Source organism: Pseudomonas sp. CVAP#3, from assembly GCF_018986375.1.
Lineage (GTDB): Bacteria > Pseudomonadota > Gammaproteobacteria > Pseudomonadales > Pseudomonadaceae > Aquipseudomonas > Aquipseudomonas helvetica.
Genome location: NZ_JAHMSC010000001.1, coordinates 515,062 through 745,747 on the forward strand (window position 1 = coordinate 515,062; position 230,686 = coordinate 745,747).

A 230,686-nucleotide genomic window follows, 5' to 3' on the forward strand; every position below is an offset into this window, starting at 1 on the left:
CACACTGCCGCTGCCATCCGGAGCGACGTCGGTGCCGTGGGCATCGCCCGGCGCCTTGCCGTCGATCATGACTTTGAAGCGCACCGGTTTGCCGTCGGCGCCGGGGCCCAGCACCAGGTGCAGGTCGCGGGCGTGGAAGCGGTAAACGATGCGGCTGGCCGGGGCCGCCGATGTGGCGCGCTCCGAACCGACGTTCCAGTGACCGTCCAGCGTCCAGTCATTCAGCGCCAATGTTGCGGGTGCGCTGTACGTGGCAACCTTGTCGGGCGCGAGGCTCGCCTCAGGTACGAAATGCTCCAAACGCTGGTAACCGACGTAGGTTTCCGGCGAACGCACTTCGTTCATGTCCGGTGCCTGTTGCGCGCCTTGGGCGCTGGCGTCGATCAGGCCATCGGCGACTTTCGCCGCACCGGCTTCACGCAACAGCTGCTGGATCACCCGTTCCGATTCGGCGTAGTTGCCCTCGCCAAAATGGTGGTAGCGAATGCGTCCCTGAGCGTCGGCGAAATAGTGCGCCGGCCAGTATTCGTTGTTGAAAGCGCGCCAGATCCTGTAGTCGTTATCGATGGCCACCGGGTAGGTGATACCCAGATTCTTCATGGCCTTGGTCACATTGCCCACATCCCGTTCGAAGGCGAACTCCGGCGCATGCACACCGATCACCACCAGGCCCTGATCGCGATACTTCTCGGCCCAGGCTTTGACATACGGCAAGGTGCGCAGGCAGTTGATGCAGGAGTAGGTCCAGAAATCCACCAACACCACTTTACCCTTCAACGCTTGAGCGCTGAGCGGCGGCGAGTTGAGCCACTGCACCGCGCCGTCCAGCGACGGCAGGTTGCCTTCGACGGGCAGCGGCGCGGGAGCGTTGGCGGCCACTTTCATCGCACCACCGGCGGCCATCATGGCTGAGCCTGATTGATCGTCGGCGGACGGCGGAATCTGCGCCATCATCGCCCCGCTGTTGCCCGGTGATTTACCCGCCAGTCGACCGACCAGCGCCTGTTCAAGGCCACCGGTGGACGCGGTCGACACCCGCGCCAGAATCCCGGTGTCCAGCCCCAGGGCGATGGCGGCCACACCCGCCAGCATCGCCGCACCAAGACCACGGCGCAGCCATTCACCGGCGCCGATCGAACTCTTCATCGCCGCGAAGACTTTACCGCCCAGCAACAAGGCGACCGCGAGGGAAGTGGCGGCGCCCAGCGCGTAGGCCAGCAACAGCAAGGTGGTGCCAATGCTTGCCCCTTGCAGCGCTGCGCCGGTCAGCACCAGCCCGAGAATCGGCCCGGCGCACGGTGCCCACAGCAGGCCGGTGGCGACGCCGATCAGCAACGAAGCTCCGGGACGCGGCCGGGCATCGGCGCCCGCCGCTTCCGACAACCGACTGCCGGCGGCCACCAGTGGGCGCGTCAGCCGTTCGGCCAGTTGTGGCAGCAGCAATGTCAGCCCGAACAGTGCTACGAACAGCAACGCGAGCCAGCGACCGTACTGATTGAGTTGCACCACCCAACCGCCGCCCACCGCCGCCAACGAGGCGACGAGCGCGAAGGTCAGCGCCATCCCCGCCAACAGCGGCAAGCCACTCTTGATAAACGGTTGCCCGGTGCGAGCGAAGACAAAGGGCAGTACCGGCAGAATGCACGGGCTGACAATCGTCAGCACACCACCGAGATAAGCGAGGACCAGAAGCCACATAACAATGCCCCGTATGAAGTGAAGGAAAAAGCCTGCCCATGGTGTCAGGCCGATTGCGGCTTGAAGGTCATCGCCAGGCCGTTCATGCAGTAGCGCAGACCGGTCGGTTTTGGCCCGTCGTTGAACACATGGCCCAGATGGCCGCCGCAGCGTCGACAGTGAACCTCTTCGCGCAGCACGCCGAACGAGCGGTCTTCACGCGTGGCCACGGCGTTGGTCAGCGGCGTCCAGAAACTCGGCCAACCGGTATGGCTGTCGAATTTGGTGCTGGATGAAAACAGCGCCAGATCGCAGCCCGCACAGGCGAAAATACCGTCGCGGTGTTCGTTGTTCAGTGCGCTGGAGTAGGCCCGTTCGGTGCCCTCTTGACGCAGGACGTCGTACTGCTCCGCACTGAGCAACTTGTGCCATTCGGCATCGGTGTGGGTGACCTCGAAGGTCTCGGCGGCGCTCGCCTCGCTGATCAGCGCCGAGCGCACGGTCATTTTTGGCAATACACCGGCAACCAGCGCCGCAAGGCCCAACCCGCCGCCCGTTAGAAGAATCTGTCGCCGTGAAAACATGGCCCTCTCCCTAAATCCGCCGTGGTTTACATGGAACACAGCCTAGGCTTGAGGTGATCGCCAAATCCTCACGTGGAGTTAAACAATTCGTGATAACTCGCCGAGGGAAAACCCCGCACAATACGTGCACTGCGCAACAGGATTAAGTCCCAATGGATCAACCCAAACGCGTCCTGGTGGTCGAGGACGACAAACACATCGCCGACCTGATCTGCCTGCATCTGCGCGACGAACATTTCGAAGTCGTGCACAGCGCCGATGGCAACGAAGGCTTGCGCCTGCTCGAGCAAGGCAGCTGGGATGCACTGATCCTCGACCTGATGCTGCCGGGCGTCGATGGCCTGGAAATCTGCCGCCGCGCCCGCGCCATGGCCCGTTACACCCCGATCATCATCACCAGCGCCCGGTCGAGCGAAGTGCACCGCATTCTTGGCCTGGAGCTGGGCGCCGACGATTACCTGGCCAAACCGTTTTCGATGCTTGAACTGGTGGCGCGGGTCAAGGCCCTGCTGCGGCGGGTCGACGCCATGGCCCGCAACCTGAAAATGGACGCTGGCAGCCTGACCTGCGACGGGCTGTTCATCGACCCGATCACCCGTGACGTGTCGCTCGACGGCAAACGCCTGGACCTCACCCCACGCGAGTTCGACCTGCTGTATTTTTTCGCCCGGCAACCGGGCAAGGTTTTCTCGCGCATGGACCTGCTGAACGCCGTCTGGGGTTACAGCCACGAAGGCTACGAGCACACGGTCAACACTCACATCAATCGTCTGCGCTCCAAGATCGAAACCGACCCGGCGCAACCGGTGCGGATTCTCACGGTGTGGGGTCGTGGTTATAAATTCGCCCCGGCGCAGGAGCAGCCATGAGACTGACACTCACCCAGCGCCTGTCGGCGGTGTTCGCCCTGTTGCTGTTGGTGTGCAGCGGCACGTCGGTGTGGATGCAGGTGCGCTCCAACCACATGCATGAGCTGGAAGTGGTGCAAGGCTTGTCCCGGGATCTGGCGCAGCACATCGCCCACGACACCCAGTTGATGGACGCCAACGGTCTGAAACCCGATGCGTTGCGCGAGTTGTTCAGCCAGCTGATGCTGGTGAACCCGAGCGTCGAGGTGTACCTGCTCGACAGCAGTGGCCGGGTGGTCGGCAATGCGGCGCCCGAAGGCCACCTGCGTCGCGAGCAGGTCGACCTGGCGCCCGTGCGGCGCCTGCTCAACGGTGAAGCCCTGCCGATTCTCGGCGATGACCCGCGCAGCATCGACGGGCGCAAGGTGTTCAGTGCCGCCCCGCTCAAGGTCAACGGTCAGCAGGTGGGCTATCTGTACGTGGTGTTGCTCAGCGAAGAACATGACCGCTACGCCGAACGCGGCGCCACCAGCGCCGCACTGAACACCGCGCTGTGGTCAATCGGGATGGTCGCGTTGCTGTGCCTGATCGCCGGTCTCACGGCGTTTACCCTGATTACCCGACCGCTGCGCCGCCTGACCGACACGGTCGCGCATTTCGACATCGACGGCGCACCGGTCACCCCACCCTCGCCGGCGCCCTCAGGTGCAACGGATAACCTTGCCACTCAGGACGAAATCGCCGTGCTCGATGCCGCTTTCCGGCAGATGCAAAAGCGCCTGGGCGAACAATGGCGCTCCCTGACCCGCCAGGATCAGGAGCGCCGCGAGCTGGTCGCCAATATCTCCCACGACCTGCGTACACCGCTGGCGTCGCTGCATGGCTACCTCGAAACCCTGTCGTTGAAAGACGCCAGCCTGACCCCGGCCGAGCGCCGCCGCTATCTGGGCATCGCCCTCGACCAGAGCCGCAAGGTCGGCGGCCTGGCGCAGTCGTTGCTGGAACTGGTGCGCCTGGAACACGGCTTCGTCCAACCGGTGCTGGAGCGTTTTTCCCTGACTGATCTGGTGCAGGACATCTTTCAGAAATTCGAGCTGACCGCCGAAGCCCGACACGTGCAGCTCAAGGCAAGCTTCGCACCGAATGTCTCGGCGGTCTGCGCCGACCTTGGGCTGATCGAGCGCGTGCTAACCAACCTGTTCGACAACGCCTTGCGCCACACACCCGATGGTGGGGAAATCGACATCAGCCTTGTCCCGCAAGGCAAGTTCGTCGAGATCACCGTCAGCGACAGCGGCCCGGGCATCGCCACAGAACTGCGCGAAGGCTTGTTCCTGCGGCCCTTCAACATTGGCGGTGCGCGCCGCGACGGCGGTCTGGGATTGCGCATCGTGCACCGGATTCTGCAACTGCATGGTCGCGAGATTCGCCTGATGGACGTGCCGGGCCAGGGCGCGACCTTCCGCTTTTCGCTGCCGGTGGATGAGGAAACGGCGAGCGCGCTGGCGGTTCGCTCGATGAATTTGAATTCGCCCGAGCGATAATCCGCTAGTCTCCCTGACATTGACTCAAGCAAGGACGCCGACCATGTTTTACGCAACCACCCTGCCTCAACCGTGCGCAGGTATCCACTGATGCTCGATACCCTGCAAGGCACGCCGCTGTGGGTCTATGGGGTTTTCCTGTTGATCTGTTATTACGGGCTCAGGGCCAGAACGCCCAGCCGGGAAAGCAAACTGTCCCTGCTCATAACTCCGGGCATCCTGACGCTCTGGTCGTTCTTTTCACTGAACTACCACGAACATACCGAGTTGGCGCTGGGTAGCTGGTTCGCCGGTATCGCGCTGGGCAGTCTGGCGGCGATTGCGTTTTTCTCGCGCCGAGGGCTGACGCTGGACAGCGACGGTAAAGACCTGATCGTTCCCGGCACCTGGAAAATTCTCTACATCTCTCTGCTGTTCTTTGCGGTGAAGTACTTCATCGGCTATCAATCCGCCGTTCACCCGGAGCGCTCGGCCAGTGTGCAGATGCTGGCACTCACCGGCATCGCCTCGGGGTTTACACTCGGGCTCTTTTGCGGTCGGGCAATCACGCTGTACCGCGAGTTGATGGCGCTGCGGGCACTCAAAAGCGCTCCCGCTGGTTAAAAAACAACCCACGCTTTATCGCCAAGGCCATGGTTGAAGTGCTGGTCGCCGAAATGAACTGAATACCCAATGCCCGCCGGACTGCCTTTAGCCCCGCCTTCGAATCGAACGCGGTTTTTTTTCATAACGATTGGCCCCAGTTGCGGTCACATCGGTCGCCGAGCTGCCCTGATCGTCCGTTGGTCCGTGACAACATCGCAGCGGTCCAATAGATTAGGCAACCCGAAAACGCCGATGCTGTTCTCGTCTTAAATTCTGTTTAAAGAAGTAGTGAAATTTCAATGCCAGATTCCAATACCGCTGAATCCGTAATCACCTTGTCGTCCAAAGCGGAATACGAAAACTCCATCAATCTTTCACAACACGTGCCTCAGGCCAAAACCATCAGCGAGATGGTCCTGGACGCCTTCCACACCTCGAAAGAAAGCGACCAGATTCGCGAGCTTCGCGCGGCCATCCGCCAGGCTCACGACCGCTTCGACGACGACAAAGCCTACGAACTGATGGGCGAACTCAAACAACTCAAGGACGCCGAGGCCGCCGATATCGCAGCCCTGGAAGACCTGAGCAGCAAGTTCCCGATCAGCCGGATTCTGTCGAGCTTCAAGGATGACCCAGACTTTCAGGAACTGGTCTATGGCCTGGCGCTGAAAGTGCTGAACCAGACCCATCAGGCCATCAGCAACCCAAGCGCCGGCAAGAGCAAAGCAGCCCGCGCCAAGAAAGAAATCGAAGTGTTCAGCATCAGTAAGGACGGCGTCAGCGTCAGCCTGCCGCTGCGCAATCCGCGCTCCAAACCGTACGTCGACCGTGAGGCCTTCGAATTCCTCGGTTTCACCTTTGTGGGTGAAGGCGACGAGGCGGAACTTGCCAGCGAGACCTTTACAGACAATGCCGGCACCGAACAACCGGCCACCCGCAAGGCCATCGTCACCGCCCTGCAACAGCAGACGGCGTTCGACGGTTACAGCATCGCCGCGCAATAATCGCTCCTCTTCTAAAAATCGCTGGCTTGCCAGCGATTGCGGCCACTCGGCCCGCCTGACAAATCCTGAATCCGGTCTACATTAAAAAGCCACTACCCAAAGCGCAGGGATTCGCTTATCCTTTTGGCTGTATATAAATACAGTAGTCGCAAACGACAACTATCGTGAAGGCATGTGAGGTGGTGAATGGCCGTCGAAGTGGTATACCGCAGCAGCCGAGATCTGGAGCGCTTGTTCATGGATAAAGCCGAAGCTGACCGTCATGACAAAATGCTCGAACTGGCCGAATTGCTGGCGCAAGTGTTGCAAAAAGCGGTCCCGTCGCTGACCGAGCAACAGGTGGAAGAAGCCGGGATCTACATGGCGAAAAACCGCGATGTGTTCGCCAAGGCGTTCAAGAGCCAGCCGGACGCCCTGTCCGAATTGCTCAACGTGCCTGTTGCAGCCGCTGCACCTGCAGAGCCAACGGAACCAGCCGAGCCAGCGGAGCCTGCCAAACCCGCGAAATCGGCTAAGCCCGCGAAGTAAGCAACGCCCGAATTGAATAGGCCCTGAGTCACTGACTCAGGGCCTTTTTCATGCCCGCGTTTCAACTGTCCGGTTGTTCCAGTGCCTCGACCAACACCTTGAAGAACCGCGCTGCTTCTCCCCCCGTCACCACCCGGTGATCGAAGGTCAGCGACAGCGGCAGTATCGGATGCACCAGTACCTTGCCGCCCATCGCCACCGGTTCGTCGCGAATGGCACCGGCCGCGAGGATCGCCACTTGCGGCGGTACGACAACCGGGTTGGCATAGCGCCCGAACATGGTGCCGAAGTTCGACAAGGTCAGGGTCGCGCCCATCATTTCCCTGGCCGGGATCGAACGCGCCTGCACGTCGGCGCGCAAGCGGGTGATGCCTTCTTTTAAATCATCTGACGAGCGATTACCCACATCACGCAACACCGGCACGAACAAACCGTCGGGGGTGTCGACGGCAATACCCAGATTCAGGGTGTCATGGTGTTTGATCGACAAGGACTTGCCATCAAACCCACAGTTGAGCATCGGCTCCACGGCACAGGCTGCCGCCATGGCCTTGGCCAAACGGATCAACGGATCACGCGCACGGCCCCAGCGATGCAGATCGGCATCAGCAAAGATGGTCACCGGCACCACCTCGGCGTGGGACCTGGCCATGTTCAGCGCCATGCTGCGGCGCACCCCGCGCAGCTTCTCGCCACCAAATTTTTCGCGCTCGGTTTGCGAGGCACTTTCCACGTCGCTGCGGGTGATCAGCCCATCGGGGCCGGACCCGCTCAGCCCAGTCAACTCGACGCCCAGTTGCCGGGCCAGTTGCCGCACCGCCGGGGTAGCGCGAGCGCTCATGTGTTCACGGGTCGAGGGCGCGGCGCCCACGAAAAACTGATCGTCCTGATGGCTGCCGCCACCTTCAAGCCGGCCCACCACCGTGCCGGCATCCGCCTCGCCTTCATACCCCAGCAAGGGCTCGCCGACGTGCAGGATGTCACCTTCGCCGCCGAAGGTTTTCGCCACCACTCCGTCGTAAGGTGCGGGAATATCCACCAGGGCCTTGGCGGTTTCCACCGAAACCAGCAGTTGATCGGCCTTCACCGTATCGCCGACCTTGACGTGCCATTCGACGATTTCCGCTTCTTGCAGCCCTTCGCCCAAGTCAGGCAATTTGAAATATTTCATTGCAGCCTCCCGGGCCTCAGGCGCCTCTTTAGAAGTGGTGCAGCACGCTGTCGCAGGCGTGAAGGATGTCTTCGACGTTGGGCATGTACAGCAACTCTTGCCGATACAGTGGTGGCGGAATGTCCGGTGCGGTGACCCGCAGGATCGGTGCCTGCAAATCCAGCAATGCACGTTCATAGAGGCTGGCGGCAATTTCCGCGCCGACACCACAGGTTCGTGGCGCTTCATGGACGATCACGCAACGGCCGGTCTTGCGCACTGACGCCTCCAGCGTGTCGAGGTCCAGCGGCTTGATGCTGGCGACATCGATCACCTCGGCCCAAATCCCTTGTTCCGCCAGCGCATCGGCGGCCTGCAAGGTTTCCATGACGCTGGCGCCCCAGCTGATCAGGGTGATATCGCTGCCTTCACGCAAGGTGAAGCAGGTATCGAGCGGCAGGCGTTTGCCATCGTCGATCAACGGTTGCGGGTTCATTCGGTAGAGCCGCGTCGGTTCGAGAAAGACCACCGGGTCCGGGTCATCGATGGCCGCCAGCAGCAGCCCATAAGCCCGCGCCGGTGACGAAGGAATCACCACGCGTAATCCTGGGATATGCGCAAACAGCGCCTCGGTGCTTTCGCTGTGATGTTCCGGCGCACGAATGCCGGCGCCCATCGGCGTGCGCAGCACCATCGGGCAAGTGATTCGCCCGCGTGTGCGGTTGCGCATGCGGCTGGCGTGCGACACCAGATGCTCCATGGCCGCGTAGATGAAGCCCATGAACTGGATTTCCAGCACCGGTTTCAAACCTTGGGCGGCCATGCCGATCACCAGGCCGCCGAGCATGGTTTCGGCCAGCGGCGTATCGATCACCCGCTTGAAGCCAAAGCTGTCGCGCAGCCCTAGCGTGGCGCGAAACACACCACCGTTCACGCCGACGTCCTCACCGAGCACAATCACGTTTTCGTCCTCGCGCATCGCTCGATGCAACGCCAGGTTGACCGCCTCCAGCAGCGTGACTTTGCCGTTACTCATGGGCGAGCCCTCCTGCTCGGCGCGCCGCGCGTTCGAGCAACCACTCGCGCTGCTCGGCCAAAGCCGCCGGCCACTGCGCATAAACGTGATCGATCACCGATTCAGGTGACTGATGGCCGGCCGCATCGAAGTTATCCACAGCGCCTTGCACCAGCGCCTGACACTCGGCAATCAGTGCCTGTTCGCGCCCCTCGTCCCACACGCCCTGCCCGGCCAGATAACGTTGCAAGCGCTTGATCGGCTCTTCAAGCCAGGCCTGTTTGACCTCTTCGGCTGGGCGATAGCGGGTCGCATCGTCTGCGGTGGTGTGATCGCCGAGGCGGTAACTCATGCACTCCAGCAACACCGGACCTTTACCGTGACGCGCGCGTTCGAGGGCGATTTGCACCCGGTCGTAGACTGCGATTATGTCGTTACCATCGACTTGCTCGCCGTGGAAACCGGCGCCGATCGCCTTCTGTGCCAGGGTCGGCGCCGCGCATTGAATCCGCCGAGGCACCGAGATCGCCCACTGGTTGTTGTTGATCACAAACACCACCGGCAACTGCCAGGCCCCCGCGACGTTCAAGGCTTCAAGAAAGTCGCCCTTGCTGGTGGCGCCATCGCCGCAGGTGGTCACCGCCACCCGGTGCTCGCCACGAATCTTGAATGCACTGGCGACGCCGCACGCGTGCAGCGCCTGGGTGGCGATCGGCACGCAGATCGGAAAGTCCTCGACCGCCGCGGGCTCGGCAAAGTCGCTGCCGCGCTCATCGCCGCCCCAGTACAGCAAAATCTCTTCCATGCGCACCCCGCGCATCAATTGCACGCCAGTGTCGCGGTAATACGGGATCAGCACGTCTTCAGGATGCATCAGGCTGCCGACGGCCACGCCGATCGCTTCCTGGCCGAGGGTCGGCGCGTACGTGCCGATGCGCCCGGTGCGTTGCAGGGCGACGGCTTTTTGATCGAAGAGACGGGTCAGGACCATTTGCCGGTAGAGGCGGGTCAGCAGATTGAAGTCGTCGGCCCAGGCGGGAAGTTCGCTCAATGCCTGGCCGTCGGGGGATAAATAGCGGGTGTAGGGAAGGTCGACCTTGTTACGAGGCATGAAACGGCTCCTTGCACGCCGGGTCAGCGTGCCGTTGTCGGGCCTGACGCTTGTGGCGCCAGGCTCGGGGAGCAAGTCGACCGGGTAAGGCCCTCACTCCGTCATCGGTACAGCACTTTCTCTGCCAGCTCATCCGCCACCCGGGCCGGCGAGCGCTTTTCAGCCTGGGCATGGGCGAAGACTTCAGTCAGCCGCGAGCTGATTTTCGAGAGGTGCGCGGTGATGTTCGACAACGCCTCGCCACGGTGTTTGAGCGATACATAAATCAACCCGCCGGAATTGATCACGTAGTCCGGCGCATACAGAATGCCGCGGTTCTCCAACTGGTCGGCTACCAGCAGGTTGGTCAGCTGATTGTTGGCCGAACCGGCCACTGCGGCGCAGCGCAATTGCGCAACGCTGTGGCTGTTGAGCACGCCGCCCAGCCCGCAAGGCGCGAGGATGTCGCACGGAGTGCTGAGCAGCGATTCGTTGGCAATCGGACGGGCGCCCAACTGCTCGATGGCCAGTTGTACCTTGCCGGCGTCAATGTCGCTGACCAGCAATTCGGCCCCGGCGGCATGCAGTTGCTCGGCGAGGGCAAAACCGACATTGCCCAACCCCTGGACCGCCACCCGCAGGCCTTCGAGGTTGTCACTGCCCAAGCGGGCCATGGCCGTGGCGCGAATACCGGCGAACACCCCCATGGCGGCATGCGGCGCCGGATCGCCGGCGGCGGTGGTGCTGGTGACATGCTGGGTTGTCTGGGCAATGCAATCCATGTCGGCGACCGAAGTACCGCTGTCGATGGCCGTGATGTAGCGACCGTCGAGCTGTTCGACAACGCGGCCGAAGGCCTCGAACAAGGCTGCGCGGCTTTCGACATGGGGCGGGCGAATGATCACCGCCACCCCGCCACCCTGCGCCAGCCCGGCCAGCGCGGCCTTGTAACTCATGCCTTGCGCCAGGCGCGCAGCATCCATCACGGCGCTTTCATCGTCGGGGTAGGCAAGGTAACGGCAGCCACCGAGGGCGGGGCCCAAACGGCTGCAATGAATGGCAATCACCGCCTTCAACCCGGTGACCGGGTCAACGCTCAGGTGCAGCGATTCAAGGCGAGTGCTTTGCATGAGAGCGAACATCGTAGGGCTCCCGAATCACTTCTTGTAGTCGCCAGTATAGGCCTGCGGCTGAAAATTGCTGAAGCGCACCGGAATAAGCAGAAGAGGTTTTACAGCCTTTAAGACATAACCTGCAACGGCATGTGTAGAGCACTGGACGAATGCCTGAGACGGGGCTAAAACGAGGCATCCGTCGGAGATTTTGATGAACCCGCGCCACGCTTTTTTCGCTTGTCTGCAACGCTCGCCACCGGCGCTCTTCGAAGCGGCGCTGTGGATCGCTGCCGAACACGATCCACAGGTGAAGCCCGAGGTACTGCTGGAGCAATTCAAGTATCTGCAACAACGGGTCAGTGCCGGTTTACCCATGTTGCCGGTCAGCGAATTGGCCCAACCGTTGTTGCGGCGACTCAATGACATGGGTTATCGACAGGACGAATCCATCCCGCTGCGCCCGCAGGCGGCGCTGCTCAACAAGGTGCTGGAACGCCGGCGCGGACAACCGCTGGCCCTCGGTTTGATCGCGCTGGAGTTGGCCCGACGGCTGGAGATCCCAATGGTCGGGGTGAATTTTCCCGGGCACTTTCTGTTGCGGGTGCCGGGTGCCGATCATTTGCTCGACCCGTGTGGCGGTCGGCGCTTGTACCCCAACGACTGCCGCGAGTTGCTGCAGCGCCAGTACGGTCCGAACATGCAGCTCAACGCCGAGCATCTGCTTACCAGCGAACCGGTCCAGATGCTCCAGCGACTGTCGCGCAATTTGCGCCAGTTGCATTTAACCAACGACGACAATATCGACGCGCTGATCGATGCCGAGCGGGTGCTGGAACTCGGCAACGCTTGCGTCAGCGACTACCTGGCCCGCGCCAGCCTCTATCAACGGCTGGAATGCCCCAACGCCGAGCGTTTCGACCTGGAGCATGCCTTGTTGCTCACCGACGACCCGATCCAGCGCATCCGCCTGACCGAACGGCTGGGGCATTTGCCGCCTAACGCCATCGTGCATTAACCCTTTAACCACTGCATTCCTGTGGCGAGGGAGCTTGCTCCCGCTGGGCTGCGCAGCAGCCCCAAAACCGGCGAATGAGATCCTTCAGAAACAGTGTTACTGCCTGTTTTTGGAGCGCTTCGCACTCCAGCGGGAGCAAGCTCCCTCGCCACAAGAGCAATCAGTGCCCGTTCAAGTTACGGGGGTATCGGGCTGATTCGCCGGGTGGGCCTTGATGAAGGCCGGATGCTGCGCTGCCAGCGCCGCGACCCGGCGAATCCGTGGATACGCCTCAAGGGAAATGTTGAACCGCTCGGCCGCGTACAGCTGCGGGATCAAGTAGACATCCGCCAACCCAGGCGCGCTGCCGAAACAGTAACCCTCGTCGCCAATCAAGTGCTCGACCGCCGCCAGCCCCTGAGTGATCCAGTGGCCGATCCAGTGCACCACCTGCGGCTCATCGTGACCGAGTTGGCGCAGTTGATTGAGCACGCTGACGTTGTGCAGCGGATGAATGTCACAACCGATCAACGCCGCCACCCCACGCTCATGCGCGCGCCTGGCCAGGTCTTTGGACAACAGCGGCACCTGTGGATAACGCTCCTCCAGGTACTCGATGATCGCCGGGGACTGGATCAGCAACTCGCCTTCATCGGTGCGCAAGGCTGGCACCCGGCCTTGCGGGTTGATGTGTAAATACGCCGGTTGCTGGTGTTCGCCACCTTGCGGCGCGATCAAGTTGATCGGCAGCGCCTGGTACTCCAGCCCTTTGAGTGCCAGGGCAATGCGCACCCGAAAGGACGATGTCGAACGGTAGTAGGTAAAGAGTTCCATGGCCTGAACCTCTTAGCGCGCCGGCAGGATTTTGCCGCGGCATTCGCCGAAACCAATGGAGGCGAAACCGTCACGGCTGCAGCGTGCGCGCAGGATGATTTCGTCGCCGTCTTCAAGGAACTTGCGCACCTCGCCCGAAGCCAGCTCGATCGGCTTTTTACCGCCTTCGGTGATTTCCAGCAGGCTGCCGAACTGACCGTTTTCCGGCCCCGACAAGGTGCCCGAACCGAACAGGTCACCGGCCTGCAACTGGCAACCGTTGACGCTGTGGTGCGCGACCATTTGCGCCACGGTCCAGTACATGTATTGAGTGTTGCTCAGCGTCAGGCGATGGGCTGGCAGGTTTTGTTCGCGCATGGCTTCGGTGAGCAGCAGCACTTCCAGTTCGATATCGAAGGCACCCGCGGCCTGATCGCGTTTGTCGAACAGGTACGGCAGCGGTTGCGGATCGCCCTCGGAACGCGCCGATTGGGCACGGCGGAACGGCTCCAGCGCTTCAGCGGTGACGACCCATGGCGAGATGCTGGTGATGAAGCTTTTCGACAGGAACGGCCCCAGTGGCTGGTATTCCCAGGCCTGGATGTCGCGCGCCGACCAGTCATTCAGCAGGCAGAAACCGGCGATGTGCTCGGCGGCGTCGCCGATGGCAATCGAGTCGCCCATCTCATTGCCTTGACCGATCCAGATGCCGAGTTCCAGTTCATAGTCCAGCCGCGCACACGGGCCAAACGTTGGTTCGGTCTGACCGGCTGGCAAGGTCTGGCCTTTCGGACGACGCACGTCGGTGCCGGACGGGCGAATGGTCGATGCACGGCCGTGATAGCCGATCGGCACGTACTTATAGTTCGGCAGCAGCGGGTTGTCGGGGCGGAACAGTTTGCCGACGTTTTGCGCGTGCTCGATGCCAACGTAGAAGTCGGTGTAGTCATTGATCTTGGCAGGCAGGTGCATCTGGCAATCGGCGGCCAATGGCAGCAGTTTTGCGCCTTGGGCTTCGATCTTGCCGCGCAGGGTGCTGCCTTCTTTGAGCAGTTCCAGCAGACGCTCACGCAGGGCCACGCGAGCACCACTTCCGAGGTCGAAGAACGCGTTCAGCTGACCGCCACGAGTGGCTTCGACGGCTGCACGCGCCGCACCGTCAAACAGACCGGCGTCGAGCGCCGCTTCCAGGTCGAAAATATGCTCGCCGATCGCCACACCGCTGCGCGGCGCCGAACCTTTGGTGCTGAACACGCCCAGCGGCAGGTTCTGCAGCGGGAAGTCAGAGTGACCGTTGGCGGAGGCAACCCAGCTACGAGTGGGGGTGGTCTGAGTCATGGGTTATCTCCGGTTCGGATTGAATGTGGCGGGCAGCGAGGCCCAGCATGCATCGTAGTTGTTTTGCAGTTGCGGGCAGTCGAGGGCAAAGCGGCTTGGGCGCAACACCTGGCTGGTCTCGAACATGAAGGCCATGGTGTTGTCGATTTTGCTCGGCGCCAGTTCGGCATTGATCGCCTTGGTGCAGGTTTCACCGTCCGGCCCGTGAGCGCTCATGCAGCTGTGCAACGACGCGCCACCCGGCAGGAAGCCTTCGGCCTTGGCGTCGTAGGTACCCTGGATCAGGCCCATGAATTCGTTCATCAGATTGCGGTGGAACCACGGTGGACGGAAGGTGTTTTCGGCCACCATCCAGCGCGGCGGGAAGATCACGAAATCGAGGTTGGCCAGACCGTGGACGCTGGTCGGCGACGTCAGCACGGTGAAGATCGACGGGTCCGGATGATCGAAGCTGACCGTGCCAATAGTGTTGAAGCGGCGCAGGTCATATTTGTACGGCACATTATTACCGTGCCAGGCGACCACGTTCAGCGGCGAATGGTCGAGCTCGCAGCCCCACAACTCACCGAGGAATTTCTGTACCAGGGTGGTCGGTTGCTTGAGGTCTTCGTAGTGCGCGACCGGAGTCAGGAAGTCCCGTGGATTGGCCAGACCGTTACTGCCAATCGGCCCGAGGTCCGGCAGGCGCAGCGGCGCGCCATGGTTCTCGGCCAGGTAGCCACGGGCTTGCGGGTCGAGCAATTCGATGCGGAACTTCAAACCGCGCGGCAGCACGGCGATTTCCAGCGGTTCCAGTTCCAGCACGCCGAGTTCGGTGGCGATGCGCAACCGCCCCTGCTCCGGCACCAGCAACCACTCGCCATCGGCGTTGAAGAACACCCGCTCCATGGAGCGGTTGGCGCGGTAGTGATAGAGGCTGATCCCGGCCGGTTTTTCCGACCCCGAGTTGGCCGCCATGCGCACCAGACCGTCGATGAAATCGGTCGGTTCGGCAGGGATGTCCAACGGGTTCCAGCGCAAGCGGTTGGGCGTCACGTCGCCCAGCGGTCCGCCAGCCAACTGATGATCAAGCTTAACGAAAGCGGGGTGATCGGCCGACGGCTGAATACGGTACATCCAGGTGCGTCGCGCTTCACTGCGCGCCATGGTGAACGCAGTACCGGAGAACAGTTCGGTGTAGAGACCGTAAGGGGCTTTTTGCGGGGAGTTCTGGCCGACGGGCAGTGCGCCGGGCAACGCTTCGCTGCTGAATTCGTTGCCGAAACCTGACTGGTAAACCAGCGCTGGCGCCGTTGAATCGAGGTTCATGGAGCCTCCTGAACAGGGAGTAGGCCGTGGCCTGTGGCTCCCTTTCAGAAGTCTCGGCACGCCCAGGTTATTTTTATCGTAATTCGATTACGCATAACGTAATTTGATTGGTATTGACCGTCAAGCTATAAAGACGCCCATTCGTCCCGGGATCACACCGCCTCCATGGAAAAGCCGCGTAGCAGCACCGCCGACAGCGGTAAACAGAAAGTCCGCTCGGCCGAGGTCGGCACCGACATCCTCAAGGCCTTGGCCGAGTTGTCGCCATCGACCTCGTTGTCGCGTCTGGCCGAACACGTGCAAATGCCAGCGAGTAAGGTTCACCGCTATTTACAGGCGTTGATCGCCAGTGGCTTTGCCGAACAAAACAACGCCACCAACCATTACGGTCTCGGCCGCGAAGCCTTGCGCGTCGGCCTGGCCGCTTTAAACAGTATGGACGTGCTGAAAGTCTCCGCCCTGCCACTGGCCGAGTTACGCGACGACCTGAACGAAACCTGCTTCCTCGCGGTATGGGGCAACCAGGGCGCAACCGTGGTGCATATCGAACCGGCGGTGCGTGCAGTGACGGTGGTGACGCAACTGGGTTCGGTGCTGCCGCTGCTGAGTTCGTCCACCGGACTGGTGTTCAGTGCTTATTTGCCGAACCGCGAAACTGTCGAATTACGCGAACTGGAAGTGCAGGCAACGGCTGCCCACCCGCTGGCCGATGACCAGGTCTACGCGACCTTGTGTGAACAGATCCGCGAACGCGGCCTGCATCATGTGCATGGTTTGCTGATGCCGGGAGTCGATGCGCTCTCAGCTCCAGTGTTCAATGCCGTCGGCCAGGTGGCGGCAGTGCTGACCATCGTCGGCCCGACGTCGTTGTTCCACGCCGACGAAAACGGCCCGGCGGCGCAGCGATTGCTGGCGGCGACCCGGGCCGTGAGTTGGCGAATGGGCTATGAGCCCAGCGTCGCCGGTTAAATTGTTCGGCGCTGAACGCCAGCGTTTACTCCAGTAGCGTCTGCTCGCTGGAATCGGGCTCTTCGAGCGCCTCCTTCATCAATGCGCTCATCACCGCCAGATCCACGGTTTTTCCACTGCACGCAGAGACAACGCTCAAACAGGTATTCGCATCGCCCAAGCGCTTGGCAATCGCCTTCTGCACCTGCGAGAAACCCAACTTGCCGATACGCATCGTGGCCAGTTCCAGCATGCAATCGAGGTAGCTGGAGAAGACTTTCTTATAGTCACCTTCGTGGTAAGCCATTCCCCCCTCAAACACCCCTTTTGCCATCACGACGGCGCTCAATCCAAAACCGATCGGCGGGAACACACAGCCTACGACGGCAACCGCCGCTACTGCAGCTTCGTAGGATACTTTGGCAACAATCTCGATGAGACTCGTGGTTTGTGCATCGACACCGTCAATGATCTGACTGATCATCTCGCTGTAACAATGCGAAAAGTCGAAAACACGACTATTGACGTGTAGTGCCGGCGGCTCGTCGTCGGTACTACGTTGCGTCATCTCTTCGATGTATGCGCTGATCACTCGCTGGTCGGTGTATTTGACTCGCTTGCAGTAATAACTGCCCACCCCCCCCACTTTCACCGACCTGGCGAACTCGGCCCGTGGTCGAAACCATCGGCCGTCAGGTGCATTCGGGGTATACAACAGATCCGTGGCCACGCCATCGTTCATCAAGCGGAAAACATAAACGCCCTGGACCCTGCGGTTTTGCAGATAAAACTGGTACACACCGTTGCGTTGGGGAGATTCAGGGTCATCATTTTCTATTGGATCGGTGGACTCCGGTACTCGCAACCGATCAATAGCTTGTTCGATACGTTCATAGTGTTCCCGCGAAAGCACACCGCTGAACAGTTCCGCCAACGCGGCGCGCTGCATTTCATGCAGTTGCAGGTTGACATAAACATCACGTTTGAGCGCGTAACCAAGGGCATTGGGGTCCAGGTAGTCGGTGGACAGCATGTCGATATATTTTTCGCCAGGACGCAACGTCTTCGACCAGCCCACTATGTATTTCATCAGCACGTCGGCCATCAACGTGTCGGAGATGGGGGGATGGCCGGCCAACAAACGCAGTTTCGGGTAGATTCCCGGATTATGTATCGGCCCGCTATCTTCCGTGATGTGTTGTTCCTTGATGATGAGCTGAGACAAGGTCATTTCTTGCGACTCGTCCAGCACCACCTTTATCAGATCGGGGTTCACGACGACTGTTTTACCGTGTTCAGCCAGAACATCTTCAACCCTTTGTTTGATGAGGTTGTACGTAAACTTCTCGTAACTGATCAGCGCCGCCTCGTGGCTGGCCAGCCGGGTCAACGCTTTAAGCTCGGTATTCAACCGGGCAAAATACTGTCGATGGTAGGGTGTGGCCGAACGATAACCGGCGGGAATGACCGCCTCCACCTCGCCCCGCAGCCAACCGACATTGAGCAAGACAGCGTGGCGTAACGCACCATGCCCCACCGATGGCCAGGCGTTGCGCTTGATACCCCATTGAACCGGTAGCTCTGCCTGTAAATGCCGCATGTACGAATGGGTGCGCTCTCGCTCACTGGCGTGAGACTGCCGACTCAGGTAACTGCGTGCTTCTGGCAGCCTCGTCCAGTCGAACACATGGAAGTTCAGTTGTTTGAAGCTTGCAAACTCGAACCAGACTCTGCCCCCCGGAGCGTCCGGCGCATAGAGCACGCAAGCACCGTCCTCACCTTCCGGTCCGCAATAGACAATCATCCCTTGAAAGGGGATTTTCCAGCCATCGAACGAAAGCTCTCCCGCCGAATAATTTCCGGTGTTCTGACTGGCCAGTTCGACGATCTTGAGGCTGTCGTCACTGATATGCCCTTGCAACTTCGCGCTGAACGAACTCAGGTCCGTGCGACTGTCCAGCACGGCTTGCAGGGCATGCAGCACCGCTTCGCTGGTGTATTTTTCTTCAAATTTCTCGGCATACAACGAGCGCATGCTCTGGCTGCCCATCACCTCCAAAAGGTCTTGTTCGGTCAAGCCTGACGGCAGCGCCTCACCTTCAAGGGTGATCTCCAATGGAACAGAGGCCGGATCATACAAACCATTGAGCATGAACTCGGGAAGCGTCAGGCGATTACGTTGAACAACCTTTTGCTGACCCGCATAGAACGTATGACGAGCGTTGACGAAAATCTGCTCCGGGTCGATGAGTTCGCCGCAGAGAATTCGGACAAACTCCTGGGCATAAAAATGTGCAAACGCCTTGAGGGACCTGGTTTCTTTCAGCAGTGCATCAAGCGCTTGCTCTTTTGCTGCCAGGGACTGTTCCGTATCGACATAATACTGGCGATCTTCTTCACTGGCACGCTGCAACCAATCCGGTATCAGGTGAGGTTGTTCGGCCATTGCTCGTTTCGAAGGGCGTCGAAGTACCTCCTGAACTTCATTACTCGCACCCACCATTAAATCATTAACACTCATGCACACTTCCTTTTGGCATCCAATAACACTACCAAGTACAAAATTATTATTAGTTAGAGCCAATAAAATCCTTTACACCCCGCACACTGATCGCGCGGGGCATTCTACCGACTCAATCCATTCATCGGCCACCGCACAGGCTTATAAGAAGCGGCTTATTGCGCTCGGTAATACTCGACGATACCGCGACCAAACAAATTCAGCTTTTGAATATTGAAGATATTTTCATCCACGCGATAAAGCGGATCAAACGTCCATTGCCGGGTAAATACACCCGCATACTCGTCGCCGAACGCTGGAAACTCGTCATCCTGGACCTTCTCCATGATCGCCCAGCTCAGGCTTTGCGAGTAATCGACTACCGGCTGCCCAAGGTCATTGATCACTGTCGAGTTCAAGTAAGTCTCATCGGCCTTGATGCCATACTTTAACTGTTCAAAATCCTTATCCAGCATCGCACTGATTTCTTTCAACAAATCCATATTCAACATCTCCGAAATCCTTTTAATAAATAAGTGATCGCCCCCTGCGCAATAGATAAATTCACATGAACCGGGCCGACGAACACCTTATAAAGATTCCAGCCTTCAAAGTACACCCCGGAACATGTATGCATTCGTAAACAGCCACAACAAGATCGTGTTCCACCCACACTTAAAATACTGAACCCCTGCACTGTTTCCCTGGCCACCGCTGGAGTTCCTCGCCCCACGCCCAACGTTCCATTGATCCGTCGCGCCTGGGCATTTATCGTATGTAACGATATAAACAAGAGGTCGGCAATTCGTTAGTTCGCGTTACCTTGAGCGACTAACTTAAGCACTTCTATTTCACGTTGACTCAACGGGTTTTGTACAAAAGGCGCCACCTCCGGTTGGTCCAGACTCGGAATCAACTCCAGCGTCGCTGGCGGCACCTCATGTGCATCGGCCCATGGCAGCGACTGTTGCCGATGCTGTAACAGTCATTGTCCCGAATCGCTATTTTTCCTTTGGGGATAAGGACTTATCCTTGCCTGGCTTTCAGGGCAATGGGGCCGAAAGCACAAAGTACCGAGGTGCGACTTTCCCGCCTCATCAGCAACAGAATCCAGATGATTTGAATCCGTTTCAGCTCATCGACCCGTGTTCACTGACGTTGATTTGTAGCTCCTTGATCCAACGTCTTACCTTGGCCGCTGCGTTTGCAGCGGCCTTTTTTATGGGTGGTGTTTTCATGTTGTGCTCATCCGCCTCGCCATCATGGTTTCTTCCAGCGGCCCCTAGGCTCTGTACGAAAAGTAATGTCGCAAACGCCGTATGGCACAAGCCAATGAAACCCTCGCCGCAAAACTTTTCGCGAGCTTGTCGAAGCGCGTAACGATGCAGCGGTGCTCCTTCAGCCATCCGAACATGCGCTCGAAAATGTTGCGCTGTCGGCCAGCAGCCATCGACGGCGTTGGCGGGGACGGCCATCGGCCCTTGGGCGACCACTGCGTCGGGCTTCGATGAAGAGGTCTGCAACCAATTCCCGGGCTGCGTCGGGGAGTTCATACCGTTTGGCCATCGTGGGCTCCCGCCTTTGATGGACGCGGACGCTACTGAATCCCGACGCATACGGGATTCAAATGAGTTTCAGCTGATTTCGTACAGAGCCTAGAGCACTGTAAGAAACTTCCTTTTACAGAATAGAAACTCTTACAACACTTACTTTGCATCCGACATTTCACGCAATTATCAGAGGAGCACCTTACGGTCTTATCGGATTCGCTCCTGCTACTTCTCATGTACCGTAAATAGCGTCACCTCTTCCATTCACAACCCTCCACCCACAAAAAACCACGCAACACTTCGACACAAACACCCAAAAGAACAGAACAACAAAATATTTAATAACCATGAACGCACATTCAAAAGGAAATGAATATGCAAAAACCTCCCTTGGAACTTCCAACACTCTACATTGGTGCTCAGCCACTACCCGGTATAGATCTCATAGGTGGAGGTTTCAGCAACGGCTCTGCAACCATTCTTTACAGCGATCACTACGGCGTCCATTCGATAATCGATACAACTTTTACCACCTTGCGGGCCACCATCCAGACTTCGGAGCAGGAGTATGCAATCCGAATAAGTCAACTACCGCAGACCATTGAGCATGAACTGGCCGCGACAAGACTGGAAGGCTCAACCGCCCCGCTTCCACCCGCCGACGCGATCATTCGCGAGTTGGGCGTGCGTCACACGCTGTTGCTTCGAAAGACCGCCGAGTTTCATAGCAAAACGGCGATCGCCAATAGTTTTTATGGCGTCGACCCCATTGGCAGGTCTGTGCATGAGTTCCACCCAAGAGCCTCGACCATGGGAACGTCAGTCGATATTGCGATGCAGGCCTGGATCGCGTCGTACAGGGCGGCCCACGACGCACGCCTGTTGTTCCAAACCATCCAGTTACTCAACCAGCAATCCGTGAATGTGCAGAACTTTCTCCGCGCTGTGCAGGCAAATGATCAGGCCCGAATGGCGGCGGAACAGCAAGCCCAGAGGGTCGCGGCTGAATTGGCACGCATCAACGCGCAAGCAGAGGCCCAGGCTCGAGAACAGGCGCGGATTGCAGCATTGGCACAAGCGCAACGATTGGCCAACGAGCAGGCTCAGGTTGCAGCGGAAGCAGCCGCGCGGCACGTCGCTGCCGAACAGGCTCGTCTCGAGGCTCAGGCTGAAGTTCAACGACAAACTGAGTTACTGCACCTTGAAAGGCAGCAAGCGCAGAAACAAGCACAAGAACATGCCCATCAGAAGCCCCCTACTTTCGCCAACAGCGGATCAATGGCGGCCATCGGCCCGGTTTTTACTGCTGCGACCGGGAGCATCAGTACTAATCCCTCCACATCATTAGCGCTCAGGAACGTGCTGCGCGCAGCAGTGTCCGCCGCATTCGGAGCACTCATCAGCACGGCAACGCCAATTATCGTGGGGTTCGCCGCACTGCTTGTGCCATCAAGACTGGGTAACGGCGACCTCTATTCTGTGAGTGTTCCGCTGTCGGAACTCGCACCTGACCTGAGCGAAGACCTGTACGGACTCGCAGCAGTCCAGGGAGAGGTCAACCTGAGAGTGACCCTGGGTTCACGGACGATTGGCAACCAGACGCAAATCGTAGTCGCCACCACAGACGGCGTATCGGTGCCTTCCACTGTACCGGTCCGACTCGCACAGTTTGACCCACAAAAGAAAGTCTACGTTTCCACCAGCACAGGCCCCCAATCCGTCACCACGACCTGGACGCCAGTGGTGCAGTCGCCTCCACAATCGACCGAGCTTCCGGCGGTTGAAGTCGATCCGACAGTTTATGAAGGCACGACTGTCACTCCTGTCGAAGGACGAATTGATGCATTCCCACAGCTGGATCAATACAGCTTTGGTGGCTTCATCACTGTATTTCCGGCTGATTCGGGCATTCCGCCGCTCTATGTTGTGTTCAACAGTCCATATGAGGGAGCCATTGTAGAGGGAGAACACAGCGGACGTGATTTCAATCCTGAACAGACAGGTGGACCAGTTTTAGAAATGGAATGGCGGTCTGCAACCGCCTCCCAAGCAGGAGTCAATATGGTCAATTTGCATACGTCTCGGTTTCTTCCGTCTGATGCCAATAAAGTGATGATCGATCGGCTGGAGAGAATTCTCAAAGGAGAGCTTGAAATAACTGACACCGATAAACGCTTCTACACTCATGAAATAAGGGAGCTCGAAAGATTTAGAGCTCTGGGCTATGGAGACACTGAGATGCCAGATGCAGACTCCTCGGTATGGAACAATGTTCATACTGCCACTTTGGAAGACTTCAAACTGAAAGATGATCCCACGCTGCTCTATACGCCGGATGCGCTAGCCGCCGCAGAAGAACAAGATAAACGCGACTATCAAAGATTTCTGAAGGAGATGTGGTAATGAATACAATTGAGCAAATTGTGAAGAATGAATCTCTGGAAGATATCGTTACGGTCTTCGCACTGGTAAAAGCAACGCCCCATTTGGACATGATTATAGGGAGATACAAACCTGAAGCTACCCGACATGGAGAACTTCAACGCGCCTATGCACGACTCTTCGAAATGGGGGTATTGGCAAAGGGAGAAAAAGGGCTGGCGACTAAAGGCCCTAATTGGAAAGCCCCCAGCTTCGTAACAGAAAATCGATACGGCTAGCCAAACAGGCCGCAGAAGCCACCAAGCCGCGCAGATGCGACTTGGTGGCCCAGATTTCTTAAAGCGAATACTTCTGCAAATTCGCCATCATTTCCTTCAACGCTTCAATGTTGTCCTTGGGATGCGCCGCGCCTTCAAAGTCGCAAATCTGCTGCCAGTGAGCAGCAACATCTTCCGGCGAGAAGCCCTCGCGCGGATCGAAACCGGCGCCGAGGCTGCGTTCCCAGCGTACTTTGCCCATCCAGCCACCGCCGACTTCGAACAGGCCGGAGGTTTCCTGGCAGTTCTCACTGGCCAGGTACACCACCAGCGGGCTGACCAATTCCGGTTTCAGCTGTTCGAAGACTTGTGGCGGAATCAAGCCTTCGGTCATGCGTGTGCCACCGGTTGGGGCGATGGCGTTGACCAGAATATTGTTCTTGCGGCCTTCGATGGCCAGGGTGCGGGTCAGGCCATAAAGACCGAGTTTGGCCATGCCGTAGTTGGACTGGCCGAAGTTGCCGTAGATGCCGGAGGTCGAGGCAGTGAAGATCACTCGACCGTAGTTTTGCTCACGCATGTGCGGCCACGCGGCACGGGTGACTTTATAAGCACCTTCGACATGCACGCGGTAAACCAGGTCCCAATCGCCGTCTTCCATTTTGTGGAAGGTCTTGTCGCGTAGTATCCCTGCGTTGTTGACCACCACGTCGATGCGGCCAAAGGTATCGAGGGCGTGTTGCACGAGTTTGTCGCCGTCGGTCACCGAATCGTGGTTGGCCACGGCCGTGCCGCCGGCCTCGCGAATCTCTGCCACCACGCGGTCGGCTGCCGAGGCATTGGCGCCTTCGCCTTGAGCCGAGCCGCCGAGATCATTGACCAGTACCTTGGCGCCCTGCCTGGCGAACAACAACGCATGAGCCCGTCCAAGACCGCCGCCTGCACCGGTGACGATCACCACTTTATCTTCAAAGCGCACAGACTCTTTCATTACCAAACTCCAGCAGGCCAGGGACAGTGAGCCCGAGTGTCAGGCACGGCGCGGGCAGTCACAATCAACAGGGCTGAGGCTGAATGGTGTGCAATAAGGCGGGGGGATGATGAGCGCGAATGCACTTGCACGGACCGTGCTGGAGCAGCCGGGCAGCACTACGTTGACCAGCGAGACAGCAATTCGCTGAATATGGGGTAGTCCTTAGGGCTTCTAGCCTGTTCGCGTGTAGGATATGTGCCATTTTGCCAAGGATGCTCACAATGTTTGACTCGTGCAAGGAAGCCTGGCGCCGGATATCCGGGGTCTTTCTCACCGTGGTGAGCGTTCTTTCCAAAGTCGTTGGCTGGTTGCTGAAAAGCCTCTTTGGCCAGTGGCAGCCGCCCTTCTGGCTGAGGGCTATCGGCGCTGGGTTGACGACGCTGGGGCACAAGGCCCGAACTTATCCGCGCCAGACCACTGGCGGCGTGTTGGGCTTGCTGCTGGTAGTGGCGGCCGTTTTTTACGGCTGGCACTGGTATTCAAACCTGCCGAAACCGCATACCGTGGCCTATTCGGTGCACAAGCCGAACCTGACGGATTACACCCAGCAGCCCCCCATCGTCGATACCCTGAAAATCCGCTTCGCCGAATCGGTGGCGCCGTTGCAGGACATTGGCAAGCCCGTCACTCGGGGCATTAGCCTCAAGCCCGCCGTCCAAGGCACCTGGAGCTGGGCCGATGATCGCAGCCTGTTGTTCGTGCCGGACCAGGACTGGCCGATTGACGCCCATTACAGTCTCGAACTTTCAAAGAGCAACCTGCTGGCTGACGGTGTGCTACTGGCCGAATACAACAGCCAGATAACCACCCCGCCATTGCGAGGCCAACTGACCCAAAACGAGCTGTACCAGGACCCGGTCAATCCGACGCTGAAACAGCAGGTGGCGACCTTCCGCTTCTCCCACCCGGTGGACGAAGAAAGCCTGCGCAAGCGAGTGTCCATTACCCTTGGCAAAGGCTTGGCCTACCGCGATGCCCAGGCACCTAACCTGCCGGAAATCAGCTTCGACGAACGCAAGCTCAACGCCTACATCCGTTCCGCCGCCCTGGCCACGCCGCTGGAAAACGCCTCGGTCACGATCAAACTCGACGAAGGCATCAAGGCTCGAGATGGCGGCAACACCAGCCCTGCGCCGTTGAGCGCCGATGTGACGGTGCCCGGGCGTTATCGCCTGACCTTCAGCAGCGCCGACATCCAGTTTGTCGACAACGAACGCGGCGAGCCGGAACCTGTGCTGATGTTCAGCAGCTCCAACGCTGTGGCCGATGAGACCATCGCCGGTAAGGTCCAGGCCTGGCTGCTGCCGGAAAAAGCCAAGGATGACCATCGCCCCTGGTCCACCAGCGAAATCGACGAAAAACTGTTGGCCCGCAGCATCCCGGTCAAATTGACCCACGTACCGAGCATCGAGCCGCTGAACACTCAGCACGCCTTCAAGTTCAAGGCCCCGGCGGGCCGCATGCTGTATGCACGGGTTCCGGCCAATCTGGAAGCCATCGGCGGTTACCTGGCAAAAAATCCTGTGGCGTCGCTGGTGAGCATGCCGGCCTATCCGCGTACCTTGCAGTTCCTCTCCAACGGTGCATTGCTGAGCCTCAACGGCGAAAAACGCCTGGGTTTCATGGCTCGTGGCGTGCCCGGCGCCCATGTGGAAATCGCCCGTTTACTGCCCAACCAATTGCAGCACCTGGTGGATCAAAGCAGCGGCAGCTTCGCCCGGCCAAACTTCGGCAACGACTATTTCGACCGGATGGTAGAACGCATGTCCCTGGACATTCCGCTTTCGGCCGCCGATCCGTCGAAAACCCTCTATGACAACGTAGACCTCAGCCGTTACCTCACCGCCAACGGTGGCCGCCGAGGGATTTTCGTCCTCAAGCTGAGCCCCCAGGACGATCCGGCCGAGCGCACCTTCGACGGTTATTCGCGCAACACCACCAGTGACCTGCGCTTTATCGTGGTCACGGACCTGGGGATCATCGCCAAACGCTCCAGCGACGGCAGCCACGATGTGTACGTGCAATCCATCGGCAACGGTTCACCCGTGGCCGACGCTCAGGTCGATATCATCGGCCGCAACGGCTTGCCGGTGAGCAGCGGTAAAACCGACACCGAAGGCCACGCCCACTTTGCCAAACTCGACGAGTTGCGCCGCGAAAAAACGCCACTGATGTACGTGGTAACCCGTGGTAATGACCAGTCCTTCCTGCCAATTGCCCGACAGTCCCAGCAATTGGACCTGTCGCGTTTCGACGTCGGCGGTCTGAAAGAAGACGGCGCCATCGACCGCTTGAGCGCTTACCTGTTTACCGACCGCGGCCTCTATCGCCCCGGCGAGACCGCGCATCTGGGCATGATCGTGCGTAGCGGCAATTGGAAAGGTGTGCTGCAAGGCCTGCCACTGGAGTTGCAAATCACCGACCCCCGGGGCCTCGAAGTGATACGCCAGCCGTTGAAGCTGTCGGCCTCGGGTTTTGAAAGCTTCGATTTCGCCAGCAGTGAAGTAGCGCCGGCCGGGGATTACACCGCGACCCTGCAACTGATTGGCGAACAACAGACTCGCACCGATTTGGGCAGCGTCAGCTTCAAGGTTCGCGACTTCGAGCCGGATCGGATGAAAGTCAGTCTGAGCCTGCACGATACGCCGGTACAAGGCTGGATACCGCCGGAGCAAGTGGTGGCCAAGGTCACCGCGCTGCACCTGTTCGGCGCTCCGGCGTCGGGTCGGCGGGTGACCGCAAAAATGTCCCTGAGCCCAACGCTGGCCGCCTTCGATCGCTTCCCGGACTACCGCTTCCGTCTCAGGGACTCCTTGGAAGAAGCCAACTCCGAGGACCTGGCAGAGACCGAGGCCGACGACAACGGCCAGGCCGTCCTTGACCTCAACTTGCAACGTTTTGCCAACAGTACCTATCGCCTGCAAGTCATGGCTCAGGTCTACGAGGCCGAAGGCGGTCGCAACGTCGCCGCCCAGAGTGCTTTGCTGGTGTCTTCGGCGCCGTACCTGGTAGGTGTGAAGAGCCAGGATTCCTTGGGCTACGTGGCCAAGGATGCGTCGCGCCAGGTGCAATGGCTGGCCGTCGCGCCGGACCTCACGCCGGTAGCGGTAGAGGGCCTGAGCACCGAGCTGGTGGAACACCGCTATGTTTCGGTGCTGATCAAGCAATCCAACGGCACCTACAAATACGAGTCGCGGATCAAGCACATCAACCAGTCAGCCACGCCTCTGCCCTTGGGTAAGGACGGCGCGAAACAGACGCTGAACACCGCCACACCAGGCGACTACACCCTGCAACTCAAGGACGCCAACGGTAACCTGCTCAACGCCATCGACTACAGCGTCGCCGGGCGCGGCAACACTTCCCGCTCCCTGGAGCGCAACGCCGAGCTGCAACTGCGCCTGGACAAACGCAGCTATGCCACCGGCGACGAGATCGCCATCAGCATCCGCGCGCCTTACACCGGCGCCGGGCTGATCACCATCGAGCGCGATAAGGTCTACACCCAGCAGTGGTTCAAGGCCGACAGCACCAACAGCGTGCAGCACATCCGTGTGCCAGCCGGGCTGGAGGGCAATGCTTACATCAACGTGCAATTCGTGCGGGACATCGGTTCATCCGAGGTCTATATGAGTCCATTGTCCTACGGCGTTGTGCCGTTCAGCATCAACCTCGATGCGCGGCGCATGGCGCTGAAGGTCGAAGGCCCGACGAAGACCGAGCCGGGGCAGGTGCTGGACATCAAGGTCAATGCCGACCGCCCTTCCCGCGCCGTGGTCTACGCGGTGGACGAAGGCATTCTGCAGGTAGCGCGTTACCAGACGCCGGACCCGCTGGGCTTCTTTTTTCAGAAACGGGCGCTGGAGGTCGGTACCAGCCAGATTCTTGACCTCATCCTGCCGGAATTCAGCCGCTTGCTCAGTGGCGCTGCACCCGGTGGCGATACGGAAAACGCCTTGGCCTCGCACCTCAACCCGTTCAAACGCAAACACCAGCCGCCCGTGGCATGGTGGTCAGGGCTGATCGACTTGCCGGCCGGGGATACCGTGCTGCATTACCAGATCCCGGACAGCTTCAACGGCAAGTTGCACCTGTTTGCGGTGGCAGTAGATGCCAACAGCGTCGGCGTCAGCGAGGCCAGCACCGATGTGCGCGGGCCACTGGTGATCACGCCGAACGTGCCGGCCTTCGTTGCACCTGGTGACGTGTTCAGTGTCAGTGCCGGGGTCTTCAGCAATCTGGAAGCGCCCACACGTGTGAAATTTGAGCTGCAAACCAGCGCCGGCCTGAAAGTCGAAGGCGCCCCGAACAGCACCCTGGACCTGCAACCGCGCAAGGAAGGCATAGCCGAATTCCGGATCAAGGTCCTGGAAAACCTCGGCTCGGCGGATTTGCGCTTTGTCGCGGTGCTGCCGGACGGCAAGCGTATCCAGGTGGCCGAAACCACCTCGATCCGACCCTTGAGTGAACACCGGGTCGCCCTCAGCCTCGGCCGTTTCGACAGCGCCAACAAAGAGTTGAAACCCACGCGCGAACTGTTCCCCCAACTGCGCAATGTGCAACTGGGGGTGGCCGCCTCGCCTCTGGTCTGGGCTAATGGCCTCAAGCACTACCTTGATGACTACGGTTACGCCTGTACCGAGCAATTGGTGTCCAAGGCCATGCCGACGTTGATTTGGGGCGGCACCGCACCAGAAGCGCAACAGGCCTTTACCGGCGCGGTGCGCATGCTTCGACAGCGGCAGAATCAGGCCGGTGGTTTCGGCCTGTGGGCCGCCAATCCTGACGTCGCGCCTTATGCCAGCCTGTATGCCACTGACTTCCTGATCGAAGCCAAGGAGCGCGGTCTGCCGGTGCCGGAAGATGTGCTGGTGCGCGCCAACGCTTACCTCACCGACCTGGCCAACGGTCCCAGCGAAGGTCTGTCGGAATTGCGCAACCGTGCCTACGCCAGCTACCTGCTGAGCCGTCAGGGGATTCTGGTCAGTGGTGCCTTGAGCGATATCCGCGAGCGCTACGAGAACTACTTCCGCGACAGCTGGCAGAACGACCTGGGCGCCGCCTACCTCGCCGCCAGTTACAAGTTACTGAAACAGGATCGCCAAGCCGATGCACTGGTGCGCAAAATCCCGTGGCGTTCCATCGCCGGGTCCTGGGACAGCGACGGCCTGTATTACGACCCACTGGTCCACGACGCCGAGCACCTGCATTTGCTCAGCCGCCACTTCCCCGAGTTGCTGGGCGACGTGCCGGTGAACCTGCTGGACAAGCTCGGCAAGCGCCTCAATGAGCAGCGTTACAACTCGCTGTCGGCCGCACTGTTGTTGCGCGCCCTGGACAACTACGGCCAACAGGCGCAAAGCAGCATGACCCTCAAAGCCACGGCGTGGCTGGGAGACAAGCAGCAACAACTGTTACAGATGGCCGGTCAGCCGCCTCGCGCGGCAGTCCCGCCAGGCACGCAAAAAATGCTGATGGAAAAATCCGACGGTCCTGCTGCGTTCTACATGCTCAGCGAGGCCGGTTTTGATCGGAGTGCGACCCTCGATTCCATCAGTAATGGCCTGGAAATCATCCACGAATACCTCGACCTGAACGGCAAGCCCGTCAGCCAGGTGAGCGTCGGTGATGAGTTCCTGGTGCGCCTGCGACTGCGGGCCACGGATCGGGATCAGGTGCAGCAAGTGGCGGTGGTCGATTTGTTGCCGGGCGGCGTCGAGCCGGTGTATCGCCTGCCGCCGGAGCCGCAGGCCGCCAGTGAAGGTGAAGGCGAAGAATCGCAATACGCCGAAAACAGCGAAGAGGCTAACGCCTGGCAAGCGCCTATTGGTGAGAGCGAGTTGAGCAATTGGCAACCGGATTACATTGATGTGCGCGATGACCGGGTGGTGTTTTATGGCACGGCGCTGCGGGACGTCGGCACCTTCGTCTACCGCGTACGGGCCACCAACGCCGGTACCTTCAACACGCCACCGGCCTATGCCGAAGGCCTGTACCAAACCACCTTGCAAGGCCGTGGCAAGGTCGGCCAGCTTGAAATCGTCAAGCCTTGAAACATCCGGGACGGCGCTTGAAACCCCTGCTTGCAGTTGGGCTGGCAGTGGGTGTGCTGGTGGGGCTGCGACTGTGGCCCCATCAGCCACTGGAGCAAACCACCTCATCCTCGAGACTGGTGCTGGCCGACGACGGTTCGCTGCTGCGCATGACCCTGGCCGCCGACGGCCAGTATCGGCTATGGATGCCCCTGCAACGCATTTCGCCATCACTGGTCGAGGCGTTGCTGCTCAAGGAAGACCGCAACTTCTATTGGCACCCGGGAATCAACCCGCCAGCATTGCTGCGGGCGGCCACGGCCACTTACAGCGGAGGCCAGCGCCAGGGCGGCTCGACCTTAAGCATGCAACTGGCGCGACGGCTGTGGGACCTCAATACCCGGCAGGTCCCCGGCAAACTGCAACAAATGGCCCTGGCACTTTGGCTGGAGCTGCGTTACAGCAAACACGACATCCTTGAGGCCTACCTCAACCTGTCGCCCATGGGCGGCAATATCGAAGGTGCCGAAGCGGCAAGCCGGATTTACTTCGGTAAAGCGGCAGCGCAGTTGTCGTTATCCGAAGCCCTCGCGCTGGCGGTGATTCCCCAGCAGCCAGGACGGCGCGCCAACTTCGGACCGTCGCTGCAAAACGCTCGCCTGCGGCTGATGGCCGACTGGCGCGAGACGTATCCCGAGGATCCGCGTAACAGCAGTTTGCTGGAACTGCCACTGGAGGCGCGCACTCGTCAGCAGATTCCTTTCCTGGCGCCTCATTTGAGCGAACAGCTGCTGACGTCCCAGACCGGTAATGAGCTCAACAGTACTCTCAACCTGCCCCTGCAACGGCTGCTGGAACGTTTGATTGGCGGCTTTATCGCCGAACGCCGCAGCACCGGCATCGAGAACGCCACGGCAATCCTGGTGGACAGCCGCGACCAGAGCGTCAAGGCGCTGGTGGGTTCGGCGGATTACTTATCCACGGCCATTCACGGGCAGGTCAACGGCGTGCTGGCACGGCGCTCACCCGGTTCCACCCTCAAGCCGTTTCTCTATGGGCTGGCGCTGGATCAGGGATTGATCCACCCCATGAGCATTCTCAAGGACATGCCCAGTAACTTCGGCTACTTCCAGCCGGAAAATTTCGATGGCAGTTTTGTCGGCCCACTGACAGCCCGGGACGCGTTGATTCGCAGCCGCAATATTCCGGCGGTGTGGCTGGCCAGCAAGGTCAAATCCCCTTCGTTATACGGTTTTTTGCAAAGGGCCGGGATCAAGGGATTGCGGGGCGAGAGCCATTACGGTCTGGCCCTGGCCCTGGGCGGTGGCGAGATGACCCCCGAAGAATTGGCGCGGCTGTACCTGATGTTGGCCGGCGACGGGCATTTGCGGTCGTTGCGCTACCTCATCGAGCAGCCTCAGGCCAGCGGTGCCGCTCTGCTGACGCCGCAAGCCGCGTTCATGGTGCGCGATATGCTCAGGCACAACCCGCGCCCGGATGGCTTGCCGGCCAACAGCTCTAGTCGGCACTGGCGCACGGCCTGGAAAACCGGCACGTCCTGGGGCTTTCACGATGCCTGGAGCGCCGGAATCGTCGGCCCATACGTGTTGATCGTGTGGGTCGGCAATTTCGACGGCAGGCCCAACCCGGCGTTCATTGGCGCAAAGACGGCAGCACCACTGTTCTTTCGCATCGCCGACGTCCTGCCTCTGGCATTGCCCACCGTAGCCGACAAAGTCGACAAGCCACCTGCAGGACTGACGCGGATCGACGTCTGCGCCGCCTCCGGCGAGCTGCCCAACCGCTGGTGCCCCTCGACCCGCAAGACCTGGTATATCCCTGGGGTCTCCCCCATTCGCGTGTCCAACCTGCATCGCCCGGTGCTACTCGACACCCGTACCGGCAAGGCTGCCTGCCCGCCGTTCGATCCGCAGTACACCCGCGAAGAGGTCTTCGAGTTCTGGCCCAGCGATGTACAACGACTGTTCCGCGCCGCCGGCCTGCCACGGCGCACGCCGCCTGACATGCTCAAAAGCTGCCAGCCCAATCGCCACAGCGATCAGAGCGAAGCCCCGCAAATCCGCTCGCCGCTGACTCAGGTCACCTATCAGCTACGCCTGTCCCACCCCCAGGAAAGCATTCCCCTGAACGCCAACGCCGCGAGTGATGCCTTGACCCTGTATTGGTTCGCCGACCAGACCCTGATCGGTCAAGGTCCACCCCAAGCCACACTGAACTGGCGGCCAGGCAAGTCGGGCGAGTATCACTTGCGAGTCAGTGATGATCAGGGCCGCAGCGTGAGCCGAGGATTACGGGTAGAGTTTTTGCCTTAGCCGAGTAAGGAGCGCCCCTGGGGTCGCATGACCACGCATTAGCCATGACTTGATGCAGGGTGCAACGGAAACCAAAACGGGCCTGCATCTGCAGGCCCGTTTTCAGTAGGGTGATAAAGGTGTTTCAGGCATCAGCTATTGAGCGCAGCCTGTTCGTTCTCGAGAAATTCTTCTTCCAGCAGCGCGTCGGCATGAGCCCCCGAGCTGATCGGCGTGACAGTGGCGCGTTTACCGCGCAATTTGCCGAACAGGTGTTCCAGCGCATGTTCAAGCTTGGTGGCCGCCCCGTCGATGGCCAGTTCCAGTGTGTCGGCTTTATGAGTAACGGAAACCGGTTGATGGCCTTTTGGCCGCGCTTCAAGTTGGCAGCGCATGTCGTGTGGACCGGGTTTATCGCCGTTCTCGTCCCGCAGGTGGACTTCGACCCGTGTCAGGTCTTCTTCGTATCGTTCGAGCGTGCTCTCAATGGTAGTACGTACCCACTCCTCCAGTCGGATGCTGCTTTGAATATGGTTATCGCTATTGACTTGGATTTGCATAGTTCATCCCTTATTTCAGCTAGCTCGCGAGAGGTCCGGTGCAGTGTTTGAAACCTGGGTGACCGTGACCTCTTGGTTACAGAGTTGGGCAGATGGAGAAACAATTCAACCCCTAAAAAAAGATAAATATTCATGCGCAAAAAAAGCCGGACAACCGGCAAAAGCGCTGTTAATGTCGGGAGTCGACTCGGTCCGCAATGCCGCAATAAATCCTCACAATTGCCCCTCACCCAGGGGGTGCAACCCGCGAAAAATCTCCGCCTCTTCCACCAGCCAGTCATGCACCGCGCGCACGCCCGGATGGCTCAGCGCCCCCGGTGAATACAGCAGCACATAGCGTTTGTAGTTGGGCACCGCGACGCCAAACGGCACGATCAGCGTGCCACGCTCCAGCTCATCGTTGAGCAAGGTCCGCCGGGCGATGGCCACGCCCATTCCGGCAATCGCCGCCTCGATGGTCAGGTGGTTGCGGTTGAAGGTATGCCCGCGCCGTACGTCGGCTCCGTCGAAGCCGATGGCATTCAGGTAAAACTCCCATTCCGCGTATTCATAACTGCCGCGCCAAGCGGTGATGTCGTGCAACAACGGAAAATGCACCAGATCCGCCGGCCCGTGCAGCGGCGGTCGGCCGCGCAGCAGGCTCGGCGCGCAGACCGGGAAAATCTGCTCATCGAGCAAGGCTGTGGATAACAATCCCGGGTAACTGCCATCGTTCAAGTCGATGGCCAGGTCGAAGTCACCTTCGTGCAGCGCCACGCTGCTGTCCTCGGCCACCAGCCGCAACTGGATATCCGGAAACCGCTGCTGCAAACGCGGCAGGCGCGGCGTCAGCCATTTACCGAGAAACGAAGGAATCGAGCGCAAACGCAGGATGCCGCTGATCATTCCTGCATCCAGCCGGCGCAATTCCGCGTCGATGCTGCCGTAGGCTTCGTTAACCGTGATCGCCAGACGCTGGCCTTCGGCGCTCAATTCGACACCTCGAGCGCGGCGGTGAAACAAGCGAAACCCCAGGCGCTCTTCCAGCTGGCGGATCTGCTGGCTGACGGCGCCGGGGGTGATGTGCAGTTCTTCCGCGCAGCGGGTGAACGACAAGTGGCGTGCCGCACAGGAAAACACATGCAACCAGACGTAGGTCTGGGCATGAAATTGACGACTCATCGTTTAGTCCTACTAAAGCCTGTCTTAGGAAGTTTCGTTGGTCAGCGCTGACCGAGGTAGGCAGTATCGCCGACATTGCGCTTGTCCTACAAAAAATGGCGGCGATTCCTACTCCATTGCTTGTAAGGCTTTAGCATGGCTATCAGTGTTTTCGATCTCTTCAAAGTCGGCATCGGTCCGTCCAGCTCCCACACCGTCGGCCCGATGCGCGCTGCGGCGACCTTCTCCCAGGCGCTGTTTGACCAGGGTTTGCTGGAGCAAACCCGACGGGTGGAAGTCCGTCTCTACGGCTCGCTGTCCGCCACCGGCGTCGGCCACGCCACCGATCGTGCCTGCGTCATGGGGCTGATGGGCGAATGGCCCGACAGCATCGACCCGAGCTGCATCGGTCCGCGTATCCAGCAGTTGCGTGAAAGCGGCGAACTGCTGCTGGCCGGTCGCCGGACCATTGCCTTCGATTGGCAACGCGACTTGCTGCTGCTCGATGAAAGCCTGCCCTACCACCCCAACGCCATGTCGCTGACAGCATTTGGCGAAAACGGCCAGTTGTGGGAACAAACCTACTACTCGGTCGGCGGCGGTTTCATCGTCGAAGCAGCCGAGGCCGAGTCGGGCGTGCCGGCCGCCAGCGACGTGGTGTTGCCGTACGAGTTTTCCAGCGCCGTGGAATTGCTGTCGCTGTGCAACCAGCACGGCCTGCGGGTTTCCGAGCTGATGATGGCCAACGAACGGGCCTGGCGCAGCGATGCGGAAATTCGCAGCGGCCTGCTGCATATCTGGTCGGTGATGCGTGAGTGCGTCGAACAAGGCCTGCGCCACGAAGGCATCCTGCCGGGTGGTCTGGATGTGCCGCGCCGCGCTGCGAAATTGCACCGCAGCCTGCTGGAAATCGGCAAACCGAACGTCATCAGTTCGACCCTCTCGGCGATGGAATGGGTGAACCTGTTCGCCCTCGCCGTGAACGAAGAAAACGCCGCCGGCGGACGCATGGTCACCGCACCGACCAACGGCGCGGCGGGGATCATCCCGGCGGTGCTGCATTACTACATGAAGTTCAACCCCGACGCCTCGGACGACGATGTCGTGGCGTTCTTCCTCGCTGCCGCGTCGGTGGGCATCCTCTGCAAAAAGAACGCCTCGATCTCCGGCGCCGAAGTCGGCTGCCAGGGTGAAGTGGGCTCTGCCTGCGCCATGGCCGCTGCCGGCCTCGCCGAGGTATTGGGCGCGACGCCCGAACAACTGGAAAACGCCGCCGAAATCGGTCTGGAACACAACCTCGGCCTGACGTGCGACCCGGTCGGCGGGCTGGTTCAGGTGCCGTGCATCGAGCGCAACGCGATTGCCGCCGTGAAGGCAATCAACGCCACTCAAATGGCCCTGCGCGGCGACGGCAAACACTTCATTTCCCTGGACCGGGTAATCCGCACCATGCGCGATACCGGCGCCGACATGCACGACAAATACAAAGAAACTTCACGGGGCGGCCTGGCTGTGAGCTGGGTGGAATGTTGATGAGCATTCCCTGACCGCCTGCATTCCGTGAGCCCGAGTAAAAATAATAACGAGGCGATACCGATGACCGATGTACGTACACCTGCTGCCGATAATCCTGCTGTAGACCTCAAACGCGACACCGCTATAACCAGCAAAGGCTGGAGCAAACACGACACCACCTGGATGCTCGGCCTTTACGGCACGGCGATTGGTGCGGGCACGCTGTTCCTGCCGATCAACGCTGGCGTCGGCGGTTTCTGGCCGTTGCTGGTGCTGGCGCTGCTGGCTTTCCCGATGACCTTCTTCGCCCACCGCGGCCTGACCCGCTTCGTGCTGTCCGGGCGTTCCGGGGACATCACCGAAGTGGTGGAAGAACACTTCGGCATCGGTGCCGGCAAGCTGATCACCCTGCTGTATTTCTTTGCGATCTTCCCGATTTTGCTGGTGTACAGCGTGGCGCTGACCAACACCCTCAGCAGCTTCATGGAGCATCAGTTGCACATCGCGCCGCCACCGCGCTCGGTGTTGTCGCTGGCGCTGATTCTGGGGCTGATGGCGATCGTCCGTTGCGGCCAGGGCGTGATCGTCAAATGCATGAGCGTGCTGGTTTACCCGTTTGTCGCCGCGTTGCTGTTGCTCGGCGTGAGCCTGATCCCGAACTGGAACGGCGCGTTCTTCGCCTCGGCCAGTGAAGGCATGCCGCTGCCGCTGTTCTTCAAAACCCTGTGGCTGGCGATCCCGGTGATGGTGTTCTCGTTCAACCATTCGCCGATCATCTCCGCCTTCGCCGTCGATCAGAAACAGCGTTACGGCGCCCAGGCCGAGCCGAAAAGCAGCGGCATCCTCGCCGTCGCCCACAGCATGATGGTGCTGACCGTGATGTTCTTCTGCTTCAGTTGCGTGCTGGCCCTGTCGCCGGCCGACCTGGCAGCCGCGAAGGCGCAGAACATCTCGATCCTGTCGTACCTGGCCAACCACTTCCAGACCCCGGTCATCGCCTATGCCGCGCCATTGATCGCGCTGGTGGCAATCACCAAATCCTTCCTCGGCCACTACATCGGTGCGAGCGAAGGCTTCCAGGGCCTGATCGTGAAAAGCCTGCGCGGCCGTGGCCGGGTGATGCCGGCCAGCTGGCTGAACCGCGTGACCGCGCTGTTCATGATCCTCAGCTGCTGGGCCGTGGCGACCTTCAACCCGAGCATCCTCGGCATGATCGAAACCCTCGGTGGGCCGGTGATCGCCTGCCTGCTGTTCCTGATGCCGATGTACGCGATCCGCCGCGTGCCGTCGCTGCGCCAGTATTCGGGGCAAGCCTCGAACGTGTTCGTGGTATTGATCGGCCTGATCGCACTGTCAGCGATCATCTACTCCGTCATGCCCTGAAACGGACCGTGAATGAAAAAGGCGAGCCATTGGGCTTAGTGCCGATCAGGTAAGAAAATTCAGCGCCTGAATGCTCTATTTTGATCCGAAATCCACCCCTCACCCCAACCCTCTCCCCAGTGGGGAGAGGGGAAAGGGAGCAGATATCCAGGCCTTTCAAACTTGAGTTCGACTCGGACTTTCAGGTCACTCCAAGCCTTTCAAAACCTGAGTTCGACTCGGACTTTCAGGTCGATGTAACTCGAAAGAACACCTCAGTCAGTCCCCTCTCCCTCCGGGAGAGGGCTAGGGTGAGGGGGGATCTTGAGCCTGGCGAACAACCCGAAGCATTCCTCGCAAAAGTGACGTTAGCTGACTGGCATTAGCCATTGAGCTCGCCTTTTTTATGCCGGTTTATTGACCCGGAGCAGGACCGGCATGGCCCTTGCTTCGTCAGAATGGAGGCACACGGATGTTGTTGAAACCTCAGCGAACGGCCTGCCGGTGGTCTGGAAAAGCGAACCAATCCTGATCCCGTCCGGTCAATGACTGCACGATCCTATCAAGCGGTGACGCATTATGGATAACCCTTTTCAACTGATCACCGACGCTTTTGCGCCGGATTATCAGGTCAACCTGAGCATTCAAGGGCTCGACGGCAGCATCATGCTGACCCTCTCCAACGCCGGCCGAATCGTCGCCAAACGGATGATCAGCGCCGCACAACGCAATGACCCGCAACGCCTGAAACGGCTGGTGCAAAGCATCCAGTTCGGCATCGCCATCGAACAGGGCCACAGCGCCGTGGCGATCCTTGAAGCGATGACCAACGGCGACAACCTCAAGTTGCCGCCGCCCTCACCCAAGACTCAACCCCCTCGGCCGGCAAGGTTTTAAAGCTCGCCCTTCTCGACTTCAGGATGCTCAGCGGAGCCCGCCCCGGTCGTGCGCTGCGGGTGTGCGATCTTCACCGACGGAAATTGCGACGAAGCATAGCGCACCACCAGAATCGAAAACGCCAGCAGCAGAATACCGCCGCACAGGTAGATGATCCCGATGTCCGGCGGGTTGTGGTGCGACACGTTGGAAATCAGCAGGCGCGTCAACGCGGTGATCGCCACGTAGATCAGAAAGCGCACCGGCATGTGGTTGGTCTTGAAGTAAATCCCGACCATCGCCCCCAGCTCGAGGTAGATGAACAGCAGCAGGATGTCATCGATCTTGATGTCACCCTCCTTGATCATTAGCAAAAACTCCGCCACCGCCGCCCAGGCAGTGACTGCACCGATGGCGAACAGCGCCAGGTAATGGAACGTCTCAACGAACAGGTTACCCAGCGATCCGGCCAACTCATGGACGCTCTGGCGAAGCTTTTCAGCCCAATTGATATTCACGGTAGTTCTTCCTTAGGTCGGCTCGACCGATGATGCGGGTTCGACGTGACGATTGTTCTGCATGCAGAAAAAAGGCCAGCGGCAGGGAGTGAGAGGGTGGCGGAGTGACTTGAGGCACTTCGGGGGGCTTGAGGGTGAATGTAGGACCGTTCTGAATTTGGTTTTTGAGTATCGGATGGATTTTTGAGCGCGCGCCAGCGGGAACTTGCCCTGCGGCGGTGATTGGCTTCCCCGGCGACAAAAAACCATACAGAGCCAGCACATCGCTACGATTGTAGCCGCCACTCTCTGCACGCTAACGTTCGAGCGTCGCTGCCCATTCAGCGACCGGGCCTGATAACCCGGGTAATATATAGGCGCACCACGCCCACCTCACGAATGCTGGCGTTTTTTTATGCCCACAAATTCGTGCCATGGCGGCTGTGCGTGGGAGACCCTCGGGTCTGCCGGGTCCTATATACCGGTTTATCAGCCTGCGCATAGCTGCCACCCATTCGCCTGATAACGAATGAGGCAGCTCTCACCGATATATAGGAGTTTTGCCAATGACTAACCTCCAAGACCTGACAACCGCCGGCCTCACGCCCTTCTCCATCCACTCCGACCAAGCCCTGTTCCGCGTCAACAGCGGCGTCTCGATCCACGAAGCCTTGTCCCACGTCTCCGACTTGCTCCACCTCTCCAAACTGCTGGCCGAAGACGCGGCGATGGAACGCGGCAAGGACCGTTATGCCTGGGCATCGCATTACTTGCAGGAAATGAGTAAGGCGGTGATCGATGACGTGGTGAAGGTGCTGGGTGCGCCGGGGAATAACCGCGATTGAATGGAAAAAGCCCCGGGTTTCTTTAGAAGGCGGGGCTTTTTAGGTGTTTGGTCATCCGTTAAAACGGCTCCTAGCCGCTCAACTCTGTCGGGGAGTTTCTCCACCAGCCTGATCAACAAGTCGGCCTGAGCATTGGGTTTCGACGTTTTCTTTCGCCCCCAGCTCGGGAGCCGGTTTGTCCTGCACGGAATGACTGCGCAGTGCGATTTCACCTTCGCGCTGAGCCCCCATCTCGTCAACGCCCTGCATTAACTCTGCAAACACGTCGCGCTTTTTCATGGAGCTACCTCGTGCTTTCAACTCTGTCTCAATGGCTTTTTTGAGCGCATTAATTTGGTCGGTGACCATCGCAAAACTATAGGCATGTTACTTGTAGCGCGGCAATTGGTGGCAGGTCGCCAAGATCAAAAGATCGCAGCCTTCGGCAGCTCCACAGATATCACCCACCATCAATAAAGTGACGCGCTCTTACCACTCAGGCCGGCCGGTAGGCCGCCGTGCTGTTGCTATTGATCTTGATCCACCCGCCCCTTCGGAAGGCCGAGCGCAGGTGTTCATCAGGGGGTGGGCGCGCAGCGCCGTACGGCGCAGCCGGACACATCGAGAGGAGGTCGTCGCGAAGCAGACCGTAGGCGATGCCCCCTGATGAATGCCGGAGCGAGGGAACGCCGAGCCTAGGCGAGGTGCCGTACGCTTGGGGCGAAGACTTTTGCTTACTTTTCGTCGTTTGGAAAAGTGAGTCGCCGTCAGGCGAAACCCTAAGTGGCCGTTACCGCAGGAATGGATATGTACACCTGCAAGAGGTTGGTCGGCTGTCAGGCCGCCATCGCGGGCAAGCCCGGCTCCCACAATGGATTGATGTACATCTGCGGGAGATTGGTCGACTGTCAGGCCGTCTTCGCGAGCAAGCTCGGCTCCTACAGGTAAATCAGGGGCAATAAAAAGCCCCGCGCTTCTCTCGAAGGCGGGGCTTTTTATACAACCGCAAAACCTTAAGGCGCGTAAGTCAGCAACAACTCAGTCGGCACCTTGAAATCCAGCGACATCATCACGCTCAACGCCGTGATGGTGAAAATCGAAAACACAAACAGCTTACGTGCCCAAACCGTGTCATCCACCGCCTTGTAGCCGGTCCAGGCCATGTACAACCAGTACATGCCCATCGCCGCCGCAACCGCGAGATAACTCATGCCAGCGTAACCGCTGAACGTCAACATCAAGGTCGCGACCAGGAACGCCAGGATGTAGAGCAGGATGTGCTTCTTCGCCACCTGAATCCCGCGCTTCACCGGCAACACCGGAATCGATGCCGCCAGGTAATCATTGAAGCGAAAGATCGCGATCGCGTAGGAATGCGGCATCTGCCACAAGCTGAACATCACCAGCAGCGTCAGCGCCGCCATGTCGAAGCTATTGCTCACCGCGACATAACCGATCACCGGCGGCATCGCCCCCGACAGACTGCCCACCAGCGTGCCGTGAACCGACTTGCGCTTGAGGTACAGGCTGTAGAAACCGACGTAGATGACAAAACCGATCACCGCGAACAACGCCGCCAGCGGGTTGGCCACGCGATACAGCAAGGCCACGCCAGCGACACCCAGGACGGTCGCGTAAACCAGTGCCAGTTTCAGGGAGATCAAGCCCTGCACCAGCACGCGGTTCTTGGTGCGTTCCATCTTCAGGTCGATGTCACGGTCGATGCAGTTGTTGAACACGCAACCCGACGCGACCACCAGGGACGTGCCGATCATCGCAGCCAGGAAAATGGCCAGATCGACATGCCCTTTCGAGGCCAGGAAAAACCCGCCTGCCACAGAAAGCACGTTACCGAAAATGATCCCCGGTTTGGTGATTTGGATAAAGTGCTTTAAGGACATCCGGACTTTCCTCAGTGCGCCATCATGACGGAATGGATGCTGTACATGATCCACAGCGACAGACCGACCAACAGGACGATAACCAGCGCCGCGAAAACAAACGCAATCACGTTGTTACGCTGGGCGGCGGAGCGGTCCAGGTGCAGGAAGTACACCAGGTGCACCAGCACCTGGATCACTGCGAAGGCCAGTACGATCCACAGGGTCATGGCTTTCGGCAGGGATGGGTACATCACCAGGCCGAAAGGAATGATGGTCAGGATCACCGACAGGATGAAGCCGATAGCGTAGGACTTGACGCTGCCGTGGCTGGCGTCGTGACTATCGTGTGAGTGAGCTGCGTTAGCCATTTACAGAGTCCCCATCAGGTAAACAACGGTGAATACGCAGATCCACACTACGTCCAGGAAGTGCCAGAACAGGCTCAGGCAGCTCAGACGGGTCTTGTTGGTCGCCGTCAGGCCATTTTTCTGGACCTGATACATCATGATCGCCATCCAGATCAGACCACTGGTCACGTGCAGACCGTGAGTGCCGACCAGAGTGAAGAACCCGGACAGGAAGCCGCTACGGTTCGGACCGAAGCCTTCGGAGATCAGCGTATGGAACTCGTTGATCTCCATGCCGATGAAGCCCAGACCGAACAGGAAGGTGATGGCCAACCAGCCCAGCACCTGAGTCTTCTTGCCTTTGAACAACGCCAGCATGGCGAAGCCGTAGGTGATCGAGCTGAGCAACAGGCAGGCGGTTTCGCCCAGCACGTAGGGCAGTTCGAAGATGTCGTGGCCCGACGGGCCACCGGCTACGTTGTTTACCAGTACCGCGTACACCGCGAAGATCGACGCAAACAGAATGCAGTCGGTCATCAGGTAGAGCCAGAAACCGAATACGGTCATCTCGCCCGAGTCGTGGTGATGGTCATCGTGCCCATGGTCATGACCATGGGCGTGTCCAACATTGGTCACTAAGTTCGACATGGTTTAAGCCTGTTCCAACGAGGTTTCAACACGGGTGGCGGTGGCCGGAATCGCTTTGGCCGCAACCAGACGCTTGTGCTGCTCGGCTTCAATGCGCTCGATCACATCGACCGGCACCATGTAGCCTTGATCATCACGGGCAGCGTGGATCACGAAATAGATCACGGTGCCAGCCAGGCCGAAGATAGCCATCCACCAGATGTGCCAGATCATCGCGAAACCGAACACGGTCAACAGAGCACCCATGACCAGACCGGTCGCGGTGTTGTTTGGCATGTGGATCGGCTCGTACTTGGCCGGAGCCTTGTACGCAGTACCGTTTTCCTTGGCTTCGGTGAACGGGTCGATGCCTTCGGCTTTCGGCAGTACAGCGAAGTTGTAGAACGGTGGTGGCGACGAAGTCGACCATTCCAGCGTGTGGGCATTCCACGGGTCGCCGGCTTCGCACATGTTCTGCGGCAGCTTGCGATCACGGATACTCACGTACAACTGGATCAACTGGCAGGCAATACCGAAGGCGATCAGTACCGCACCGACCATTGCCACGTGCAGGTATGGCGTCCACTCAGGGTTGGTGGTGCTGTTCAGACGACGGGTCATGCCCATGAAGCCCAGTACATAGAGCGGCATGAACGCGACGAAGAAGCCCGAGATCCAGAACCAGAACGCTGCCTTGCCCCAACCTTCGTGCAGCTTGAAGCCGAACGCTTTAGGGAAGTAGAAGCCGAAGCCGGCGATGTAGCCAAACACGGCGCCGCCGATGATCACGTTATGGAAGTGCGCGATCACGAACAGGCTGTTGTGCAGTACGAAGTCAGCACCCGGGATGGCCAGCAGTACGCCGGTCATGCCGCCGATGGCGAAGGTCACCATGAAGCCCAGGGTCCACAGCACCTGGCTGGTGAAACGCAGACGGCCCTGGTAAATGGTGAACAGCCAGTTGAACAGCTTCACCCCGGTCGGGATCGAAATCAGCATCGTCGCCAGACCGAAGAAGGCGTTGACGTTGGCACCCGAACCCATGGTGAAGAAGTGGTGCAGCCAAACCATGAAGCCAAGGATCGAGATCGCGCCGCTGGCGTAGATCATCGAGTGGTGGCCGAACAGTTTCTTGCCGGAGAAGGTCGAGATGACTTCGGAGAAGATCCCGAACGCCGGCAGAATCAGGATGTAAACCTCGGGGTGACCCCAGGCCCAGAACAGGTTGACGTACATCATTGGATTGCCACCAAGTTCATTGGTGAAAATGTGGAAATCCATGTAACGGTCAAGCGTCAGCAAAGCGAGGGTAGCGGTCAGGATCGGGAAGGAAGCGACGATCAGAACGTTGGCCCAGGTGCAGGTCCAGGTGAAGATCGGCATGTCCATCATTTTCATGCCTGGGGTACGCATTTTCAGCACGGTGGCCAGGAAATTGACCCCCGTCAATGTCGTTCCCAGTCCGGACAGTTGTAATGCCCAGATGTAGTAGTCCACACCCACGCCCGGGCTGTAGCCCAGTTCCGACAGCGGTGGATACGCAACCCAACCGGTACGGGCGAATTCGCCGACACCCAGGGACACGTTCACCAGTACCACGCCGGAAACCAGCAGCCAGAAGCTCAGGGAGTTCAGGAACGGGTAGGCAACGTCACGCGCGCCGATCTGCAGCGGCACTGCAAGGTTCATCAGGCCGGTGAAGAATGGCATCGCCATGAAGATGATCATGATCACACCGTGAGCGGTGAATATCTGGTCATAGTGTTCAGGTGGCAGGTAGCCAGGCGAACCCTCAGTGGCCAGGGCCAGCTGGGAACGCATCATCACGGCGTCGGCAAAACCACGCAGCAGCATGATCATGGCAACGATGATGTACATCACGCCGATTTTCTTGTGGTCGACCGACGTCAGCCACTCGGTCCACAAATAGGTCCACTTCTTGAAGTAGGTGATTGCAGCAAATACCGCCAGACCACCGAGCGCGATCATGGCGATGGTCACCATCACGATCGGCTCGTGGAACGGGATCGCTTCCCAACTTAATTTACCAAACATCGTTTACTCCTCTGCCCCGGCAGCTGAATGCGAACTCATGTCCATCCCTTCCATACCGGCCACTTCCTTCTCTTCCTTCTCGTGGTGCATCGGCTTGCCCGGTTTCATGCCTTCATACTTGTCGATGATGGTCTGGAACAGGTTCGGCGCGTACGAGGAGTAGAGTTCAACCGGGTTGTTCTGGCTTGGTTTGGAAAGGGCTTCGTATTCAGCTTTTTCAAGCTGTTTAGGTGCCTTCTTGACATCACTGACCCAGGCGTCGAAATCTGCCTGAGAGGTGGCGATTGCTTTGAATTTCATGCCAGTGAAGCCAGCACCGCTGTAGTTGGCGGAGATACCGTCAAACTCGGCATTCTGATTGGCGATCAGGTGCAACTTGGTTTCCATGCCCGCCATCGCGTAGATCTGACCGCCCAGGCCCGGAATGAAGAACGAGTTCATCACGGTGTCGGAGGTGATCTTGAAATTCACTGGCGTGTTGGCCGGGAACACCATCTTGTTGACGGTGGCGATGCCTTGTTCCGGGTAGATGAACAGCCACTTCCAGTCCATCGCAACCACTTGAATGGTGATCGGCTTGACGTCGGATTCCAGCGGACGGTAAGGGTCCAGGGCGTGGGTCGACTTGTAGGTGACGTAACCCAGGGCAATGATGATCAGCACGGGGACAGCCCACACCGCGATTTCAATCTTGGTGGAGTGCGACCATTTCGGGGTGTAGACGGCGTCCTTGTTGGAAGCGCGGTATTTCCAGGCGAACAGGAAGGTCATGACAATGACCGGGACCACGACCAACAGCATCAGCAGCGTTGCGGTGATGATCAGGTTGCGCTCGTCCAGGCCGACCTGGCCCTTGGGATCGAGCAGGGTCATGTTGCAGCCTCCCAGCAACAGCGTGCCGAGCAGCGGCAATAAGCCTAGTAGTCTGGGGTACCTGTTTTTACTCATCTCACGACCTCTAAAGCAGCTTGCGCAATGCAGTTGGGTTTTGATCGCCAACACTTCACCCTGCCAAGGGTTGGCATTTTTCTTGGATTGAATAAGGGCTTGCCCGTCGCGCGCTAAACGCTGGTCGACACATCCTGGGCTAGCGGTGAGTTCTTATTCGAATTCGTGGTCAAAGGCCTTGTTACAGACCAATTCCATTTGGTGCGGATAGTTGAAAGGCGCCGACACCTGGCGTCGAATGAAGCCCGTTACAGCCCCACGACCACCCCTTGTGCCAAGGAGAGTGCCGCCCCGGAATTTCAGTGCGGGCGATTGTAGATATGTACCGTTGTATAAACCATGTCTCAACTCGAAATAATTTTTATCGGATACCGCAACAATCATTAACGAAATCTGCAAAGATTATCCACGATATCGAGATGAATTCTCAACAACAACCCCCAAAAATTCAGCTCCACCGTCCGCAGTTCAGACAGCTTCAGCCCCTCTCGAAGCATCGCCGACCTCGCGCAAGCCCCCTTGTCACAAGGCCTTTAGCCATTCGTCCGAGCCTGTTAAAACTGCCTGCTGCAACGCATTTGCTGGCTTCCGGAGAGGTCCGTCAGCAAGGTAAATTCCCTGTCAGTTTCAGCGACGACAATCGTCTTTGAAATGAGTTGCGACACCTTGGCTGTGACAACATGTCGCACACGTGCCGCACCCTTCTTTGTCGCGCGTCACGATCCTTTGACAGACCCGCTGAAACGCAAAGCGCCCCGGCCTCTTTTCGAGGTCCGGGGCGCTTTATTCAAGGCCTTTGGCTGCGGCGAGAAGCCTCAGTTCAGGTGTTTGCGGTTACGCGAAATGAGCAGCGGCACCAGCACCACGGTCAACACGAAGGCCACCAGCGCCCACTGTGCCAGCGACAGGCCGAGGATCGGCGGGTACGGCGTCTCGCAGAAACCGTCGACCTGGAAACCCAGCGGGAAGATCTTCGCCAGCGGCAAGCCGTCGACAATCGGTTGCAGCACATCGATGCCGCAACTGACCGCCGGGTAAAACTGCGTATAGACGTGATGCCCAGCCGCTGCAGCGCCCGCGAGGGCGAAGATCACCACCAGCCCTTCGAACACAGTGATGCTGCGACGGTTGCGCATGGCGGCACCGATAAAGGCACTGATCGCAATCAGCAACAGCGCATAGCGTTGCAGGATGCATAGCGGGCATGGCGCCTCGCCCAGCACCACTTGCATGTACAGCGCGCCGCCGATGAGCGCCAGGCAGATGATGCCCAGCAACACCAGGAAGCGCCGCTCACGGCCCAACCGCATCATTTCCTCGTTCATCGCGTTTCCCTTCTGACTATCTATTGCCCGCAAGTCTACACGCTGGCTCTGACCTTTGAGAGCCGGCACGTGCCGGTGGATATCTGGGAATAGACGATAAGCGGGTTAAGAAGGGATTAACTTTCAAACAGAATGTGCAAATCGATCCTGAAGATGATCGTTCCCACGCGCAGCAAAGGAATGCAGCCCGTGACGCTCTGCGTCGCAAAGCGGACGCAGAGCGTCCATTGAGGCATTCCCACGCAGGAGCGTGGGAACGATCAGGTGGGAGAGTTACTCCAGCGCCGCAGCCGGGCCGAAGAACTCGTAGCGGCTCTGCTTCTCTGGAACACCCAAGGCCTTGAGGTGGCGCTTGATCGCGGCCATGAAACCTTTCGGGCCGAGGAAGTAGGCATCCAGGTCGCGCTCTTGCGGCAACCAGTCCGCCAACTGCTCCTGACTCAACAGCCCGACCTTGTCCGCCGCCGGACTGACACCGTCATCCTCGGCATAGCAGTAGAAACGCTTGAGTTGCGGGTGACGCTCGGCCAGGTCGTCGATCCAGTCGCGGAAGGCATGCACGCCACCGTTACGCGCACAGTGAATAAAGTGCACCGGACGCTCGGTGGCCAGCGCCGCTTCAAGCATCGGCAGGGTTGGCGTGATACCGACGCCGCCGCTGATCAGCACCAGTGGCTTGTCGCTGGCGGACAGGGTGAACTCGCCCGCTGGCGGGAACAGCAGGATGCTCGCGCCGACGTGAAGCTGGTCGTGCAGGTAATTCGACGCACGACCGCCCTCTTCGCGCTTGACGCTGATGCGGTACTGACCGTTGTCGCCCAGGGATGACAGCGAGTAGTTGCGACGAATCTCTTCGCCATCGAGGATCAGTTTCATGCCGATGTACTGACCCGGTTCTGCCGCGAGGATCGGTCCCTTGTCCGCTGGTTCAAAGTAGAACGAGGTGATTTCCGCGCTCTCTTCCACGCGCTTGGCCAACTTGAATTCCCGCGCCCCACGCCAGCCGCCGACCGCTGCGGCCTTCTGGTCGTAGATCGCGGTTTCGGCGCCGATCAGGATATCGGCCAGTTGGTTGTAGGCGGCGCCCCAGGCGCTCATCACTTCTGGCGTGGCGATCTCGTCACCGAGCACTTCGCAAATCGCCCGCAGCAGGCAGGCGCCGACAATCGGGTAATGCTCCGGCAGGATTTGCAGGGCAACGTGCTTGTTGATGATCTTCGCCACCAGGTCGCCCAACTGGTCGAGCTGATCGATGTGCCGTGCGTACATCAACACTCCGCGAGCCAAAGCCCGTGGCTGGTCGCCGCTGGCCTGGTGCGCCTGGTTGAACAGCGGACGAACCTCCGGGTACTCGGAGAGCATCATGCGGTAGAAGTGCGTGATCAGGGCTTCGCCGCCGCTTTCCAGCAACGGTACGGTGGATTTGACGATGGCACGGTCTTGAGCGCTAAGCATTAAGGGGGTACTCCTGAACGACTGGGTTTATAGTTTTCTACCCATGATGCTTCAGTTTCCGTGCCAACAATTAAAACCATATAAATCAATAAGTTAATAAACATGTAGTCATAACGACACAAGCGGATTTATAGTCACCTCGACTACATGGAGTCAATATGACTGCAAAACCCTTGCTCACCGCGTTGCTGCCGCTGGTCTCCGACCTTTCCCGCGAACTGCCCGAAGGCGAGCGCTACCGCCGCCTGCTCGAAGCCATGCGCGCCCTGCTCCCCTGCGATGCCGCCGCCCTGCTGCGACTCGACGGTGAATGGCTGGTGCCGCTGGCAGTGGATGGCCTGAGCACCGACACCCTCGGCCGGCGCTTCAAGGTCAGCGAACACCCGCGCTTTGAAGCGTTGCTCAGCCGCCCGGAGCCGACGCGCTTCCCCAGCGACAGCACCTTGCCCGATCCTTATGACGGTTTGGTCGACGGCCATGGCGATCACCTGGAAGTCCACGACTGCATGGGCTGCCCGCTGTTTATCGATGAGCGTCCGTGGGGCTTGCTGACCCTCGACGCACTGGACCCGGAGCGCTTCGAGCCAATCGAACTGGACGCCTTGCAAGCCTTTGCCAGCCTCGCCGCCGCCACGGTCAACGCCGCCGAACGCATCGAACGGCTGGCCAATCGCGCCGAAGACGAGCACCAGCGCGCCGAGGTCTATCGCCAGGCCAGCGGTCAGCAGAGCCGTGAAATGATCGGCCAGAGCAAAGCGCACAAGCGCTTGGTGGAAGAGATCAACCTGGTCGGCGGCAGTGACCTGACGGTGCTGATCACCGGCGAAACCGGGGTCGGTAAAGAGCTGGTGGCCCAGGCGATCCACGCCGCTTCACCGCGTGCCGACAAACCGATCATCAGCCTCAACTGCGCCGCGCTGCCTGACACGTTGGTGGAAAGCGAATTGTTCGGTCATGTGCGCGGCGCCTTCACCGGGGCGCTGAACGACCGTCGTGGCAAATTCGAACTGGCCAATGGCGGCACGCTGTTTCTCGATGAAGTGGGCGAGTTGTCGCTGGCGGTGCAGGCCAAATTGCTCCGTGTGCTGCAAAGCGGTCAGTTACAGCGCCTGGGTTCGGACAAGGAGCATCAGGTCGACGTGCGCCTGATCGCCGCGACCAACCGTGACCTGGCCTTCGAGGTCCGCAGCGGCCGCTACCGCGCCGACTTCTACCATCGCCTGAGCGTTTACCCGTTACTGGTGCCGGCGCTGCGTGATCGCGGTCGGGATGTGTTGCTGCTCAGCGGTTACTTTCTTGAGCAGAACCGCTCGCGGATGGGCCTCAACAGCCTACGCCTGAGCAGCGACGCCCAAGCGGCATTGCTGGCCTACAGCTGGCCGGGCAATGTCCGCGAACTGGAGCACTTGATTGGTCGCAGCGCGTTGAAAGCGCTGGGCAACTCTCGGGAACGGCCGAAGATTCTCAGCCTGAGCGCGGCGGATCTGGACTTGCCCCACACGCCCCTTGAAACACCTCCTGCGCCAGTGAGCATTGAACCGGTGCCCACCGTTGAAGTGTTCGGCGACCTGCGGCAGGCCACCGAAAACTATCAACGCCAGTTGATCACCGCGTGTCTTGAGCGCCATCAAAACAACTGGGCCAGCGCCGCCCGTGAGCTAGGCTTGGATCGGGCGAACCTTGGGCGGATGGCCAAGCGGTTGGGCATGAAATAACAACCAATGTGGCGAGGGAGCTTGCTCCCGCTGGAGTGCGAAGCGCTCCCAAATCAGTCGCCACATTGCAACAGACAGTACACAGGTACCGATTTGGCGACTGCTGCGCAGTCGAGCGGGGGCAAGCCCCCTCGCCACAGGGTTTGCCGTTTGGCATTAAAGCCTGCCCCGCTTACGTCGATAACCCGATATCAATAGTTGCTGGCGGTCCTACAATCGCCCATCACCTTTCCACAGAAGGTTTTTATGTCCTCCAACAAAGCCCGCGCAGATTCACTTTCGCTTCTGCTCTTTACCTTGCGCAGTGGCAAGCTGATGGCGATCAACCTGCTGAAAGTCAGTGAAATCATCCCCTGCCCGCCGCTGACCAGGCTGCCGGAGTCGCACCCGCACGTCAAAGGCATCGCCACCCTGCGCGGAACCTCGCTATCGGTCATCGACCTGAGCCGGGCGATCGGTGAGCGGCCGTTGGAAGACCCGGACGGTGGCTGCCTGATCGTTACCGACGTCAGCCGTTCCAAACAGGGCCTGCACGTTCAGGCGGTGAGCAAGATCGTCCATTGCCTGACCACCGACATCCGCCCACCACCCTACGGCTCCGGCGGCGTGCGCGCGTACATCACCGGCGTGACCTCGGTCGACGGCACGCTGGTGCAGGTGCTCGACATTGAGAAAGTCATCCACGGCATCGCCCCGGCACAGATCGAAACAGCCCCGACCGAGCTGAGCATGGAAGACGCCGAAGTACTGGGCAACGCACGCATTCTGGTGGTCGATGACAGCCAGGTGGCGCTGCAACAATCGGTACACACCCTGCGCAACCTCGGCCTGCAATGCCACACCGCACGCAGCGCCAGGGAAGCCATCGACTGCCTGCTGGACCTGCAAGGCACTGCACAGCAGATCAACCTGATTGTCTCGGACATCGAGATGTCCGAGATGGACGGTTACGCCTTAACCCGGACCTTGCGTGAAACCCCGGACTTTTCCCACCTCTACATCCTGCTACACACCTCGCTGGACAGTGCGATGAACAGCGAAAAAGCCCGTCTGGCCGGGGCGAACGCGGTGCTGACCAAGTTCTCCTCGCCAGAGCTGACCAAATGCCTGATCACCGCCGCAAAAGCTGTCGCGCAGCAAGAACAAGGTCATTGAGCCTTGGCTGAAGAGTATTGCCTGCTGCTGCGGCGCGACCTCGCTGGAGTGTTGCCCGCCATTGCCTGGCCTCCAGGCATTGTGCTGAACCAATACCGCCCCGAGCTGGCCGAAGCGGTTCATCAACTGATGGAGCAGGGTTATCAGCACGGCGGCGGTCGAGTACCGGCGCTAGAGGTGTGGCGCGAGCGCTTTGAAAGCGATGCGGAATATGACCCGGCGCTGTGTTTTATCGCCTCGGACCCTCAAGGCATTGTCGGCGTGGCCCAGTGCTGGACCAGCGCCTACATCAAGAATCTGGTGGTGCACCCACGGGCTCAGGGTCAAGGTTTGGGACGAGCCTTGTTGTTGCATACCTTCAGTGTGTTTCAACAGCGCCGCGAAGGGTTTGTTGACCTGAAAGTACTGGAAGACAACCATCGGGCTCAGCGGCTGTATGAAAGCGCTGGAATGCGTGTCGTCCGCCGGGAGCTTGTTCCAGACTGAGGCCGCTATCGTCGGAACGCCGCCCGGAGCAAGCTTGGCTCCTACAGGTTTTGAAGACCCATCACAGGTATGTCACCGAATGGAATTCGGTGTGTCCTGACTGGCGTGCAACTTGCTTTGGCAGCATCCCTCGCGGTGGTTTTCCGTCATCGCTGACGCCTCTGGAATGTGACCGGTCGCCTAATGAATACGACGTTTTCCTGCGTAGGTTGCGGCAAGTGCTGCACCGACCACCATGTGCCCCTGACCCTCGCCGAGGCCCGGATGTGGGCGGCTGACGGCGGTGCCGTGATCGTGCTGGTGGAAGGTTTTCTCGGCAATGGCCTGGGCCTTCCGGCCTTGCAACGCGAGCACGCCGAACGCCGTTCCGTAGTGGTGCCCAGCGGTGCAACCCAGGCCCACGTAGCGATTACCTTCGCTGCATACAACGCCGGTCGCTGCCGGAATCTTGACGAAGACAACCTCTGCCGCATCTATGAGCGCCGGCCGCTGGTGTGCCGCATCTACCCGATGGAAATCAATCCGCACATTCCCCTGACGCCAACCGCCAAGGACTGCCCGCCCGAATCGTGGGAGCAAGGTCCTGCGTTGATTGTCGGCGGTCAGTTGGTTGATCAGGCGCTGGCCGACCTGATCCAGCGCTCGCGTCAGGCAGACCGCGACGATGTTCAGGCCAAGGAAGCGATTTGCAAACTTCTGGGGATTCGCACCACGGCGCTCAAGGGTGACGGGTTCACCGCCTACCTTCCGGACATGGCGGCGTTTGCCTCGGCGATTGATCAGGTTCAGGCAGCGCCGTTGCCGGGTTCGGCCGGTGAATGGCTGTTCCATGTGTCGGGCAACGACATCGCTGAGCAAGTGCAGGCCGCTGGCGCGAACGTGGTCACGGCAGAGCCGCTGAACTATGCGTTTATCTCGTTGCGCGCGGCCTGAGATTTATAACGGAGAGGGACGACTCAGCGCTTGCCCATCGAGCGACGGGTGCCAGGAGGCGCTGCGCCCGGGACCTTGGTGTGGCCGTTCTTGGCACCGTTCTTGTACCACGGCTGACTGGCGTTTTTGGCGGAGGCCAACTCGCCCGGTTTGAACGGGAATTTGAAGGCCGGAATCGCCGCTTTGGTTTCGCTGTCGGCGCTGGAGTCGACGCTGTCTGGCAGGTCAGCCTGTTCGTCAGCAGCAGGCGCTTGTATCGGGGAAGTCATGAATGCTCCGGGTGTTACAGTGAGTCGGGCCCGATGGGTGGGCCGCGAAAGGCCGGCAGTATACCTGCGCGCCCATGATCTTTAACCTCCCGACGCATGAATGGTCACCTTTGCTGACAGCCCTGTCAGTTAGCCGTCACCCTGCTGACCGCAACGAAGGACTATAACTAGGCCATTATTCTCCGTCTTTTTGCCCCGGCGTTCGATGCTCATGCCCATTCCAGGAAAAAAACTGCTGATCGCCGCGTTGCTGGTGACGGTCACTGCCGTGGCCATTGGCGTTGCGCTCAAACCGACGACGAGCAAACTCTCGGCCCCCAGCGCGATTCCGGTGCGGGTGGTCAGCGTCGTCGAACGCGACGTACCGCGCTATGTCAGCGCGATTGGCTCGGTGCTGTCGTTGCACAGCGTGGTTATTCGTCCGCAGATCGACGGCATCCTCACCCGGCTGCTGGTCAAGGAGGGTCAGTTGGTGAAGGCCGGTGACCTGCTGGCAACTATCGACGATCGCTCGATCCGCGCCAGCCTCGACCAGGCCCGTGCGCAATTGGGCGAAAACCAGGCGCAGTTGCAAGTCGCCGAGGTCAACCTCAAACGCTACAAATTGCTGAGCGTCGATGACGGGGTTTCCAAGCAGACTTACGACCAGCAACAAGCCCTGGTCAATCAGTTGAAAGCCACGGCGCAGCGCAATCAGGCGGCGATTGATGCGGCGCAGGTGCAGCTCTCCTACACACAGATTCGCTCGCCGGTGACGGGTCGCGTCGGTATTCGCACCGTGGATGAAGGCAACTTCCTGCGCATGAGCGATACCCAGGGGTTGTTCTCGGTCACCCAGATCGACCCGATTGCCGTCGAGTTCTCCCTGCCACAGCAAATGCTGCCGACGCTGCAACGGCTGATCAGCGCAACTCCGCCGGCTGACGTGAATGCCTACCTCGGCGCCGACACCAATGGCCAGACCGGCGACTTGCTCGGCGAAGGCCACCTGACGCTCATCGATAACCAGATCAATGCCAACACCGGGACCATTCGCGCCAAGGCCGAATTCAGCAACGCCGGGCAAAAACTCTGGCCGGGGCAACTGGTGACCCTAAAGATCCAGACCGCCCTCGACAAGCATGCGCTGGTGGTGCCGCCGTCTGTGGTCCAGCGCGGGCTGGATCAGCATTTCGTTTACCGGGTCAACGGCAACAAGGTCGAATCCGTTCCGGTGCAAATGGTTTATCAGGACAGTGGACTGAACATCATCACGGGGGTACAGACCGGTGATGTGCTGGTCAGCGATGGTCAGTCGCGGCTCAAGCCCGGGGCCAGTGTGCGGATTCTCGGCGAGCCTCCAGCGCTCACGCAAAGCACTGCGGTGGAGCAACAGCCATGAAAGTCCATGGCGGCATTTCGGCCTGGTGCATCGACCATCCGGTCGCCACGGCACTGCTGACCTTCGCCCTGTTGCTGCTCGGGCTGATCGCCTTCCCGCGTCTGCCGATCGCCCCGTTGCCGGAAGCCGAGTTCCCGACCATTCAAGTCGCCGCGCAGTTGCCCGGCGCCAGCCCCGACACCATGGCTTCGTCGGTGGCGACGCCGTTGGAGGTGCAATTCAGCGCCATCCCCGGCATGACCCAGATGACCTCCAGCAGTGCCTTGGGTTCGACCAACCTGACCTTGCAATTCACCCTCAACAAAAGCATCGACACCGCCGCGCAAGAAGTTCAGGCCGCGATCAACACCGCCGCCGGCAAACTGCCCAAGGACATGCCGACGCTGCCGACCTGGCGCAAGGTCAACCCGTCCGACAGCCCGGTGCTGATCCTCAGCGTCAGCTCGACGCAAATGCCCGGCACCGAACTCAGCGACTACGCCGAAACCCTGCTGGCGCGGCAACTGAGCCAGATCGACGGCGTCGGCCAGATCTACATCACCGGCCAGCAACGTCCGGCGATCCGGGTCCAGGCCTCGGCTGACAAACTCGCCGCCATCGGCCTGACCCTGGCCGATGTGCGCCTGGCCATTCAGAAAACCAGTCTCAACCTGGCCAAGGGTGCGTTGTACGGTGAGTCGAGCATTTCCACGCTATCGACCAACGATCAGCTGTTCCATCCCGATGAGTACGGTCAGCTCATCGTCTCCTACAAGAATGGCGCACCGGTCCAGCTCCGGGACATCGCCACCGTGGTCAGTGGCTCGGAAGACGCCTACGTCCAGGCCTGGTCTGGCGATCGGCCGGGGGTCAACCTGGTGATCCTGCGGCAACCGGGTGCGAACATCGTCGACACCGTGGACCGGATTCAAGCCGCGTTGCCGGGCCTTCAAGCCATGCTCCCGGCGTCGATACAGGTCAACGTGCTGATCGACCGGACCCAGACCATCCGCGCTTCGCTGCATGAAGTGGAAGTCACCCTGCTGATCGCGGTCCTGCTGGTGGTCGCGGTGATGGCGCTGTTCCTGCGCCAGTGGTCGGCGACGCTGATCGTTTCCAGCGTACTCGGGGTCTCGCTGATCGCCAGTATCGCGCTGATGTACATCATGGGCTTCAGCCTGAACAACCTGACGCTGGTGGCGATCGTCATTTCCGTAGGGTTTGTGGTCGACGATGCGATTGTGGTGGTGGAGAACATCCACCGTCATCTGGAGGCCGGCGACGGCATGCGCGAGGCGGCGATCAAGGGCGCTGGCGAAATCGGCTTTACCGTGGTCTCGATCAGCTTCTCGCTGGTGGCGGCGTTTATTCCGCTGCTGTTCATGGGCGGTGTGGTCGGCCGGTTGTTCAAGGAGTTCGCCTTGACCGCCACCTCGACCATCATGATTTCGGTGGTGGTGTCGTTGACCCTGGCACCGACCATGGCCGCCCTGTTCATGCGCGCGCCGGTACACGATGCCCATGCCAAACCCGGTTTCGGGGAGCGCCTGCTGGCGCTGTATGAACGAGCACTGCGCCGCGCCCTCGCCCATCAGAAACTGATGCTGGGGATCTTCAGCCTGACGCTGTGCATGGCGGTTGCCGGCTACGTGTTTATCCCCAAAGGTTTCTTCCCGATACAGGACACCGGTTTTATCCTCGGCACCACCGAAGCCGCCGCCGACGTGTCGTTTCCGGAGATGGTGAAAAAGCACCAGGCCCTGGCTGACATCGTCGCCGCCGACCCGGCGGTGCAAACCTTCTCCCATTCGGTGGGCGTTTCCGGCAGCAACCAGACCATCGCCAACGGGCGCTTCTGGATCTCCTTGAAAAAACGCGGCGATCGCGATGTGTCCGCCAGCGCCTTCATCGACCGGATTCGTCCGCAACTGCTGAAGGTCCCGGGCATCGTGCTGTACCTGCGCGCCGGGCAAGACATCAACCTCAGCTCCGGCCCCAGCCGCGCCCAGTATCAATACGTGCTCAAGAGCAACGACGGCCCGACGCTGAACCTCTGGACCCAGCGCCTGACCGAAAAACTGCGCAGCATCCCGGCATTCCGCGACATTTCCAACGACCTGCAACTGGGCGGTAGCATCACCCACATCCACATCGACCGTGCCGCTGCAGCGCGTTTCGGGCTGACCGCCAGCGATGTCGACGAAGCGCTTTATGACGCCTTCGGCCAACGGCAGGTCAATGAGTTCCAGACCGAAATCAACCAGTACAACGTCATTCTCGAACTCGACACCCGCCAGCGCGGCAAGGCCGAAAGCCTCGCCTATTTCTACCTGCGCTCGCCGCTGAGTGGCGAGATGGTGCCGTTGTCGGCGCTGGCCCGTTTCGATGCGCCGACCATCGGCCCGTTGTCCATCGCCCACGACGGCATGTTCCCGGCCGCCAACCTGTCGTTCAACCTGGCGCCCGGCGTGGCCTTGGGTGATGCGGTGATTTTGCTCAATCAGGCGAAGAACGACATCGGCATGCCGGCTTCGGTCAACGGTAATTTCCAGGGCGCAGCCCAGGCGTTCCAGAGTTCGCTGGCCAGCCAGCCGTGGCTGATTCTGGCGGCGCTGGTGGCGGTGTACATCATTCTTGGCGTGCTCTATGAGAGCTTCGTGCACCCGCTGACGATCATCTCGACCTTGCCTTCCGCTGGCCTCGGCGCCTTGATATTGCTGTGGATCCTCGGCCAGGACTTCTCGATCATGGCGCTGATCGGCCTGGTGCTGCTGATCGGTATCGTCAAGAAGAACGGCATCCTGATGATCGACTTCGCCCTCGACGCCCAGCGCAATCGCGGGCTGTCCCCGCAAGAAGCAATTTTCGAGGCATGCCTCACGCGGTTCCGACCGATCATGATGACCACCCTCGCCGCCCTCCTCGGCGCCCTGCCGCTGATGCTCGGCTACGGCACCGGCGCCGAACTGCGCCAACCGCTGGGGATCTCAGTGGTCGGCGGTCTGCTGGTCAGCCAGGCGCTGACGCTGTTTACCACGCCAGTCATATACTTATGGCTTGAGCGGGTGTTCCATCGCTCCACACCAGCGCCTGCGCTGGCGACCACACACTGAGGCGGGTCATGCGCGTTCTGATTATCGAAGACGAAGAGAAAACCGCGGATTATCTGTACCGCGGCCTGACCGAACAGGGTTACACCGTGGACCGCGCCCCGGACGGCGTCGAAGGTTTACACTTGGCGCTCGAAAACGATTACGCGGTGATCATCCTCGACGTGATGCTGCCGGGTCTCGACGGCTACGGTGTGCTGCGCGCCCTGCGTGCCCGCAAACAGACCCCGGTGATCATGCTGACCGCCCGCGAACGTGTCGAAGACCGGATCAAAGGCCTGCGCGACGGTGCCGACGATTACCTGGGCAAACCTTTCTCGTTCCTCGAACTGGTCGCACGCCTGCAAGCCTTGACCCGCCGCAGCGGCGGCCATGAGCCGGTGCAAGTGACCATCGCCGACCTGTGGGTCGACTTGATCAGCCGCAAGGCTACCCGTGCCGGCACGCGACTGGACCTGACCGCCAAGGAGTTCTCGCTGCTCAGCGTGCTGGCCCGGCGTCAGGGTGAAATCCTCTCGAAAACCGCAATTGCCGAGATGGTCTGGGACATCAATTTCGACAGCGACGCCAACGTCGTCGAAGTCGCGATCAAACGCCTGCGCGCCAAAATCGACGGGCCGTTCGAAGAGAAATTGCTGCACACCATTCGCGGCATGGGTTACGTGCTGGAGAGCCGCAGTGCCTCGTAATTCAATCGCCCTGCGCCTGAGCGGCATGTTCACGCTGGTGGCGGCGCTGGTGTTTCTGTTGATCGGTTGGGCGCTGTATCAACAGGTCGAAAAAGGCCTGGCGCTGTTGCCGGCAGCCGAACTGGATGCGCGTTACAGCGTGCTCGAATCCACGGTCGGGCGCTTTGGTACGCCAGAGCACTGGGTGAAGATCAACAACAAACTCAACCTGCTTAGCGAAGAGGACAAGCGCATCAGTTTCTGGATCATCAGCGGCGATGCCAACTACGAGTACGGTAACATCACCCCGCAGATCCGTGCCTTGGCGCAAGGGCCAACCGGCAAGCGCGACGTACAACTGCCGGGTCAGCCCTATCCGATGAAAGTGCTGGTCAGTCAGTTTCCGGCCAAGGACCAGCGTCCACCGCTGCGTTTCATGATCGGCATCGACACGCAAACCTTCTATGAGACCCAACATCACTTGCTGATCGCCTTGATCAGCCTGGCAATCATCGGTGTGCTGCTGGCCTCGGCGCTGGGTTACTGGGTGGCGCGAATCGGCCTCAAGCCGTTGATCAAGTTGTCTCAGGAAGCTCAACGACTGGCACCGCCGTTGCTGTCCTCACGGCTGCAACTGTCGCCGCTGCCGCCAGAACTCAATCAGTTTGTCAGCTCGTTCAACTCGACGCTGGAGCGGGTCGAGCAAGCCTATACGCGACTTGAATCATTCAACGCCGATGTCGCCCACGAACTGCGCTCGCCGCTGACCAACCTGATCGGTCAGACCCAGGTTGCCCTGACCCGTGGGCGCTCGGCGGAACACTACTTCGAAGTGCTGCAATCGAACCTCGAAGAACTCGAACGGCTGCGCTCGATCATCAACGACATGCTGTTTCTGGCCAGCGCCGACCAGGGCAGCAAGGCCACCAAACTGACCACCACCTCGCTTGCGGACGAAGTCGCCACCACTCTGGACTACCTGGATTTCATCCTCGAGGACGCCCAGGTCAAGGTTCAGGTCAGCGGCGATGCCCAGGTGCAAATCGAAATCGCCCACCTGCGCCGGGCGCTGATCAACCTGTTGAACAACGCCGTGCAACACACGGCTCCCGGCCAGGTCATTCGGGTGCAGATCGATGTTCAGGAGCATCAGGTCAGTATCGGCGTCACCAACCCCGGTGAACCCATCGCCAGCGAACACCTGCCGCGCTTGTTCGAGCGCTTCTACCGGGTCGACGCCTCACGCAGCAACAGCGGCGCCAACCATGGACTGGGGCTGGCCATCGTCAAGGCGATTGCGCTGATGCACGGCGGCAATGTGTTTGTGCGCAGCGATAACGGCGTGAATACGTTCGGGATTTATTTGCCGATTTGATTCCCCGCCACTCCCTGTGGCGAGGGGGCTTGCCCCCGTTGGGCAGCGCAGCGGCCCCAAAACAAGTAACCGCAAATCGTCAGGCACACCGCACATGCTGGTTTTACGACTGCTTCGCAGCCGAACGGGGCGGTGCGGCGTTCCGACAAGCCCCCTCGCCACAGAAGCGCTTACCGGCAGAATTCCCCTCACTGTAGAAACCACCTACTGTTGCTCTTGATGCAACAGTCCTTTATCCAATCCGCTCTTTTTCCCACCCCCCCAAGACCTTTACCTTGGCCACACCAAACAGCACTTGCCAAGCAAGAAGGTTTTCAAGATGTCCAACAGTACGGGTATTGCCAGCGCTTTCGTTTTGTCGTCCTTGTTGTTGTCTCCCTTTGCCATGGCTGAAGAATCGCCGGCATTTGTCGCGCATAATGCTGCGCGTGCCGCAGCCTTCGACAAGGCCCAGGCTGAACTGACCGCAAAAGCACAGAAGTCTGAGCAAACCCGGCAGACATCAGCCAGCCAGGCTCAACCACAGGTTGAAAAAGACAGCTGATCGGCAACACCACTCAGTTTCCCTCGACACTTCTCAGGGCTCTTTCCCTTGAGAAGTTGTCTTCAAGCCGCTGCTATCAGCGGCTTTTTTTCGTTGTGTATTTGTCAGGCATTCCTTCGTTATTACCCAATAAGAAACACCCGGATTATTAACTATAACAACGCTTGTTATTGACCCAAGGAGCTGTATCCCGCGTGAGCATCACCCTCAAACTCAGTCCGCTATTCATTGCAATGGCCGCAACGATGGCCGCAAACGTCCAGGCCGCCGACGATTCCAGCCGCGAAGGTTTCGTTGAAGGTGCAAGCCTTAAACTCAATGCCCGCAACTACTACCTGAACCGCAACCGTCAGCAGCAGACTAACGACAACATCGAATGGGGCCAGGGTTTCCTCGGTATCTTCGAATCGGGCTACACCCAGGGCCCGGTCGGTTTTGGCGTGGACGCCAATGCCATGCTCGGGCTCAAACTCGACGGTGGCGGCGGCACCGGTGGTTCGAGCATCCTGCCGATCAGCGATGACAACGGCAAAGCACCGGACTCGTTTTCAAGCGCTGGCGGCGCCCTGAAAATGCGCGCCCTCGACACCGAGCTGAAAGCCGGCGACCTGTTCCTCAACAACCCGGTAATCGCCGGTGGCATGAGCCGCATGCTGCCGCAGACCTTTCGCGGTGTCAGCCTGACCAACCACAGCTTCGACGGCTGGCTGATCGAGGGCGGCCAGGCGAGCTTCACCAAGCCTTACAACCAGAGCGGGCACCAGCGTATCGGGACGTCCTACGGCAAACTGGCCGACGGCGACAATAGCCAGCACCTGAACTGGGCCGGTGTAGCCTGGAGCGGCCTGCCGGGCCTGACCAGCAGCCTCTATGCGTCCGAGCTCAAGGACATCTGGAACCAGTACTACTACGACCTGGACTACACCTACGCGGTCAACGAGCTGGTCAGCCTTAATCCGGGCCTGCACTACTATCACACCCAGGACACAGGCGACGCACTGCTCGGAAAAATCGACAACAACACCTACAGCCTGCACTTCACCGTGGGCGTCGGTAGTCACAGCGTCACTGCCGCTTACCAGCGCGTGAACGGCAACACGCCGTTCGACTACATCGCCCAGGGCGACAGCATCTTCCTCGACAACTCGCAGCAGTATTCGGACTTCAACGGCCCGAACGAGCGTTCGTGGAAGCTCAAGTACGCCTATGATTTCGCTGGCGTCGGCGTGCCGGGCCTGACCTCGGCCGTGTCGTATTCGCGTGGCACGCTGGACCTGACCAAGGTCGACCCGAACAGTCGCGGTTATGCCAGCTTCTATAACGAAGCGGGTAAAAATGCCAAACACTGGGAGCGTGATGTCGATCTCAAGTACGTGGTCCAGGGCGGTACGGCCAAGGATCTGGCGGTGCGTCTACAATGGGCCACCAACCGTGGCGGCAACGGCTATGGCGCGCTGGATACCGATACCGATGAATACCGGGTGATCGTCGACTACCCACTGAACGTTTTCTAAGAAAAATTCACAAAAAGGCCAGCACCGGTGCTGGCCTTTTTTGTATCCGGGATCTATACATGCACTGAGATCAACGAACTGATATCTGCAATGCCGCCCGGCGTGTCCGGGAACTACGCTGATGATGTCCCTGTGCAGAAATCAGAACCATGAGTGCAAACCGCACACACCACGCCATAACAGGCTCTGCCCGCCGACCGGAATTGCTGCTGGTTCTCGGCAGCTCGCTGACCGTCGTCGCGATCATCGCCATCGTCACCTTCCTGCTGATCCGCGAACACGCCAATGCCATGCAGGCGGCCACACGCGGTGCGACCAACATCGTGCAACTGATCGACGCCGATGTGCTGCGTAACGTCGAGCTCTATGACCTGTCACTGCAAGGGTTGATCGCTGCCGCCCAACGTGACGACCTGCAGAAGGTTTCGGCGCAGATCCGCCATCTGGTGCTGTTCGACCGCGCAAGTACCGCACGTTACAAGGGTGATGTGCTGCTGCTCGACAAGCACGGCGATGTGATCGCCAACTCGTCGTCGATTCAGCCCAAACAGGGCAATTTTGCTGACCGTGACTACTTCCAGGCCCACATCAGCAACAGCGACAGCGGGATGTTTATCAGTCGCCCGTTCAAACCCCGTTGCGACTGCCCCGAGAACGATCAGTGGCGCATCAGCTTCAGCCGGCGCATCTCTTCGCCCACCGGGGAGTTTCTTGGCGTTGCCGTCGCGTCCATGCAACTGGAGTACTTTGACGAGCTGTTCAGCAGCTTGGACATCGGCTCTAACAGTACCCTCAACGTGCTCGACAAGGACGGCATACTGCTGGCGCAAAAGCCCATGCTGACCGATGCCAGCATTGGCAAGAGTTTCGGCAATCGACCCAACGTCATACGCATCATGCGTGAAGGCAGTGGCAGCTTCAGCAGCCTGTCGAGCATGGACCATCAGGAACGCCTGTACACCTTCTCGCGCGTCGGCAACCTGCCGTTGACGGTCAGCGTCGCGCTCTCCATGGACGAAATCTTCGCCAGCTGGAGACGCACCGCGTACGTGATCAGTGGCGCAACCGGCGTGTTGTGTATCGGCTTGATGTGGCTGACCTTGCTGCTATGCCGCGAATTACGCCTGCGCCATCACGCCGAGCAGGAACTGGCGCAACAGGCCGCCATCGATGCCCTCACCGGCGTGGCTAACCGGCGCACCCTCGACCAGGCCCTGAACCGCGAATGGTCCCGTGCCCAGCGCTCGGGCAAGCCACTGTCGGTGCTGATGATCGACGCCGATCACTTCAAGTCGTTCAACGACCGCCACGGCCATCAGGGTGGCGACGATGCGTTGCGTGTGCTCGCCCGGGTCATCAGTGAAAACATCCGTCGCCCCTCTGATCTCGCCGCGCGCTATGGCGGTGAGGAGTTCGCCGTGGTGCTGGCCGAGACTGACAGCAGCGGTGCACTGCGGATTGCCGAAAATATCCGCGCTGCAGTCGAGCAACTGCCACCGTTCGAAGGCGACGAGGCCCCCATCACCGTCAGCATCGGCCTCAGCACCTCGACAGGGCAACCGGGCGAGAGCCTGGAAAACCTGATGTATGCAGCCGACAAGGCGCTGTATCAGGCCAAGCACCGAGGGCGTAATCGAGTAATCAGCGCGCAGGGATAGACGGTGCACCTGATGCTGCTATCGCCACACATATCTCTGCTCTATCTCTCGGCAGCTGCTACGAAGCATAAAAGAGGCATAAAAAAAGGCCACCCGAAGGCAGCCTTTAAAAACTAGAGAGGTTTTTGCTTACACGGCCGCAACGGGACGCATGTAAGAGATCGGTGCAGTGCTGGCGTCTTCAAACGTCACGACTTCCCAAGCATCTTTCTGCTCAATCAATTTGCGCAGAAGCTGGTTGTTCAGTGCGTGGCCCGACTTGAAGCCTTTGAACTCACCAATCAGGCTATTGCCCAGCAGGTAGAGGTCACCAATTGCATCGAGGATCTTGTGCTTCACGAATTCGTCTTCGTAGCGAAGGCCGTCTTCGTTCAGTACACCATCCGCGTCGACCACGATGGCGTTTTCAACGCTACCGCCGAGTGCGAGGTTGTGCTTGCGCAGGTACTCGATATCACTCATGAAACCAAAGGTCCGGGCGCGGCTGACTTCTTTTACGAACGAAGTGCTGGAAAAATCCACGCTGGCACTTTGAGTGCGGTCACGAAACACCGGGTGATCGAAATCGATCTCGAAGCTCACTTTGAAGCCTTCGAAAGGGACGAAAGTGGCGCGCTTGTCGCCATCTTCCACTGTCACTTCACGCAGGATCCGGATGAACTTCTTGGCTGCGTCCTGTTCTTCCAGGCCAGCCGATTGAATCAGGAATACGAAGGGTCCAGCGCTACCATCCATGATCGGGACTTCGGACGCGGAGAGCTCGACGTAGGCGTTATCGATGCCCAGGCCAGCCATGGCCGAGAGCAAATGCTCCACCGTGTCCACTTTGACGTCACCGTTGACCAGTGTCGTCGACATAGTGGTTTCACCAACGTTTTCCGCGCGAGCAGGAATCTGCACCACAGGGTCCAGGTCGGCACGACAAAACACGATGCCGGTGTCTACAGGTGCTGGCTTGAGGGTCAGGTATACCTTCTCCCCGGAGTGCAGGCCTACACCTGTGGCACGGATAATATTTTTCAGGGTGCGTTGTTTAATCATGGCTTGGGCCGCTTCAGCGCAAATTGCGAACTGGTATCAACAAAGGCTGGCGATAATAGCAGACCCGGCCTTTGCTGAACACCAATCACCTTCATAGCCCTGATACATTCCATCAATCGGCCTGACGACGCAGGAATGCCGGGATGTCCAGGTAGTCCAGATCGTCTTGCGGATTCATCTTCGCGGCAGTCGCAGCACCGGCTTGAGCCTGGTTGCGCATGACGGTCGGACGGTCCAGGTCACGGTAGTTTACCGCTGGCTGTTCCTGACGTGCAGGGGATTGTTGTTGTGGCTGCGAAGCCATGGAGGTGTGAACGGTGTTGTCGATGACCTTGACAGGCTTCTCGATTTTCGCGCCCAGACCGGTGGCAACCACGGTAACGTGCAGCTCGTCGCGCATGTCCGGATCGATAACGGTACCGACCTTGACCATGGCGTGTTCGGAAGCGAAGGCTTCGATGATGCTACCCACGTCGGAGTACTCACCCAGAGACAGGTCAGGACCGGCGGTGATATTCACCAGGATACCGCGTGCACCTTGCAGGTTCACGTCTTCGAGCAGCGGGTTACGGATAGCCGCTTCGGTCGCTTCACGCGCACGGTTAGGACCGCTGGCGCAGCCAGTGCCCATCATCGCCATGCCCATTTCGCTCATCACGGTACGGACGTCGGCGAAGTCGACGTTGATCATGCCCGGACGCTTGATGATGTCGGAGATACCGCGAACGGCACCGGCCAGTACATCGTCGGCCTTGGCGAAAGCCGACAAGAGGCTTGCGTCTTTACCGAGGATGGTCAGCAGCTTCTCGTTGGGAATGGTGATCAGCGAGTCGACGCTTTCAGACAGCAGGCGGATGCCTTCGTCTGCGATCTGCATGCGCTTGCGACCTTCGAACGGGAATGGACGAGTCACTACCGCAACGGTGAGGATCCCCATTTCCTTGGCCACTTCGGCAATGATCGGCGCAGCACCGGTACCGGTACCGCCGCCCATGCCGGTGGTGATGAACACCATGTTTGTGCCTTGCAGCACTTCGGCGATGCGCTCGCGGTCTTCCAGAGCGGCCTGACGACCGACCTCAGGGTTCGCGCCAGCACCCAGACCTTTGGTCACGCCGGTGCCCAATTGCAGGATGGTCCGCGCGCCGATGCTTTTCAGCGCTTGGGCATCAGTGTTGGCGCAGATGAACTCAACGCCTTCAATGTTGCTCTTGACCATGTGATTCACAGCGTTGCCGCCGCCACCGCCAACACCGATAACTTTAATAACCGGGCTTGCGGGGATGTTGTCTACGAGTTCGAACATTTTCCCTCTCCTTACATTCTCTAGTTTTTTTCGCCTACTGCGCCTACTGCGTACAACGGTGCTGCGGTGTCACGGTGTTGCGGTGTTGCGGTAAATCTTCAGAAATTGCCCTGGACCCAGCTTCTGATGCGATCGATCAACGGGCTCTTGGCCTCATCGTTGTTGTTGTAGCTATCGCGACTGCTGCTGATCCCCGAGAAGGAAATGCCATCGGACTGCTTTTGCAGGCCATACATCAGCAAACCAACGCCGGTGGAATAAATCGGGTTGCGCACTACGTCGTCCAGGCCTCTGACGCCATGCGGTACGCCCAGGCGTACCGGCATGTGGAAAATCTCTTCGGCCAGCTCGACCGCGCCTTCCATCTTCGAAGTACCGCCGGTCAGCACGATGCCGGCCGGGATCAGGTCTTCGTAGCCGCTGCGACGCAGCTCGGCCTGGATCAGCGTGAACAGCTCGTCGTAACGCGGCTCGACCACTTCGGCCAGGGCCTGACGGGACAGCTCGCGCGGCGGGCGATCACCGACGCTTGGGACCTTGATGGTTTCACCGGCGCCGGCCAGTTTGGCCAGGGCGCAGGCGTAGCGGATCTTGATTTCTTCGGCGTACTGGGTCGGTGTGCGCAACGCCATGGCGATGTCGTTGGTCACCTGATCACCGGCAATCGGGATCACCGCGGTGTGGCGAATTGCGCCTTCGGTGAAGATCGCGATGTCGGTGGTACCGCCACCGATGTCCACCAGGCACACGCCCAGCTCTTTCTCGTCATCGGTCAGTACCGAGTACGCCGAAGCCAGTTGTTCGAGAATGATGTCGTCGATTTCCAGGCCGCAACGACGCACGCATTTTTCAATGTTCTGTGCAGCGTTCACCGCGCAGGTGACCACGTGAACCTTGGCTTCCAGACGTACGCCGGACATGCCCAAAGGCTCACGCACGCCTTCCTGGTTATCGATCACGTAATCCTGCGGCAGCGTGTGCAATACGCGCTGATCCGCCGGAATGGCCACGGCCTGGGCCGCATCGAGCACGCGCTCAAGGTCGGCCGAGCTGACTTCGCGATCACGAATCGCCACGATGCCGTGGGAGTTCAGGCTGCGAATGTGATTGCCCGCCACACCGACGAACGCCGAGTGAATCCGGCAGCCAGCCATCAGTTGCGCTTCTTCGATCGCACGCTGAATGGACTGCACGGTGGATTCGATATTCACCACCACGCCCTTCTTCAGGCCGCGGGAGGGGTGAGTACCGATCCCGACGATTTCCAGTTGGCCATCGGCCGCGACCTCGCCTACCAGCGCCACCACCTTGGAGGTGCCGATATCCAGACCGACGATCATTTTGCCGCTTTGCACGTTTGCCATGGTCCTGCCTCTTCTCAATTCTTCGCGACAGCGCGTTGGGCCGTCGTGGGCGCTACAGGTTCCCGCCAGCCAACGGCCAGGCCGTTGGCATAACGCAGGTCGATGCGCGCAATGTTCGTAATCTGTTCTTTAAGCGTCTTGTCGTAGATGGCAATGAAGCGGCGCATCTTTTCCACCAGGTGATCGCGTCCCAGCAACAGCTCGATCCCAGGGCCCGCGCTACCCGCGCCAGTGGTCAGAAACCAGCTGCCGCGTTCACGCAATTCCAGCCGGGCAATCGAGAAGCCCAATGGCCGTAACATCTGGCTCAACACCTGATACTGCTGCATCACTTGCTGCTGGGCCCGTTGTGGGCCGAACAGCTGTGGCAAATGTTCGTAGTTGGCCAATTCACGCGGCGTAAACGCCTGCCCCTGGTTGTTCAGCAGCGCTTCGTCGCCCCAGCGGGCCACCGGCAGTTGCTCTTCCAGGCGAATCACCACCTGGTCAGGCCAGACGCGACGCACTTCGGCGTGGGCAATCCATGGCATCTGTTCCAGTTCGGTACGCATGCTCGCCAGGTCGATGGTGAAGAAGCTCGCCGCCACGTACGGGGCGATCCGCTGCTGCACTGCTTGCTGGCTGATGTAACTCAAATCGCCCTGCACGTTGATCTTGGTGATCGGCCGATCGGCGTACGGCAGCAAGCGCTGTGCACCTTCGTAAGTACCGAACCCCAACGCGACCAACAGCACGGGCCAGAACAAGGCTTTGAGAAAACCAAAATTGGCTTTCGGCAGGCGCACCGACATCGGCTCTTTGGCCACCATTCGGCTGGCACCCCGCGGCACCGGCTTGCGGCCGGGTGCGGATGGCTGATGACGTAGCTGGGCGCCTTGCATGGTCTTAACCTCGCGGCTCTACGTTACTGGCAGCGTGACCGGCAACACTGGCCGCCAGGATCGCCAGCACCAACTGCTGGAAATCCAGACCGGCGGCGCGTGCGGCCATCGGGACCAGACTGTGATCGGTCATGCCCGGTGCAGTATTGACTTCCAGGAACCAGAACTGCCCATCGGCGTCCTGCATCACGTCAGCCCTTCCCCAACCGGCGATACCCAGCGCCTCACAGGCTTTTGCCGTGAGGTCCATGAGTTCTTGTTCTTTAGCGCTATCGAGGCCACACGGGATCCGGTACTGGGTATCGGAAGCCAGGTACTTGGCGTCGTAGTCATAGAAAGTGTGAGGCGTGCCCAAAGCGATCGGTGGCAATACCTGATCACGCAGGGTCGCAATGGTGAACTCCGGACCTTGAATCCATTGCTCGACCAACACTTGCGAATCGTAGGTACTGGCCGCTTTCCAGGCTTCGATCAATTCAGCTGCCGAAGTCACTTTGGCCATACCGATACTTGAACCTTCATGCGCCGGTTTGACGATCAAAGGGAAGCCCAGTTCCGTCGCCGCCAAAATACAGTCGGCTTCGCTGGTCAGTACCGCGTGACGTGGCGTCGGAATGCCGAGGCTGTGCCAGACCTGTTTGGTCCGCAGCTTGTCCATGGCCAGTGCCGAAGCAAGGATGCCGCTGCCGGTGTACGGAATCCCTGCGCATTCGAGCAAACCCTGCATGCTGCCGTCTTCACCGCCACGACCGTGGAGAATGATGAAGGCGCGGTCGATTTTTTCGTTCAGCAGGCGTTGCAGGAAATCGTCGCCGACGTCGATGCCGAACGCATCCACGCCAGCGGACAGCAGCGCTTCAAGCACCGCGTTACCGGATTTCAGCGAAACCTCACGCTCGGCGCTTTTGCCACCGAACAGCACGGCCACGCGGCCGAAGTCTTTCGGGGCGATTGTCGAGAACAGGTTGGCGTAGGCAGCAGTCATTTCAACTTTCCTTCGTTAGGAGCGACAACGGCACCCGCGAACAACGGACTATTCAACAGTTTCGGTGCAAGACCACCGATATCACCGGCGCCCTGGCACAGCAGGATGTCGCCGGCACGCAGCAGCGGCTTGACCACAGGCGCGAGGTCGACACCGCGTTCGATGTAGATCGGGTCGAGCTGACCGCGCTGGCGGATGCTGTTGCACAGCTTGCGGCTGTCAGCCCCCGGAATCGGCTCTTCGCCGGCCGGGTAGACTTCCATCAGCAGCAGCACGTTGGCGTCGGCCAGTACATTGACGAAATCGTCGTACAGGTCGCGGGTGCGGCTGTAGCGGTGCGGCTGGTAAACCATCACCAGGCGGCGCTCTGGCCAGCCACCGCGCACAGCTTTGATCACCGCTGCTACTTCGGTCGGGTGGTGACCGTAGTCGTCGACCAGCATCACGTTGCCGCCTTCGACCGGCAGCTCGCCGTAGACCTGGAAGCGTCGGCCAACACCCTGGAAGCCCGACAGCCCCTGAACGATGGCTTCATCGCTGACGCCCTCGTCGGTCGCAATGCAGATAGTCGCCAGCGAGTTCAGTACGTTGTGATTGCCCGGCATGTTCACCGATACATCCAATGGTTCGCGATCAGGGCGCAGCACGGTGAAGAAGGTCTGCATGCCTTGCTGGCGAACATTGATGGCGCGTACGTCGGCATCTTCGCTGAAGCCGTAGGTCATGGTCGGACGTTTGACCAGCGGCAGGATTTCACGCACCACCGGGTCGTCCAGGCACATCACCGCCAAACCGTAGAACGGCAGGTTGTGGAGGAACTCGACGAAGGTTTTCTTCAGTTTGTTGAAGTCACCGTCGTAGGTCGCCATGTGGTCGGCGTCGATGTTGGTGACCACGGCCACCAGCGGCTGCAGGTGCAGGAAACTGGCGTCGCTTTCGTCGGCTTCGGCGATCAGGTAACGGCTGGTGCCCAGTTGGGCATTGGTGCCTGCTGCATTCAGGCGGCCACCGATCACGAAGGTCGGGTCCAGGCCACCGGCCGCGAACACCGAAGCGATCAGGCTGGTGGTGGTGGTTTTGCCGTGAGTACCGGCGACGGCGATGCCGTGGCGGTAGCGCATCAGCTCGGCGAGCATTTCGGCACGCGGCACCACGGGGATACGACGTTCAAGGGCCGTCGCGACTTCCGGGTTAGAGGTGTTCACAGCGCTCGACACCACCAATACATCGGCGCTCGCGCTGTTCTCGGCGCGGTGGCCGATGAAGATCTGTGCGCCGAACGATTCGAGACGCTCGGTCACCGGCGAAGCTTTCAGGTCGGAACCGGACACTTGATAGCCCAGGTTCAGCAACACTTCGGCAATCCCGCACATGCCCACGCCGCCGATTCCGACGAAGTGGATGCGACGGATACGGCGCATTTCCGGCTGCGGCATGGCTTTCTGATTCTCAACCATGAACCACCTCCAGGCAGATATCGACTACGTTGCGGGTTGCATCAGGTTTGGCCAGGCGACGAGCGGCGCCAGCCATGTCGTTGAGTCGTTGCGGTTGCATCAAGACCTCTGTCAGGCGTGCAGCGAGATCCGCTGCGCCAGTCGTTCTTTGCGGCATCAGGAAGGCAGCGCCTTCACGAGCCAAATATTCGGCATTGCGGGTCTGGTGATCGTCGATCGCGTGGGGCAAAGGCACCAGCATCGAAGGCAGACCGGCAGCAGCCAGCTCACTGACAGTCAGCGCGCCAGCGCGACAGACCACCAGGTCGGCCCAGCCATAGGCTTGGGCCATGTCTTTGATGAAAGGCTGCACTTGCGCCTCGACACCGGCAGTGCGATAGCGCTCGGCAGTCACTTCATCGTGGTTTTTGCCGGCCTGATGAAACACTTCCGGGCGCAGTTCAGCAGGAACCAGCGACAGGGCTTCAGGCAGCAATTTGTTCAACGGTTCTGCCCCCAGGCTTCCGCCCAGGATCAGCAAACGCGCTTTGCGTCCGGCCAGGGCTGGACGCGCTGTATCGAGGAACAACTCGGTGCGCACCGGGTTACCGGTAGTGCGCCGGCTGCCACTGGCAGCAAAGGTGTCCGGGAAAGCTTCGCAGACTCGCGCGGCCAACGGCACCAGCAACCGATTGGCGGTACCGGCGACAGCGTTCTGTTCATGAACGATCACGGGTACACCGGCCAATCTGGCCGCTACGCCACCAGGGCCGGTGACATATCCGCCAAAGCCCAGTACGCAGACCGGCTTCAGTTGGCGAATGATCGCGCGTGCCTGCCAGATCGCCTTGAGCAATACAAAAGGTGCCTTGAGCAGCGACAGCTTGCTCTTGCCACGCAGGCCGCTGACGTTGATCAGGTGCAGCGGCAGGCCGGCATTCGGGACCAGTTCGTTTTCGATCCCGCGTGGCGTCCCGAGCCAGTGCACGGTATAGCCGCGCGCCTGAAACTCGCGAGCGCAGGCCAGCGCCGGGAACACGTGGCCACCGGTGCCGCCCGCCATGATCAGCACGTTAGCGCCCATGGGTCGGCTCCTCGGCGAAGTCACTCTCGCTGAACTCCATCTCTTCGCTGCCCAAGTGGGTTCGACTCTCCCATTCGATGCGCAACAACAAGCCAAGACAGGCGCAGCAGATCACCAACGAACTGCCGCCGTAACTGAGGAACGGCAAGGTCAGGCCCTTGGTCGGCAGCAGGCCGACGTTCACCCCGATGTTGATCAGGAACTGACCAATCCACAGGAACGACAAGCCGTAGGCGACATAGGCGGCAAAGAATTGCTTGGCCTTTTCTGCCCACAACCCGATGTACATGCCGCGTATGCACACGAAGACGAACAGCGCGACGGTGGCCAGGGAGCCGACCACGCCCAGCTCTTCGGCGAGGACCGAGAACACGAAGTCGGTGTGCGCTTCCGGCAGGTAGAACTGTTTCTGCACGCTGTTGCCCAGGCCAACGCCCAGCCACTCACCGCGACCGAAGGCGATCAGTGCCTGGGTCAACTGGTAGCCGGAACCGAACTGGTCGGCCCAAGGATCGGTGAAGGTGGTCAGACGTGCCATTCGATACGGCTGCATCTTGATCAGCAGCACCACCGCCACCACCGCCAGTATCACCATCAAGGTGAAGCGGAACAGCCCGACGCCGCCCAAAAACAGCATCGCCGCCGCGGCCCCCATCATTACGACGGTGGCACCGAAGTCCGGCTCCATCAGCAGCAGGCCGGCCATTGGCAGCAGCACGATGAATGGCTTGAAGAAGCCCATCCAGCTTTCGCGCACTTCCTTCTGCCGACGCACCAGATAACCGGCGAGGTAGATCACCACAAAGACCTTGGCAATCTCGGAAGGCTGGACGTTGAAGAAACTGAAACCGATCCAGCGCATCGAACCGTTCACCTCACGGCCGATCCCCGGGACGATCACCATCACCAGCAAACCGAACGCACCGATCAGCATCAGCCAGCCCAGGCGTTGCCAGGTGGCAATCGGGATCATCATGGTGACGATGCAGGCACCCAGGCCGAGCACGATGTAAATCAGGTGACGAATCATGTAGTACAGGGCACTACCCGACTGCACTGCCGCCACTTCGGTCGATGCCGATGCAATCATGATCAGCCCCAGCCCCAGCAACGCCATGCAACCGGCGAGCATCGGGAAGTCGAGGTCGATACCGCGCCCGGTGATAATCGGCGACGGGTACGGCTTGATGATGTTTCTCAAGCTCATGCCAAGTCCTCCACGGCCCGGGCGAACAGGTGCCCACGCTCTTCGTAGTTCTTGAACATGTCGAAACTGGCGCACGCCGGCGACAGTAGCACCGCATCGCCTGGCTGGGCGATGGCGCGGCATTGCTCGACCGCTTCGATCAGCGAATTGACGCGAATCAGTGGCACGGCATCGCCGATGGCCTGGCCAATCAACTCGGCGTCACGCCCCATCAACACCACGGCGCGGCAGTTGGCCGCGACCGGATCGCGCAGATCCTTGAACTCGGCACCTTTGCCGTCGCCACCGGCGATCAGCACCAGCTTGCCTTGTATATCTGCGCCCAAGCCTTCGATAGCAGCCAAAGCGGCGCCAACGTTGGTGGCTTTTGAATCGTTGTAGTAGCTCACGCCGTTCAGCTCGCGGACCCACTGGCAGCGATGCTCAAGCCCGGCGAAAGTCCGCAGGCTCGAAAGCATGGCATCGAACGGCAGGCCAACGGCGTGCCCCAGGGCCAAAGCCGCAAGGGCGTTGGACTGGTTATGCGCGCCGCGAATTTTCAACTCGCGCACCGGCATCAGGTTCTGGAATTCAAAGGCCAGATACTTCTCGCCATTTTCCTCGCGCAGACCAAAGGCCTTGAAATCCGGCTTGTTCAGACCGAAGGTCCAGCACGGCAGGCCCTCGCCCATCAACGGACGGCTCAACGCGTCCTGACGATTGACCACCACTTGCTTCGCGCCACGGAAGATCCGGTGCTTGGCCAGGTGATACGCCGGCAGACCGCTGTAACGGTCCATATGGTCTTCGCTGATGTTCAGCACGGTGGCCACTTCGGCGCCCAGCTGATCGGTGGTCTCCAGCTGGAAGCTAGAGAGTTCCATCACGTACAGCTCGACGTCGTCGCTCAGCAGATCGAGTGCCGGAGTACCGAGGTTACCGCCCACCGCCACGCGCTTGCCGGCCGCTGCCGCCATTTCACCGACCAGCGTGGTCACGGTGCTTTTTGCGTTGGAACCGGTAATGGCAACAATCGGCGCCTTCGCATTACGTGCGAACAATTCGATATCACCCGACAGCTTCACGCCACGGGCAGCCGCCGCCTGCAGGGCCGGAGTCGCCAAGGCCAGGCCCGGGCTCACGTAGAGCTCGTCGGCACGGCAGAGGAATTCGACATCCAGCTCGCCACAACGCACTTCCACCTGCGGGTAGTCACGACGCAGCGTGGCCAGCTCCGGTGGATTTTCCCGCGTATCGGCGACAGCGAACGACACTCCCCGGTTCGCCAGGAAGCGAACCAGGGACATGCCGCTCTTGCCGAGGCCGACAACGATGCGGAAGTGGTCAGAAGCGATCAGAGACACTTGTTCTACCTCAGCTTCAGGGTGGCAAGGCCGACCAGTACGAGAATCACGGTGATGATCCAGAAACGGACGATCACGCGTGGCTCGGGCCAGCCTTTGAGTTCAAAGTGGTGGTGAATCGGTGCCATGCGGAACACACGGCGACCGGTCAGCTTGAAAGAGGCAACCTGAATGACCACCGACAGGGTTTCCATCACGAACACGCCGCCCATGATGAACAGGACGATTTCCTGGCGGACAATCACTGCGATGGTGCCCAACGCTGCGCCCAGCGCCAGTGCGCCGACGTCGCCCATGAAGACTTGAGCCGGGTACGTGTTGAACCAGAGGAAACCCAGGCCGGCGCCGATCAGCGCGCCGCAGAACACGATCAGCTCACCTGCGCCCGGTACATAAGGGATCAGCAGGTATTCGGCGAACTTCACGTTACCCGACAGGTAGCAGAAGATCCCCAGCGCGCCGCCGACCATCACGGTTGGCATGATCGCCAGGCCGTCGAGGCCGTCAGTCAGGTTGACCGCGTTGCTGGAGCCGACAATCACGAAGTAGGTCAGGACCACGAAGCCAATGCCGAGCGCGATGCTGGCGTCTTTGAACATCGGCACGATCAAGGTCGTTTCAACCGCGCTGGGTGCAGTCATATAAAGGAAGATCGCCGCGCCCAGGCCGAACACCGACTGCCAGAAGTATTTCCAGCGGCTCGGCAAGCCACGAGAGTTCTTCTCGATGACTTTGCGGTAATCGTCGACCCAGCCCACGGCACCAAACAGCAGCGTGACCAGCAACACGACCCACACGTAGCGGTTGTGCAGGTCTGCCCAAAGCAAGGTGCTGACGCCGATGGCGGTCAGAATCAGTGCGCCGCCCATGGTCGGAGTGCCCGACTTGGACAAGTGCGATTGCGGGCCGTCATTACGGACAGACTGGCCAATCTGGCGGTTCTGCAACGTGCGGATCATCCATGGACCCAGGCACAGCGACAACGACAACGCGGTCAGCACACCGAGAATCCCGCGCAGGGTCAGGTACTGAAAGACCGCGAAGCCTTTGTAGAACTGTTGCAGATACTCCGCTAACAACAGCAGCATTAATGGTTCTCCCCGCTCGAACCGCACAAAGCCGCAACGACGTTTTCCATCGCAGCGCTTCGCGAGCCCTTGATCAAAATAGTGGTGTTTGTATCGTGTTCGGCGCCCAGCGCCGCGATCAGATCAGCCTGATTGGCAAAGTGACGAGCCTGTTCACCGAAGGCTGCGACGGCATGCGCCATCATCGGGCCAACGGCATAAAGCGCGGAAACCTTGCCGCTGGCATACGCGCCTACGTCACGGTGCCCCTGCTCCGCCCACTCGCCCAACTCGCCAATATCTCCGAGCACCAGAATGGTGCGGCCGGAAAAGCCGGCGAGTATATCAACGGCGGCGCACATTGAGGTGGGGTTCGCGTTGTAAGAGTCATCAATTACGCGCATGCCATTGGTCGCCAGTTGCGCCACGGCACGGCCCTTGACCGGTTGCACCGCATTCAACCCCGTGGCGATACCGAACAGCGACACACCCAGGGCATGCGCGGCAGCCGCGGCGGCCAAGGCATTGGCAACGTTGTGGCTGCCAAGCAGGTTCAGTTGAACCTGTTCGACGCCTTGCGGACTGTGCAGCGTGAAGGACGGGCAACCGCGGGCGTCTCGAGCCAGATCAGTGGCATGGAAATCGGCACGGCTGTCGTTCAGGGCAAAGCTCAGCACCTGACGACCCGCGGCACGCTTCTTCCAGATATCAAACGCCTTGTCGTCGAGGTTCAGAACGGCGACGCCATTGGCGTCCAGCCCTTCGAGAATCTCGCCCTTGGCTTCAACGATTTTTTCCGGGCCGCCGAATTCGCCGACGTGGGCGGTCCCGGCGTTGTTGATCACGGCTACATGCGGCTTGGTCATACCGACGGTGTAGGCAATCTCGCCGATCCGCGAAGCACCCAGTTCGATGACAGCCGCGGTGTGCTCCGCAGTCAGTTCGAGCAAGGTCAGCGGAACGCCGAGGTCATTGTTCAGGTTGCCACGGGTCGCCAGTACCGGACCGCGCGTGCGCAGGATGCTCGCGAGCATTTCCTTGACCGTGGTCTTGCCGCTGGAGCCGGTAATCGCCGCGACCGGGTTCGAATACGCAGCACGATTCAGCGCGCCGAGTTCGCCAAGGGCCTGACGAGTATCCGTGACCAGCAGCTGAGGCAACGTGGAGTTCGTCACTTCACGCTCGACCAGGGCCGCGACCGCGCCTTTGGCAGCCACGTCATTCAGGTAGTCATGACCGTCGAAACGCGGCCCAGCCAGGGCGACAAACAACTGGCCCGGCTTGATCGCCCGGCTGTCGATGCTGACGCCTTCGAAGCTGCTGTCGGCTGTCAGCAGACGGCCGGCCAATGGGCCCGCGACTTCGCTCAATTTCAAGGCTTTAAGCATGGGCCACCTCCCACGCGGTCAAGGCACGGTCGGCCTCCACCAGATCGGAGAAGTCATGGCGCACGCCGTTGATTTCCTGGTAGTCCTCGTGACCTTTACCGGCCAGCACAATCACGTCATCGGCGCTGGCACTGGCGATCAACTGGGCAATCGCCTGGCCACGGCCGGCGACGAATCGAACGTTATCCACCGCCGTGAAACCGGCGCGGATGTCGTCGAAAATCTGTGCAGGGTCTTCGCTGCGCGGGTTGTCATCGGTGACCAGCACGCCGTCGGCCAGACGCTCGACCACTTCGGCCATCAGCGGACGCTTGCCGCGGTCGCGATCACCGCCGCAACCGAACAGGCAAAGCAATTTGCCCTTGGCGTGTGGACGCAGGGCCATCAGGACTTTTTCCAACGCATCCGGGGTATGGGCGTAGTCGACCACCACCAGCGGCTGAGTACCGCCGCCCAGACGCTGCATGCGACCGGCCGGACCTTCGAGTTGTGGCAGTACGTGGAGGATTTCATCCAGCGCGTAATCCAGACCGAGCAAGGCACCGACAGCGGCCAGTACGTTGCTCAGGTTGAAACGGCCGAGCAAGGCACTGCGCAAATGGTGTTCGCCCTGCGGCGTCACCAGTGTGGCGCGCACGCCTTCATCGTCGAACTGTGCTTCACGGCAATAGAGGTAGGCGCCGGCGTCTTCGAGACTGTAAGTGATCAGTCGCGACTCACCCTTTTCAGCCGCGAGTTGCCGACCGAACGCGTCGTCCAGGTTGATCACCCGGCACTTCAGATCATTCCAGGCAAACAGCTTGGCCTTGGCCTCGCCATAGGCTTGCATGGTCCCGTGATAATCCAGGTGATCGCGCGACAGGTTGGTCATCACCGCCACATCGAACGCCAGTGCCGTCACGCGTCCTTGATCCAGGCCGTGGGAGGACACTTCCATGGCCACAGCTTTGGCGCCGGCCTTTTTCAGGTCGGCCAGGGTTGCCTGTACTGCAATCGGGTTTGGCGTGGTGTGCAGGCCGCTTTCCAGTGCGCCGTAGAAACCGGTGCCCAGGGTGCCAACAATGCCGCAGTGCTGCCCCAACAGGTCCAGCGCTTGCGCGACCAGTTGGGTCACGCTGGTCTTGCCGTTGGTGCCGGTCACGCCAATCAGGTTCAGGTTACGGCTCGGGTCGCCATAAAAACGCCCGGCAATATCCGACAACTGCGCGGCCAGACCCTTGACCGGAATCAGCGGCACATCGGTAATCGGCAGAACAGTCGCACCTTCGACTTCGTAGGCGACTGCGGCGGCGCCACGTTGCAAGGCATCGGCAATGTGCGCACGACCGTCAAATTTAGCGCCTGGGACGGCCAGGAACAGGTCGCCCGCTCGGACATTACGGCTGTCCAGAGTTAGTTCGCGAATCAACAGATCACGGTCAGCGTGGGCGAAAATCTTGTTCAGGCTAAGCGACATCAGCCACGCCCTCCATTGGCTTTAACAGGGGTAACCGGGGCCGCGTTGGCTTGCTGGGTGGGCGGCAGGTTGTCCGGCGTGATATTCATCAGACGCAGGGTCCCGGACATCACTTTGCTGAACACCGGCGCCGAAACCAGACCACCGAAGTAACCGGCCTTGCTCGGTTCATCAATGACCACGACGATCGCGTAGCGCGGGTCGCTCATGGGACCAAAACCTGCGAACAGCGAGCGGTAGGAGTTCTCGGCGTAGCCTTTGGTGCCCACCGATGTCTTACGTGCAGTACCGGACTTGCCAGCGACGTGATAGGCCGGCACTTGCGCACGGAATACACCGCGCGGCGCTTCGATCACCTGCTGCAACATGCCCTGCATGGTTTTCGCCACGGCTTCCGGAATCACTTGGGTGGTTTGCGCGGCCTTGTCGGTCTTGATCAGGGTCAGCGGTGCGATACGGCCGTTGTTGGCCAGCGCCGAGAAGGCGTGGACCAGCTGAATGGCGGTCACCGAAATGCCGTAGCCGTACGACAGCGTGGCCGTCTCGGCCTTGCGCCATTCGCGGTAGTTCGGCAGGTTGCCTACGCGCTCGCCCGGGAACCCCAGGCCGGTGTCCTGCCCGAGGCCGACTTTCTGCGCAAGACGGAAAATCGTTTCGCCGCCGATATCGAAGGCGACCTTACTCATGCCGACGTTACTGGAATTGATCAGAATGCCGGTCAGGTCAAGCACCGGGCCTTCAGTCTTGGATACGTCCTTGATGGTGTATTTACCAATCTGCAAGCTGCCCGGGTACACCTCGACGGTGTCGCTCGGTTTCCAGCGGCCGGTTTCGATCGCGGCGCTCATGGAGATCGCTTTCATGGTCGAACCCGGTTCGAACACGTCGATCATCGCGCGGTTACGCATCATCGCCGGTTGCAGGTTGCGACGGTTGTTCGGGTTGTAGGTCGGCTGGTTGACCATGGCGAGGATCTCGCCGGTCTTGACGTCCATGATCACCAGGCTGCCAGCCTTGGCGCCGTTCTCGATGATCGCGTTGCGTAGCTCGCGGTTCGCCAGGTATTGCAGACGCAGGTCAATCGACAACGCCAAGGGCTTGCCGGCCTTGGCGTTTTTGGTCACTTGAACGTCTTTGATCAGCCTGCCGCGCCGGTCCTTGATGACCTGACGCTTGCCAGCGACACCGGCCAGCCATTCGTCGTACGCCAATTCCACGCCTTCACGCCCGTGGTCATCGATGTCGGTAAAGCCGACCATGTGCGCGGTGACTTCACCAGCAGGGTAGAAACGCCGGAACTCTTCGATGCCGTAAACGCCCGGCACTTTCAGATCGAGCGCAACCTGGCCCTGCTCGGGGGTCAACCCGCGCACCAGATAGATGAATTCTTTATTCGCCTGAGCTTCGAGTCGCTCGGCCAGGACTTTAGGGTCTTGCCCCAGCACCATCGCCAGTGCCGGCCACTTTTCCTTGGCCAGCTGCATTTCCTTGGGGTTGGCCCACAGGGTGGTGACCGGGGTACTCACGGCCAATGGCTCGCCGTTACGGTCGGTGATCAAACCACGGTGAGCCGGGATCGGGATGTGTCGAACACTGCGCGCATCGCCCTGACCAATCAGGAAGTCACGGTCGATCACCTGCAGGTCGACAATGCGCCACGCGATGGCGACCACCATGACACCCAGCAAGCCAAGCACCACGCGAAACCGCCACGGAAAGAGTGCCCCTTCGAGTTTCATCATGGCGCCACCATCCGTACTTCAGCGGCGCCGGGAATGCGCATCTTCAGTTGTTCAGTGGCCAATACTTCGATACGGCTGTGAGCGGTCCAGGTGCTCTGCTCAAGAATCAACCGACCCCACTCCGCCTGCGCCTTGTCGCGCACACTCAACTCGTTGTACAGCGAGTTCAGCAGTTGACGGTTCCAGTGAGCGCTATAGGAAACCCCGATCGCGGAGACCAATACGGCAATAAATAGCAGCAGCATGAAAAAGCTTCCGCCTGGAAGTGGCTTGGCGAAGAGCTTGCTCACCGAAGTTTCTCCGCGACACGCATGACGGCGCTACGGGAACGAGGGTTGGCTTTGAGTTCGGCTTCGCCAGCGAACTGCGGTTTGCCATGAATCTTGATTTTCGGCACAAAGGCTTCGAAACGTACCGGCAGGTTGCGCGGCAGGTTGTCGGTTTCGCCCTTGACCAGTTTGCGCATGAACTGTTTGACGATGCGGTCTTCCAGCGAGTGGAAGCTGATCACCACCAGGCGACCACCCACTTCGAGAGCTTCAAGCGCGGCTTCGAGGCCGGTCTCAAGATCGCCCAACTCGTTGTTGACGTGAATTCGCAGGCCCTGGAACGCGCGGGTAGCCGGGTTCTTGCCCTTCTCCCAGGCAGGGTTGGCGACTTTCAGGACTTCAGCCAGATCGCCAGTGCGTTCGAAGGGCTTGATATCGCGGCGCTCGGCCACGGCACGGGCCATGCGACCGGAGAAGCGCTCTTCGCCGTATTCCTTGAACACGCGGGCAATTTCTTCGACAGGTGCGGTGTTGACGAACTCTGCCGCACTGATCCCGCGAGACGGATCCATGCGCATGTCCAGCGGGCCGTCATTGAGGAAGCTGAAGCCACGCTCCGGGTCGTCGAGCTGTGGCGAAGACACGCCCAGGTCGAGCAGAACGCCGCTGACCTTGCCGGCCAGACCGCGTTCGGCAACTTCCGAACCGAGCTCGGCAAAGCTGCGCTGCACAACGACAAAGCGGCCGTCTTCGGCCGCTAGCGTTTGCCCGGTGGCAATCGCCTGAGGATCTTTGTCGAACCCCAGCAACCGACCATCGGGACCAAGCTGGCTGAGAATCAGGCGGCTATGCCCGCCGCGCCCGAACGTGCCATCCAGATAGCAGCCATCAGGGCGTACGGCGAGAGCCTCAACGGCTTCGTCAAGCAGTACGGTGATGTGGTTAAAGCCGCTATCAATAGTCACAGGATCAAATCACGCAGTTCATCAGGCATAGCGCCCGGTTGTTGAATAGCAGCCAGGTCAGCAGCAGAAACCGCATCCCAGGCATCCTCGTCCCACAATTGGAACTTGTTCAGTTGGCCTACCAGCATCGCGCGCTTATCCAATTTGGCGTATTCGCGCAGACGCGGCGGAACCAGAAAACGACCACTGCCATCGAGCTCGAGGTCGACGGCATTACCAATCAGCAAACGTTGCAAACGACGGTTCTCTTCGCGAAGCGAAGGCAGTGCGCGCAGTTTGGTTTCAATCAGCTCCCACTCATCGAGCGGGTAAACACATAAACAAGGATCAACGGCATCAATTGTGACAATTAACTGCCCGGAACTTCGCGAAACGAGCTCGTCACGATACCGGCTCGGCATGGCGAGACGGCCTTTTGCATCGAGACTGATAGCGTTAGCTCCGCGAAACACGTCAGCGTTTCTCCAAATTTTAGCGTTTTACGCTTAAAAAACCCACTTCATGCCACTTTCCGCCACTTGCGCACACTATAGGAATGCGCCCACCACACCGTCAAGGCGCGGATTGAAGGAAAACCCTTACAGATCGGAGATTTAGCGCTGTAAAAGAAGGGGTTACGAGTATTTGGCGGATGATTTTGCTCAATAACTTGAAGCAGCACTGAAGGCTACGTTCAGAAGTTAAAGTGATTTGTTAAGAGTAAGATTTTTTCGGTATTACAAAAGCGCTTCTGCTATTGATTCAAGCAGGGAGGGAATTGGCCACTACCCGGGTGATGCGACTAGCGGCTCAAGCGCTGGCTAATCGGTATTACGAAGCCCTTCTGCCACTGATTCAAGCAGGGAGGCTAACCACTACTGTACGGAGCCTCTGCCAGGGGTTCAGCAGATGGCCAATCAGTATTACCACGTCCTTCCGCCAAAGATTCAAGCCGAAGGAACAAAAAGGTGGAGAGTCGATCTATAAGCCGGGTTCTGTCTTGAACAGTCATTCGTCTACGATGGCCATCACTGGACATCTTTAGCAACCTACCCGGTCCCAGCGCGGGCCACGCCTTGGGACCCTATTTGGTCTTGCTCCAAGTGGGGTTTACCTAGCCACGAACTGTTGCCAGTCGTGCGGTGCGCTCTTACCGCACCTTTTCACCCTTACCGGCACCGAAGTGCTTAGGCGGTTATTTTCTGTGGCACTTTCCGTAGGCTCACGCCTCCCAGGCATTACCTGGCACTTCGCCCTATGGAGCCCGGACTTTCCTCCCCCCCCTAATTTTCATAGAGGGCAGCGACTGTCCAATCGACTCTCCGCCGCAAAGGTTAACGGCAGAGCGCCCGAAGAACAAGCGATAAAAGCCTTTTGCCGCTCTACAACCCGCGTTTTTACTCGCCTTTCTGTTTATCCAGGGCCACCTGGTAGAGAACGTTCTTGCGCTCACCGGTAATTTGCGCCGCCAACGCCGCAGCACGCTTGAGTGGCATTTCCTCGAGCAGCAGATTGAGAATACGCATCGCCTCGCTACTCACCGCCTCCTCACTCTCTGGCGCCGACCAACCGGACACCAACACCACACACTCGCCGCGCTGCTGATTGCTATCGTTCTCGACAAATGCCCGCAACTCGGCCAACGGCAGCCCCTTGAGGGTTTCGAAGGTTTTGGTCAGCTCGCGAGCGAGCAGCGCCGGACGCTCCGGACCGAATACCAGCTCCATGTCCTGCAAGCACTCGAGAATCCGGTGTGGCGCTTCGTAAAAGATCAACGTACGCGGCTCTTCCTTTATGGACTCCAGACGCGCACGTCGCCCCACCGCCTTGGCCGGCAAAAAGCCTTCGAAGATGAACCGGTCGGATGGCAACCCCGCCGCAGACAACGCCGCAATCAGCGCGCACGCACCGGGAACCGGTACTACATTGATACCTGCCGCCCGCGCCTGACGCACCAGGTGATAACCCGGATCAGAGATCAGCGGCGTTCCCGCATCGGAGATCAGCGCGACATTGTCACCCGCCAGCAAGCGCGTGATGAAGCGACTGCCTTCATCGCGCTCATTGTGCTCATGACACGCCGCCAGCGGCGTGGCGATCCCGAAATGTTGCAGCAACCGCAAGGAGTGACGAGTGTCTTCAGCCGCGATCAACGCCACGTCACGCAAGATTTTCAGCGCCCGCGCACTGATGTCATCCAGGTTGCCGATGGGCGTCGCCACCACAAAAAGCGAGCCAGCAACGGAATTCAAAGCACCTGGAGCAGTCAAAGCGCACACCTCATGATCGGTAAAACCGGCATTGTAGCGCGTAGAAGTGCCTTGAATACGCGCAGCGATCATCTTGCTCCACGCCCTTTTGTTGATCGTCGTAACATTTACACGACCTAAATTGAAGGTTTCACGCCAGTAACATCGCGCCCCGGCCAGCGCTTGGGTACAATTCCACGCTAATTTGATCGAGTATCAGGAACATTACATGATCGCTTGCCTGCGGCTGTTCTCTGCCCTCTGCCTCGCTGCTCTGTTGGCGGCTTGCGCCAGCTCGCCCTCCTCCAGCCTTGGCGAACTTCCACGGACTGCGGATGCCAGTATCGAGCAATTGCTCGAACAGGCCGCCACCAGCAAAACGCCGGAGAAGGCCGCCCTGTTGCGCCTGAGCGCGGCAGACCTGGCCTACCGCCAGGGTAATGCCGGCCAGTCGGCACAAATCCTTCAGCAGGTCCCGATGGACCAGTTGAAACCCGGCCAACAGGTATACGCCAGCACCCTGGCCGCCGAACTGGCGATGACTCGCAACCAGCCCAAGGCAGCACTGACCGCCTTGAGCCATCCGAGCCAGCAACACCTGAGCGAGATGCCGGTCGAGCAGCAAGTACGCACCGGCACCGTCCATGCGCGCGCCCTTGAAGCCGACGGCCAGACCCTGGCCGCCGCCCGCGAACGCATCTTTATCGCCCCACTGCTCAAGGATGACGCGGCCAGCAAAAACCACGAGGCCATCTGGGCACTCATTTCGTCCTTGCCGACCGATCAACTGCAACCCATCACCACCGACGACCTCGGCGGCTGGATGAGCCTGGCCGTGGCGGTGAAAAACGCCGCTACGCTGGAACAGCAGCAGGCCGCCATCGACAACTGGCGCGCCCAGCACCCGAAACACCCTGCCGCACTGGTGCTGCCACTGCCTTTGACCAAACTCAAGGAATTGGCCAGCCAACCGATCAGCAAGATCGGCCTGCTGCTGCCGCAAGACGGTCCGCTGGCGTCGGTCGCCAAGGCGCTGCGCGAAGGGTTCATGGCCGCTCACTACCAGGCTCAACAAGCCGGGCAGAAGCCGCCTGCCATCGAGTTCTATGACAGCTCGCACCTGACCTCGCTGGACGACTTCTATCGCAAGGCACAAGCCGACGGCGTGCAACTGGTCATCGGCCCGCTGGAAAAACCGCTGGTCAAACAACTCAGCGCTCGCCCGCAACTGCCGATCACCACGCTGGCGCTGAACTACAGCGAAGGCGAGCAAGGACCAACCCAACTGTTCCAGTTCGGCCTGGCTGCCGAAGACGAAGCCCGCGAAGTTTCCCGCCGGGCACGCGCCGACGGCCTGCACCGCGCCGCCGCACTCGTACCGAAAGGCGAATGGGGCGATCGCGTGCTCAAAGCCTTCCGCCAGGACTGGGAAGCCAACGGCGGTACCGTCGTGGGCATTGAACGCGTTGATCAGCCAGTGGCCCTGGCCCAGCAAATCGCCGACCTGTTCCAACTGCGTCAGAGCGAAGGCCGCGCCAAGAGCCTGCAAAGCACCGTAGGCTCGCAAGTGGCTGCACAGCCTTCGCGCCGCCAGGACATCGAGTTCATTTTCCTCGCCTCGACACCGCAGCAAGCCCAGCAGATCAAACCAACGCTGAACTTCCAATACGCAGGTGACGTACCGGTTTACGCCACATCCCACGTATTCAGCGCCAGCGGCGACCAGAACCAGTACAACGACATGAACGGCGTTCGCTTCTGCGAAACCCCATGGCTGCTGGACGCCAACGACCCGCTGCGCAGACAAGTGACCGCTCAATGGCCACAAGCTGCGGGCAGCCTGGGCCGCCTCTACGCAATGGGCGTCGACGCCTATCGCCTGGCGCCGCGCCTGGGCCAACTCAAGGCACTGCCAGACAGCTCCATCGAAGGTCAGTCGGGCACCCTGAGCATGACCTCGTCGCAACGCATTCAACGTCAGCTGCCGTGGGCACAGTTCATCAACGGCCAGGTTCAACGCCTGCCTGATACGCCACGCTAATGCCCGACAGGTCACGCCAACAAAGTGGTCGAGATGCTGAAAGCCAGGCGCTCAAGCATCTCCAGCAACAAGGTCTGCGCCTCCTGGCGCAGAACTGGTTGTGTAACCGCGGCGAGCTTGATCTGGTCATGCTTGACGGCGATACAGTAGTATTCGTCGAAGTCCGCTACAGACAAAACACCCAATGGGGTGGCGCGCTCGGCAGCATCGATGCGCGCAAGCGTCAGAAATTGATACTCGCCGCGCAGTATTTTCTGCAGCGCGAGTCGCGCTGGGCCAACTCCCCCTGCCGTTTCGACGTAGTTGCCATAGACGGCAGCGCGGCTCATTTGAACTGGCTAAGGAACGCCTTTGACAGCTGACTGCTCAAAGGCAAGGCCGATCTTCACTCAACACTTTTGCTCTTTGCTTTGCGGGCTGCACATTGCTGTGCCACCAAGCCGCGCTACTTAAGGTCACACAGATGGACATGCAATCGCGAATTCGCCAGCTTTTTCAGGCCAGTATCGATACCAAGCAACAGGCGATGGACGTACTTGCACCGCACATCGAGCAAGCCAGCCAAGTGATGGTCAACGCCCTGCTCAACGAAGGCAAAATGCTCTCGTGCGGCAACGGCGGTTCAGCCGGTGACGCACAACACTTCTCCTCCGAACTGCTCAACCGCTTCGAGCGCGAACGCCCGAGCTTGCCGGCGATTGCGCTGACGACCGACAGTTCGACGATCACCTCGATCGCCAACGACTACAGTTACAACGAAATCTTCTCCAAACAGATCCGCGCGCTCGGCCAACCCGGCGACGTGCTGCTGGCAATTTCCACCAGCGGCAACTCGGCAAACATTATTCAAGCGATCCAGGCCGCACATGATCGCGAAATGATTGTCGTAGCATTGACCGGACGCGATGGCGGCGGCATGGCATCGCTGTTATTGCCCGAAGACGTCGAAATACGCGTGCCGGCCAATGTCACTGCACGTATTCAGGAAGTCCACCTGCTGGCGATCCACTGTCTTTGCGACTTGATCGACAGCCAACTGTTCGGGAGTGAAGAATGACCCTTAATCGCCTTGGCCTTCTGGCCTTGACTCTAAGCCTGGGCATCAGCGGTTGCAGCTCGGTACTCACCGCGACCCGCGAAACCCCCATTGAAGACGATCGCGGCACTCGCACCTTCGGCAGCAAGATCGACGATTCCCTGATCGAAACCAAGGTCGACGTGAACGTGGCCAAGGCCAGCCCGGGCCTGGCCCAAGGCTCGCGCATCATCGTCACCAGCTTCAACGGTGTGGTGCTGCTCGCCGGGCAAACACCAAGCCCCGACCTCAAGGAACTGGCCGGTCAAGCCGCCGCTGCGGTTCAGCGGGTAAAAACCGTGCACAACGAACTGCAAGTGATGCAGCCTTCGTCGATACTGGCCCGCAATAACGATGCCTGGCTGACCACCAAGATCAAAACCCAGATGCTCGCCGACGCCAGCATCCCGGGCTCGCGCATCAAGGTTGTGACCGAGAACGGTATCGTCTACTTGCTGGGTCTGCTGACCAAACAGGAAGCCGACCTGGCCACCAACCTGGTGCAGGGCGTTTCTGGCGTACAGAAGATTGTGAAGCTGTTCGAGTACATCGACTGATACCTGCCGCGCCCCTGCAGGAGCACGGCTTGCCGGCGATGGCGTCCTTGAGGCCGCCATCGCGAGCAAGCTTTGCTCCTACAGACCTACAGAAGAGCAGGCACAAAAAAGGCGACCCTTACGGGTCGCCTTTTTTATTACTTCACTACCTTCAAGCTTGGCCTGCCGCTGGGACGCGGTGGCTCGCTGTCGGGTGGTGGAAGATCATCATCCGGCTCGATCTCTTCCTCGTCTTCCATAGGCGATTCCAGATCGAAGACCATGCCCTGACCGTTCTCCCGGGCGTAAATGCCGAGGATCGCAGCGATAGGCACGTACAGCGTATGCGGCACGCCACCGAAGCGCCCTTCAAAGCTGACCGCATCATTATCCATGTGCAGATGGCGCACCGCCGCAGGCGATACGTTCAGGACAATTTGTCCGTCGCTGGCAAAGCCTTGCGGCACCTGCACCGACGGATACTCGGAATTGACCAGCAGGTGCGGGGTGCAATCGTTGTCCACAATCCACTCATAGAGCGCGCGGACCAAATAAGGTCGACTGGAGTTCATAGCGGCTCCTTAAGCCTCAGCGCATATCGCGTTCGACACCAGACAGACTCGCCTGGAAAGCCTCACGCGCAAACTGGCGCTCCATGTAATCAAGCAGCGGCTTGGCAGGCCGCGGCAGTTCAATACCCAGAATCGGTAAGCGCCAGAGTATTGGCAGTAGGCAACAATCCACCAGACTTTGTTCCTCACTTAAGAAAAACGGCTTGTCGGCGAACAGCGGCGAAACGCCAGTCAGGCTCTCACGCAATTCCTTGCGAGCCTGCACACGTGCCGGCTCCTTGGTCCGCGAATCCAGAATCAGATCCACCAGAACACACCAGTCACGTTGAATACGGTGAATCAGCAGACGACTGTTGGCACGCGCCACCGGATAAACCGGCAGCAACGGTGGATGCGGGTAACGCTCATCCAGATATTCCATCACCACGGTCGACTCCCACAACGCCAGGTCACGATCAACCAGGGTGGGCAAGCTGCCGTAAGGGTTCACTTCGATCAGCTTTGGCGGCTGACGGCCCGCCTCCACACTGATGATCTCGGCGCTGACACCCTTCTCTGCCAGTACGATACGCACTCGGTGGGAATAGTGGTCGGCGGGGTCGGAGTAACAGGCCAACCGATTGGTCACGCCCATGGCGGTCCTCCTCGCTTGTAAAAATTATCGGGAGCGGAAAAACGCGCGCGCCCAGAGGGCGTCTCCCGTAACGTCTGGATGACCAGACTCGTTACACGTTCAGAGACGCCCTTGGGCGCGCGCGATTAACAGCAATTACTTAAAGCTTTATCAATGCACGTCTTTCCAGTATTCACGCTTGAGCAGGTAAGCGAATACGAAGAAGAACGCCAGGTACAGCAACACATAGGTACCGATGCGCTGATGCTGCAGCTTCACCGGGTTGGCCGAATAGGCCAGGAAGGTCACCAGATTCTTGACCTTCTCGTCGAACTGCTGCTCGTTCAGAGCACCGGTTTTTGGCACGATGGTCAGCTGATCGCACGCTTCATGAGTCAGCGGCGTGCCGGTCAGAGGATCATACTGCTTCTTGCCGCCTTCGACGATTTGAACTTGTTTGCAGCCTACCACCTGACGACCCTGCAGGCCGACCAGAACGTTAGGCATACCGACGTTCGGGAACACCTTGTTGTTCACACCCCAAGGACGAGTCGGGTCTTCATAGAACGACCGCAGGTAGCCGTAGAGCCATTCAGTACCACGAACGCGAGCCACCAGCGTCAGGTCGGGCGGCGCAGCGCCGAACCAGGACTTGGCGTCTGCCGGCTGCATGCCGATGCTCATGTGGTCACCGATCTTGGCGCCCGTGAACACCAGGTTCTTCAGCATCAGATCGTGAGGAATCCCCAGATCGTCGGCAACGCGCTCATAGCGCTGGAACTTGGCACTGTGGCAACCCATGCAGTAGTTGGCGAACGTACGCGCGCCATCTTGCATTGCCGCTTTATCAGAGACGTCGATATCGACTTTTTCGAGCTCTGGACCGCCGTGCTCGGCCGCGAAGGACAAGACAGGCAACGCAGCAAGAATCAGTACAGCAAATAGCTTTTTCATCAGCCAGTCACCCTTTCCGGAACCGGTTTGGTCTTCTCGAGCCTGGTGTAGAACGGCATCAGAATGAAGTAGGCGAAGTACAGGAAGGTACAGACCTGCGACAGCAACGTACGTTCCGGGGTAGGCGCCATGACGCCCAGCCAGCCAAGAATCACGAAGGAGATGCAGAACACCCAGAGCCAGATCCTGCTCAGCCAGCCCTTATAGCGCATGGACTTGACCGGGCTACGGTCGAGCCAGGGCAGGACGAACAGCAAGGCAATCGAAGCACCCATGGCCACAACGCCCAGGAGCTTGTCCGGAACCGCGCGCAGAATCGCGTAGAACGGGGTGAAGTACCAGACCGGGGCAATGTGTTCCGGAGTCTTGAAGGCGTTCGCCACTTCGAAGTTCGGCTTCTCGAGGAAGTAACCGCCCATTTCCGGGAAGAAGAACACGATCGCGCAGAAGATGAACAGGAACACCACCACGCCGACGATATCTTTCACGGTGTAGTACGGGTGGAAGGCAATGCCGTCCAGCGGTACGCCGTTTTCGTCCTTGTGTTTCTTGATGTCCACGCCATCCGGGTTGTTCGAGCCGACTTCGTGCAGCGCCAGAACGTGCAACACCACCAGACCGAGAATCACGATCGGCAAGGCCACGACGTGCAGGGCGAAGAAGCGGTTCAGGGTGATGCCCGAAATCAGGTAGTCACCACGGATCCACTGGGTCAGGTCGTTACCGATGACCGGGATCGCACCGAACAGCGAGATGATCACCTGGGCGCCCCAGTAGGACATCTGACCCCACGGCAGCAGGTAGCCCATGAAGGCTTCAGCCATCAGCGCCAGGTAGATCAGCATGCCGAAGACCCACACCAGCTCACGCGGCTTCTGGTACGAACCGTAGAGCAGGCCACGGAACATATGCAGGTAAACCACGATGAAGAACGCCGAAGCGCCGGTGGAGTGCAGCAGACGCAGGATCGAGCCGTACTCGACGTCGCGCATGATGTATTCGACGGAGGCGAATGCCTCTTCCGCCGACGGGGTGTAGCTCATGGTCAGCCAGACACCGGTTACGATCTGGTTAACCAGAACCAACAGCGCCAGGGAGCCAAAGAAATAGAAGAAGTTGAAGTTCTTCGGGGCGTAGTACTTGCTGAGATGGTCTTCCCACATTTTAGTGGCAGGAAAGCGCGCATCAACCCAATCCATGAACTTGCTCATCACGCTTTCTCCGTATCGACGCCGATGACAATGATGTCGTTCGACTCATAGGAATGCGGGGGAACTGGCAGATTCAAAGGCGCGGGTTGCGACTTGAAGACGCGGCCAGCCAGATCGTAGTGGGAACCGTGGCAAGGGCAGAAATAACCACCTACCCATTTCGGGCCGAGATCGGCAGGCGCTACTTCTGGGCGGAAGGTCGGAGAGCAACCCAAGTGCGTGCAAATACCGATCAGCAGCAGAACTTCCGGCTTGATCGAGCGCGTCTTGGGGTCCACGTAAGTTGGCTGTACCGAATTCTTGGAGTCTGGATCAGAGAGGTCACCCTCGATCTTTGCAAGATTCCCCAAAATCTCCTGCGTACGGCGGACGATGAATACCGGCTGACCGCGCCATTCAGCAATCATCTGCTGACCTGGTTCGATTTTGCTGACATTCACTTTCACCGGTGCACCTGCGGCTTTCGCCTTGGCACTGGGAAACCATGACCCCACGAACGGGACCGCAGCCCCCACCGCTCCTGCAGCACCCACCACGGATGTGGCTGCTACCAAGAAGCGACGCCGGCCTGCATTCACGCCGTCATTGCTCATTCAGTCCTCTCCCATCAGCTTTGTGGCCTGTTAAATCAGGCATCTACTAAGTAAAAATCTGAACTTATAAAAATTTTGCAGAATGGTAATGAAAAGCCCCAGTTCTGACAAGGTAATTACCATCCGGGGTCAGCGCCAAGCCTTGTAGTATAGGGGCTCTACGGATGTGGCAAGTTGTCACATCATAAATCTTTAAGCAAAAAAAACGCCCAGCTCCGCGAGGAGACTGGGCGCTTTGAACGCGAAAGCGAATTAACGCTTCGAGTACTGCGGACGCTTACGCGCTTTACGCAGACCAACTTTCTTACGTTCAACTTCACGTGCATCACGAGTAACGAAGCCGGCTTTGCGCAGAGCACCGCGCAGAGTTTCGTCGTACTGCATCAGAGCGCGAGTGATACCGTGGCGGATTGCGCCAGCTTGACCACTTACACCACCACCGATCACGGTGACGTAGATGTCGAACTTCTCGACAGTCTCAGTCAATTCCAGCGGCTGACGAACTACCATGCGGGCAGTTTCGCGACCGAAGAAATTATCCAGGGAGCGGTTGTTGATGGAGATGTTACCAGTGCCCGGACGCAGGAAAACGCGTGCGGTTGCGGTCTTGCGACGGCCAGTGCCGTAATTTTGAGTCGCCGACATAATGAACTATTCCGTTAAAACTTCAGTTCTTGGGGCTGCTGAGCAGTATGAGGGTGAGCAGCGCCCGCATAGACTTTCAGCTTACGATACATGTCGCGACCCAGCGGGTTCTTAGGCAGCATGCCTTTGACCGCGGTCTCGATCACGCGCTCAGGGGCTTTAGCGATCAGCTTTTCGAAGTTGATCGACTTGATGCCGCCCGGGAAACCGGAGTGGGAGTAGTAGATTTTGTCGGTGGTTTTAGCACCGGTCACACGAATCTGCTCGGCATTGATAACGACGATGTAGTCGCCGGTGTCAACGTGAGGAGTGTACTCAGGCTTGTGCTTGCCACGCAGACGGCTCGCGATCTCGGTGGCCAGACGACCCAGGGTCTGACCAGCAGCGTCGACGACAAACCAGTCGCGCTTTACTGTTTCCGGTTTAGCAGTAAAAGTTTTCATTCTTTATAGCCTCAGGGGCCGCCCTGTAAATTTAGACGGCGGATCTTACTGAATAGTGCGTACTTTGACAAGTCAAAGGCAGCCGGGTACAGACGCTATCGGGGGCTCGGGTCGGCGCGTCCGTTCAACGGCAAGATTCTTCGGCAGGCGGCGCATCACTTCCACTGCAGAAAGAGGTGCGCAATTATGCAGATTGCGAAAAAAAATTCAACCTGCTTTTATGATTGTTTTCCGCCAAGGACTACCCGATGGACTATCGACAGCTGGGCCGTACCGATCTGAACGTGAGTGCAATCTGCCTCGGGACCATGACCTGGGGCGAGCAAAACAGCGAGGCAGAGGCCTTCGCCCAGATTGAACGAGCCAAGAGCGCCGGGATCAATTTCATCGACACCGCCGAGATGTACCCGGTGCCGCCCAAAGCCGAAACCTACGCCACCACCGAACGCTACATTGGCAATTACTTCAAGAGTCGTGGCGATCGCGCCGACTGGATTCTGGCGAGCAAGATCGCCGGCCCCGGCAACACCATCGACTACATTCGCGGCGGCCACCTCAAACACAACCGCGAACACATCGTCCAGGCCCTGGACGCCAGCCTCAAACGCTTGCAGACCGACTATATCGACCTCTACCAACTGCACTGGCCGGAGCGCAGCACCAATTTCTTCGGTCAGCTGGGCTACACGCACAAGAGCGAAGTCAACCTGACCCCGCTGGAAGACACCCTCGAAGCACTCGACGAACAGGTCAAGGCCGGCAAGATCCGCCACATTGGCCTGTCCAACGAAACGCCCTGGGGCACCATGAAGTTCCTCGCGCTGGCCGAAGCCCGCGGCTGGTCGCGTGCGGTGTCGATCCAGAACCCCTACAACCTGCTCAACCGCAGCTTTGAAATCGGCCTGTCGGAAATCGCCATCCGCGAACAATGTGGGCTGCTCGCCTATTCGCCGCTGGCGTTTGGTTTTCTGTCCGGCAAATACGAAGGCGGGGCCCGCCCGGCAAAAGCTCGCCTGAGCCTTTACAGCCGCTTCAGCCGCTACTTCAACCCGCAGTCGGAATTCGCGTGCAGCCGTTACGTGGCACTGGCCCGTGAACACGGCCTGGACCCGGCACAAATGGCCCTGGCGTTCGTGACCCGGCAATCGTTCGTCACCAGCAACATCATTGGCGCGACCACGCTGGAACAACTGGACAGCAACATTGCCAGTTTCGACCTGAAACTGTCGGATGAAGTGCTGGCGGGGATCGAGGCGATTCACAAGGATCACCCGAACCCGGCACCGTAACCTGCACTGATCGTTCCCACTCGGCGTGGGAACGATCACGCTGCATTACAGCGAACGCGCGATGATCTCTTTCATGATTTCATTGGTCCCGGCATAAATCCGCTGCACCCGCGCATCCGCCCAGGCCCGGGCGATCGGGTATTCCCACATGAAACCGTAACCGCCATGCAGTTGCACGCACTCGTCGAGCACCTTGCATTGCAGGTCGGTGCCCCAGTATTTGGCCATCGCCGCCGTCGGCACATCGAGCTTGCCTTGCAGGTGCAGCTCCAGGCAGCGGTCGACGAAGACCCGGCCAATCTGAATCTCCGTGGCCATCTCCGCCAGTTTGAAGCGGGTGTTCTGAAAGTCCGCAATCGCCTTGCCGAACGCCTTGCGCTCGCGGGTGTAATCCAGGGTCCACTGCAACGCTGCCTCGGCTGAGGCCAAACCGCCGATGGCGACCGTCAGACGTTCCTGCGGCAATTCCTGCATCAGATAGGCGAACCCCATCCCGGCCTGCCCCAAGAGGTTTTCCTTGGGCACACGGACGTCCTGGAAAAACAGCTCCGAGGTGTCCTGCGCCTTCATGCCGACCTTCTCCAGGCGCTTGCCCTTTTCGAAGCCCGGGGTGTTCGCCTCCACCAGAAACAGACTGGTGCCCTTGGCCCCGGCCTTGGGATCAGTCTTGGCCACGACAATCACCAGGTCCGCGAGAAAGCCGTTGGTGATGAAGGTTTTCGAACCGTTGATCACATACTCGTCGCCCTCCAGCACCGCAGTGGTTTTCACCCCTTGCAGGTCGGAGCCGGCGCCCGGCTCGGTCATGGCAATCGCGGTAACCATTTCACCCGAAACCAGTTTCGGCAGGTATTTGTGCTTCAGCACTTCGCTGCCGTAATGCAGGATGTACGGCGCCACAATGTCCGAATGCAGGGAAAAGCCGATACCGGTCAACCCCAGTCGCCCCACCTCTTCGATCACCACCGCGCTGTAGAGGAAGTCCGCATCGAACCCGCCGTACGCTTCCGGCAGATGGGAGCAGAGCATCCCCGCCTCCCCCGCCTTGTTCCACAACTTGCGATCGATGTAGCCCTGTTTTTCCCACTGCGCATGAAACGGCACGGCTTCTTTTTCGAGGAAGGTTCGTACGCTGTCGCGAAACAGCTCGTGCTCGGAACTGAACAAGGTTCTGGGGATCATCGGGGCACCTGTGGTTATTGTGGGTCGCTATTGAATCCCTGAGCCTAAGCCTCCAGTTGATAACAGGACACTGGACACATCAGACAAAAAATAAGACGATCCAGCCGCTTGGTGACCACTTTCCCCTATAAGAATAAACTGAATATGTCTATCCAACTCTCCACGCCCCTGCGGCGCGTCAGCATCCTGGCAATCGATCGGGTTTTTGCTTCTACCCTCATGCAAGCCAAGGATTTCTTCCATCTGGCCAGCCTGCGTTACGGCAAACAACTGGGCCACGGCCTGACCCCGGCGTTCGAAACCCGCCTGGTCAGCCCCGACGGCAAACCGGTCAACAGCTTCAGCGATGTGATCATGCCGGTGGATGGCGGCCTGGAAAACGCCGACATCATCATCCTCCCGGCGTTCTGGGACGATTTCGACACCCTCTGCAAACGTTATCCACAGGTGCTGCCGTGGCTGCGCGAGCAACACGCATGCGGCGCGGTGCTCTGCGGTGAAGCCACCGGAGTGTTCTGGCTCGCCGAGGCGGGTTTGCTCGATGGCAAGGAAGCGACCACTTACTGGCGTTTCTTCAACGCCTTCGAAGAGCGCTTCCCCAACGTTCAGCTCAATCAGGACAAGCACCTGACCGACGCCGACAACCTGTACTGCGCCGGCGGCACCACCTCGGCCTGCGACCTCTACATTTATTTGATCGAGCGCTTCTGCGGGGCCAATGTGGCCCAGGCCGTGGCCCGCGACATTCTGTATGAAGTGCAGCGCAGTTATTCACCTGGCCGTATCGGTTTCGGCGGACAGAAGCTGCACCAGGATGTGATCATCCTGCAGATCCAGCACTGGCTCGAAGAGCATTTTGCCGACAAGTTCCGCTTCGAAGACGTCGCCCGCGAACATGGCATGAGCATCCGCAACTTCATGCGGCGCTTCCAGACCGCCACTGGTGACAAGCCGCTGCACTACCTGCAACGGTTGCGCATCGAAACCGCCAAGGGCTTGCTGTCCGCCAGCCGCAAAAGCATCAAGACCATCAGCTACGAAGTCGGCTATGACGACGCGAGCTTCTTCGCCCGACTGTTCCGCCAGCACACCGAGTTGTCGCCGAACCAGTATCGGCAGCAGTTCCAGCAAGCCGCGTAATCACACAGCCGATCGTTCCCTCACTCTGCGTGGGAACGATCGTGCGCAAGGCGAACCCGGCTTTTCAATACCGCCCGAACTGCTGCCGGTACTCCAGCGGAGTCAACGCTGTCAGTTCCTTGAACATCCGCCGCAGGTTGGAGTCGCTGCTGAAACCCAACTCGGCACTGATCGTATTGACCGGCGCGGACGTGAGGATCAGGCGCTCGCTGACCTGATTCAGCTTGATGCAGCGAGCATAGGTCGCAACGGCGACACCGGTTTCACTGCTCACCTTACGCGACAGGGTGCGCTCGGACATGCCGAGCTGCTCCGCCAACCGCTGCACGGTTATCTGTTCGGCCGGCAACTGCTCAACCAGAGCATGCAACTGGCGCAACAGCTTGCTCGACTGCTCAATCAAACTCATGGCCGCAAAGGCGCTATGCGCCCGGGCCGGGCGCGCAAGCACCATCAGCCTGGTGAGATCGCGAAACACCTCCGCGCTGACATACCGCTCGATCAAGGCCTGAGCGATGGGCAAGTAACCGTTCACACCGGACGCGGTAGCCGTCCGTTCGTTAATGATGCTGTGACGCTCGCTTCGCCACTTCACGGCTTTATGGCGCTGCGCCATAACGTCTGCCAGCCACCACGTCACCGTCGCCGGCTGACCGTCCAGCTTCCCGCTCGCAGCCAACAGACAGACCCCACTGCAATAACTCCACAGCTGCTTCTTCGAACGTGTCGACAGCAATGCAACCAAAGAGCCATTGGCAGCCAATGTCTCGTCGACCTGCCGGGCTGACTCGGCCCAGAAACCGGGGATCAACAGTGCGTCACACTCTGCCTCTGCCAATGCGCTGTCGACCTGGAGTGACAGGCCCTGAGCGCATTCCACCGTACCGGCCTGCAAGGCGACAAAGCGAGTTTCAAAGAACACCCGCGAAGCGCGACGATTGGCGGCGTGCAGCAAATCGGCAAATGCCAACAAGCCCGCAGGCATGCAACGAGGGAAAAGCAGCAAGCCGATTCGAAGAGGTGGCGTCATGGCTGAAATCGAATTAATTATGTCCGGATCTGCCATTCTGTGGTGCAACGTGACTGGACACAATGGCGCTTCTTCCCAGAGGAATCGCCATGAAGATTCATCAGCTACGCAACGCGACGATTATTGTCGAGCTCGGCCCTCATCGCATCTTGGTCGACCCGATGCTGGCCCGAAAACACGCACTTCCACCCTTACGCATTTTCAGCGCACGAGACCGCAACCCTCTGGTAGAGCTACCCCGCTCGGCAACGGCCGCACTGGAGTCCGTCACTCACTGCCTGATCACCCATTGTCAGAAAGGACACTTCGACCATCTGGATCGCGCCGCGAAAAAGTGGCTGCGCGAGACTCGAATCCCGGTCATCTGCACACCGCACGACGCCACCCATCTGGCCGAGCATGATTTGAATGTGCAGCCGTTACCGGCCGCTCACGAGCAACCGAGCGCCTTCCTCGGCGGTCAGATCCGCACGATTCGCTGCACCCATGGGCGAGGACTGGTAGGCAAGATGATGGAGCATGGCGTGGGTTATTTGATTGAAATGCCTGGCGAGCCGAGCCTCTACCTGACGGGCGATACGCTGCTCACGCCTGTCGTTCAGGCGTTCGTTGCCCTTCATCGGCCAGACGTTTCTGTGGTACCGGCTGGCGGTGCGCGTTTCGATTTGGGCGGGGACATCATCATGGGGACTGATGAGGTGCTGGCATTCACTCGGCAGTCTTCAGGCACAGTGGTCGCCAATCACCTTGAAGCGCTCAGCCACTGCCCCGTAACACGCCAGTCACTGGCCAGCGCCGCCCGACAGGCCGGCATCGAATCGCGCCTGCGGATCCCGAACGACGGGGACCTGCTGGAATTCCCGGCCCCGGCGGTGCAATGAAGGCGCGGTTGCCCCAAGGAAAGGGTCAACCATGCCTTAAGTGGACCGTTACGGCTTGTGCGCCCGCGCCAGGAACTCGTGGGACTGCATTTCCAGCAGACGGCTGAGGAGCGGCGCCTGCTTCAGAAGCTTTATGTAACTAACAATTCAAACTCGACATTGCGATCTAAACGCAACACCTCGCTTCGCGCGCCTTTATCCTACGAGTAAATCGGAAACCAGAGTGATGGATAACTCAGATTTACACTTGTTAGCCGACTGTTCAAGACCTCAACATACCTCCCTGCAAACAAAATATGCACACATCAGGGAAGATCAACAATGACCATCGGCTCTAGTTACAACTATCCGTCACATATTGCCAAAGATATTATTCGAACAAAGCGCTCATCGAACAACAAGTGGAGCGCTCGCTTTCCGAACCCGCCAGACTTATGTTTTGACTATCGAGCATTGGTAGAACAAGAAAACGGCATCGCAAACGCGTCCAACCCAAATCATAAAATATGCATCATTGGTGCAGGTGTGACTGGGCTCACTGCCGCCAGAGAGCTTTATCGTTGCGGCTTTACCAATACAACGCTTATAGAACAATCCAAACGCATAGGCGGCAGACACCTTACAATCCCCGGAAGCCGAAACTCCGTAGAAAGTCATACACCCTTTGAAATGGGGGCGATGCGCATGCCCTTCTTCAACACAGCAGACGAACCGCCTAAAGAAGGTAAGTCTCTGATGGCTTACTACGCCAAGGAGTTTGACTTGGCTATTTCAGACTTCCCAAATCCCGGAAGCCAGTGGGTAACGTCAACTGGCATCTATCTTCGAGAAGGAAGCATGGGAGGTAGCGCTACTCCACAGATGTTGATATGGACAAATGAAGACGGCATGACACCACCTCCTGGCGAGGAGCTTCAACGGGTTTACGCCAAGTGGAAAGCATTTGCTGACCGCATGACCCGCCACGTAGCAGAGGTTTATGCCAGCCAACGATGGGAAGCCATGTGGGCTGGTATCGTCAAAAAATACGAGGGCATTTCTTTTCGTGACCTGGTCAGCATGCCAATAGTAGATGCTTGGCATGAAAGCTCGCCAGGAGACTTCGGCGGGATGGGAATGTCCCCGGACGAGTCCGCCATTTTCTATTCGATAGGCATCGGTGACGGTAGCTGGGGCGCCTTCTACGATGTCTGCTCGCTTTATCCCCTGCGTACGGCAATTTTTGGATTCAGCAGCCAGCTACAACTGATTCATGGCCGAGTGGACGCGACCGGTGAACCGATAGCTTCACCACACCTGCACAGCGAAGCCGTTTTTGACTCCAAGGGGCTGGGTTTCGACAGACCTCGCTATATCGGGCTCGCCTCTTTGGATGAATGCCTGTTATTCATGAAAACAGACGAAACCGGAAAATCCTTCTACGAACACTGCCTTGAGCGCAGTAATGGTTTCCTCACGGACTCGTCCGTCACAAAACTAAAAAAACTGGACAATCAAAAAATACGCGTCTACTACAACTGGAAATCGAGCCACCCCGGGCAAACTCAGGAATTATTCGACGACTTTGATTCAATCATCATGACCCTTCCCTCATGGCTGATCGAAACTCGAATCAAGCTCGAGAACTTCAATCAAGAAATGCTTCCATTCGAAACGATCAATGCCTATAAAACCGCTCACTGGGAAACCAGTTGCAAAGTCTATGCACCATTAAAAAAATCATTCTTATCAAAAAACACCAAAATCCCACAAGCCATAGTCACAGATAGTTTCATTCACGACATTTATACCTATCGCTATAACGACAACTATAATTATGACTGCATCCTTCTGAGTTACACGTGGGAGGATGATGCAACCAAACTCGCGTCCTTCACTGACAAAGAGCTGGTTACGAAATGCGCAAAAGAGCTTGATCGAATCCTTATGAACTCCGCCAATATCCAGGAAAAAATCTCTCCCTATATTGGCATTGATCAAGCAGTCGTCCAACGCTGGATGACCGATAAAAATGCTTTGGGGTGTGCAAAGTTGTACAGGCCCGGAACCTACTACGACGCAGTGGGTTTGATGAAGTACAACAGAGATTTTTCACATATTTCTGGCATCTATTTTTCTGGCGAGTCTTTTTCAGTCGATGCCGGCTGGACAGAGCCTTGCTTTCGAGGTGCCGTCGATGCAGTCATTCATATCTGCAATAAAACCGAAGCTACATTCAATGGCGGCTTTTCCATGAGTGACTATCCAGAATACAAACTCAGGACCTGACCTAGACTTTCCCCGCTAAAGAGTCGATGCACGCTGTGTATTGGCTCAACCTCGTTCATCTTGGGAAAAGGACTACACGCTTAACGGAAGCCGCTGACTTTCGCTCACTCACCGATTCAACTCTTATAAACACACAACTACACAGGTTGAAAAACAATAATAAGAGGTCAGCGTAAATGAGTGAGTCAACGAGTCCTGTTCGTGTTGCAGTCGTACAATTCGACCCACAAGTCGGCATAGAGAATCGTGAAGGGAATTTGCATCACAGCCTGGAACTGGCGCTACAAGCGGTCAATGGAGGGGCAAATCTCATCGTTATGCCTGAGCTTACAAATACCGGCTATTTCTTCAGCAATCGGCAGGATGCTTTCGACCATTCCGAGGCGGTTCCCGACGGACCGAGCACGCAGAGCTGGGTGGATTTCGCCTGCAAACACAAGGTTTACCTCGTGGCCGGCCTGACCGAACGCGACGGCATGCGGATCTTCAACACCGGCATTCTTGTCGGACCTGACGGTTTTATCGGGAAATATCGGAAAGCCCATTTGTGGAACCTGGAAAAACTCTGGTTCACTCCAGGCGACCTGGGCTTCCCGGTTTTTGATACACCAATAGGCCGTATCGGATTGTTGATCTGCTGGGATATCTGGTTCCCGGAAGTGCCGCGCATCCTGAGTCAGCAAGGCGCGGACATCATTTGCAGTTTGAACAACTGGGTCTGGACGCCTCCGCCGCTGTTCGATGACGCCGGCAAATGCATGGCTTCGTATCTGACGATGACGGCAGCTCACGTCAACAACGTGTTTATTGCAGCCGCCAGCCGGATCGGCGAAGAACGAGGCGCCCGATACCTGGGCTGCTCACTGATTGCCGGCACCAATGGCTGGCCGATTGGCGCAGTAGCTTCAGCGGACAAGCAGGAAATCCTGTTTGCCGACATCGACCTGACCAGCTCCCGTAGCGCACCCATCTGGAACAACTTGAACGATCTGCATCGCGATCGTCGAGCCGATCTCTACGATCAAATGCTTGGTTACACCCAACACCCTTGTCTCCCGCGCTGATAAGGGGGTCATCACTCATGGACACCACAACCGAAAAACATCGGCTAAATCGACTTGTCGGCAGATCGCCGTTTGATACTGCGATCATCCTCCTCATGATCGGCACGACACTGCTGATTTTCTGGCTTTCACTCACCAACCGCTCTTCCTGGTCAGCCCATTGGCCAGACTACAGTCACATGGTGACGAGCCTCCCCGAGCCGAGTGCCTGGTTGCGCTGGGTACTGGGAGACATCAGCGAGGTTGCATTCTACAAACACGAGTTCGCCTCTATTGGACTCTTGGCGGGAGCCTATCTGGGTTACTGGGCCAATCGAACGGGGAAATCCTGGCAAGGCTTTGCAATCTCCTATGGCAGCGGGCTATGGCCGTGGCTGATCACCAGTTCGCTGCTTGGACTGCTGTTGAGTAACCTGCTGTGGGGCTGGACGGTCACGGCCACCCATTGGCAACCGACGTTCGCAGCCTTTGTTTCACTGCCAGCGGCGATGGTGCTGATGTTTGGCGGTGGCTGGAAAGTGACGATCAACGGAGCCATCATGGGTGCCATTCTTGTCACCCCGATGTGTTTACTAATCGTTAACTACGTCTGCAATCCACTGGGCCTGCCAGCTGTGATCGGTAATGTCACGGGCATGGCCGTCGCCAGTGTCTTTGCCTTTCTACTCTGTCGTTACGTGCCGAGTCTGGTGAAGTCCGAGCAATCCGCCCCATCTGAGGAGTCATCCGATTCTGCGGCCACACCTGCCCGATCAAAGGCGCCCGACTACGGAATCTTCTGGAGCCTGCGCCGGGTGTTGGCAGACTTTTCGGAAGCGCCCTTCTTTGGTAATGAACTGGCCAGCCTCGGGCTGTTACTGGGTGCATTGCTGGCTTACACCTTGAACCCCATGAGTCCGGTATACGGCTCAGGTTTACTGCCACAACTGATCGGAGCGCAGGCTTTGACGTCAGCTTTAGGCGTGGTGATCTGGCGTCGACAATGGATATTGCGCGGCTGGTATCCCACCTACATTCCGCTGGTGTCCGTAGTACCGGCGGCGGTTCTGACCTATGGCGGCAGTTGGCAGGTAATAGGATCAAGTGCGCTGCTAGGGGCACTCATCGCGCCACCTTTGGCGTGTGTGATTGCCAAGAGGTTACCGGCTGATATGCACCCCTACATAGGGAATGTCCTGTCCATGGCCATCAGCACCTTGCTGATTGTTCCGCTAATCGGGTTCCTCATAACCCAATAAATTTCATGCCGCACTTCTCCCATTCAGCTGTACCGAAGTCCTGTCGCTCAAGACCGGGTACAGCCACCTTTTTAATCACATCCAATCGAACGAGGTATGACATGAACCTCCCCAAACTGGCTATTGCGGCGCTCGGCGGTACCGTGAGCATGCAAGCCAGGCATGCTGGTGAAGGTGTTATCCCGACCGTCAACGGTGAAACCCTGCTGGCCTCAGTACCGGAACTGAAGGAACTGGCCCGGGTGACCGTTGAAACACTCGGCCTATTCCCAAGTGCCTCACTGGATTTCGAGCTCTTGCTGAGCGTCCTTTCCTGGGCGAGATACCAGGTTGAGCAAGGCGCTATTGGCGTTGTCATCACTCAGGGCACGGACACCCTCGAAGAAACCGCAACATTTTTCGATTACTTGTGGGACCACGACGAACCACTGGTCCTGACCGGTGCCATGCGTTCGGCAGCCCAAGCAGGGGCTGATGGTCCGGCGAATCTGCTGGATGCTTGCCGAGTCGCACTGGCGGAAAACAGCCGTCAGCGAGGCGTTCTAGTGGTAATGAACGGCCAGATTCACCAAGCGAGCGTCGTCCGCAAAACCGATTCATTGGCGTTGCAGGCGTTTTCCTCCCCAGTCGCGGGTCCCACAGGGATGCTCCTGGAGGGAACCGTCCGCTATCTACGCCAGTCGTCCCACCGGAAGCTTTTACCCTTGCCACAACAGACAACACAGACGATTGCCATGCTGGAAGCTTCTCTGTCTGCCGACACCTTGATGTTGGAAAACATCCTCGAACTGGGTTACGACGGGCTGGTGATTGCTGGTTTCGGCGCAGGACACGTCTCAGAGCGCTGGGCTGACGCCGTCGAAGCAATCGCAAAAGAAATCCCGGTCATCATTGCGACCCGGACCGGATCAGGCCCCACCGCTCAATCCTCCTACGGCTTCATCGGCAGCGAGATGGATCTGATCCGTAAAGGCGCAGCGATGGCTGGATTTCTTTGTCCGCGCAAAGCCAGAATCCTGCTTTGGCTGCTCGTTGGCTGCCAGCGACTAGATGAGCTGACCCGCTATCTCAACGACGACATCCGGTTTCAAAACTGACGCATAAAAAAGGGCCTGCAATGCAGGCCCTTCTTTATTTTCGAAACGTCCTACGGCTTGTGCGCCCGCGCCAGGAACTCGTGGGACTGCATTTCCAGCAGACGGCTGAGGGTGCGCTGGAACTCGAAGTTCAGGCGACCGCCGGTGTAGAGGTCTTTGAGCTCGACTTCAGCGGAAATGATCAGCTTGACGTTACGGTCGTAGAACTCGTCGACCATGTTGATAAAGCGTCGGGCGATGTCGTCAGTGGTGACGCTCATCTGCTCTACACCGCTGAGCAACACGGCGTGGAAGATCTTGCCGAGTTCGATGTAGTCGTTCTGGCTACGCGGGCCGTCGCACAGTTCGCGGAAGTCGAACCAGGCCACGTCGTCGCACGTACGCACGGCACGGATCTCACGGTTCTCGATGATCAGCACATCGTTTTCGATGGCCTGAGTGCATTCCGGCGTGAGTGCGCGGAAGCTTTTGCGCAGGCTCTCGTGGGACGCTTCGTCGAGTGGGGAGTGAAACAGCTCGGCTTGCTCAAGGTGACGCAGACGGTAGTCGACGCCACTGTCGACGTTGACGATGTCGGTGTTCTGCTTGATCAGCGCGATGGCCGGCAGGAAGCGCGCACGTTGCAGACCGTCCTTGTACAGACCGTCCGGCACGATGTTCGAAGTCGCGACCAGGGTCACGCCGTTCTTGAACAGCTCTTCCATCAAAGTGCCGAGGATCATCGCGTCGGTGATGTCGGACACGAAGAACTCATCGAAACAGATCACCCGCGCTTCGTCGGAGAAACGCTTGGCAATGATGGTCAGCGGGTTTTTCTCGCCGCCGAGGGTCTTCATCTCTTCGTGCACGCGCTTCATGAAGCGGTGGAAGTGAGTGCGGACCTTTTCCTTGAACGGCAGCGCTTCAAAGAAGGTGTCGACCAGGTAAGTCTTGCCGCGACCTACGCCGCCCCAGAAGTACAGGCCCTTGACCGGCGCCTGGTCTTTCTTGCCAAACAGTTTGCCGAGCAGGCCGGGTTTGTTCTGCGAGGCCGCGACCAGATCGTCGTACAGGCGCTGCAAATGGCGCACGGCAGTTTCCTGGGCGGCGTCATGGAAGAATTCCGGGCGTTTCAGATCAGCTTGATATCGTTCTAGGGGCGTCATAATTCGTTAGCAAGGCAACAAAAACGGGCCGACACTGTAGCGACGACCCTTGAGAATGGCAATCAGCCCTTGGTCGGGCCGAGCCGTTGATTATTCCTGAACAGGCGTCAGCGCAACCCGCAAGGCGTCGATGGCGACATCCCGCGCAGTGCTGTCAGCAAACGCCGGGCTGTCGGCAACGCACTCGCCTTCGAGCCAGACGCTGAAGCTCAGGTCTTCACTGCGAACGTCCAGCGCCTGGCCGGATTGCAGTTGCTTGGTCACCTGGCCTGCGGTTTTGCCGTCAGCGAAGTTGCGCGACAGCAGCAGTTGCTCGCCATCGGCAGCCAGCAGACGGAAACGGAAGCTGCCGTCGTCTTCACGGAAGCTGACGAAACGTGCGGCTTTCGCGGCTTTCTTCTTGGTGGAGGCGGCCACTTGCGTCTGCTTGACGAAAGAGCGCAGGCCGACCGCTTCACGCAGCTCGTTGAGGAACGGCGTGGCCACGGCGCGAGCCTTGGCGGCACCGTGCTGCAGAATGTCTTCGAGGTCTGCCGGGCGTTCGATCAGTTGGTAGTAACGCTCGCGGGACTCGCCCAGCTCGTTGTCGAGCAACTGGAACAGACGATTCTTCGCCTCGCCCCAACCCAGGCCCTGCAACAGTTCGCTGCGGAACTCGTCGGCCTGCGCCGGAGTGGCGAATGCCTGGAACAGCGTGAACAGGTGCGAGTTGTCCGGATCTTTGGCTTCGCCCGGCGCACGGGAGTCGGTGACGATCCGCGAAATCGCGTCCTTCATCTCTTTGGCGCTGGAGAACAACGGAATGGTGTTGTCGTAGCTTTTCGACATCTTCCGGCCATCAAGGCCTGGCAGCGTGGCGACGCTTTCTTCGATCAGCGCCTCCGGCATGGTGAAGAATTCCTTGCCCTGGCCAAACAGGTGGTTGAAGCGCTGGCCGATGTCGCGGGCCATTTCCACGTGCTGGATCTGATCGCGACCGACCGGGACCTTGTGCGCGTTGAACATCAGAATGTCCGCGGCCATCAGCACCGGGTAGCTGTACAAGCCCATGGTGATGCCGGCGTCCGGGTCTTCACCGGTTTCGACGTTCTTGTCCACCGACGCCTTGTAGGCGTGCGCACGGTTCAGCAGGCCTTTGGCGGCGACGCAAGTCAGCAGCCAGGTCAGCTCAGGGATTTCCGGGATGTCGGACTGGCGATAAAACGTTACCCGATCCACATCCAGACCACCGGCCAGCCAGGTCGCGGCGATTTCCAGACGCGAGCGCTGAATGCGCAGCGGGTCATCGCACTTGATCAGGGCGTGGTAGTCGGCCAGGAAGTAGAACGAATCGGCATTGCTGTCGCGGCTGGCGAGGATCGCCGGACGGATCGCGCCGGCGTAATTGCCCAGGTGCGGGGTGCCGGTGGTGGTGATGCCGGTGAGGATGCGCGTACGAGTAGTCATGGGTAATCGCTTATCAGACTGCAATCAATTCGAAAGGCGCGGCAGGATCAGATCCTTGAGATCGGTCAGCTTGCCGTGAAAAAAGTGTCCGCATTCTGCCACTTTCAGCAGCTCATGGGGGCGATCGAGGGCGTCAGACCAATCGTAAACCAGTTGCGGATCGATGACTTCGTCGGATTCTGGCTGGATCAACGTCAGTTCGCCGTGCTGCGGCAGCTGATCCTGATCGCCCAGACGCATCACCGCCGGCGCGACCATGAACACGTGCTTGAGCTGCTCGCCCTTGGCTTCCAGACGTCCGCCGAGGCTCGCCGCAACGAAACCACCGAACGAGAAACCGAACAGGGTCATCGGCAAACCAGGATGTTTGGCGCGAAACCATTCGGCCACGGCTTGAGCGTCATCGACTTCGCCGGTGCCCATGTCATGCGTGCCGGCGCTCGCGCCGACGCCACGGTAATTAAATCTTAATGTGATCAAACCGGCGTCGCGGGCCGTGCGCTGCAAGGTCGAAACGACTTTATTGAGCATGGTGCCGCCCTGCACCGGATTGGGGTGACAGATCAGCGCCAGGCCACGTGGCTCGGGGGAGTCCAGGTACAAGGCTTCCAGTTGGCCCACCGGGCCATCAATCAATACAGGGGTTTCACGCATAAGCAAGGAAGGAACTCCGTGACCTCTCGAAGGGTCGACTCGTCTAGCTAAAAGTCTGTGCCTGGCATGATTGCGATCTCGTCGCGGTATACAGCGCAGGTCCGAGCCGTTAACGTAAAGCAAAGCCGTTTATAGAGGAAGGACTCGTGGAACACTCGCTCTTAGTTTGGTTGTTGCCGACTCTTGCCCTGGTTGCCGGTGTCGCCATTGGTTTCCTGATCGCCCGCCTTCTGCCGAATGCCGCGCCTAGCAGCACGCAACGTCAGCTGGATGACATTCAGGAACGTTTTGACAACTATCAGAATGAAGTGGTCACCCACTTCAACAGCACCGCAACGCTGGTCAAGAAGCTCACTCAGAGCTATCAGGAAGTGCAAGACCACCTCGCCGAGGGTGCCAACCGCCTGGCCCTGGACGAACAGACTCGCCAACGCCTGCTGGCCGCCCTGCACTCCGAGGCCGCCGTGCAAGCACCACGGGAACGCCTGACGCCGCCACGCAATCAGGAGCCGCCACGCGATTACGCGCCGAAAATGCCAAACTCCCCAGGCATGCTCGACGAGCATTACGGCTTGAAGAAGTAACCCGGTTTCACGCGACATAAAAAAGCCCTCGGACAGGTGATGTCCGAGGGCTTTTTTGTTGCTGCTGACTTGATAACTCCTGCGCCTGCTCGCGAAGGCGTCAGAACAGACAAAAAAAAAGCCCACCCGATCTGCTGAGAATCGGGCGGGCTTTTTACACCTGGGGTTCAGTCAGGTTTTTTGTTACTGGTACTGCTGACCTTGCTGCTGGGCAGGTTGGCCATACTGCTGACCCGGAATCGCCTTGAGGTTAACCTCTACACGACGGTTCTGCGCCCGACCATTTACATCGCCATTGCTGGCAATCGGGTTATCCGGACCGGCACCACGTGCCGACAGGTTGGCACCGCCGACACCTTGCGACGTCAGGTAAGTTGCCACGCTTTGAGCACGACGCTGGGACAAGTCCATGTTGTGCTGACGGCTGCCGGTGCTGTCAGTGTAGCCGACGATTTCAATCTGGTTCTGATTGAACTCTTTAAGCGAACCGGCCAGGTTGTTCAGCGGCTGGTAGAAGCTTGGAGCGATGTTTGCCGAGTCGGTACCGAACGTAATGTTGCCCGGCATGATCAGCTTGATCTGATCGCCCTGACGCTGCACTTCAACCCCGGTGTTGGCCATGCTGGCGCGCAGTTTCTTTTCCTGCTGGTCAGCGTAGTAACCGTAACCGGCGGCGGAAGCACCGACAACAGCGGCGCCAATCAGCGCGCCCTTGCCACGGTTGTTGTGGTCGATGGCTGCACCGGCCAAAGCACCGGCCAGCGCACCCAGGCCGCCGTACTTGGCGGTTTTGCTCATGCCCGTGGAGCCGCTGTCGGCCTGCCCCTGATTGTCATACGGATTCTGGTTGGCACAGCCAGCCAGCATGGCCACGGCAGTAGCGACAATAATCAAACGACTCGAGGTGAACATGGAGAGCTCCTACTTTTACATTCTGTGGTGCAACGGACGTTGGCAATAGACCCTTGCCGGCGTTGGAACACGACCTAAGGCAAAAATTCCATCAGGCCATTACGCAGCCCGGAAAATCAGGCCCGCACAAAAGGATTTTCACGCATTTCATCGCCCAGACGAGTTTCGGGACCATGCCCGGTGATGACCGTCGCGTCTTCATCGAGGGTGTACAAACGCTGCTTGATCGAACGCACGATGGTCGCCTGATCACCGCCCCACAAGTCCGTACGCCCTACCCCGCGACGAAACAGCGTGTCACCGGCAATCAGCAGCTTAGCCTCAGAAAACCAAAAGCTCATGGAACCCGGTGTATGACCCGGCGTGTGCAACGCCACGCCACAACCGCAGGCCAGCTCTTCATCATCGGCCAACCAACGATCCGGCGATGGCACCGGCGTGTACGGCACCCTGAACATCTGGCACTGCATCTCCAGATTGTCCCAAAGGAACTGATCCTCTTTATGCAGGTGCAACGTCGCGCCGGTTTTCTCTTTCAACTGGCCCGACGCCAGGAAGTGATCCAGGTGTGCGTGCGTATGAATGATGCTCACCACCTTCAACCCCAACGCCTCGAGCCGCGCCAGAATCAACTCATGATTGCCACCCGGATCGACAACGATGGCCTTCTTGGTGATCGGATCACCGATGATCGTGCAATTGCACTGCAACGGCCCAACGGGAAAGGTTTCGCGGATCAGAGCGGGTTTGGCAGCGTCCATGGGCGTTCCTGAAAAGTTAAGGGCACATTTTTGGCACAGTGCGAAAAGCGATGGTGAGGTTTAGAAAGAAAGGCCCCCACCAAAGGCACGCCCAAATCAGACGTAAAGGTTGACCCCAACAGACACACACATTCAATACCCGGCTCGAAGCAAAAACCCGGGCGACCATGATCGAGCGGGAAATGGATGCCAACGTGTTCGTCAGCCGCAGCGAAGCTGAAGCGACCCTGCTTGTGCATAGACTTCCTCTATCAGTCTGCGCGCAACCCCCTTAAGGTCTGAGTTTTAAGAGGGTATAGCTCGGACGCTTACCAAGCACTCCGAGTCAAGCAGTATTAATGTCAGCGTTTCACTCCAAAGCAGTGCGAGAGTTCAGGAAAGCAGCCATTGCGGACATCCGATGCGTACTGGCCCACTGCATCGCGGATAACAGCATGGGCATCGACATAACGTTTAGCGAAACGCGGTACGAACTCACCACCAAGACCCAGGATATCTTCGATCACCAGCACCTGGCCATCGCACGCGGGCGAGGCCCCGATTCCGATCGTCGGCACGCGCAGTACCTCGGTCAACTCTCGGGCCAGCGGCTCTGCTACCCCCTCCAGCACGATGCAAAAGGCCCCTGCTGATTCCATCGCCATGGCTGCCTCACAGATAGAGTCTGCCGATTGCTCATCCATACCTTGGGCTTTGAACCCCCCCATGGTGTTGACGAACTGGGGCATCAACCCGATATGCGCCATCACTGGAATGCCTCGCTCCACCAGAAACTGCACGGTGGGCGCCATGACCGCACTGCCTTCCAACTTTACCGCTGCGATATTCGCTTCCTTCATCAACCGCGCTGCACTGCGGAAAGCCTGAGCCGGCGACTCCTGGTAGGAGGCGAACGGCAGATCAGCCACCACGCACGCGCGACGTGTAGCACGCACTACCGCGCGACTGTGTTGTATCGTCTGATCCAAAGTGAAATCCAGCGTGTTGGGCTGCCCGTAGGCAACCATCGCGGTCGAATCCCCCATCAGGATAACGTCGACAAATTCGTCAACGATTTCAGCGAGCGATCGATTGTGCGCGGTCAACGACACGATCTTGCGTTTGCCCTTGCAAGCCCTGATGTCGGGTACGGTTAGGCGGCGGGTTTCACTGACTGCGGTACTCATGAAGTTAGCTCCTCGCGAAAATAGCGTTGAAGGAAGGACCTCTTAAATCGACGCAAACGCCAATTCGGCTCTGGGCGATACGCCCGTCATCTGGTCAAAGAATTCGACTATCAGATCAAGTGTGTGGGCGGTCTGATCAAGATGCGGCGAGTGTCCGCAATCGATCAGGTAATGCGCGGTGACCACTGCGGGTACCTTGCGTTGAATCGCGCTCAGTTGCGCCAGCGTTCCGTACTCGTCCCGATCTCCCTGCAACAACAAGACCGGGCAACGGATATCGGCCAGGCATTGCTCAATATTCCAGTCAAGAAAATGATCGGACCTCCAGACACTGCTCCACCCCTCGAAGACTGCTTTGGGATCGGGATGAAACAGAGCGAGTTGTCGTTCCAGGTTTCCGGCCAGGAACGAATTTCGCGCGGCGTCGATGCCGCTCAAGGTGATGGATTCGACGAAAACATGTGGAGCAAACAGCACCAGCCCCGCAACAGGGAATTTGCTCGCATGGAGCAGCGCGATAGACGCGCCATCGCTATGCCCCACCAGCACTGGATTGCGAAGCTGCAGTTTTTCCAGCAGTTCAGGCAATACCTGCTGCGCCTCCACGTGCATATAGTCGGAACGACGTGGCAGATCCGCTCGAGACGAGTGACCGTAACCATAGCGGCTATAAGTGAGCACTCGGCGTCCGGTCATTGCTGCCAGTCGATAAGGGAAACGTCGCCACATCGCAATGCAACCGAGCCCCTCATGCAGCAGTACAAGCGGAGGAAGATCTGACTCGCCGTCGATCAGCAAATAATCAATTTCTCCGCCATTCAGCGAGATCGTCGCCATCATTCACCCCCTACTGCGATAGACAAACCGGGTGCCGGGCCAAGCCCCAAAACCGCACGGCTGCTGAAAATCACCAATATCGTCACCAGTCCGCCGAACAGGCCAATGGTTGAAGACATATCCCATACGGACAAAAGCAAACCCACCCCGACCACGGGCACAATCAACCCCAAATAGGCCGCGACGAAAAAGCCTGAACTGACCTCCGCAATACGATCGGCAGGAGACAACATCGTCACCAGTCCCAGACCTGCGCGCAGCACCATGCCCGCCCCCATCCCTCCCAAGACCGCTCCCCCCAGGAACAAGGACAAGGATGCAAAATGAAAGGCCAGCCAGACACAGGCCAAAGCCAAGGGCAGCAGCCAGACACCAACGGGAACGACTCGACGGGGCGACAATCGCAACACCAGCAACTGGCCGATTGCAGCACTGCAGAAAGTCAAAAAGACAATGCCTCCGCTCAACAGAAGGCCACTGTGATGCAATCCAACAGCGAGGAAACGACCTGCCAGTGCGGCGAACAAACCAAGAAAGCTAAAGCCGCACAACACCGACATAGCCACGGCCATAAAGGCTTGCCGCATCTCACTCGGTATCCTCAATCGCTGCAATCGCAACGGTGGGCGAGTACCTCCGTGGATCACTGTTTCGGGTAGCCATGGCAACAGCAAACCTGGCAACAGCATGAACAGCAGCGCGATATAACTGGCATGGAGCGGCTGCGCGGCACTCTCTGCCACCCAGCCAGACAGTAACGCCCCAAGCCCCAGACCGCTCATGTTGCTCAAGCTGGAGATCAGAGCCGCGAGTGACCGATTACTCAGTAACTCGCTCAGATAGGCAGTCGTGGCCCCCACCATCAACCCTACTGCCATCCCGGACAATATTCGCCCAACGAACAAACCGGCTAACGTGGGCCAGAGTAAAAAACTCAACAGACTGGCAAATGTCAGCCCGAGCCCGAGCCCCAGCACTGCTCGTCTGCCCAACAAATCAGACAATCGACCAAACACCATCAGTTTGAACAGGATGGCGAGTGCGTAGGACGCGAATACCAACGTCACCACAAATGGAGACAAGCCTAATTGCGTGGCATAGAGCGGATACAACGGCGTCGGCAACGTGCCCACCATCATTACCACCAACAACAGATAAGTGCTGAGCCAGGCGGCGCGTCTGAATTGGGTTGGAATTCGCATGAGCCACTACCAGTTAATCTGTCGTGCATCGAACAGATTAACCCCCAGTTGGGCCTTGCCTAAGTATTCCAGACAGTCCATTGGCTTGGCCGGCATAACACTGCAAAAGAACGATTCGCGCAGGAATCGTTCCAGCGGCCGGCTACGATTCAATGTGCTCGCACCACAAATCTTGACCGCCGCCATTGCCATCTTCGGCGCAAGCTCACCGATGAAGTACTTGGCAGCATGCACAGCGGCATTCGCCTCTATCGTTCCGCGCCGTTGCACGATGAGTGTGCCAGCCTCATTCAGCAACGCTCGACCCGCTTGTAATTCAGCCGATAGCCTGCCGACTTCCTGATGGATCGCGCTGGATTCGAGTTGGGAAGGCGTGGAACGCACGGCCTCGGTGATGTGTTGCAGCAACGCAGTAGCAATCCCAAGATAAACACCGGTATAACCGGAAATCATCCAATGAGGCTCACGTACCAGCTTGAATAAAGACATCCCTTCGACTGCCAGAAACAAACGCTGGCGGGTCAAAAGCACATTTTCAAAAGTCATGCTGGCGGTCTGGGTACCATTCATGGCAAACCCGTCCCAAACTTGGCCGTAACGCACACCTTCGTCATTGCGACCGACCACGAAGTGGCTGATTTCGCTGTCGCTGTCGTTACCCTCAGGCTTTGCCGTTACTACGATATAGTCCGCAGCGCCTGCCAACGACACGAAAGACTTGTTGCCATTGAGCAGGAAGCCGCCTTCATGCGGGCGGTAATGTGTCTGGATACCTCGCAACCGCGCACCACTACCCAGCTCTGACGTCGCAGATGCAAACATCTTGTTGTGCGATATCACCTCATCAAATACCCAGGAGCGAAAGGCATCCGCAGCCGCTGACAGCGATTTCCCCGCCGACTCACATAACGAGCCAAGCGCCACATTGTGCATATTGAATCCCAGCGCAGTTGCCGCGTCATACTGAGCAAGTCGCGCCAGAACCTGGCTATATTCCAAATAATTTAGACCCGCCCCCCCAGCCTCGCGAGGGATCAGCAACCCCAACAGACCAGACTCCTTGATCAGTTGATAGCTCTCGCTACTGTCCGATTGTTGGTTATCTACCAACGGAGCCAAGTCGACCAGCCGTGTACCGATGCGATCCACCAACGTGAGAATTTCATCGATTTGATGTGGCAAAGCCATATGCGTTGACCTTATGTATATGATTCAAAAACTCTAGCGAGCGCTCAGTTCTCGACTGGCAAACCAGCCTGGCGCGCCACGCTGATACGTAGCAGATCGTTCGCCCCCGCATAGGTCATTGACGCCAATGGGCTGATGAGATCGATCGCCCGACCGGAATCGGCGATGTAAGAACGCACACCACCTAACTGGGCTGCCAACTGCGACAGCCGCGTAAAGTCTTCAGAAACCGAAATCTTTACCATCGCGGCCTCACCGCTCAATTGACGAATCGTCACCCCGGCATCGATGCGCCGCGCAATGCCGTAGAGCAGTTTTCGCGAACGGTAAAGGTACATGCTCATGTCGGCCACATGCCCCGCCACCAGGTGACTGGAGCTCATGGATCTACCGAAGTGAGTTCGCTCCCGGCTCCATTCCACCGTCTGATCCAGCATCCTGCGCATGGGGCCCAGCGCATAACCCATCAGCAGCGCTCGCTCCCAGGTCGTGGTCGCGGTCATGACAGAGAAACCCGCGCCCTCGCCGCCCAACAGGCTGTGCTCTTCCAACCGCACACCGTCAAAGGTCAACACCCCCATCGGTACGCCGGGCAACGCGGTCTTGTCCAGCGGCTCGCTGCGCACCACGCCCGCATCCGACAGGTCAACCAATGCGACTGATAAATCGAATGGTGATCGGCCCTTGCCGGTACGAACGAACACCAACGCGTGATCGGCTACCGGGGCGGCGGTAATGAAGCGCTTCTCGCCCGTCAACCGATAACTACCGTCCGCCTGACGTTCAGCCACGGTTTCCATCGACTTCGGATCACTACCGCCCTGCACTTCAGTCAGCGCGTGACACAACAGCGTCTCTCCGGTTTCCAGGCCTGCCAGTTGTTCGCGCTGTTCGGCATTCAGCCAGGGCTGCATAGGCAATTGCATACCGAACAACTGTGAAGCCAGCGCATAGCAAAGGGCAGGACTCAGACCGCTCATGCCCAATCCTTCCACCCTCGCGAGCTTGTTTGTCACGGTGCCATTGGAGGTGCGCAGCAGCCCTGTCGCCGCGACCAACAACCATTGCTCGCGGAAGGTTTTCCCTACCAGTTCGGGCAGCAAAGCCTGCCCCTGGAGGCAACTTTCCTGCACCGTTTGTTCAACTAACTTGTCTTCGTCTGCGAACAGCATCACTCGCCCTCTCTGTTATAGCCACAGACTCAAGCGAGCTCGACCAGGCCGGTTTCAATGACCGCCCATAGTGCGGCCGGCGTGCGAAATGAAGCCGCAATAACTTTGTTTTCGGGGAACGCTATCCCGAACTTTTTCTCAACGTCGGCGACGATGGATATGATCGTAAGAGAGTCCAGCCAGCCTTCTTCCAATAGCGCCGTATCCGGTACAACAACAAGGTCCGCACCTTGATATTGAGTCAGCAGATTCGAATGAATCAGCGCGCACAGCGTTTCAATGTTCTTCATTACTTGTCTCTTCCATGTTTACACTCAACAGGCTCAAGGCACGTCGATCTATTTTGCCGTTGGCAGTCGCCGGCAACTTTCGCGCCATAGAAACACCATCCGGTTGCATCCTCTTCGGCAATGCTGCGCTCAAGCCGCGAACAATCTCATCACGACCTGTCGTTGCACTCACCACATGTACCCAGATCTCGCACTCCGGCTCTGTGCCATGGCGAGCGACAACGGCGGCGGTTTCAACACCTGGCAATGCCAATACCGCACTTTCTATATCCAGCAGATCGATGCGATGACCCCGACGTTTCACCTGATGGTCACGTCGACCTTGCAGATGAAAGCGACCGTCCGCCGCCTGATAACCGATATCCCCCGTGCCATAGGCCAGCCTTTCCACGCCATCGCGGAAATACACTGCACGGCGGGCATCGCGACAGATGCCATCAACCAGATAACCAGCGAATACCGTCGGCCCTGCAACGAAAATCTCACCCTCCGACGCTGCGCGACCGTCGTCACCGATGATGTCGACTTCCACTCCATCAATCGCCCAACCGATCGACGGCAAAACCGTCTCGATACTCGGCAGGCTCACCTGTTCTGCGGTGCACACATTGGTTTCCGTAGGCCCATACAGGTTGTAGAACGGCAAGTCGGGGAATGCCGTCAGATAGCGCTTAAGCAGTTGTGGCGGGAACGGTTCACCCGCGTACAACGCAGCGCGTAGTGCAGACGGCCTCGCTTGCTCAATCCCGCCCTGCTGTAGCAGCATCTGATACAAGGTGGGTACTGCGTAGAACACTGAGATACACTGCTCACCCAGCCAACGCGTCACATCGCGAGGAAAAGTCTTGAGATAGTCTGGCAACAGACAAAGACAGGCTCCGGCCAGTGCGGTCGAGAACAGATCGAAGGTCGTCAGATCGAATGTGAGTGCCGCTTGAGATCCAACACGGTCCTCACAGTCCAGAGCAATTGCGCGTGCCCCCCAGGCAGCAAAATGCAGGACGTTGGCATGCGATAGGCATACACCCTTGGGCGCGCCGGTACTGCCTGATGTAAACAAAACATAGCCACCCTCGCACCCGGCATGTCGACGTGGTTGTCCTCGCAAGGGGAACAGCCATAGATCGCCCACTGCGCGAGCGTCGCCAGACTGGCCATGAATGGAAACCAACCTGGTTGCTGCGGCCTGGCTTGCAGGGGTGGCCAATAAAAAATCCAGGTCGGCGTTGGCCAACATCCGTGCGCCCCGTTCCGCGGGGTCCTTGACATCCATCGGAGCGACTAATGCCCCCAGCCTTAATGCGGCATAAATGGCCACAACAGCGGCTGCGCTCTTCGCAATATAGATGCCTATTCGATCACCGGCCTGCACGCCTTCTGCACGCATCAACTCGCACAACTTATTAACCGTTTCGTTCAGTTGTTGATAGTTGAATGATGCATCTTCCGCTTGTAACGCGGGCCGCTGTGGATAGCGCTGTGAAGCTTCAACCAGCGTCTGATCAAGCCGAATACAATCACTGGACAAGGTTGGCCTCTACTTCTGATTTGATGTTCCCCGTCTTGGTATCCGGACGTTTTTTCGAGGGGCGATAGTAGAAGCATTTCTCCAACCGGAGTGAGTGAACAATTTTTATAAACTCTATGCGGAAATGGAATACAAGATGGACCTGAAGAACTTGCGCTATTTCGTGGAAGTGACTGAGCATGGAAGCTTCTCGAGGGCATCCCACACTATTCACGTCACCCAATCGGCACTTAGCAAAGCCGTTCAATTACTCGAAGAAGAACTGGGTACGACGCTATTGGTTCGCAGCCGTCCAGGCGTGCCGTCACGCTTGACCCCGTCGGGTGAAGTGGTATTCCGCCACGCCAAAGGATTACTGAACCGCAGCAAGCAAATGCTGACCGACGTAAACCTGCTCAATAGCCTCGTCACCGGCGTCCTTCGGCTGGGGTTACCTCCTTTAGGCAGTACCGATCATATAGCGGTCGTGTTGACCGAGTTTCGGCGACGCTTTCCCCAAGTGGAACTCCAATTGCGTGAACAAGGAGGCCAAGCCCTGGAAGAGGCCGTTCGCAAGGGCGAGATAGAACTGGCTATCAGTCTGCGACCAGAGGGTGACGACCTGGCCTGGCTTCCGATTTGCGAGGAGCCACTCGTTGTCGTCCTGCCGCCTCGCCACCCACTCGCCAGCCGCCATCGACTGACTCTGCCAGATTTAGCGCATCACCCATGGGTACAGCTGCAGGGCGCCTCTATCCTCAATCACCGCATCAAGCTGTGTTGCCCTGCTCTGGACGTCAGTCGCCTACAGGCAGCCAAGAGCGACAACCTGGCCTTTTGCCTGTCATTAGTGGCCGCGAATGCAGGCCTGATGGTATTACCCAGGCTATTGGCTCAACACCATATCCCACCCGGTGTGGAAATCGTCCCGCTCGAATGCGCCGAACTGCAGTGGCAACTCGTCGTAATCTGGCGCAAAAACGCACAGCTGTCGGTAGCGGCACAGCAATGGCTTGAACTGTTGGCAACCGACGCTAGCCAATAACCTGGCATATCTTCGACGTCGCTCCCTGCGCCAAAAAACAAAGGCCTGAACAGAAATGCCCCACCACTTTTGCTGAACAGGTGTTGGCCGATGCACGGCGGGGTGTATATAGTCGCCCCCATTGCAACCCGCCGGCCCATTCCAAGGAAGAGAATGATGAGTGACCTGCACACCCTTACGGCCGCCGAACTGCTGGCCCGATTCGCCAGCCGGCAACTCACTCCCATCGACTACTACGACCAGCTTCTGAGCCACATCGACCGCTGGGAGCCGCAGATCAATGCGCTCTACGCCTTCGACCCGCAACAAGTGCGTCAGCAGGCCCAGGCCTCCACCGAACGCTGGAACAAAGGCCAACCCAACGGCGCCCTCGACGGTGTGCCGGTGACCCTCAAGGAACTGATCGCCACCGAGGGCCAGCCCATCCCGTTGGGTAGCGCCGCCACCCGCCTGACGCCGGCGCTGAAGGATGCACCGCCCGCCGCGCGCTTGCGTGAAGCCGGGGCAATCATCCTGGCCAAGACCACCGTTCCGGATTTCGGCATGCTCTCTTCGGGCCTTTCCAGCTTCCACGGCATCACCCGCAACCCCTGGAACACAGCCAACAACACGGGTGGCTCGAGTTCCGGGGCCGCCGCCGCCGCTGCCGCCGGTTACGGGCCGCTGCACGTCGGCACCGACATCGGCGGATCGGTGCGACTGCCCGCGGCCTGGTGCGGGCTGGTCGGCTTCAAGCCGACGCTGGGGCGCATCCCCATCGACCCGTATTACACCGGCCGCACGGCCGGCCCCATGACCCGCACGGTCGATGATTGCGTGTTGTTGATGCAACACCTGGCCCGCCCCGATTCCCGCGACGCTACCAGCCTGCCACCGCTCACCACGCAATGGAGCAATCAGCCGCTGTCGGTAAAGGGCCTGCGTGTCGGCCTGATGCTCGAACCCGGCGCCGGCCTCGCACCTGAAGATTTCGTCTGTAACGCCGTGGAGCAAGCAGCGCGGCTGTTCGAAGCCCACGGTGCCAAGGTCACAGTGATTGCGCCGATCATGGACCGCGCCCAGCTCGACGGCCTCGACCAGTTCTGGCGTGCTCGCCAATGGGCTGAGCTGTCGGCCTTGAGCAGCGAGCAATTCGACAAAGTCTTGCCGTACATCCGCGACTGGGCCGCCCCAGGTGCCGATATCACCGGCGTGGAAGCCGTACGGGGCTTCAACCAGACCTTCGAAATGCGCCGCCGCGCCGCTCAGTTGTTCGACACATTCGACCTGGTGCTCTCCCCCACCAACCAGATCAACGCCTTTGCGGCCGACTGGCCGTCACCGAGCAATGACCCGCTGCAACCGTTCGAACACATCGTGTTCACTGTGCCCTGGAACATGGGCGAACAACCGGCGCTGTCGATCAATTGCGGTTTCGCCGCCGACGGCATGCCCATCGGGCTGCAGATGATCGCCCCGCGCTTTGCCGATCAATGGCTGCTGCAAATCGCAAAAACCTTCGAAAACTGGCGTGGCGCAATCCACTGCTGGCCGAGTCCTGCCTGACTTCGGCCCCTCAAGAACTCCCCTCCCACCTTGTTGCTCCGGGCCGTCCTGGCCAGAGCCCTATCGACCTAAAAGGCAATGGAATGCCCGCACAACAATTGACACGACCCGATCCTGCACTCGACACATCACCTCCGGACGCCGGCAAGAAGAGCATCTTCGCTGTAGTCCTGGGTAACGCCGTGGAGTTTTTCGACTTTGGTGTATACGCAACTTTTGCGGTGATGATCGGCCACACGTTTTTCCCGTCCGACAGTGCCTTCGTCAGCCTGATGCTATCGGTCATCGCGTTCGGCACCGGCTTTATCGTCCGGCCCCTGGGTGCGGTGCTGATCGGCGCCTACGCTGACCGCGTCGGGCGCAAACCGGCGATGCTTTTGACCCTGGTGATGATGGCTGTGGGCACCGGCAGCATCGCGATATTGCCCGGCTACGAGACCATTGGCATCGCCGCGCCGATCCTGCTGGTGGTCACCCGCATGATCCAGGGCCTGGCCTGGGGCGGTGAAGCCGGCCCCGCCACCACCTACATCCTTGAAGCGGCGCCTCCCCACAAACGCGGCACCTACGCCTGCTGGCAAGTGGTTGCCCAGGGCGTCGCCGCGATGGTCGCCGGGCTGGTGGGGTTCACCCTGACAAAAGTCCTGTCCCCGGAAGACCTCAATAGTTGGGGCTGGCGTGTACCGTTCGTGTTCGGCCTGCTGGTGTTGCCGATCGGTATCTACATCCGTCGCAATCTTGCTGAAACCTTCCACGGCCACACCGAACAAACCCGCACCGGCGATCTGCTACGGGAAATAGTCGGCAAACACCGGCGCGCTCTGGTGTTGGGGCTGCTGATTCTTTCCGGCAGCACCATCACCCAGTACTTCCTGAACTACATGACCACCTTCGCCCTCACCGAATTGAAGCTGCCCACCAGCATTTCCATGCTCTCGACCCTGGTGGCCGGCGCCGCCATGGCTGTGTGCGCGGTGGCCGGTGGCATGCTCTGCGACCGCTTTGGGCGTCGGGTGATCCTGATGACGCCCCGATTGGTGTTGCTGTTGATCCTGTTCCCGGCCCTGCAACTGATGACCGAGCACCCCAGCTCGGCGACCTTCCTGCTGACCCTGGCGGTACTCTCGGGCCTGCATGGCATGAGCGGCGCAGCGTTGATCGTGCTGCTGGTGGAGAGCTTCCCGAAATCGGTGCGCGCCACCGGTTTCTCCATCGTCTACGCCTTCGGTGTAGCAGCGTTTGGCGGTACGGCGCAGATCATCATTACCTGGCTGATCGGCACCACCGGTGACCCGATGTCACCCGTCTGGTACCTGCTGATCGCTAACCTTGTGTGCCTGACCGCCGCCTGGTTCGCCAAGGAAACGCGTCCGTCGCTGCCCGAACGCCCCGTCCGCGAAACCCGGCTTGCAGAAGCCCAGGTCCGCTGATAAACGCGCCCCGGGGCCTTCCCGGGACGGTTGCCTTACATCCGATTTGTATGGGATTTACCATGTATCCACGTCTTCTGCTGGCCGTCACTTTGGCATCCGGCACCCAGGCTTTCGCTCAGCCATTCCCCCCAGAGCAGGCCCAAGTTAACGCGCCAGGCTTTCTGGAAGGCAGTACTCTGGACCTGAACCTGCGTCACTACTATTCCAACCAGCACACCAAACGCACCACTCACCTCAGCATCAAGAAACCCGGCGGCATCGAGCCTACCCGTATTCGCGAAACCTGGGTGCAGGCGAGCATGCTCAAGTACAGCTCCGGCTATACCCAGGGCCTGATCGGCGTCGGCATGGATGCAGGGATCTTCAGTGCCGTAAACCTGGAGCGCGGCCACGGAAAGGTGGCCAACGGCGGCGACCGGGTGCTGGTAGACGGCGATGGCGATGCGATTCCCACATGGAGTCGCCTAGGTATAGGCGATGTGCGTGTTCGCCTGTCCAACACCGAGCTCAAGGCCGGCCGGCTAATGACCGACAATCCGATCCTGCGCTACAAGGACAACCGCGCCCTGCCCTCCAGCTTCCAGGGCGTGGGCCTGCTCAGCAACGAACTCGACTGGCTGTCGATACAGGGCGGCAGCTTCGAACGGGCGATTCCGCGCACCGGCACCGGCGCCGAAAAGCTGACCACCACCTTCGGCAACCGCGCCTACAGTGGCGCGCGCATCAGCTACCTGGGGGCCACGGTCAAACCGGGTTATGGGCTGGAAGCCAGCGTCTACGCCTCGCGTTTCGAAGACATGTGGGACCAGACCTACGTCGGCGTTACGCACCGCATGGGCGACCAGGATAATCTGGCCCTCAAGACTGCCTTCAACTACTACCACACCAGTGATTCAGGCAAGAAGAACCTCGGCTACATCGACAACAACGCCGCCAGCCTGGCCTTCACCGCCATTCACCAGGCCCATAGCCTGACGCTTGCCTGGCAGCAAATATTCGGCAACGAGTACTTTGACTATGTGTGGGAATCCACTGGCAACTACATGGCCAACTCGTTATACGCGGACTACAACGGCCCCAACGAAAAGTCCTGGCAACTGCGCTACGACCTGGACTTCACGACCTACGGAGTCCCTGGTCTCACCGCCAGCCTGTGGCACGCCAAAGGCTGGGACATCGACGGTACCCACTACGACGGCGACCGCTACGGCCGCAATACCGGCTACAACGTGCGCGGCCTGGACGACGCAAAACACAGCGAAAACGGTTTGATGCTGGGCTATATCATCCAGTCCGGAAAACTCAAAAACTCGGTGCTGCGCGCCATCGTCTACAACCACCTCGCCAGCGGCGGGCAGATTGACGGCAGTTACGACGAGTTCCGCATCGTCGCCAACGTGCCGATCAACCTATTCTGAGGCGCAGTTCGGCGATATGTTCTGACCACCGACTGCGGCCCCCACAACAACATCTCGCCCATCAAAACGCCAACTGCAATGTCTCCTTCCCCTCCAGACTCAACAAAAACTGCTTCACCCCCAACCCACCCGCAAACCCGGTCAAACTCCCTGAAGCCCCAATCACCCGATGGCAAGGCGCAACAATCGAAATCGGATTTTTCCCATTCTTTGTGTTTCCCCCGGCCATAAGAAAAGTGATCTACACAACGAACGCCATCGAGAGTATCAACGCTCAGTTGCGCAAGATCATCAAGACCCGAGGTCACTTCCCAACTGACGATGCTGCGACGAAGTTGATCTGGCTGGGCTTACGCAACATCACCGCGAACTGGGGCAAGCCGGCCCATGACTGGAAGAGTGCGATGAATCAATTTGCGATCCTGTACGGAGATCGATTTATCAGGCCGACCTGGTAAAACTAAGGCCTGCCTGACGGCAGGCCGCTACCAGCCCGCACACAAAAAATCTGACACTCTCCCCACCAATGGCAAATAAATCGTCCCCTTTTTCCACCTTTTTCCATAAAAGCGATTTCAGGCTCGGCACACTCCCCGTAGCAGCTGCCGAGCCTGCGAGGCTGCGTTCGGCCGCGCAGCGGTCGTAAAATCAAACACCACGTTTTTTCAGGTTAACCGTGGAGGCAGAACTCACGACCGCTTCGCAGCCGAACGCAGGCTTCGCCAGCTGCTACAAATCGTGTAACGGCTTAACTAACCGGTATCCGGACAACGCGCTGCTACGGCGCCTCCGGCTGATCAAAATTATCCAACGCCCGATTCACCAACAACTCCCCCAACGAAATCATCTGCTGAATCGCCAACGCCACATGCCGACGCGTGCCCTCCAGCTCAAACGCCAAATCACTGGCCATCACATTCAGCGACGCCAACGTTTCCGAGGCATGCGCCAACAGCGTCTCGTTATCCAGATCAGGAATCACCGTAAAAATATTGGAAGGACGCTTATCGGACAGCGGCGCCTCAACAAACGGCGGCTTGAGGTAATGATCCAGCGCCCGCTCGGCGGCGTCGTGGAGTTTTTTGGAGTCGCTGGAGGCGTAAGGGGAAGTGCTTGGGGTTTCTACGGAATCGGGAGTGACCTTGTGCATGGTGAAGCTCCTAAACAAAGTTTTTGGGTGCTGTATCACCTATACCTGTTCAGGTCGCTAAACCCGGCCGCTGAATTGACAGCGACACCCGGAGGTTATCCACATACCTTCCCACCCGGCAACCTTGAAAAGTTGTCGGAAAATTCTCCCGAGATCGAGATTTTTGTAGGCGCCTCCTACGACTGGACGAGCTACTTCGGGACGCAGTAACAAATAAATCGACCCCATAGGCTTTAGTTTAGTCTTCTGATAATTTTCTAGGGTTTCCAAAGAAATACTCAATCCTGTCACTACCGCTGGCTGCACGGCCTCGCGCCGTAGCCTGATCAGGCCTAACACATACCATCACCAATAAACAGGATCAAGATGCTAGATAAAATTGAGGTTAGGAATTTTAGAGGGTTTTCTGAACATGAAATTAACTTCAAGGACACCTCTATCCTAGTAGGGAAAAATAATGCTGGAAAGTCTTCTATAGTCGAGGCATTACGATTAGTTTCGCTGATTGCCAGCAGGTACAAGACATCCAACTATTCAAATCCCCCTCATGATCTTGGTCTATCAAACGCTTACAAAGGGGTAACGCCTTCAACCAAGGGGCTCGACATAAATTTTAAAAGTATATTTCACAGATATGGTGAGCCGCCTTCTAAAATTGTAGCAACATTTTCCACCGGAAGTAAAATTGAAATATACATAGGCAATGACGAAGCTGTGTATGGAGTAATTAAAGACCCAACTGGAAAGATAGTAAAAAGCAAAGCAGCCGCCAAGACAGTTGAAATCCCGACAATAAGTGCGCTACCTCAAATCGGCCCACTAAACAAGCATGAAAAAATACTATCTACAGAATATGTCAAATCATCCATCAACTCTTCATTAACATCACTGCACTTCAGAAATCAGCTAAACATCTATCCAGAATCCGTGCGCACATTTGAAGCATTATGTTCGAGCACGTGGGAGTCTCTCTCTGGGTTTGAGTTAATCAAGTACAGCTCTTTACCTGGTAGCGACCTAGAGCTTCTTGTAAGAGATAAAGATTTTGTTTGTGAAGTTGAATGGACTGGACATGGATTGCAAATGTGGCTTCAGGCAATGTGGTTTTTGGTCAGAAATCAGGAAACCAAAACAATTATTCTTGATGAGCCTGACGTCTATATGCACGCTGACCTTCAGCGCAAACTCATAAGACTCCTACGCAACAGAGGCCATCAAATAATTATCGCCACACACTCAGTTGAAATAATGGCCGAAGTGGAGCCCGGAGAGATAATTGTAATAAATAAAGGACGAAAAGCTTCAGGCTTCGCAAACTCTATGAAAAGCGTTCAAAAAGTTATTGACCACTTTGGTGGAATCCATAACATCGAAATGGCAAGACTCTGGAGCAGCAAAAAACTGCTAATCGTAGAAGGCAAAGATGTTCCCCTCTTAAAAATATTCCAAGATAAACTATTCCCAGCCAGCAATGAGCCACTTGATATCATCCCATCGATTAGCATTGGGGGCTGGGGAGGATGGAACTACGCAATTGGATCAAAGATCCTCCTCAAATCGACCTCTGACAACATCAAGGTACACTGCATATTAGACTCCGACTACTTCACAGAAACTGACATTGACAAACGTAAAAAAGAGGCTGCCTCGCACAACATCAACCTGCTAATTTGGAGCAGAAAGGAAATAGAAAACTACCTATTAGATAGCGACTTAATTTTTGAATACATAAAAGAAAAAACCAATCACAAAGACCTTTCACACGAAAAAGTAAAAGATAAAATCATGCAAATCATTAGCAACATGCATGATTCAACATTTGACGCTATAGCTCAGCATTATCATAAGGAAAACAAGTCGGAGGGACTTACTGGTGCCAACAAATACGCCAGAAAGATTCTGACTACTGCCTGGAGCTCTGAAGCCGGAAAAATAAATATATGTTCAGGAAAAGAAATTATATCTAAGATGTCCGAATGGTCAAATGAAAATTTCGGAATCAGTTTCAACGCAAAATCCTTGGCCAGAGCCATGAAAGTTCAAGATATACCACACGAGTTCAAGCGAGCGATAGAATCCCTTGAGCTAAACAAAGATTTTGACTGCTGATTTTCATAACGAAAATTGGACGGATTTATTTCTGGGTTTAGATGCGAGCCAAGGGGCGGAGCCCGCCAATACGGCAAATAAATCTGTGGCTTTTTTCGGAAAATCTGGAAAACCGGGGACAGATTTATTTATTCATCAGACCATCTGAGCACCAAATAATTTTGCCCCATTTCTAGTAGTGAATATCGAAATCACAATAAAGGTAAGGAATCCTGCATGTCATTGAGCACAACAAAAGCACACCTGATTCAGATTCTCTCCGAGCCTTATAACAAAGTGGTCGCTCTGTCGGGCAAGTGGGGAACAGGAAAGAGCCACCTTTGGCGAGAGGTAATGGCAGCCTCGAATGATGACAAGGTCAAAGGCGCTCTTTACGTTTCTTTGTTTGGCCTAACAAGTATGGACCAGGTTAAATTAAAGATCGTCCAAAGTGCCATCCCAAACGCTGATAAGCATCCATCATGGTGGGACAACGCGAAAAAAAGTTGGGGAGCAGCTTCCAAGTTGCTTGAAAGCGTGCATAAAGGCTTTTCTGCTCTTAATGAGATTGCCCTTCTAGCTGTGCCCTCGATCCTGAAGGATCGGATGATCGTACTCGACGACATTGAGCGCAAGCATGACAGGTTGAACGTCGACGAGATCATGGGTTTCATCGATGAATTCACCCAGCAGCATGGTGCACGCATCATTCTGATCCTCAATAGCGATAAGCTCGCTGATCGAAAGATTTGGGATACATTCCGAGAAAAGGTTATTGACCAAGAGGTGACACTAGAAACGTCTCCAATAGAGGCATTTGATATCGCGATTTCTCTTACCCCTTCGCCATATGCTACCCGAATAAGAACGACGGTCGAGACATGTGGTGTTACTAACATACGGATCATTTGTAAAATAATTCGGGCGATCAATCAAATCATTGGTAGTCGCAAAGACCTTTCGGACGATATTCTTGAGCGTGTGATTCCCTCCACAGTTCTTTTGGCAGCCATCCACTACAAAGGAATAGAAGACGGCCCTGAATTTGACTTTATTCTAAACATTGGTAACGGTGATCAATGGGGGGACTGGGGAAAGAAAGTCGAAGATCTCGACGAAGCCGGCAAGCGTCGGACTAAGTGGCGAATTTTGATTCATGAGATTGGCATCATAAGCTGCGACAAATATGAGCAAATTGTTATCGAATTCTTGAGATCCGGTCTTTTCGATGGAGCGGAAGTTGCAAAGATTATTGACCTATATGCAAGCGAGGCCGAAGCAATGGAGGCTCGGGGTCTCGCGCAAGTACTACATGCTCACATACTTTGGAATCAGAGCATGTCAGAATCTGAGCTTTTGGCTGAAGCAGAGACCTTGGTCGAGAGAGCACACCATCTAGATGCACCCTATGTAACTTTGTTGCACGATTTAATTTCTGGACTATCCGGAGGTTCTCCAGTTGCCGATGCGATGATAGATCAATGGGTTCTCTTATTTCAGGCACCTCAACTTGAAGGATTTGATTATGACGACTTTGATCAACAGCCAATCCATCCGCGACTAAAAGAGAAACTTAACGCCACCAAGGCCGCGGCTCATGCCAAGACAACAGTATTTGAAGCGTTCGAATGGGTGGTCAGAAATCGTAGCTGGGGAAATACGCAAGAGGCAACTTTGAAGTCAGCCACAGTTCAAGACTTCGAGTCTACAATAAAATCATTGGACACCCAGAAACTCAAATTCTTCATGCACCGCTTTCTGGACATGTACGTCCAGCGTGCAACCTATGAAGCTTCCTTCGGAAAAGCTCCCGACAACTTCATTGAGGCTTGTCGAAACATCCATACGGCCCCTGACTCCGGTCGTTTGGGTAGCATTATTCAGCGAGTATTCAAAAACGCACATCTTGAAACCGAACTTATCCCACCGACAATCACCTAGGCGACAGCTCAATGAATCCGGCGCAGTGAGCATCTATCTCGACTTATTAGACTTTAATAATTTCACTACTGAGTTTATTCGACGAGCAATACCGGGACAGACTACGATTACTGGCGTGAGCAAAACGTGGTCTGTCCCTGAAAACCCCTTAAGCACAGTTGCTAGCGTCAGTCGTTGTACATTGATCCCAAACTGATTAGCCATTCATCCGTTGCACTATACCTCGCGAAATAAGTTCGCCTTTCTACTTCGTTTAAATTTTTAAAATACTGGAAGAAGTAGATATCGTTGTAGTAGCCCTGCGCACCTTGCATGCTTATGCCCCACCACGACGGGTTGTATCCCTCAAAGGCTACCCAAGGTGGAGGTACGGCGAAGCTCTCACGGTGAATAGCATTCAGAAATCCAGTGCTATTCGTAACCAGCCGTACAGTGACGGAGTTAAACTCTCTAGTGGATGTGAAAAAAATCAAACTCTCACTTTTTTGAGCGTTCTCATACCGCTTAACGGGGAGGTCGTTGAATATTTTTTCATTCGTAAATTTGAAGCTTGATTCGACGAGCATCCAAAACGTATGAATGTCGCCTCCATCGATCAGGAGCGAAGCGTAATAAGCTGAAACACCCACATCCTCCAAAGACACTGCTCTCAGCTGGCCAGACTGAGTGTGGGTCGTGTGCAACAAAGGCTCAGTAAAAACCGTTTTGAGCTCTGATATGGAATACCCGACAACTTGTTCCTTGGGGTCTTGCCTTACAAAGGTCTTGATACGACTAAAAAAACTCATAACCCTCCTCACTCCTTGAGATATTCAGTTAGCCAATTCGCCTCGAGATTACCGGCCGTGGTGCCCACAACATCACCCTACATCAAAAATCCAGTTGCAACGTCTCCTTCCCCTCCAACCCCAACAAAAACTGCTTCGCCCCCAACCCACCCGCAAACCCGGTCAAACTCCCCGAAGCCCCAATCACCCGATGGCACGGCGCAACAATCGAAATCGGATTTTTCCCGTTAGCCGCCCCCACCGCCCGAACCGCTTTCGGGTTACCAATCTGCTGGGCAATCTGGCTATAACTGCGCGTCTCCCCAAACGGAATCGTCAGCAGCGCCTGCCAAACCTTTTGCTGAAACTCGGTCCCGGCAAAATCAAGTTCCAACTCAAAGCAATCCCGCTCACCCGCGAAGTACTCGTTGAGTTGGCGCTCAGCCTCCAGCAGCGCCGGGCTGTGGATATCTTCGTGCAAGGGGCCGAGACGAACGCGGTCGGGTTTGTCGTTCTCCCAGAGGATCGCGCAGAGCTTGCTGCCTTTGGCGACCAGGGTGAGGGTGCCGACGGGGGATTTCATCAGTTTGAATACGTACGACATGGTTGACTCCTTGATCCGACGGGGGCTTCAGACGTCGTTGGGCGTTGAAGGCGATCGATCATCTGTGTCAGAGGACGTATTCAGAGTAATTGTGGGTTTAAACGCAAGAACTACGTTTCTTGCGATTGAATTTTGCAGGCTGATGCCACCCGCGTTTAGCGCTATTGATCGTCAACCGCTTCGGCATCTTCCACAAAGTAGCAATTATTACGCTTACCGCTTGGGTCGATGATGAACGCGCCCTGCCCTCTGCCGCACTCGAGCGGCTGGGTGGCCGAGTACAGTCGTGTCTTGTCGATCCAGACATTCAGCCGGGAGATGTAGATGGCCAGGCTAATGGAGATGCACAGCACCAGCAGCAAGCAAAAAATAAACTGTGCGGTGTAGCGGTCGTTGTCCTTTTCCGGGCGAGCGGGTTGCATGTCGAGGTCCTTTTGTTGAAACACGCCGCCACAATAAGGATCAGCGGGTTAACGTCAGGTGAACATTGTCGCGACGCAAGGCAACTCCGCTATCCTCTGCCCCACTAGTGAAAAACCGTGGGTCTGTGCGTGCATATTCATCTGTTGTTGGTCGAAGACAACATCGACCTGGCGAACACTGTCATCGAGTACCTGGAAATTACCGGGATCGTCTGCGACCACGCCAGTGATGGGCAAATGGGTTTGAACCTGGCACTCGCTCAGCACTATGACGTGATCTTGCTGGACATCATGCTGCCGCGTCTGGACGGCCAACAGGTGTGCAAAAAGCTGCGCGAGCACGGCAATCAGACACCGATTCTGATGCTCACCTCGCTGGATGCCTTGGCCGACAAACTGGCCAGTTTCTCGGTCGGGGCCGACGACTATCTGGTCAAACCGTTCGAACTGCCTGAGCTGGTTGCACGGATTCGTGCCCTGAGTCTGCGCCGCAGTGGCCAGGCCAGTCGGCTGCAAGTCGCTGACCTGATCATGGATCTTTCAACCCGCAAGGTCAGTCGCAACGGACAGGAGCTGCACCTGTCGCCGACCGGCTGGACGTTGCTCGAATGCCTGATGCGCGCCAGCCCCGCGCCGGTCAATCGCGAGCGTCTGGAAGCGGCGATCTGGGGTGACGAACTGCCTGACAGCAACACGCTCAAGGTGCACATGCACCGTCTGCGCAAGGCGGTCGACAAAGACTTCGACGTGGCGTTGATCCAGACGTTGCCCGGTATCGGCGTTCAGTTGGGGGCGACATGCGCAAAGGCCTGAGCCTGAAGTGGGTGATCAGTGGCAGTCTGCTGTTGATCATTGCCGTGGTGCTGATCATCTATAACCAGCTGCTGCCGGTGTACACCATGCGCGGGTTCCTGTTTACCGCCAGCGCGATGATGGAAGAGGAAGCGCAATACTTCGCCCGGCATTACCAGCAGGACCCGACGACTCCGCCGCCCGATAACTATTTCGTCAAGAGTGCTATCGGCAAGGAAGCCTTGCCGAAAAACATCCGCGACCTGCTCGACACCACGCCGACATTGGTCTTCGGCGCTGTGCAGTTCTTCGGTGACATGGAATCCGACGACGAGGATGACGGCACGGCCATCCTGATCCACCCGTTGTACGACGGTAAAACGCTGTATATGTACGACACCGACCACGACCATGAAGCAGGCGGCGTGGTTGAGACGCCGTTGTCCGATGCCTACCTGGAGCACGAGTTGGCGATGATCAGCATGATCGGTCTGGCGGTGTTCATTCCCGCGCTGATCATCATCGCCCTGCTGGTGTGGTGGGTGGTCCGGCCGCTCGGTCGGCTGACGCAATGGTCGACCCGCCTGGAAAGCCTCGGCGCGGCACCGAATGGCCGACCGCATTTCATCTTTCGCGAGTTCAATGTGCTGGCCGATTCGCTGGCCCACAGCGTGCAACAGGTTAAAGCCGCAAGCCTGCGTGAAGAGCGTCTGCTGCGCTATACCAGCCATGAACTGCGTACGCCGCTGGCGGTGCTCAAGGCCAATGTCGAATTGCTTGCCGTGCAGTCCGGCGGCGAACTGCCCCCGCCCTTGCAGCGGATCGAGCGCTCGGTGCTGAACATGCAGCGGATTGCCGAGACGTTGTTGTGGATGAGCCGCGAGAGCCCGGAAGCGTTGCGCGAAGAACCGCTCGACATGCGCCAGTTGCTCAATGAACTGATCCAGGAACATCGCTACCTGATCGGCAAACGCGATATCGAATTGATCCTGCGCATTAGCGACGAGCCTTGCCGGCTGCCCCTGACGGCGTGCCGCATCGTGGTGGGTAACTTCCTGCGCAACGCCTTGCAATATGCCGACGATGGCAGCGTCGAAATCACCTTCGAACAGCTGCAACTGCGCATCGTCAACCGGATACGCGACACCCAACAGCATCAGGAATCTACCGATTTCGGTTACGGCCTCGGGCTCGAACTGATGCACCAGCTCTGCGCAAAACTGGGCTGGCACATCGAGGTCGCGCCCGAAAAGAACCGCTACACGGTTACCCTGAACTTTTCAGCTCAGGCACCGGAGCCGCTCCCGGAGACAACGGACGCCTGACTCCTTGTCAGTGCGCCTCCTCCAACTCGTCATGCAGCAACCCGAAGATTTCGCGCTTCATCTCGATGAATTTGATGGCGGAATGCGTGGCGATTTGTGGCGAGGGAGCTTGCTCCCGCTGGGGCGCAGAGCGCCCCCCAAAACGTTTTGCCAGGCAACCCCCGTCAGCAGGTTTTGCGCCTGCTTCGCAGGCGAGCGGGAGCAAGCTCCCTCGCCACGGGTTTTGTGTCTGACGCAACACTGCGATTAATGCGCCTCCTCCAACTCGTCATGCAGCAAGCCGAAAATCTCGCGCTTCATCTCGATGAATTTGATGGCGGAATGCGTGGCGATTTGTGACGAGGGAGCTTGCTCCCGCTGGGGCGCAGAGCGCCCCCCAAAACGTTTTGCCAGGCAAACCCCGTCAGCAGGTTTTGCGCCTGCTTCGCTGGCGAGCGGGAGCAAGCTCCCTCGCCACGGGTTTTGTGTCTGACGCAACACTGCGATTAATGCGCCTCCTCCAACTCGTTATGCAGCAAGCCGAAAATCTCGCGCTTCATCTCGATGAACGAGCGCTCCATGACCATGTCCAGCGTGCGTGGTCGTTCGATCGGCACGTCGAGAATCTGTTTGATCCGCCCAGGTTTCGCGCCCATGACGTAGACCCGGTCGCCGAGCAGAATCGCTTCGTCGATGTCATGGGTGACGAACAGCACGGTCTTCTTGCTGTTGCCCCAGACCCGCAACAGCAGTTGCTGCATTTGCAGGCGGGTCTGGCTGTCGAGGGCGCCGAAGGGTTCGTCCATCAACAGGATTTGCGGGTCATTGGCCAAAGCCCGGGCGATGGCCACGCGCTGCATCATGCCGCCGGAGAGTTGCTTGGCGTAGTTATCGGCGAAGCCGGTGAGGCCGACTTCGTTGACGTAGTAGTCGACGATTTCCTTACGCTGGGCCGCCGGCATGCCACGACGCTTGAGGCCGAACTCGACGTTTTGCCGCACGGTCAGCCAGGGGAACAGCGTGTAGCTCTGGAAGACCATGCCGCGATCCGCGCCGGGGCCTTCGACGTGCTGACCACCGACGTAGATCTCGCCTTCGGTGGGTTCGGCCAGGCCTGCCGTCAGGTACAGCAGGCTGGATTTTCCGCAGCCCGAGGGCCCGACCAGCACCGCGAACTGCTGGTCCGGCACTTCGAACGAGACCTTTTCCAGCGCCGTAAAAATCCCGCCGTCAGGCTTCTGGTAGCGCAAGCTGACCTTGTCCACTTGCAGCCGTGGTGCGGCATGCTCCGACGCTGCGGTAGATTTGGCGAAGCGATGATTGGCGGCGGTTACTGAGCCCATGCGGCGATCCTCAGTCGAAGGAAACGGAACAGTTGATCGGTGATCAGGCCCAGCAGGCCGATGATCGCGATCGCCAGAAAGATCACATCCACCTGAAAGCCGCGCATGGCTTTGAGGCTCAGGTAGCCGAGGCCACTGGAAGCCGCCACCAGTTCGGCGACCACCAGATAGGTCCAGGCCCAGCCCATGGTGACGCGCAAGGTGTCGAGCACACCCGGCAACGACGCCGGGGCGATCACATGCAGCACCGCGTCGCGGCGGTTCGAACCGAGGGTGTACGAGGCGTTGATCAGGTCCTTGGAAATGCCTTTGGAGACATCGGCGATCATCACCAACTGCTGGAAGAACACGCCGAAAATGATCACCGAAACCCGCTGCTCCAGACCGATGCCGATCCACAGGATGAACAGCGGCACAAAGGAGGTCACTGGCAGGTAGCGGATGAAGTTGACCATCGGTTCGAGGAACGCCTGGACGATGCGGAAGCTGCCCATCAGTAACCCCAACGGCACCGCCACCAGCGACGAGACGATGAAGCCGACCATCACCACTTCCAGGCTCGCCCAAACGTGAACCCCGAGTGTGCCGTCGCGCGCCAGGCGCACGGCGGCATCGAGTACCGCGCCGGGTGTCGGCAGGAACATGCCCGGCACCACGCCGCCGTACGACAACCCGGCCCAGAGGCCGACCAGCAGCACCCAGGCCAGGCCGCTGGCGCTCCAGATCACCTTGACCGGCAAGCCGGTCTTGGGCGTGATGCAGCGGCTCAACCATGAATTTCGCTTGAACATGGCCACCTCCTACAGCGGGCTGACGAAGCGGTTGTCGACCAGTTCATCGTGGCTGACGTTGTAGGGTTTGCCTTGCAGTTCGCTGGCGGTTTCGTTGGCGAGCTTGATCAGCGCTGCGCTGTCACCCGGTTTGCCCGGCGAGCCGAGGAGTTTTTCACTCATGGCCTGATCGTAGAAGCGCACGCCCTTGGCGGCCGCGGCCAGTTCCTTCGGATCGGCGAGGTAACCGCCGACGCCTTTGGCCATGATCGCGTAAGCCTCGTCCGGATGGTCCTGGGTGTACTTCACCGCTTTGTACAAACCGGCGACCAGCGCCTTGACGTCTTCCGGTTGTTTCTCGATGACGTTGCAGTTGAGCGCCACCACGTCGACGATCACGCCGGGGGTGGTGCTGCTGTCGATCAGCACCTTGCCTTGTTTCTTGTCGCGGACCATCGACAGATGGGGTTCCCAGGTCACGGCGGCCGGCACACGACCGGCGATGAACGCGGTGGCGGCATCGTCGGCGGTCATGTTCTGCACGGTGATGTCGCTCATTTTCATGCCGTTCTTTTTCAGCAGGTAGGAGAGCCAGAACTGCGAGGTCGACCCTTCGTTCACCGCCACGGCTTTGCCTTTGAGCTCTTGCAGGCTCATGACGTCCTTGCCCACCAACACACCGTCGCCACCATGGCTGTCATCCAGAGCCGCTACCGCTTTGAAGCAGAACTGCGGGCGATACTTGAGCACTTCATCGATGGTCGAGGCCGAGCCGGACAGCTGGCCCGAGGCTTGGGCGGCCATATACATCGAGGCTTCTTCTACCACCGGCAGTTCGACGCTCAGGCCATTCTCCTTGAAGTAGCCCAGATCCTGGGCGAGGTAGAGGGTGCCGTAACCGACCCACGTGGTGTGGCCGATGGACAGGGTGCCGGCCTGGGCGCTGGTAGCGACCCCGGCAGCGATGGCGGTGATCGCGAGTGGCTGAGCGAAACGGGTTAGCAAGGACTTGATCATGGAGCACTCCCACAGCTGTTGATTTAGTTTTGTCCTGGGCAGTACGGCCAGCGGCCTTGGAACAGGTGCTACCTGCGGTCTCTGAATGGACCTTGAGGTGGTCAGCGATCGGCTGACTGGCGAGGTTGATGTTGGCCCAAGGGAGACCATAGGAAAACGAGGAAATATGTCGCCGCGAATGAAGAAAAACCTCGGTAGTGCGCACTCCAAATGGGCGCCATGGGCGGGGGTGCCCGGGGTGGGTGCAAGAGGTGGGAAGTGTACTGAACGGGCAATAGCTATCGCGGGCAAGCCTTGCTCCTACAGGTTGTGTGTCGAACCACGCAGGTGTGATCGACTACAAATCCGTAGGAGCAAGGCTTGCCCGCGATAAGGTCCGCAGGACCTTCCAGCAATCTCAGAGCTGGCCGTATTCCTGCGCCGTACGATCCACCGCGCGCAAGGTTTTGCCGACCAGTTCATCCACTTCTTCACGCGTGGCAATCAGCGCCGGAGCCATGATCATCCGGCCCAGGGTCGAGCGAATGATCACTCCTTCTTCGAAGCCCATCGTGCGGCAGCGCCAGGCGATGTCATTCTCGTTGGCGAAGCGCTTGCGGCTGGTTTTGTCCTCGGCCAATTGCAAGGCCGCGACCATGCCCACGCCCTGGATATCACCGACCAACGGGTGATTGCCGAACACTTCGCGCAAACATTTCTGCAGGTACGGGCCGATGTCGTCCTTGACCCGTGTGACCACGCCTTCATCGCGCAAGGCCTTGAGGTTGGCGATGGCCACCGCCGCCGCGACCGGGTGCCCGGAATAGGTCAGGCCGTGGGCGAATACCCCGCCCTGCTCCACCAACACCTGGGCCATTTTTTTCGACAGAACCAGCCCGCCCATGGGGATATAACCCGAGGTCAGGCCCTTGGCGATGGACAAGGTGTCGGGCTCGAAACCGAAGTGCTCGTGGGCGAACCATTCACCGGTGCGACCGAAGCCGCCGATCACTTCATCAGCACACAGCAGCACGTCGTATTTGCGGCAAATCCGCTGAATTTCCGGCCAGTAACTCTCTGGCGGAAAGATCATCCCGCCAGCACCCTGGAACGGCTCGGCGATGAACCCGGCGACCTTGTCGGCGCCCAATTCAAGAATCTTCTCTTCGAGTTGCTGCGCCGCCCGCAGACCAAATTCGGCCGGCGTGAGGTTGCCTTCGTGGGCGAAAAAGTACGGTTCGTCGATGTGCGCGATGTCCGGAATCATCCCGCCCATTTCGTGCATGATCTTCATCCCGCCCAGCGCCGTGGCGGCCAGGGTCGAGCCGTGGTAACCGTTCCAGCGGCCGATCATGACTTTCTTCTCGGGCTTGCCGAGGATCGTCCAGTAGCGCCGTACTGTGCGGATCAGCACCTCGTTGGCCTCGGAGCCGGAGTTGGTGTAGATCGCGTGGCTGTAGTGCCCCGGCAGCAGGCTGAACAACAGCTCGGAAAGCTCGATCACCTGCGGGTGGGTGGTATGGAAAAACATGTTGTAGTACGGCAACTGCTCCAGTTGCTGGCTCGCTGCGGCGGCCAGGTCCTTGCGCCCGTAACCGAGGTTGGTGCACCACAGCCCGGACATGCCATCCAGATAACGCCGACCGTCGTTGTCCCACAGGTGCAGGCGGTCGCCACGGACCATCACCCGTGGCCCTTCGTCGTTGAGGGCTTTCTGATCGACGAACGCGTGGATGTGATGCGCGGCATCGGCGGCCTGGTAGTCGCGGGTTTCACGTGGGGTGGTCATCGCCAGTTCTCCGTTTTTATTGTCAGCGCAGTTGAAACCAGGTGGTCTTCAACTGGGTGTATTTATCGAATGAGTGCAGCGACAGGTCACGGCCAAAACCGGACTGCTTGCCGCCGCCAAAAGGCACCGTTACGTCGAGCGCATCGACGCTGTTGACCGACACCGTCCCGGCGCGCAATTGCCGCGCCACGCGGTGGGCGCGGTTGAGGTCGTCGGTCCACAACGATGCGGCTAAACCATAGACGCTGTCGTTGGCCAGTTGCAGTGCGCGGGTTTCGTCATCGAAAGCCGTGACTGCCAATACCGGGCCAAACACTTCATCGCGAAACAGCGGCATGTCCGCTGTCACGCCGGTAAAAATCGTCGGTTGAATGAAGTTGTCCGAGCCGTTGAAGATCGACTGCTGGCCACCGCACACACGCTTCGCACCCTGGCGCTCAGCCTGCTGGATGAGTTTCATGATTCGCGCCGTTTGCCGGCTGTCGACTATCGCCCCTGCGCTGCTCGACGGGTCCAGTGGATCGCCCGGTTGCCAGCGCTCGACCTGAACCTTGAGGCGCTCGACAAACTCGTCATGGATCGAGCGTTCCACCAGCAACCGCGAGTTGGCCGAGCAGACTTCGCCCTGATTGAAGAAGATCCCGAACGCGGCTTTCTGCGCCGCCAGATCGAGGTCCTGACAATCGGCGAACACCAGATTGGCGCTCTTGCCGCCGCACTCCAGCCACACCTGTTTGAGGTTTGACTGTGCCGAGTACTGCATGAAATATTTGCCGACTTCGGTGGATCCGGTAAACACCAGGCAATCGATGTCCGGGTGCAAACCCAAGGCCTTGCCGGCCTGTTCGCCGAGGCCCGGCAGCACGTTCAGTACGCCTGGCGGCACACCCGCTTCCAGCGCCAGCTCGCCCAGACGCAAGGCGGAGAACGGCGATTGCTCGGCCGGTTTGAGGATCACCGAATTGCCGGCGGCCAGCGCCGGCGCAAGTTTCCACGCGGCCATGTCCAGCGGAAAATTCCACGGCACCACCGCTGCTACCACGCCGAGCGCTTCGCGGGTGATGGTCGCCAGCACGTTCTGCGCACTCGGGGCGATCTGGTCGTAAAGTTTATCGAGGCTCTCGGCGTACCAGCGAAATACCCCGGCGGCGCCCGGCACGTCGATGTTGTAGGCGTCCATCACCGGTTTGCCCATGTTCAGCGAATCGAGCAGCGCCAGTTCTTCGCGATTGTCCATGATCAGCTCGGCCAAACGCAGGAGCACCTCTTTGCGCTCACTGGGCGAACGCGCCGACCACACGCCCGACTCAAACGCCCGCCGTGCGCTGATCACCGCTGCATCGACGTCTTCACTGCCGCACGCGGCCACCTCGGCCAACACGGCGCCAGTGGCCGGGTTGATCGCGGCAAAGGTTTGCCCGGACTGCGCCGACCGTTGTTTGCCATCAATCAACGCCTGGGTACGAAACTGCAGCGCGGCGGCCTGGCCTTGCCAATATTCAAGCTCGAACACGTTCGGATGCTCCTTGGACTTTTTATTGTGCAATCGATGGTGGCTCAGGCGGCGGCAGGGGAAAAATAGTAAATATGTGGTCGCAGGCCATGAAAAAACTGGGCAGCCAAACTCCCCGCGTGCGCGCCATGTGGTTATTGTTCAAACACAACAAGACCGTCGCCCCAGTGGATAAGGGCGGTGCGCAAATTGCTTGGGTTCAACGGTCGAGACTGGCGTCGAATCCATTCACCCCCGAGGTTTGCTGTGGCTGCCTACAATCTGCGTCAATTGAAGTACTTCATTACCACCGTCGAATGCGGCAGCGTCGCCGAGGCGTCGCGTAAGCTGTACATCGCCCAGCCGTCGATTTCCACGGCGATCAAGGGCCTGGAAAACAGCTTTGGCGTGCAGTTACTGATTCGTCACCACGCCCAGGGCGTTTCCCTGACACCCAGTGGCGCACGCTTCTACCGCAAGGCTCAGGAGCTGCTGCGCATGGCCAAGGAGTTCGAACAGAACGCCCTGGCCGACAACGACGTGGTGTCCGGGCAGATCGATATCGGCTGCTTCGAAACCGTCGCGCCGTTGTACCTGCCGCAATTGATTGCCGGGTTCTCGGCGCTGTATCCGGGGGTGGAAATCCGCATCCGCGACGGCGAGCAGCAAGAGCTGGTACAGAACCTGACCTCGGGCGCTTTCGATCTGGCGATCCTGTACGAGCACGACCTGGACGCCACCATCGAAACCGAACCACTGATGCCGGCGCAACGGCCTTACGCGCTGCTGCCAGCCGATCATCGTTTTGCACAGCAAGCGCAAGTGTCCCTGCGTGACCTGTGCCTGGAACCAATGATTCTGCTCGACGTGCAGCCAAGCCGAACCTACTTCGTCAGTTTGTTTGAAGAACTCGGACTGACGCCCAGAATTGCTTTCAGCTCGCCGTCGATCGAGATGGTGCGCGGGATGGTTGGCCAGGGTTTTGGCTTTTCGATTCTGGTTACACGGCCGCATTCGGAATGCACCTACGACGGGCAGAAAGTGGTCTGCGTCGACATTGTCGAAGATGTCACCGGTTCCGGGTTGGTGGCGGCCTGGCTCAAACGCGGGCAACTGACCAAACCGGCGCAGTTGTTTGCGGATTATTGTCGCGAGCAGCTGACTGCCAAGGCCCGGCCCTGATCGCTGGACGTTACGCCAACAACCCCAACTCCTTCGCCCGAGCCACGGCTTGGGTACGGCGTTCAACACCGAGTTTGCTGTTGATGTGGCTGGCGTGAGTTTTGACGGTGTGCAGAGAGATGAACAGCTGATCGCTGATTTCCTGGTTCGAGCAGCCTTGGGCGATCAATTGCAGGACTGCCTGTTCGCGGACGCTGAGGGCTTCACCGGGGTGCTGCGGCTCAACCGTCTCGCGGGCAGCGACTTGAGGCAAGCGCTCGAGCAGACTCTCACGCAGCGCACCGGCGGGACACTGCGCCAGTTGCTCACGCAGCCAGCCCGGGTGATCGCGCAATAACTCACCAAAAGGTTGCAGGACACCACCGGCCGCCGCCTCGAAGGCCAGACCCATAGCCTCGCGCGCTTCAGGTTCACGGCCATTGTTCAGCAACAGCGCGACCTTCTGATTCAACGCCATCACGCTGAGCATCTGCCTTCCGGTCTTCTGCCCATGCTCCAGCAATGCGTTCAAACGCCCTTCCGCCAGCATCGGCTGCCCTTGGATGGACTCCAGCAGCGCCTGTTGCAATTCGATGTGCAGCGGCATTTGTGGATGAAACTCCGGCGGTGCCGCAGCTTGCTCGCCGTTGTAGGTTTGACCGAGCCGCGCCAGCCAGGCTTCGGCCAGATCGGTGCGGCCCTGAGCCAGCCACAGCTCGCATTTCACCAGCGTGATCATCGCCAGGTAGTAAATCGGCGGCACGTCCCAGATGTGCATCAGCCGTTCAGCCTCGGCCAGTTCGGCAAACGCCCGGGCGAACTCGCCATTGCAGCCTTCCAGCTTGGCGATCACGCAATGACCGATCAGCACGCTGATATCGCGACAGGCCCGCGCTTCGTTCAGCCCTGTCCGCAAACGCGCCAGCCCGGCTTCGGGTTGCAGGCGCAGGGTCAGCAGAAAACCTTCGTACAAGGTCAGGCGTGCGCGAATCGCATACAGCCGCTGCGGCGATAAACCCTGCAAACGTTGCTGGCCCTGATGCACTTCATCCAGCGAACGGAGAATTTCCCCGCGCGCTTGCAGCACCCGTGCGCGGTCGTAATGGGCCAGCGCTTCGAACAGCGGATTACCGACCCGTTGCGCCAGCTCCAGCGACTCGCGGTTCAAGCCCCGGGCGCGCCACAGATCCGCGTCGGCGATCGCCAGGTTGGACAAGGTCGACAGGCACATCAAGCGCTGCCCGTAGCGTTTGTGCGGCAGGCTCTCCAGCGCTTCGGTGCAATACAACAGCGTCAGTTCACGCTGGCCGCGACCACGCGCGATGATCCCGCTGAGCGCGAGCCACTGCGCCAGCATGGATTTCTGCGCGGTGGCCGACGGTGCCGGCAGGAAGCGACTCAAGTGGCTGGCCAATTCTTCAGCCGCATCGAGCTGGCAGGCCAGCCCCAGCGCCCAACTGTACAGCACGATCAGTCGCGGGGTGCTGATCAGCAGGCTGTCGGGCAAGTCCATTTTCCAGCGCAGCAGCATGCCGACGTTCTGTTCGGCCAGCAGCTGTTCTTCGGAAAGGTTCTGCACCAGGTTCGCCGCTACATCCAGGTGTCCGGCGCGTAATGCCTGCTCCACCGCTTCATCGAGCAAACCCTGGGCGTTGAACCAGCGACAGGCGCGCAGGTGCAGGCTGGCGGTGGGCACCATCGCATTGGCGGTCGGTCGACTGCGCAACAGGTCGGAAAACAGATGGTGATAACGGTACCAATGGCCGTGTTCGTCGAGCGGCACCAGGAACACTTGATGCGACAGCAGAAAGCGCAGGATCTCGGCGCTGTCATGGGCTTCGCGCACGGCGTCGCAGAGCTCGCTGCAGAAGCGCTCTTGCGGTGCGGTGTCGTATAGAAACGACTGCACTTCGGCGGGCAGGCAATCGATGACTTCTTCAAGCAGGTAGTCGCGTATCAAGCCTTCGCCACCGTGCAGCGGCTGCGGCAACGCACCGCCATTGCGCGCTTCAGAGGCAGCCAGCAACCAGAAACGCAGCCCCGCGACCCAGCCTTCGCTGCGCTGGATCAGATTCTCCAGCGCCTCGCCGCGCAATGAGCTGCTGTGTCGATCCAGCAGGGCCTGGGATTCGTCGTGGGTCAGGCGCAGGTCCTGTTCGCTCAGCTCAAGCAATTGCCGCGACAGGCGCAAACGCGCCAGGTGCCAGTCGGGACGCTGGCGACTGGTCACCAGCACCAACAGGCCATCGGGCAAATGATTGAGGAAAAATTGCAGGCAGCGATCGAGCACCGGGCCCTGGGCCAGATGGTAGTCATCCAGAACCAGCAGCAGCGGCGCGCTCGGTGACAGGTGAATGGCCAGCTCATCGAGCAGTCCGTCCAGCCATTCTTCGAAGGCGAACGGTTGATGGCGTTGACGCATTTTCAGCAGGCCAAGGGCCTGGCTGCCCAACTGTGGAAAATAGTTTTGCAGGCCTTCAAGCAGCCGTTCGAGGAAGCGCCCGGGGTCATTGTCACGCGGGCTCACCCCCAGCCAGAGACTTTGCCAATGCGCCGGCAGGCTCTGACAGAACTCCACCGCCAATGAGCTTTTACCGAACCCCGCCGGCGCGCTGACCAGCAGCAATCGCCCTTGCAACCCGGCACTCAGCCGCTCGCACAGACGAGGCCGCAGCACATAGCTGTCGGGCAAGGGGGGCCGGTAAAAACGCCCTTCCAGCACAGGCATTGCCGCGCCGGATGGCCTTTGGATTCGGAACAGGTCAGTCATAGCCAACTCTTGTTTAAGTGCTGTTGTCGGCATTGCAGATGTCCGCAGACTAGCGGTAAACCGGAGCGGATTGAAGGTTCCTGCTACAAATGGCTACAAAAAGACTACGAACAAAAGTTACCGGGCTGGTTATGCACCGATCTTTTTTGAGACAAAAAAAACGCCCCGAACCAGTCGGGGCGTTTTTCGAGGATGCGGCCTCTGTGTTACGACACGTTAGCGAACACCGTCCTGAGCCAGTGCAGCCGGGGTGAAATCACTGGTGCTCGCGGTGAAGCCGAAGTCATACGCGCGCTTCTCTTCGTTCTTCATCCCCAGCGCCAGGTAGCGGCCGGACTGCAGGTCGTAGAGGGTTTCCAGGGCATACCACGGCACTTGCTGGTCGTAGTAGTTCTCGGCATGCGCCTCAGCCACGCGCCAGAGTTGACCACGACCGTCGTAGTGATCGATGACCGCGGCTTGCCAGGTGTCTTCGTCAATGTAGAAGTCACGCTTGGCATAAATGTGGCGCTGACCTTCCTTCAGGGTCGCAACCACATGCCAGACGCGACGCAGTTCGTAACGCGCCAGGTCCTGGTTGATATGACCGGCCTTGATGATCTCGTCGTACTTGAGCGTCGGCGAGTCGAGCTTGTAGCTGTCGGAGGCGATGTACATCTCTTTCTTGCCTTCGAGCTTCCAGTCGTAACGATCCGGTGCACCGTTGTACATGTCCAGGTTATCGGAAGTACGCAGGCCATCGGCAGCCGTACCCGGCCCGTCATAAGACACTTGCGGGGCACGACGCACACGACGCTGACCGGCGTTGTAGACCCACGCCGAACGCGGTTCCTTCACCTGGTCGAGGGTTTCGTGAACCAGCAGCACGCCACCGGCCAGACGCGCCGGCGCGGTCACTTTCTGCTTGAAATAGAACAGGATGTTGCCCGGGTTTTTCGGGTCGTAATCCTTCATCTTGTCGCGGAACACGAACTGGTCCTGGAAGTACACCAGGCTGTAGGAGCCATTCGGTTGCGGCGTGGCCTGGGTCACCAGACGGGTCACACTGCCGCCGCGATAGCGGGTGATGTGGTTCCAGATGACTTCGACGCCGCTTTTCGGAATCGGAAACGGCACGGCAGTTTCGAAGTTTTCCAGACCGTTGCCGCCGGACACCAGGTTGGTGTTGGTGGCGTTCTTCTTGATGGCGACGAACACCTGATCTGGCACTGTCGCGCCACGATGAGACGGGTAAACCGGCATTTTGAAGGTGTCCGGGTAACGCTTGAACATTGCGTATTGGCCCGGCGCCAGTTTGTCTTTGTACTTGTCGACGTTTTGCGCGGTGATGGTGAACAACGGTTGCTCACTGGCATACGGGTTGGACAGGAAACCCTTGCTGTCGACAGCACCGGCGTTTTTCTCCATGGGTTTCCAGGCCGGGATCGAGCCATCGGCATTGCCTGCCATTTCCGCGCCCATCGGTGTCAGGCTTTTGCCCAACTTGTCCGCTTCAGCGGCCGGAACTGCTGCCATGACCGCGGTTGCCAACAGCGAAAGCCCGAGGACACCCGCTTGCAACAGACTTTTGGTTACTTTCATATTCTTGTTCGTCCTGAAGATGCAGTGCTTAGAAGTTCACGCCGACGCTGAGCGCAACGAAGTCGCGATCATCCACGGTGCTGTACTTGCCGCCAAAGAAGTTGGTGTAGGCGAGGCTCGCGGTATAGGTGTTCTGGTACTCGGCATCGAGACCCAGGCTGACCGCTTTGCGACCTTCCTCGAAGTTGCCGCCAGGGCCTGGCGAGTAACCGCTGACGTCATGGGACCAGGCGACGTTCGGCTTGAGGTTCACACCGGCGAAGACGTCCGGGTATTCCCAGATGGCGCGGGCGCGGTAGCCCCAGGAGTTGGCGGTGGTGAAACCGTCGTTGTTGCAGTTGGAGCTACGGTTGTTGGTCGCAGCACCTGGCCCGGCACCGTTGATGGTGGAGGTGTTAAGAATCTGCGAGCAGGTGTCCAGACCGCCCGTGGCGGGCAGTTCGCCTGGGCCGAAGACCGGATCGCGGCCATAACGGACATCGGACGTGCTTTCCAGGCCACCGACGTGAGTCAGTCCGACTTCACCCACCACAGTCAGACGCTGGGCGCCCATGACCTGATCGAAGAAGTGCGTGAAGGTGGTCTGGATCTGGGTGATTTCCTTGCGGCGATAGCCGTGCAGGTCTTCCCCTGGAACACCCTGGAGCAACGAAGCGTTGGTCAGCGCGCCACCCAGCGGACGAACACCGGCGAAGAGGATATCGGTGGAGTTCAACTGCACCGGCGCATTCGGCCGGTAGCTGATCTCACCGCTCCACGCCGTACCGGTAGGCAGGGTGGTGGAGAAGCTCAGGCCATAGAGGCGGATGTCTTCCGGGTACTCGACGAAGTACTGCGAGTTACCTGCGACCAGCAGCGGCCCGAGGGCCTGGAACGGACCGGGCAATGCCTTGACGCCGTTGTAGACCGACTGCGGAGCACCAGTGGCACTGAAGATCGGCGCACGGCTGTGGTAGTTCATGAAGTAGGCGCCGAACTCGGTGTCCAGCGGATCGAACATGTACTTGAAGGCCGCGCCCCACTGGCCACTGTTGCTCGCCTCGCGGTCTTGCCCGCGACGCACCAGTACACCCTCTTCGTTGACGTTGACACCGTTCGCGGCCAATGGCCCCAAGGCGACGGCGGGGATGGTCGAACGCTTGTTCAGGACGCGCAGGTTGTCGGTGCAACCGTTGGCAATGATGTCTGGCTGCGAGAAGAAGGTCCCGCAGTTGTCGACAACGGTCTGGTCCCAGCCGATCTGGTAAAACGCTTGAGCCGACAGGTTCTCGGTCAGGCTTTGCGAGATGTAGAACATGTTGACCGGGATCAGGCCTTCCTTGATCTCGGCACCGGGACGACGGAATGCAGACACGTCGATCGGGTTGATCGAGTTGATGCCGCCGCCGATGAAGGTACTTTCACCCCAGTTGACCACCTGCTTGCCCAAGCGCACGGAGCCCGGCTCATCGGCAATGGAGTAGTTGTGGTAGACGAAGGCGTCGAGGATTTCCCCACCCGACGACTTGGCGCCTTCCTTGCGTCCCTCATTACTGACGTTCTTGAATTCCAGGTCCTGGTTTTGCAGCGCGAAGTCGTACCAGTATTTACCGCGCACGAAGACGCCGGTATCGCCGTATTTCAGTTCAAGGTCATGGATGCCCTTGAAGATTTTCGAAAAGGCTTGCCCGCTCTTGAAGTTCAAGTGCCCGTCATCGGAGGTCTGGGACAGGCCCTTGCCACCGTTGTTGACACCGATCAGGTTCTTGTTCGGTTGTTGGGTAGACACGCTCATGCCCAGGGAGAGGGACGAGTCGAACTGACCTTCGATTTCACCGACGTTGAAACTGACGCCGAATGCGGGTCCGGCGAGCGTAGAGGCGAGACTGACTGCCAGAGGCAGTTTCGCCCGGCGCCAGAACTGGTTTATTGATGTCATCGACGCTACTCCATGTGCTTTTATTGTTATGGCATTGAGCACTTCTAAAAACGCTCTGAATAACGGGGAGCCCATGTCGTCCCGAAGTCATCCAAAGTTGCATCGCCCCGTTTTGTGCGTTTGCCCCGTTCTTAAAAATCCTTGAGCGGACTATAGCCAGCAGGTAGTACTGCTTGATCCCTCTAAAGTGTGATTTACAGCCCCCACCACTCTGGAACAGTCCTGTTGCCAATCCGACAGATGTCGGCCCGGCAAGGATGGCTGAAAATTCTGAATAAACAAGCCAAGCGCTTGCTTGGTGGGCTTGCCGGGCCCTTTCGGGCCCGGCAAAGGACGCTTACAGCGTCGAAAGGAAGGTGCTGTTGCTGGCCTGCCATTGTGCGATGTCGACGCGGATACGCTTCTTGTCGAGCTTGCCGACACTGGTCTTGGGAATTTCAGTAACAAGGGCGATCTGGCTCGGGATGGCCCACTTGCTCAGGTGCCCCAGTTCGACGAAAGGCTTGAGGTGTTCCTTGAGTTCCCTGGCGCCTATCGCATGGCCTTCACGGAGCACCAGCAAGGCAAACGGGCGCTCGCCCCATTGCGGGTCAGGGATACCGACCACTGCTACTTCCCGTACCCCCGGATGGCGGCTGATCAGGTCTTCGAGGTCCAGGGAGGAAATCCACTCGCCACCGGTCTTGATCACATCCTTGATCCGGTCACGGATGTCGATCACCCCCATGCTGTCCAGGGTCGCCACGTCGCCCGTGTGCAGCCAGCCCCCGGCCCAGAGCTCTTTGCCCTTCTCAGGTTCGTTGAAATAACCTTCGGTGAGCCACGGCGCACGCAGCACCAGTTCGCCCTGGGACTCGCCGTCGGCCGGCAGGAAGTTGCCATCGGCGTCGATGATCGCCGCTTCCACCAAGGGACCCGGCACGCCAGCCTTGATGCGATACGTGGTGCGTTCGTCTTCGGTGCCGGCCATCAGCTCATCGTTAAGGTGAGCGCAGGACACCAGCGGACCGGTTTCCGACATGCCATAGGCGGCGGTCAACTGAATGCCCTTGGCCTTGGCCGCTTCGTACAGCGCGCGGTTCAGGGCGCTGCCGCCGATGACGATTTTCCAGCCGCCGAAATCCGTGCCTTGCGCGGACTTGGCGTTGAGGACCATTTGCAGGATGGTCGGCACGCAATGGGAAAAGCTGACCTTTTCCTTGCGCCACAACTCCACCAGGTATTCCGGGTCGTAGCGGCCGGGGTAAACCTGCTTGAGCCCAAGCATGGTCGCCACGTACGGCAAGCCCCAGGCATGCACGTGGAACATCGGGGTGATCGGCATGTACACATCGTTGGTGCCCAGCAGGCGCACGCTGTCGATACTGCCCATGATCGTCGACACGCCCATGGTGTGCAGCACCAGTTGCCGATGGGTGAAATACACGCCCTTGGGATTGCCAGTGGTGCCGGTGGTGTAGAAGGTGGTCGCCACCGAGTTTTCGTCGAAATCTTCGAAGGTGTACTGGGTGCTCGCGGCAGCCAGCAGTTGCTCGTACTCGCCGACCAGGTTGGGCAAGTCGGCGGTTTTTTCCGGCAGATCGGTGAGCAGCAGGGTTTTCTCGACCGTGGTCAGGTGCCCGGCAAGCGCCTGGTACAGCCCGACGAACTCACTGTTGACCAGCACGAAGCGGTCCTCGGCGTGGTTCATGGTGTAGAGGATCTGTTCGGGCGACAGGCGCACGTTGATGGTGTGGATCACCGCACCGATCATCGGGATGGCAAACATGCATTCGAGGTAGCGATGGCTGTCCCAGTCCATCACGGCCACGGTATCCCCGGCCTTGACCCCGGCCGCCGTGAGCACGTTGGCCAGCCGCGCGACACGCTCGATGAGGGTCGGGTAGCTGTAGCGCAACTGGTCGCGGTAGACAATCTCGCGGGTTTTCTCGTAACGGCTGCCGGACATCAGCAGCCGCTTGATCAACAGCGGGTATTGATAAGCGCCTTCGGCTGGCGGAATAACGCGAGTCTCCAACATAAGCATCCCTTTATCTGACTACACGGTCGTGACTGAAAAGATAAGCACTTTAGTCAGCCGGAACGCCAGCTAAATCAGCCAAAGGGATGATTTGCAGAGTCGTACAAATACTAGCTTTGCGCCAGCATTTGTTTCCGAGAGTGGATCAATGCATCTCGGTCAGGGCCAGCTTCACGCCGATGGCGATTAGCACCACGCCCATCGTGCGATCGAACCAGTGGCCCATGCGGGCGAAACCGGCCCGTACGCGCTGTTGGCTGAACAGCATCGCCACCAGGCAGAACCAGATCGCGGTGGCCGCAGCCAGGTAAACGCCGTAACCGGCCTGAATCGCCAGCGGTGTATTCGGGTTGATCACCACGGTAAACAGCGACAGGAAAAACAGCGTGGCTTTAGGGTTCAGGCCGTTGGTCACGAAACCTGAGGTAAATGCGCCGCGTGCGGTGCGCTCGCCGGCTTCCTTGTGCAGGTTTTCAGTGGCAGGTTTCGCCGGCTGCGCGCGCAGCGCCTTGAAGCCGATGTACAGCAGGTAGGCGGCCGCCAGCCATTTCAGCGCGTTGAACAGCATGATCGACTGCGAGACGATCAGGCCGATACCGAGCAGCGAGTAGCCCACGTGCAGGAAAATCGCCGAGCCGACACCCAGCGCCGTCCAGGTCCCGGCGCGACGACCGTGGGTCACGGCCTCACGCACCACCACGGCAAAGTCCGGACCTGGGCTGGCCACGGCAAGCAGGTGAATCAGCACAACGGTTAAAAACTCTGTCCAGTACATGGGGGGCTCCTTTAGGCCAGGCCGATCAATCGAAGACTTCTTGGTCAAACATCATACCGGTGGCGAGGGAGCTTGCTCCCGCTGGGTTGCGAAGCAGCCCTGAACCCTGCAATCGCGTTTCGTCAGGTGTACCGAGTTGGCGGCCTTGCGACTGCTGCGCACTCGAGCGGGAGCAAGCTCCCTCGCCACAGTTTCGGTGTCTGTTTTAGCTCAGGGCATAACAACTTGTTTCATCTGGTAGGCTCGGCAGATTACGCCTTCAGACTCATGCGCAAAAGGTACAGTTAATGACGAACAATCGCCGCGCCGTATTCCTCGACCACAGTTCGCTGGACCTCGGCGACCTCGACCTCAGTGGGTTGCAGCAGTGTTTCGACGACTTACAACTGAGCTCGCTGACCACGCCCGAAAACATCGTTGAACGGCTGCAAGGCGCCAGCGTGGCGATCAGCAATAAAGTCCTGCTGAGCGCCGAAACCCTCAAGGCCTGCCCCGAACTGCAGTTGATCCTGATCGCCGCCACGGGCACCAACAATGTCGACCTGGCCGCCGCCCGCGCCCAAGGGATTACCGTGAGCAACTGCCAGGGTTACGGCACGCCGTCGGTGGCGCAGCACACGATCATGTTGCTGCTGAACCTTGCCACCCGCCTGAGCGACTATCAGAAAGCCGTCGCTGAAGGTCGCTGGCAGCAGGCCAAACAGTTCTGCCTGCTAGATTTCCCGATCGTCGAACTCGAAGGCAAAACCCTCGGCCTGCTCGGCCACGGTGAGTTGGGTGGCGCCGTCGCGCGGCTGGCCGAAGCCTTTGGCATGCGCGTGTTGCTCGGCCAACTGCCAGGACGCCCGGCCCGCGCCGACCGCTTGCCGCTGGATGAACTGCTGCCGCAAATCGACGCGCTGACCCTGCACTGCCCGCTCAACGAACATACCCGTAACTTCATTGGTGCCCGCGAACTGGCGCTGCTCAAACCCGGCGCCTTTGTGGTCAACACCGCTCGTGGTGGGTTGATCGACGAACAAGCCTTGGCCGATGCGTTGCGCAACGGGCATCTGGGCGGCGCAGCGACCGACGTCCTGAGTGTCGAGCCACCCACCGCCGGCAATCCGCTGTTGGCCGCCGACATCCCGCGCTTGATCGTCACCCCGCACAACGCCTGGGGCAGCCGCGAGGCGCGGCAGCGGATCGTCGGTCAACTGACCGAAAACGCCCAAGGCTTCTTCAGCGGTACAGCGCTGCGGGTCGTCAGTTGATAAACTGACGCACTTTTTTTCAAGGAGCAGAGTATGGATCCGCGCAGTGAAGTACTGCTTCGTCAGGCCGAGTTGTTTCAAGGCGAGTTGCTGCTGGCCGGTTTGCCCGCCGATGACTTGCTCGGCAAATTGCCCAACGCTCACGGCTGGTGCTGGCACGCAGGTGACCAAGCGGCGCTGGACGCACGCTTTGCCGAGCGCAGCCATTTTGGCGTGAATGCTCCGAGCCGCGAATTTGAAACGGCAGTGGTGTTCCTGCCCAAATCCAAGGACCTGACCGATTACATCCTCAATGCCCTCGCCTCGCGCCTGGCCGGTCGTGAACTGTACCTGGTGGGTGAAAAACGTAGCGGCATCGAAGGCGCGGCCAAACAGCTGAGCCCCTTCGGCAAACCGCGCAAGCTCGACAGCGCCCGCCACTGCCAGCTCTGGCAGGTCACCGTGGCTAATGCGCCCGAGGCCAAATCGCTGGAAAGCCTGGCGCAGGAATACGAACTGCCGCTGGCTGAAGGCCCACTGAAAGTGATCAGCCTGCCGGGCGTGTTCAGTCACGGTCGACTGGATCGCGGCAGCGCCCTGCTGCTCGAACACCTGGACAAACTGCCAAGCGGTCACTTGCTGGATTTCGGTTGTGGTGCTGGCGTGTTGGGCGCGGCGGTGAAACGGCGTTATCCACACAACACCGTCACCCTGCTCGACGTTGATGCGTTCGCCGCGGCCAGCAGTCGCCTGACATTGGCCGCCAACGGCCTGGAGGCCGAGGTGCTGACCGGCGATGGCATCGACGCTGCACCGATGGGTTTGAGCGCGATTCTGAGCAATCCGCCGTTTCATGTCGGGGTTCACACCGATTATCACGCCACTGAGAATCTGCTGCGAAAAGCAGCCAAACATCTGAAAAACGGCGGCGAACTTCGCTTGGTAGCCAACAGTTTCCTGAAGTATCAGCCGCTGATCGAGGAGCATCTCGGTGTGTGCGCGATCAAGGCCGAAGGGCAAGGTTTCCGGATCTACCGGGCCAAGCGCGGCTAGAAATTAGCGCTTGCCGAATGGATTTTGCCTAGGCAGAATCCGCTCCGTCCTAGGGGAGTAGTCTCCCACGAGCGCCATGCTCGTCCGGCATACGTCAACATACTTGGTCCTCAGACCATGGCGTATGCGACCCAAGCGTCCACTCAGATGGATCGCAGGGTTTGACAAGACCTATGACACGAACACCTTACCCGGGGCGGGAAGGCTGTACGTGTCATAGCCGTGTCGACCCGCCCCTTAGGAAAACCCTGATGCTGGACTCTCTTCTCGTTCCCGCCGCTGTCGTTGCCTTGGCCGAAATCGGCGACAAGACGCAACTGCTCGCGCTCATTCTCGCCGCACGCTTTCGCAAACCCTGGCCGATCATCGCCGGTATCGTCGCTGCAACCCTGGCCAACCACGCGGCTGCGGGTGCTGTCGGTGCCTGGTTCGGGAGTTTCTTCTCGGATGCGACGCTGCACTGGATCCTCGCCGCAAGCTTTACCGCGACCGCGCTGTGGACCCTGGTGCCGGACAAGATGGATGAGGACGAAGCCAGCACTGCGCGTAAATTCGGACCGTTCCTGACCACGCTGATTGCGTTCTTCCTCGCCGAAATCGGCGACAAGACCCAGATCGCCACCGTGATGCTTGCCGCCCAGTACCCTGAGCTGTGGCTGGTAATCATCGGCACCACGCTCGGCATGCTGATTGCCAACGTGCCGGTGGTGCTGGCGGGTAATTTTGCCGCAGACAAACTGCCCCTGACCCTGATCCGCCGCCTGGCAGCGTCGGCGTTCTTCATCCTGGCCATCGTCGCGGTGTACAAGGCGATGCAGAGCAGCGGCTGGATCTAACCGTCACACCGCGTAGCGCCCATCGCGGGCAAGCCTTGCTCCTACAGGCCTGAGTCGTATCCAAATAATGTGATCGACATATATCCGTAGGAGCAAGGCTCGCCCGCGATGGCGTCTTTACGGGCGCCGAAAATCCATCAGGACTTTTTGGCCTGCTGGTAAAGCGGCATGACTTTCGGAATCGCTGCCTGGAGCGACGCAACCCGGCTGCTGGACGCCGGGTGAGTGCTCATGAATTCTGGCGGCGAACCTTCGGAAGCCTTGCTCATCTTGTCCCACAGGGTGATCGCCGCGTTCGGGTTGTAGCCGGCGCGGGCGGCCAGTTCCAGGCCGATCAGGTCAGCTTCGTTTTCATTGGCGCGGCTGTTGGGCAAGGTCATGCCGTAGTTGGCCACGGTGTCGGCCAGGGCCAGCGTGTCCTGCCCCAACCCGAGCAAGGCACCGGCGCCCTGCTTGGCCATTTCGATGCCATAGGCCTTGGACATCGCTTCACGACCATGCTCACGCAAGGCGTGGGCGATTTCATGGCCCATGACTGCGGCGATTTCATCGTCAGTGAGTTTCAGGCTGTCGATCAACCCGGTATAGAAAATGATCTTGCCGCCAGGACCGCAGTTGGCGTTGAGCTCGTCACTCTTGATCAGATTGACTTCCCACGTCCACTGCGCCGAATCCGGACGGAAGACCGGTGCCTGCGCGATCAGCCGATTGGCAATCGCCTGGACCCGCTTGGCCTCGCTGCTGTTCTTGTCCAGCACACCCTTGCTGCTCGCCTCACCCACAGTCTTTTGGTAGGACTGGGCATACATCTGGTTGACCTCATCGGTCGACAGCATGCTGAACATGTACTGCTTGCGCTCCACGCCCACCGCGCCGCCGTTGGTGGTGTTGACCGACTGGCAACCACTGAGCAGCAGACTTGCACCCAGTGCACACAAAACCAATGCCTTACTCATAAACAGCCTCCCTGGAAATATGGCGCGTATCCTAGGCGGTGCTTTGTATCAGCGCTAGATACAACAGACATGCAGCACGTCATTTACCGATACATTCCCCCTCACTGTCGCAATAAATTCATAAAACACCGTGCCCCGAGAGCACACGGGCCTGACACCTGTCTCTATGCGACCCGCACAGATCAAAAACAGTCATCAGCAAAAAACCCGCTCATGGACCGCCCTGCCTCCGCCGATACAGCTCGACAGACGTCATCCTGCGTCCGGAGCCCCTATGAAATTCAAGTCGATCCAGTTTTCTGTCGCCGCGCTTGCCGGCGCCATTGTGCTCAGCGTGGTGGCTGCGCTAGTGCTGTATGCACTGTTTTCCGGCGCGCGAACCCAGGAAATGGTCCAGCAGCGGACCCAGGCGCAATTCGAGCAAGTCATCGAGCAACGCCTGCGTGGACTGGCGCAAACCCAGGTCAGCCAGATCCAGCGCGAACTCGAAGCGCCCCTGCTGATCGCCGGCGGTCTGGTTCGGGTCAACGCCTTGATCGGTTCCCAGGATGCCGACGGCAAACCGGCACTTACCCTCAGCCGTGAGCAGTTGATCAGCCTGATCAAGGAAAACGTCGCGAAGAATCCGAAGATTCTCGGCACTTACATCGGCTGGGAACCGAACGCACTGGATCACAATGACGCGGCCTACATCGGCAGCAAAGTCGTCGGCATCGATGCCACCACCGGGCGCTTCCTGCCGTGGTGGTTCCGCAACGACAATGGCACGTTGGGCGTCGACAAGCTGGCGGACGTCAATGACCGCACCGCGTTGTCCACAGGTGTGCGCGCCAGTGAGTACTACCTGTGTTCCCAGGAAGGCAAAAAATCCTGTGTGATCGATCCCGCGCCTTACAAGGTCGGCGACAAGATCGTCATGCTCGCCTCCTTTATTGAACCGATCATGCTCAACGGCACCTTTCAGGGCATCGTCGGCGCGGACTTGTCGGTGAACTTCATTCAGGAAATGCTCCTGGCCGCGAACCAGAAGCTTTATAACGGTGCCGGTGAAATGGCCCTGATTGGTGGCAATCAGCGTCTGGTCGCCTACACCAAGGACCCGAGCAAGTTCGGCGAAAAGGTCAGCGACATCCTCGACGCTACTCAGGTTGCCAACCTCGGCAAGCTCAATCGCGGCGAAGTGACCTATAACGTCGACAAGGCCAATGGCAGGATCGAACTGTACCTGCCATTCGGCATCGGCCAGACCGATGCACGCTGGACCCTGCTGCTGCAATTGCCGCTGAACGCGGTCATGGCCGACCTGCAACAACTGCAGGGCGACCTCAACACCCAGCGCAAGGCCGACACCTTCGGCATGGCCATGGTCGGTCTGGTGATTGCCGGCCTGGGCTTGCTGGTGATCTGGCTGGTGGGCCACGGTATCGCCCGACCGCTGAAGCAGATGGTCGCGATGCTCGATGACATCGCCCAGGGCGAAGGTGACCTGACGCGCCGCCTGAGCAGCGACCGCGCCGACGAACTCGGCTCGATCGCCAAGGGCTTCAATACCTTCCTCGCCAAGTTGCAGGCAATGATCACCCAAGTGGTGACCTCGGTGCAGAGCGTCAGCGATTCGTCCGAACACACCGCCGACATCGCGATTCGCACCAACCTCGGCGTGCACAAGCAAATGGCCGAGATCGATCAGGTGGCCACCGCGGTGCAGGAAATGACCGCCACCGCCCAGGACGTAGCGCGCAATGCGACCCAGGCTGCCCAAGCCGCCAGCCACGCGGATCAGGCCGCCGCCCAAGGCATGCAAATCGTGCGCGACACCTCGACCTCGATTGGCGTGCTCGCGGTGGAAATCGGTAAAGCGGTCGGCGTGGTGCAAACCCTGGCCAAGGACAGCGAGAACATCAACGCGATCCTGATCGCCATTCGCGGGATTGCCGAACAGACTAACTTGCTGGCGTTGAACGCAGCCATCGAGGCCGCACGCGCCGGTGAACAAGGCCGAGGCTTCGCGGTGGTGGCCGATGAAGTGCGCAACCTGGCGCAGAAAACCCAACAGGCGACTGAAGAAATCCAGTCGATGATTCAGCAGTTGCAGCAAGGCACGCGCGACGTGGTGCGGGTGATGGAAGACAGCCAGAACAAGACCGACGAAAGCGTGCAGCACGCGGCCAAGGCGGCGCAGGCGCTGGAGACCATCACTCAGGCGGTGTCGGTAATCAACGACATGAACACCCAGATCGCCAGCGCCGCCGAAGAGCAAAGCGCGGTTGCCGATGACATCAACCGCAACGTGATCAATATCGGCCAGGTGGCCAATGAAGTCGCGGGCGGCGCGGATGAGTCGAGTGCGGCCAGTGCCGACCTGACCAAACTGGCCGAGCAGCAACGGCGGCTGATCAATCAGTTCAAGGTCTGAAAACCACCCCTCACCCCAAAGGGGAGAGGGGGAAAGGGAGCCGATCCCTGTCGCCTTCAAAGCCTGAGCTCGGCTCGATTCCTCAGGTCGCAGCAACTCCACCAAACACCTCGGTCAGTCCCCTCGCCCCTTTGGGGAGAGGGTTAGGGTGAGGGGTGGTTCTGGAGCCGAACAAAAACCTGAGAACATCAACCCGGCGTCAAACACTCTGGCGCATTGAGTTTCGGATCATTCACCAGATTCGCCAGCACCCGCTCGCGCAATACAGCGGGTTCGCTGGCGAGCAGCGCCTGCAAGGTGTGCAACGGGGTTTCGGGGTTGAGCCAGGCCTCTTGACCGGCGGCATCGAGAATCAACGGACGACGCTGATTCGAGGCGGCCTGAGTCACCACCGCCGTGCTCAGCCACACCTGTTCCTGCACTGGATACGCTTCCCAGATCGCCGCAAAAAACAGCGCCGAGCCCTCGCCCGGCGTCAGCCAGTACGGGCGCTTGCGGGTAGTGCCGCGCCATTCGTAAAAGCCGTTGGCCGGCAACAGGCAACGGCGCAGACGGAAAGCCTCACGAAACATCGGTTGCTCGGCGACGGTCTCTGCCCGGGCATGGGCCGGAGTCTTCGACAGATCGGTCAGCCACGGTGGCGTCAGCCCCCAACGTGCGCGGGCCAGCGTGCGCTGCCCCGCCTCGGCGCGCAGGATCAGCACCGAATCATTGGGCGAAATATTCCACTGCGCCTGCTGATCGGCCGGGAAGCCGGGCAAGGCCGCGAATGCGGGGTTCCAACGAAACAGGGCAAAACGTCCACACATGGGGCAACACGACTCTGAACGAAAACGGACGCCAGCCTAACAGACCAGGACGTCGGGGAAGCTATCCGGTTCGTCGCCGGGCATCGGCAGCGCGGCATTGTACGCAGCGATCAACTCGCGCGCGTATTGCGCCTGATCGTTATCCACCGCCAGTCCAAGCAGCCCGAACACCGGCAACTCGCCCGCGCCGCCCAGCAGATCACGCCCCACCAGATGCGCCTCGACCCCTTCGCTGGCCAACATGCCCTGCAACAACTCGCCTTCCATCAGGTTTTCCGGTTCGTAGATGCGCTGCATAGCCGCCACCCTTCACTCGTTTTCGCTGTGAACTTCGAGCATCCATTCATGACCATCGGTCTGCAGAGTAAATTTGATCGGCCGACAACACACGGGGCAATCCTCGATATACGTCTGATCCCCTCCCGACAAATCCAGAACTGCCTCTGACTCTTCACCACAATAAGGACATTCGTAGCGCTCGGTTTCCAGCATCGCGGTCTCCCAAGTGACTTGTGCGTATAATCGCCGGTCTATTTGCAGGGCCATTTTTGTTTGAGCGTATTTTTCAGACTGTACTCCTGCCGTAATCGATCTAATCCATTACTTACCCTAGCCGTTTCTAACAAGAGAGCATGATGGGCGAATTCGATGCCATCCGACCTTACGACGACAGCGAAGTCCCAGCGGTGCTGGCACGGTTGCTGGGCGACAAGGCGTTTCTAGATATCCTCACCCACTTCCGCTTCCCGCGTTTTGCCGGTGCTTTTGGCTGGATGCTCAAACCACTTATAGCTTATCGGCTGCGCCGTGAGTTTGCCGGCATCTCATCGGTTGCAACCTTGCAGGACAAGGTCGAGTTTTATGTCGACCACACCATCGAGCGGGCCACCGACGGCGTGACCTACACCGGGGTCGAACAATTCAAATCCGGCATCGCTTATCTGTTTCTGGCCAACCATCGCGACATCGTGATGGACCCGGCCTTCGTCAACTACGCGATCTACCACGCCGGCCTGCCGACGCCGCGTATCGCAATTGGTGACAACCTGCTGCAAAAGCCCTTCGTCAGCGATCTGATGCGCTTGAACAAGAGCTTTATCGTGCACCGCTCCATCAGCGGTCGGCGCGAGAAGATGGCGGCGTATCAGTTGCTCTCGGCCTATATCAATCACTCGATCCTCAATGACTGCCAGTCGATCTGGATCGCCCAGGCCGAAGGCCGCGCCAAGGACGGTGACGACCGTACCGAGTCGGCGATCCTCAAGATGTTCCACATGAGCCGCAAGGACGAGCCGTTTGGCGAGGTCATCAAGTCGCTGAACCTGACGCCAGTGTCGATCAGCTACGAGTACGACCCGTGCGATCAGGCCAAGGCCCGCGAGCTGTACATCCGCGCCACCACCGGCAGCTACACCAAGGCGCCCGGCGAGGACGATGCGAGCATCGCCAAAGGCATCACCGGCTACAAAGGCCGGGTCCACGTGAACTTCGCGGCACCGATCAGCGAACTGTTCGAAGACACCAAGCAACTGGCAATCGAGATGGACCGGCAGATCCTCGGCGGTTATCGGTTGTTCCCGGTGCACTACCTGGCGTACGCCCAATGGAGCAACGCCGACCCGCAACTACAGGTGCCGAGCGCAGCCACACTGTTCCCGGCCGAGGAACTGGCCAAGGCCCAGCAAGAGTGGCAAAGCCGTCTCGATGCCTGCCCCGAGGAACACCGGCCGTTCCTGGTGCTGCAATACGCAACACCGGTGCGCAATCAGTACCGGGTCAAAGCGGGTTTGCCGCTGTAAGGTTTCGGCTGAATACAAAAACGGCGCCTCGGGGCGCCGTTTTCATGTGCGATGCAAATCTCAAAAATGCCGGCTGATCCACGACAGCAGTAGCGCCAAGGCCAGGCAGGCAAAGCCGAAACGGTAGCAAAACCGGTTCAGACGCAGCGTCGCGATGTCGAGAAACAGCAGCGGTTCATCGATCGTCCGTACCGCGCTTTGTGCCTCCAGGTTCTTCAGCGCCAGCCGCTCGCGGCGACGGGTCACGTGCAACAGCCAGGCACCGGGCAAGGCGATCAACAACGCAAAAAGATTCATCAGGCTCCCGGGATGAGCGCTGACAGCAGACCAGCTCATATGCAGCGACATCATGCCCCTCACGTAAAAAACAGCACTTGTGGCCTGAAAACAGCGGCAAGTGGCCAGACGCTTTTTACGCCCCGCGCTTTGCACTCCAGTGACCGGTAATTTACTGATTAATGCGCACTGTCACCTGAACGTCACCTTAACAAGCCAGTCTGTCGCCCCTCGAAACCGACACGGAGCCTGTCATGCTGCACGCAGAAATCCAGGATCGCCTCTACCTGATCACCCCCAGCGACGAACAACAAAACCTCGTCGGCAGCCTCGCCTTCAACGTCCAGGATCGCCACTGGCTCGTCTACTGCGCCCTGGGCGGCCACCCACACGCCGACCTGCCGGAAACCGACCTGCTGACCGGCGTGAGCATGCTGGATTTTTATGTGGAAGCGGCCTAGAAGCCGCGGCACCCCGTCAAAAAGCCAAGATCAAAAGATCGCAGCCTGCGGTAGCTCCTACAAAGATCACCAGTGACGCTCCCCACCACTCAACAGGCCGAGCGTTAGCTCGCCTGCCGCTGTTGACCTTGACCTGCCCGCCCCATCGGAAGGCCGAGCGCAGGTGTTCATCAGGGGGTGGGCGCGCAGCGCCGTACGGCGCAGCCGGACACATCGAGAGGAGGTCGTCGCGCAGCAGACCGTAGGCGATGCCCCCTGATGGACACCGGAGTGAGGGAACTAGGAGCTTTAGCGACGAGCCGTACGCTTGGGGCGAAGACTTTTGCTTACTTTTCGTCGTTTGGAAAAGTGAGGCGCCGTAAGGGCGAAACCCTAAGCGGCCATCACCGCAGGAATGGATATGTACACCTGCAAGAGATTGGTCGGCTGTCCGGCCGCCATCGCGGGCAAGCCCGGCTCCCACAATGGATTGATGTACACCCGCGAGAGATGGGTCGGCTGTCAGGCCGCCTTCGCGAGCAAGCTCGGCTCCTACAGAAAGCCTCCCCCCCAAAAAACCGGCAGACACAAAAAAACCCGGTGCCATCACTGACACCGGGCTTCTTGAATACCGCGAACCGTTATTCGCCAAGCACCTGACCCACCGTCGGATCCTTGAACAACCGGGTCAACGCATCACTCAACACATCACTCACCAGCTTGGTGTTGGTTTCCTGATTCGGCGCCATACCAAAACGCTGATTCAGCGACGCCGCATAACGGCCACTGTAACGACGGTTGGCATTCTGCACATCAGAGCGGAAAGCCGCGCCAATAGTCGCTTCAGTCACATACATACCTTCTTTAGGCGACTGATACGTCAATTCCGCCAGCGTCACCGTCAACTGCGGCGCGTTGTAAGCATTAGGTGTTGGAGTGAAACCCAACAAACGCACAGCCGCCTCGGCCTGGGCCTGCAACTTCGGCAGGATTTGCGCACCTTGCACCGTGATTGCGCTGGTTTCAGGGTACAGGCCACCACGGGTGCCCAAGGTTGGCGACGGTCGACCATCGACCACCCTCACCACCACCGGCTGACCATGCCCGACCGGCGCCAACTGAGTCGTCAGTTTCGGCTCCGGGGCTAGTTGTTGCGGGCTGTTGGCGCAGCCAACCAGGGTCAAGCTGGTCACAGTGATCAAACCGAACAACAGGCGTTGCAACATGCGCTACTCTCCAGATACAAATACAGACAGACCCGCAGTATAGCGGGGGGCAGCGCCTTCGAACCAGCAACCCTGAACACTTGCTGCAGAGATGCGCAATGTCACTTGTCTAGGGTGCTGCGTAACGCCAGTGTCATGCCACACTGCTAACTTCAAGGCCGTCTCACGTTGATGGCATTGCCGTGCAATTTCTTTGGTCACTATTCGCTCCACGCCACAAATGTAGTCCATCTGACCGAACGGCTAATAAAAGTCATTAAACACGACCATTTCCCTGCGTTTCTTCGCTACAATCTCCCCCCGATTATAAGGACGTCTCCTGATCGGGCCTCGCAGCATCGTCAATGCGCTTGTATTGACAACCCCCGCACCGCCCACAGAGAGCCGCCCACACAGATCGAGTGAAGCTGGCGAGCTTGCTGTTTATCCTGCAAACCACCACTTTTCGCGAATCTGCCAGAGCTGTCGTTACGCTCGGTCACTGAGCTGTTTGCCCGTTTTGCCTGCCCTGTATCCCATGGCGGCAATCCATGCGGACACGGTGCCAGGCTGGGACAGCCCTTTTTTGAGGTTCACGTCTTCAAAAGAGCGTGAAAAAAACGGGTTTTCACAACTTCACAAGAGTGTGGCGAGCAAATGAATAGTTTTGCGTCTGAATATGCACCATTAGCGTCTACAACAGCCCAACGACACAGGACCGAGTACTCCTCAAGAACTGGAGCCTGAAGCCTGTCCACTACGGATTTGGTTGCACAAACGGACGTATCGACCATAAGTCGAATTGCCTCCCGCGCGCTGAAGTGAGTTCATAGGAACCCTGAGCCCGGTAGGTAGCGTCTGTCGAAGTTGCAAAAAATTGCGAAGATTCGGACATGGCGATCCTGGCCATGGGTGACCCGGGGCTCTACAGAGCATGCCCCGTCACGCCTGGCAGCTATGCCGACAATTTGGTGCTGCAGATTTTGGAGACGCGTTAAATGGCGCATAACGAAGCAGTCGACGTAGTACTGGTTGGGGCCGGCATCATGAGTGCCACCCTTGCTGTATTGCTCAAAGAGCTCGACCCCGCGATCAAGCTGGAAGTCGTCGAGCTGATGGATTCCGGTGCCGCGGAGAGTTCCAACCCGTGGAACAACGCCGGTACCGGTCACGCCGGGCTATGTGAGCTGAACTACACGCCACAGGCCGCTGACGGCAGCGTCGACATCAAGAAAGCCGTGCACATCAACACCCAGTTCGAGGTGTCGAAGCAGTTCTGGTCCTACCTGACCCGAAAAGGCACCTTCGGCTCGTCGAAATCCTTCATCAGCCCGGTCCCGCACCTGAGCTTCGTGCAAGGTGACGCAGGCGTTTCGTTCCTCAAGGAACGTTTCAAGGTGCTGAGCAAGCACCACGCCTTCTCCGAGATGGAGTACACCGAAGACAAGGCAAAAATGGCCGAATGGATGCCATTGATGATGCCTGGTCGTCCGGCCGACGAAGTCATCGCCGCGACCCGCGTAATGAACGGCACCGACGTCAACTTCGGCGCCCTGACCAATCAACTGCTCAAGCACCTGACCAGCGCACCCGATGCCCAGGTCAAGTACTGCAAGCGCGTGACCGGTCTCAAGCGCAACGGCAACGGCTGGACCGTCAGCATCAAGGACGTCAACAGCGGCAACAGCCGTGACGTCGACGCCAAATTCGTTTTCCTCGGCGCTGGCGGTGCGGCATTGCCGTTGTTGCAGGCGTCGGGCATCGAAGAAAGCAAAGGTTTCGGCGGTTTCCCGATCAGCGGCCAATGGCTGCGTTGCGACAACCCGGAAGTGGTCAAACACCACCAGGCCAAGGTCTACAGCCAGGCAGCGGTAGGTTCGCCACCGATGTCGGTGCCGCACCTGGACACCCGCGTGGTCGATGGCCAGAAGTCCCTGCTGTTCGGACCTTACGCCGGCTTCACCACCAAGTTCCTCAAGCACGGTTCGTTCATGGACCTGCCGATGTCGGTTCGCGCCGGCAACATCGGCCCGATGCTGGCCGTGGCGAAAAACAACATGGACCTGACCAAGTACCTGGTCAGCGAAGTGATGCAATCGATGGAACAACGCCTGGAATCGCTGCGCCGCTTCTACCCTCAAGCCAAGGCCGAAGACTGGCGTCTGGAAGTCGCTGGCCAGCGCGTGCAGATCATCAAGAAAGACCCGAAGAAAGGCGGCATCCTGCAGTTCGGTACCGAACTGGTCGCCGCCAAGGACGGATCGCTTGCCGCGCTGCTCGGTGCCTCGCCTGGCGCGTCGGTCACGGTGTCGATCATGCTTGAGCTGATCGAGAAATGCTTCCCGAGCAAAGCCAAGGGTGAATGGGCGGCCAAGCTGGCCGAAATCTTCCCGGCCCGGGAAAAAGTCCTGGAAACCGATGCTGCGCTGTATCGCAAGATCAATGCGCAGAACAACATCGCGCTGGAACTGGTTGAAGAAAGCAGCGAGACCCCAAGCTTCGCTTGATGCTCGCACCCCTTCCCCCAAAAAAGAAAACGCCCCGTTCTCGTTGAGAGCGGGGCGTTTTTGTTATCACCACCTGTAGGAGCGGGGGGCGCCCAGCTCTTGCCGGCGATTGCGTCCTTGAGATCGCCATCGCCGGCAAGAGCTAGGCGCCCCCCCGCTCCTACAGGTACAGGTCAGCCGCGAGCCTTGTTGATCAACTCGATGTAGTCGGCGGCATTACGCTGATCCTGGATCAGGGCAACGAAGTCCTTGCCGTGCTCGTCCTTGCCGTCCAGGTCGTAACCGGCCTCGACGAAGAACGCCAGGAAACGCTCGAAATCGTCGATACGCAGGCCACGGTAGGCCTTGATCAGTTTGTGCAGGGACGGTGATGTCGCGTCGACCGGTTCAAAATCGAGGAACAATTTGATCTGCGCATCGCCGATCTCGTCACCAATCACCTGTTTCTTATCTTTACGCATTGCCGACTCCAGCTCGCAGACATCTCACGGGGCGGGCAGTTTACCCCCGCCCCGCCCCAAGCCTCAACGACCAGCACTCAATGTGTGCGCCCGGACAATGCGCCTGGCGGAAAAGCGCTTGGTGCGCTGACGCGCTCGTATACAATATTCGCCATCACGCCTGCCGGGATTCATTCACGTGCCTCTACCCAGCTTCAATGCCCCCAATCTGGGGATTGTGCCTTCAGCGTCGGAAGTCATCGTCAAGCATCTGCGCGAGGCCATCATCGGCGGTCACTTTGCCGAAGACGAACCGATCCGTCAGGACGACATCGCCCGCTTGTTCAACGTCAGCAAGATCCCCGTGCGCGAGGCGCTCAAACGCCTTGAGGCGGAAGGCCTGGTGCAGTTTCAGCGCAACAAGGGCGCGGTGGTGACGAAGATTTCCGAGCCCGAGCTGGCGCAGATCTTTGAAGTCCGGGTGCTGCTGGAGGTCCAGGCGATTCGCCTGGCCGTGCCGAACATGACCGAAGCCACGTTCGCCCGCGCCGAAAGCATCTGTGCCGAGTTCCTCGACGAAAACAACATCGGGCGCTGGGCCGAGTTGAACTGGGCGCTGCACGCTTGCCTCTACGAGCCGGCGCAGCGGCCGTTCCTGCTCAACCTGATTCGCTCGATTCACGACAAGGTCGAACGCTACCTGCGCATGCAGATGAGCTTTTCCGAAGGCAAGGACCGTGCGGACCACGAGCACCGTGACATTATCGCCGCGTGCCGGGCCGGTGACGCCGACAAAGCCGCCGAACTGATCGAGCAGCACATCATTGGCGTGTGCCGCACGCTCTATGAACACCTGCCCAATGCCCCCGCGCGGATCTGATCGGGTGTGCCGATTTCGTCATCGGTAACGGTTAAAACCCTCAAGCCATCCCGCGCCTCAAACGCCAGTCTTGCACAGACATTTCCTGTGCAAGGTGGCGCCCTTCATGAAACGTATTCACGTCCTCGACTCTCACACTGGCGGTGAACCGACACGCCTGGTCATCGCCGGCTTCCCGGAACTGGGCAGCGGCTCCATGGCCGAACGCAAGCGCCGCCTCGCCGAAGAGCACGACCACTGGCGCACCGCCACGGTGCTTGAACCGCGCGGCAGCGATGTGCTGGTCGGCGCCCTGCTCTGCGAGCCGCAGGATCCCGGCGCCTGTGCCGGGGTTATTTTCTTCAACAACAGCGGTTACCTCGGCATGTGCGGTCATGGCACGATTGGCCTGGTGGCTTCGCTGGCGTATCTCAAACGCATCGAGCCTGGCGTGCACCGGATCGAAACCCCGGTCGGCACGGTCGAGGCGACGTTGCACGCGGATCGCTCGGTCAGCGTGCGCAACGTCCCGGCCTATCGCTACCGCAAGGCCGTGCAACTGACGCTGCCGGGTTACGGCGCGGTCAGCGGTGACATCGCCTGGGGCGGCAACTGGTTTTTCCTGATCGCCGACCACGGCCAACGCATCGCCAGCGACAACCTCGAAGCCCTGACCGCCTACACCTGGGCGGTCCGCGAAGCGCTGGAGAACCAGGGCATTCGCGGCGAGGACGGCGGCGAAATCGATCACATCGAGCTGTTTGCCGACGACCCGGTGGCCGACAGCCGCAACTTTGTCCTCTGTCCCGGCAAAGCCTACGACCGCTCGCCTTGCGGCACTGGCACCAGCGCCAAGCTGGCGTGCCTGGCAGCCGACGGCAAATTGCAGCCCGGTGAAATCTGGCGCCAGGCCAGTGTGATTGGCAGCCAGTTTGAAGCCAGCTACGAGCGGCTCGACGAGCAGCGCATCATTCCGACTATTCGCGGTCGCGCCCACATCAGTGGCGAGGGCCACTTGCTGCTGGAGGAAGACGACCCGTTCGTGTGGGGCATCGGTTCATGAATGCCGACGTCATTGTCATCGGCGCGGGCATTGTCGGCAGTGCCTGTGCCTTTGAGCTGGCGCAACGCGGGCTCGACGTGCTGGTGCTCGACAGCCAGCGCGGCGGTGCCACGGCAGTCGGAATGGGCCATCTGGTGGCGATGGATGACAACCCGGCGGAACTGGCGCTGAGCCAATACTCCATCGAGCTCTGGCGGCAATGGGTGCCGCGTCTTGACCCCGATTGCGCCTACCGCAATTGCGGCACGCTGTGGCTGGCCGCCAATGACGAGGAAATGGCCGGCGCCGAGCACAAACGCCAGACGCTCAAGGCTCGCGGCATCGACTGCGAAATGCTCGACCCGCGCGCACTTTACGAAGCCGAGCCAATGCTCCGTCCCGGCCTGAGTGGCGCGTTGAAGGTCAGCGGCGACGGCATTCTCTATGCGCCAAACGCCGCGCACTGGCTGCTCAGTCGGAGCGCTGGGCGGATCACGCGGCGCACGGTGGAGGTCACGCAGGTCGACGGCAATCAACTGCGCTTGAGCTCCGGCGAGCAGTTGCGCGCCGAAGCGGTGGTGCTGGCCAACGGTATTCACGCCACCGAACTGTGCCCCGACCTGCCGATTCGCCCGAAAAAGGGTCATCTGCTGATCACCGACCGTTACCCCGGCAAGATTCATCATCAGTTGGTCGAATTGGGCTATGTCACCAGTGCTCACGCCAGCGAAGGCACCTCGGTGGCCTTCAATGCCCAGCCACGTCCGACCGGGCAAATCTTTCTCGGCTCATCGCGTCAGTTCGACACCACCGACTTGAGCGTCGAACCGGCCGTGTTGGCGCGCATGCTGCGCCGGGCGATCGACTATTTGCCGGAACTGGCCGGGATGAACGCTATCCGCAGCTGGACCGGCCTGCGCGCGGCCACGCCCGATGGCTTGCCGCTGCTCGGTGAACACCCACAGCAAGCGGGTTTGTGGCTGGCGGCCGGGCATGAAGGATTGGGCGTGACCACCGCCCCCGGCAGCGCACAGCTATTGGCCGCGCAGCTGTGTAAAACCACTCCGGCCATCGACCCGACGCCTTACCTGCCGGGGCGTTTCCTGACCACTGCACAAGGGTTACGCGCATGATTGAAGTGAGTCTCGACGGCCGCAGCGTAGCGGTCGACGCCGGTACAACGGTTGCGGCGCTGCTCTATCTGGCAGGCGACGGCTGCAGCCGAACCTCGGTCAGCGGTCAGCGCCGGGCACCTTTTTGCGGCATGGGGATTTGCCAGGAGTGTCGGGTGAACATCGACGGTCAGCGCCGCCTCGCCTGCCAGACCAGCTGCCGCACAGGCATGCGCGTGGAGACCCGGCCATGAACGTCGAACTGCTGATTATCGGCGCAGGGCCGGCAGGCATGGCGGCAGCGTTGGCCGCCGCACCGAGCGGCGCACGCATCGCCATCATCGATGACAACCCCGCACCCGGCGGGCAAATCTGGCGTGATGGCGTTAACGCACACTTGCCGGCCAATGCCCAGGCTCATCGCCAGAAACTGGCAGCGGCAAGTAACGTGCAGGTGTTCAATTCGACACGCGTGGTCGCGTTGGCCGGCTCCAAAAAACTATTGCTGGAAGACCCTGAGCACGGCTGGATCATCGAATACGAGCAGCTGATTCTGTGCACCGGTGCCCGTGAACTGTTGCTGCCGTTTCCTGGCTGGACCTTGCCCGGCGTCACCGGCGCTGGCGGGTTGCAAGCGCTGATCAAGGGCGGCATGCCGGTGGCCGGCGAGCGACTGGTGATTGCCGGTAGTGGCCCGCTGCTGCTGGCCAGCGCCGCTACCGCGAAAAAGGCTGGCGCTCAGGTTTTGCAGATTGCCGAACAGGCGCCACTGAGTGCGGTCGCCGGGTTCATCTTGCAACTGCACAAATGGCCGGCCAAAGGCCTGCAAGCGGTTCAACTGTTTGATCGTCACTACCGCTGCGACAGTCATGTCCTCGAAGCCTATGGCGACAGTCACCTGCAAGGCGTTCGCCTGAACCGCCAGGGCCGGATCGTCGACATCCCCTGCGAGCGACTGGCCTGCGGCTTCGGCCTGATCCCCAATACCCAATTGGCCCAAGCGCTGGGCTGCGAATTGAAGGACGACGCGATCGCCGTCGACGCGAGCCAGCTCACTAACCTGAACGGACACTACGCTGCGGGCGAATGCACTGGTTTCGGCGGCAGTGAGCTGGCATTGGTTGAAGGTGCCATCGCCGGATTGATGGCCATCGGTGAAGTACAGCAAGCCCGCGCACTCTGGCCGCAACGGCAACGCTGGCAAGGTTTCGCCGATCAGTTACGGCGCAGCTTTGCCTTGCGTGATGAACTCAAACAGCTGGCAACGCCCGACACGCTGATCTGCCGTTGTGAAGACGTGGCGCTGTCCGCGCTCAAGGCCTGCACCGGCTGGAACCAGGCCAAACTGCACACCCGCTGCGGCATGGGCGCCTGCCAGGGGCGAGTGTGTGGCGCGGCGACCCGCTACCTGTTCGACTGGCCACAACCGGCACCACGCCCGCCGTTTTCCCCAACGCGCATCGACACGCTGTTGCAGCTTGCCGAGCTTCCCAATGGCGCGTCCGTCACCGTAGAGTAAGGCCCTGTTCCCTGCGGGCCGCCACCAGATGACGTTCCCCTTGCCACTGCCCTGCCCCCGCGATCTGCCCGAGCTATTGGGCAGTTTGCAATTGATCACTCCGCTGCTCGATGCCATGCCCGGCGTGGTGTTCTTCATCAAGGACACCGCCGCCCGCTACGTGCTGATCAATCAGACCCTGGCCCAGCGCTGTGGCGCCAATGAGCCCAACGCGCTTCTCGGCAAAACGGCTGAGCAGGTGTTCCCCTCGCACTTCGGCCCGCATTACACCGAGCAGGACCGGCGGGTTCTGAGTGACGGCAGCCCGTTGAGCGATCAACTGGAATTGCACCTTTATCCCGGACGCGAACCTGGCTGGTGCCTGACCCACAAACTGGCACTGCGCGACACACAGGGCCGCATTATCGGCATGGCGGGGATTTCATACGATCTGCTCGCGCCCCAGTCCAGTCATCCAGCTTACGAAAAACTCGCGGCGGTCGACGGGCATATCCGCGAGCACTACGCGCAACACATCGCGCTCGGTGAGCTCACGGCCCTCAGCGGGTTTTCCGTGGCGCAACTGGAGCGCCTGTGCAAACGGATCTTCCAGCTGACGCCACGGCAGATGATTCACAAGGCACGCCTGGGCGCGGCCACGCAGCTGCTGTCGGGCGAACTGCCGATCACCGAGATCGCCCTGCGCTGCGGCTACACCGACCACAGCGCCTTCAGCCGCCAGTTCAAGGCGCTCACCGGCGTGTCCCCTTCGCAGTACCGCGATAACCATCGCTGACTGTTACCCGTTACTGCGCACCCCGCCAAACCCTGCTCCCTTTTGTGACACGACACCCATCGTCGAGGCGTTCGTCTTCGCCGCGTATGTCCCTGGCCGAAATCTGCATCGCCGGCTGCTGGCGTCTGTTTCGGGCCTTGCAGGCCGTCGAAGGTTTAACCCGATGTGGCTTGCGGTTTTTTGGCATATCCAGTGCATATCAAATATCGTATACGAAATTCTAAATACACATTTGATAAGAACTGCCCAATGCTCGACACCATCCGACAACGAGGCCCCTTATGAAAAATCCTGCATCCGCCGTCTTCATTACCGCCCTGCTGAGCAGCGCGTTCATCGCCCAGGCCCAGGCCGACAAACTCGACGACATCATCGAGTCCGGCAGCTTGCGTTGTGCGGTCACCCTGGACTTCCCGCCGATGGGTTTTCGCGATGAGAAGAACACCCCGGCCGGCTTCGATGTCGACTACTGCAATGACCTGGCAAAAACCCTCGGGGTCAAAGCCGAGATTGTCGAGACGCCGTTCCCGGACCGAATCCCGGCACTGGTTTCCGGTCGCGCAGACGTGATCGTTGCCTCCACCTCCGACACCCTGGAGCGGGCCAAGACCGTGGGCATGACCATTCCCTACTTCGCCTTCCAGATGGTGGTGCTGACCCGCAGCGACGCCGGAATCAAATCCTACGATGACCTCAAGGGTCATTCGGTGGGCGGCCCGGCCGGCACGTTCGAAGCCATCGCACTGGAAAACGACGTGAAGAAATGGGCCAACGCCAAGGGCGCTTTCCATGCCTACCAGTCGCTGGCCGACGCGGTGCTTGCCCTGAGCCAGGGGCAGATCGACGCGACGACCGTGACCTCGACGGTCGCCTCGTCACTGATCAAGTCCGGCAAGTACAAAAACCTCAGCGTCGCCGGCACCGCACCGTATGACATCGACTACGTGTCGCTGGGTGCCAAGCGCAATGAGTTCGGCCTGATCAACTACCTCAACCTGTTCGTCAACCATCAGGTGCGCTCCGGACGGTATCAGGAGTTGTTCGCGCAATGGGTCGGCGGCACCGCGCCACAGCTGACGGCCAGCGGTGTGTATCGCTAAGGGCTACATAGCCGAGGGGATGGGGTTGCCCTGAATGTGACTGTGGCGAGGGAGCTTGCTCCCGCTGGACTGCGTAGCAGTCCCATTTTCAGGGCCGCTCCGCGCCCCAGCGGGAGCAAGCTCCCTCGCCACAGGTTTTGCGTTTAGCTGACAGATATTCAGGACAAGCCCGGCCCCCACAGGCCCCAAACCAGTTGAAAACCAAGGAACTCCTTTGATGTTCGACTACACCTTCCATTGGCGCGCCGCCTTCCAGGCGTTGCCGGAAATGCTCGACGGCGCGCGGATCACTCTGGAAATCGCGGTGCTGTCGATGCTGGCCGGCACCCTGATCGCGATGTTCCTCGCCCTCGGCCAGCAGTCCGACAAGCGCCTGTTCCGGGCGATTGCCGCCAGCTGGGTGTCGATTGCACGTAACACCCCGGCACTGTTTCAGGTGTACATCCTGTACTTCGGCCTCGGTGCCTTTGGTATTCACATGGGCTCATGGCTGGCGTTGTTGATCGGCATTACCTTCAACAACGCCGGCTACCTGGCGGAGACCTTTCGCGGCGGCCTCAACGCCGTGCCGGAAACCCAATTGCGCGCGGCCCGTTCGCTGGGCATGAGCGCGCCGAAGGCTTATCGGCTGGTGGTCCTGCCGCAATTGCTGCGGGTGGTGTTTTACCCGCTGACCAATCAAATGGTCTGGGCCTTGCTGATGACTTCTCTGGGCGTGGTGGTCGGCCTGACCAGCGACCTGACCGGCGTGACCCAGGCACTGAACGTGAAGACCTTTCGCACCTTCGAGTTCTTCGCCATCGCCGCCGTTCTCTACTTCGTCCTGGCCAAGCTGGTGGTGTTGATCGCCCGCCTGCTGGCCTGGCGTTTGTTCCGGTACTAGGAGGTCTGCATGTACACCTCAAGTTTTACCTCGGGCGACTTCCTCTACCTGCTGCAAGGTGCCGGCACCACGCTGCTGCTGACGTTCTGGGCGATGTTGATCGGCACGTTGCTGGGTGTCGCCTGTGGCCTGGTTCGGGCCTTGTTGCCGCGTTTGAGCCTGCCGCTGGCCTGGGTGCTGGACGTGTTTCGCAGCGTGCCGTTGCTGATCCAGTTTGTGTTGCTCAACTCGTTCAAGTCGATCGTCGGCCTGAACTGGAGCGCGTTCACCGTGGCCTGCGTGATTCTCGGCGCCTACTCCACCGCCTACTGCGCAGAAATCGTCCGCGGCGGCGTGCTCTCGGTGCCGTTGAGCACGCGGCGAGCCGCCCGTTCGCTGGGCCTGAGTCACCGCCAGGACTTGCTGCACATTGTCCTGCCGATGGCCACGCGGGTGGCGTTTCCGGGCTGGATCAACCTGACACTGGCGGTCATGAAAGACACCTCTCTGGTGCTCTGGATCGGCATCGTCGAACTGCTGCGCGCTTCGCAAACCATCGTCACCCGGCTCCAGGAACCGTTGTTCGTCCTGGCCCTGGCCGGCCTTATCTACTACGTCATGAGCCTGGTGATCGCTCGTCTGGGTGCGCGGCTCGAACAGAGGTGGCAGGAAAATGATTGAGATCGAGAACGTTCGTAAATCCTTCGGCAACCTGGAAGTCGTCAAGGGTGTCGACCTGACCGTGAACAAGGGTGAAGTGCTGTCGATCATCGGCGGTTCGGGCTCGGGCAAGTCGACCTTGCTGATGTGCATCAACGGCCTGGAAGCCATTCAGGGCGGACAGATTCGCGTCGACGGCACGCCGGTGCATGCCAGCGGTACCGACCTGAACAAGTTGCGGCAGAAAATCGGCATCGTCTTCCAGCAATGGAACGCCTTCCCCCACCTCACGGTGATGGAGAACGTGATGCTCGCCCCGCGCAAGGTGCTCGGCAAAAGCCGTCAGGAAGCTGAAGAAATCGCCGTGCGGCAACTGACCCACGTGGGCCTCGGCGACAAGCTCAAGGTGTTTCCGAGCAAGCTCTCCGGCGGTCAGCAACAGCGCATGGCGATTGCCCGGGCGCTGGCCATGTCGCCGGACTACATGCTGTTCGACGAAGCTACTTCGGCCCTCGACCCGCAACTGGTCGGCGAAGTGCTGGACACCATGCGCCTGCTCGCCGAGGAAGGCATGACCATGGTCCTGGTGACCCACGAAATCCGCTTCGCCCGGGATGTGTCGGATCGGGTGGCGTTCTTTCGTGACGGCAAGATCCACGAAATCGGTTCACCGGACCAGGTGATCGGCCAGCCGCAACGCGCGGAAACCGCCGACTTCCTGAAGTCGGTGTTGTAACCCACAGTCAGGCCTCAGGAGACAGTCATGCGTTCGAGCAAGATCATTCATGTGGTGAGTTGCCACGCCGAAGGTGAAGTCGGTGACGTTATCGTCGGCGGTGTCGCACCACCGCCCGGCGCGACCCTGTGGGAGCAGTCGCGCTGGATTGCCGAGGACCAGACCCTGCGCAATTTCGTCCTTAACGAGCCGCGCGGCGGAGTCTTTCGTCACGTCAATCTGCTGGTGCCGGCCAAGGACCCGCGGGCCGACATGGCGTGGATCATCATGGAACCGGCGGACACACCGCCGATGTCCGGCTCCAACTCGCTGTGCGTAGCCACGGTACTGCTCGACAGCGGCATTTTACCGATGACCGAACCGCTGACCCGGCTGGTGCTCGAAGCGCCCGGCGGCTTGATTGAGGTGACCGCCCACTGTCGCAACGGCAAGGCCGAGCGGGTCGAGGTGCGGAACGTGGTGTCGTTTGCCGACAAGCTCAATGCCTGGATCGAAGTCGAAGGCCTCGGCTCGCTGCAGGTCGATACCGCCTATGGCGGCGACAGCTTTGTGATCGTCGATGCCCAGCGCCTGGGCTTCTCGCTGACCGCCGATGAAGCCGCGGACCTGGTCGCCAACGGTCTGAAGATTACTCAAGCGGCCAATGAACAATTGGGTTTCGTGCACCCGCTGAACCCGGACTGGGAGCATATTTCGTTCTGCCAAATCGCCGCGCCGCTCGACCGCACCAACGGTGTGGCCAGTGCCGCCAATGCGGTAGTGATCCGCCCCGGCAAGATCGATCGCTCGCCCTGCGGCACCGGTTGCTCGGCGCGCATGGCGGTGCTGCACGCCAAAGGCCAACTGGCAGTGGGTGAAGTGTTCATCGGGCGCTCGATCATCGGTTCCGAGTTTCGTTGCCGGATCGACAGCACCAGCGAAATTGCCGGCCGTCCGGCCATTATCCCGTGCCTGTCCGGGCGCGCCTGGATCACCGGCACCCATCAGCATCTGCTCGACCCAAGCGATCCTTGGCCGGGCGGTTATCGACTGTCCGACACCTGGCCCGTCGACCTGGCTATTTGAAACATCGTACCTGGCAAAACCCTTTGAACCCCATGGCACATTCAGTGCTCAATTTAAACGTATACGAAATACTAAAAAGTCATCATCGGAGGCAACATGAGCAAGCACGTTAACTGGAGCGGCGTTTTCCCTGCGGTCACTACCCAGTTCAACCCGGACTTTTCCATCGACTATGAAGGCACGCACAAGGTCATCAGCGGGCTGGTGCGTGACGGCGTGTCGGGGCTGGTGATCTGCGGCACTGTCGGCGAGAACACCTCGCTGAGCACCGAAGAAAAAATCAGCCTGGTGGAAGTTGCCAGGGACGCCGCAGCAGGTCGGGTGCCGGTGATCTCCGGTGTCGCCGAATTCACCAGCGCCAACGCCAGCAAGGTCGCCAAGGAAATCCAGCGCGTGGGCGCCGACGGCATCATGCTGATGCCAGCGCTGGTCTACTCCTCGAAACCCTTCGAGACCGCCGCGCATTTTCGCAGCGTTGCCGCCAGCATCGACCTGCCGGTGATGGTCTACAACAACCCGCCGATCTACAAAAACGATGTCACCCCGGACATCCTGATCTCCCTGGCCGACTGCGACAACGTCGTCTGCTTCAAGGATTCCTCGGGCGATACCCGGCGCTTTATCGATGTGCGCAATGAAGTCGGCGACCGCTTTGTGCTGTTCGCCGGGCTCGATGACGTGGTGCTCGAAAGCATCGCAGTTGGCGCGGTGGGCTGGGTGTCCGGGATGTCCAATGCCTTCCCGAAAGAAGGCGAGACGCTGTTCCGCCTGGCCCGCGATGGCCGCTTCAAAGAGGCCATGCCGATCTACGAATGGTTCATGCCACTACTGCACCTCGATGCCCGCCCGGACCTGGTGCAGTGCATCAAGCTCTGTGAAGAACTGATGGGCCGCGGCACGGCGCTGACCCGTCCGCCCCGCCTGGGTCTACTTGACCACGAGCGCAGCGAGGTCGAGGCGCTGGTCAAGGCTGCGCTCGCCAACCGCCCGAGCTTGCCGGACGTCGGTCTGTAACCGCCCTTCCCCACTGCCGCGCTCGGCATCGAGCGCGGCCATGCCGAGCATTTTTTATGTCAGCCATTATCGGCCACAACTTTATCGGCTTCGACCGTAGCGCCGCAGGTGATCAGGTCCTGCACAGCGTCGACGCCCACAGTGGTGAACCGCTGCCCTATGGCTTCAGCCAGGCCAGCGCAGAGGAAATCGACAACGCCGCACACTTCGCAGCCAGGGCCTACCCGATTTATCGCAACCTGCCAGCCACGGTGCGCGCCGGTTTTCTCGAGTCCATCGCCGAAGAAATTGACGCCCTGGGCGATGACTTCATCGCCATCGTCTGCCGCGAGACGGCCCTGCCCGCTGCGCGGATTCAAGGCGAACGGGCGCGAACCAGCGGCCAGTTGCGGCTGTTCGCCCGAGTGCTGCGTCAAGGCGACTTCCTCGGTGCGCGTATCGACCGCGCCCTGCCTGAGCGCCAACCCTTGCCGCGGCCCGATCTGCGCCAATGGCGCATTGGCCTGGGCCCGGTGGCGGTATTCGGTGCGAGTAACTTTCCACTGGCGTTTTCCACCGCCGGCGGCGACACCGCCGCCGCCCTGGCCGCCGGTTGCCCGGTGGTGTTCAAGGCCCACAGCGGGCATATGGCAACCGCCGAGCTGGTGGCGGCAGCGATCATTCGCGCGGCGCAGCGCAGCGGTATGCCCGAGGGCGTGTTCAACATGATTTATGGCGCGGGCGTCGGTGAGGCACTGGTCAAACACCCGGCGATCCAGGCGGTGGGGTTCACCGGCTCGCTCAAAGGTGGCCGGGCGCTGTGCGACATGGCCGCTGCACGGCCGCAACCGATACCGGTGTTCGCCGAGATGTCGAGCATCAACCCGGTGTTGCTGCTACCCGCCGCCCTGGCAGCCCGCAGTGCAAGCATCGCCAGTGAGTTGAGCGCCTCGATCGTGCTGGGGGGCGGCCAGTTCTGTACCAATCCGGGGTTGATCATCGGCCTGCGTTCGGCGGTGTTCAGCGCTTTCATCGAACAACTCACCGCGCAAATCAACGAAAAACCGCCACAGACCCTGCTCAACAGCGGTACCCGGCGTAGCTATGAAGGCGGTGTGCAACGCTTGCTGGAGCATCCACGGGTGACGCGTTTGAGCGGCAACCTTGCGCCAGGCAATCAGGTGCAGCCGCAGTTGTTCAAGGCTGACGTCAGCTTGTTGCTTGAAGGGGATGAAGTGCTGCAAGAGGAAGTGTTCGGTCCGGCCAGCATCGTGCTGGAGGTGGCCGATGAGCGAGAACTCAGGTTGGCGCTGCAGGCCTTGCACGGGCAACTGACCGCCACGCTGATCGCCGATCCGCAAGACCTTGCGCTGTGCGCGCAGCTGATACCGATCCTCGAACAGAAAGCCGGGCGCCTGCTGCTCAACGGTTATCCGACCGGTGTCGAGGTGTGCGATGCAATGGTCCACGGCGGACCATATCCCGCGACGTCGGACGCTCGCGGCACCTCGGTCGGCAGCCTGGCAATCGAGCGGTTCCTGCGACCGGTGTGCTATCAGAACTGTCCGGACAGGTTACTGCCGGACGCCCTGAAGAACGCCAATCCGCTGGGGATTTTGCGTCTGGTCGACGGGGTGTATACCCGCGAGGGGTGGGGTGACGAATAGACCTGGTCTGCCTCGATACCAGTCGTTCACAAGGCCTCTGAAGTGGACAAAAATCCTGTGGCGAGGGAGCTTGCTCCCGCCGGCCGGTCCGCGCTCGGGCGAAGCAGTCGTAAAACCGGCTGATGCGTTCTACCTGATAAAACGCAGTCGCCTATTTGGGACCGCTTCGCGATCCAGCGGGAGCAAGCTCCCTCGCCACAGGTCCGCGTTTTTCGTCAGTCGAACTGCGCGCGCATCCAGGCCTGATACTCGGCAACGCCAGGCTCGCCTTCGCGGGGTGCCCAATGCGCATGTTCACCCTCGCCCACCGGGCGATAAGGGCCTGCCTTGCATTCGAATATCACGCTGTCTGCTTCCAGCACGACCAGACTGTGGTAGATCTTTGCTGGCAGGTCGACACCCACCGTCTCGCCACCAGCCTGCAAGGTCCGCTTGCTCGTGACATGACCTGCTTCGTCGAAAACCAGCACACCGATTTGGCCCTTGAGGACCAGCAGGGTTTCAGCCTTGTCGCCGCTCAAATGCCGATGTGGCGGAATGTAGGTCGACGGTTGCAACCCTATCGCAATGCGGTGGCAGGGTTCTTCCATCTGATGGAAGTTGTGATGCTGCCGGCCACGAGGATTGGCCGCAGCTTTCTCGGCCAGCTCGGTAAACAGTGCTTGATCAAGAAAGCTCGGTGCGGCCATGTCTTACATTCCTTTGACGGCGTAGATCCCGGCGGCGTTGCGCCAGTAGCCTTTGTAGTCCATGCCGTAACCGAAGATGTAGCGGTCGATGCACGGCAGGCCGACGAAATCGGCTTTCAGGTCCGGGCGCGCCTTGCGGTCGTGGTCTTTATCGATCAGTACGGCGGTGTGTACAGCGCGGGCGCCAGCATGTTTGCAGAAGTCGATGATCGCGCCCAGGGTGTGACCTTCGTCGAGGATGTCGTCGATGATCAGCACGTCACGGTCGATGAACGAGACTTCTGGCTTGGCCTTCCAGAACAGGTCGCCGCCGCTGGTTTCGTTGCGATAGCGAGTAGCGTGCAGGTAGGACGCTTCCAGCGGGAAGTTCAGATGGGTCAGCAGTTTGCCGGAGAAAATCAGGCCGCCGTTCATCACACAGAACACCACCGGGTTGCTTTCAGCCAACTGATCGTTGATTTGCGCACCAACGCGGGCGATGGCCGCCTCGACTTCAGCTTCGGTGTACAGGCAGTCAGCCTCTCGCATGATTTGACGGATATGCTCGAGATCAGCGGACATGGTGCTCTCCAAGGGGGTGGCGGATTCGGAAAAGCGAGCAAAGGTACGCATCCAGCCGGGTCAGATCAAGCGTTTCTGGACTAACGTACAGTATGTCTATAGGACAACACCCTCGGATAGATTAATCTAGGCCGGTTTTTTTGCCCGCCGCCGGAGCCTTTCCCCATGCCCATCCGTGAGATCCGCCATCCGCTGATCCGACACAAACTTGGCCTTATGCGCCGCGCCGACATTAGCACGAAGAATTTCCGCGAGCTCGCTCAGGAAGTCGGTGCCCTGCTGACCTACGAGGCGACCAAAGACCTGCCCCTTGAAACCTACGATATCGAAGGCTGGTGCGGCACTGTTTCGGTCGAGAAGATCGCCGGCAAGAAAATTACCGTGGTGCCGATCCTGCGCGCCGGCATCGGCATGCTGGAAGGCGTGCTCAGCCTGATCCCGGGCGCCAAAGTCAGCGCCGTGGGCGTGGCCCGCAACGAGGAAACCCTCGAAGCGCACACCTATCTGGAAAAACTGGTTCCGGAAATCGACGAACGCCTGGCAATGATCATCGACCCGATGCTCGCCACCGGCGGCTCGATGGTCGCCACCATCGACCTGCTGAAAAAGGCCGGTTGCAAGGACATCCGCGCGATGGTCCTGGTGGCCGCTCCTGAAGGCATCGCCGCGGTAGAGAAGGCTCACCCGGACGTGACCATCTACACCGCGTCCATTGATCAAAAACTGAACGAGCACGGCTACATCATCCCGGGTCTGGGCGATGCCGGCGACAAGATCTTCGGCACCAAGCAGAAGGACGCGTGAGCATGCGGGATGAGTTCAACGACCCGCTCTGGCGCACGGTGCTGTCTGGCGCGCAGATGCTGTTCGTGGCGTTTGGCGCGTTGGTGTTGATGCCGCTGATTACCGGCCTCGACCCGAATGTCGCGCTGTTCACGGCGGGCCTCGGGACTCTGCTGTTCCAGGTGGTCACCGGGCGGCAAGTGCCGGTGTTCCTGGCGTCGAGTTTTGCCTTCATCACCCCGATCATTCTCGCCAAGGGCCAGTTCGGCCTCGCGGCGACCATGGGCGGAGTGATGGCGGCCGGTTTCGTTTATACCTTTCTCGGTGTGGCCGTGAAGATCAAGGGCACCGGTTTCATCGACCGTTTGTTGCCACCGGTAGTGATTGGCCCGGTGATCATTTCGATCGGCCTGGCGATGGCGCCGATTGCCGCGAACATGGCGATGGGCAAGGCCGGTGACGGCTCCGAGCTGATTCATTACCAGACCGCCATGATGATCTCCATGCCAGCGCTGCTGACGACGCTGATCGTGGCGGTGTTCGGCAAAGGCATCTTCCGCCTGGTGCCGATCATCTCCGGCGTACTGGTCGGGTTTGGCATGGCGTTCTTCTTCGGTGTCGTCGACACCGCGAAGATCGCTGCCGCGCCGTGGTTTGCGTTGCCGCACTTCACCGCTCCGGAATTCAACTGGCAGGCGATTCTGTTCATCGTCCCGGTGGCGCTGGCCCCGGCCATCGAGCATATCGGCGGCGTGATCGCGGTCGGCAGCGTGACCGGGCGCGATTACCTGAAGAAGCCCGGTCTGCATCGCACGCTGTTTGGCGACGGTATCGCAACCACCGCCGCCGGCCTGCTCGGTGGCCCACCTAACACCACGTACGCCGAAGTGACGGGCGCGGTGATGCTGACCAAGAACTACAACCCGAAAATCATGACCTGGGCGGCGATCTTTGCTATCAGCCTGGCGTTTATCGGCAAGTTCGGTGCGCTGCTGCAAAGCATTCCGGTACCCGTCATGGGCGGGATTCTTTGCCTGTTGTTCGGGTCGATTGCTGCGGTGGGCATGAACACCATGATCCGCCACAAGATCGATTTGGCAGAAGCGCGCAACCTGGTGATTGTCTCGGTCACGCTGGTGTTCGGGATTGGCGGCATGCTGGTCGGCACCGGTACCGGCGCGCAGGACTTCGGCCTCAAGGGCATTGCGCTGTGCGCTGTCGTGGCGATCGCGCTGAACCTGATTCTGCCGGGCAATGACAGCTGGAAGCACAAGAAGGCGGATGAGCCGCTGCTTTAACGGCTTAGACAGTCCCCTGTGGCGAGGGAGCTTGCTCCCGCCGGCCGGTCCGCGCTCGGGCGGAGCAGTCGTAAATTCGGCAAACGCGATATGTCTGAGGATATGCGGTTGCAGGTTTTAGGGTCGCTTCGCGACCCAGCGGGAGCAAGCGCCCTCGCCACATTACCGTTCGCCTACAACGCCAGCGGCGCTCTTTCGCACAAGGTGTTCAACGCCTGCGCCCACTGCGGGTCATCGTTGAGACACGGCACCAGCACCAACTCCTCACCGCCCGCCTCGCGGAACTGCTCGAGCCCACGGTCACCGATCTCTTCCAGGGTTTCGATGCAGTCGGCCACAAACGCCGGGCACATCACCAGAATCTTCTTCACCCCCTGCTTGGCCAACGCGTCAAGACGCGCTTCGGTGTAGGGTTCGATCCATTTGGCGCGGCCCAGCCGTGACTGGAACGACACCGACCATTTGCCGTCCGGCAAGCCCATGCGCTCGGCAAATGCTGCGGCGGTACGCAGGCACTGACCGCGATAGCAGGTCGCGACCACTTCCGGCGGCGCACCGGCACAGCAATCACCGTCGCCCTCAAAGCTATGGCCCGGGTTGAGTTTCTTCAGGTGCCGCTCCGGCAATCCATGGAAGCTCAGCAGCAGATGATCGTAATCCTGCTCCAGGTACGGCCTGGCGCTGGCAACCAGCGCGTCGAGGTATTCCGGCTGATCGTAGAACGGCTGGAGAATCGAGAACTGCACATCCAGTTTCTTCTCGCGCACCACCCGCTTGGCCTCTTCAATCACCGTGGTCACGGTGCTGTCGGCGAACTGTGGATAAAGCGGTGCGAGGGTGATTTTTTTGATCCCTTGAGCAGCCACGCGGGTCAACACTGACTCAATCGACGGCTCGCCGTAACGCATGGCCAACTCGACCGGCCCCTGGGTCCACTGCGCGGTCATCGCTTGCTGCAAACGGCGACTGAGCACCACCAGCGGCGAACCTTCATCCCACCAGATCGAAGCATAGGCGTGAGCCGATTGCTCAGGACGCTTGATCAGAATCAGCGAGACCAGCAAACGTCGCACCGGCCATGGCAGGTCAATGACATAAGGGTCCATCAGAAATTGATTGAGGTAGCTGCGCACATCCGCCACCTGTGTGGAAGCGGGGGAACCCAAATTGACCAGGAGCAACGCGTGATCGGTCATGCAACGTCCTATTTCAGAGGCGGCTGGACACGTCGTCCAGGGCCGCACGCAAATCAGTGAAGCGGAATGTGAAACCCGCTGCCAGCAGGCGCGCCGGTGTCGCCCGCTGACCACCCAGCAGCAACAGTGACAACTCGCCAAGACCGACCTTCAGCACAAATGACGGCATCGGCATGAACGCCGGTCGATGCAAAACGCTGGCGAGGGTCTTGGCAAACTCGCTATTGCGCACCGGTTTTGGCGCACACGCATTATAAGGACCGCTGGCGTCTTTCTGATGCAGAAGAAAATCAATCAGGGCGATTTGATCATCGATGTGAATCCACGGCATCCACTGCCGACCATTGCCGATCGGCCCGCCCAGCCCCAATTTGAACGGCAATAACAGCCGCGACAAAAAGCCGCCCTCCGCCGACAGCACCAACCCGGTACGCACCAGCACTACCCGAATCCCCAACGTCTCGGCGCGCTGTGCGGTCTCCTCCCAGGCAATGCACAACTGGCTGGCGAAGTCTTCGCTGACCGGCGGCGATTTCTCGGTCAACTCACGCTCACCGCCATCGCCGTACCAGCCAACTGCGGAGCCCGAAATCAACAACTGCGGTTTCTGCTCGAGGCTTTCAAGCCAGGCCAACAGGGTTTCGGTAAGCCTGATTCGACTGTTCCAGAGCAGCGCCTTGCGTCGATGAGTCCACAAGCGATCAGCAATCGGCGCACCCGCAAGATTGATTACCGCATCCACCGGGCGTTGGCCAATGTCTTCCAGACGCCTGACGCCACGTACCTGGGCACCACACAATTTGGCGACTTGTTCAGGCCTGCGACTCCACACCGTCAGGCTATGGCCTTGGCTCAACCAGTGTCGGCAGAGTTGACGTCCTATCAAACCAGTACCGCCGGTCAGCAATATGTGCATGACATCTTCCTCGCGTGGCGTTTTACCCTGATCACTAGTCTATTTTTATAAGCAGGGATGTTTCGGATCAGGCAGGTTCTGTGTTTAACAATAGGCCAACCTGCCAGAACGAGAACGCTGAAAGTTATACCAGAAAACAATGTTGTATAGGTTTAACCTGCAGCGTAGCCTGTACAGAAAGGTAAACGAGGCCTCTATGACTGTACCCATCGCAATCATCGGCACCGGCATCGCCGGACTCTCGGCAGCCCAAGCCTTGCAAGAGGCCGGGTACGTCGTTCAATTGTTCGATAAAAGCCGTGGCAGCGGCGGTCGCATGTCGAGCAAACGCAGCGATGCCGGCGCACTGGACATGGGCGCACAATATTTCACCGCCCGTGATCGCCGCTTTGTCATTGAAGTCCAGCGCTGGCAAGCCAATGGCTGGGTCGCCGAATGGACGCCACAGCTCTACCACTATCAAGGTGGCCAGCTCAGCCCATCACCGGATGAACAGACCCGCTGGGTCGGCACCCCACGCATGAGTGCCATCACCCGCGCGCTGATCGGCGATACGGAAGCGCATTTCGCTTGCCGGATTACCGAGGTCTATCGTGGCGAAGAACATTGGCATTTGCAGGATGCCGAAGGCTTCACCCACGGTCCCTTCAGCCATGTCGTCATCGCTACGCCTGCGCCGCAAGCCACTGCCCTGCTGGCCGCCGCGCCAAAACTCGCCGGGGTCGCCGCCGGGGTAAAAATGGACCCGACCTGGGCCATTGCGCTGGCCTTCGACACGCCGCTGGATACGCCGATGGAAGGCTGCTTTGTACAGGACAGCCCACTCGACTGGCTGGCGCGTAACCGTAGCAAACCGGGGCGCGACACCACCCTCGACACCTGGGTATTGCACGCCAACAGCAACTGGAGCCGACAACATATCGACCTGTCTAAAGAGGCGGTGATCGAGCAACTGCACGGCGCCTTCGCCGAGTTGCTGCACGATTCCATGCCTGCGCCGGTCTTCAGCCTTGCCCATCGCTGGCTCTACGCCCGTCCGGCCAGCAGCCATGAATGGGGCGTATTGGCCGATGCCGACCTGGGCTTGTACGTGTGTGGCGACTGGTGCCTGTCAGGGCGGGTCGAAGGAGCCTGGATGAGCGGTCAGGAAGCCGCTCGTCGTCTGCACGCGCACCTGCAGTGAAACGCGTCAACCCGCACAGACGTTGCACGATGAATCCCACTGGAAGAGGGAGCCGGTAAAACTTGTACAAACAATTTGACTTGTACACCTTTGGATCTATGATCAAACCGTGTTGTACAGCGCGAACAGCCTGTACAGGTATAGATCCGAGGTACCTCCATGCCCAGCGACTCAGCAAGCAAACCGAAAATCGCTGTCAGCGCATGCCTGATGGGCGCCGAGGTGCGTTACAACGGCGGGCATAAAGCCTCTCCGCTGTGCAGTCGAACCCTCACGGATTATTTCGAGTTCATTGCAGTATGCCCGGAGGTCGCCATCGGCCTGGGGGTTCCCCGCGAACCGATTCGACTGGTCGGCGATCCGCAGCAACCTCACGCCGTCGGTACGGTTCACCACGAACTGGATGTCACTCAGGCGCTGGCGAACTACGGCCAGCAAATGGCCGGCGCGCTGGGCGATATTTGCGGCTATATCTTCATGCAAAAATCACCGTCCTGTGGCCTGGAGCGAGTCAAGGTTTACCACGTCAACGGCAGCCCGCACGACGGCGGTGCACGCGGCATCTACGCTCAAGCGTTTTGTGCCCGACACCCGGACCTGCCGGTGGAAGAAGACGGTCGACTGAACGATCCCGTACTACGCGAGAATTTCCTGACCCGGGTATTTGCCTACTCAGCCTGGCAGGAGCTCCTGCAAAACGGCTTGAGTCGCAATGGTCTGACCGACTTTCACGCACGCTACAAATACCTGTTGATGGCCCATAACCCACTGCAATACCAAGCCTTGGGCAAGCTCCTGGGTGATATGGGCCAGACCGATCCCGATGAACTCGGCCCGCGCTATTTCAGCGAGCTGATGGCGGCACTGAAAAAATGTGCCACCCGCGGCACCCACACCAATGTGCTGCAACACCTCAGCGGCTATCTCAAACAGGTCATCAGCGCCGAAGACAAACAGGAAGTGCAGCATGTGATCGGTCAGTACCGCCACGGCATCGTGCCCTTGGTGGTGCCGCTGACATTGCTCAAGCATCACTTGCGCCATCATCCCGATCCGTACGTTATGCAGCAGGCGTACCTGCAACCGCACCCGGAAAATCTCAGCTTGCGAAATGCGATCTAAATGAAAACCGAACCTGACACTCATCCCCATGACGACAGCCCAGGCACTGGCGATCAACAGCCCCCGGAGAACGATTGGCTGCCGATTCGCGAAGTTGCACGAATCACCGGCGTCAACGCCGTTACCCTGCGTGCCTGGGAACGTCGCTATGGCCTGATCGTGCCGCTGCGTACCTCCAAGGGACACCGACTGTTCTCGGTCGAACATGTGCAGCGGATCCATGACATTCTCACCTGGCTCAATCGCGGCGTGGCCGTCAGCCAGATCAAACAGCTGCTGGATACGCCAGCAGCATTGCGTGAACCGGTCACAAATGACTGGCACGTCCTGCGCCTCAAGCTGATGCAGGCGATCGGACAACTCGCCGAGCGCCAGCTCGATGAGACGCTCAATCAGGCCATGTCGTTGTATCCACCGCGCACCTTGTGCGAGCAACTGCTGATGCCGCTGCTGGCCGAACTCGAGCAGCGCTGGCGAGGTCAGTTCGGCGCGCAGATGGAGCGGGCGTTCTTTTATTCCTGGTTGCGCAGCAAGTTCGGTGCGAGGGTCTACCACAACAACCGTCAGTTGCGCGGCGCGCCGTTGCTGCTGATCAATCACTCCGACTTACCCCTGGAGCCGCATCTGTGGCTCATCGCCTGGCTGATCAGCAGCGCCGATTGCCCCGTGGAAGTGTTCGACTGGCCGTTGCCAGCCGGCGAATTGGCACTGGCGGTCGAGCATCTGCAAGCGCGCGGTGTGCTGCTGTATTCCAGTAAAACAATCGATCTCAAACATTTATTGAAACTTCTGACCAATGTCGGCGGCCCAAAACTCATGGCCGGCCCTGCGGTGTGCATCCACCACGCCGAGTTGTCTGCCAAAACCTCTGAAATAGCCGATTTATTTCTGGCCGAAGATCCGTTATCGGCCCATCAGGCACTGGTTCAGCGTGGGCTCATTTAAATGCTTGTACGCAAAACTTCCCTGCAATTGATCTGGCTGCGCAGCGACTTGCGTCTGCATGACAACACTGCCCTCTCGGCCGCCGCAGCTCGTGGTCCATGCGTGGCGGTGTATTTGTTGAGCCCGCAGCAATGGCACGCCCACGATGATGCACCGTGCAAAGTGGACTTCTGGCTGCGCAATCTGCGCGAGTTGAGCCAGGCCCTCAGCGAGCTGAACATTCCCTTGCTGATCCGTACCGCCGCACGCTGGGATGATGCGCCGCAGGTGCTTGGCCAGTTATGCACAGAGCTGAACGTCGAGGCGGTTCACGTCAACGAGGAATACGGCGTGAATGAAAGTCGCCGTGACGCGGCCGTCAGCAAGACTCTCGACGCTGCGGGCATTGGCTTTTACAGCTACCTCGATCAATTGCTGTTCAAGCCCGGCAGCGTGCTGACCAAGACCGGTACGTACTTCCAGGTCTTCAGCCAGTTCCGCAAAGCCTGCTACGACCGCCTGCACGGCGCATTGCCCCGCATGATTGCCGCCCCCGGGGTTCAGGTGCCAACGGCCATCAACCGTGACCCGATTCCATTGCAGGTCGAGGGTTTCGACACGCCAAGCGAACATCTGCGCGCGCTCTGGCCCGCCGGTGAAGGTGAAGCCCATCGGCGTCTGGAGCACTTCGCCCAAGGGCAGATTGGTGACTACAAGGACCAACGCGACTTCCCGGCAAAACCCGGTACCAGCCAGTTGTCCGCGTACCTCGCAGCCGGGGTGATTTCGCCACGCCAGTGCCTGCACGCCGCCGTGCAAAGCAATCAAGGCGAGTTCGAAAGCGGCAGCGTCGGCGTCATCACCTGGATCAACGAACTGCTCTGGCGCGAGTTTTACAAACACATTCTGGTGGGCTATCCACGGGTCTCCCGGCGCCGCGCTTTTCGCCCGGAAACCGAAGCCCTTGCCTGGCGCGACGCTCCGGATGAGCTGGCGGCCTGGAAAGAGGCGCGCACCGGGCTGCCGATCATCGACGCTGCCATGCGCCAACTGCAGGAAACCGGCTGGATGCACAACCGTCTGCGGATGCTGGTGGCGATGTTCCTGACAAAAAACCTGCTGATCGACTGGCGCGAAGGTGAGCGTTTTTTCATGCGCCATTTGATTGATGGCGATCTGGCCGCGAACAACGGCGGCTGGCAGTGGAGCGCTTCCACCGGCACCGATTCGGCGCCCTGGTTCCGGATTTTCAACCCGCTGAGCCAGTCGGAAAAATTCGACGCTGAAGGTCTGTTCATCAAGCACTGGCTGCCGGAACTGGCGGGGCTGAACAACAAATCTATCCACAATCCGGCGGCCATGGGCGGACTGTTTGGCGTGGCCGACTATCCACTGCCAATCGTCAATCTGGGCCAGTCACGCGAACGCGCACTGGCGGCGTTCAAACATTTGCCTTCGCGCCTGGATGTCGGAGCGATACATGACTGAAAAGGAGAGTGGATTGAGTCATACAACGCCACGGCGGTATTGGCTGACGGGAGCCGGCAACGGCATTGGTGCTGCACTGGCCGAAGAACTGTTGAAGTCCGGCATGCACCTGGCGGTCAGTGCCCGCACGATTGCGCCATTAAAAGTCCTGGCCCAGCGGTATCCGGGACAAGTGCTGGTGGTGGCGGGCAATCTGACCAACAGTCAGACCGTGCGCGAGATTGGCGAACGGATCCAACAGGAGTGGGGCTCGCTGGACACCGTGATTATCAATGCCGGCACCTGTGAATATGTTGACACCCAGCAGTTCGACACCTCGATCATCGAACATGTGGTGCGCACCAACCTGCTCGCCAGCAGCTATTGCATCGACGCCGCCCTGCCGTTGCTGCGCGCTGGCATCACCCCCCATCTGGTGGGTATCGCCAGCTCAGTGACTGATCTGGCCCTGCCTCGGACCGAAGCCTATGGCGCCTCGAAAGCCGGGCTGCGGTATCTGTTTGAGTCCCTGCGCATCGATCCCGCCTCGCAAGGTGTTGAAATCACCCTGGTTAGCCCCGGTTCCGTCGCCCCCCTGCTGACCGGGAACAACGACTATCCGATGCCACAAATCTGGTCGGCCGACAACGCCGCGCGCCATGTCGTCGAAACCCTCAAGAAGCGCCCGCAGGAAATCCCCCTCCTGGCCCTGTCGATGGCTGCACTCTGGCCTTTGTCGAAAATGTCCAACCGCGCAAAATTAGTGATCGGCAAACGCATGGTCAGGCGCTCGCCGCCAAGCATCGATACGCCGCAAACGGATCATGACCAACACCTGTCGACAACCCCATCCGGTTGAGCGTCCGTCAGGCCTTTCACACAGTGACGGCGCGCTGCCTTACACTGCGCACCTATGAACACGATCCCCATCAAGACCATCGCTGAACCGGCGGTCACCTGCTCGACCTGCGCAGCCTGCTGTTGCCAGCTCGAAGTCATGCTGATCACCGACACTGGCGTGCCCGAACGTTTTATCGACACCGACGATTGGGGCGGGGAAGTCATGCTGCGCCTGGATGACGGCTGGTGCGCCGCGCTGGATCGCGACAGCATGATGTGCACCATTTACGAAAAGCGCCCGCTGATCTGCCGGGAGTTCGAGATGGGCGCACCGGAGTGCATCGACGAGCGTCAGGGGATTGCGACGGCGTACAAGTAAGTATCGAGCTGCACTTCATTTGTGGCGAGGGAGCTTGCTCCCGCTGGGGTCGCGAAGCGGCCCCAAAAACCATCACCTGCGTCCTGCCGGGAAGATTCTGTCGCAAGATTTACGACTGCTCTGCCCGAGCGCGGACCGGCCGGCGGGAGCAAGCTCCCTCGCCACAAAAACCTCTGAGCCGCAGATGTTACAGCGGCATCGTGTAATGCAACGCGTAGCTTTCTATACCGTCATTGGTGACGTTGATATGGGCGTTGGAGTAATGCGTCGCGCGAATCCCGATTTCATGCCCGCCAGCAAACCGCAAGCCGAACCCCAATCGATCCTCAAATTGAAAAGCCTCGCCCAACCGGCGATCGTCCACTTCGTCGTGAGCGAATACCGCAACGCCGATGCCGGCCTCCAGATAAGGTTTGACGGTTTGCCCGGAAAACTCATAAACGAACACCGGAGAGAACGACAGGCTGTGATTGTTTACAGTCTTGTTACCATTCCAATAGGTGTACGCACCGCTCCAGTAGCCCGTCACGCGCCCGACATCAGTCTGCCACCAGCTTTTATCCCAATCCCATTGCAGGCCCAGGCGATAAGTCTGGGTCGAACCGCTGGTCTGGCCAACCGCAAACTCGACGCCAGCGGCTTGTGCGGTAAAACTGTGCCCCAACAACGCGACCGCGATCGCGGCTGAACAGAACAGTCGTTTCATGAGAAACATCCTTTTCCGAACGATTATGTTTGTTTTTTGGGGCTCAACAGACGTGCTATGAAGATCCACGCCTCAATAGAAATGCATCCAATTGAAGCGCTCCCCAAAACGACTTTCTACAGGCTGAAGCTTTGCACAACCCCGGCGTTATGCCAGAGCAGCGGCAGGATATTTCTCAAGTGCTCGGGGCTGGCACTGGTCCAGAACTGCGCGTCGCGAGGTGGTCCCTCTGCGAGCAACTCACGCTCGGCCAGCAGGCGCTGGGTTTGCCGGGCAACCGCCGCGCCAGTATCGATCAGGCTGATGTCGGCGGGGAGCATCTGCTTGAGCAATGGCTTGAGGAAAGGATAGTGCGTGCAACCAAGAATAATCGTGTCACACCCGGCGGCCAGCAGAGGTTCGAGATAACCGGCCAGTAACTGGCACAGCTCCTGGCTGTGCAGGTCACCGGCTTCGATCAGCTCCACCAACCCTGGGCACGGCTGAGTGATGACCCGTACATCGGTGGCAAAACGGTCGAGCAAGGCCGCGAACTTGGCGCTCTGCAACGTCCCGGTAGTGGCGAGCACACCGACCACGCCACTGCGAGTGGCCGCGGCGGCTGGCTTGACCGCAGGCTCCATGCCGATGATGGGCCAGTCCGGGTAGTCACGACGCAAATCCGCGACACCGGCCACGGTTGCCGTGTTGCAGGCCACGACCAAGGCCTTGGCACCTTGCCGGACAAAAAACTCCGCGACTACGCTGCAACGCTGGCGAATGAACTCGGGAGATTTCTCGCCGTAGGGAATGTTCCCGCAATCGCCGACATACAACAGCGATTCATTGGGCAACAATTGCTGGATCTCAGCCAGCACCGACAACCCGCCGACCCCGGAATCGAACACGCCGATGGGCGCTTCACGCATGCCTGCCCCCGCAAACACTGCAGCCTGGATCACGCTTGACCCGCAACTCACGGAACCGCGCCCCCAAGGCATCGATTAATAATAACCGTCCCACCAACGGCTCACCGAACCCGACCAACAGTTTCAGCGCCTCAAGCGCTTGCAGGCTGCCCACCAACCCCACCAGCGGCCCAAGCACGCCGGCCTCGCTGCAGGTCAGTTCGGCTTCGCTGCCGTGTCCGTACAAGCAGTGGTAACACGGGCTCTCGGCGCGACGCGGGTCGAACACCGACAACTGCCCTTCCAGGCGAATCGCCGCGCCGCTGACCAAGGGTTTTCGCGCCGCTACACACGCCGCGTTCACCGCTTCGCGGGTGGAAAAATTGTCGGAGCAATCGAGCACCACATCGACCGCCGACACTGCAGCCGCCAACGAGTCTTCGTCCAGCGCGGTGCGATGAGCGATCAGTTGAATCTCGGGGTTTATCGCCGTCAGACGGCGGATAGCCGAGTCGACCTTGCTCAACCCGACGCTGTCGGTGTCGTGAATGATCTGCCGTTGCAGGTTGGTCAGGTCGACCGTGTCGAAATCCGCCAGATGCAACTCACCGACGCCGGCAGCCGCCAGGTACAGCGCGACCGGCGCACCGAGCCCACCGAGGCCGACGATCAAGACGCGGCTTTGCTTGAGTCGCAATTGGCCGTCGATGTCGACGTGTTGCAACAGAATCTGCCGGCTATACCGCAACAGCTCCTGATCATTCAGCACGGTAGACGCCCCAGACTGATACGTTCATGGTCACCGAGGTCCTTGCGGCTGTGGACCTCTTCAAAACCCTGGGTCAGCAGCAAATCGCGCACGGCATCGGCCTGATCATAACCGTGCTCGAGCATCAACCAGCCGCCCGCTTCCAGGTGGCCAGGCGCCTGGGCGATGATCAAACGCAAGTCATCGAGCCCGTCGGTGCCGGCCACCAACGCGCTGGCCGGCTCGAAACGCACGTCACCGGCCACCAGGTGCGGGTCGGCGGAGGCTATATAAGGCGGATTACTGATGATCAGCGTGTAGCAATGATCTTTCAGCGCACTGAACCAGTGACTGCTCAGCACCGTGACGTTGTTCAAGTGCAGACGCTGGCGATTGCGCTCGGCCAGGGCCACGGCCTCGAGGATCCGGTCCACTGCAGTGACTTGCCAGGCTGGACGCTCGCTGGCCAAAGCCAGGGCAATCGCGCCGCTTCCGGTGCCCAGATCGAGAACCCTGGCGGGTGTTGCGGGCAACAGTTCCAGGGCAGTTTCGACCAGCAACTCGGTGTCCGGGCGCGGGATCAGCGTATGCGGCGCCACTTCCAGGTCCAGCTTCCAGAAACCCTGCTGGCCGAGAATATAGGCCACCGGCTCGCCGGAGCGACGACGTTGCAGGTACTCGGCAAAGATCAGCGCCGCTTCGCTGGGAACGATGCGCTCCGGCCAGGTGTGCAGAAAACTGCGGGACTTGCCCAGGGCCGCGGCCAGCAGCAATTCGGCATCCAGGCGCGCGGTCTGCGAGTCAGGCAGGTCGGCTGCACGTAACAAACTGGCAATGATGGTCATTTATTCACCTATCGCTGCCAGTTGGTCTGCCTGGAATTCGGCCAGCAACGGCTCGATCACGGCATCGACGCCACCCGCGAGGATTTCGTCGAGGGAATACAGCGTCAGGTTGACCCGATGGTCGGTGACCCGCCCCTGGGCGAAATTGTAGGTACGGATTCGCTCGGAGCGGTCGCCCGACCCCACCAGCAACTTGCGCTCGCTGGCGATGGCATTCGCCGCAGCGCTGGTTTGCTGGTCATTCAATTTAGCCGAGAGCCAGGACATCGCCCGCGCCCGGTTCTTGTGCTGGGAACGTTCTTCCTGGCACTCGACCACGATGCCCGACGGCAAGTGGGTAATCCGGATCGCCGAGTCGGTCTTGTTCACGTGCTGACCGCCTGCGCCGGAGGAGCGATAGGTATCGACGCGCAAATCTGCCGGGTTGATCTCGATCGCTTCCTGTTCGTCCGGCTCAGGCAATACCGCCACGGTACAGGCCGAGGTGTGGATACGTCCCTGGGATTCAGTGGCCGGAACCCGTTGCACGCGGTGCGCGCCGGATTCGAACTTCAGCTTGCCGTAGACATTGTCGCCTTCGACCCGCGCGATAACTTCTTTAAAGCCGCCGTGTTCGCCGATGTTCTCCGACAGAATCTCGACCCGCCAGCCACGCCGTTCGGCGTAACGCGAATACATGCGGAACAGGTCACCGGAGAAGATCGCCGCTTCGTCGCCACCAGTACCGGCACGAATTTCCAGGAACACGTTGCGCCCGTCGTTCGGGTCCTTGGGCAGCAGCATGCGTTGCAGGCTGGCTTCAAGTTCGATCAGTTGCTCTTTGGCTTCGCGGACTTCTTCGACGGCCATTTCGCGCATGTCCGGATCGCTGTCCTTGAGCAGCGCCTGGGCACCTTCGAGATCGCCCTGAACCTTGAGCAACTGTTTATAGGTGGCGACAATCGGCTCAACTTCCGCGTATTCCTTGGAATAGGTGCGGAATTTGTTCTGATCGGAAATGACTTCGCCATCGCCAAGCAAGGCGGTCAGTTCCTCGAAACGGTCCTGGAGGATGTCCAGCTTATTGAGCAGTGACGCTTTCATTGCGGTTTTTTATCCGAAGAGCTATCCGAAGAGCCCTCACCGAGGGCAAAGAGTTCCTGGGCCATGGCCAGCGCATCGAGGCGGCCTTCGGCGGTAAGCTTTTTCAACTGCACGCTGGGGGCATGCAACAGTTTATTGGTCAGGCCACGGGCCAGTTGCACCAATACGTCTTCAGCGCTGCTGCCGTTGGCGAGCATGCGCTGGGCTTTTTGCAATTCTTCATCACGCAGGCGTTCGCTCTGTTGACGATAGGCCTTGAGCACATCCACCGCCGCCAGTTCACGCAGACGGACCATGAAGTCGTCGGCGCCGATGGAAACCATTTCTTCGGCCGCCTGGGCAGCACCCTGACGGCTCTTGAGGTTTTCAGCGACCACTTCGTGAAGGTCGTCGACGCTATAGAGGTAAACGTCGTCCAACTCGCCGACTTCCGGTTCGATATCCCGTGGCACGGCGATATCGACCATGAAGATCGGTTTGTGCTTGCGCAGCTTCAAGGCACTTTCTACCGCGCCTTTGCCAAGAATCGGCAACTGGCTGGCGGTCGAGCTGATGACGATATCACTGCGCACCAGTTCTGCCGGGATGTCCGAGAGCAACACCGCGTGGGCGCCGAACTGCTCGGCCAGGATGCTTGCGCGCTCCAGGGTCCGGTTGGCGACCACGATCCGCTTCACGCCCAACTCATGCAAATGGCGGGCGACCAGGGTAATGGTCTCGCCGGCGCCGATCAGTAACGCCTGGCTGCGCTGCAAGTCACTGAAAATCTGTTTCGCCAGGCTGACCGCGGCAAACGCCACGGACACCGGGTTTTCACCGATGGCGGTGTCGGTTCGCACCTGCTTCGCCGCATTGAACGTGGCCTGGAACAAACGCCCAAGCAGCGGACCAATGGTGCCGGCCTCACGGGCCACGGCGTAGGCCGATTTCATCTGGCCGAGAATCTGTGGTTCGCCCAACACCAGCGAATCGAGCCCGGAGGCGACACGCATCATGTGACGAACTGCCGCATCATCTTCATGCACATAAGCGCTGGCACGCAGCTCTTCGAGGCTCAAATGGTGATAATCGGCCAACCAGCGCAACACGGTATCCGCAGAAAGCTGATCCTGTTCTATATAGAGTTCACTGCGATTGCAGGTGGAGAGGATCGCAGCTTCGCGGCTGTCGGTGAGTCGGCAGAGCTGCTGCAAGGCCTCAACCAGCTGTTCCGGGGTAAAAGCCACGCGCTCGCGGACGTCTACGGAAGCAGTCTTGTGGTTAATACCGAGTGCAAGGAAGGCCATTCAAGATCGCTGATGATGTCGAGAAGCCGACAATTGTCCTACTTCGCCTGACTCAGAACAACCATTGCCGACTATTGTCCTGATACCTTGCCTCTATATAGGGGCTCGAGCACCTGAACAGGGATTGGGTTCAACGGCAAATTGACAGGCCGGTTATGTTTGGTCGAAGGCTTGTGTCATGATGATCCGACCGCAGGTTAGTCGTCCTCTTCCCATATGAATAGATCTTCCGCGTTGCTCCTCGCTTTTGTCTTCCTCAGCGGCTGCCAGGCCTTGGCACCCGTTTCGCCGAGCGGTACCCCGCCGGTCGAAGGCAGCACGAAGGCCCCTGAAAAGCCCAAGGTTTACAGCTCGTTCAGCGAAGACACGATCTTCAGCCTGCTGAGCGCGGAACTGGCTGGCCAGCGCAATCGTTTCGACATTGCCCTGGACAACTACGTGACCCAGGCCGTCAACACCCAGGACCCGGGCATCTCCGAGCGAGCCTTTCGCATCGCCGAATACCTGGGCGCCGATCAGGCAGCACTTGATAGCTCGCTGATCTGGGCGAAAAACGCCCCGAACGACCTCGAAGCACAGCGCGCCGCCGCCGTGCAGCTGGCCCGCGCCGGGCGTTATGACGACTCCATGGCCTATATGGAGAAGGTTCTGCTGGGCAAGGGCGATACTCACTTCGACTTCCTCGCCCTGTCTGCGGCCGATACCGATCAGGACACCCGCAACGGTCTGATGAAAAGTTTTGACCGTTTGCTGCTGCGCCATCCGAAAAACAGCCAACTGATTTTCGGCAAGGCCCTGTTGCTGCAACAGGACGGTGATACCAAGGGTGCACTGGCGCTGCTTGAGAAAAACCCTCCGCAAGACGGTGAAATCGCCCCGATTCTGTTGCGCGCGCGCCTGCTGCAAAGCCTTAACCGTGGCAAAGAAGCGCTGCCGCTGCTGGAAAAAAGCATCCGCAAATACCCGGACGACAAACGCTTGCGCCTGACGTATGCCCGCATGCTGGTCGAACAGGACCGCATGGACGACGCCAAAGAGCAGTTTTCAAGCCTGGTCCAGCAGTATCCGGAAGACGACGAGTTGCGCTATTCCCTGGCACTGGTTTGCCTGGAAGCCAAGGCCTGGAAGGAGGCCAAGGGTTACCTGGAAGACCTGATCGCCCGGGAAAGCCATGTCGACTCGGCCCACCTGAACCTGGGTCGCATCGCCGAAGAACGCAACGACCCGCAAGGCGCCCTGATCGAGTACGCACTGGTCGGCCCGGGCAACGACTATTTGCCGGCGCAACTGCGTCAGTCCGACATCCTGATGAACAACGGACGCACCGCCGAAGCCCAAAGTCGTTTGGCCAGAGCCCGCGACGAACAACCGGATTACGCGATCCAGCTGTATCTGATCGAAGCCGAAACCCTGTCTGCCAACAAGCAGGACGATCGCGCCTGGGCCGCTCTCGATAAAGGCTTGAAGCAGTATCCGGACGATCTGAATCTGCTTTATACCCGGGCCATGCTCGCGGAAAAACGCAATGACCTGGCGCAGATGGAAAAAGACCTGCGACTGATCATCAAGCGTGATCCGGACAACGCCATGGCGCTGAATGCCCTCGGTTACACCCTGTCCGACCGCACCACGCGTTATGACGAAGCCAAGACCTTGATCGAGCACGCGCACCAGCTGAACCCGGAAGACCCGGCCGTTCTCGACAGCCTCGGCTGGGTGAATTACCGCCTGGGCAACCTCGATGTAGCCGAACGCTACTTGCGCCAGGCCCTGGAGCGCTTCCCCGATCAGGAAGTCGCGGCGCACCTGGGTGAAGTCCTGTGGGCCAACGGCAAGCAACGCGAAGCCAAACAAATCTGGGGCAAATTCCTCAAGGAACAACCCGACAGCCCTACCCTGCGCAGCACCATCAAGCGCCTGACCGGTTCCGAGACTCTTTAAAATCATGTTTTTGCGCCACATCATTGTTTTCAGCTTCATCGCCCTGCTCGCCGGTTGCGCGGGCTTTGGCGCCCGTGAGTCCGTCGAGGGGCACGGCAATCCCGCGCAATGGCGCGAACACAAACAGCAATTGACGGGCCTGGATGGCTGGCAAATCAACGGCAAGGTCGGCATCCGGGCCCCGAAAGACTCGGGCAGCGGCACCTTGTTCTGGCTGCAACGACAGGACTATTACGATATTCGTCTGTCCGGCCCGCTGGGTCGCGGCGCGGCACGCTTGACCGGTCGCCCTGGCCAGGTATCACTGGAAGTGGCCAACCAGGGTCGCTTTGAGGCGCCAACGCCTGAAGCCCTGCTTGAAGAACAGCTGGGCTGGAAACTGCCAGTTTCGCATTTGGTCTGGTGGGTTCGTGGATTGCCTGCCCCTGACAGCAAAAGCCGCCTGAACCTGGATGCCGACAGTCGCTTGGCCACGCTTGAGCAGGATGGCTGGCAAGTCGAGTACCTCAGCTACATCCAGCAAAACGGTTATTGGTTGCCCGAGCGGATCAAACTGCACGGCACCGACCTTGATGTCACGCTGGTGATCAAGGACTGGCAACCTCGCAAATTGGGGCAATGACATGCCTGCCACTCGCCTGACCCTGCCCTCGCCGGCAAAACTGAATTTGATGTTGCATATCCTGGGCCGCCGTGAAGACGGCTACCACGAGTTGCAGACGCTGTTTCAATTTCTCGATTACGGCGACGAAATCACCTTCGCCGTACGCGATGACGGTGTCATTCGCCTGCACACCGAGTTCGAAGGCGTCCCTCACGACAGCAACCTGATCGTCAAAGCCGCCAAAAAACTTCAGGAACAATCCGGTTGTTCGCTGGGCATTGATATCTGGATCGAAAAAATCCTGCCCATGGGCGGCGGAATCGGTGGCGGCAGTTCGAATGCGGCCACCACGCTGCTGGGCCTCAATCATCTCTGGCAACTGGGCTGGGACGAGGATCAACTGGCCACGCTGGGCCTGACGCTCGGCGCAGACGTCCCGGTTTTCGTCCGTGGGCATGCGGCTTTTGCTGAAGGCGTGGGAGAAAAGCTCACCCCTGTAGACCCGGAAGAACCGTGGTATCTCGTGCTGGTACCGCAAGTATCTGTAAGTACAGCAGAAATTTTTTCAGATCCGCTGTTGACACGTAACTCTTCTCCCATTAAAGTGCGCCCCGTTCCCAAGGGAAACAGTCGAAATGACTGCTTACCGGTGGTAACAAGGCGTTATCCAGAGGTACGTAACGCTTTGAATTTGTTAGGTAAATTTACCGAAGCAAAACTCACCGGAACTGGAAGTTGTGTGTTTGGGGGCTTCCCAAGCAAAGCTGAAGCTGATAAAGTCTCGGCCCTTCTTACAGAGACCCTTACAGGGTTTGTAGCAAAAGGAAGCAACGTTTCGATGTTGCATCGCAAGCTGCAAAGTCTGCTCTAAAAGAACCGGGTACTGGGTACTCGTTGCAACAGATACAGGGGCGTCGCCAAGCGGTAAGGCAGCAGGTTTTGATCCTGCCATGCGTTGGTTCGAATCCAGCCGCCCCTGCCATTTTCCTATACTCATCCAGGTTACCCTCAGCCTTCAGGTACTGCGCGTGTCCAAGATGATGGTCTTTACGGGGAACGCTAACCCCGATCTGGCTCGGCGTGTCGTACGTCAGCTGCATATCCCTCTCGGTGACATTTCTGTCGGTAAGTTCTCCGACGGCGAAATCACTGCCGAGATCAATGAAAACGTCCGCGGTAAAGACGTCTTCATTATTCAGCCGACTTGCGCTCCGACCAACGATAACCTGATGGAACTCGTCGTGATGGCTGATGCCTTCCGTCGTTCCTCAGCCACTCGAATCACTGCGGTGATCCCCTACTTTGGTTATGCCCGTCAGGATCGCCGTCCGCGTTCCGCACGTGTGGCTATCAGTGCGAAAGTCGTCGCTGACATGCTTACCGTAGTCGGCATCGATCGTGTTCTCACGGTTGATTTGCATGCTGACCAGATCCAGGGCTTCTTCGATATTCCGGTAGATAACATCTACGGCTCCCCGGTACTGGTGGATGACATCGAAGATCAACGCTTCGAAAACCTGATGATCGTGTCCCCGGACATTGGCGGCGTCGTGCGTGCACGTGCTGTTGCCAAATCCCTGGGCGTGGATCTCGGGATCATCGACAAGCGCCGTGAGAAAGCCAATCACTCTGAAGTGATGCATATCATCGGTGATGTCGAAGGGCGTACCTGTATTCTGGTTGATGACATGGTCGATACCGCCGGCACCTTGTGCCACGCGGCTAAAGCCTTGAAAGAGCATGGCGCTGCCAAAGTCTTTGCCTACTGCACACACCCTGTGCTGTCGGGTCGGGCCATCGAAAACATTGAAAATTCCGTGCTGGACGAGCTGGTGGTGACTAACACCATCCCACTGTCCGCTGCAGCACAAGCCTGTGCACGTATCCGCCAACTGGATATCGCACCGGTAGTTGCCGAAGCGGTTCGCCGCATCAGCAACGAAGAATCGATCAGCGCGATGTTCCGCTAAGGGCCCTGCCCTTCGGATACATCTCGATGACGAAAAGCGCCCCGCCCCGGCATAACCTGTCGGGGCGGGGCTTTTTTGCCCATATCGCCTTTAGCGCTGGTCGCAAACGCTGGGGCGAATGTGGTTATTTTGGAGATACAACATGAACGATTTTACTCTGAATGCTGAAGTGCGTTCCGACCTGGGGAAAGGTGCGAGCCGCCGCCTGCGTCGTCTCGCAAGCCTGGTTCCAGCTGTAGTTTACGGTGGCGAAAAAGCCCCTGAATCCATCAGCATGCTGGCCAAAGAAGTTGCCAAACTGCTCGAAAACGAAGCGGCTTACAGCCACATCATCGAGCTGAATGTTGGCGGCACCAAGCAAAACGTAATCATCAAGGCTCTGCAGCGTCACCCGGCCAAAGGCCACGTGATGCACGCTGACTTCGTACGCGTTGTTGCTGGTCAGAAACTGTCCGCTCACGTTCCTGTGCACTTCGTCAACGAAGCTGCTGCAGTGAAAAAAGGCGGCGAAATTTCGCACGTTGTTGCTGAAGTTGAAGTTTCCTGCCTGCCAAAAGACCTGCCTGAATTCATCGAAGTCGACCTGGCTAACGCCGAAATCGGTTCGATCATTCACCTGTCCGACCTCAAGGCCCCTAAAGGCGTTGAATTTGTTGCTCTGGCTCACGGTAACGATCTGGCTGTTGCCAACGTTCACGCTCCACGTGTTGCTCCAGAAGCTGCAGAAGGCGCTGCAGAGTAATTCACTCTGTACGCAGGAGTGACCCAGTAACATCGCGGACTGGAACGTAGCGAGAAGGCGGGCGGGAACGCGAAGTTTACATAATGGTAAATGAGCATTTTTCGTCCACTTTCGCCGCACACCCCCATTGCAGCGATGTTATCCACCACTCCAAAGAAGGGCCCCTGATGTGACTGCCATAAAACTGATCGTTGGCCTGGGAAATCCAGGCGCCGAATACGAACAGACCCGGCATAACGCAGGGGCCTTTTTTGTTGAGCGCATCGCGCAAGCACAAGGCGTCAACCTTGTGGCCGATCGCAAATATTTCGGCCTGACCGGGCGCTTCTCGTATCAGGGTCAGGATGTTCGTCTGTTGATTCCCACCACCTACATGAACCGTAGCGGCCAGGCCGTGGCGGCTCTTGCCGGTTTTTTCCGGATCAAACCGGAAGAAATACTGGTGGCGCATGACGAACTCGACTTGCCACCCGGCGTTGCCAAGCTCAAGCAGGGCGGCGGGCATGGCGGTCACAACGGGTTGCGCGACATCATCGCGCAACTGGGCAATCAAAATACCTTTTACCGCTTGCGGCTCGGCATTGGCCACCCAGGCGTTGCCAGTATGGTTTCAAACTTTGTCCTGGGTCGTGCGCCACGCGCCGAACAGGAAAAACTCGATGCCAGCATCGACTTTGCCCTCGGCGTGCTGCCGGATATCCTCGCCGGAGAATGGAACCGCGCGATGAAAAACCTGCACAGCCAGAAGGCCTGACTCTAACTCCTAGGGGAAACACCATGGGATTCAATTGCGGCATCGTCGGCCTGCCTAACGTCGGCAAGTCCACCCTGTTCAACGCCCTGACCAAATCCGGTATCGCGGCCGAGAACTTCCCCTTCTGCACCATCGAACCGAATACCGGTATCGTGCCGATGCCGGATAAGCGTCTGGAGGCCCTGGCGGCCATCGTCAATCCAAAGCGCATCCTGCCGACCACCATGGAATTCGTCGACATCGCCGGCCTGGTTGCCGGCGCCTCGAAAGGTGAAGGTCTGGGCAACAAGTTTCTGGCCAACATCCGCGAAACCGATGCCATCGCTCACGTGGTCCGCTGCTTCGAAGACGAGAACGTGATTCACGTTTCCAACAGCGTCGACCCGAAACGCGACATCGAGATCATCGACCTCGAACTGATCTTCGCCGACCTCGACAGCTGCGAGAAGCAACTGCAGAAAGTCACCCGCAACGCCAAGGGCGGTGACAAGGACGCCGTGGTTCAGAAAGGCCTGCTGGAGCAGTTGATCGCTCACTTCACCATCGGTAAGCCTGCGCGCAGCCTGATGAAGAACATGAACGCCGATGAGAAAGCGGTGATCCGTGGCTTCCACCTGCTGACCACCAAACCGGTCATGTACATCGCCAACGTTGCCGAAGACGGCTTCGAAAACAACCCGCTACTCGACGTGGTCAAGGCCATCGCCGAAGAAGAAGGCGCAATGGTTGTGCCGGTCTGCAACAAGATCGAAGCGGAAATCGCCGAACTTGAAGACGGCGAAGAAAAAGACATGTTCCTCGAAGCCCTGGGTCTCGAAGAGCCTGGCCTGAACCGCGTAATCCGCGCTGGCTACGAAATGCTGCACCTGCAGACCTATTTCACCGCCGGCGTTGAAGAAGTCCGCGCCTGGACCGTCCGCGTCGGTGCCACCGCACCACAAGCCGCTGGCGTGATCCACACCGACTTCGAGAAAGGCTTCATTCGCGCCGAAGTCATCGCCTACAACGACTTCATCCAGTACAAGGGCGAAGCCGGTGCCAAAGAAGCCGGTAAATGGCGTCTGGAAGGCAAGGATTACATCGTCAAAGACGGCGATGTGATGCACTTCCGCTTCAACGTCTAGCGTTGTTGGAATCGAAAAAGCCGCGTTGATTCGCGGCTTTTTTTTGGGCGTTATATCGACCCGCTATGCGCGACTAGAACAGATAGCCCATGTAGATCGCGGCGGCTCCACCGGCCTGCACACCAGCGTTCATGCCGGCCATGACCACCGCCCCCTTGGCCGACTGCAGCAACTGCCGGTTGACCGTGGAGGAGGCAATGAGCGAGGTCGCCGGGTTGGAGTTTAGAACCGCCGCCAACGCCAGCAGCTTGGGATCAAGCCCGAACAACAGAGCCGTGGCCGAACCGCCGACCACCAGCCCCGCCCCCACTTCGGTATACAGGCAAGGCCCCGTGATGTCGTCACTGGTCAGGTCACGACTGACCAGGGCGTCGCTGACAAACACCTTGCCAGTGCTGGGAAAAGCCTCCGCCGCACCGGCTGCCCCTACGCTCTTACCCTTGAGCTGGATATTGATCTTGCCGAAACGCGGCAAGCGCGCGCCAAATCCGACCCCCAACCCGACGCCGCCGTAGCGGTAGCTGACGTTCTCGCCCTGGGGCGAACGCAGGATGATCGAACCGCCACTGCCCGCCACCAAGGCTACGGTCAGACCGCCGCCGCTGGCGGTCTGATACTGCCAGCGGCTCTCATTGAGCGGGATCGGGATGTTGTAGCTCATCGTTCAAAGTCCTTTATGTGAATGAACTGCGCCGCGACCGCACTGGCGGATGCCCATTAACAGGCCGGCAAGGGTGAACAGCAGACCAATACAACCCAGTACCCCGGGAGTGGCCCACAGTGCAGCAGGGGTATCGACCACGGCGCTACTGGCCGGCTGCTCGGGCAGGTAATACACCCGCACCGGCTGATCCTGCCGATAGCCAAAAATAAAGCCGCCCTGGGGGTAGGAAATCTTTTCACCACTGCTGGTGGTGAAGGCGATCTCGGGATGCGAACCACCGGCATTCAAGTGGCTGACGATGCCATCGGCGGCCTGTGCGTGGGCGAGGAATCCGCGTCGTTCAAGCGTGAGATTGACGGCAATGCCCAACAAGCCGATACCAATCAGGGCAAAGAGCAGCCCCTGAAGCATCTTCCCGAGGCGTGACGGGGTGAGGTTAGCCATGGCTTGTCTCGGTATTCGTCCATGAAAGAAGGCGGTCAGGATAACAAGAAACCACCGGGAAGTGCTTTGTACGACGCAGTAGATAATGCCTGTTCGAGAATTGCGACGTCCTGACCGAAGCAAGGAAAGTATCGACGCTCTCGGCCAACCAAGAGCAGACCGAGAGCTAGATCAATGCTGGCCGTCCTTTATAGGGGCGAGCTTGCGAGCAAGTGAGATCGACCAGTTGCTTGGGCTACCGCCTATAACACGATCTGCCCTACACTCGACGGCGCAGCCGGCGCCATCAAGCCAGCGCCACTTCCATCCCCCGCCTCTTGATCCCTAGGCTGCACAGCGCTGCCCATTCAGCACTGACGCACCGGAACCAAAGCAACCGACTGAATACCTGAAAGCAGCTGCATTAAGCGGGCTTTCAAGGTGAGTATTATGGTCGGGCCGCTCTTCTGCGGGACATATGGATGAGTGCTGATCTACGACTATCCAGGGAAATTCGCTCTTCGACAGCAAAGGGTAAGAAGCCCAGTTTTGGATAAAGCAGCAAGCCTGCTGTATTTTCATTGAAGCACGAGATCTGCACCTCTGTGGCGTCATAGCGGTCGAACGCCAGAGCCGTCATCGTCTCCACGACGAAGGTCGCCACACCTTTACCTCGTGCCTCTTGGGCAACGATGACATTGCCGATACAGCAAACCCCACCCGTTTCAGCCCGATAAAAGTTAGCAAAGCCGACGACGCTGTTCTGGGTCTCGACAACCGTCGAGTCGAATCGTTGAGTAATAGCGTTAGACAGCTGAGCTTCAGTCAGAGGGTATTGAGCTTTCGGGAACATATAAAACAGTTCCCGAGCGTTCAGGGGAAAGCTACAGATAGTTTTGATGTCATCAGCCTTCACTGGCCTGTGTTGTAATATCATCGCGCGTCCTTGAGTCCTTGCCTATTCCACGCTTCAATCGGGGCTACTTTCCGGCAGCATGACACGCGAACGCATCTTGCAACTGCCCGAAGACGATTGGCGTAAGGCCCGAAGTGCTGACTTCCAGGAGCCCCGTTTGAGTGCGAACCTGGCATTGGTTGATGTTATGGCACGCATCGGAGAAAGGCACGGGGTGAGCGCTGCTGCGGTTGCCATCGCCTGGGTACTTCGCAAACCTGTAGTGACGGGCGCTATTGTCGGTGCCCGCCGTACCTCACAAGTAGACGGGCTGATTGCAGCCTCGGAGTTGCGCCTTGACACGGCGGAAATCGACGAAATTCGGCCGTTTCTGCCGTCGGGCATGGGAACAAATGTCCCTGGCGCCGCCTGACACCATGCTGAACTATTACGGAGTCCCGTTTCTTCCATGCAGGAGGTAGCCAGGTCGACGACTCAACCGTTCGTAATAGGCACTTACAGCAGGAAAGTCTGGATGATCGAGCGGTGTTTCAAACCATCGGTTAACCGACAGGCCTATCGGTATGTCTGCGAGAGAAAACCCGTCTTCACAGACGTAGGCTCCTGTTGATTCGAGTTGTCGATTCAGGATCTCCATGTGCCTTGACCACAGGCTGCAAGCGGCTGCCAAGGCTCTGCTGTCCTGATGTTCAGGCGAATGCCTGACCAACGACATGAAGGCATACGTCCACGATTTGTTGAGGTCCGACGCTTGCCAGTCTATCCATTGGTCCACCCGCGCTCTTGCTCTCGGTTGGACCGGGTAAAAATGACCTCCGTTATAGCGAGACGCCAAATACCGAATGATCGAGTTTGACTCCCAGAGCACGAAGTCGTCGTCCTGGATCACCGGCACCATTGCGTTGGGGTTCAGCGAAATGAATTTGGGCGTGCGCGTCGACTTGAAGCCAGAACCCCAGTCCTCCCGCTCAAAGGGGATTTCGATCTCGGCGCATGCCCAAAGTACCTTTCGTACATTGATCGACGATGCCTTACCCAATATGCGCAACATTTCATGTCCTTATCGTTCAGGGTGGTTGGTCAGGGGCTTTCGATAACCCGCTCGGATCTTTTTCTAGTGCGTCTGGCGCGATGCACAGGGGCCGCTCTCAAATCTGGGCGACGCAGGTTTACTGCGCCGCGCCAACCGCAAACAGCCCGGTTCAGCGCCGCCCTTCGACGGCCATGCGCACGGCCAGCCCGCGAGGACCATCCCCATCAGCCAGCGTTGCACGATCTGCCACACGGGCCTGCTGGCGAGAAATGTTGCGATGGAACCAGCCATGACGGCAATCAGCGCGTTGACGCTCACGCTAATGACGATCTGCGTAAAGCCAGGCACGATGGATTGCGCCAGCATGCTGCCGTGGTCGGCGTGTTGGACTTGACCGCTTGCCAGGCAAGGTAGAGCAGATAGCGCGCCGCCGAGTCGCAGCGCGTCATACCCATAGGGAACCGCCAAGACCAAGGCTGCGATAGTAGGGCGGTCAAAGGGGGAGCGTTAGATACAGATTGACTGACAAAACGTCATACAGCGGTCGCAGCACTGGGTATCCGCTCCCTGGGAATACGTTTGACTTCAACGTGAGCAATGGCTTGCCCCAATAGCGCATCCAAACACTCTGACGCAGTCAGCCGCGTGCATTATGGATGAGGGCTTTCGGTCGGGAGCCGCCTGTTGTGCCAGGCCGGAATCGACCGATTCTGTTGAAAAAGCCGGCCATGGTTTGCGCATCAAAAAAGTACACGTCCGGGATTGAAATCTTTACTTTTGGCAGAGACTTCCAGACTCGGATTTTACGTAGCAGCGTGCAAAAAAAAAGCGCCGACGGGATCGTCAGCGCCTTTGCCTCATGAGGGTTCTGCTCAGGCTTTTCGGGTCCTTGGCAAAAAGATCGCCAGCACCCCGAACAGCGGCAAGAACGAACACAGCCTGTACACGTATTCAATGCTGTGAATGTCCGCCAGATGCCCCAGCAGCGCCGCACCAATCCCGCCGAAACCGAACATCAGGCCGAAGAACACCCCGGCGATCATGCCGACATTACCCGGCACCAGTTCTTGCGCGTAGACCACGATGGCCGAGAATGCCGAGGCCAGGATGAAGCCAATCACTACGCTCAAGATGCTGGTCCAGAACAGGTCGACGTGAGGCAGGATCAAGGTGAACGGTGCAACACCGAGGATCGAGAACCAGATCACCGCCTTGCGGCCGACCTTGTCGCCAATCGGCCCACCAAAGAAGGTCCCCGCCGCGACCGCTCCGAGAAACAGGAACAGGTGCAGCTGCGAACTGGCCACCGACAGGTCGAACTTCTCGATCAGGTAGAAGGTGAAATAACTGGTGAAGCTGGCCATGTAGAAATACTTGGAAAACACCAACAGCCCCAACACCACCAACGCGCTCACCACCCTGCCCTTCGACAGCCCGTGAGTCGCCGCCTGGCCCTGCTTGAGCTTGAACAGGCTCAAGTGATTGGCGTACCAGCGGCTAATGCCATAGAGCACCACCAACGCAAACACGGCGAACAAGCCGAACCAGGCGACATTGCCCTGACCGAACGGAATGATGATCGCCGCCGCCAGCAGCGGCCCAAATGCGGAGCCGGCGTTGCCACCGACCTGGAAGGTCGATTGCGCCAACCCGAAACGCCCACCCGAGGCCAACCGTGCCACGCGAGAAGCTTCCGGGTGAAAGGTCGAGGAGCCGACTCCGATCAATCCTGCGGCCAATAGAATCAACGGAAAACTGCCGACCTGGGACATCATCAAAATGCCGACCAGAGTGCAGATCGCTCCTGCCGGCAGCAGATACGGCTTGGGATGGCGATCGGTGTAGTAACCGACCCATGGCTGCAACAGCGATGCCGTGAGCTGAAAGGTCAGGGTAATCAGGCCAACCTGGGTGAAGGTCAGCCCGTAATTGGCCTTGAGCATCGGGTAGATCGACGGCAGCACCGACTGAATCAGGTCGTTGATCAAATGCGCCAGCGCCACCGCGCCGATGATTCGCATGACCAACGGGCTGCTTTGCGAAGTCGCGAGTGCCGGCGATGCGACAGTTTGAGCGTTACTGGTAGCCATGAGAGTTTCCATACAGCGTAAAGGAGAGCATTTGCAGGTGCGCCAATGTGCCATCTTTCGGTGCAGCAACGCCATCCCCTTAGCCTGCTAACGATCTCTGGATTGTCGACCGTCAGGTAATAGCGCAGTGCCATGGTCTGAATCTTGCCTTGCTTATCCGCTTCAACGCGGCCCCTTACAAAGGGGACCGAGAATGGGAAGTTTCACCACAGCGCCGGTCCCACAAGACCCGCCGAGGTGAATTTTCGAGGCCTTTTATGAGGGCACAGGGTGCGGCCATCACGCCGCGACCGCACGCCATTGGTGCGTGGTGCCCAGAGGAGTAGTCGGGCATGCAGGCTTTTCTGGCACCGGGGATTGGACTGCTTGGGCGTTTCGGTTTCGCCCGCAAGTTTCAGTTGTTGTTTCTGCTGTTTATCCTGCCGCTGGCGGGCAGCCTGTGGATGATTGGCCAGGATTACCGCGACAAGCTCAGCCTGATTGCCGGCGAGCGTGCCGGTGTGCGCCAGCTGATCGCCCTCGACGCGTTGGACAACCTGCTCGCCGCCCAACGCGACCGCGCCGCGCGCTGGCGCGCCACCGAAACCAATCGCCAACCAACACCGGCCACTGTCGCCGCGATGGCCGCGTTCGATGCAGTACAGCCTGCTCTGAATCAAGCCGTGAACGATCTTGGCCATGCGCTGACAATCGAAGGGGCCGAGGCCGACACCCTCAGTCGCTATCAAACCCTGCAAACCGCGCTCAATGGTCTGGACTCGAAAAGCCTGAGCAGCGTCGGTTGGTGGCCGGACGGTTATGAACGCTTCACTGCGGCCCTCAGCGCGCTGCAAGCACTGCGCGAACAGATCGCCATGGATAACCGCCTGACCCTGGCTCCCTGGCTGGAAACCTACCTGCTGACGCAGATCTCGACCCAGCACGCGCCCGACCTGATCGAACGGGTCGGTCGCCTCGCCAGCATCGGCCAGGCATCGGTGGTGTCCGGACAATTCTCATTGCAAAGCCGCCTGCAACTACGCGATCTGCGCGGCCGCATTGGCGACGCTCGCGAGCAACTGATCAAGACTGGCAGCCTGCTCGAAGCACGACTACCCAGTGCATTGCAGGCCTGGGCCGGGCAATACCACGACAGCCTCAAGCATCTGGACACCGGACTGAAAGGGTTGGATGACGGCATGTTCGGCGCCAGCATCACGCTCAAACCAGAAGACTTCGAACGCAACCTCGACGCCCTCCTCTCTGACCTCGCCTCGCTGCGCCAGCAAACGCTGGTGTCACTGGATCAGCGTCTGGACTACTACCACGGCTCGGCCATTCGCCAGTTCATCCTGGTGGCGAGCGTCCTCGGTTGCCTGCTGCTGGCCGCGCTGTATTTGTTCATCTGCCTGCAAGCTTCGATCCGCCGTAGCGCCAGCGGCATCACATTGCTCGCCGAAGCCCTGCGCGATGGCAACCTGAGCCTGCAAGTGCCGGTGCACGGTCGCGATGAGCTGGCAGCGATCAGCACCGCGCTCAACGTTGCGGTGGTGCAACTGCGCACCAGCCTGCTGGGGGTCGATCACGAAACCCTGCAACTGGGCAACGCGGTGCGAGCCCTCAATACTCACGCCAGCGAGGCACTGGGCGAAGTCGAAGCCCAACAGTTGCAGATCAGCCAGATCGCTGCTGCGGCCACGCAACTGGCCGCAACTTCACAAGGGGTCGCCCAGAGTTGCGAACACGCCTCAGGCAGCGCTCAGCAGACCCAGCGCATTGCCGCCGAGAGCAGCCGTGACAGCCAACGCACCACCGCGAGCATTCAGCAGCTCAATCAACGCCTGAACGATACTGCCGCCGCCCTTGGCCGGGTCAGCGAACAAGGGCAGCAGATTCAACTGGTGGTGGACACCATTCGCGGTGTGGCCGAGCAGACCAACCTGCTGGCGCTCAATGCCGCCATCGAAGCCGCCCGCGCAGGCGAACAAGGCCGGGGCTTTGCGGTGGTCGCCGATGAAGTGCGCAGTCTGTCGCAGCGCACTCAATCCTCCACCGCACAGATCGCCGGCACCGTCGACAGCCTGCGCAGCACTGTCAACGAAGCCGTGAGCCTGATGGAAGCCGCCTGCGGCCAGGCCCAAACCGACGCACAAGCGGTTACCGGTCTTGGCGAACGGCTGGGGGAAATCGCCAGCGCGGTGCAAAGCGTCACCGATACCCTGGCGCAGATCGCGACAGCGGTAGAAGAGCAAGCCAGCACCGCCGATGAGGTCAGTGGCAACATCCAGCAAGTCGATCAGGCCGCCGTGCGCCTGCTTGAAGGCGCACGGGCGGTGAACCTCGCGGCGGACACCTTGAGTTCGGGCAGCAAGGCATTAAGCGAGAATACCGGGCGGTTTCAGCTGGGTTAAAGCTGAAAACTCATCCGTTTTTATGGGGCGGGTTGATAAGCGGTTGAAAGCGTAGAGAAATATTTTAGATTTACGCTTGACACTTCATCGTTACGAGCCAATAATGCGCGCCACTTGGCTACATAGCTCAGTTGGTTAGAGCATAGCATTCATAATGCTGGGGTCCGGGGTTCAAGTCCCTGTGTAGCCACCAAGTACTAAAAACGGCTTACCGAAAGGTAGGCCGTTTTTTTATGCCTGAAGAAAAGTACCCGGCCCACCGACGGCTCACATCGCTCTGTGAGCCGCTGGATTCATCAAGCGCCGAAGCGCTCGACTATAGCGTGGGCAATGCCGACAACGCCTTTTCCCATATCTGCCGGGTGCGAACCCAGACCATTTCCTGCCAGTCACTGTCAGCGGGATAGAACTGCTCAACAAGCTTCAGTTTGATCGCCCGCCCCACTGCATCACCCGGATTGCCGTGCAGGTGCAACCAGTGATCGTCACGCAGATGAGCATGCACCGCCTCTCCCGGGTAGGTGCCGCACTCGATGACAAACGGCATCAGGCGCACCTGCGGCAGCGCATCAAGTAGCGCCTGCGAGGTGTAGCCAGTGGCCGATGCCGCAATCCCGGTTTCGCTGTGGGTCTGCGCGCCGGTTTGAATGGTGTAGAGCCACGGACCGTAAATGGCCTGCGCCTGCTCCAGTGCCGGATAAGCCGCTTGCGTAACGGTCAGCAGCATCGGATGGCCGTACTCTCCCGCACCGGAGTGCAGGTCGAAACACATCGCGACCTCGGCCTGGGAGAGATGCGCCGCAATAATCTGATGCAAGGTCCGGTTCGACCAGCTCGGCGCCAGCCCACCGTAAAACAGACCGTCGGGATGACTGTGCTGACCACCCTCGACAATCGACATCACTGTCGGCCAGCCATGCTCGCTTAACTGCGTGGCGAGCAAGGCATCGGCGCGTTCACGCTCCGGGCCGTGTAACTGGCTGAAGGCATAAATCGGGTGCAGCGCCGCGTAGGCCTGATTGTCGGGCAACGGCCGATCAAAGTTCAGGTGATTGCGGTTCAGGTCGATGTTGTCTTCGTTGACGCGACGTAGCCACGCCGTGCCCCAGGGGTTGATCAAGTGGATCATCACCACCGCGACGTCATCGGGCAGTGGACGTTTGCCGAACTCGTTCAGCCAGTTGATCTGACACTCCGAACCGTAGAACCCCTCAACCCCGTGGGTGCCGCTCAGCATCACCAACAAACGCTTTGCACCGGGGTCGCCGAGCACCGCCACATCAGTGCTCAAGGACTCGCCAAACGGCCCTTTGAGTGGATGCGGGTATTCAGTCAACCGGGCGCCGGCTGCGGTCGCTACCGCCAGGAATTGTTCGCGCTGCGAACGGTAACTTGGCTGCGTTGGGAACTCGGTCTGCATGTCGGCCTCTTGTTGTTATGGACTTGTTATCAGCGAAGATCTCGCGCCCCCGACCCTACAGAAAAACCCTGCATCGAAGAAGGGAAAAGGTGCCCATCCATCGATCAATACGCACAAGACCAGCGTTGCAGCTGGCTCAAGGCGCAGATACAGTCCGTTGATCCTTTATCCAACGGACGGAGTGCCCCACGTGTTCCCAACCTTCCATTTGAGTCGCTACCGCCTGACTGTCCTGTCGCTGCTCGCCGCCGCGCTGACCCTCGCCGCCTGCAGCGCCCCGCCCGCTTCGTCGGCCATCAGCGCCTTGCCCGTGGCCCCGGAATTCGCCTCGGGGTATCGCACCGACCTGCACACCCAATACGCTGCCAAACACATGGCGGCAGCGGCCAACCCACTGGCAGCCGCAGCGGGACGAGAGATGTTGCGTCAGGGCGGTTCGGCAATCGACGCCGCCATCGCCATGCAAGCGGTGCTGACACTGGTTGAACCGCAATCCTCGGGGATCGGTGGCGGCGCGTTGATCGTGCTCTGGGACGGCAAGGCAGTACGCACCTATGACGGCCGCGAAACCGCACCCGCTGGCGCGACTGAAAAGCTCTTCCTGCAAGCCGACGGTAAACCCATGCCATTCCCCGATGCGCAGATTGGCGGACGCTCGGTCGCAACGCCAGGGGTGTTGCGTGCATTGGAGCTGGCCCATCAAAAGCACGGTCGTTTGCCATGGGCGAAGCTGTTCGGGCCGGCCATTGCCCTGGCGGAAAAGGGCTTTGCGATCTCGCCGCGCCTGCACACGATGATCGCTTCCGATCCGTTCCTGCCGCGCTCCCCTGACATGGCTGCGTACTTCCTGAATGCCGATGGCAGCCCGAAAGCCGTTGGCACGTTGCTGAAAAACCCGGCACTGGCCAAGGTCCTCAAACGTGTTGCCACAGAAGGCCCGAGCGCGTTGTATGAAGGTCCAATTGCTCAGGAGATCGTCGCCAAAGTTCAAGGCAATGCCAACCCCGGCAGCCTGTCGTTGAACGACCTCAACGGCTACAGCGCCAAAGAGCGTGCCCCGCTGTGCACCGACTACAAGCGCTGGCAAGTGTGCGGCATGCCGCCGCCATCGTCGGGCGGGATCGCCGTGGCGCAGATCCTCGGCACCTTGCAGGCACTCGAAAGCTACGACAGTCGCTTCACTCTGGCGCGACTGAAACCACTCAAGACCGATAAACCGGCGGGGCTCGAACCCGCGCCTGAAGCCGTGCACCTGATCGCCGAAGCCGAGCGTCTGGCGTACGCCGACCGCGCGCAGTACGTCGCCGACTCGGACTTCGTGCCGGTCCCGGTCGCCGGTCTGGTCTCCCCTGCCTACCTGACCAACCGTGCAACGTTGATCAGCGAACGCAGCATGGGCAGCGCCAAACCCGGTACGCCACCGGGCATTCAGGTGGCCTACGCCCCTGACCGCTCGCCACTGCGGATTTCCACCTCGCAAGTAGTGGCCGTCGACGATCAGGGCGGTGCCGTGTCGATGACCACCACCGTTGAAGCAGCCTTCGGCTCGCACCTGATGGTGCAGGGTTTCATGCTCAACAATCAGATGACCGACTTCTCGTTCATCCCCGAAGAAAACGGCCAACCCGTGGCCAACCGTGTCGAGCCCGGCAAGCGCCCGCGCTCATCCATGGCGCCGACGCTGATCTTTGATCGTCAGAGCGGTGAGCTGGTCGCGACACTCGGCTCGCCCGGCGGCTCGCAAATCATCGAGTACGTCGCCAAGTCAGTGGTCGGCCTGCTCGACTGGAACCTCGACCCGCAAGCCGCCATCAGCCTGCCCAACTTCGGCAGCCGCAATGGCTCGACCGAACTGGAGCAAGGCCAGTTCAGCCCGGCGCTGATTCAGGCCCTAAAGGACAAAGGGCATACGGTCAATCAAATCGACATGACCAGCGGCACCCAGGCCATCGTTCGCGTACGCGACGCACAGGGCAAAGCGGCCTGGGCCGGTGGCGCCGATCCACGGCGTGAAGGTGAAGCGCTGGGGGACTGATCGACTCTGGAAATGACCAAGGGCTTACCGCGCGGCAAGCCCTTTTTTATTGTCTGGCGCCAGCACACTGGATCGGTCGACCCCGCCAATCGGCCCATACCTTGTCCAGCCCCTCGGTATGGGCCACGCCTGGCAAGACCACCACTTCCAGGCAGTCAGCCTGCCCTAGCGCCCGACGATAACTGTCGACCAGGGCCGGCGGTACGATGGAGTCGTCAGCCCCGACCAGATGCCGTTGCCGAACATGAGCCAGGCGCGCTCGGTCATCCAAGGGTTCCTGCGAGCCGGTGAGCGGACTGAGGTTCAATCGCTCGGCCCACAACCTGGGGCTGAGATTACCGGCCAGGGTTTGCACTTGGGCAATATCGTCGCGGCGAGCCGCTAGCAACAAAGCCAACGCGGCACCGCCGGAATAACCGATCAGCTCAAAGTCCTGGTTGCCGTAGCGACTTTTGATCTGGTTCAACGCCTGATCGAGACTGTCCAGCACCTCGGGCGAAAAGCGCCGCGCGGTCCACAGTGCCGGCACACACCCTGGCGCACGGACGAACTGACAAGGACGCGCGAGGTAAAGACTCGGGGTCGGATCACTGAACGCCATCCCGGCGATCAGCAACTGCTGTGGGCTGGGGTCGAGGCTCGGCTGGGAAGCCGTCGCCCAGGCGTGGCCGTCACCTTCCAGGTAAAGACGAATCCGGCGGCTATCGGGACGCTTCAACGGAGTACTCAGCATCAGCGGAAAAGCTTGAGTAACGATTATTTCCACATGCTGACCATGCTCCGACGCCAGCGCTTCCAGAGACTGTCTGGGCGACTGGCAACCACTTAGCAAAGCGCCGAGCAACAACGCAATCTTCAAGACACCTGGTTTGCGCTTCATCTGCTCCCTCCGACATGTTCGACCAGGACAGACACCCACGCCTGCTGCCACCGAGCGCGCGATTGTAGTCGTAAATGACGGTCAATTCGTGCCGTTACCCGATAGCGAAGTGCAGGTGTATGAACGGCCACATCCAGCAATGATATTTGCGCCTGACCTATCCAGGGGCTCGGACAGCGGTCGCTATGCTTGAGTACCGGGGCATTGAGTGACATGGACAGCAAACTCGATCCGCCCGTACATCGCTATTCACCTACAGCAACTTGCCGCAGTCCCAGTATGGGACTAGGATCGTGCCATGAGAATTATCGCTATCAGTCACATGAAAGGATTCTGGGAGAAATACCCTGACTCAGAGCAGTCATTCCTGGCCTGGATTGACGAAACAAAGGACGCCAACTGGGCAAGCCCTGCGGATATCAAGGCCAATTTTGGCAGCGCCAGTATCCTCAAGAGCCGCAGGGTGGTGTTTAACATCAAGGGTAACGCCTATCGGCTTGTCGTCGCCGTGGCCTATCGCTTCGGGGCCGTATACATAAAGTTTGTCGGCACTCACCAGCAATACGACGCTATCGATGCCGATACCGTTGAAATGGAGTAACCCATGAACATTCGTCCGATTCATACCGAACAGGACTACCGTGCAGCCCTCAAGGAAGTATCTGCACTATTCGACAACGAACCAGAACCGGGCACGTCTGAAGGTGACTACTTCGACATCATGATTACCCTCATTCAGGCCTACGAAGCGAAGCAGTTCCCGGTTGACCTTCCCAACCCGATAGATGCGATCAAATTTCGCATGGAACAATCGGGCTTATCTGCTGCTGACCTGGCCCCAGCCATTGGCCGGACAAACAGAGTCTATGAAGTACTCAACGGCAAACGGGCGTTGACACTGCCCATGATCTGGAAACTCCATGAACTGTTCGGGATACCGGCAGAGAGCCTGATCAAGCCCGTCAGAAATATTTAAGCATTTCGCGTTTCGTTCGAAAAAAGCGAAACACGCAGGCTTGAGCTTTCCTCCAGGCTCCACTGATATCAGGCCGGCACATCCAGAATGATGTGCGAGGCCTTGATCACCGCCGTGGCGCTAACATTCAAGCAGCGCCTGGCCTGCAGACTCACGCACTCACATACACCCATGCCTCGATCCCGGACGCCAGCACTACGCTGACCCGCTTGTAATCCGAGACTTCATAGCTGTCAGCAGCCGCCAACTCCGCTGGCGTGATCCGGAACACCATACCGGGGATCGGCGTGCTGTCAGCACCGCCGGGACGCAGGATCGGATGGTGAGTCTTGCCGCTGGTAGCCAACACTTCAGGGTCGGTAATTTCGACCCAGGACTGCTCGTAACCGAGCATCTGATCCGCACTACCGGACAACTCGCGCCCGAAGTTGGTGAGCTGCACGACCTTGTCCTGCAGCGTTCCGTAGGAAAACAGGTAAACCTGCGTATTGCTTGAATCGGTCATCAGCGAACCTCGTCTCTAAAAGTAGCGTTTCGGATGTCTTGCTCGTTTACCGGGCGAAAACCGACAGCCATGCTGGGGACTCCTTATCCCCGTAACACCTCAACGATTCGCCACCAGATGGGCGCCGAACAGCACGTAACAACTGCCGGCAAAGCGCTCCAGCCATTGCCGTGAACGACCATAAGCGCCCGCTACCCGGTGGCTGGCAAACAGCAGCGCCACGGCGCAATACCAGCTGAAGGACAGCGTAGCCATAGTGATCACCGCCAGTGTCAGCAACATCGGCGGTGGCGAAGCCGGCATTGAAGTGGCGAAGATGGTGGCGACGAACAGCGCTGATTTCGGGTTGGTCATGTTGCCCAGAAATCCCTGGCGATAGGCCGAAAACAGCGTGCGGTATGGCTCGCTCGACCCCGCACTTGCACCGAGGCTCAGTGCCGGTTTGCGCTTGAACTGCTTCAAGCCCAGATAGATCAGGTAGCAACCACCGGCGATCTTGAATGCCAGATACAGCGTCGGTGCGGCGGTAAACAGCGACTTTATTCCCAGGCCGCCGGCCAGCCCCCACAGCACAGTGCCTGTCGCGACACCCAACGCAGCCACCACTCCGTGGCGTCGCGAGCAACTGGCGGCCAGTTGCGCGGTGGTAAAAAAGTTTGGTCCCGGAGTGACCACCGCGACGGTCCATAGCAACGCCAGCGATAACAAGGGGGCAGCATAGGTCAGGTGTTGGAGTTCCATCTGTGTATCACCTCTATGTGAGCGGTGGGAAAACCGCAGAACAACGCCCACAGGTTTTACTCGACCTTAGGCACAGCAATCAACCGGTTATCCGGCTGACAGCCAACCCGCAGCTGAGCTACCGTGTTCGTCACCGAACACCCGGACACGAAGACTCCCCATGGGCAAGCAGAAAATCCTCACCGACTGGTTCCAGCGCGCCCCCGATTCGGCCGGGCTGGAGCGTATCGAGGCATTTTTCTCGGGTCATGGTTACGACCTTCATCGTCACGACACCTATGCCATAGGCCGCACGCTGTCGGGGGTGCAAAGCTTTCAGTACCGTGGCGGCTGGCGACATAGCTTGCCGGGCGGGACCATGGTGTTGCATCCCGACGAAGTCCACGATGGCGAGGCCGGTACCGAGGACGGCTTCAAATACCGGATGCTTTACGTCGAGCCCGCACTGATCCAGCAGATGCTCGGCGGCCAGCCTTTGCCCTTTATCAAGACCGGTATTTCCACTGATCCACGCTTGTTCGCGGCGACTGAGGTCCTGTTGCAGAGTATCGATCGCCCCCTCGACCCGTTGGAGCAGCAGGATGCGCTGTTTGATCTGGCGCAGGCCATGAGCGCGGTATCGGGGGTGCCCACCCATCGTCAGAGCTTCGATTACCTCGCGGCAGAACGCGCTCGCGAGTTCATGCACAGCGCCCTCGACCAAACGGTGACCCTGGATCAACTGGCCGAACACAGCGGGCGTGATCGCTGGAGTCTGTCGCGGGACTTTCGCCTGCTGTTCGGCACCAGCCCCTATCGTTACCTGACCATGCGCCGCCTGGATCTGCTGCGCTCATTGCTGATGCAGGGTGAGTCGCTAACCAACGCCGCGCTGATCGCAGGCTTCAGCGATCAAAGCCACATGACCCGACAGTTTGGCAAAACCTACGGCCTGTCACCCGCCCACTGGATGAAAATGCACCGCCGCTGAGCCGCGCACAATCGTGCAAGAAGTGCGCTGCTGCGCAGGCTACCGTGGGCTCACAATCACCAACGGAAGCCACGTCATGCAGCCATATCAAAGCCTGAGTTTTGCCAACAAACTTGCGCAGATCAACGAGCACTGGTCGCCGCGGGTCATCGCCGAAATGAACGACTACCAGTTCAAGGTGGTGAAGCTACTGGGAGATTTCATCTGGCACGACCATCAGGACACCGACGAAACATTTATCGTCCTCGAAGGCCAACTGCGCATCGATTTTCGCGATGGTCAGGTGCTGGTGTCCCAAGGCGAAATGTACGTGGTGCCCAAGGGCGTCGACCACAAGCCGTTTGCCGAACAAGAGGTCAAACTGCTGCTGATCGAACCCAAGGGCGTGCTCAATACCGGGAGCGAAGGTGGCGAACGTACGGCGCTGAATGATCTTTGGATCTGACGAGGCTCACTCGAGCCGCGCTTAAGTCGACAGCTGATTGGCGAACTGCCCGACCGCGTTGACCACCTTTTGCGCGCCATCCTGGATCTCGACGATCACCGTGCCCGCCTCGGCGGCCAGCGCCAAACCTTGTTCGGCCTGGAGCTTGCCATCTGTCATCAGCACCACGGCATCGCGCGCCATGTCCTGGTTCTGACGCACTACACCAACAATTTCGTCGGTGGCTTTGCTGGTGCGCGAAGCCAGTTGCCGGACCTCGTCCGCCACCACTGCAAAACCTCGGCCCTGCTCACCGGCACGGGCCGCTTCGATGGCGGCGTTGAGCGCCAGCAGGTTGGTCTGTTCGGCAATGCCGCTGATGGTTTTGACGATGGTGCCGATCACCAGCGACTGTTCGTTCAGCGCCTCGATGCCTTCGCCAGCCTGCTGCATGTGCTTGGCCAGCTCACGCATCACGTCCACCGCCTGAGTGACCACGGCGGTTCCGCGTTGTGCGCAGTTGTCGGTTTGCAATGAGGTGCTGTAAGCGATGTTCGCCGCTTCGGCAACCGCTTGTTCCTGATTGACCTGATCAGTGATCACAGTGGCGAACTTGACCACTTTGTAGAGCTTTTCATTCGCGTCGTGCACCGGGTTGTAGGACGCTTCGAGCCAGACCACTCGACCATGGCTGTCGACGCGTTTGAAGCGGTCGGCCACGAACTCGCCAGCGTTCAAGCGTCGCCAGAAGTCCTGATACGCGGAGCTGTTGTACTCCTCGGGCTCACAGAACATGCGGTGATGTTTGCCTTTGATCTGCGCCAGGCTGTAACCCATACCGTTCAAGAACCGCTCATTGGCCGTCAGCACATTACCGTTGAGGTCGAACTCGATGACGGCTGTCGAACGAACCAACGCCCCGATCAGGTTCTCGTGTTCACGTGACGCCTCAATGGTTCGGGTCAGGTCACTGGAGTAAATCGAAAAGTGTCTTATCCGGCCATCCGAGCTACGAACCGGCTGGGCAATAGAGCGCAACCACGCTTCCTCGCCATTGCCTCTGAGCAAGCGCACAGCGCCCGCGAAGTGCTCGCCACGGGTCAGGGCATTCTTGAAGCGCTGGTGAAATTCATCGGTCTTGACGTGGGCCGGAACGATCTCTTCGATGTGCCGACCAATCAGGTCATTGCCCTTGTAGAGCATTTCCTGGGCGAAATTCTGGTTAATCGATTGCACCCGCCCATCAGGGTCCAGGGTTAGCACGAGCATCTCGCTTTCCAGGCTTTCCTTCACTTGTTGAAGGCTGGAGAGTTCCTCACGAAGAGCCGACAGCTCCTGCTTCAAGCGTTTATTGAACATTACGATGCACCGATGGGCAGGGTTGAGAGCGTCCTTCAGATTTACCATCGGCCTTACGCAGTGTTTCTGAAGAGCATTGCCGGGTTGTCCGACAAAAATAGTTGGCACCTGGCCAGCATGCACGCCGCAACGCCTCAAAAACGGCGTTTTGAAGGACGATTCAACGCGCTATAGTCGGCCGTGCACAATCACCACCCATAGGAGAATCGAGGCATGGATCAGTCACGCAAAGCGCTATTTGAAGACATGGCACAGCAATTGGGACAGCGCTTCGACGGTGAAATGCGCATTGGCGGCAACTACGTGCCTGCGGTGCAAAACGGCGATGAGGTGTACGTCAGCGGACAGATTCCACGCATTGAAAATACGGTAATGGTGGTGGGCCGGATCGGTGCCGAAGTGTCGTTGGATCAAGGCCGGTATGCCGCGCAGATCTGCACGATGCGCGCATTGGCGATCCTCATGCAGTTGCTCGGCGACCTAGAACGTATCAAGAAGATCTTGCGCATTAACGTCTACGTGCAAAGCGCCGCCGACTTCACGCAACAAAGTGAAGTCGCCGACGGTGCGTCGGAGGTGCTTTACCGGATTTTTGCCGAAGCCGGTGTTCACACACGGACCTCGGTAGGCGTGTACCAGTTGCCGAAAAACGCCTCGGTCGAAGTCGACATGATCGTCGCGCTTGAGCCTGAACCAGCACCGTTTGAGGAAGATGAACCCTACGATTGAAGTGCCTCAGGGACTGCAGGCCATGCCAGCCGCATGATCGACCCGCGGCAGGCGCGAACCGAAGTAGAGCGCTGCGCCAATCCCGACCGCCCCCATCACCGCGCAGAACATCACACAGATCCATGGGCTCCACGGCATCAGGCCAATCAGCAGCAACGGCGTGATACTGGCCCAAATGGCGTAGGCAATGTTGTAGGTAAAGGAAATACCCGAGACGCGAATCCGCGCCGGGAACAGGTTGACCATCACCGACGGCACCGCACCGACCACCCCGCAACCCAGACCGGCAATGGCATAGGCCAGGCCAATCCAGTGTGCTCCGCCAATCAGGCTGGCGTAGAGCACGCCAATCCCCAACGGTAGCAGCAGGCTGTAGAGCATCACTGTGCGCCAGGCACCGATGCGGTCGACGATCAATCCGGCGATCACGCAGCCGACGTTCAGAAACACGATGCCCAGACTGCTCAGGGCGAAAGTATGACTGGCGGTCATGCCAAAGGTTTTCTGCATCATGGTCGGGGTGATAACGACGAAGGTCACCACCGCCGAGGTCAGCACGCAGGTGAGAAGCACTGCCGGCAGCATTGCCAGCCGATGCTCACGCAACACTGTGCGCAGCGGCAGCTCGACATGCCGTTCGCGACTCGCCTGCATGGCCATGAACACCGGGGTTTCATTCAGCCAACGACGCAACCAGACGCCAATCACCCCGAACACGCCACCTAACAGAAACGGGTAACGCCAGGCGTAATCGAGGATCTCCGTCGGGGTGTAGACCCGCGCCAGCAAGGTCGCCGTCAATGCACCGATCAAGTAACCAAAGGTCAGCCCGGCTTGCAGGAAGCCCAAGGCATAACCCCGGTGCGCGGCCGGTGCGTGCTCGGCCACGAACACCCAGGCGCTTGGCACTTCACCGCCCACCGCCGCGCCTTGTAACACTCGCAGGAGCAACAACAGCAACGGTGCGAAATAGCCGATCTGGGCGTAGGTCGGCATGATTCCGATCAGCAGGCACGGCAACGCCATCATCAGGATGCTCAGACTGAAGACCTTCTTGCGCCCCAGCCGATCTGCGAAGTGCGCCATCAGAATCCCGCCCAGCGGCCGCGCCAGGTAACCGGTGACAAAAATCCCGAAACTTTGCAGCAAACGCAGCCACTCGGGCATTTCCGGAGGAAAGAACAGTTGGCTGAGGGTCAGGGCGAAAAATACGAAGATGATGAAGTCGTAGATTTCCAGCGCCCCGCCGAGCGCCGCCAGGCCCAGGGTCTTGTAGTCAGACCGGGAGAACGGTGCCGGTCGTGCATCAAGGATGGCAGTCATAAAAAATGCTCTGAAATGGGCAAAAAACACACGGCGCCCATGGTCTACGCAAAAACGCGTTCGAACAACCCGTTAGACCATAGTCCCAAGTGTGCAAAACAGCACCGCAAAAACATCTTGATTGATTTACTGTTTATGTCTGACCGCAAGGGCCTGCGCGGCCCGGCTCGCACCACAATAAACATAAAAATCGAGGTACTCCCGTGGCCGCCGCAATCGAAGATAGCCGCTCCGCCCGCTTTGCCCTGCACTGCTCGAACTTTGCCGAACGCTGGTTTCCCGACTCCTGGGTGTTTGCCGCGCTCGCGGTCATTATCGTTGCCGTGGCCACCATGATCATGGGCGCCAAGCCCACCGATGCCGCGATGGCCTTCGGTGACGGCTTCTGGAGCCTGATCCCGTTCACCATGCAAATGGCCTTCGTGGTGATCGGCGGCTATGTGGTCGCCAGCTCGCCACCGGCGGTGAAACTGATCGACCGCCTGGCGCGCATCCCGAAAAACGGTCGCTCGGCCGTGGCCTGGGTCGCCCTGATTTCCATGGTCGCGTCATTGCTCAACTGGGGGCTGTCGCTGGTGTTTGGCGGTTTGCTGGTACGTGCATTGGCGCGTCGTACCGATTTACACATGGATTACCGCGCCGCCGGTGCCGCCGCTTACCTTGGGCTTGGCGCAGTCTGGGCGCTGGGGCTGTCTTCGTCGGCAGCGCAGTTGCAGGCCAACCCGGCCAGTTTGCCGCCGTCGATCCTGTCGATCACCGGAATGATTCCATTCACCCAAACGATTTTCCTCTGGCAGTCCGGTGTGCTCTTGCTGGCGCTGATCGTGGTCTCGTTGATCATCGCCTATGCCACCGCCCCCGGCCCGAACTCCGCCCGTGACGCCAAGGCCTGCGGCATCGACCCAAGCTTCAGCCTACCGGCACCACAACCACGCACTCGCCCTGGTGAATGGCTGGAGTACAGTCCGATATTGACCATTTTGCTGGTACTGCTGGCGGCCGGATGGCTATTTCACGAGTTCTCGACCAAACCTGCAATCAGCGCGATCTCGGGCCTGAACACCTACAACTTCCTGTTCCTGATGCTTGGCGCACTGCTGCACTGGCGCCCGCGCAGCTTCCTGGATGCGGTGGCCCGTGCGGTGCCGACCACCACGGGTGTGATGATCCAGTTCCCGCTGTACGGTTCCATCGCCGCGCTGATGACCGTGGTCAAAGGCACCGACGGCCAGACCCTGGCGCACCACATCTCGACCTTCTTCGTCAGCATTGCTTCCCACGACACCTATGCCCTGCTGATGGGCGTGTACTCGGCGATCCTCGGTTTCTTCATTCCGTCCGGCGGCGGTAAATGGATTATCGAAGCGCCGTACGTGATGCAAGTCGCCAACGACCTTAAATACCACTTGGGCTGGGCCGTACAGATCTACAACGCCGCCGAAGCCCTGCCCAACCTGATCAACCCGTTCTATATGCTGCCGCTGCTCGGCGTGCTCGGCTTGAAGGCGCGGGACCTGATCGGGTTCTCGTTCGTGCAACTGCTGGTGCACACGCCTCTGGTGCTGTTTCTGCTGTGGGCGCTGGGAACGACGCTGGCTTATGTGGCGCCAGTGATGCCGTAACTGAACACAGTCGCGCCTGCCACAATCGGGTAGGTGCGGTTGTCACGCAGATACGTCAGGCAAACATTTCAACAGCTCCGGCAACGCTGCCTGAACCGTGTCCCACACAACCTCAAGGTTGATATCAAAGTAGCCGTGGGCGATTCGGTTGCGCATGCCTCGCATGCTGCGCCATGGCACTTGGGGGTGTGTCGCGGTGAATTCGGGGTAACCATCCATGATTTTGGTGGCGGCCTCACCAATAATGATGAGGCTCATGATGACGGCTTGCTGAGTGCGTTTGTCGTCGAAGAACTCCTCTTTAATCAGGCCCTCGACAAAGATCAGTGCATCGCCAGCGGCCTGACGCATATGGTCGAGGTAGTCATCGAGGCGATTCTCGTTCATACGGGGAGCGCCTGAGCCAACACCTGCTCACGAAACTTTGCCGGTAGATCTCCAGGCGTCAGCAGATCAACGGAAACTCCGAGTAAATCCTCCAGTTCGACCTGCAAGCCACCAAGATCAAACAGCGTTGCCCCCGGTAGCGCATCCACCAATAAATCCAGATCACTGCCGTCCTCGTCAGTGCCACGTAGCACCGAGCCGAAAACACGTGGGTTGGTGGTATGAAAGCGCCCCACTACTTCACGCACGGCGGCGCGTTTGAGGTCCAGAGCGGCTGACGGTTTCATGCAGTACCCTCTCGATTCACAGCAATATGGCGCCAGTCTAGCAGCGCTGGCAAAGACTTAACGCTAACATTACTGGTCACGAAATATTCGCTGACATGCGGCCGCGAACGCCTTGAAGCACTCAAGCAGTTGCGGAGCTCCCCTCCAATACTTTTGCCCCAATCTACGAGTAAACCACCCGGTAGCATTTTCGTCATATTCGGTTGCTACCGTCCGCACGAAATACTTTGTAACCAATTAATGCCTTAAAGATCCAGGAATCAGGATGAACGACGACAAAGAAGGAAACGGCACACCACCTTCCACCGACAGCCCCACCGACACCAGCCGTCGGCGCTTTCTGGGGGGCGTCGCAGTCCTCGGCGTCGGCGCAACGCTGAGCGCGTGCGGCAACACTGGCGACACGCCGGGCAAGCCGGAAGAGCGGCCGCTGTCGCCTGCCGAGCTGGACAAGGTGTTGCGCGATCAGGTGAAAAACGTGGTGGTGATCTTCGCCGAGAACCGCAGTTTCAATAACCTGTTCGGCGACTTCCCAGGCCTTGAAAAGCCGTTGTCAGCGCTCAAGCCTGAGGATTATCAACAGCGCGACCGGGATGGCAGCCTGCTGGAAATCTTGCCGCCGGCATGGGGTGGCGTGTTGCAGATCGGTCCGCAAACCCTCGATGGCGTGACCTATCCGAACGAAACCCAATTTCAGGAGCACTTGCCCAACGCCCCCTATGCCCTCAAAGGCCCGAATGGCGAAGACTTGCCGTTTGGCCTGGTGACGCGGGATCTGTGGCATGTGTTCTATCAGAACCAGATGCAGATCAACGGCGGCAAGAACGACCGTTTTGTCGCCTGGGCCGACTCGGGCGGCTTGACCATGGGGCATTACGCCCAAAGCCGTTATTCCCTGCGTCTATGGGATGTGGCTCGGGAGTTCGTGCTGTGCGACAACTTCTTCCAGGGTGCGTTCGGCGGCTCGTTTCTCAACCATCAATACCTGATCAGTGCCGCTGTGCCGTTTTACCCGGATGCCGTCAACTCGGTGGCCAAGGCGCAAATCGCTTCACTGCAAAGCGATGACCCGCTCGACACGCGCCTCAAGCCACTGGAGAAATCCCCGGCCAGCGCCATGACCGGTCCACCGCAGTTCGGCCCCAGCGCCCTGACCCCGGATGGTTATGCGGTCAACACCATGGCCCCGCCTTATTGGCCGACCTGGATCCGCGACCCGGAACGCCCGGAATATGCCAAAGCCGATCTACCCAGTGTGCTGGTGCCGCAAACTCACGAACACATCGGCGACAAGCTGTCGAAGAAGAACATCGACTGGGCCTGGTACGCCGGCGCCTGGCAGGCGACGCTGGAGCAGTTCAAGGACTCGGGGGGCATTCCGAAGATCCCCAATTTCCAGTATCACCATCAGCCGTTCAACTACTTCAAGCAACTGGGCCCGGAAAACCCGGCCGAACGCAGTAAACACCTGCGCGATGGCGGTCTGGGTGACGAGTCGAGCACCAACCGGTTTTTTGCCGATGCCGAAGCCGGGAAGTTACCGGCGGTGAGCTTCTACAAACCCCAGGGCAACCTGAACATGCACGCCGGTTACGCCGATGTGGCGTCCGGCGACCGGCATATTGTCCGAGCGCTGAAAGTACTGCGCGAAAGCCCGCAGTGGAAAAACATGGTGGTGGTGGTCACGGTCGACGAAAACGGCGGCTGGTGGGACCACGTCGCGCCGCCGCAAGGTGATCGCTGGGGCCCCGGCACACGGGTACCGGCGCTGGTGGTGTCGCCATTCGCGCGTAAAGGTACGGTGGATCACACGGTGTACGACACCGCGTCGATCCTGCGGCTGATCACCCGGGTGTTCCAGCTTGAGACGCTCGACGGGATCAAGCAGCGTGATACCGCAATGATTGCCCGGGGTCAGAAGCCGATGGGCGATTTGAGCAATACGCTGCATTTTCCTGGCTGATTGCTGTTCTGTCTTGCGATCTTTTCGCGTGGGTACTAGACCTATCAACGCAAGTGGTTTCAGTATGTAACCGCCCTCGCTTTCGAGGACCCACGCTGAAAAGGATCTGAGCATGTTCAAACTCGCAGGATTGAGCCTCACCCTCGCCGCCCTTACCTTGAGTGCTACCGCCCACGCCGATACCGATCTGAAACTGGGCAGTACCGAACGGGTAACTCAGCTGTTTGCCTACCCCAACAACTGCAACGTGATTTGCTATCGCAACTGGACGCTGGAGCAAACGGTCGAGCACTACCTGACTCAAAGTGTTCAACGAGATGGCTACACCACGGCAAAAGTCCAGGTAAAAACCGATAACAATCAACTCTACGCAAACATCAGCGGCGTGCCAAAGGACTACGCAAAACCGTTGACTGCATTGCTCGATGCCGGGGATCTGGCCCACGCCGGCGCCAACAAGCTGAATGCTGACGGCAAGTGGGCGTACAGCTGGTACCTGTTCCTGCCCTTGGGCATGGCGCTGGAAAACCGCAAAAGCGTCGAGCTGCTGCATTTTCCACCGGACTATTCGCTGACCCAGGCCCAGGACTACCTGGAATCGAAGACCACCGACCGCTGGGCCACGCTACTGACTGCCAACGGTATCGCCGCCGGACAAACACCGGCCTACCAGACCATCATCGACATCGCGCCGATTGCCGCCCCGTCCACCGCCGGCAAGGACCTTGAAGGCGTCTACGGCTACTTCAAGGACTACCAGACCACCTTGGTCAAGCAATTCAGCCAGACCGCCAGCGGCGTGACCTTGCCAATGGTCGCGTTCGGTGCACCGGTGCGTAACTGGGTCAAGGAGCAGTATGGGCAGAGCGTGGCCGTGTTAGGGCTGGCACAAATCATCCCGACCCCGGGTGTGAAAGTGCCAGTGCTGGGTTCCAACCACCCAAGTTACATCTGGTATGCGGCCGACCCGGCGAACTATAACGACGATCAGGCCAAGGCCGATGCCGTGGGTTTGAAGGTGATGGGCCAGGACTTGAGTGCGGCTTGCTGGCAAGCGGGGATGGGCAGCAAACCCGCCAGTGACCCGAGTACACAACTCAACACCTGCACGCAAACCTGGCAAGTGGCCCAGAAAGAGAAAACCTGCGAGTTGTTCTACACCTCGATCCGCAATCTGACGCCCGAGCAAGCTGCAGCCAAGTGTTCGGCCCCGGACATCAAACCCCAACTCGACCAGTTGAAAGTGCCTGCACCCGCGCTGGCCGCATCGCACCTGTAATCCTGCGGGCACACCTGCTGCGTAAGCATTCGCTGACGCAGCAGGCAGCCTCTATCGCCTGTCAGATCTGACAGTAGACCCTTTGTTTCATTTGCGAGACTCTTTAAGCGTACCCATGTGCTGCAGGGCTGGCAGGATCGCCAGCCTCCGGTGGTCGCAGCGCCCAATGAACAAGGATCGTCATGAAACCCCAGGCCAGGGACAAGGCAGCTACGCTGTCGAGCAGCTGCATTTACCCGAACAAACAACTCAGGGCCCGCCAGGGCTACCCCTCCAGAGCTCACTTCACGGTTATCCAGACGGACGATGGACGCGGCGCGGCAATCACGGCACAGCGCAATTACCTGCGCATCAGTCGTATCTGTCGGGTATCGGGACTGCTGATCCATACCCGCCGTTTGCATACCCTGCAACTGGCGCCGGGTATCCACGTCTACGACCCGTTTTTTTCCGGACTACTGCTGCATTCCTGCGACCCGAACGTCTTTCTCGACATGAGCGAACTGTGGTTATGGGCGCTGAAGGACATCGCACCCGGCACAGTGCTGTGCATGGACTACGCCAGCACTGAAGAGAAGCTGACGCGTCAGTTCGCCTGTCAGTGCGGCTCGCCCGATTGCCGTGGCTGGATCACCGGCTACGATGATCCGCCAAACGCCGAAGGCCAGAAGCTCTTGCAACACTGGCATCGACATAGCCCCTGATAAACGGAGGCTCAGCGCCGTTTACAAGGCACCGACCGGACGCAAACGGTATTGCGGCGGCAGTTGCTCGAAACCGCTGATGGTCGCGTTCAGGCTCTTCCAGCGACCGTCCTTGATCCCGTAGATGCAACCATGGACCGACAGGCTCTGCCCACGGTGCCAGGCATTTTGCACAATGCTGGTATGACCGACATTGGCCACTTGCTGGATCACGTTGAGTTCGCAGAGACGGTCGACCCGCTCTTCTTCAGTCGGCAATTGGCCAAGCTCTTCGCGGTGTTCGTAATAAAGATCGCGAATCGAGCGCAGCCAGCCGTCGATCAGGCCCAACTGGCGGTCCTGCATCGAGGCGCGCACGCCGCCGCAACCGTAATGGCCGGTGACCAGGATGTGTTTGACCTTCAGCACATCCACCGCGTACTGAATCACTGACAGGCAGTTAAGGTCTGTGTGCAGCACCACGTTGGCAACGTTACGGTGTACGAACAAGTCACCAGGCAACATGCCGACGATTTCGTTGGCCGGTACGCGCGCGTCGGAGCAACCGATCCACAGGTATTCCGGCGTCTGTTGGCGGGCCAGCTTGGCGAAGAAGTCAGGATCTTCCTGCTTGATCGCATCGGCCCAACGCGCGTTGTTATCAATCAGATCTTGTAATTCGTTCATGCTCTGAAGCCTCAAGAATGGTGCGTTGCTTTGACAGACAACCGTCCGTCTGGGTCACGCCGGTGTTGCAGGTAGCCGAACGTAAAATGCCTTGGAATCTTTAAGGGTAACGCCTGTCCACCCTATAAGGCCCCACATTATGAGGATTTTCCATGACTGATTCACGACGTCCTTACGGCGCGGTCCAACCCGAGCCTATCGACGACAACGAAGACCGCATGGGTTCGATGCGCGAACTGGATTTCGATGAGGAAGAACCCAGCGAAACAATCGGTGGCCTGACTCGCGAGCACGAGCGTGAGCAACGAATGCCCACAGAGCGCGTACGTGAAGCGAGTATGACCGGGGACTCGGCCGATGACGACGAGTCCACCGATGACGACATGAGCCCCGGAAACCTGATCCGTGAAGATGGCGCCCGTGACGCCCACGAGGCCGGAGAAGGCGAACAGGCTGATTGGGACTTGAGCATTGTCGATGAGGACGAGATCGGCGGCGGCAACGGGCTGGATGAGGCTGAAATGGCGGAGCGCGATCCGGTTGATGGCAATCGTTGAACCTGTGGCGAGGGAGCTTGCTCGCGTTGGGTCGAGAATCGGCCCTGAAATCACCAACGCGATTTATCAGAAAGAGCGCGTTAGCCGATTTTACGACTGCTTCGCCCGAGCGCGGACCGGCCGGCCGGCCGGCGGGAGCAAGCTCCCTCGCCACAATGGTTATGTATCAATCCACCAACGTGCAGGCCATCACCACCGCATCTTCACGCCCACCGACCGCCGGGTAGTAATCGCGACGGCGACCGACTTCATTGAAACCATAACGCTCATACAGACGGAATGCCGCCTGATTGCTGTCGCGCACTTCCAGGAAACATTCCCGGGCTTTGGCTTCATAGGCACGGGACATCAAGTGCTCAAGCAGCCTCAAACCCAGCCCACGCCCCTGATTTTCCGGTTTGACCGTGATGTTCAGCAGATGCGCCTCATCAAGGATGATCTGCACCACACCGTGGCCAACCTGTTGCTGACCTTCGAACATCAGCCAGATCTGGTACTTGCCCAGACCATCTAGAAAAATCCCACGGGTCCAGGGATGGCTGAACGCCGCGTATTCGATTTTCAGTACAGCGTCCAAATCCGCTTCGGTCATCGGGCGGAACGATACAGCATCACTCATTCGATTCTTTCCAACGCGCCATCAGCCGACGCATGGCTTGCCAGGCATCAGCCTTACGCTGTGGCTCTTCCATTAATAATTCCAGGCCGGGCAGCGCCCAGACCGACCCCAGGCCTTCGACCTGAAGCTCACGATTGTAAGATTCAGCGTTCGCCTCACCGGCAAAACGCACCGCCGGCAGGCCGATCAACCACAGGCATACACAAGGCGCGTCTTCCAGGCGAGCCGAAAGGAACCCTTGAACGAAATCGCGGGCAGCTTCCGGGCCCTGATCCATCGTTCCGCGTACCAGCAGCGGCCAGCGGACCGGTTCGCCGACAATTTGCGGGCTGTCCGGGAGACCGGCGGCGCGCAGCATGTCCTTGAGCAGCAAGTAGGCCGGATCGCGAGTCTGGAACGCACCGCCTGTGGGTAACTCCACCAGCAGCAGGCAACGGCCGGCACGCAGCAATTGCAGGGCAAAACGCGGCGGTGGCACTTGCGGCGCCTTGGTCACGACCGGTGCGTCTTCGGCGTCCTCGACCGGCTTGCTCGCCGGGCGCGCGACCGAAGGCGTTGGGCGCGGCACTTCGACCTTGACCCGCTCGGCCGGCTTGGCCACAGGCTCTGCGGCAGCTTTCGCGACCTGAGCGGGCACAATCGGCGTCTCGACCAACGGCTCTGGCGCTTCCAGCAGCTCGGGCCGCGACGGCGCGGCAAAGGGCAATTCGGTGCGCGGCAGCCAGTTGACCACCTGCATGGCAGTCAAATAGGCGCGGCGACGGGACTCGATAAGCAAAGGTCGGCCACTTGTGGATAACTGAAGTGCAGGGATTCTACCGCCCTTCGCTCAAGATCGCCCGCAGTTGATCGATAGAAAAGCGACTGTCCGTCCCGCCGATCCCTCGAGAGTGATTCCCATCGCACGTGATGCAGTACAATCGCTGCTTTTAATCGCCAACCAGCCGGCCATTCCAATGATCGAACCCAAGCGCGTCTTGCGCGCCCTCGCCGAACACTGGGCACTTCTGGAGCCTTTGTGCGAGCACTTCGACCAAGGCACCCTGAGCCTCAACGAACTGCGCTCACAGCTGGCCGCCCAGCAACTGGACAGCACGCCACAGGACATCACCAGCCTGCTGGACGTGTGGATCCGCCTCGATATTCTGGTTCCGGTGGCCAAAAGCCCGAACCGTTTTGAGCTGAACGCGCAGATTCACGACTTCCTCGCCTACCTGCGCCGTGAGCACCGTCTGGGCCTGTGCCTGGAAATCGAAGCCTACCTGCGCCATCTGGAGCGGCTGGCCGGTTACATTCAGGACGCTTTCGACATCCGCGACGGCAATGATCTGGCACGCCAGCTGCGTTTGCTCGACATGCGCGTGCGCGATGTCCTGAAAAAGCTCGCCAACGACGAACAAGCCCTGGTGGCCGTCGCCGAACGGGCCAAGACCAGCGACCGGCAGATTCCGCTGCGTCAGCGTTATGCCGAAGTGCTGGCGACGTGGGACGAATACGTCGAGCCGATGATTCAGTTGGTCAACGCCGACGGCGCCTTCGAGCAAGGCGTGCGCAAGGTTGAAAACGTGCTGCTGCGCATGCTCAGCGAACAACAGCGCCTCGGCCACCTGGTCGACGACGACATGCTGTTGCGCACCCACGCACGCATCCTCGAAATGCAGACCAGCGCCCAACTGACCTTGCGTCATGCTCGCGAGCTGTTGCTGCCGCTGCGTGAAGAGGCCCGTCGGCACAACGCCGTAACCCGTGGCGCGGCGCTGGCGCTGTCGATGATCCGCCGCAAGGGCATCGACGCAGTGCCACAAGCGGCGATGCCGATGTTCACCCGCCCGCAAAGCACCTTCCTCGGCAGCGCCAGTCAGGTCGAAGCCTACGTTTATGCACTGGCGCGTTTCGAGCCAAAACCGGCACGTTTCCCCAAGGCCCACAAAACCCAAAAAGGCGAAGCCCCGCGTGCACCGCGCACCGTTCGGGAAATGCTCGAACGCTGCGAGGACGCGCTGCCGATGCCGGACTTGATGACCTGGCTGCTGGAACAGGAACCGGACGGCGCGACCGACGAGTTGCTGTACTGGTTCTCCCGCCTGTCGCGGGAAAAACGCTTCAAGCGCGAGCGTCTGGAACGCCGCGATTACCACACTCACGAGCACCAGGTCAGCCTGCGCTCCTTCGCCCTGCTCTCGGCCCGCGATGACGCGCCCGAGAATTCTGCGAGCACACCTCATGCATCTTGATCTATCCGAACTGTCTCAGCTGGCGCCGATCTTTCGCGAGCTGTTCAAGGGCTACCACGTCAGCCGTCGCGATCCAGAACTGTACGCGCAGCTGTCGAACTTTCAGGACCAATACCGCACGCTGTTCAAGGCCCTGGGGTTTGAACTGGTCTGCGACACCCGCGGCTTCTACTACTTTGTGCCGGACCTCGCCGCTGCGGCGGTGAACAAGACCGCCCAACGTTTGGCATTGTTCACCTTCATCCTCGTCGAGCATCTGGCTGATCAGGGTCGCGACCCGATCGCCGTGCTTGATGGCGGTAGCCTCGGCCGCGATGAACTGCCTTCGTTACTGGAAAAATACCGCGACCTGTTCATTCAGGCCGAAGTACAAACCCAGGAAGAGCTGGAAGAAAAGATCATGCGCCGCATGACTCAACTCGGTTTCGCTGGCGAAGAGAACGGCATCTACCGTTTCCTGCCGCCGATGCACCGTTTCCTCGATGTTTGCCTATCGGTCCAGCAAGACCGCGATCTGGCCGCCAGTCTGCACAGCGTGCTGCCATTGCCGGCGCCGGTGCTGATCGATGACGACAGCGACGAGAAACTGCTGAAAACCGATGATCCGCTGGACTTGAGTGACTTCGTGGAAGACAGCGAAGAAGACGCGCTGGCGCGCGCCATTGCCGAAGAACAGGAGCTCGACGCATGAGCAAGGAACGCTACGGAATTCGCCGCTTTGCCCTTTTGAACACCGCTGGTTACAGCCTCGGTCTGTTCCCGCTGGAAGAGCCGCTGTCGGTCTACGGCGCGAACAACCTCGGTAAATCCGCCTCGATTAACGCCTTGCAGTTCCCGATCCTGGCGCGCATGTCGGACATGAGCTTCGGCAAGTACAGCCTTGAACAGTCGCGGCGTTTCTACTTCGCCACCGACACCAGTTACATCCTGGTCGAAGTCGCCCTGCCCCACGGCCCCCATGTGATTGGCGTGGTAGGACGTGGCCCGGGCGGTGGTTTCGGTCACCAGTTCTTCGCCTACGCCGGCAAACTGGACCTGGCCCATTACCAGAAAAACGATACTTGCCTGCGCCAGAAAGAGCTGTTCACCAACCTTGAGCGCGAAGGCTTGAAAGCCTACGAACTCAAGCCGGATGAGCTGCGCCGCTTGCTGGTCGGTGGCCACACGTCAGTCCCGTTGGACCTGACACTGATCCCGCTGCGCTCCACCAGCGAGCAGAGCCTGAAGACCTTCCGCGCGCTGTTCATCAACCTGCTGCACATGCGTGAAATCACTGCGGCCAAGCTCAAGCAACTGTTCCTCGATGCCTTTGAACACAGCCTGCGTTCCGGCAGCGTCGATTACATCGCCGCCTGCGAAGAAGCCTTCCGCGACGTGCGCCGCATGGAGCAGGACTACAACTCCCTGGTCACCGCCGGTCCGTTGGTCGAGGCACTGTCCGCAGGGGTGACTCAGCGCAACATTCTGCGCGGCAAGTTGCACCGCATCTCGCCGCTGCTCGACTCGTTGCTCGGCACCTGGTCGGACTACGCCAGCGCGCGCAAGGAAGAGCTGACGATTCAGGCCGAACACTACCGCAACGAGCAGGACGCACTGCAAAACGATCAACGCGGCGGGACTCAGGAACTGATGCGCCTGGAGCGCGAAATCACTGGAATCCAGCGCTGGCTCGGCGAGTTGTCTGTGCTCAAGCATCGCTTCGCCCTGGTCGATGACGTCAAGGTGCTTGAGCAGCAACTGCTCGCCGCCAAGGACGCGCACGATGAACTGGCCGGTGCGCTGGCACAGTCCCGTCAATTCAGTGCCGAAGACCTCGAAGAGCGTCTGCGGGATCTGGAAAAACGCCTGAAATCGGTCAAGCAGCAACTCGATCACGCCGACAACAATAGCTACGCCCGCTTGCGCGAAGAGTTCTCGCAACAGGACGTCGAACGCCTGATGCGACTGTTCAACAGTGCGCTGTTCAGCTTGCCGCTGGGCGAACATGGCATTGCCCTGGACGAAGACGGCCAGTGGGTCAAATCCATGGAGCTGATCCTCGACGGCTTCAAGGGCGAGCGCTTCGAAGTGCCGGGCCTGTCCATCGACCTGTCGCACATCGAACCACCGGCCCTGCAAGCCTTGGCCGACCGCGCCGCGCTGCGTGACCAGAAAGACCGTCTGGACAAAGAACTCAAGCAACTGAAAACCCAAGCGGCCGTCGTGGCGGACCGCGCGGCCAGCAAGACCCAGACCGAAGCGCTGTACCAGCAAGTGCTGGATGCGCAAAAAGCCCTGGAAGACTTCCGCCGCTCGCAAACCCTGAGCGCCGAGGAAGGCGACAAGCTGGAACAGCTGGCGCAGATGGAAGCTGCGCAGGACGAGTTGAAGCGCTCCAGCGACGCCTTCACCGAACGCGTCCAGCAACTGTCGGCCAAGCTGCAACTGGTCGGCCGGCAGATCGGCGACATGGAAGCCAAGCAACGCACTCTCGACGATGCCCTGCGCCGCCGTCAGCTGTTGCCGGCAGACCTGCCGTTCGGTACGCCGTTCATGGACCCGATCGACGATTCCATGGACAACCTGCTGCCACTGCTCAATGACTATCAGGACAGCTGGCAAGGCCTGCTGCGTGTCGACGGGCAGATCGAAGCGCTTTATGCGCAGGTTCGCCTCAAGGGCGTGGCCAAGTTCGACAGCGAAGACGATGTCGAGCGTCGCCTGCAATTGCTGATCAACGCTTACGCGCACCGCACCGACGAAGCCCTGACCCTCGGCAAGGCCCGCCGTGCAGCGGTCACCGACATCGCCCGGACCCTGCGCAACATTCGCAGCGACTACGACAGCCTTGAACACCAACTTGCGCTGTTCAACCGCGAGATCAACAAGCGTCAGGTCTCCAACCTGCAAAGTTTCCGCATCGTGCTGGCGCCGAACAAGGAAGCCCTCAAACATATCGACCAGATCATCCACAGTGCCGGTCAGTATGAGGAAGGCGAAACCCTGTCGGTGTTCGACCTGAGCCAAAGCGCCGATCAGGACAACAAGAACGAAGAAGCCAAGGAATACCTGGCGCGGTTGGTGGCAGCGAACCACAACCAGTTGGGCCTGAAGGATCTGTTCGAGCTGGCGTTCGAAATCACCAAGGTCAACGGATCGCCGGTGATTCACACCGACATCGATGGCGCTGCGTCCAACGGCACCACCATGACCATCAAGGCGCTGACTAACATGTACTTGTTGCTGCACTTGATGGACCGTGATCAAGCTGGGCGCGTACGTTTGCCGTACTACCTCGACGAGGCGGCGGACATCGACGAGAAGAACCAGGCCGCCTTGCTGGAAACCAGCTTGCAACTGGGCTTCGTGCCGATCCTCGCCAGTGTGAAGCCACAGGTCTGCGCCAGTGTCGCAATCGACCTGGAAGGCGGCAGCGGGCCGCATGGTATCTACATCGACGAGGCGGACTGGAAGTACATTCGCCGGCATGACGAGGTGAAGGCAGTAGTCAACGTTGAGTCGACTGAACCGGAACTGGACGAGGTCTGATCCTCTCACCGGTGTCGTAACGAAAAAGGCCGCGATCCAATGGATCGCGGCCTTTTTTATGCTCGCCGTTGCGGGTTATTTGCCGAGGGAAATCTTCGGCGCCCAGGTCAGCCATTCATCTTCGAATTTGTCGAAAAGCGGGAAGGTCTGCTCGGGCCGTGCCGGACTGCCCATGCGATCTCCTTCCGGAGTAGCGAACGCAATGCCGCCCTGAATCAGCGTCTCCAGCGACTCGGTCCGCACCGTTGCGCCTTTGAACAGGCCGAAGTCCAGGCCAAAGCCGCTGGTGTTCCAGAAACGTGTTCCGCTGCGTACCAACGGCGCGTACTTCGGCTCGATCAGGATGTGGACCAACACGCGATCCGCCGTTTGACCCAGTTCATAGCCGGTGACTTTGCCGACGGTAATTTCACGATAAGTCACCGGCACGCCGGTTTTCAGCGAACCACGGCGAGCGGCGCTCAACACCAGACTCAGACCGGCCTCTTCCTTGGCAGACTCCGGAGGATTGGCCAGTGCCACGAAATTTTTCTGTAGACCAAGGTTTTTCGCGGCGGGCTGAACCTCGATGTATTGCCCGGTGACCAGGGTTTCCAGGTTGGACGTTTTGATCAGGCCCAGCTCCGGCTTGACCACCCAGAACTGGCTGCCGACTCGAGCAATGCGCTCCGGCACTTCGGTGATGCGTGCGGTAAGCAGCACCGACTGCAGATCATCACTGAGGTCGACGTTTTCTACCTTACCGACATCCAGACCTTTGAAGCGAATCGGCGTTCCGGTACGCAAACCGTCGGCACGATCGACTTTGATCGTGACTACAGCGCCTTTCTGGCTCGCCTCGTCACGGTTGGCGAACAAACGGAAACGCGGAATCCGCTTCTGCAACGGCGCCGTAGCTTTCGGTGTTTCGAACGCAATACCGCCGGCCATCAGGCTTTGCAGAGATTCACTTTTGACCTGAATCCCGCCGGTGAGGCCACCGGTCAGGGTAATTCCGCTGGCGTTCCAGAATCGCGTCGAGGCGTTGACCAGTCCTTCGTACTCCTTCTCGATGTGTACACCGATGACCAACTGCTTTTTGGTACGCGAGAACTGATAGCTCTGCACCGAACCGACCTTGACCTG

At 59.2% G+C, this 230,686-nt stretch carries 206 protein-coding genes, 2 tRNA genes, 1 other RNA gene, 9 pseudogenes and 1 riboswitch (2 of these 219 running past the window's edge); of the genes and pseudogenes, 102 read left to right on the forward strand and 116 right to left on the reverse strand.

The window, feature by feature from the left end; genetic code table 11:
• Both KRR23_RS02370 and msrB read right to left on the reverse strand, forming a co-directional pair.
• Positions 1-1,698, reverse strand: the 5' portion of a protein-coding gene (locus KRR23_RS02370) for a cytochrome c biogenesis protein DipZ (RefSeq protein WP_216741178.1). 114 nt of this gene lie to the left of the window's left edge; 1,698 of the gene's 1,812 nt are visible here — the first part of the coding sequence; its start codon is at positions 1,696-1,698; the stop codon falls past the left edge of the window.
• Between the two features lie 44 nt (positions 1,699-1,742).
• Entirely contained in the window at positions 1,743-2,261 is a 519-nt protein-coding gene (gene msrB, locus KRR23_RS02375; protein ID WP_216741179.1) for a peptide-methionine (R)-S-oxide reductase MsrB, read from the reverse strand.
• 152 nt (positions 2,262-2,413) lie between these two features.
• On the opposite strand from msrB, the gene KRR23_RS02380 reads away from it, so the two are divergent.
• The 5 genes and pseudogenes from KRR23_RS02380 to KRR23_RS02400 form a co-directional block, all read left to right on the forward strand.
• On the forward strand, positions 2,414-3,130 hold the full coding sequence (locus tag KRR23_RS02380; protein WP_216741180.1) for a response regulator transcription factor: 717 nt from the start codon (positions 2,414-2,416) through the stop codon (positions 3,128-3,130).
• Complete coding sequence (locus KRR23_RS02385) at positions 3,127-4,653, forward strand: HAMP domain-containing sensor histidine kinase (protein WP_216741181.1); 1,527 nt, start codon at positions 3,127-3,129, stop codon at positions 4,651-4,653. Before KRR23_RS02380 ends, KRR23_RS02385 begins: the two co-directional genes overlap by 4 nt.
• A 90-nt stretch (positions 4,654-4,743) precedes the next feature.
• Complete coding sequence (locus KRR23_RS02390; protein WP_216741182.1) at positions 4,744-5,256, forward strand: hypothetical protein; 513 nt, start codon at positions 4,744-4,746, stop codon at positions 5,254-5,256.
• 281 nt (positions 5,257-5,537) lie between these two features.
• Positions 5,538-6,242 (forward strand): hypothetical protein, encoded by a 705-nt coding sequence (locus KRR23_RS02395; RefSeq protein WP_216741183.1) that lies wholly within the window; start codon positions 5,538-5,540, stop codon positions 6,240-6,242.
• 186 nt (positions 6,243-6,428) lie between these two features.
• A pseudogene (locus KRR23_RS02400) lies at positions 6,429-6,668 on the forward strand (YebG family protein); the annotation flags it as partial.
• A gap of 163 nt (positions 6,669-6,831) precedes the next feature.
• On the opposite strand, the gene KRR23_RS02405 reads toward KRR23_RS02400, so the two are convergent.
• From KRR23_RS02405 to KRR23_RS02420, 4 genes are all read right to left on the reverse strand, one after another.
• Positions 6,832-7,941 carry a dihydrolipoamide acetyltransferase family protein gene (locus tag KRR23_RS02405; protein WP_216741185.1) on the reverse strand — a complete coding sequence of 370 codons (1,110 nt, stop codon included), beginning with the start codon at positions 7,939-7,941 and terminating at the stop codon, positions 6,832-6,834.
• A gap of 28 nt (positions 7,942-7,969) precedes the next feature.
• Positions 7,970-8,956 carry an alpha-ketoacid dehydrogenase subunit beta gene (locus tag KRR23_RS02410; RefSeq protein ID WP_216741186.1) on the reverse strand — a complete coding sequence of 329 codons (987 nt, stop codon included), beginning with the start codon at positions 8,954-8,956 and terminating at the stop codon, positions 7,970-7,972.
• Entirely contained in the window at positions 8,949-10,046 is a 1,098-nt protein-coding gene (gene pdhA / locus KRR23_RS02415; RefSeq protein WP_216741187.1) for a pyruvate dehydrogenase (acetyl-transferring) E1 component subunit alpha, read from the reverse strand. Before pdhA ends, KRR23_RS02410 begins: the two co-directional genes overlap by 8 nt.
• Before the next feature lie 101 nt (positions 10,047-10,147).
• Positions 10,148-11,167, reverse strand: a complete 1,020-nt coding sequence (locus tag KRR23_RS02420; protein ID WP_216741188.1) for a Glu/Leu/Phe/Val dehydrogenase dimerization domain-containing protein — start codon at positions 11,165-11,167, stop codon at positions 10,148-10,150.
• Between the two features lie 184 nt (positions 11,168-11,351).
• Between KRR23_RS02420 and KRR23_RS02425 the strand changes: the two genes are divergently transcribed.
• The gene (locus tag KRR23_RS02425) at positions 11,352-12,155 is read left to right on the forward strand and encodes a SirB1 family protein (RefSeq protein ID WP_216741189.1); all 804 of its coding nucleotides are present in this window, start codon (positions 11,352-11,354) and stop codon (positions 12,153-12,155) included.
• Between the two features lie 171 nt (positions 12,156-12,326).
• Here KRR23_RS02425 and maiA read toward each other — a convergent pair whose 3' ends face one another.
• Genes maiA through hmgA form a run of 3 tightly spaced genes read right to left on the reverse strand, consistent with a single transcriptional unit; the run spans position 12,327 to position 15,593 of the window.
• Entirely contained in the window at positions 12,327-12,968 is a 642-nt protein-coding gene (gene maiA / locus KRR23_RS02430; RefSeq protein ID WP_216741190.1) for a maleylacetoacetate isomerase, read from the reverse strand.
• 12 nt (positions 12,969-12,980) lie between these two features.
• Positions 12,981-14,285 carry a fumarylacetoacetase gene (gene fahA / locus KRR23_RS02435; RefSeq protein WP_216741191.1) on the reverse strand — a complete coding sequence of 435 codons (1,305 nt, stop codon included), beginning with the start codon at positions 14,283-14,285 and terminating at the stop codon, positions 12,981-12,983.
• 3 nt (positions 14,286-14,288) lie between these two features.
• The gene (hmgA, locus tag KRR23_RS02440; protein ID WP_216741192.1) at positions 14,289-15,593 is read right to left on the reverse strand and encodes a homogentisate 1,2-dioxygenase; all 1,305 of its coding nucleotides are present in this window, start codon (positions 15,591-15,593) and stop codon (positions 14,289-14,291) included.
• A gap of 165 nt (positions 15,594-15,758) precedes the next feature.
• Between hmgA and KRR23_RS02445 the strand changes: the two genes are divergently transcribed.
• A complete protein-coding gene (locus tag KRR23_RS02445) occupies positions 15,759-16,562 on the forward strand; it encodes an IclR family transcriptional regulator (protein ID WP_216741193.1) in 804 nt (267 codons plus the stop codon).
• Positions 16,563-16,587: 25 nt separating this feature from the next.
• On the opposite strand, the gene KRR23_RS02450 is transcribed toward KRR23_RS02445, so the two are convergent.
• From KRR23_RS02450 to KRR23_RS28965, 4 genes and pseudogenes are all read right to left on the reverse strand, one after another.
• Positions 16,588-19,062: a DUF6543 domain-containing protein gene (locus KRR23_RS02450; RefSeq protein ID WP_216741194.1), complete on the reverse strand. Its 2,475-nt coding sequence runs from the start codon at positions 19,060-19,062 to the stop codon at positions 16,588-16,590.
• Between the two features lie 155 nt (positions 19,063-19,217).
• Positions 19,218-19,553, reverse strand: a complete 336-nt coding sequence (locus tag KRR23_RS02455) for a hypothetical protein (protein WP_216741195.1) — start codon at positions 19,551-19,553, stop codon at positions 19,218-19,220.
• 191 nt (positions 19,554-19,744) lie between these two features.
• A pseudogene (locus tag KRR23_RS28960) lies at positions 19,745-19,915 on the reverse strand (response regulator transcription factor); the annotation flags it as partial.
• Between the two features lie 408 nt (positions 19,916-20,323).
• A pseudogene (locus KRR23_RS28965) lies at positions 20,324-20,598 on the reverse strand (transposase); the annotation flags it as partial.
• A gap of 368 nt (positions 20,599-20,966) precedes the next feature.
• Here KRR23_RS28965 and KRR23_RS02465 point away from each other — a divergent pair.
• Both KRR23_RS02465 and KRR23_RS02470 read left to right on the forward strand, forming a co-directional pair.
• Positions 20,967-22,994 (forward strand): S-type pyocin domain-containing protein, encoded by a 2,028-nt coding sequence (locus KRR23_RS02465; protein WP_216741197.1) that lies wholly within the window; start codon positions 20,967-20,969, stop codon positions 22,992-22,994.
• Entirely contained in the window at positions 22,994-23,251 is a 258-nt protein-coding gene (locus KRR23_RS02470; RefSeq protein ID WP_216741198.1) for a hypothetical protein, read from the forward strand. Before KRR23_RS02465 ends, KRR23_RS02470 begins: the two co-directional genes overlap by 1 nt.
• Before the next feature lie 58 nt (positions 23,252-23,309).
• On the opposite strand, the gene KRR23_RS02475 is transcribed toward KRR23_RS02470, so the two are convergent.
• Positions 23,310-24,221 carry an SDR family oxidoreductase gene (locus KRR23_RS02475; RefSeq protein ID WP_123582729.1) on the reverse strand — a complete coding sequence of 304 codons (912 nt, stop codon included), beginning with the start codon at positions 24,219-24,221 and terminating at the stop codon, positions 23,310-23,312.
• Positions 24,222-24,484: 263 nt separating this feature from the next.
• Between KRR23_RS02475 and KRR23_RS02480 the strand changes: the two genes are divergently transcribed.
• Positions 24,485-30,316: an alpha-2-macroglobulin gene (locus KRR23_RS02480; protein WP_216741199.1), complete on the forward strand. Its 5,832-nt coding sequence runs from the start codon at positions 24,485-24,487 to the stop codon at positions 30,314-30,316.
• Positions 30,313-32,628 (forward strand): penicillin-binding protein 1C, encoded by a 2,316-nt coding sequence (gene pbpC, locus KRR23_RS02485; protein WP_216741200.1) that lies wholly within the window; start codon positions 30,313-30,315, stop codon positions 32,626-32,628. Before KRR23_RS02480 ends, pbpC begins: the two co-directional genes overlap by 4 nt.
• 131 nt (positions 32,629-32,759) lie before the next feature.
• Here pbpC and KRR23_RS02490 read toward each other — a convergent pair whose 3' ends face one another.
• Together KRR23_RS02490 and KRR23_RS02495 are read right to left on the reverse strand one after the other, a co-directional pair.
• Positions 32,760-33,167 (reverse strand): HPF/RaiA family ribosome-associated protein, encoded by a 408-nt coding sequence (locus tag KRR23_RS02490; RefSeq protein ID WP_123582730.1) that lies wholly within the window; start codon positions 33,165-33,167, stop codon positions 32,760-32,762.
• Positions 33,168-33,380: 213 nt separating this feature from the next.
• Entirely contained in the window at positions 33,381-34,328 is a 948-nt protein-coding gene (locus tag KRR23_RS02495; protein ID WP_019693524.1) for a LysR substrate-binding domain-containing protein, read from the reverse strand.
• A gap of 135 nt (positions 34,329-34,463) precedes the next feature.
• Between KRR23_RS02495 and KRR23_RS02500 the strand changes: the two genes are divergently transcribed.
• The 3 genes from KRR23_RS02500 (at position 34,464) to KRR23_RS02510 (ending at position 38,081) form a co-directional block, all read left to right on the forward strand.
• Entirely contained in the window at positions 34,464-35,840 is a 1,377-nt protein-coding gene (locus KRR23_RS02500) for an L-serine ammonia-lyase (protein WP_216741201.1), read from the forward strand.
• Between the two features lie 63 nt (positions 35,841-35,903).
• Positions 35,904-37,205, forward strand: a complete 1,302-nt coding sequence (locus tag KRR23_RS02505) for a serine/threonine transporter (protein ID WP_216741202.1) — start codon at positions 35,904-35,906, stop codon at positions 37,203-37,205.
• Between the two features lie 558 nt (positions 37,206-37,763).
• Entirely contained in the window at positions 37,764-38,081 is a 318-nt protein-coding gene (locus KRR23_RS02510; RefSeq protein ID WP_216741203.1) for a DUF3509 domain-containing protein, read from the forward strand.
• Here KRR23_RS02510 and KRR23_RS02515 read toward each other — a convergent pair.
• The gene (locus tag KRR23_RS02515) at positions 38,078-38,578 is read right to left on the reverse strand and encodes a phosphate-starvation-inducible PsiE family protein (RefSeq protein WP_216741204.1); all 501 of its coding nucleotides are present in this window, start codon (positions 38,576-38,578) and stop codon (positions 38,078-38,080) included. The genes KRR23_RS02510 and KRR23_RS02515 overlap by 4 nt on opposite strands.
• A gap of 545 nt (positions 38,579-39,123) precedes the next feature.
• Between KRR23_RS02515 and KRR23_RS02520 the strand changes: the two genes are divergently transcribed.
• The gene (locus KRR23_RS02520; protein ID WP_019693529.1) at positions 39,124-39,402 is read left to right on the forward strand and encodes a DUF3077 domain-containing protein; all 279 of its coding nucleotides are present in this window, start codon (positions 39,124-39,126) and stop codon (positions 39,400-39,402) included.
• A 62-nt stretch (positions 39,403-39,464) separates the two neighbouring features.
• Here the strand turns inward: KRR23_RS02520 and KRR23_RS02525 are convergent.
• From KRR23_RS02525 to cyoA, 6 genes and pseudogenes are all read right to left on the reverse strand, one after another.
• Positions 39,465-39,681: pseudogene (locus KRR23_RS02525) on the reverse strand (transcriptional regulator); the annotation flags it as partial.
• 713 nt (positions 39,682-40,394) lie between these two features.
• A complete protein-coding gene (gene cyoE / locus KRR23_RS02530; protein WP_019693532.1) occupies positions 40,395-41,282 on the reverse strand; it encodes a heme o synthase in 888 nt (295 codons plus the stop codon).
• An 11-nt stretch (positions 41,283-41,293) separates the two neighbouring features.
• Positions 41,294-41,632, reverse strand: a complete 339-nt coding sequence (gene cyoD / locus KRR23_RS02535) for a cytochrome o ubiquinol oxidase subunit IV (RefSeq protein ID WP_216741205.1) — start codon at positions 41,630-41,632, stop codon at positions 41,294-41,296.
• The gene (locus KRR23_RS02540; RefSeq protein ID WP_054595735.1) at positions 41,633-42,259 is read right to left on the reverse strand and encodes a cytochrome o ubiquinol oxidase subunit III; all 627 of its coding nucleotides are present in this window, start codon (positions 42,257-42,259) and stop codon (positions 41,633-41,635) included.
• A gap of 3 nt (positions 42,260-42,262) precedes the next feature.
• A complete protein-coding gene (cyoB, locus tag KRR23_RS02545) occupies positions 42,263-44,293 on the reverse strand; it encodes a cytochrome o ubiquinol oxidase subunit I (RefSeq protein WP_216741206.1) in 2,031 nt (676 codons plus the stop codon).
• Between the two features lie 3 nt (positions 44,294-44,296).
• Positions 44,297-45,241, reverse strand: coding sequence for a ubiquinol oxidase subunit II (cyoA, locus tag KRR23_RS02550; RefSeq protein ID WP_123425050.1), 945 nt, complete (start codon positions 45,239-45,241; stop codon positions 44,297-44,299).
• Positions 45,242-45,268: 27 nt separating this feature from the next.
• Here cyoA and KRR23_RS29350 point away from each other — a divergent pair.
• Positions 45,269-45,559: pseudogene (locus tag KRR23_RS29350) on the forward strand (hypothetical protein).
• 497 nt (positions 45,560-46,056) lie between these two features.
• Here KRR23_RS29350 and KRR23_RS02555 read toward each other — a convergent pair.
• Together KRR23_RS02555 and hmpA are read right to left on the reverse strand one after the other, a co-directional pair.
• On the reverse strand, positions 46,057-46,566 hold the full coding sequence (locus KRR23_RS02555; RefSeq protein ID WP_301542396.1) for a disulfide bond formation protein B: 510 nt from the start codon (positions 46,564-46,566) through the stop codon (positions 46,057-46,059).
• Between the two features lie 273 nt (positions 46,567-46,839).
• Complete coding sequence (gene hmpA / locus KRR23_RS02560; protein ID WP_216741207.1) at positions 46,840-48,021, reverse strand: NO-inducible flavohemoprotein; 1,182 nt, start codon at positions 48,019-48,021, stop codon at positions 46,840-46,842.
• A 158-nt stretch (positions 48,022-48,179) separates the two neighbouring features.
• Between hmpA and norR the strand changes: the two genes are divergently transcribed.
• The 4 genes from norR (at position 48,180) to KRR23_RS02580 (ending at position 52,310) form a co-directional block, all read left to right on the forward strand.
• Positions 48,180-49,736: a nitric oxide reductase transcriptional regulator NorR gene (gene norR, locus KRR23_RS02565; protein ID WP_216741208.1), complete on the forward strand. Its 1,557-nt coding sequence runs from the start codon at positions 48,180-48,182 to the stop codon at positions 49,734-49,736.
• A 246-nt stretch (positions 49,737-49,982) separates the two neighbouring features.
• On the forward strand, positions 49,983-50,891 hold the full coding sequence (locus tag KRR23_RS02570) for a chemotaxis protein CheV (RefSeq protein WP_054595729.1): 909 nt from the start codon (positions 49,983-49,985) through the stop codon (positions 50,889-50,891).
• A gap of 3 nt (positions 50,892-50,894) precedes the next feature.
• Positions 50,895-51,377, forward strand: coding sequence for an N-acetyltransferase (locus KRR23_RS02575; protein WP_216741209.1), 483 nt, complete (start codon positions 50,895-50,897; stop codon positions 51,375-51,377).
• 183 nt (positions 51,378-51,560) lie between these two features.
• Positions 51,561-52,310 (forward strand): YkgJ family cysteine cluster protein, encoded by a 750-nt coding sequence (locus KRR23_RS02580; RefSeq protein ID WP_216741210.1) that lies wholly within the window; start codon positions 51,561-51,563, stop codon positions 52,308-52,310.
• 23 nt (positions 52,311-52,333) lie between these two features.
• Here the strand turns inward: KRR23_RS02580 and KRR23_RS02585 are convergent, their stop codons facing one another.
• Positions 52,334-52,579, reverse strand: a complete 246-nt coding sequence (locus KRR23_RS02585; RefSeq protein ID WP_103319149.1) for a hypothetical protein — start codon at positions 52,577-52,579, stop codon at positions 52,334-52,336.
• 211 nt (positions 52,580-52,790) lie between these two features.
• On the opposite strand from KRR23_RS02585, the gene KRR23_RS02590 reads away from it, so the two are divergent.
• From KRR23_RS02590 to KRR23_RS02620, 7 genes are all read left to right on the forward strand, one after another.
• Positions 52,791-53,960 (forward strand): efflux RND transporter periplasmic adaptor subunit, encoded by a 1,170-nt coding sequence (locus tag KRR23_RS02590; RefSeq protein ID WP_216741211.1) that lies wholly within the window; start codon positions 52,791-52,793, stop codon positions 53,958-53,960.
• Positions 53,957-57,052: a multidrug efflux RND transporter permease subunit gene (locus tag KRR23_RS02595; RefSeq protein WP_216741212.1), complete on the forward strand. Its 3,096-nt coding sequence runs from the start codon at positions 53,957-53,959 to the stop codon at positions 57,050-57,052. The genes KRR23_RS02590 and KRR23_RS02595 overlap by 4 nt, the downstream gene beginning before the upstream one ends.
• Before the next feature lie 8 nt (positions 57,053-57,060).
• Positions 57,061-57,738: a heavy metal response regulator transcription factor gene (locus tag KRR23_RS02600; protein WP_216741213.1), complete on the forward strand. Its 678-nt coding sequence runs from the start codon at positions 57,061-57,063 to the stop codon at positions 57,736-57,738.
• Positions 57,728-59,092 carry a heavy metal sensor histidine kinase gene (locus KRR23_RS02605; protein ID WP_216741214.1) on the forward strand — a complete coding sequence of 455 codons (1,365 nt, stop codon included), beginning with the start codon at positions 57,728-57,730 and terminating at the stop codon, positions 59,090-59,092. The genes KRR23_RS02600 and KRR23_RS02605 overlap by 11 nt, the downstream gene beginning before the upstream one ends.
• A 319-nt stretch (positions 59,093-59,411) precedes the next feature.
• The gene (locus tag KRR23_RS02610; protein WP_216741215.1) at positions 59,412-59,636 is read left to right on the forward strand and encodes a hypothetical protein; all 225 of its coding nucleotides are present in this window, start codon (positions 59,412-59,414) and stop codon (positions 59,634-59,636) included.
• Between the two features lie 194 nt (positions 59,637-59,830).
• A complete protein-coding gene (locus KRR23_RS02615) occupies positions 59,831-61,150 on the forward strand; it encodes an OprD family porin (protein WP_216741216.1) in 1,320 nt (439 codons plus the stop codon).
• Positions 61,151-61,299: 149 nt separating this feature from the next.
• Positions 61,300-62,808 (forward strand): sensor domain-containing diguanylate cyclase, encoded by a 1,509-nt coding sequence (locus KRR23_RS02620; RefSeq protein WP_216741217.1) that lies wholly within the window; start codon positions 61,300-61,302, stop codon positions 62,806-62,808.
• A gap of 129 nt (positions 62,809-62,937) precedes the next feature.
• Here the strand turns inward: KRR23_RS02620 and lpxC are convergent, their stop codons facing one another.
• The 18 genes from lpxC to rsmI form a co-directional block, all read right to left on the reverse strand.
• Positions 62,938-63,849 carry a UDP-3-O-acyl-N-acetylglucosamine deacetylase gene (lpxC, locus tag KRR23_RS02625; protein ID WP_054595720.1) on the reverse strand — a complete coding sequence of 304 codons (912 nt, stop codon included), beginning with the start codon at positions 63,847-63,849 and terminating at the stop codon, positions 62,938-62,940.
• A 112-nt stretch (positions 63,850-63,961) separates the two neighbouring features.
• A complete protein-coding gene (gene ftsZ, locus KRR23_RS02630) occupies positions 63,962-65,155 on the reverse strand; it encodes a cell division protein FtsZ (RefSeq protein WP_054595719.1) in 1,194 nt (397 codons plus the stop codon).
• 98 nt (positions 65,156-65,253) lie between these two features.
• Positions 65,254-66,519: a cell division protein FtsA gene (gene ftsA, locus KRR23_RS02635; protein WP_216741218.1), complete on the reverse strand. Its 1,266-nt coding sequence runs from the start codon at positions 66,517-66,519 to the stop codon at positions 65,254-65,256.
• Between the two features lie 14 nt (positions 66,520-66,533).
• The gene (locus tag KRR23_RS02640; protein WP_054595718.1) at positions 66,534-67,400 is read right to left on the reverse strand and encodes a cell division protein FtsQ/DivIB; all 867 of its coding nucleotides are present in this window, start codon (positions 67,398-67,400) and stop codon (positions 66,534-66,536) included.
• A gap of 4 nt (positions 67,401-67,404) precedes the next feature.
• Positions 67,405-68,385, reverse strand: a complete 981-nt coding sequence (locus tag KRR23_RS02645; protein ID WP_216741219.1) for a D-alanine--D-alanine ligase — start codon at positions 68,383-68,385, stop codon at positions 67,405-67,407.
• Positions 68,382-69,842, reverse strand: a complete 1,461-nt coding sequence (gene murC, locus KRR23_RS02650; protein WP_216741220.1) for a UDP-N-acetylmuramate--L-alanine ligase — start codon at positions 69,840-69,842, stop codon at positions 68,382-68,384. Before murC ends, KRR23_RS02645 begins: the two co-directional genes overlap by 4 nt.
• Complete coding sequence (gene murG, locus KRR23_RS02655) at positions 69,835-70,905, reverse strand: undecaprenyldiphospho-muramoylpentapeptide beta-N-acetylglucosaminyltransferase (RefSeq protein ID WP_216741221.1); 1,071 nt, start codon at positions 70,903-70,905, stop codon at positions 69,835-69,837. The genes murC and murG overlap by 8 nt, the downstream gene beginning before the upstream one ends.
• Positions 70,895-72,106, reverse strand: a complete 1,212-nt coding sequence (gene ftsW, locus KRR23_RS02660) for a putative lipid II flippase FtsW (protein WP_216741348.1) — start codon at positions 72,104-72,106, stop codon at positions 70,895-70,897. The genes murG and ftsW overlap by 11 nt, the downstream gene beginning before the upstream one ends.
• 2 nt (positions 72,107-72,108) lie before the next feature.
• Positions 72,109-73,455 carry a UDP-N-acetylmuramoyl-L-alanine--D-glutamate ligase gene (murD, locus tag KRR23_RS02665; RefSeq protein ID WP_216741222.1) on the reverse strand — a complete coding sequence of 449 codons (1,347 nt, stop codon included), beginning with the start codon at positions 73,453-73,455 and terminating at the stop codon, positions 72,109-72,111.
• Positions 73,456-73,460: 5 nt separating this feature from the next.
• A complete protein-coding gene (gene mraY / locus KRR23_RS02670) occupies positions 73,461-74,543 on the reverse strand; it encodes a phospho-N-acetylmuramoyl-pentapeptide-transferase (protein WP_054595712.1) in 1,083 nt (360 codons plus the stop codon).
• A complete protein-coding gene (murF, locus tag KRR23_RS02675) occupies positions 74,543-75,910 on the reverse strand; it encodes a UDP-N-acetylmuramoyl-tripeptide--D-alanyl-D-alanine ligase (protein ID WP_216741223.1) in 1,368 nt (455 codons plus the stop codon). Before murF ends, mraY begins: the two co-directional genes overlap by 1 nt.
• On the reverse strand, positions 75,903-77,366 hold the full coding sequence (locus KRR23_RS02680) for a UDP-N-acetylmuramoyl-L-alanyl-D-glutamate--2,6-diaminopimelate ligase (RefSeq protein ID WP_216741224.1): 1,464 nt from the start codon (positions 77,364-77,366) through the stop codon (positions 75,903-75,905). Before KRR23_RS02680 ends, murF begins: the two co-directional genes overlap by 8 nt.
• Entirely contained in the window at positions 77,366-79,105 is a 1,740-nt protein-coding gene (locus tag KRR23_RS02685; protein ID WP_216741349.1) for a penicillin-binding protein 2, read from the reverse strand. The genes KRR23_RS02680 and KRR23_RS02685 overlap by 1 nt, the downstream gene beginning before the upstream one ends.
• On the reverse strand, positions 79,105-79,398 hold the full coding sequence (gene ftsL / locus KRR23_RS02690; protein ID WP_054595708.1) for a cell division protein FtsL: 294 nt from the start codon (positions 79,396-79,398) through the stop codon (positions 79,105-79,107). The genes KRR23_RS02685 and ftsL overlap by 1 nt, the downstream gene beginning before the upstream one ends.
• Positions 79,395-80,336, reverse strand: coding sequence for a 16S rRNA (cytosine(1402)-N(4))-methyltransferase RsmH (rsmH, locus tag KRR23_RS02695; protein WP_102667287.1), 942 nt, complete (start codon positions 80,334-80,336; stop codon positions 79,395-79,397). Before rsmH ends, ftsL begins: the two co-directional genes overlap by 4 nt.
• Before the next feature lie 2 nt (positions 80,337-80,338).
• Positions 80,339-80,794, reverse strand: coding sequence for a division/cell wall cluster transcriptional repressor MraZ (gene mraZ / locus KRR23_RS02700; RefSeq protein WP_019693566.1), 456 nt, complete (start codon positions 80,792-80,794; stop codon positions 80,339-80,341).
• 495 nt (positions 80,795-81,289) lie between these two features.
• Positions 81,290-81,643, reverse strand: an RNA gene (rnpB, locus tag KRR23_RS02705) — RNase P RNA component class A.
• 75 nt (positions 81,644-81,718) lie between these two features.
• A complete protein-coding gene (rsmI, locus tag KRR23_RS02710; RefSeq protein WP_216741350.1) occupies positions 81,719-82,591 on the reverse strand; it encodes a 16S rRNA (cytidine(1402)-2'-O)-methyltransferase in 873 nt (290 codons plus the stop codon).
• A 208-nt stretch (positions 82,592-82,799) separates the two neighbouring features.
• Here rsmI and KRR23_RS02715 point away from each other — a divergent pair, with 208 nt between their 5' ends.
• From KRR23_RS02715 to KRR23_RS02730, 4 genes are all read left to right on the forward strand, one after another.
• Positions 82,800-84,611 carry a penicillin-binding protein activator gene (locus KRR23_RS02715; protein ID WP_216741225.1) on the forward strand — a complete coding sequence of 604 codons (1,812 nt, stop codon included), beginning with the start codon at positions 82,800-82,802 and terminating at the stop codon, positions 84,609-84,611.
• The gene (locus tag KRR23_RS02720) at positions 84,611-84,973 is read left to right on the forward strand and encodes a YraN family protein (RefSeq protein WP_216741226.1); all 363 of its coding nucleotides are present in this window, start codon (positions 84,611-84,613) and stop codon (positions 84,971-84,973) included. Before KRR23_RS02715 ends, KRR23_RS02720 begins: the two co-directional genes overlap by 1 nt.
• A gap of 101 nt (positions 84,974-85,074) precedes the next feature.
• Positions 85,075-85,668: a phosphoheptose isomerase gene (locus KRR23_RS02725; RefSeq protein WP_007904374.1), complete on the forward strand. Its 594-nt coding sequence runs from the start codon at positions 85,075-85,077 to the stop codon at positions 85,666-85,668.
• The gene (locus KRR23_RS02730; protein WP_216741227.1) at positions 85,665-86,243 is read left to right on the forward strand and encodes a BON domain-containing protein; all 579 of its coding nucleotides are present in this window, start codon (positions 85,665-85,667) and stop codon (positions 86,241-86,243) included. The genes KRR23_RS02725 and KRR23_RS02730 overlap by 4 nt, the downstream gene beginning before the upstream one ends.
• A 137-nt stretch (positions 86,244-86,380) precedes the next feature.
• Here KRR23_RS02730 and KRR23_RS02735 read toward each other — a convergent pair whose 3' ends face one another.
• From KRR23_RS02735 to rplM, 7 genes are all read right to left on the reverse strand, one after another.
• Complete coding sequence (locus KRR23_RS02735) at positions 86,381-86,794, reverse strand: ClpXP protease specificity-enhancing factor (RefSeq protein WP_054595704.1); 414 nt, start codon at positions 86,792-86,794, stop codon at positions 86,381-86,383.
• A gap of 16 nt (positions 86,795-86,810) precedes the next feature.
• Positions 86,811-87,428: a glutathione S-transferase N-terminal domain-containing protein gene (locus tag KRR23_RS02740; protein WP_019693572.1), complete on the reverse strand. Its 618-nt coding sequence runs from the start codon at positions 87,426-87,428 to the stop codon at positions 86,811-86,813.
• Between the two features lie 150 nt (positions 87,429-87,578).
• A complete protein-coding gene (locus KRR23_RS02745; protein WP_216741228.1) occupies positions 87,579-88,361 on the reverse strand; it encodes a cytochrome c1 in 783 nt (260 codons plus the stop codon).
• The gene (locus KRR23_RS02750) at positions 88,361-89,572 is read right to left on the reverse strand and encodes a cytochrome bc complex cytochrome b subunit (protein ID WP_054595702.1); all 1,212 of its coding nucleotides are present in this window, start codon (positions 89,570-89,572) and stop codon (positions 88,361-88,363) included. Before KRR23_RS02750 ends, KRR23_RS02745 begins: the two co-directional genes overlap by 1 nt.
• On the reverse strand, positions 89,572-90,165 hold the full coding sequence (petA, locus tag KRR23_RS02755; RefSeq protein ID WP_019693575.1) for a ubiquinol-cytochrome c reductase iron-sulfur subunit: 594 nt from the start codon (positions 90,163-90,165) through the stop codon (positions 89,572-89,574). Before petA ends, KRR23_RS02750 begins: the two co-directional genes overlap by 1 nt.
• A gap of 252 nt (positions 90,166-90,417) precedes the next feature.
• Positions 90,418-90,810 carry a 30S ribosomal protein S9 gene (gene rpsI, locus KRR23_RS02760; protein WP_002555064.1) on the reverse strand — a complete coding sequence of 131 codons (393 nt, stop codon included), beginning with the start codon at positions 90,808-90,810 and terminating at the stop codon, positions 90,418-90,420.
• A 14-nt stretch (positions 90,811-90,824) separates the two neighbouring features.
• The gene (gene rplM / locus KRR23_RS02765; protein ID WP_019693576.1) at positions 90,825-91,253 is read right to left on the reverse strand and encodes a 50S ribosomal protein L13; all 429 of its coding nucleotides are present in this window, start codon (positions 91,251-91,253) and stop codon (positions 90,825-90,827) included.
• 248 nt (positions 91,254-91,501) lie between these two features.
• On the opposite strand from rplM, the gene KRR23_RS02770 reads away from it, so the two are divergent.
• Positions 91,502-92,542: an NADP(H)-dependent aldo-keto reductase gene (locus KRR23_RS02770; RefSeq protein ID WP_216741229.1), complete on the forward strand. Its 1,041-nt coding sequence runs from the start codon at positions 91,502-91,504 to the stop codon at positions 92,540-92,542.
• Between the two features lie 45 nt (positions 92,543-92,587).
• Here the strand turns inward: KRR23_RS02770 and KRR23_RS02775 are convergent, their stop codons facing one another.
• Complete coding sequence (locus KRR23_RS02775) at positions 92,588-93,742, reverse strand: acyl-CoA dehydrogenase family protein (protein WP_216741351.1); 1,155 nt, start codon at positions 93,740-93,742, stop codon at positions 92,588-92,590.
• A gap of 225 nt (positions 93,743-93,967) precedes the next feature.
• Here KRR23_RS02775 and KRR23_RS02780 point away from each other — a divergent pair, with 225 nt between their 5' ends.
• The gene (locus KRR23_RS02780) at positions 93,968-94,864 is read left to right on the forward strand and encodes a GlxA family transcriptional regulator (protein ID WP_216741352.1); all 897 of its coding nucleotides are present in this window, start codon (positions 93,968-93,970) and stop codon (positions 94,862-94,864) included.
• 64 nt (positions 94,865-94,928) lie between these two features.
• Here KRR23_RS02780 and KRR23_RS02785 read toward each other — a convergent pair whose 3' ends face one another.
• A complete protein-coding gene (locus tag KRR23_RS02785; RefSeq protein ID WP_216741230.1) occupies positions 94,929-95,894 on the reverse strand; it encodes a GlxA family transcriptional regulator in 966 nt (321 codons plus the stop codon).
• An 89-nt stretch (positions 95,895-95,983) separates the two neighbouring features.
• Here KRR23_RS02785 and KRR23_RS02790 point away from each other — a divergent pair, with 89 nt between their 5' ends.
• The 5 genes from KRR23_RS02790 (at position 95,984) to KRR23_RS02810 (ending at position 102,442) form a co-directional block, all read left to right on the forward strand.
• A complete protein-coding gene (locus tag KRR23_RS02790) occupies positions 95,984-96,775 on the forward strand; it encodes an MBL fold metallo-hydrolase (protein WP_216741231.1) in 792 nt (263 codons plus the stop codon).
• A 321-nt stretch (positions 96,776-97,096) separates the two neighbouring features.
• On the forward strand, positions 97,097-99,043 hold the full coding sequence (locus tag KRR23_RS02795) for an FAD-dependent oxidoreductase (RefSeq protein WP_216741232.1): 1,947 nt from the start codon (positions 97,097-97,099) through the stop codon (positions 99,041-99,043).
• A gap of 176 nt (positions 99,044-99,219) precedes the next feature.
• On the forward strand, positions 99,220-100,107 hold the full coding sequence (locus tag KRR23_RS02800; RefSeq protein ID WP_216741233.1) for a nitrilase family protein: 888 nt from the start codon (positions 99,220-99,222) through the stop codon (positions 100,105-100,107).
• A gap of 17 nt (positions 100,108-100,124) precedes the next feature.
• Positions 100,125-101,345: a threonine/serine exporter family protein gene (locus KRR23_RS02805; protein WP_216741234.1), complete on the forward strand. Its 1,221-nt coding sequence runs from the start codon at positions 100,125-100,127 to the stop codon at positions 101,343-101,345.
• A 101-nt stretch (positions 101,346-101,446) separates the two neighbouring features.
• On the forward strand, positions 101,447-102,442 hold the full coding sequence (locus KRR23_RS02810; protein WP_216741235.1) for an asparaginase: 996 nt from the start codon (positions 101,447-101,449) through the stop codon (positions 102,440-102,442).
• A gap of 50 nt (positions 102,443-102,492) precedes the next feature.
• Here KRR23_RS02810 and zapE read toward each other — a convergent pair whose 3' ends face one another.
• The 3 genes from zapE to KRR23_RS02825 all read right to left on the reverse strand — a co-directional run bounded on the left by zapE (position 102,493) and on the right by KRR23_RS02825 (position 105,687).
• Entirely contained in the window at positions 102,493-103,587 is a 1,095-nt protein-coding gene (gene zapE, locus KRR23_RS02815) for a cell division protein ZapE (RefSeq protein WP_054595692.1), read from the reverse strand.
• Between the two features lie 90 nt (positions 103,588-103,677).
• Positions 103,678-105,033 (reverse strand): tryptophan--tRNA ligase, encoded by a 1,356-nt coding sequence (locus KRR23_RS02820; protein ID WP_216741236.1) that lies wholly within the window; start codon positions 105,031-105,033, stop codon positions 103,678-103,680.
• Positions 105,034-105,057: 24 nt separating this feature from the next.
• Positions 105,058-105,687 carry an alpha/beta hydrolase gene (locus tag KRR23_RS02825; protein ID WP_054595690.1) on the reverse strand — a complete coding sequence of 210 codons (630 nt, stop codon included), beginning with the start codon at positions 105,685-105,687 and terminating at the stop codon, positions 105,058-105,060.
• A 146-nt stretch (positions 105,688-105,833) separates the two neighbouring features.
• Between KRR23_RS02825 and KRR23_RS02830 the strand changes: the two genes are divergently transcribed.
• Positions 105,834-106,271: a YhcB family protein gene (locus KRR23_RS02830; protein ID WP_054595689.1), complete on the forward strand. Its 438-nt coding sequence runs from the start codon at positions 105,834-105,836 to the stop codon at positions 106,269-106,271.
• A 183-nt stretch (positions 106,272-106,454) separates the two neighbouring features.
• Here KRR23_RS02830 and KRR23_RS02835 read toward each other — a convergent pair whose 3' ends face one another.
• The 9 genes from KRR23_RS02835 to KRR23_RS02875 form a co-directional block, all read right to left on the reverse strand.
• Entirely contained in the window at positions 106,455-107,183 is a 729-nt protein-coding gene (locus KRR23_RS02835) for an OmpA family protein (RefSeq protein ID WP_216741237.1), read from the reverse strand.
• 116 nt (positions 107,184-107,299) lie between these two features.
• Positions 107,300-107,944: an MBL fold metallo-hydrolase gene (locus tag KRR23_RS02840; RefSeq protein WP_216741238.1), complete on the reverse strand. Its 645-nt coding sequence runs from the start codon at positions 107,942-107,944 to the stop codon at positions 107,300-107,302.
• A 341-nt stretch (positions 107,945-108,285) separates the two neighbouring features.
• A complete protein-coding gene (panB, locus tag KRR23_RS02845) occupies positions 108,286-109,110 on the reverse strand; it encodes a 3-methyl-2-oxobutanoate hydroxymethyltransferase (RefSeq protein ID WP_216741239.1) in 825 nt (274 codons plus the stop codon).
• 42 nt (positions 109,111-109,152) lie between these two features.
• Entirely contained in the window at positions 109,153-109,950 is a 798-nt protein-coding gene (locus KRR23_RS02850; RefSeq protein WP_216741240.1) for an alpha/beta fold hydrolase, read from the reverse strand.
• Positions 109,947-111,149 (reverse strand): MFS transporter, encoded by a 1,203-nt coding sequence (locus KRR23_RS02855; protein WP_216741241.1) that lies wholly within the window; start codon positions 111,147-111,149, stop codon positions 109,947-109,949. Before KRR23_RS02855 ends, KRR23_RS02850 begins: the two co-directional genes overlap by 4 nt.
• 6 nt (positions 111,150-111,155) lie before the next feature.
• Positions 111,156-112,337 carry an acyl-CoA dehydrogenase family protein gene (locus KRR23_RS02860; protein ID WP_081013737.1) on the reverse strand — a complete coding sequence of 394 codons (1,182 nt, stop codon included), beginning with the start codon at positions 112,335-112,337 and terminating at the stop codon, positions 111,156-111,158.
• 44 nt (positions 112,338-112,381) lie between these two features.
• Entirely contained in the window at positions 112,382-113,509 is a 1,128-nt protein-coding gene (locus KRR23_RS02865) for an acyl-CoA dehydrogenase family protein (RefSeq protein ID WP_216741242.1), read from the reverse strand.
• A 29-nt stretch (positions 113,510-113,538) separates the two neighbouring features.
• Complete coding sequence (locus tag KRR23_RS02870) at positions 113,539-113,799, reverse strand: acyl carrier protein (protein ID WP_216741243.1); 261 nt, start codon at positions 113,797-113,799, stop codon at positions 113,539-113,541.
• Complete coding sequence (locus KRR23_RS02875; protein WP_216741244.1) at positions 113,786-115,327, reverse strand: AMP-binding protein; 1,542 nt, start codon at positions 115,325-115,327, stop codon at positions 113,786-113,788. The genes KRR23_RS02870 and KRR23_RS02875 overlap by 14 nt, the downstream gene beginning before the upstream one ends.
• A gap of 136 nt (positions 115,328-115,463) precedes the next feature.
• Here KRR23_RS02875 and KRR23_RS02880 point away from each other — a divergent pair, with 136 nt between their 5' ends.
• The 4 genes from KRR23_RS02880 to KRR23_RS02895 all read left to right on the forward strand — a co-directional run bounded on the left by KRR23_RS02880 (position 115,464) and on the right by KRR23_RS02895 (position 120,747).
• Positions 115,464-116,351, forward strand: coding sequence for a LysR family transcriptional regulator (locus KRR23_RS02880; protein ID WP_216741245.1), 888 nt, complete (start codon positions 115,464-115,466; stop codon positions 116,349-116,351).
• A gap of 156 nt (positions 116,352-116,507) precedes the next feature.
• Complete coding sequence (locus KRR23_RS02885) at positions 116,508-117,896, forward strand: amidase (RefSeq protein WP_216741246.1); 1,389 nt, start codon at positions 116,508-116,510, stop codon at positions 117,894-117,896.
• Between the two features lie 83 nt (positions 117,897-117,979).
• Entirely contained in the window at positions 117,980-119,326 is a 1,347-nt protein-coding gene (locus tag KRR23_RS02890; RefSeq protein WP_253911873.1) for a citrate-proton symporter, read from the forward strand.
• A 62-nt stretch (positions 119,327-119,388) separates the two neighbouring features.
• Complete coding sequence (locus tag KRR23_RS02895; RefSeq protein WP_216741247.1) at positions 119,389-120,747, forward strand: OprD family outer membrane porin; 1,359 nt, start codon at positions 119,389-119,391, stop codon at positions 120,745-120,747.
• Positions 120,748-120,808: 61 nt separating this feature from the next.
• Here KRR23_RS02895 and KRR23_RS02900 read toward each other — a convergent pair.
• A pseudogene (locus tag KRR23_RS02900) lies at positions 120,809-120,955 on the reverse strand (methylated-DNA--[protein]-cysteine S-methyltransferase); the annotation flags it as partial.
• On the opposite strand from KRR23_RS02900, the pseudogene KRR23_RS02905 reads away from it, so the two are divergent.
• Positions 120,951-121,205: pseudogene (locus KRR23_RS02905) on the forward strand (transposase); the annotation flags it as partial. The pseudogenes KRR23_RS02900 and KRR23_RS02905 sit on opposite strands and share 5 nt — an antisense overlap.
• A 320-nt stretch (positions 121,206-121,525) precedes the next feature.
• Here KRR23_RS02905 and KRR23_RS02910 read toward each other — a convergent pair.
• A complete protein-coding gene (locus KRR23_RS02910) occupies positions 121,526-121,897 on the reverse strand; it encodes a DUF6124 family protein (protein WP_216741248.1) in 372 nt (123 codons plus the stop codon).
• A gap of 366 nt (positions 121,898-122,263) precedes the next feature.
• Between KRR23_RS02910 and KRR23_RS02915 the strand changes: the two genes are divergently transcribed.
• Positions 122,264-124,006 (forward strand): ATP-dependent endonuclease, encoded by a 1,743-nt coding sequence (locus KRR23_RS02915; RefSeq protein ID WP_216741249.1) that lies wholly within the window; start codon positions 122,264-122,266, stop codon positions 124,004-124,006.
• A gap of 216 nt (positions 124,007-124,222) precedes the next feature.
• Positions 124,223-125,926, forward strand: coding sequence for an NTPase KAP (locus KRR23_RS02920; protein ID WP_216741250.1), 1,704 nt, complete (start codon positions 124,223-124,225; stop codon positions 125,924-125,926).
• Positions 125,927-126,093: 167 nt separating this feature from the next.
• On the opposite strand, the gene KRR23_RS02925 is transcribed toward KRR23_RS02920, so the two are convergent.
• The 3 genes from KRR23_RS02925 to KRR23_RS02935 all read right to left on the reverse strand — a co-directional run bounded on the left by KRR23_RS02925 (position 126,094) and on the right by KRR23_RS02935 (position 127,719).
• A complete protein-coding gene (locus KRR23_RS02925) occupies positions 126,094-126,714 on the reverse strand; it encodes a hypothetical protein (RefSeq protein WP_216741251.1) in 621 nt (206 codons plus the stop codon).
• An 82-nt stretch (positions 126,715-126,796) separates the two neighbouring features.
• On the reverse strand, positions 126,797-127,297 hold the full coding sequence (locus KRR23_RS02930) for a methylated-DNA--[protein]-cysteine S-methyltransferase (protein WP_216741252.1): 501 nt from the start codon (positions 127,295-127,297) through the stop codon (positions 126,797-126,799).
• 161 nt (positions 127,298-127,458) lie between these two features.
• Positions 127,459-127,719 (reverse strand): hypothetical protein, encoded by a 261-nt coding sequence (locus KRR23_RS02935; RefSeq protein ID WP_216741253.1) that lies wholly within the window; start codon positions 127,717-127,719, stop codon positions 127,459-127,461.
• A gap of 129 nt (positions 127,720-127,848) precedes the next feature.
• Here KRR23_RS02935 and KRR23_RS02940 point away from each other — a divergent pair, with 129 nt between their 5' ends.
• Positions 127,849-128,532, forward strand: a complete 684-nt coding sequence (locus tag KRR23_RS02940; protein ID WP_216741254.1) for a response regulator transcription factor — start codon at positions 127,849-127,851, stop codon at positions 128,530-128,532.
• On the forward strand, positions 128,517-129,836 hold the full coding sequence (locus KRR23_RS02945; protein WP_216741255.1) for a HAMP domain-containing sensor histidine kinase: 1,320 nt from the start codon (positions 128,517-128,519) through the stop codon (positions 129,834-129,836). Before KRR23_RS02940 ends, KRR23_RS02945 begins: the two co-directional genes overlap by 16 nt.
• A 246-nt stretch (positions 129,837-130,082) precedes the next feature.
• Here the strand turns inward: KRR23_RS02945 and KRR23_RS02950 are convergent, their stop codons facing one another.
• From KRR23_RS02950 to KRR23_RS02975, 6 genes are all read right to left on the reverse strand, one after another.
• Positions 130,083-130,280 carry a hypothetical protein gene (locus tag KRR23_RS02950; RefSeq protein WP_216741256.1) on the reverse strand — a complete coding sequence of 66 codons (198 nt, stop codon included), beginning with the start codon at positions 130,278-130,280 and terminating at the stop codon, positions 130,083-130,085.
• 41 nt (positions 130,281-130,321) lie between these two features.
• Positions 130,322-131,158 (reverse strand): ABC transporter ATP-binding protein, encoded by an 837-nt coding sequence (locus KRR23_RS02955; protein WP_216741257.1) that lies wholly within the window; start codon positions 131,156-131,158, stop codon positions 130,322-130,324.
• Entirely contained in the window at positions 131,146-131,949 is an 804-nt protein-coding gene (locus KRR23_RS02960) for an ABC transporter permease (RefSeq protein WP_054595672.1), read from the reverse strand. The genes KRR23_RS02955 and KRR23_RS02960 overlap by 13 nt, the downstream gene beginning before the upstream one ends.
• Positions 131,950-131,958: 9 nt before the next feature.
• The gene (locus KRR23_RS02965; RefSeq protein WP_216741258.1) at positions 131,959-132,945 is read right to left on the reverse strand and encodes an ABC transporter substrate-binding protein; all 987 of its coding nucleotides are present in this window, start codon (positions 132,943-132,945) and stop codon (positions 131,959-131,961) included.
• A 397-nt stretch (positions 132,946-133,342) separates the two neighbouring features.
• Positions 133,343-134,713: an aspartate aminotransferase family protein gene (locus KRR23_RS02970; protein WP_216741259.1), complete on the reverse strand. Its 1,371-nt coding sequence runs from the start codon at positions 134,711-134,713 to the stop codon at positions 133,343-133,345.
• Between the two features lie 22 nt (positions 134,714-134,735).
• Positions 134,736-136,226, reverse strand: a complete 1,491-nt coding sequence (locus KRR23_RS02975) for an aldehyde dehydrogenase (protein WP_216741260.1) — start codon at positions 136,224-136,226, stop codon at positions 134,736-134,738.
• A gap of 246 nt (positions 136,227-136,472) precedes the next feature.
• Between KRR23_RS02975 and KRR23_RS02980 the strand changes: the two genes are divergently transcribed.
• Positions 136,473-137,387, forward strand: coding sequence for a LysR family transcriptional regulator (locus KRR23_RS02980; RefSeq protein ID WP_054598237.1), 915 nt, complete (start codon positions 136,473-136,475; stop codon positions 137,385-137,387).
• A gap of 10 nt (positions 137,388-137,397) precedes the next feature.
• Here KRR23_RS02980 and KRR23_RS02985 read toward each other — a convergent pair whose 3' ends face one another.
• The 5 genes from KRR23_RS02985 to KRR23_RS03005 all read right to left on the reverse strand — a co-directional run bounded on the left by KRR23_RS02985 (position 137,398) and on the right by KRR23_RS03005 (position 146,430).
• Positions 137,398-140,136: a LuxR C-terminal-related transcriptional regulator gene (locus KRR23_RS02985; protein WP_216741261.1), complete on the reverse strand. Its 2,739-nt coding sequence runs from the start codon at positions 140,134-140,136 to the stop codon at positions 137,398-137,400.
• 216 nt (positions 140,137-140,352) lie between these two features.
• Positions 140,353-141,717: a DUF1329 domain-containing protein gene (locus KRR23_RS02990; RefSeq protein WP_216741262.1), complete on the reverse strand. Its 1,365-nt coding sequence runs from the start codon at positions 141,715-141,717 to the stop codon at positions 140,353-140,355.
• A gap of 28 nt (positions 141,718-141,745) precedes the next feature.
• On the reverse strand, positions 141,746-143,635 hold the full coding sequence (locus tag KRR23_RS02995) for a DUF1302 domain-containing protein (protein ID WP_054595666.1): 1,890 nt from the start codon (positions 143,633-143,635) through the stop codon (positions 141,746-141,748).
• Positions 143,636-143,972: 337 nt separating this feature from the next.
• Positions 143,973-145,655, reverse strand: a complete 1,683-nt coding sequence (locus tag KRR23_RS03000) for a fatty acid--CoA ligase (RefSeq protein ID WP_054595665.1) — start codon at positions 145,653-145,655, stop codon at positions 143,973-143,975.
• Positions 145,656-145,800: 145 nt separating this feature from the next.
• Positions 145,801-146,430 (reverse strand): LysE family translocator, encoded by a 630-nt coding sequence (locus KRR23_RS03005; RefSeq protein ID WP_216741263.1) that lies wholly within the window; start codon positions 146,428-146,430, stop codon positions 145,801-145,803.
• 287 nt (positions 146,431-146,717) lie between these two features.
• Here KRR23_RS03005 and KRR23_RS03010 point away from each other — a divergent pair, with 287 nt between their 5' ends.
• The 3 genes from KRR23_RS03010 to KRR23_RS03020 all read left to right on the forward strand — a co-directional run bounded on the left by KRR23_RS03010 (position 146,718) and on the right by KRR23_RS03020 (position 149,551).
• Entirely contained in the window at positions 146,718-147,683 is a 966-nt protein-coding gene (locus tag KRR23_RS03010) for a 2-hydroxyacid dehydrogenase (protein WP_216741264.1), read from the forward strand.
• Positions 147,684-147,716: 33 nt separating this feature from the next.
• Positions 147,717-148,715 (forward strand): class I SAM-dependent methyltransferase, encoded by a 999-nt coding sequence (locus KRR23_RS03015; RefSeq protein WP_054595662.1) that lies wholly within the window; start codon positions 147,717-147,719, stop codon positions 148,713-148,715.
• Positions 148,716-148,755: 40 nt separating this feature from the next.
• A riboswitch (yybP-ykoY riboswitch) is annotated at positions 148,756-148,877 on the forward strand.
• 89 nt (positions 148,878-148,966) lie between these two features.
• Complete coding sequence (locus KRR23_RS03020; RefSeq protein ID WP_216741265.1) at positions 148,967-149,551, forward strand: TMEM165/GDT1 family protein; 585 nt, start codon at positions 148,967-148,969, stop codon at positions 149,549-149,551.
• 137 nt (positions 149,552-149,688) lie between these two features.
• On the opposite strand, the gene KRR23_RS03025 is transcribed toward KRR23_RS03020, so the two are convergent.
• On the reverse strand, positions 149,689-150,507 hold the full coding sequence (locus KRR23_RS03025; protein ID WP_216741266.1) for a M48 family metallopeptidase: 819 nt from the start codon (positions 150,505-150,507) through the stop codon (positions 149,689-149,691).
• 274 nt (positions 150,508-150,781) lie between these two features.
• Between KRR23_RS03025 and KRR23_RS03030 the strand changes: the two genes are divergently transcribed.
• Positions 150,782-152,923: a methyl-accepting chemotaxis protein gene (locus KRR23_RS03030; RefSeq protein ID WP_216741267.1), complete on the forward strand. Its 2,142-nt coding sequence runs from the start codon at positions 150,782-150,784 to the stop codon at positions 152,921-152,923.
• A gap of 188 nt (positions 152,924-153,111) precedes the next feature.
• Here the strand turns inward: KRR23_RS03030 and KRR23_RS03035 are convergent, their stop codons facing one another.
• The 3 genes from KRR23_RS03035 to KRR23_RS03045 are packed head-to-tail and all read right to left on the reverse strand — an operon-like array spanning position 153,112 to position 154,224.
• Entirely contained in the window at positions 153,112-153,732 is a 621-nt protein-coding gene (locus tag KRR23_RS03035) for an SOS response-associated peptidase (protein WP_216741268.1), read from the reverse strand.
• A 36-nt stretch (positions 153,733-153,768) separates the two neighbouring features.
• Positions 153,769-154,029, reverse strand: coding sequence for a DUF2007 domain-containing protein (locus tag KRR23_RS03040; RefSeq protein ID WP_054595657.1), 261 nt, complete (start codon positions 154,027-154,029; stop codon positions 153,769-153,771).
• A 12-nt stretch (positions 154,030-154,041) separates the two neighbouring features.
• Positions 154,042-154,224: a CPXCG motif-containing cysteine-rich protein gene (locus tag KRR23_RS03045; RefSeq protein ID WP_123424980.1), complete on the reverse strand. Its 183-nt coding sequence runs from the start codon at positions 154,222-154,224 to the stop codon at positions 154,042-154,044.
• Positions 154,225-154,364: 140 nt separating this feature from the next.
• On the opposite strand from KRR23_RS03045, the gene KRR23_RS03050 reads away from it, so the two are divergent.
• The gene (locus KRR23_RS03050; RefSeq protein ID WP_216741269.1) at positions 154,365-155,531 is read left to right on the forward strand and encodes a 1-acyl-sn-glycerol-3-phosphate acyltransferase; all 1,167 of its coding nucleotides are present in this window, start codon (positions 154,365-154,367) and stop codon (positions 155,529-155,531) included.
• Between the two features lie 60 nt (positions 155,532-155,591).
• Here KRR23_RS03050 and KRR23_RS03055 read toward each other — a convergent pair whose 3' ends face one another.
• Positions 155,592-155,879, reverse strand: a complete 288-nt coding sequence (locus tag KRR23_RS03055; protein WP_216741270.1) for a hypothetical protein — start codon at positions 155,877-155,879, stop codon at positions 155,592-155,594.
• 182 nt (positions 155,880-156,061) lie between these two features.
• Between KRR23_RS03055 and KRR23_RS03060 the strand changes: the two genes are divergently transcribed.
• Positions 156,062-156,268 (forward strand): hypothetical protein, encoded by a 207-nt coding sequence (locus KRR23_RS03060; protein WP_216741271.1) that lies wholly within the window; start codon positions 156,062-156,064, stop codon positions 156,266-156,268.
• 620 nt (positions 156,269-156,888) lie between these two features.
• On the opposite strand, the gene KRR23_RS03065 is transcribed toward KRR23_RS03060, so the two are convergent.
• Positions 156,889-157,473, reverse strand: coding sequence for a YajG family lipoprotein (locus KRR23_RS03065; protein WP_123424977.1), 585 nt, complete (start codon positions 157,471-157,473; stop codon positions 156,889-156,891).
• Positions 157,474-158,450: 977 nt separating this feature from the next.
• On the opposite strand from KRR23_RS03065, the gene mqo reads away from it, so the two are divergent.
• A complete protein-coding gene (gene mqo, locus KRR23_RS03070) occupies positions 158,451-159,959 on the forward strand; it encodes a malate dehydrogenase (quinone) (RefSeq protein ID WP_216741272.1) in 1,509 nt (502 codons plus the stop codon).
• A gap of 173 nt (positions 159,960-160,132) precedes the next feature.
• Here the strand turns inward: mqo and KRR23_RS03075 are convergent, their stop codons facing one another.
• Entirely contained in the window at positions 160,133-160,420 is a 288-nt protein-coding gene (locus KRR23_RS03075; protein ID WP_123582797.1) for a PA4642 family protein, read from the reverse strand.
• 178 nt (positions 160,421-160,598) lie between these two features.
• Between KRR23_RS03075 and KRR23_RS03080 the strand changes: the two genes are divergently transcribed.
• The 13 genes from KRR23_RS03080 to KRR23_RS03140 all read left to right on the forward strand — a co-directional run bounded on the left by KRR23_RS03080 (position 160,599) and on the right by KRR23_RS03140 (position 172,789).
• Complete coding sequence (locus tag KRR23_RS03080; protein ID WP_216741273.1) at positions 160,599-161,279, forward strand: GntR family transcriptional regulator; 681 nt, start codon at positions 160,599-160,601, stop codon at positions 161,277-161,279.
• A 106-nt stretch (positions 161,280-161,385) separates the two neighbouring features.
• The gene (locus tag KRR23_RS03085; RefSeq protein WP_216741274.1) at positions 161,386-162,321 is read left to right on the forward strand and encodes a 4-hydroxyproline epimerase; all 936 of its coding nucleotides are present in this window, start codon (positions 161,386-161,388) and stop codon (positions 162,319-162,321) included.
• Complete coding sequence (locus KRR23_RS03090; protein WP_216741275.1) at positions 162,318-163,433, forward strand: FAD-binding oxidoreductase; 1,116 nt, start codon at positions 162,318-162,320, stop codon at positions 163,431-163,433. Before KRR23_RS03085 ends, KRR23_RS03090 begins: the two co-directional genes overlap by 4 nt.
• Positions 163,430-163,666: a (2Fe-2S)-binding protein gene (locus KRR23_RS03095; protein WP_216741276.1), complete on the forward strand. Its 237-nt coding sequence runs from the start codon at positions 163,430-163,432 to the stop codon at positions 163,664-163,666. Before KRR23_RS03090 ends, KRR23_RS03095 begins: the two co-directional genes overlap by 4 nt.
• Positions 163,663-164,931 carry an FAD/NAD(P)-binding oxidoreductase gene (locus KRR23_RS03100; RefSeq protein WP_216741277.1) on the forward strand — a complete coding sequence of 423 codons (1,269 nt, stop codon included), beginning with the start codon at positions 163,663-163,665 and terminating at the stop codon, positions 164,929-164,931. The genes KRR23_RS03095 and KRR23_RS03100 overlap by 4 nt, the downstream gene beginning before the upstream one ends.
• Positions 164,932-164,977: 46 nt before the next feature.
• On the forward strand, positions 164,978-165,706 hold the full coding sequence (locus KRR23_RS03105; protein ID WP_253911911.1) for an AraC family transcriptional regulator: 729 nt from the start codon (positions 164,978-164,980) through the stop codon (positions 165,704-165,706).
• 281 nt (positions 165,707-165,987) lie between these two features.
• Positions 165,988-166,806 carry a transporter substrate-binding domain-containing protein gene (locus tag KRR23_RS03110; protein WP_216741279.1) on the forward strand — a complete coding sequence of 273 codons (819 nt, stop codon included), beginning with the start codon at positions 165,988-165,990 and terminating at the stop codon, positions 166,804-166,806.
• Between the two features lie 217 nt (positions 166,807-167,023).
• The gene (locus KRR23_RS03115; protein ID WP_216741280.1) at positions 167,024-167,689 is read left to right on the forward strand and encodes an amino acid ABC transporter permease; all 666 of its coding nucleotides are present in this window, start codon (positions 167,024-167,026) and stop codon (positions 167,687-167,689) included.
• A 9-nt stretch (positions 167,690-167,698) separates the two neighbouring features.
• A complete protein-coding gene (locus tag KRR23_RS03120) occupies positions 167,699-168,349 on the forward strand; it encodes an amino acid ABC transporter permease (RefSeq protein WP_123424966.1) in 651 nt (216 codons plus the stop codon).
• Positions 168,342-169,064 (forward strand): amino acid ABC transporter ATP-binding protein, encoded by a 723-nt coding sequence (locus KRR23_RS03125; RefSeq protein WP_103318455.1) that lies wholly within the window; start codon positions 168,342-168,344, stop codon positions 169,062-169,064. The genes KRR23_RS03120 and KRR23_RS03125 overlap by 8 nt, the downstream gene beginning before the upstream one ends.
• Positions 169,065-169,091: 27 nt before the next feature.
• Positions 169,092-170,129: a proline racemase family protein gene (locus tag KRR23_RS03130; RefSeq protein WP_216741281.1), complete on the forward strand. Its 1,038-nt coding sequence runs from the start codon at positions 169,092-169,094 to the stop codon at positions 170,127-170,129.
• 96 nt (positions 170,130-170,225) lie between these two features.
• Complete coding sequence (locus KRR23_RS03135; RefSeq protein WP_216741282.1) at positions 170,226-171,143, forward strand: dihydrodipicolinate synthase family protein; 918 nt, start codon at positions 170,226-170,228, stop codon at positions 171,141-171,143.
• A 56-nt stretch (positions 171,144-171,199) separates the two neighbouring features.
• Complete coding sequence (locus KRR23_RS03140; protein WP_216741283.1) at positions 171,200-172,789, forward strand: aldehyde dehydrogenase (NADP(+)); 1,590 nt, start codon at positions 171,200-171,202, stop codon at positions 172,787-172,789.
• A 215-nt stretch (positions 172,790-173,004) separates the two neighbouring features.
• Here the strand turns inward: KRR23_RS03140 and KRR23_RS03145 are convergent, their stop codons facing one another.
• Positions 173,005-173,478 carry a WbuC family cupin fold metalloprotein gene (locus KRR23_RS03145; RefSeq protein WP_216741284.1) on the reverse strand — a complete coding sequence of 158 codons (474 nt, stop codon included), beginning with the start codon at positions 173,476-173,478 and terminating at the stop codon, positions 173,005-173,007.
• A gap of 3 nt (positions 173,479-173,481) precedes the next feature.
• Complete coding sequence (locus KRR23_RS03150; RefSeq protein ID WP_123582808.1) at positions 173,482-174,039, reverse strand: hypoxanthine-guanine phosphoribosyltransferase; 558 nt, start codon at positions 174,037-174,039, stop codon at positions 173,482-173,484.
• 165 nt (positions 174,040-174,204) lie between these two features.
• Between KRR23_RS03150 and upp the strand changes: the two genes are divergently transcribed.
• Positions 174,205-174,843, forward strand: coding sequence for a uracil phosphoribosyltransferase (gene upp, locus KRR23_RS03155; RefSeq protein WP_019693615.1), 639 nt, complete (start codon positions 174,205-174,207; stop codon positions 174,841-174,843).
• Between the two features lie 2 nt (positions 174,844-174,845).
• Positions 174,846-176,120 (forward strand): uracil-xanthine permease family protein, encoded by a 1,275-nt coding sequence (locus tag KRR23_RS03160; RefSeq protein ID WP_019693616.1) that lies wholly within the window; start codon positions 174,846-174,848, stop codon positions 176,118-176,120.
• A gap of 173 nt (positions 176,121-176,293) precedes the next feature.
• Here the strand turns inward: KRR23_RS03160 and hemH are convergent, their stop codons facing one another.
• Positions 176,294-177,316: a ferrochelatase gene (gene hemH / locus KRR23_RS03165; RefSeq protein WP_216741285.1), complete on the reverse strand. Its 1,023-nt coding sequence runs from the start codon at positions 177,314-177,316 to the stop codon at positions 176,294-176,296.
• 13 nt (positions 177,317-177,329) lie between these two features.
• Positions 177,330-178,232 carry a TIGR01777 family oxidoreductase gene (locus tag KRR23_RS03170; RefSeq protein ID WP_216741286.1) on the reverse strand — a complete coding sequence of 301 codons (903 nt, stop codon included), beginning with the start codon at positions 178,230-178,232 and terminating at the stop codon, positions 177,330-177,332.
• A gap of 196 nt (positions 178,233-178,428) precedes the next feature.
• Here KRR23_RS03170 and KRR23_RS03175 point away from each other — a divergent pair, with 196 nt between their 5' ends.
• The 6 genes from KRR23_RS03175 (at position 178,429) to KRR23_RS03200 (ending at position 184,147) form a co-directional block, all read left to right on the forward strand.
• Positions 178,429-179,415 carry an NAD(P)/FAD-dependent oxidoreductase gene (locus tag KRR23_RS03175; RefSeq protein WP_216741287.1) on the forward strand — a complete coding sequence of 329 codons (987 nt, stop codon included), beginning with the start codon at positions 178,429-178,431 and terminating at the stop codon, positions 179,413-179,415.
• Positions 179,416-179,574: 159 nt separating this feature from the next.
• Positions 179,575-180,537, forward strand: coding sequence for a DUF523 and DUF1722 domain-containing protein (locus KRR23_RS03180; RefSeq protein ID WP_216741288.1), 963 nt, complete (start codon positions 179,575-179,577; stop codon positions 180,535-180,537).
• Entirely contained in the window at positions 180,538-181,482 is a 945-nt protein-coding gene (locus KRR23_RS03185) for a MerR family transcriptional regulator (RefSeq protein WP_216741289.1), read from the forward strand.
• Between the two features lie 21 nt (positions 181,483-181,503).
• Positions 181,504-182,949 carry a deoxyribodipyrimidine photo-lyase gene (phrB, locus tag KRR23_RS03190; RefSeq protein ID WP_216741354.1) on the forward strand — a complete coding sequence of 482 codons (1,446 nt, stop codon included), beginning with the start codon at positions 181,504-181,506 and terminating at the stop codon, positions 182,947-182,949.
• Positions 182,950-182,962: 13 nt separating this feature from the next.
• Positions 182,963-183,787 carry an SDR family oxidoreductase gene (locus tag KRR23_RS03195; RefSeq protein ID WP_216741355.1) on the forward strand — a complete coding sequence of 275 codons (825 nt, stop codon included), beginning with the start codon at positions 182,963-182,965 and terminating at the stop codon, positions 183,785-183,787.
• 54 nt (positions 183,788-183,841) lie between these two features.
• Positions 183,842-184,147, forward strand: coding sequence for a YkgJ family cysteine cluster protein (locus KRR23_RS03200; protein WP_019693624.1), 306 nt, complete (start codon positions 183,842-183,844; stop codon positions 184,145-184,147).
• 187 nt (positions 184,148-184,334) lie between these two features.
• Here KRR23_RS03200 and KRR23_RS03205 read toward each other — a convergent pair whose 3' ends face one another.
• From KRR23_RS03205 to hemA, 6 genes are all read right to left on the reverse strand, one after another.
• The gene (locus KRR23_RS03205) at positions 184,335-184,853 is read right to left on the reverse strand and encodes an acyloxyacyl hydrolase (RefSeq protein WP_216741290.1); all 519 of its coding nucleotides are present in this window, start codon (positions 184,851-184,853) and stop codon (positions 184,335-184,337) included.
• 116 nt (positions 184,854-184,969) lie between these two features.
• Entirely contained in the window at positions 184,970-185,761 is a 792-nt protein-coding gene (gene murI, locus KRR23_RS03210; RefSeq protein WP_216741291.1) for a glutamate racemase, read from the reverse strand.
• Positions 185,754-186,509, reverse strand: coding sequence for a molybdopterin-synthase adenylyltransferase MoeB (locus KRR23_RS03215; RefSeq protein WP_103318437.1), 756 nt, complete (start codon positions 186,507-186,509; stop codon positions 185,754-185,756). Before KRR23_RS03215 ends, murI begins: the two co-directional genes overlap by 8 nt.
• On the reverse strand, positions 186,503-187,333 hold the full coding sequence (gene prmC, locus KRR23_RS03220; RefSeq protein ID WP_216741292.1) for a peptide chain release factor N(5)-glutamine methyltransferase: 831 nt from the start codon (positions 187,331-187,333) through the stop codon (positions 186,503-186,505). The genes KRR23_RS03215 and prmC overlap by 7 nt, the downstream gene beginning before the upstream one ends.
• Complete coding sequence (prfA, locus tag KRR23_RS03225; protein ID WP_054595622.1) at positions 187,334-188,416, reverse strand: peptide chain release factor 1; 1,083 nt, start codon at positions 188,414-188,416, stop codon at positions 187,334-187,336.
• Positions 188,413-189,702 (reverse strand): glutamyl-tRNA reductase, encoded by a 1,290-nt coding sequence (gene hemA / locus KRR23_RS03230; RefSeq protein WP_216741293.1) that lies wholly within the window; start codon positions 189,700-189,702, stop codon positions 188,413-188,415. The genes prfA and hemA overlap by 4 nt, the downstream gene beginning before the upstream one ends.
• A 216-nt stretch (positions 189,703-189,918) precedes the next feature.
• Here hemA and KRR23_RS03235 point away from each other — a divergent pair, with 216 nt between their 5' ends.
• The 8 genes from KRR23_RS03235 (at position 189,919) to ychF (ending at position 196,837) form a co-directional block, all read left to right on the forward strand.
• Positions 189,919-191,643 (forward strand): tetratricopeptide repeat protein, encoded by a 1,725-nt coding sequence (locus tag KRR23_RS03235; RefSeq protein ID WP_216741294.1) that lies wholly within the window; start codon positions 189,919-189,921, stop codon positions 191,641-191,643.
• 4 nt (positions 191,644-191,647) lie between these two features.
• On the forward strand, positions 191,648-192,265 hold the full coding sequence (gene lolB, locus KRR23_RS03240; protein ID WP_216741295.1) for a lipoprotein insertase outer membrane protein LolB: 618 nt from the start codon (positions 191,648-191,650) through the stop codon (positions 192,263-192,265).
• 1 nt (position 192,266) lies between these two features.
• Positions 192,267-193,118 carry a 4-(cytidine 5'-diphospho)-2-C-methyl-D-erythritol kinase gene (gene ispE, locus KRR23_RS03245; RefSeq protein ID WP_216741296.1) on the forward strand — a complete coding sequence of 284 codons (852 nt, stop codon included), beginning with the start codon at positions 192,267-192,269 and terminating at the stop codon, positions 193,116-193,118.
• 36 nt (positions 193,119-193,154) lie between these two features.
• A tRNA-Gln gene (locus KRR23_RS03250) sits at positions 193,155-193,229 on the forward strand.
• Between the two features lie 46 nt (positions 193,230-193,275).
• Positions 193,276-194,217 (forward strand): ribose-phosphate pyrophosphokinase, encoded by a 942-nt coding sequence (locus KRR23_RS03255; protein ID WP_003171603.1) that lies wholly within the window; start codon positions 193,276-193,278, stop codon positions 194,215-194,217.
• A 142-nt stretch (positions 194,218-194,359) separates the two neighbouring features.
• Positions 194,360-194,959 (forward strand): 50S ribosomal protein L25/general stress protein Ctc, encoded by a 600-nt coding sequence (locus KRR23_RS03260; RefSeq protein WP_054595617.1) that lies wholly within the window; start codon positions 194,360-194,362, stop codon positions 194,957-194,959.
• 169 nt (positions 194,960-195,128) lie between these two features.
• Positions 195,129-195,713 (forward strand): aminoacyl-tRNA hydrolase, encoded by a 585-nt coding sequence (gene pth / locus KRR23_RS03265; protein WP_054595616.1) that lies wholly within the window; start codon positions 195,129-195,131, stop codon positions 195,711-195,713.
• 23 nt (positions 195,714-195,736) lie between these two features.
• Positions 195,737-196,837, forward strand: a complete 1,101-nt coding sequence (gene ychF / locus KRR23_RS03270; protein ID WP_103318429.1) for a redox-regulated ATPase YchF — start codon at positions 195,737-195,739, stop codon at positions 196,835-196,837.
• 73 nt (positions 196,838-196,910) lie between these two features.
• Here ychF and KRR23_RS03275 read toward each other — a convergent pair whose 3' ends face one another.
• From KRR23_RS03275 to KRR23_RS03285, 3 genes are all read right to left on the reverse strand, one after another.
• Positions 196,911-197,498 carry a hypothetical protein gene (locus KRR23_RS03275; protein ID WP_216741297.1) on the reverse strand — a complete coding sequence of 196 codons (588 nt, stop codon included), beginning with the start codon at positions 197,496-197,498 and terminating at the stop codon, positions 196,911-196,913.
• Between the two features lie 3 nt (positions 197,499-197,501).
• The gene (locus KRR23_RS03280) at positions 197,502-197,945 is read right to left on the reverse strand and encodes a DUF3592 domain-containing protein (protein WP_216741298.1); all 444 of its coding nucleotides are present in this window, start codon (positions 197,943-197,945) and stop codon (positions 197,502-197,504) included.
• 427 nt (positions 197,946-198,372) lie between these two features.
• Complete coding sequence (locus tag KRR23_RS03285) at positions 198,373-198,861, reverse strand: GNAT family N-acetyltransferase (protein ID WP_216741299.1); 489 nt, start codon at positions 198,859-198,861, stop codon at positions 198,373-198,375.
• 13 nt (positions 198,862-198,874) lie between these two features.
• Between KRR23_RS03285 and KRR23_RS03290 the strand changes: the two are divergent.
• Positions 198,875-199,252 (forward strand): annotated as a pseudogene (locus KRR23_RS03290) (aldo/keto reductase); the annotation flags it as partial.
• A gap of 15 nt (positions 199,253-199,267) precedes the next feature.
• Here the strand turns inward: KRR23_RS03290 and KRR23_RS03295 are convergent.
• The 3 genes and pseudogenes from KRR23_RS03295 to KRR23_RS03305 form a co-directional block, all read right to left on the reverse strand.
• Complete coding sequence (locus KRR23_RS03295; protein WP_216741300.1) at positions 199,268-199,891, reverse strand: glutathione S-transferase family protein; 624 nt, start codon at positions 199,889-199,891, stop codon at positions 199,268-199,270.
• A 151-nt stretch (positions 199,892-200,042) separates the two neighbouring features.
• Positions 200,043-200,356, reverse strand: a pseudogene (locus tag KRR23_RS03300) (LysE family translocator); the annotation flags it as partial.
• Positions 200,357-200,745: 389 nt separating this feature from the next.
• Positions 200,746-201,963 (reverse strand): MFS transporter, encoded by a 1,218-nt coding sequence (locus KRR23_RS03305; protein ID WP_216741301.1) that lies wholly within the window; start codon positions 201,961-201,963, stop codon positions 200,746-200,748.
• 332 nt (positions 201,964-202,295) lie between these two features.
• Between KRR23_RS03305 and KRR23_RS03310 the strand changes: the two genes are divergently transcribed.
• Positions 202,296-204,353, forward strand: a complete 2,058-nt coding sequence (locus tag KRR23_RS03310) for a methyl-accepting chemotaxis protein (protein ID WP_216741302.1) — start codon at positions 202,296-202,298, stop codon at positions 204,351-204,353.
• A gap of 116 nt (positions 204,354-204,469) precedes the next feature.
• A tRNA-Met gene (locus KRR23_RS03315) sits at positions 204,470-204,546 on the forward strand.
• 123 nt (positions 204,547-204,669) lie between these two features.
• Here KRR23_RS03315 and KRR23_RS03320 read toward each other — a convergent pair.
• Entirely contained in the window at positions 204,670-205,773 is a 1,104-nt protein-coding gene (locus KRR23_RS03320) for a DUF2817 domain-containing protein (protein WP_216741303.1), read from the reverse strand.
• 190 nt (positions 205,774-205,963) lie between these two features.
• On the opposite strand from KRR23_RS03320, the gene ggt reads away from it, so the two are divergent.
• Complete coding sequence (ggt, locus tag KRR23_RS03325) at positions 205,964-207,808, forward strand: gamma-glutamyltransferase (protein ID WP_216741304.1); 1,845 nt, start codon at positions 205,964-205,966, stop codon at positions 207,806-207,808.
• 46 nt (positions 207,809-207,854) lie between these two features.
• Here ggt and KRR23_RS03330 read toward each other — a convergent pair whose 3' ends face one another.
• Positions 207,855-208,688, reverse strand: a complete 834-nt coding sequence (locus tag KRR23_RS03330; RefSeq protein WP_216741305.1) for an alpha/beta hydrolase — start codon at positions 208,686-208,688, stop codon at positions 207,855-207,857.
• Between the two features lie 298 nt (positions 208,689-208,986).
• Here KRR23_RS03330 and KRR23_RS03335 point away from each other — a divergent pair, with 298 nt between their 5' ends.
• Positions 208,987-209,289, forward strand: coding sequence for a type II toxin-antitoxin system HigB family toxin (locus KRR23_RS03335; protein ID WP_054595600.1), 303 nt, complete (start codon positions 208,987-208,989; stop codon positions 209,287-209,289).
• A 3-nt stretch (positions 209,290-209,292) separates the two neighbouring features.
• Positions 209,293-209,664, forward strand: a complete 372-nt coding sequence (locus KRR23_RS03340; protein ID WP_216741306.1) for a type II toxin-antitoxin system HigA family antitoxin — start codon at positions 209,293-209,295, stop codon at positions 209,662-209,664.
• Between the two features lie 151 nt (positions 209,665-209,815).
• Here the strand turns inward: KRR23_RS03340 and KRR23_RS03345 are convergent, their stop codons facing one another.
• Positions 209,816-210,169 (reverse strand): gamma-glutamylcyclotransferase family protein, encoded by a 354-nt coding sequence (locus KRR23_RS03345; protein WP_216741307.1) that lies wholly within the window; start codon positions 210,167-210,169, stop codon positions 209,816-209,818.
• 99 nt (positions 210,170-210,268) lie between these two features.
• Positions 210,269-210,910, reverse strand: coding sequence for a LysE family transporter (locus tag KRR23_RS03350; protein WP_103318408.1), 642 nt, complete (start codon positions 210,908-210,910; stop codon positions 210,269-210,271).
• 160 nt (positions 210,911-211,070) lie between these two features.
• On the opposite strand from KRR23_RS03350, the gene KRR23_RS03355 reads away from it, so the two are divergent.
• Together KRR23_RS03355 and KRR23_RS03360 are read left to right on the forward strand one after the other, a co-directional pair.
• A complete protein-coding gene (locus tag KRR23_RS03355; RefSeq protein WP_216741308.1) occupies positions 211,071-211,880 on the forward strand; it encodes an AraC family transcriptional regulator in 810 nt (269 codons plus the stop codon).
• Between the two features lie 76 nt (positions 211,881-211,956).
• Complete coding sequence (locus tag KRR23_RS03360) at positions 211,957-212,325, forward strand: cupin domain-containing protein (RefSeq protein ID WP_216741309.1); 369 nt, start codon at positions 211,957-211,959, stop codon at positions 212,323-212,325.
• Positions 212,326-212,346: 21 nt separating this feature from the next.
• Here KRR23_RS03360 and KRR23_RS29270 read toward each other — a convergent pair whose 3' ends face one another.
• On the reverse strand, positions 212,347-213,663 hold the full coding sequence (locus KRR23_RS29270) for a PAS domain-containing methyl-accepting chemotaxis protein (protein ID WP_216741310.1): 1,317 nt from the start codon (positions 213,661-213,663) through the stop codon (positions 212,347-212,349).
• 213 nt (positions 213,664-213,876) lie between these two features.
• Between KRR23_RS29270 and KRR23_RS03370 the strand changes: the two genes are divergently transcribed.
• Positions 213,877-214,392, forward strand: a complete 516-nt coding sequence (locus KRR23_RS03370) for a RidA family protein (RefSeq protein ID WP_216741311.1) — start codon at positions 213,877-213,879, stop codon at positions 214,390-214,392.
• Positions 214,393-214,398: 6 nt separating this feature from the next.
• On the opposite strand, the gene KRR23_RS03375 is transcribed toward KRR23_RS03370, so the two are convergent.
• Positions 214,399-215,715, reverse strand: coding sequence for an MFS transporter (locus KRR23_RS03375; RefSeq protein ID WP_216741312.1), 1,317 nt, complete (start codon positions 215,713-215,715; stop codon positions 214,399-214,401).
• 203 nt (positions 215,716-215,918) lie between these two features.
• Here KRR23_RS03375 and KRR23_RS03380 point away from each other — a divergent pair, with 203 nt between their 5' ends.
• Entirely contained in the window at positions 215,919-217,337 is a 1,419-nt protein-coding gene (locus KRR23_RS03380) for a TIGR00366 family protein (RefSeq protein ID WP_216741313.1), read from the forward strand.
• Between the two features lie 42 nt (positions 217,338-217,379).
• On the opposite strand, the gene KRR23_RS03385 is transcribed toward KRR23_RS03380, so the two are convergent.
• Positions 217,380-217,724, reverse strand: coding sequence for a DUF86 domain-containing protein (locus KRR23_RS03385; protein WP_216741314.1), 345 nt, complete (start codon positions 217,722-217,724; stop codon positions 217,380-217,382).
• Positions 217,721-218,011, reverse strand: coding sequence for a nucleotidyltransferase family protein (locus KRR23_RS03390; RefSeq protein WP_103318394.1), 291 nt, complete (start codon positions 218,009-218,011; stop codon positions 217,721-217,723). The genes KRR23_RS03385 and KRR23_RS03390 overlap by 4 nt, the downstream gene beginning before the upstream one ends.
• Before the next feature lie 265 nt (positions 218,012-218,276).
• Between KRR23_RS03390 and KRR23_RS03395 the strand changes: the two genes are divergently transcribed.
• From KRR23_RS03395 to KRR23_RS03405, 3 genes are all read left to right on the forward strand, one after another.
• Complete coding sequence (locus tag KRR23_RS03395; protein WP_216741315.1) at positions 218,277-219,974, forward strand: acid phosphatase; 1,698 nt, start codon at positions 218,277-218,279, stop codon at positions 219,972-219,974.
• 112 nt (positions 219,975-220,086) lie between these two features.
• Positions 220,087-221,253 carry a hypothetical protein gene (locus KRR23_RS03400; RefSeq protein ID WP_216741316.1) on the forward strand — a complete coding sequence of 389 codons (1,167 nt, stop codon included), beginning with the start codon at positions 220,087-220,089 and terminating at the stop codon, positions 221,251-221,253.
• Between the two features lie 182 nt (positions 221,254-221,435).
• On the forward strand, positions 221,436-221,957 hold the full coding sequence (locus KRR23_RS03405; RefSeq protein ID WP_216741317.1) for a lysine methyltransferase: 522 nt from the start codon (positions 221,436-221,438) through the stop codon (positions 221,955-221,957).
• Between the two features lie 21 nt (positions 221,958-221,978).
• Here KRR23_RS03405 and can read toward each other — a convergent pair whose 3' ends face one another.
• Entirely contained in the window at positions 221,979-222,623 is a 645-nt protein-coding gene (gene can / locus KRR23_RS03410) for a carbonate dehydratase (RefSeq protein WP_054595587.1), read from the reverse strand.
• A 152-nt stretch (positions 222,624-222,775) separates the two neighbouring features.
• Here can and KRR23_RS03415 point away from each other — a divergent pair, with 152 nt between their 5' ends.
• Positions 222,776-223,180: a serine kinase/phosphatase gene (locus tag KRR23_RS03415; RefSeq protein ID WP_216741318.1), complete on the forward strand. Its 405-nt coding sequence runs from the start codon at positions 222,776-222,778 to the stop codon at positions 223,178-223,180.
• A gap of 166 nt (positions 223,181-223,346) precedes the next feature.
• Here KRR23_RS03415 and rimI read toward each other — a convergent pair whose 3' ends face one another.
• Both rimI and KRR23_RS03425 read right to left on the reverse strand, forming a co-directional pair.
• Positions 223,347-223,799: a ribosomal protein S18-alanine N-acetyltransferase gene (rimI, locus tag KRR23_RS03420; RefSeq protein ID WP_054595585.1), complete on the reverse strand. Its 453-nt coding sequence runs from the start codon at positions 223,797-223,799 to the stop codon at positions 223,347-223,349.
• The gene (locus tag KRR23_RS03425) at positions 223,792-224,538 is read right to left on the reverse strand and encodes an energy transducer TonB (protein WP_216741356.1); all 747 of its coding nucleotides are present in this window, start codon (positions 224,536-224,538) and stop codon (positions 223,792-223,794) included. Before KRR23_RS03425 ends, rimI begins: the two co-directional genes overlap by 8 nt.
• A 217-nt stretch (positions 224,539-224,755) precedes the next feature.
• Here KRR23_RS03425 and mksB point away from each other — a divergent pair, with 217 nt between their 5' ends.
• From mksB to mksF, 3 genes are read left to right on the forward strand one after another with little or no spacing between them, the layout of a single operon-like run.
• On the forward strand, positions 224,756-226,033 hold the full coding sequence (gene mksB, locus KRR23_RS03430; RefSeq protein WP_178098849.1) for an Mks condensin complex protein MksB: 1,278 nt from the start codon (positions 224,756-224,758) through the stop codon (positions 226,031-226,033).
• A complete protein-coding gene (gene mksE / locus KRR23_RS03435) occupies positions 226,023-226,724 on the forward strand; it encodes an Mks condensin complex protein MksE (RefSeq protein ID WP_216741319.1) in 702 nt (233 codons plus the stop codon). The genes mksB and mksE overlap by 11 nt, the downstream gene beginning before the upstream one ends.
• Complete coding sequence (mksF, locus tag KRR23_RS03440; RefSeq protein WP_216741320.1) at positions 226,721-229,561, forward strand: Mks condensin complex protein MksF; 2,841 nt, start codon at positions 226,721-226,723, stop codon at positions 229,559-229,561. Before mksE ends, mksF begins: the two co-directional genes overlap by 4 nt.
• Before the next feature lie 75 nt (positions 229,562-229,636).
• Here mksF and KRR23_RS03445 read toward each other — a convergent pair whose 3' ends face one another.
• Positions 229,637-230,686, reverse strand: the 3' portion of a protein-coding gene (locus tag KRR23_RS03445; RefSeq protein WP_216741321.1) for a PqiB family protein. Its footprint extends 1,254 nt past the window's final position; only the last 1,050 of its 2,304 coding nucleotides appear in the window; its start codon lies beyond the right edge, outside the window; its stop codon occupies positions 229,637-229,639.

Bases quoted from the DNA above. Each gene is read 5' to 3' on its own strand.
- msrB (WP_216741179.1), bottom strand. From the start codon at position 2,261: ATGTTTTCACGGCGACAGATTCTTCTAACGGGCGGCGGGTTGGGCCTT.
- KRR23_RS02380 (WP_216741180.1), top strand. From the start codon at position 2,414: ATGGATCAACCCAAACGCGTCCTGGTGGTCGAGGACGACAAACACATC.
- KRR23_RS02385 (WP_216741181.1), top strand. From the start codon at position 3,127: ATGAGACTGACACTCACCCAGCGCCTGTCGGCGGTGTTCGCCCTGTTG.
- KRR23_RS02390 (WP_216741182.1), top strand. From the start codon at position 4,744: ATGCTCGATACCCTGCAAGGCACGCCGCTGTGGGTCTATGGGGTTTTC.
- KRR23_RS02395 (WP_216741183.1), top strand. From the start codon at position 5,538: ATGCCAGATTCCAATACCGCTGAATCCGTAATCACCTTGTCGTCCAAA.
- KRR23_RS02405 (WP_216741185.1), bottom strand. From the start codon at position 7,941: ATGAAATATTTCAAATTGCCTGACTTGGGCGAAGGGCTGCAAGAAGCG.
- KRR23_RS02410 (WP_216741186.1), bottom strand. From the start codon at position 8,956: ATGAGTAACGGCAAAGTCACGCTGCTGGAGGCGGTCAACCTGGCGTTG.
- pdhA (WP_216741187.1), bottom strand. From the start codon at position 10,046: ATGCCTCGTAACAAGGTCGACCTTCCCTACACCCGCTATTTATCCCCC.
- KRR23_RS02420 (WP_216741188.1), bottom strand. From the start codon at position 11,167: ATGTTCGCTCTCATGCAAAGCACTCGCCTTGAATCGCTGCACCTGAGC.
- KRR23_RS02425 (WP_216741189.1), top strand. From the start codon at position 11,352: ATGAACCCGCGCCACGCTTTTTTCGCTTGTCTGCAACGCTCGCCACCG.
- maiA (WP_216741190.1), bottom strand. From the start codon at position 12,968: ATGGAACTCTTTACCTACTACCGTTCGACATCGTCCTTTCGGGTGCGC.
- fahA (WP_216741191.1), bottom strand. From the start codon at position 14,285: ATGACTCAGACCACCCCCACTCGTAGCTGGGTTGCCTCCGCCAACGGT.
- hmgA (WP_216741192.1), bottom strand. From the start codon at position 15,593: ATGAACCTCGATTCAACGGCGCCAGCGCTGGTTTACCAGTCAGGTTTC.
- KRR23_RS02445 (WP_216741193.1), top strand. From the start codon at position 15,759: ATGGAAAAGCCGCGTAGCAGCACCGCCGACAGCGGTAAACAGAAAGTC.
- KRR23_RS02450 (WP_216741194.1), bottom strand. From the start codon at position 19,062: ATGAGTGTTAATGATTTAATGGTGGGTGCGAGTAATGAAGTTCAGGAG.
- KRR23_RS02455 (WP_216741195.1), bottom strand. From the start codon at position 19,553: ATGTTGAATATGGATTTGTTGAAAGAAATCAGTGCGATGCTGGATAAG.
- KRR23_RS02465 (WP_216741197.1), top strand. From the start codon at position 20,967: ATGCAAAAACCTCCCTTGGAACTTCCAACACTCTACATTGGTGCTCAG.
- KRR23_RS02470 (WP_216741198.1), top strand. From the start codon at position 22,994: ATGAATACAATTGAGCAAATTGTGAAGAATGAATCTCTGGAAGATATC.
- KRR23_RS02475 (WP_123582729.1), bottom strand. From the start codon at position 24,221: ATGAAAGAGTCTGTGCGCTTTGAAGATAAAGTGGTGATCGTCACCGGT.
- KRR23_RS02480 (WP_216741199.1), top strand. From the start codon at position 24,485: ATGTTTGACTCGTGCAAGGAAGCCTGGCGCCGGATATCCGGGGTCTTT.
- KRR23_RS02490 (WP_123582730.1), bottom strand. From the start codon at position 33,167: ATGCAAATCCAAGTCAATAGCGATAACCATATTCAAAGCAGCATCCGA.
- KRR23_RS02495 (WP_019693524.1), bottom strand. From the start codon at position 34,328: ATGAGTCGTCAATTTCATGCCCAGACCTACGTCTGGTTGCATGTGTTT.
- KRR23_RS02500 (WP_216741201.1), top strand. From the start codon at position 34,464: ATGGCTATCAGTGTTTTCGATCTCTTCAAAGTCGGCATCGGTCCGTCC.
- KRR23_RS02505 (WP_216741202.1), top strand. From the start codon at position 35,904: ATGACCGATGTACGTACACCTGCTGCCGATAATCCTGCTGTAGACCTC.
- KRR23_RS02510 (WP_216741203.1), top strand. From the start codon at position 37,764: ATGGATAACCCTTTTCAACTGATCACCGACGCTTTTGCGCCGGATTAT.
- KRR23_RS02520 (WP_019693529.1), top strand. From the start codon at position 39,124: ATGACTAACCTCCAAGACCTGACAACCGCCGGCCTCACGCCCTTCTCC.
- cyoE (WP_019693532.1), bottom strand. From the start codon at position 41,282: ATGTCCTTAAAGCACTTTATCCAAATCACCAAACCGGGGATCATTTTC.
- cyoD (WP_216741205.1), bottom strand. From the start codon at position 41,632: ATGGCTAACGCAGCTCACTCACACGATAGTCACGACGCCAGCCACGGC.
- KRR23_RS02540 (WP_054595735.1), bottom strand. From the start codon at position 42,259: ATGTCGAACTTAGTGACCAATGTTGGACACGCCCATGGTCATGACCAT.
- cyoB (WP_216741206.1), bottom strand. From the start codon at position 44,293: ATGTTTGGTAAATTAAGTTGGGAAGCGATCCCGTTCCACGAGCCGATC.
- cyoA (WP_123425050.1), bottom strand. From the start codon at position 45,241: ATGAGTAAAAACAGGTACCCCAGACTACTAGGCTTATTGCCGCTGCTC.
- KRR23_RS02555 (WP_301542396.1), bottom strand. From the start codon at position 46,566: ATGAACGAGGAAATGATGCGGTTGGGCCGTGAGCGGCGCTTCCTGGTG.
- hmpA (WP_216741207.1), bottom strand. From the start codon at position 48,021: ATGCTTAGCGCTCAAGACCGTGCCATCGTCAAATCCACCGTACCGTTG.
- norR (WP_216741208.1), top strand. From the start codon at position 48,180: ATGACTGCAAAACCCTTGCTCACCGCGTTGCTGCCGCTGGTCTCCGAC.
- KRR23_RS02570 (WP_054595729.1), top strand. From the start codon at position 49,983: ATGTCCTCCAACAAAGCCCGCGCAGATTCACTTTCGCTTCTGCTCTTT.
- KRR23_RS02580 (WP_216741210.1), top strand. From the start codon at position 51,561: ATGAATACGACGTTTTCCTGCGTAGGTTGCGGCAAGTGCTGCACCGAC.
- KRR23_RS02585 (WP_103319149.1), bottom strand. From the start codon at position 52,579: ATGACTTCCCCGATACAAGCGCCTGCTGCTGACGAACAGGCTGACCTG.
- KRR23_RS02590 (WP_216741211.1), top strand. From the start codon at position 52,791: ATGCCCATTCCAGGAAAAAAACTGCTGATCGCCGCGTTGCTGGTGACG.
- KRR23_RS02595 (WP_216741212.1), top strand. From the start codon at position 53,957: ATGAAAGTCCATGGCGGCATTTCGGCCTGGTGCATCGACCATCCGGTC.
- KRR23_RS02600 (WP_216741213.1), top strand. From the start codon at position 57,061: ATGCGCGTTCTGATTATCGAAGACGAAGAGAAAACCGCGGATTATCTG.
- KRR23_RS02610 (WP_216741215.1), top strand. From the start codon at position 59,412: ATGTCCAACAGTACGGGTATTGCCAGCGCTTTCGTTTTGTCGTCCTTG.
- KRR23_RS02620 (WP_216741217.1), top strand. From the start codon at position 61,300: ATGAGTGCAAACCGCACACACCACGCCATAACAGGCTCTGCCCGCCGA.
- lpxC (WP_054595720.1), bottom strand. From the start codon at position 63,849: ATGATTAAACAACGCACCCTGAAAAATATTATCCGTGCCACAGGTGTA.
- ftsZ (WP_054595719.1), bottom strand. From the start codon at position 65,155: ATGTTCGAACTCGTAGACAACATCCCCGCAAGCCCGGTTATTAAAGTT.
- ftsA (WP_216741218.1), bottom strand. From the start codon at position 66,519: ATGGCAAACGTGCAAAGCGGCAAAATGATCGTCGGTCTGGATATCGGC.
- KRR23_RS02640 (WP_054595718.1), bottom strand. From the start codon at position 67,400: ATGCAAGGCGCCCAGCTACGTCATCAGCCATCCGCACCCGGCCGCAAG.
- KRR23_RS02645 (WP_216741219.1), bottom strand. From the start codon at position 68,385: ATGACTGCTGCCTACGCCAACCTGTTCTCGACAATCGCCCCGAAAGAC.
- murC (WP_216741220.1), bottom strand. From the start codon at position 69,842: ATGGTTGAGAATCAGAAAGCCATGCCGCAGCCGGAAATGCGCCGTATC.
- murG (WP_216741221.1), bottom strand. From the start codon at position 70,905: ATGGGCGCTAACGTGCTGATCATGGCGGGCGGCACCGGTGGCCACGTG.
- mraY (WP_054595712.1), bottom strand. From the start codon at position 74,543: ATGCTGCTGTTGTTAGCGGAGTATCTGCAACAGTTCTACAAAGGCTTC.
- murF (WP_216741223.1), bottom strand. From the start codon at position 75,910: ATGCTTAAAGCCTTGAAATTGAGCGAAGTCGCGGGCCCATTGGCCGGC.
- KRR23_RS02680 (WP_216741224.1), bottom strand. From the start codon at position 77,366: ATGTCGCTTAGCCTGAACAAGATTTTCGCCCACGCTGACCGTGATCTG.
- KRR23_RS02685 (WP_216741349.1), bottom strand. From the start codon at position 79,105: ATGAAACTCGAAGGGGCACTCTTTCCGTGGCGGTTTCGCGTGGTGCTT.
- KRR23_RS02715 (WP_216741225.1), top strand. From the start codon at position 82,800: ATGATCGCTTGCCTGCGGCTGTTCTCTGCCCTCTGCCTCGCTGCTCTG.
- KRR23_RS02720 (WP_216741226.1), top strand. From the start codon at position 84,611: ATGCCCGACAGGTCACGCCAACAAAGTGGTCGAGATGCTGAAAGCCAG.
- KRR23_RS02725 (WP_007904374.1), top strand. From the start codon at position 85,075: ATGGACATGCAATCGCGAATTCGCCAGCTTTTTCAGGCCAGTATCGAT.
- KRR23_RS02730 (WP_216741227.1), top strand. From the start codon at position 85,665: ATGACCCTTAATCGCCTTGGCCTTCTGGCCTTGACTCTAAGCCTGGGC.
- KRR23_RS02735 (WP_054595704.1), bottom strand. From the start codon at position 86,794: ATGAACTCCAGTCGACCTTATTTGGTCCGCGCGCTCTATGAGTGGATT.
- KRR23_RS02740 (WP_019693572.1), bottom strand. From the start codon at position 87,428: ATGGGCGTGACCAATCGGTTGGCCTGTTACTCCGACCCCGCCGACCAC.
- KRR23_RS02745 (WP_216741228.1), bottom strand. From the start codon at position 88,361: ATGAAAAAGCTATTTGCTGTACTGATTCTTGCTGCGTTGCCTGTCTTG.
- KRR23_RS02750 (WP_054595702.1), bottom strand. From the start codon at position 89,572: ATGAGCAAGTTCATGGATTGGGTTGATGCGCGCTTTCCTGCCACTAAA.
- petA (WP_019693575.1), bottom strand. From the start codon at position 90,165: ATGAGCAATGACGGCGTGAATGCAGGCCGGCGTCGCTTCTTGGTAGCA.
- rpsI (WP_002555064.1), bottom strand. From the start codon at position 90,810: ATGTCGGCGACTCAAAATTACGGCACTGGCCGTCGCAAGACCGCAACC.
- rplM (WP_019693576.1), bottom strand. From the start codon at position 91,253: ATGAAAACTTTTACTGCTAAACCGGAAACAGTAAAGCGCGACTGGTTT.
- KRR23_RS02770 (WP_216741229.1), top strand. From the start codon at position 91,502: ATGGACTATCGACAGCTGGGCCGTACCGATCTGAACGTGAGTGCAATC.
- KRR23_RS02785 (WP_216741230.1), bottom strand. From the start codon at position 95,894: ATGACGCCACCTCTTCGAATCGGCTTGCTGCTTTTCCCTCGTTGCATG.
- KRR23_RS02790 (WP_216741231.1), top strand. From the start codon at position 95,984: ATGAAGATTCATCAGCTACGCAACGCGACGATTATTGTCGAGCTCGGC.
- KRR23_RS02795 (WP_216741232.1), top strand. From the start codon at position 97,097: ATGACCATCGGCTCTAGTTACAACTATCCGTCACATATTGCCAAAGAT.
- KRR23_RS02800 (WP_216741233.1), top strand. From the start codon at position 99,220: ATGAGTGAGTCAACGAGTCCTGTTCGTGTTGCAGTCGTACAATTCGAC.
- KRR23_RS02805 (WP_216741234.1), top strand. From the start codon at position 100,125: ATGGACACCACAACCGAAAAACATCGGCTAAATCGACTTGTCGGCAGA.
- KRR23_RS02810 (WP_216741235.1), top strand. From the start codon at position 101,447: ATGAACCTCCCCAAACTGGCTATTGCGGCGCTCGGCGGTACCGTGAGC.
- zapE (WP_054595692.1), bottom strand. From the start codon at position 103,587: ATGACGCCCCTAGAACGATATCAAGCTGATCTGAAACGCCCGGAATTC.
- KRR23_RS02820 (WP_216741236.1), bottom strand. From the start codon at position 105,033: ATGACTACTCGTACGCGCATCCTCACCGGCATCACCACCACCGGCACC.
- KRR23_RS02825 (WP_054595690.1), bottom strand. From the start codon at position 105,687: ATGCGTGAAACCCCTGTATTGATTGATGGCCCGGTGGGCCAACTGGAA.
- KRR23_RS02835 (WP_216741237.1), bottom strand. From the start codon at position 107,183: ATGTTCACCTCGAGTCGTTTGATTATTGTCGCTACTGCCGTGGCCATG.
- KRR23_RS02840 (WP_216741238.1), bottom strand. From the start codon at position 107,944: ATGGACGCTGCCAAACCCGCTCTGATCCGCGAAACCTTTCCCGTTGGG.
- panB (WP_216741239.1), bottom strand. From the start codon at position 109,110: ATGAGTACCGCAGTCAGTGAAACCCGCCGCCTAACCGTACCCGACATC.
- KRR23_RS02850 (WP_216741240.1), bottom strand. From the start codon at position 109,950: ATGATGGCGACGATCTCGCTGAATGGCGGAGAAATTGATTATTTGCTG.
- KRR23_RS02855 (WP_216741241.1), bottom strand. From the start codon at position 111,149: ATGCGAATTCCAACCCAATTCAGACGCGCCGCCTGGCTCAGCACTTAT.
- KRR23_RS02860 (WP_081013737.1), bottom strand. From the start codon at position 112,337: ATGGCTTTGCCACATCAAATCGATGAAATTCTCACGTTGGTGGATCGC.
- KRR23_RS02865 (WP_216741242.1), bottom strand. From the start codon at position 113,509: ATGCTGTTCGCAGACGAAGACAAGTTAGTTGAACAAACGGTGCAGGAA.
- KRR23_RS02870 (WP_216741243.1), bottom strand. From the start codon at position 113,799: ATGAAGAACATTGAAACGCTGTGCGCGCTGATTCATTCGAATCTGCTG.
- KRR23_RS02880 (WP_216741245.1), top strand. From the start codon at position 115,464: ATGGACCTGAAGAACTTGCGCTATTTCGTGGAAGTGACTGAGCATGGA.
- KRR23_RS02885 (WP_216741246.1), top strand. From the start codon at position 116,508: ATGAGTGACCTGCACACCCTTACGGCCGCCGAACTGCTGGCCCGATTC.
- KRR23_RS02890 (WP_253911873.1), top strand. From the start codon at position 117,980: ATGCCCGCACAACAATTGACACGACCCGATCCTGCACTCGACACATCA.
- KRR23_RS02895 (WP_216741247.1), top strand. From the start codon at position 119,389: ATGTATCCACGTCTTCTGCTGGCCGTCACTTTGGCATCCGGCACCCAG.
- KRR23_RS02910 (WP_216741248.1), bottom strand. From the start codon at position 121,897: ATGCACAAGGTCACTCCCGATTCCGTAGAAACCCCAAGCACTTCCCCT.
- KRR23_RS02915 (WP_216741249.1), top strand. From the start codon at position 122,264: ATGCTAGATAAAATTGAGGTTAGGAATTTTAGAGGGTTTTCTGAACAT.
- KRR23_RS02920 (WP_216741250.1), top strand. From the start codon at position 124,223: ATGTCATTGAGCACAACAAAAGCACACCTGATTCAGATTCTCTCCGAG.
- KRR23_RS02925 (WP_216741251.1), bottom strand. From the start codon at position 126,714: ATGAGTTTTTTTAGTCGTATCAAGACCTTTGTAAGGCAAGACCCCAAG.
- KRR23_RS02930 (WP_216741252.1), bottom strand. From the start codon at position 127,297: ATGTCGTACGTATTCAAACTGATGAAATCCCCCGTCGGCACCCTCACC.
- KRR23_RS02935 (WP_216741253.1), bottom strand. From the start codon at position 127,719: ATGCAACCCGCTCGCCCGGAAAAGGACAACGACCGCTACACCGCACAG.
- KRR23_RS02945 (WP_216741255.1), top strand. From the start codon at position 128,517: ATGCGCAAAGGCCTGAGCCTGAAGTGGGTGATCAGTGGCAGTCTGCTG.
- KRR23_RS02955 (WP_216741257.1), bottom strand. From the start codon at position 131,158: ATGGGCTCAGTAACCGCCGCCAATCATCGCTTCGCCAAATCTACCGCA.
- KRR23_RS02960 (WP_054595672.1), bottom strand. From the start codon at position 131,949: ATGTTCAAGCGAAATTCATGGTTGAGCCGCTGCATCACGCCCAAGACC.
- KRR23_RS02965 (WP_216741258.1), bottom strand. From the start codon at position 132,945: ATGATCAAGTCCTTGCTAACCCGTTTCGCTCAGCCACTCGCGATCACC.
- KRR23_RS02970 (WP_216741259.1), bottom strand. From the start codon at position 134,713: ATGACCACCCCACGTGAAACCCGCGACTACCAGGCCGCCGATGCCGCG.
- KRR23_RS02985 (WP_216741261.1), bottom strand. From the start codon at position 140,136: ATGACTGACCTGTTCCGAATCCAAAGGCCATCCGGCGCGGCAATGCCT.
- KRR23_RS02990 (WP_216741262.1), bottom strand. From the start codon at position 141,717: ATGAAAGTAACCAAAAGTCTGTTGCAAGCGGGTGTCCTCGGGCTTTCG.
- KRR23_RS02995 (WP_054595666.1), bottom strand. From the start codon at position 143,635: ATGACATCAATAAACCAGTTCTGGCGCCGGGCGAAACTGCCTCTGGCA.
- KRR23_RS03000 (WP_054595665.1), bottom strand. From the start codon at position 145,655: ATGTTGGAGACTCGCGTTATTCCGCCAGCCGAAGGCGCTTATCAATAC.
- KRR23_RS03005 (WP_216741263.1), bottom strand. From the start codon at position 146,430: ATGTACTGGACAGAGTTTTTAACCGTTGTGCTGATTCACCTGCTTGCC.
- KRR23_RS03010 (WP_216741264.1), top strand. From the start codon at position 146,718: ATGACGAACAATCGCCGCGCCGTATTCCTCGACCACAGTTCGCTGGAC.
- KRR23_RS03015 (WP_054595662.1), top strand. From the start codon at position 147,717: ATGGATCCGCGCAGTGAAGTACTGCTTCGTCAGGCCGAGTTGTTTCAA.
- KRR23_RS03020 (WP_216741265.1), top strand. From the start codon at position 148,967: ATGCTGGACTCTCTTCTCGTTCCCGCCGCTGTCGTTGCCTTGGCCGAA.
- KRR23_RS03025 (WP_216741266.1), bottom strand. From the start codon at position 150,507: ATGAGTAAGGCATTGGTTTTGTGTGCACTGGGTGCAAGTCTGCTGCTC.
- KRR23_RS03030 (WP_216741267.1), top strand. From the start codon at position 150,782: ATGAAATTCAAGTCGATCCAGTTTTCTGTCGCCGCGCTTGCCGGCGCC.
- KRR23_RS03035 (WP_216741268.1), bottom strand. From the start codon at position 153,732: ATGTGTGGACGTTTTGCCCTGTTTCGTTGGAACCCCGCATTCGCGGCC.
- KRR23_RS03040 (WP_054595657.1), bottom strand. From the start codon at position 154,029: ATGCAGCGCATCTACGAACCGGAAAACCTGATGGAAGGCGAGTTGTTG.
- KRR23_RS03045 (WP_123424980.1), bottom strand. From the start codon at position 154,224: ATGCTGGAAACCGAGCGCTACGAATGTCCTTATTGTGGTGAAGAGTCA.
- KRR23_RS03050 (WP_216741269.1), top strand. From the start codon at position 154,365: ATGATGGGCGAATTCGATGCCATCCGACCTTACGACGACAGCGAAGTC.
- KRR23_RS03055 (WP_216741270.1), bottom strand. From the start codon at position 155,879: ATGTCGCTGCATATGAGCTGGTCTGCTGTCAGCGCTCATCCCGGGAGC.
- KRR23_RS03060 (WP_216741271.1), top strand. From the start codon at position 156,062: ATGCTGCACGCAGAAATCCAGGATCGCCTCTACCTGATCACCCCCAGC.
- KRR23_RS03065 (WP_123424977.1), bottom strand. From the start codon at position 157,473: ATGTTGCAACGCCTGTTGTTCGGTTTGATCACTGTGACCAGCTTGACC.
- mqo (WP_216741272.1), top strand. From the start codon at position 158,451: ATGGCGCATAACGAAGCAGTCGACGTAGTACTGGTTGGGGCCGGCATC.
- KRR23_RS03075 (WP_123582797.1), bottom strand. From the start codon at position 160,420: ATGCGTAAAGATAAGAAACAGGTGATTGGTGACGAGATCGGCGATGCG.
- KRR23_RS03085 (WP_216741274.1), top strand. From the start codon at position 161,386: ATGAAACGTATTCACGTCCTCGACTCTCACACTGGCGGTGAACCGACA.
- KRR23_RS03090 (WP_216741275.1), top strand. From the start codon at position 162,318: ATGAATGCCGACGTCATTGTCATCGGCGCGGGCATTGTCGGCAGTGCC.
- KRR23_RS03095 (WP_216741276.1), top strand. From the start codon at position 163,430: ATGATTGAAGTGAGTCTCGACGGCCGCAGCGTAGCGGTCGACGCCGGT.
- KRR23_RS03100 (WP_216741277.1), top strand. From the start codon at position 163,663: ATGAACGTCGAACTGCTGATTATCGGCGCAGGGCCGGCAGGCATGGCG.
- KRR23_RS03110 (WP_216741279.1), top strand. From the start codon at position 165,988: ATGAAAAATCCTGCATCCGCCGTCTTCATTACCGCCCTGCTGAGCAGC.
- KRR23_RS03115 (WP_216741280.1), top strand. From the start codon at position 167,024: ATGTTCGACTACACCTTCCATTGGCGCGCCGCCTTCCAGGCGTTGCCG.
- KRR23_RS03120 (WP_123424966.1), top strand. From the start codon at position 167,699: ATGTACACCTCAAGTTTTACCTCGGGCGACTTCCTCTACCTGCTGCAA.
- KRR23_RS03125 (WP_103318455.1), top strand. From the start codon at position 168,342: ATGATTGAGATCGAGAACGTTCGTAAATCCTTCGGCAACCTGGAAGTC.
- KRR23_RS03130 (WP_216741281.1), top strand. From the start codon at position 169,092: ATGCGTTCGAGCAAGATCATTCATGTGGTGAGTTGCCACGCCGAAGGT.
- KRR23_RS03135 (WP_216741282.1), top strand. From the start codon at position 170,226: ATGAGCAAGCACGTTAACTGGAGCGGCGTTTTCCCTGCGGTCACTACC.
- KRR23_RS03140 (WP_216741283.1), top strand. From the start codon at position 171,200: ATGTCAGCCATTATCGGCCACAACTTTATCGGCTTCGACCGTAGCGCC.
- KRR23_RS03145 (WP_216741284.1), bottom strand. From the start codon at position 173,478: ATGGCCGCACCGAGCTTTCTTGATCAAGCACTGTTTACCGAGCTGGCC.
- KRR23_RS03150 (WP_123582808.1), bottom strand. From the start codon at position 174,039: ATGTCCGCTGATCTCGAGCATATCCGTCAAATCATGCGAGAGGCTGAC.
- upp (WP_019693615.1), top strand. From the start codon at position 174,205: ATGCCCATCCGTGAGATCCGCCATCCGCTGATCCGACACAAACTTGGC.
- KRR23_RS03160 (WP_019693616.1), top strand. From the start codon at position 174,846: ATGCGGGATGAGTTCAACGACCCGCTCTGGCGCACGGTGCTGTCTGGC.
- hemH (WP_216741285.1), bottom strand. From the start codon at position 177,316: ATGACCGATCACGCGTTGCTCCTGGTCAATTTGGGTTCCCCCGCTTCC.
- KRR23_RS03170 (WP_216741286.1), bottom strand. From the start codon at position 178,232: ATGCACATATTGCTGACCGGCGGTACTGGTTTGATAGGACGTCAACTC.
- KRR23_RS03175 (WP_216741287.1), top strand. From the start codon at position 178,429: ATGACTGTACCCATCGCAATCATCGGCACCGGCATCGCCGGACTCTCG.
- KRR23_RS03180 (WP_216741288.1), top strand. From the start codon at position 179,575: ATGCCCAGCGACTCAGCAAGCAAACCGAAAATCGCTGTCAGCGCATGC.
- KRR23_RS03185 (WP_216741289.1), top strand. From the start codon at position 180,538: ATGAAAACCGAACCTGACACTCATCCCCATGACGACAGCCCAGGCACT.
- KRR23_RS03200 (WP_019693624.1), top strand. From the start codon at position 183,842: ATGAACACGATCCCCATCAAGACCATCGCTGAACCGGCGGTCACCTGC.
- KRR23_RS03205 (WP_216741290.1), bottom strand. From the start codon at position 184,853: ATGAAACGACTGTTCTGTTCAGCCGCGATCGCGGTCGCGTTGTTGGGG.
- murI (WP_216741291.1), bottom strand. From the start codon at position 185,761: ATGCGTGAAGCGCCCATCGGCGTGTTCGATTCCGGGGTCGGCGGGTTG.
- prmC (WP_216741292.1), bottom strand. From the start codon at position 187,333: ATGACCATCATTGCCAGTTTGTTACGTGCAGCCGACCTGCCTGACTCG.
- prfA (WP_054595622.1), bottom strand. From the start codon at position 188,416: ATGAAAGCGTCACTGCTCAATAAGCTGGACATCCTCCAGGACCGTTTC.
- hemA (WP_216741293.1), bottom strand. From the start codon at position 189,702: ATGGCCTTCCTTGCACTCGGTATTAACCACAAGACTGCTTCCGTAGAC.
- KRR23_RS03235 (WP_216741294.1), top strand. From the start codon at position 189,919: ATGAATAGATCTTCCGCGTTGCTCCTCGCTTTTGTCTTCCTCAGCGGC.
- lolB (WP_216741295.1), top strand. From the start codon at position 191,648: ATGTTTTTGCGCCACATCATTGTTTTCAGCTTCATCGCCCTGCTCGCC.
- ispE (WP_216741296.1), top strand. From the start codon at position 192,267: ATGCCTGCCACTCGCCTGACCCTGCCCTCGCCGGCAAAACTGAATTTG.
- KRR23_RS03260 (WP_054595617.1), top strand. From the start codon at position 194,360: ATGAACGATTTTACTCTGAATGCTGAAGTGCGTTCCGACCTGGGGAAA.
- ychF (WP_103318429.1), top strand. From the start codon at position 195,737: ATGGGATTCAATTGCGGCATCGTCGGCCTGCCTAACGTCGGCAAGTCC.
- KRR23_RS03275 (WP_216741297.1), bottom strand. From the start codon at position 197,498: ATGAGCTACAACATCCCGATCCCGCTCAATGAGAGCCGCTGGCAGTAT.
- KRR23_RS03280 (WP_216741298.1), bottom strand. From the start codon at position 197,945: ATGGCTAACCTCACCCCGTCACGCCTCGGGAAGATGCTTCAGGGGCTG.
- KRR23_RS03285 (WP_216741299.1), bottom strand. From the start codon at position 198,861: ATGATATTACAACACAGGCCAGTGAAGGCTGATGACATCAAAACTATC.
- KRR23_RS03295 (WP_216741300.1), bottom strand. From the start codon at position 199,891: ATGTTGCGCATATTGGGTAAGGCATCGTCGATCAATGTACGAAAGGTA.
- KRR23_RS03305 (WP_216741301.1), bottom strand. From the start codon at position 201,963: ATGGCTACCAGTAACGCTCAAACTGTCGCATCGCCGGCACTCGCGACT.
- KRR23_RS03310 (WP_216741302.1), top strand. From the start codon at position 202,296: ATGCAGGCTTTTCTGGCACCGGGGATTGGACTGCTTGGGCGTTTCGGT.
- KRR23_RS03320 (WP_216741303.1), bottom strand. From the start codon at position 205,773: ATGCAGACCGAGTTCCCAACGCAGCCAAGTTACCGTTCGCAGCGCGAA.
- KRR23_RS03330 (WP_216741305.1), bottom strand. From the start codon at position 208,688: ATGAAGCGCAAACCAGGTGTCTTGAAGATTGCGTTGTTGCTCGGCGCT.
- KRR23_RS03335 (WP_054595600.1), top strand. From the start codon at position 208,987: ATGAGAATTATCGCTATCAGTCACATGAAAGGATTCTGGGAGAAATAC.
- KRR23_RS03340 (WP_216741306.1), top strand. From the start codon at position 209,293: ATGAACATTCGTCCGATTCATACCGAACAGGACTACCGTGCAGCCCTC.
- KRR23_RS03345 (WP_216741307.1), bottom strand. From the start codon at position 210,169: ATGACCGATTCAAGCAATACGCAGGTTTACCTGTTTTCCTACGGAACG.
- KRR23_RS03350 (WP_103318408.1), bottom strand. From the start codon at position 210,910: ATGGAACTCCAACACCTGACCTATGCTGCCCCCTTGTTATCGCTGGCG.
- KRR23_RS03355 (WP_216741308.1), top strand. From the start codon at position 211,071: ATGGGCAAGCAGAAAATCCTCACCGACTGGTTCCAGCGCGCCCCCGAT.
- KRR23_RS03360 (WP_216741309.1), top strand. From the start codon at position 211,957: ATGCAGCCATATCAAAGCCTGAGTTTTGCCAACAAACTTGCGCAGATC.
- KRR23_RS29270 (WP_216741310.1), bottom strand. From the start codon at position 213,663: ATGTTCAATAAACGCTTGAAGCAGGAGCTGTCGGCTCTTCGTGAGGAA.
- KRR23_RS03370 (WP_216741311.1), top strand. From the start codon at position 213,877: ATGGATCAGTCACGCAAAGCGCTATTTGAAGACATGGCACAGCAATTG.
- KRR23_RS03375 (WP_216741312.1), bottom strand. From the start codon at position 215,715: ATGACTGCCATCCTTGATGCACGACCGGCACCGTTCTCCCGGTCTGAC.
- KRR23_RS03385 (WP_216741314.1), bottom strand. From the start codon at position 217,724: ATGAACGAGAATCGCCTCGATGACTACCTCGACCATATGCGTCAGGCC.
- KRR23_RS03390 (WP_103318394.1), bottom strand. From the start codon at position 218,011: ATGAAACCGTCAGCCGCTCTGGACCTCAAACGCGCCGCCGTGCGTGAA.
- KRR23_RS03395 (WP_216741315.1), top strand. From the start codon at position 218,277: ATGAACGACGACAAAGAAGGAAACGGCACACCACCTTCCACCGACAGC.
- KRR23_RS03400 (WP_216741316.1), top strand. From the start codon at position 220,087: ATGTTCAAACTCGCAGGATTGAGCCTCACCCTCGCCGCCCTTACCTTG.
- KRR23_RS03405 (WP_216741317.1), top strand. From the start codon at position 221,436: ATGAAACCCCAGGCCAGGGACAAGGCAGCTACGCTGTCGAGCAGCTGC.
- can (WP_054595587.1), bottom strand. From the start codon at position 222,623: ATGAACGAATTACAAGATCTGATTGATAACAACGCGCGTTGGGCCGAT.
- KRR23_RS03415 (WP_216741318.1), top strand. From the start codon at position 222,776: ATGACTGATTCACGACGTCCTTACGGCGCGGTCCAACCCGAGCCTATC.
- rimI (WP_054595585.1), bottom strand. From the start codon at position 223,799: ATGAGTGATGCTGTATCGTTCCGCCCGATGACCGAAGCGGATTTGGAC.
- KRR23_RS03425 (WP_216741356.1), bottom strand. From the start codon at position 224,538: ATGCAGGTGGTCAACTGGCTGCCGCGCACCGAATTGCCCTTTGCCGCG.
- mksB (WP_178098849.1), top strand. From the start codon at position 224,756: ATGATCGAACCCAAGCGCGTCTTGCGCGCCCTCGCCGAACACTGGGCA.
- mksE (WP_216741319.1), top strand. From the start codon at position 226,023: ATGCATCTTGATCTATCCGAACTGTCTCAGCTGGCGCCGATCTTTCGC.
- mksF (WP_216741320.1), top strand. From the start codon at position 226,721: ATGAGCAAGGAACGCTACGGAATTCGCCGCTTTGCCCTTTTGAACACC.